Origin of the sequence: Paenibacillus terricola, from assembly GCF_014779765.1 — a bacterium.
Classification (GTDB): Bacteria; Bacillota; Bacilli; order Paenibacillales; family Paenibacillaceae; genus Paenibacillus_T; species Paenibacillus_T terricola.
Genome location: NZ_JACXZA010000002.1, coordinates 1 through 230,686 on the forward strand (window position 1 = coordinate 1; position 230,686 = coordinate 230,686).

Annotated in this window: 223 protein-coding genes, 4 tRNA genes, 1 rRNA gene, 2 pseudogenes and 1 riboswitch (1 of these 231 cut by a window edge); of the genes and pseudogenes, 181 read left to right on the forward strand and 49 right to left on the reverse strand. The window is 49.9% G+C overall.

From position 1 onward, the window contains the following. From H8B09_RS07175 to queC, 23 genes are all read left to right on the forward strand, one after another. Positions 1 to 122, forward strand: a 23S ribosomal RNA gene (locus H8B09_RS07175); the annotation flags it as partial. 281 nt (positions 123 to 403) lie between these two features. Continuing rightward, positions 404 to 479, forward strand: a tRNA-Thr gene (locus tag H8B09_RS07180). Positions 480 to 679: 200 nt separating this feature from the next. After that, positions 680 to 755: transfer RNA gene (locus H8B09_RS07185), tRNA-Thr, on the forward strand. 136 nt (positions 756 to 891) lie between these two features. Continuing rightward, entirely contained in the window at positions 892 to 1,092 is a 201-nt protein-coding gene (locus H8B09_RS07190; protein ID WP_191202852.1) for a DUF6199 family natural product biosynthesis protein, read from the forward strand. Positions 1,093 to 1,108: 16 nt separating this feature from the next. Beyond that, entirely contained in the window at positions 1,109 to 1,534 is a 426-nt protein-coding gene (locus H8B09_RS07195) for an HIT family protein (protein WP_191202853.1), read from the forward strand. 170 nt (positions 1,535 to 1,704) lie between these two features. Beyond that, positions 1,705 to 1,959 (forward strand): hypothetical protein, encoded by a 255-nt coding sequence (locus H8B09_RS07200; protein WP_318152557.1) that lies wholly within the window; start codon positions 1,705 to 1,707, stop codon positions 1,957 to 1,959. A 106-nt stretch (positions 1,960 to 2,065) separates the two neighbouring features. Beyond that, entirely contained in the window at positions 2,066 to 2,689 is a 624-nt protein-coding gene (locus H8B09_RS07205; protein WP_191202854.1) for a polysaccharide deacetylase family protein, read from the forward strand. A 208-nt stretch (positions 2,690 to 2,897) separates the two neighbouring features. Then, entirely contained in the window at positions 2,898 to 3,518 is a 621-nt protein-coding gene (locus H8B09_RS07210) for a polysaccharide deacetylase family protein (protein WP_191202855.1), read from the forward strand. 11 nt (positions 3,519 to 3,529) lie between these two features. Next, positions 3,530 to 4,327 (forward strand): helix-turn-helix domain-containing protein, encoded by a 798-nt coding sequence (locus tag H8B09_RS07215; protein ID WP_191202856.1) that lies wholly within the window; start codon positions 3,530 to 3,532, stop codon positions 4,325 to 4,327. Positions 4,328 to 4,438: 111 nt separating this feature from the next. Then, entirely contained in the window at positions 4,439 to 5,107 is a 669-nt protein-coding gene (locus H8B09_RS07220) for a hypothetical protein (RefSeq protein ID WP_191202857.1), read from the forward strand. A gap of 3 nt (positions 5,108 to 5,110) precedes the next feature. Further along, positions 5,111 to 5,689, forward strand: a complete 579-nt coding sequence (locus H8B09_RS07225; RefSeq protein ID WP_191202858.1) for a nucleotidyltransferase family protein — start codon at positions 5,111 to 5,113, stop codon at positions 5,687 to 5,689. 26 nt (positions 5,690 to 5,715) lie between these two features. Next, a complete protein-coding gene (locus H8B09_RS07230; protein ID WP_191202859.1) occupies positions 5,716 to 6,165 on the forward strand; it encodes a GNAT family N-acetyltransferase in 450 nt (149 codons plus the stop codon). Between the two features lie 63 nt (positions 6,166 to 6,228). Further along, positions 6,229 to 6,585 (forward strand): VOC family protein, encoded by a 357-nt coding sequence (locus H8B09_RS07235; protein ID WP_191202860.1) that lies wholly within the window; start codon positions 6,229 to 6,231, stop codon positions 6,583 to 6,585. A 67-nt stretch (positions 6,586 to 6,652) separates the two neighbouring features. Beyond that, complete coding sequence (locus tag H8B09_RS07240) at positions 6,653 to 7,324, forward strand: HAD family hydrolase (RefSeq protein WP_191202861.1); 672 nt, start codon at positions 6,653 to 6,655, stop codon at positions 7,322 to 7,324. Between the two features lie 30 nt (positions 7,325 to 7,354). Continuing rightward, positions 7,355 to 8,101 (forward strand): metallophosphoesterase family protein, encoded by a 747-nt coding sequence (locus H8B09_RS07245; RefSeq protein ID WP_191202862.1) that lies wholly within the window; start codon positions 7,355 to 7,357, stop codon positions 8,099 to 8,101. 140 nt (positions 8,102 to 8,241) lie between these two features. Beyond that, positions 8,242 to 9,240, forward strand: a complete 999-nt coding sequence (locus H8B09_RS07250) for a hypothetical protein (protein WP_224753386.1) — start codon at positions 8,242 to 8,244, stop codon at positions 9,238 to 9,240. 13 nt (positions 9,241 to 9,253) lie between these two features. After that, entirely contained in the window at positions 9,254 to 9,799 is a 546-nt protein-coding gene (lepB, locus tag H8B09_RS07255; protein WP_224753387.1) for a signal peptidase I, read from the forward strand. Positions 9,800 to 10,090: 291 nt separating this feature from the next. Next, entirely contained in the window at positions 10,091 to 10,555 is a 465-nt protein-coding gene (locus H8B09_RS07260; protein ID WP_191202865.1) for a GyrI-like domain-containing protein, read from the forward strand. 18 nt (positions 10,556 to 10,573) lie between these two features. Continuing rightward, on the forward strand, positions 10,574 to 11,542 hold the full coding sequence (locus H8B09_RS07265) for a DMT family transporter (protein ID WP_191202866.1): 969 nt from the start codon (positions 10,574 to 10,576) through the stop codon (positions 11,540 to 11,542). 60 nt (positions 11,543 to 11,602) lie between these two features. Beyond that, positions 11,603 to 12,439 carry a PhzF family phenazine biosynthesis protein gene (locus H8B09_RS07270; protein WP_191202867.1) on the forward strand — a complete coding sequence of 279 codons (837 nt, stop codon included), beginning with the start codon at positions 11,603 to 11,605 and terminating at the stop codon, positions 12,437 to 12,439. Between the two features lie 184 nt (positions 12,440 to 12,623). Then, positions 12,624 to 13,100, forward strand: coding sequence for a 6-carboxytetrahydropterin synthase QueD (queD, locus tag H8B09_RS07275; RefSeq protein WP_191202868.1), 477 nt, complete (start codon positions 12,624 to 12,626; stop codon positions 13,098 to 13,100). Continuing rightward, entirely contained in the window at positions 13,093 to 13,809 is a 717-nt protein-coding gene (locus tag H8B09_RS07280) for a 7-carboxy-7-deazaguanine synthase QueE (protein ID WP_191202869.1), read from the forward strand. The genes queD and H8B09_RS07280 overlap by 8 nt, the downstream gene beginning before the upstream one ends. A gap of 19 nt (positions 13,810 to 13,828) precedes the next feature. Continuing rightward, complete coding sequence (queC, locus tag H8B09_RS07285; protein WP_191202870.1) at positions 13,829 to 14,545, forward strand: 7-cyano-7-deazaguanine synthase QueC; 717 nt, start codon at positions 13,829 to 13,831, stop codon at positions 14,543 to 14,545. 133 nt (positions 14,546 to 14,678) lie between these two features. Here queC and H8B09_RS07290 read toward each other — a convergent pair whose 3' ends face one another. Continuing rightward, the gene (locus tag H8B09_RS07290; RefSeq protein WP_191202871.1) at positions 14,679 to 15,872 is read right to left on the reverse strand and encodes a GGDEF domain-containing protein; all 1,194 of its coding nucleotides are present in this window, start codon (positions 15,870 to 15,872) and stop codon (positions 14,679 to 14,681) included. Positions 15,873 to 16,039: 167 nt separating this feature from the next. Here H8B09_RS07290 and H8B09_RS07295 point away from each other — a divergent pair, with 167 nt between their 5' ends. Further along, complete coding sequence (locus H8B09_RS07295; protein WP_191202872.1) at positions 16,040 to 17,194, forward strand: glycosyltransferase family 4 protein; 1,155 nt, start codon at positions 16,040 to 16,042, stop codon at positions 17,192 to 17,194. Between the two features lie 66 nt (positions 17,195 to 17,260). Here the strand turns inward: H8B09_RS07295 and H8B09_RS07300 are convergent, their stop codons facing one another. After that, the gene (locus H8B09_RS07300) at positions 17,261 to 18,334 is read right to left on the reverse strand and encodes a YkvI family membrane protein (protein ID WP_191202873.1); all 1,074 of its coding nucleotides are present in this window, start codon (positions 18,332 to 18,334) and stop codon (positions 17,261 to 17,263) included. Positions 18,335 to 18,437: 103 nt separating this feature from the next. Then, positions 18,438 to 19,085, reverse strand: coding sequence for a hypothetical protein (locus tag H8B09_RS07305; protein ID WP_191202874.1), 648 nt, complete (start codon positions 19,083 to 19,085; stop codon positions 18,438 to 18,440). 187 nt (positions 19,086 to 19,272) lie between these two features. Between H8B09_RS07305 and H8B09_RS07310 the strand changes: the two genes are divergently transcribed. The 3 genes from H8B09_RS07310 (at position 19,273) to H8B09_RS07320 (ending at position 20,544) form a co-directional block, all read left to right on the forward strand. Then, positions 19,273 to 19,842, forward strand: a complete 570-nt coding sequence (locus tag H8B09_RS07310) for a xanthine phosphoribosyltransferase (RefSeq protein WP_191202875.1) — start codon at positions 19,273 to 19,275, stop codon at positions 19,840 to 19,842. 105 nt (positions 19,843 to 19,947) lie between these two features. Continuing rightward, positions 19,948 to 20,277 carry a hypothetical protein gene (locus H8B09_RS07315; RefSeq protein ID WP_191202876.1) on the forward strand — a complete coding sequence of 110 codons (330 nt, stop codon included), beginning with the start codon at positions 19,948 to 19,950 and terminating at the stop codon, positions 20,275 to 20,277. 36 nt (positions 20,278 to 20,313) lie between these two features. After that, positions 20,314 to 20,544 carry a hypothetical protein gene (locus H8B09_RS07320; protein WP_191202877.1) on the forward strand — a complete coding sequence of 77 codons (231 nt, stop codon included), beginning with the start codon at positions 20,314 to 20,316 and terminating at the stop codon, positions 20,542 to 20,544. A gap of 71 nt (positions 20,545 to 20,615) precedes the next feature. Here H8B09_RS07320 and H8B09_RS07325 read toward each other — a convergent pair whose 3' ends face one another. Continuing rightward, complete coding sequence (locus tag H8B09_RS07325; RefSeq protein WP_224753487.1) at positions 20,616 to 21,845, reverse strand: purple acid phosphatase family protein; 1,230 nt, start codon at positions 21,843 to 21,845, stop codon at positions 20,616 to 20,618. 197 nt (positions 21,846 to 22,042) lie between these two features. Here H8B09_RS07325 and H8B09_RS07330 point away from each other — a divergent pair, with 197 nt between their 5' ends. From H8B09_RS07330 to H8B09_RS07340, 3 genes are read left to right on the forward strand one after another with little or no spacing between them, the layout of a single operon-like run. After that, complete coding sequence (locus H8B09_RS07330; protein WP_224753388.1) at positions 22,043 to 22,858, forward strand: polyphosphate polymerase domain-containing protein; 816 nt, start codon at positions 22,043 to 22,045, stop codon at positions 22,856 to 22,858. A 2-nt stretch (positions 22,859 to 22,860) separates the two neighbouring features. Then, the gene (locus H8B09_RS07335; protein WP_191202879.1) at positions 22,861 to 23,589 is read left to right on the forward strand and encodes a DUF4956 domain-containing protein; all 729 of its coding nucleotides are present in this window, start codon (positions 22,861 to 22,863) and stop codon (positions 23,587 to 23,589) included. Positions 23,590 to 23,602: 13 nt separating this feature from the next. Beyond that, entirely contained in the window at positions 23,603 to 25,573 is a 1,971-nt protein-coding gene (locus H8B09_RS07340) for a CotH kinase family protein (protein WP_191202880.1), read from the forward strand. Between the two features lie 156 nt (positions 25,574 to 25,729). On the opposite strand, the gene H8B09_RS07345 is transcribed toward H8B09_RS07340, so the two are convergent. Further along, positions 25,730 to 25,816: transfer RNA gene (locus H8B09_RS07345), tRNA-Leu, on the reverse strand. A 237-nt stretch (positions 25,817 to 26,053) separates the two neighbouring features. On the opposite strand from H8B09_RS07345, the gene H8B09_RS07350 reads away from it, so the two are divergent. Next, the gene (locus tag H8B09_RS07350) at positions 26,054 to 26,587 is read left to right on the forward strand and encodes a 5' nucleotidase, NT5C type (RefSeq protein WP_191202881.1); all 534 of its coding nucleotides are present in this window, start codon (positions 26,054 to 26,056) and stop codon (positions 26,585 to 26,587) included. A 141-nt stretch (positions 26,588 to 26,728) separates the two neighbouring features. On the opposite strand, the gene H8B09_RS07355 is transcribed toward H8B09_RS07350, so the two are convergent. Genes H8B09_RS07355 through H8B09_RS07365 form a run of 3 tightly spaced genes read right to left on the reverse strand, consistent with a single transcriptional unit; the run spans position 26,729 to position 28,872 of the window. Next, positions 26,729 to 27,031 carry a metal-sulfur cluster assembly factor gene (locus tag H8B09_RS07355; RefSeq protein ID WP_224753389.1) on the reverse strand — a complete coding sequence of 101 codons (303 nt, stop codon included), beginning with the start codon at positions 27,029 to 27,031 and terminating at the stop codon, positions 26,729 to 26,731. A 27-nt stretch (positions 27,032 to 27,058) separates the two neighbouring features. Continuing rightward, on the reverse strand, positions 27,059 to 28,291 hold the full coding sequence (locus H8B09_RS07360; protein ID WP_191202883.1) for a heme-copper oxidase family protein: 1,233 nt from the start codon (positions 28,289 to 28,291) through the stop codon (positions 27,059 to 27,061). A 14-nt stretch (positions 28,292 to 28,305) separates the two neighbouring features. Next, a complete protein-coding gene (locus H8B09_RS07365; protein WP_191202884.1) occupies positions 28,306 to 28,872 on the reverse strand; it encodes a DUF2249 domain-containing protein in 567 nt (188 codons plus the stop codon). Positions 28,873 to 29,117: 245 nt separating this feature from the next. Here H8B09_RS07365 and lpdD point away from each other — a divergent pair, with 245 nt between their 5' ends. The 8 genes from lpdD to ric all read left to right on the forward strand — a co-directional run bounded on the left by lpdD (position 29,118) and on the right by ric (position 39,499). After that, on the forward strand, positions 29,118 to 29,498 hold the full coding sequence (gene lpdD, locus H8B09_RS07370; RefSeq protein WP_191202885.1) for a prenylated flavin chaperone LpdD: 381 nt from the start codon (positions 29,118 to 29,120) through the stop codon (positions 29,496 to 29,498). Then, on the forward strand, positions 29,491 to 30,498 hold the full coding sequence (moaA, locus tag H8B09_RS07375) for a GTP 3',8-cyclase MoaA (RefSeq protein ID WP_191202886.1): 1,008 nt from the start codon (positions 29,491 to 29,493) through the stop codon (positions 30,496 to 30,498). Before lpdD ends, moaA begins: the two co-directional genes overlap by 8 nt. A 205-nt stretch (positions 30,499 to 30,703) precedes the next feature. Further along, positions 30,704 to 34,384, forward strand: a complete 3,681-nt coding sequence (locus H8B09_RS07380) for a nitrate reductase subunit alpha (RefSeq protein WP_191202887.1) — start codon at positions 30,704 to 30,706, stop codon at positions 34,382 to 34,384. Further along, complete coding sequence (gene narH, locus H8B09_RS07385) at positions 34,374 to 35,858, forward strand: nitrate reductase subunit beta (RefSeq protein WP_191202888.1); 1,485 nt, start codon at positions 34,374 to 34,376, stop codon at positions 35,856 to 35,858. Before H8B09_RS07380 ends, narH begins: the two co-directional genes overlap by 11 nt. Before the next feature lie 2 nt (positions 35,859 to 35,860). Next, positions 35,861 to 36,433, forward strand: a complete 573-nt coding sequence (gene narJ / locus H8B09_RS07390) for a nitrate reductase molybdenum cofactor assembly chaperone (RefSeq protein WP_191202889.1) — start codon at positions 35,861 to 35,863, stop codon at positions 36,431 to 36,433. Next, on the forward strand, positions 36,430 to 37,134 hold the full coding sequence (narI, locus tag H8B09_RS07395) for a respiratory nitrate reductase subunit gamma (RefSeq protein ID WP_191202890.1): 705 nt from the start codon (positions 36,430 to 36,432) through the stop codon (positions 37,132 to 37,134). The genes narJ and narI overlap by 4 nt, the downstream gene beginning before the upstream one ends. A gap of 18 nt (positions 37,135 to 37,152) precedes the next feature. Then, positions 37,153 to 38,673 carry an MFS transporter gene (locus H8B09_RS07400; RefSeq protein WP_191202891.1) on the forward strand — a complete coding sequence of 507 codons (1,521 nt, stop codon included), beginning with the start codon at positions 37,153 to 37,155 and terminating at the stop codon, positions 38,671 to 38,673. 109 nt (positions 38,674 to 38,782) lie between these two features. Beyond that, positions 38,783 to 39,499 carry an iron-sulfur cluster repair di-iron protein gene (gene ric, locus H8B09_RS07405; RefSeq protein WP_191202892.1) on the forward strand — a complete coding sequence of 239 codons (717 nt, stop codon included), beginning with the start codon at positions 38,783 to 38,785 and terminating at the stop codon, positions 39,497 to 39,499. Positions 39,500 to 39,558: 59 nt separating this feature from the next. Here the strand turns inward: ric and H8B09_RS07410 are convergent, their stop codons facing one another. Next, positions 39,559 to 40,254 carry a Crp/Fnr family transcriptional regulator gene (locus tag H8B09_RS07410; RefSeq protein WP_191202893.1) on the reverse strand — a complete coding sequence of 232 codons (696 nt, stop codon included), beginning with the start codon at positions 40,252 to 40,254 and terminating at the stop codon, positions 39,559 to 39,561. Between the two features lie 183 nt (positions 40,255 to 40,437). Between H8B09_RS07410 and H8B09_RS07415 the strand changes: the two genes are divergently transcribed. Then, positions 40,438 to 41,175 (forward strand): YwiC-like family protein, encoded by a 738-nt coding sequence (locus tag H8B09_RS07415; RefSeq protein WP_191202894.1) that lies wholly within the window; start codon positions 40,438 to 40,440, stop codon positions 41,173 to 41,175. Positions 41,176 to 41,270: 95 nt separating this feature from the next. On the opposite strand, the gene H8B09_RS07420 is transcribed toward H8B09_RS07415, so the two are convergent. Both H8B09_RS07420 and H8B09_RS07425 read right to left on the reverse strand, forming a co-directional pair. Next, the gene (locus tag H8B09_RS07420) at positions 41,271 to 41,540 is read right to left on the reverse strand and encodes a YkgJ family cysteine cluster protein (RefSeq protein WP_191202895.1); all 270 of its coding nucleotides are present in this window, start codon (positions 41,538 to 41,540) and stop codon (positions 41,271 to 41,273) included. Between the two features lie 63 nt (positions 41,541 to 41,603). After that, positions 41,604 to 41,690: transfer RNA gene (locus tag H8B09_RS07425), tRNA-Leu, on the reverse strand. A gap of 192 nt (positions 41,691 to 41,882) precedes the next feature. Between H8B09_RS07425 and H8B09_RS07430 the strand changes: the two genes are divergently transcribed. Continuing rightward, positions 41,883 to 42,797: a divergent polysaccharide deacetylase family protein gene (locus tag H8B09_RS07430; protein WP_224753390.1), complete on the forward strand. Its 915-nt coding sequence runs from the start codon at positions 41,883 to 41,885 to the stop codon at positions 42,795 to 42,797. Here H8B09_RS07430 and H8B09_RS07435 read toward each other — a convergent pair. Next, positions 42,720 to 43,580: an N-acetylmuramoyl-L-alanine amidase family protein gene (locus H8B09_RS07435; protein WP_191202896.1), complete on the reverse strand. Its 861-nt coding sequence runs from the start codon at positions 43,578 to 43,580 to the stop codon at positions 42,720 to 42,722. The two genes, H8B09_RS07430 and H8B09_RS07435, sit on opposite strands and share 78 nt — an antisense overlap. Before the next feature lie 140 nt (positions 43,581 to 43,720). Between H8B09_RS07435 and H8B09_RS07440 the strand changes: the two genes are divergently transcribed. Continuing rightward, positions 43,721 to 43,975: a YqzE family protein gene (locus tag H8B09_RS07440; RefSeq protein WP_191202897.1), complete on the forward strand. Its 255-nt coding sequence runs from the start codon at positions 43,721 to 43,723 to the stop codon at positions 43,973 to 43,975. Here H8B09_RS07440 and H8B09_RS07445 read toward each other — a convergent pair. From H8B09_RS07445 to H8B09_RS07455, 3 genes are all read right to left on the reverse strand, one after another. Continuing rightward, positions 43,966 to 44,940, reverse strand: coding sequence for a hypothetical protein (locus H8B09_RS07445; protein ID WP_191202898.1), 975 nt, complete (start codon positions 44,938 to 44,940; stop codon positions 43,966 to 43,968). The two genes, H8B09_RS07440 and H8B09_RS07445, sit on opposite strands and share 10 nt — an antisense overlap. Before the next feature lie 164 nt (positions 44,941 to 45,104). Beyond that, on the reverse strand, positions 45,105 to 46,070 hold the full coding sequence (locus tag H8B09_RS07450) for a YqhG family protein (RefSeq protein ID WP_191202899.1): 966 nt from the start codon (positions 46,068 to 46,070) through the stop codon (positions 45,105 to 45,107). Continuing rightward, a complete protein-coding gene (locus H8B09_RS07455; protein ID WP_191202900.1) occupies positions 46,067 to 47,887 on the reverse strand; it encodes a DEAD/DEAH box helicase in 1,821 nt (606 codons plus the stop codon). The genes H8B09_RS07450 and H8B09_RS07455 overlap by 4 nt, the downstream gene beginning before the upstream one ends. Before the next feature lie 314 nt (positions 47,888 to 48,201). Between H8B09_RS07455 and H8B09_RS07460 the strand changes: the two genes are divergently transcribed. Both H8B09_RS07460 and H8B09_RS07465 read left to right on the forward strand, forming a co-directional pair. Further along, positions 48,202 to 50,856: an adenosylcobalamin-dependent ribonucleoside-diphosphate reductase gene (locus H8B09_RS07460; protein WP_191202901.1), complete on the forward strand. Its 2,655-nt coding sequence runs from the start codon at positions 48,202 to 48,204 to the stop codon at positions 50,854 to 50,856. A gap of 128 nt (positions 50,857 to 50,984) precedes the next feature. Further along, positions 50,985 to 51,089, forward strand: a complete 105-nt coding sequence (locus tag H8B09_RS07465) for a helix-turn-helix domain-containing protein (protein ID WP_263576128.1) — start codon at positions 50,985 to 50,987, stop codon at positions 51,087 to 51,089. Between the two features lie 362 nt (positions 51,090 to 51,451). On the opposite strand, the gene H8B09_RS07470 is transcribed toward H8B09_RS07465, so the two are convergent. Continuing rightward, a complete protein-coding gene (locus tag H8B09_RS07470; RefSeq protein WP_191202903.1) occupies positions 51,452 to 52,003 on the reverse strand; it encodes a type 1 periplasmic-binding domain-containing protein in 552 nt (183 codons plus the stop codon). A gap of 117 nt (positions 52,004 to 52,120) precedes the next feature. Then, complete coding sequence (locus H8B09_RS07475) at positions 52,121 to 52,639, reverse strand: hypothetical protein (protein ID WP_224753392.1); 519 nt, start codon at positions 52,637 to 52,639, stop codon at positions 52,121 to 52,123. 209 nt (positions 52,640 to 52,848) lie between these two features. On the opposite strand from H8B09_RS07475, the gene H8B09_RS07480 reads away from it, so the two are divergent. The 11 genes and pseudogenes from H8B09_RS07480 to H8B09_RS07530 all read left to right on the forward strand — a co-directional run bounded on the left by H8B09_RS07480 (position 52,849) and on the right by H8B09_RS07530 (position 76,482). Beyond that, on the forward strand, positions 52,849 to 59,523 hold the full coding sequence (locus H8B09_RS07480) for a 3-keto-alpha-glucoside-1,2-lyase-like domain-containing protein (protein ID WP_224753393.1): 6,675 nt from the start codon (positions 52,849 to 52,851) through the stop codon (positions 59,521 to 59,523). Between the two features lie 385 nt (positions 59,524 to 59,908). Further along, positions 59,909 to 61,246, forward strand: a complete 1,338-nt coding sequence (locus H8B09_RS07485) for an ABC transporter substrate-binding protein (RefSeq protein WP_224753394.1) — start codon at positions 59,909 to 59,911, stop codon at positions 61,244 to 61,246. Between the two features lie 105 nt (positions 61,247 to 61,351). Then, complete coding sequence (locus H8B09_RS07490; protein ID WP_191202906.1) at positions 61,352 to 63,160, forward strand: sensor histidine kinase; 1,809 nt, start codon at positions 61,352 to 61,354, stop codon at positions 63,158 to 63,160. A 5-nt stretch (positions 63,161 to 63,165) separates the two neighbouring features. Continuing rightward, a complete protein-coding gene (locus H8B09_RS07495) occupies positions 63,166 to 64,797 on the forward strand; it encodes a helix-turn-helix domain-containing protein (protein ID WP_191202907.1) in 1,632 nt (543 codons plus the stop codon). A 215-nt stretch (positions 64,798 to 65,012) separates the two neighbouring features. Continuing rightward, the gene (locus tag H8B09_RS07500) at positions 65,013 to 66,566 is read left to right on the forward strand and encodes a glycoside hydrolase family 32 protein (protein ID WP_191202908.1); all 1,554 of its coding nucleotides are present in this window, start codon (positions 65,013 to 65,015) and stop codon (positions 66,564 to 66,566) included. Next, positions 66,563 to 68,470: a glycoside hydrolase family 32 protein gene (locus tag H8B09_RS07505; RefSeq protein WP_191202909.1), complete on the forward strand. Its 1,908-nt coding sequence runs from the start codon at positions 66,563 to 66,565 to the stop codon at positions 68,468 to 68,470. The genes H8B09_RS07500 and H8B09_RS07505 overlap by 4 nt, the downstream gene beginning before the upstream one ends. Before the next feature lie 65 nt (positions 68,471 to 68,535). Further along, on the forward strand, positions 68,536 to 69,468 hold the full coding sequence (locus H8B09_RS07510; protein WP_191202910.1) for a carbohydrate ABC transporter permease: 933 nt from the start codon (positions 68,536 to 68,538) through the stop codon (positions 69,466 to 69,468). A gap of 11 nt (positions 69,469 to 69,479) precedes the next feature. After that, entirely contained in the window at positions 69,480 to 70,319 is an 840-nt protein-coding gene (locus H8B09_RS07515) for a carbohydrate ABC transporter permease (protein WP_191202911.1), read from the forward strand. Continuing rightward, entirely contained in the window at positions 70,319 to 71,308 is a 990-nt protein-coding gene (locus tag H8B09_RS07520) for a carbohydrate kinase family protein (protein WP_224753395.1), read from the forward strand. Before H8B09_RS07515 ends, H8B09_RS07520 begins: the two co-directional genes overlap by 1 nt. Positions 71,309 to 71,447: 139 nt before the next feature. Beyond that, positions 71,448 to 72,859: pseudogene (locus H8B09_RS31370) on the forward strand (IS1182 family transposase); the annotation flags it as partial. Positions 72,860 to 73,416: 557 nt separating this feature from the next. Beyond that, a complete protein-coding gene (locus tag H8B09_RS07530; RefSeq protein ID WP_191202912.1) occupies positions 73,417 to 76,482 on the forward strand; it encodes an endo-1,4-beta-xylanase in 3,066 nt (1,021 codons plus the stop codon). A 221-nt stretch (positions 76,483 to 76,703) separates the two neighbouring features. Here the strand turns inward: H8B09_RS07530 and H8B09_RS07535 are convergent, their stop codons facing one another. Then, positions 76,704 to 77,144 carry an SRPBCC domain-containing protein gene (locus tag H8B09_RS07535; protein WP_191202913.1) on the reverse strand — a complete coding sequence of 147 codons (441 nt, stop codon included), beginning with the start codon at positions 77,142 to 77,144 and terminating at the stop codon, positions 76,704 to 76,706. A gap of 489 nt (positions 77,145 to 77,633) precedes the next feature. Here H8B09_RS07535 and H8B09_RS07540 point away from each other — a divergent pair, with 489 nt between their 5' ends. The 3 genes from H8B09_RS07540 (at position 77,634) to H8B09_RS07550 (ending at position 79,528) form a co-directional block, all read left to right on the forward strand. Then, the gene (locus tag H8B09_RS07540; protein WP_191202914.1) at positions 77,634 to 78,458 is read left to right on the forward strand and encodes an SDR family NAD(P)-dependent oxidoreductase; all 825 of its coding nucleotides are present in this window, start codon (positions 77,634 to 77,636) and stop codon (positions 78,456 to 78,458) included. A 108-nt stretch (positions 78,459 to 78,566) separates the two neighbouring features. Beyond that, positions 78,567 to 79,097, forward strand: coding sequence for a TetR/AcrR family transcriptional regulator (locus tag H8B09_RS07545; RefSeq protein WP_191202915.1), 531 nt, complete (start codon positions 78,567 to 78,569; stop codon positions 79,095 to 79,097). Between the two features lie 98 nt (positions 79,098 to 79,195). Continuing rightward, positions 79,196 to 79,528, forward strand: coding sequence for a winged helix-turn-helix transcriptional regulator (locus H8B09_RS07550; protein ID WP_191202916.1), 333 nt, complete (start codon positions 79,196 to 79,198; stop codon positions 79,526 to 79,528). A 200-nt stretch (positions 79,529 to 79,728) separates the two neighbouring features. Here H8B09_RS07550 and H8B09_RS07555 read toward each other — a convergent pair whose 3' ends face one another. Then, positions 79,729 to 80,790: a glucosaminidase domain-containing protein gene (locus H8B09_RS07555; protein WP_191202917.1), complete on the reverse strand. Its 1,062-nt coding sequence runs from the start codon at positions 80,788 to 80,790 to the stop codon at positions 79,729 to 79,731. A 501-nt stretch (positions 80,791 to 81,291) separates the two neighbouring features. Here H8B09_RS07555 and H8B09_RS07560 point away from each other — a divergent pair. The 5 genes from H8B09_RS07560 (at position 81,292) to H8B09_RS07580 (ending at position 83,822) form a co-directional block, all read left to right on the forward strand. Further along, positions 81,292 to 81,600: a hypothetical protein gene (locus H8B09_RS07560; protein WP_191202918.1), complete on the forward strand. Its 309-nt coding sequence runs from the start codon at positions 81,292 to 81,294 to the stop codon at positions 81,598 to 81,600. Between the two features lie 72 nt (positions 81,601 to 81,672). Next, entirely contained in the window at positions 81,673 to 82,059 is a 387-nt protein-coding gene (locus H8B09_RS07565; RefSeq protein WP_191202919.1) for a hypothetical protein, read from the forward strand. Between the two features lie 198 nt (positions 82,060 to 82,257). Then, positions 82,258 to 82,755 (forward strand): hypothetical protein, encoded by a 498-nt coding sequence (locus H8B09_RS07570; protein ID WP_224753398.1) that lies wholly within the window; start codon positions 82,258 to 82,260, stop codon positions 82,753 to 82,755. 59 nt (positions 82,756 to 82,814) lie between these two features. Continuing rightward, positions 82,815 to 83,234 carry a PhoU family transcriptional regulator gene (locus H8B09_RS07575; RefSeq protein ID WP_191202921.1) on the forward strand — a complete coding sequence of 140 codons (420 nt, stop codon included), beginning with the start codon at positions 82,815 to 82,817 and terminating at the stop codon, positions 83,232 to 83,234. 27 nt (positions 83,235 to 83,261) lie between these two features. Beyond that, the gene (locus tag H8B09_RS07580; RefSeq protein ID WP_191202922.1) at positions 83,262 to 83,822 is read left to right on the forward strand and encodes a pyridoxamine 5'-phosphate oxidase family protein; all 561 of its coding nucleotides are present in this window, start codon (positions 83,262 to 83,264) and stop codon (positions 83,820 to 83,822) included. 164 nt (positions 83,823 to 83,986) lie between these two features. Here H8B09_RS07580 and H8B09_RS07585 read toward each other — a convergent pair whose 3' ends face one another. Further along, the gene (locus H8B09_RS07585) at positions 83,987 to 84,475 is read right to left on the reverse strand and encodes a family 43 glycosylhydrolase (RefSeq protein WP_224753399.1); all 489 of its coding nucleotides are present in this window, start codon (positions 84,473 to 84,475) and stop codon (positions 83,987 to 83,989) included. Positions 84,476 to 84,863: 388 nt separating this feature from the next. Between H8B09_RS07585 and H8B09_RS07590 the strand changes: the two genes are divergently transcribed. The 7 genes from H8B09_RS07590 to H8B09_RS30985 all read left to right on the forward strand — a co-directional run bounded on the left by H8B09_RS07590 (position 84,864) and on the right by H8B09_RS30985 (position 95,025). Next, positions 84,864 to 85,253, forward strand: coding sequence for a VOC family protein (locus tag H8B09_RS07590; protein ID WP_191202923.1), 390 nt, complete (start codon positions 84,864 to 84,866; stop codon positions 85,251 to 85,253). 215 nt (positions 85,254 to 85,468) lie between these two features. Next, positions 85,469 to 86,053: a hypothetical protein gene (locus tag H8B09_RS07595; RefSeq protein WP_191202924.1), complete on the forward strand. Its 585-nt coding sequence runs from the start codon at positions 85,469 to 85,471 to the stop codon at positions 86,051 to 86,053. 71 nt (positions 86,054 to 86,124) lie between these two features. After that, positions 86,125 to 86,736 (forward strand): class I SAM-dependent methyltransferase, encoded by a 612-nt coding sequence (locus H8B09_RS07600; protein WP_191202925.1) that lies wholly within the window; start codon positions 86,125 to 86,127, stop codon positions 86,734 to 86,736. 167 nt (positions 86,737 to 86,903) lie between these two features. After that, positions 86,904 to 87,296, forward strand: coding sequence for a DUF4259 domain-containing protein (locus H8B09_RS07605; protein ID WP_191202926.1), 393 nt, complete (start codon positions 86,904 to 86,906; stop codon positions 87,294 to 87,296). A 117-nt stretch (positions 87,297 to 87,413) separates the two neighbouring features. Then, positions 87,414 to 88,004 carry a hypothetical protein gene (locus tag H8B09_RS07610; RefSeq protein WP_191202927.1) on the forward strand — a complete coding sequence of 197 codons (591 nt, stop codon included), beginning with the start codon at positions 87,414 to 87,416 and terminating at the stop codon, positions 88,002 to 88,004. A 125-nt stretch (positions 88,005 to 88,129) separates the two neighbouring features. Then, positions 88,130 to 88,504: a VOC family protein gene (locus H8B09_RS07615; protein WP_224753400.1), complete on the forward strand. Its 375-nt coding sequence runs from the start codon at positions 88,130 to 88,132 to the stop codon at positions 88,502 to 88,504. Between the two features lie 503 nt (positions 88,505 to 89,007). Beyond that, positions 89,008 to 95,025, forward strand: a complete 6,018-nt coding sequence (locus H8B09_RS30985) for a rhamnogalacturonan lyase family protein (protein ID WP_191203751.1) — start codon at positions 89,008 to 89,010, stop codon at positions 95,023 to 95,025. Between the two features lie 73 nt (positions 95,026 to 95,098). On the opposite strand, the gene H8B09_RS07625 is transcribed toward H8B09_RS30985, so the two are convergent. After that, a complete protein-coding gene (locus H8B09_RS07625; protein ID WP_191202929.1) occupies positions 95,099 to 96,184 on the reverse strand; it encodes a Gfo/Idh/MocA family protein in 1,086 nt (361 codons plus the stop codon). A gap of 212 nt (positions 96,185 to 96,396) precedes the next feature. Here H8B09_RS07625 and H8B09_RS07630 point away from each other — a divergent pair, with 212 nt between their 5' ends. The 5 genes from H8B09_RS07630 to H8B09_RS07650 all read left to right on the forward strand — a co-directional run bounded on the left by H8B09_RS07630 (position 96,397) and on the right by H8B09_RS07650 (position 102,358). Further along, a complete protein-coding gene (locus H8B09_RS07630; protein WP_191202930.1) occupies positions 96,397 to 97,395 on the forward strand; it encodes a Gfo/Idh/MocA family protein in 999 nt (332 codons plus the stop codon). After that, a complete protein-coding gene (locus tag H8B09_RS07635; RefSeq protein ID WP_191202931.1) occupies positions 97,382 to 98,380 on the forward strand; it encodes an AraC family transcriptional regulator in 999 nt (332 codons plus the stop codon). Before H8B09_RS07630 ends, H8B09_RS07635 begins: the two co-directional genes overlap by 14 nt. A 22-nt stretch (positions 98,381 to 98,402) precedes the next feature. Continuing rightward, on the forward strand, positions 98,403 to 99,149 hold the full coding sequence (locus H8B09_RS07640) for a phytanoyl-CoA dioxygenase family protein (RefSeq protein WP_191203752.1): 747 nt from the start codon (positions 98,403 to 98,405) through the stop codon (positions 99,147 to 99,149). 223 nt (positions 99,150 to 99,372) lie between these two features. Then, entirely contained in the window at positions 99,373 to 101,187 is a 1,815-nt protein-coding gene (locus H8B09_RS07645) for a glycoside hydrolase family 43 protein (protein WP_191202932.1), read from the forward strand. Between the two features lie 208 nt (positions 101,188 to 101,395). Then, positions 101,396 to 102,358 (forward strand): acetylxylan esterase, encoded by a 963-nt coding sequence (locus H8B09_RS07650; protein WP_191202933.1) that lies wholly within the window; start codon positions 101,396 to 101,398, stop codon positions 102,356 to 102,358. A gap of 129 nt (positions 102,359 to 102,487) precedes the next feature. On the opposite strand, the gene H8B09_RS07655 is transcribed toward H8B09_RS07650, so the two are convergent. Together H8B09_RS07655 and H8B09_RS07660 are read right to left on the reverse strand one after the other, a co-directional pair. Continuing rightward, a complete protein-coding gene (locus H8B09_RS07655) occupies positions 102,488 to 102,910 on the reverse strand; it encodes a VOC family protein (protein ID WP_191202934.1) in 423 nt (140 codons plus the stop codon). A gap of 313 nt (positions 102,911 to 103,223) precedes the next feature. Beyond that, complete coding sequence (locus H8B09_RS07660; protein ID WP_191202935.1) at positions 103,224 to 103,673, reverse strand: hypothetical protein; 450 nt, start codon at positions 103,671 to 103,673, stop codon at positions 103,224 to 103,226. Positions 103,674 to 103,800: 127 nt separating this feature from the next. Between H8B09_RS07660 and H8B09_RS07665 the strand changes: the two genes are divergently transcribed. From H8B09_RS07665 to H8B09_RS07675, 3 genes are read left to right on the forward strand one after another with little or no spacing between them, the layout of a single operon-like run. Then, positions 103,801 to 104,475 carry a 4'-phosphopantetheinyl transferase family protein gene (locus H8B09_RS07665; protein WP_191202936.1) on the forward strand — a complete coding sequence of 225 codons (675 nt, stop codon included), beginning with the start codon at positions 103,801 to 103,803 and terminating at the stop codon, positions 104,473 to 104,475. Between the two features lie 37 nt (positions 104,476 to 104,512). Continuing rightward, positions 104,513 to 105,094, forward strand: coding sequence for a GNAT family N-acetyltransferase (locus H8B09_RS07670; RefSeq protein WP_191202937.1), 582 nt, complete (start codon positions 104,513 to 104,515; stop codon positions 105,092 to 105,094). Between the two features lie 33 nt (positions 105,095 to 105,127). Next, the gene (locus H8B09_RS07675; RefSeq protein ID WP_191202938.1) at positions 105,128 to 105,721 is read left to right on the forward strand and encodes a kinase; all 594 of its coding nucleotides are present in this window, start codon (positions 105,128 to 105,130) and stop codon (positions 105,719 to 105,721) included. A gap of 50 nt (positions 105,722 to 105,771) precedes the next feature. Here H8B09_RS07675 and H8B09_RS07680 read toward each other — a convergent pair whose 3' ends face one another. Next, positions 105,772 to 106,953, reverse strand: coding sequence for a hypothetical protein (locus H8B09_RS07680; protein WP_191202939.1), 1,182 nt, complete (start codon positions 106,951 to 106,953; stop codon positions 105,772 to 105,774). A 167-nt stretch (positions 106,954 to 107,120) separates the two neighbouring features. On the opposite strand from H8B09_RS07680, the gene H8B09_RS07685 reads away from it, so the two are divergent. The 5 genes from H8B09_RS07685 to H8B09_RS07705 all read left to right on the forward strand — a co-directional run bounded on the left by H8B09_RS07685 (position 107,121) and on the right by H8B09_RS07705 (position 111,031). Continuing rightward, positions 107,121 to 108,095 carry a VanW family protein gene (locus tag H8B09_RS07685; RefSeq protein WP_191202940.1) on the forward strand — a complete coding sequence of 325 codons (975 nt, stop codon included), beginning with the start codon at positions 107,121 to 107,123 and terminating at the stop codon, positions 108,093 to 108,095. A 190-nt stretch (positions 108,096 to 108,285) separates the two neighbouring features. Next, a complete protein-coding gene (locus H8B09_RS07690) occupies positions 108,286 to 108,705 on the forward strand; it encodes an Rrf2 family transcriptional regulator (RefSeq protein WP_191202941.1) in 420 nt (139 codons plus the stop codon). Between the two features lie 159 nt (positions 108,706 to 108,864). Next, positions 108,865 to 109,506, forward strand: coding sequence for an NAD(P)-dependent oxidoreductase (locus H8B09_RS07695; protein WP_191202942.1), 642 nt, complete (start codon positions 108,865 to 108,867; stop codon positions 109,504 to 109,506). A 29-nt stretch (positions 109,507 to 109,535) separates the two neighbouring features. Beyond that, positions 109,536 to 110,186 carry an HAD family hydrolase gene (locus H8B09_RS07700; protein ID WP_224753401.1) on the forward strand — a complete coding sequence of 217 codons (651 nt, stop codon included), beginning with the start codon at positions 109,536 to 109,538 and terminating at the stop codon, positions 110,184 to 110,186. A 122-nt stretch (positions 110,187 to 110,308) separates the two neighbouring features. Next, the gene (locus H8B09_RS07705; protein ID WP_224753402.1) at positions 110,309 to 111,031 is read left to right on the forward strand and encodes a hypothetical protein; all 723 of its coding nucleotides are present in this window, start codon (positions 110,309 to 110,311) and stop codon (positions 111,029 to 111,031) included. A 194-nt stretch (positions 111,032 to 111,225) separates the two neighbouring features. Here the strand turns inward: H8B09_RS07705 and kduD are convergent, their stop codons facing one another. The 6 genes from kduD to H8B09_RS07735 all read right to left on the reverse strand — a co-directional run bounded on the left by kduD (position 111,226) and on the right by H8B09_RS07735 (position 117,228). Then, positions 111,226 to 111,975, reverse strand: a complete 750-nt coding sequence (gene kduD, locus H8B09_RS07710; protein WP_191202944.1) for a 2-dehydro-3-deoxy-D-gluconate 5-dehydrogenase KduD — start codon at positions 111,973 to 111,975, stop codon at positions 111,226 to 111,228. A 9-nt stretch (positions 111,976 to 111,984) separates the two neighbouring features. Continuing rightward, complete coding sequence (locus H8B09_RS07715) at positions 111,985 to 112,755, reverse strand: DeoR/GlpR family DNA-binding transcription regulator (protein ID WP_191203754.1); 771 nt, start codon at positions 112,753 to 112,755, stop codon at positions 111,985 to 111,987. A 4-nt stretch (positions 112,756 to 112,759) separates the two neighbouring features. Beyond that, positions 112,760 to 113,593, reverse strand: coding sequence for a 5-dehydro-4-deoxy-D-glucuronate isomerase (gene kduI / locus H8B09_RS07720; RefSeq protein WP_191202945.1), 834 nt, complete (start codon positions 113,591 to 113,593; stop codon positions 112,760 to 112,762). 193 nt (positions 113,594 to 113,786) lie between these two features. Continuing rightward, positions 113,787 to 114,983, reverse strand: coding sequence for a glycoside hydrolase family 130 protein (locus H8B09_RS07725; protein WP_191202946.1), 1,197 nt, complete (start codon positions 114,981 to 114,983; stop codon positions 113,787 to 113,789). Positions 114,984 to 114,996: 13 nt separating this feature from the next. Next, complete coding sequence (locus H8B09_RS07730; RefSeq protein ID WP_191202947.1) at positions 114,997 to 116,238, reverse strand: AGE family epimerase/isomerase; 1,242 nt, start codon at positions 116,236 to 116,238, stop codon at positions 114,997 to 114,999. Positions 116,239 to 116,256: 18 nt separating this feature from the next. After that, the gene (locus H8B09_RS07735; RefSeq protein WP_191202948.1) at positions 116,257 to 117,228 is read right to left on the reverse strand and encodes a glycoside hydrolase family 113; all 972 of its coding nucleotides are present in this window, start codon (positions 117,226 to 117,228) and stop codon (positions 116,257 to 116,259) included. A gap of 995 nt (positions 117,229 to 118,223) precedes the next feature. Here H8B09_RS07735 and H8B09_RS30395 point away from each other — a divergent pair. From H8B09_RS30395 to H8B09_RS30855, 8 genes are all read left to right on the forward strand, one after another. Continuing rightward, the gene (locus H8B09_RS30395; protein ID WP_224753403.1) at positions 118,224 to 118,430 is read left to right on the forward strand and encodes a hypothetical protein; all 207 of its coding nucleotides are present in this window, start codon (positions 118,224 to 118,226) and stop codon (positions 118,428 to 118,430) included. Between the two features lie 418 nt (positions 118,431 to 118,848). After that, positions 118,849 to 119,220 (forward strand): sensory rhodopsin transducer, encoded by a 372-nt coding sequence (locus tag H8B09_RS07750; protein ID WP_191202951.1) that lies wholly within the window; start codon positions 118,849 to 118,851, stop codon positions 119,218 to 119,220. An 89-nt stretch (positions 119,221 to 119,309) separates the two neighbouring features. Further along, the gene (locus H8B09_RS07755; RefSeq protein ID WP_191202952.1) at positions 119,310 to 120,077 is read left to right on the forward strand and encodes a DeoR/GlpR family DNA-binding transcription regulator; all 768 of its coding nucleotides are present in this window, start codon (positions 119,310 to 119,312) and stop codon (positions 120,075 to 120,077) included. 705 nt (positions 120,078 to 120,782) lie between these two features. Next, positions 120,783 to 121,505: a (Fe-S)-binding protein gene (locus H8B09_RS07760; RefSeq protein WP_191202953.1), complete on the forward strand. Its 723-nt coding sequence runs from the start codon at positions 120,783 to 120,785 to the stop codon at positions 121,503 to 121,505. 2 nt (positions 121,506 to 121,507) lie between these two features. Then, a complete protein-coding gene (locus tag H8B09_RS07765; RefSeq protein ID WP_191202954.1) occupies positions 121,508 to 123,034 on the forward strand; it encodes a LutB/LldF family L-lactate oxidation iron-sulfur protein in 1,527 nt (508 codons plus the stop codon). Next, positions 123,018 to 123,743 carry a LutC/YkgG family protein gene (locus tag H8B09_RS07770; RefSeq protein WP_191202955.1) on the forward strand — a complete coding sequence of 242 codons (726 nt, stop codon included), beginning with the start codon at positions 123,018 to 123,020 and terminating at the stop codon, positions 123,741 to 123,743. Before H8B09_RS07765 ends, H8B09_RS07770 begins: the two co-directional genes overlap by 17 nt. Before the next feature lie 27 nt (positions 123,744 to 123,770). Continuing rightward, on the forward strand, positions 123,771 to 124,481 hold the full coding sequence (locus tag H8B09_RS07775) for a FadR/GntR family transcriptional regulator (protein WP_191202956.1): 711 nt from the start codon (positions 123,771 to 123,773) through the stop codon (positions 124,479 to 124,481). A gap of 92 nt (positions 124,482 to 124,573) precedes the next feature. Next, positions 124,574 to 124,708, forward strand: a complete 135-nt coding sequence (locus tag H8B09_RS30855) for a hypothetical protein (protein ID WP_263576125.1) — start codon at positions 124,574 to 124,576, stop codon at positions 124,706 to 124,708. Positions 124,709 to 124,794: 86 nt separating this feature from the next. Here the strand turns inward: H8B09_RS30855 and H8B09_RS07780 are convergent, their stop codons facing one another. Continuing rightward, positions 124,795 to 125,460, reverse strand: coding sequence for a class I SAM-dependent methyltransferase (locus tag H8B09_RS07780; RefSeq protein ID WP_191202957.1), 666 nt, complete (start codon positions 125,458 to 125,460; stop codon positions 124,795 to 124,797). Between the two features lie 179 nt (positions 125,461 to 125,639). Between H8B09_RS07780 and H8B09_RS07785 the strand changes: the two genes are divergently transcribed. Together H8B09_RS07785 and H8B09_RS07790 are read left to right on the forward strand one after the other, a co-directional pair. Beyond that, positions 125,640 to 126,077: an RrF2 family transcriptional regulator gene (locus H8B09_RS07785; RefSeq protein WP_191202958.1), complete on the forward strand. Its 438-nt coding sequence runs from the start codon at positions 125,640 to 125,642 to the stop codon at positions 126,075 to 126,077. Positions 126,078 to 126,252: 175 nt separating this feature from the next. After that, positions 126,253 to 126,900 carry a nitroreductase family protein gene (locus tag H8B09_RS07790; RefSeq protein ID WP_191202959.1) on the forward strand — a complete coding sequence of 216 codons (648 nt, stop codon included), beginning with the start codon at positions 126,253 to 126,255 and terminating at the stop codon, positions 126,898 to 126,900. A gap of 123 nt (positions 126,901 to 127,023) precedes the next feature. Here the strand turns inward: H8B09_RS07790 and H8B09_RS07795 are convergent, their stop codons facing one another. Next, complete coding sequence (locus tag H8B09_RS07795; protein ID WP_191202960.1) at positions 127,024 to 128,292, reverse strand: serpin family protein; 1,269 nt, start codon at positions 128,290 to 128,292, stop codon at positions 127,024 to 127,026. Positions 128,293 to 128,486: 194 nt separating this feature from the next. Here H8B09_RS07795 and H8B09_RS07800 point away from each other — a divergent pair, with 194 nt between their 5' ends. Together H8B09_RS07800 and H8B09_RS07805 are read left to right on the forward strand one after the other, a co-directional pair. Next, entirely contained in the window at positions 128,487 to 129,488 is a 1,002-nt protein-coding gene (locus H8B09_RS07800; RefSeq protein ID WP_191202961.1) for an aldose 1-epimerase, read from the forward strand. 429 nt (positions 129,489 to 129,917) lie between these two features. Then, positions 129,918 to 131,162: an acyltransferase gene (locus tag H8B09_RS07805; protein ID WP_191202962.1), complete on the forward strand. Its 1,245-nt coding sequence runs from the start codon at positions 129,918 to 129,920 to the stop codon at positions 131,160 to 131,162. A gap of 89 nt (positions 131,163 to 131,251) precedes the next feature. Here the strand turns inward: H8B09_RS07805 and H8B09_RS07810 are convergent, their stop codons facing one another. From H8B09_RS07810 to H8B09_RS31190, 3 genes and pseudogenes are all read right to left on the reverse strand, one after another. Next, positions 131,252 to 133,282: a beta-galactosidase gene (locus H8B09_RS07810; protein WP_191202963.1), complete on the reverse strand. Its 2,031-nt coding sequence runs from the start codon at positions 133,280 to 133,282 to the stop codon at positions 131,252 to 131,254. A gap of 154 nt (positions 133,283 to 133,436) precedes the next feature. Further along, positions 133,437 to 134,084, reverse strand: a complete 648-nt coding sequence (locus H8B09_RS07815) for a helix-turn-helix domain-containing protein (protein ID WP_224753404.1) — start codon at positions 134,082 to 134,084, stop codon at positions 133,437 to 133,439. Positions 134,085 to 134,177: 93 nt separating this feature from the next. Continuing rightward, positions 134,178 to 134,333: pseudogene (locus H8B09_RS31190) on the reverse strand (PAS domain-containing protein); the annotation flags it as partial. 588 nt (positions 134,334 to 134,921) lie between these two features. Between H8B09_RS31190 and glgB the strand changes: the two are divergent. From glgB to H8B09_RS07855, 7 genes are all read left to right on the forward strand, one after another. After that, complete coding sequence (glgB, locus tag H8B09_RS07825) at positions 134,922 to 136,823, forward strand: 1,4-alpha-glucan branching protein GlgB (RefSeq protein ID WP_191202965.1); 1,902 nt, start codon at positions 134,922 to 134,924, stop codon at positions 136,821 to 136,823. Positions 136,824 to 136,834: 11 nt separating this feature from the next. After that, positions 136,835 to 138,001, forward strand: a complete 1,167-nt coding sequence (locus H8B09_RS07830) for a glucose-1-phosphate adenylyltransferase (protein WP_191202966.1) — start codon at positions 136,835 to 136,837, stop codon at positions 137,999 to 138,001. Continuing rightward, positions 138,001 to 139,113 (forward strand): glucose-1-phosphate adenylyltransferase subunit GlgD, encoded by a 1,113-nt coding sequence (gene glgD / locus H8B09_RS07835; protein WP_191203755.1) that lies wholly within the window; start codon positions 138,001 to 138,003, stop codon positions 139,111 to 139,113. Before H8B09_RS07830 ends, glgD begins: the two co-directional genes overlap by 1 nt. Before the next feature lie 149 nt (positions 139,114 to 139,262). After that, complete coding sequence (gene glgA, locus H8B09_RS07840) at positions 139,263 to 140,726, forward strand: glycogen synthase GlgA (RefSeq protein ID WP_191202967.1); 1,464 nt, start codon at positions 139,263 to 139,265, stop codon at positions 140,724 to 140,726. Beyond that, the gene (locus H8B09_RS07845; RefSeq protein ID WP_191202968.1) at positions 140,708 to 142,669 is read left to right on the forward strand and encodes a glycoside hydrolase family 15 protein; all 1,962 of its coding nucleotides are present in this window, start codon (positions 140,708 to 140,710) and stop codon (positions 142,667 to 142,669) included. Before glgA ends, H8B09_RS07845 begins: the two co-directional genes overlap by 19 nt. 217 nt (positions 142,670 to 142,886) lie before the next feature. Next, complete coding sequence (locus H8B09_RS07850; RefSeq protein WP_191202969.1) at positions 142,887 to 143,387, forward strand: GNAT family N-acetyltransferase; 501 nt, start codon at positions 142,887 to 142,889, stop codon at positions 143,385 to 143,387. Between the two features lie 52 nt (positions 143,388 to 143,439). Further along, the gene (locus H8B09_RS07855) at positions 143,440 to 143,868 is read left to right on the forward strand and encodes an RbsD/FucU family protein (protein WP_191202970.1); all 429 of its coding nucleotides are present in this window, start codon (positions 143,440 to 143,442) and stop codon (positions 143,866 to 143,868) included. A gap of 91 nt (positions 143,869 to 143,959) precedes the next feature. Here H8B09_RS07855 and H8B09_RS07860 read toward each other — a convergent pair whose 3' ends face one another. The 6 genes from H8B09_RS07860 to H8B09_RS07885 form a co-directional block, all read right to left on the reverse strand. After that, complete coding sequence (locus H8B09_RS07860) at positions 143,960 to 144,112, reverse strand: sporulation protein YjcZ (protein ID WP_191202971.1); 153 nt, start codon at positions 144,110 to 144,112, stop codon at positions 143,960 to 143,962. 198 nt (positions 144,113 to 144,310) lie between these two features. Next, complete coding sequence (locus H8B09_RS07865) at positions 144,311 to 144,787, reverse strand: spore germination protein GerPE (protein WP_191202972.1); 477 nt, start codon at positions 144,785 to 144,787, stop codon at positions 144,311 to 144,313. After that, a complete protein-coding gene (locus H8B09_RS07870) occupies positions 144,787 to 145,032 on the reverse strand; it encodes a spore germination protein GerPD (protein ID WP_191202973.1) in 246 nt (81 codons plus the stop codon). Before H8B09_RS07870 ends, H8B09_RS07865 begins: the two co-directional genes overlap by 1 nt. A 7-nt stretch (positions 145,033 to 145,039) precedes the next feature. Continuing rightward, positions 145,040 to 145,858 (reverse strand): spore germination protein GerPC, encoded by an 819-nt coding sequence (gerPC, locus tag H8B09_RS07875; protein ID WP_191202974.1) that lies wholly within the window; start codon positions 145,856 to 145,858, stop codon positions 145,040 to 145,042. Positions 145,859 to 145,888: 30 nt separating this feature from the next. Continuing rightward, positions 145,889 to 146,101 (reverse strand): spore germination protein GerPB, encoded by a 213-nt coding sequence (locus H8B09_RS07880; protein ID WP_191202975.1) that lies wholly within the window; start codon positions 146,099 to 146,101, stop codon positions 145,889 to 145,891. Beyond that, positions 146,098 to 146,337 carry a spore germination protein gene (locus tag H8B09_RS07885; protein WP_110043519.1) on the reverse strand — a complete coding sequence of 80 codons (240 nt, stop codon included), beginning with the start codon at positions 146,335 to 146,337 and terminating at the stop codon, positions 146,098 to 146,100. Before H8B09_RS07885 ends, H8B09_RS07880 begins: the two co-directional genes overlap by 4 nt. 142 nt (positions 146,338 to 146,479) lie before the next feature. On the opposite strand from H8B09_RS07885, the gene H8B09_RS07890 reads away from it, so the two are divergent. The 13 genes from H8B09_RS07890 to mntR all read left to right on the forward strand — a co-directional run bounded on the left by H8B09_RS07890 (position 146,480) and on the right by mntR (position 157,310). Next, positions 146,480 to 146,899, forward strand: a complete 420-nt coding sequence (locus H8B09_RS07890) for an Hsp20/alpha crystallin family protein (protein ID WP_191202976.1) — start codon at positions 146,480 to 146,482, stop codon at positions 146,897 to 146,899. 95 nt (positions 146,900 to 146,994) lie between these two features. Beyond that, positions 146,995 to 147,195 carry a hypothetical protein gene (locus H8B09_RS07895; protein ID WP_191202977.1) on the forward strand — a complete coding sequence of 67 codons (201 nt, stop codon included), beginning with the start codon at positions 146,995 to 146,997 and terminating at the stop codon, positions 147,193 to 147,195. A 157-nt stretch (positions 147,196 to 147,352) separates the two neighbouring features. After that, positions 147,353 to 147,574: a hypothetical protein gene (locus H8B09_RS07900; RefSeq protein WP_191202978.1), complete on the forward strand. Its 222-nt coding sequence runs from the start codon at positions 147,353 to 147,355 to the stop codon at positions 147,572 to 147,574. A gap of 132 nt (positions 147,575 to 147,706) precedes the next feature. Then, positions 147,707 to 149,680 carry a stalk domain-containing protein gene (locus H8B09_RS07905; protein WP_191202979.1) on the forward strand — a complete coding sequence of 658 codons (1,974 nt, stop codon included), beginning with the start codon at positions 147,707 to 147,709 and terminating at the stop codon, positions 149,678 to 149,680. 197 nt (positions 149,681 to 149,877) lie between these two features. Then, entirely contained in the window at positions 149,878 to 150,312 is a 435-nt protein-coding gene (locus H8B09_RS07910; protein WP_191203756.1) for a Fur family transcriptional regulator, read from the forward strand. 46 nt (positions 150,313 to 150,358) lie between these two features. Beyond that, entirely contained in the window at positions 150,359 to 150,613 is a 255-nt protein-coding gene (gene yidD, locus H8B09_RS07915) for a membrane protein insertion efficiency factor YidD (protein WP_191203757.1), read from the forward strand. A 135-nt stretch (positions 150,614 to 150,748) separates the two neighbouring features. Beyond that, complete coding sequence (locus H8B09_RS30860) at positions 150,749 to 150,880, forward strand: hypothetical protein (protein WP_263576126.1); 132 nt, start codon at positions 150,749 to 150,751, stop codon at positions 150,878 to 150,880. A 136-nt stretch (positions 150,881 to 151,016) separates the two neighbouring features. Further along, a complete protein-coding gene (metG, locus tag H8B09_RS07920; protein WP_191202980.1) occupies positions 151,017 to 153,014 on the forward strand; it encodes a methionine--tRNA ligase in 1,998 nt (665 codons plus the stop codon). Between the two features lie 389 nt (positions 153,015 to 153,403). Further along, positions 153,404 to 154,363, forward strand: a complete 960-nt coding sequence (locus tag H8B09_RS07925; RefSeq protein WP_191202981.1) for a metal ABC transporter solute-binding protein, Zn/Mn family — start codon at positions 153,404 to 153,406, stop codon at positions 154,361 to 154,363. A 28-nt stretch (positions 154,364 to 154,391) separates the two neighbouring features. Further along, positions 154,392 to 155,228: a metal ABC transporter ATP-binding protein gene (locus H8B09_RS07930; protein WP_224753405.1), complete on the forward strand. Its 837-nt coding sequence runs from the start codon at positions 154,392 to 154,394 to the stop codon at positions 155,226 to 155,228. Continuing rightward, positions 155,216 to 156,025 (forward strand): metal ABC transporter permease, encoded by an 810-nt coding sequence (locus tag H8B09_RS07935; RefSeq protein ID WP_191202982.1) that lies wholly within the window; start codon positions 155,216 to 155,218, stop codon positions 156,023 to 156,025. The genes H8B09_RS07930 and H8B09_RS07935 overlap by 13 nt, the downstream gene beginning before the upstream one ends. A gap of 43 nt (positions 156,026 to 156,068) precedes the next feature. Beyond that, positions 156,069 to 156,782, forward strand: coding sequence for a cytochrome c biogenesis CcdA family protein (locus tag H8B09_RS07940; protein ID WP_191202983.1), 714 nt, complete (start codon positions 156,069 to 156,071; stop codon positions 156,780 to 156,782). A 105-nt stretch (positions 156,783 to 156,887) separates the two neighbouring features. Further along, positions 156,888 to 157,310: a transcriptional regulator MntR gene (mntR, locus tag H8B09_RS07945; protein WP_191202984.1), complete on the forward strand. Its 423-nt coding sequence runs from the start codon at positions 156,888 to 156,890 to the stop codon at positions 157,308 to 157,310. Between the two features lie 423 nt (positions 157,311 to 157,733). Here mntR and H8B09_RS07950 read toward each other — a convergent pair whose 3' ends face one another. Together H8B09_RS07950 and H8B09_RS07955 are read right to left on the reverse strand one after the other, a co-directional pair. Continuing rightward, complete coding sequence (locus H8B09_RS07950) at positions 157,734 to 158,042, reverse strand: hypothetical protein (RefSeq protein WP_191202985.1); 309 nt, start codon at positions 158,040 to 158,042, stop codon at positions 157,734 to 157,736. 82 nt (positions 158,043 to 158,124) lie between these two features. Next, positions 158,125 to 159,114 (reverse strand): DUF1385 domain-containing protein, encoded by a 990-nt coding sequence (locus tag H8B09_RS07955; RefSeq protein ID WP_191202986.1) that lies wholly within the window; start codon positions 159,112 to 159,114, stop codon positions 158,125 to 158,127. Between the two features lie 221 nt (positions 159,115 to 159,335). Here H8B09_RS07955 and H8B09_RS07960 point away from each other — a divergent pair, with 221 nt between their 5' ends. The 7 genes from H8B09_RS07960 (at position 159,336) to H8B09_RS07990 (ending at position 170,995) form a co-directional block, all read left to right on the forward strand. Continuing rightward, positions 159,336 to 159,905 carry a YqhR family membrane protein gene (locus H8B09_RS07960; RefSeq protein ID WP_191202987.1) on the forward strand — a complete coding sequence of 190 codons (570 nt, stop codon included), beginning with the start codon at positions 159,336 to 159,338 and terminating at the stop codon, positions 159,903 to 159,905. Positions 159,906 to 160,013: 108 nt separating this feature from the next. Further along, entirely contained in the window at positions 160,014 to 160,454 is a 441-nt protein-coding gene (gene aroQ / locus H8B09_RS07965) for a type II 3-dehydroquinate dehydratase (protein ID WP_191202988.1), read from the forward strand. A 35-nt stretch (positions 160,455 to 160,489) separates the two neighbouring features. Then, positions 160,490 to 161,566: a M24 family metallopeptidase gene (locus tag H8B09_RS07970; protein WP_191202989.1), complete on the forward strand. Its 1,077-nt coding sequence runs from the start codon at positions 160,490 to 160,492 to the stop codon at positions 161,564 to 161,566. A 101-nt stretch (positions 161,567 to 161,667) separates the two neighbouring features. Beyond that, a complete protein-coding gene (efp, locus tag H8B09_RS07975; protein ID WP_191202990.1) occupies positions 161,668 to 162,225 on the forward strand; it encodes an elongation factor P in 558 nt (185 codons plus the stop codon). Between the two features lie 127 nt (positions 162,226 to 162,352). Next, the gene (locus H8B09_RS07980) at positions 162,353 to 163,606 is read left to right on the forward strand and encodes an aspartate kinase (protein WP_191202991.1); all 1,254 of its coding nucleotides are present in this window, start codon (positions 162,353 to 162,355) and stop codon (positions 163,604 to 163,606) included. Positions 163,607 to 163,878: 272 nt separating this feature from the next. Beyond that, positions 163,879 to 167,763, forward strand: a complete 3,885-nt coding sequence (locus H8B09_RS30990) for a carbohydrate binding domain-containing protein (protein WP_397376052.1) — start codon at positions 163,879 to 163,881, stop codon at positions 167,761 to 167,763. A 55-nt stretch (positions 167,764 to 167,818) separates the two neighbouring features. Beyond that, a complete protein-coding gene (locus H8B09_RS07990) occupies positions 167,819 to 170,995 on the forward strand; it encodes an alpha-amylase family glycosyl hydrolase (protein ID WP_191202992.1) in 3,177 nt (1,058 codons plus the stop codon). Between the two features lie 84 nt (positions 170,996 to 171,079). On the opposite strand, the gene H8B09_RS07995 is transcribed toward H8B09_RS07990, so the two are convergent. Further along, positions 171,080 to 172,117 (reverse strand): LacI family DNA-binding transcriptional regulator, encoded by a 1,038-nt coding sequence (locus tag H8B09_RS07995; RefSeq protein ID WP_191202993.1) that lies wholly within the window; start codon positions 172,115 to 172,117, stop codon positions 171,080 to 171,082. A 152-nt stretch (positions 172,118 to 172,269) separates the two neighbouring features. Between H8B09_RS07995 and H8B09_RS08000 the strand changes: the two genes are divergently transcribed. Next, a complete protein-coding gene (locus H8B09_RS08000) occupies positions 172,270 to 174,081 on the forward strand; it encodes a glycoside hydrolase family 13 protein (protein ID WP_191202994.1) in 1,812 nt (603 codons plus the stop codon). Between the two features lie 132 nt (positions 174,082 to 174,213). Here the strand turns inward: H8B09_RS08000 and H8B09_RS08005 are convergent, their stop codons facing one another. Beyond that, positions 174,214 to 174,924 (reverse strand): 2-phosphosulfolactate phosphatase, encoded by a 711-nt coding sequence (locus H8B09_RS08005; protein ID WP_191202995.1) that lies wholly within the window; start codon positions 174,922 to 174,924, stop codon positions 174,214 to 174,216. A gap of 155 nt (positions 174,925 to 175,079) precedes the next feature. On the opposite strand from H8B09_RS08005, the gene H8B09_RS08010 reads away from it, so the two are divergent. From H8B09_RS08010 to H8B09_RS08140, 27 genes are all read left to right on the forward strand, one after another. Beyond that, the gene (locus H8B09_RS08010) at positions 175,080 to 175,346 is read left to right on the forward strand and encodes a YqhV family protein (protein ID WP_191202996.1); all 267 of its coding nucleotides are present in this window, start codon (positions 175,080 to 175,082) and stop codon (positions 175,344 to 175,346) included. Between the two features lie 126 nt (positions 175,347 to 175,472). Next, positions 175,473 to 176,537: a stage III sporulation protein AA gene (gene spoIIIAA / locus H8B09_RS08015; RefSeq protein WP_191202997.1), complete on the forward strand. Its 1,065-nt coding sequence runs from the start codon at positions 175,473 to 175,475 to the stop codon at positions 176,535 to 176,537. Next, positions 176,527 to 177,048, forward strand: coding sequence for a stage III sporulation protein SpoIIIAB (gene spoIIIAB, locus H8B09_RS08020; protein WP_191202998.1), 522 nt, complete (start codon positions 176,527 to 176,529; stop codon positions 177,046 to 177,048). The genes spoIIIAA and spoIIIAB overlap by 11 nt, the downstream gene beginning before the upstream one ends. Positions 177,049 to 177,063: 15 nt before the next feature. After that, complete coding sequence (gene spoIIIAC / locus H8B09_RS08025) at positions 177,064 to 177,267, forward strand: stage III sporulation protein AC (protein WP_191202999.1); 204 nt, start codon at positions 177,064 to 177,066, stop codon at positions 177,265 to 177,267. Positions 177,268 to 177,326: 59 nt separating this feature from the next. Then, complete coding sequence (gene spoIIIAD / locus H8B09_RS08030; RefSeq protein ID WP_191203000.1) at positions 177,327 to 177,722, forward strand: stage III sporulation protein AD; 396 nt, start codon at positions 177,327 to 177,329, stop codon at positions 177,720 to 177,722. A 111-nt stretch (positions 177,723 to 177,833) separates the two neighbouring features. Then, the gene (gene spoIIIAE, locus H8B09_RS08035) at positions 177,834 to 179,009 is read left to right on the forward strand and encodes a stage III sporulation protein AE (RefSeq protein WP_224753496.1); all 1,176 of its coding nucleotides are present in this window, start codon (positions 177,834 to 177,836) and stop codon (positions 179,007 to 179,009) included. Between the two features lie 34 nt (positions 179,010 to 179,043). Beyond that, on the forward strand, positions 179,044 to 179,727 hold the full coding sequence (gene spoIIIAF, locus H8B09_RS08040) for a stage III sporulation protein AF (protein WP_191203001.1): 684 nt from the start codon (positions 179,044 to 179,046) through the stop codon (positions 179,725 to 179,727). Positions 179,728 to 179,967: 240 nt separating this feature from the next. After that, a complete protein-coding gene (spoIIIAG, locus tag H8B09_RS08045) occupies positions 179,968 to 180,597 on the forward strand; it encodes a stage III sporulation protein AG (RefSeq protein ID WP_191203002.1) in 630 nt (209 codons plus the stop codon). A 58-nt stretch (positions 180,598 to 180,655) separates the two neighbouring features. Next, positions 180,656 to 181,339 (forward strand): SpoIIIAH-like family protein, encoded by a 684-nt coding sequence (locus H8B09_RS08050; protein ID WP_191203003.1) that lies wholly within the window; start codon positions 180,656 to 180,658, stop codon positions 181,337 to 181,339. 557 nt (positions 181,340 to 181,896) lie between these two features. After that, positions 181,897 to 182,370, forward strand: coding sequence for an acetyl-CoA carboxylase biotin carboxyl carrier protein (gene accB / locus H8B09_RS08055; RefSeq protein ID WP_191203004.1), 474 nt, complete (start codon positions 181,897 to 181,899; stop codon positions 182,368 to 182,370). 59 nt (positions 182,371 to 182,429) lie between these two features. After that, positions 182,430 to 183,803 (forward strand): acetyl-CoA carboxylase biotin carboxylase subunit, encoded by a 1,374-nt coding sequence (gene accC, locus H8B09_RS08060; protein WP_191203005.1) that lies wholly within the window; start codon positions 182,430 to 182,432, stop codon positions 183,801 to 183,803. Between the two features lie 132 nt (positions 183,804 to 183,935). Then, a complete protein-coding gene (locus H8B09_RS08065; protein ID WP_191203006.1) occupies positions 183,936 to 184,343 on the forward strand; it encodes an Asp23/Gls24 family envelope stress response protein in 408 nt (135 codons plus the stop codon). A gap of 84 nt (positions 184,344 to 184,427) precedes the next feature. After that, positions 184,428 to 184,988 carry an alkaline shock response membrane anchor protein AmaP gene (gene amaP, locus H8B09_RS08070; protein ID WP_191203007.1) on the forward strand — a complete coding sequence of 187 codons (561 nt, stop codon included), beginning with the start codon at positions 184,428 to 184,430 and terminating at the stop codon, positions 184,986 to 184,988. 16 nt (positions 184,989 to 185,004) lie between these two features. Beyond that, positions 185,005 to 185,244 (forward strand): DUF2273 domain-containing protein, encoded by a 240-nt coding sequence (locus H8B09_RS08075; RefSeq protein WP_191203008.1) that lies wholly within the window; start codon positions 185,005 to 185,007, stop codon positions 185,242 to 185,244. 399 nt (positions 185,245 to 185,643) lie between these two features. Beyond that, a complete protein-coding gene (nusB, locus tag H8B09_RS08080; protein WP_191203009.1) occupies positions 185,644 to 186,099 on the forward strand; it encodes a transcription antitermination factor NusB in 456 nt (151 codons plus the stop codon). A gap of 34 nt (positions 186,100 to 186,133) precedes the next feature. Continuing rightward, positions 186,134 to 186,991 (forward strand): bifunctional methylenetetrahydrofolate dehydrogenase/methenyltetrahydrofolate cyclohydrolase FolD, encoded by an 858-nt coding sequence (folD, locus tag H8B09_RS08085; protein ID WP_191203010.1) that lies wholly within the window; start codon positions 186,134 to 186,136, stop codon positions 186,989 to 186,991. A gap of 5 nt (positions 186,992 to 186,996) precedes the next feature. Next, positions 186,997 to 188,364, forward strand: coding sequence for an exodeoxyribonuclease VII large subunit (xseA, locus tag H8B09_RS08090; RefSeq protein WP_191203011.1), 1,368 nt, complete (start codon positions 186,997 to 186,999; stop codon positions 188,362 to 188,364). Continuing rightward, the gene (gene xseB / locus H8B09_RS08095; protein ID WP_191203012.1) at positions 188,351 to 188,599 is read left to right on the forward strand and encodes an exodeoxyribonuclease VII small subunit; all 249 of its coding nucleotides are present in this window, start codon (positions 188,351 to 188,353) and stop codon (positions 188,597 to 188,599) included. Before xseA ends, xseB begins: the two co-directional genes overlap by 14 nt. A 3-nt stretch (positions 188,600 to 188,602) precedes the next feature. Continuing rightward, positions 188,603 to 189,517: a polyprenyl synthetase family protein gene (locus tag H8B09_RS08100; protein ID WP_191203013.1), complete on the forward strand. Its 915-nt coding sequence runs from the start codon at positions 188,603 to 188,605 to the stop codon at positions 189,515 to 189,517. A 78-nt stretch (positions 189,518 to 189,595) separates the two neighbouring features. Continuing rightward, positions 189,596 to 191,491 (forward strand): 1-deoxy-D-xylulose-5-phosphate synthase, encoded by a 1,896-nt coding sequence (gene dxs, locus H8B09_RS08105; protein ID WP_191203761.1) that lies wholly within the window; start codon positions 189,596 to 189,598, stop codon positions 191,489 to 191,491. A 229-nt stretch (positions 191,492 to 191,720) separates the two neighbouring features. After that, positions 191,721 to 192,566: a TlyA family RNA methyltransferase gene (locus H8B09_RS08110; protein WP_191203014.1), complete on the forward strand. Its 846-nt coding sequence runs from the start codon at positions 191,721 to 191,723 to the stop codon at positions 192,564 to 192,566. 246 nt (positions 192,567 to 192,812) lie between these two features. Then, complete coding sequence (locus tag H8B09_RS08115; RefSeq protein ID WP_191203015.1) at positions 192,813 to 193,286, forward strand: hypothetical protein; 474 nt, start codon at positions 192,813 to 192,815, stop codon at positions 193,284 to 193,286. A gap of 16 nt (positions 193,287 to 193,302) precedes the next feature. Further along, a complete protein-coding gene (ahrC, locus tag H8B09_RS08120) occupies positions 193,303 to 193,767 on the forward strand; it encodes a transcriptional regulator AhrC/ArgR (protein WP_191203016.1) in 465 nt (154 codons plus the stop codon). Between the two features lie 42 nt (positions 193,768 to 193,809). Further along, the gene (gene recN / locus H8B09_RS08125; protein ID WP_191203017.1) at positions 193,810 to 195,528 is read left to right on the forward strand and encodes a DNA repair protein RecN; all 1,719 of its coding nucleotides are present in this window, start codon (positions 193,810 to 193,812) and stop codon (positions 195,526 to 195,528) included. A gap of 125 nt (positions 195,529 to 195,653) precedes the next feature. After that, entirely contained in the window at positions 195,654 to 196,979 is a 1,326-nt protein-coding gene (spoIVB, locus tag H8B09_RS08130; RefSeq protein WP_191203762.1) for a SpoIVB peptidase, read from the forward strand. Positions 196,980 to 197,254: 275 nt separating this feature from the next. Further along, a complete protein-coding gene (gene spo0A / locus H8B09_RS08135) occupies positions 197,255 to 198,073 on the forward strand; it encodes a sporulation transcription factor Spo0A (protein ID WP_191203018.1) in 819 nt (272 codons plus the stop codon). Between the two features lie 217 nt (positions 198,074 to 198,290). After that, the gene (locus tag H8B09_RS08140; RefSeq protein WP_191203019.1) at positions 198,291 to 198,683 is read left to right on the forward strand and encodes an Imm7 family immunity protein; all 393 of its coding nucleotides are present in this window, start codon (positions 198,291 to 198,293) and stop codon (positions 198,681 to 198,683) included. A gap of 78 nt (positions 198,684 to 198,761) precedes the next feature. Here H8B09_RS08140 and H8B09_RS08145 read toward each other — a convergent pair whose 3' ends face one another. Beyond that, a complete protein-coding gene (locus H8B09_RS08145) occupies positions 198,762 to 199,079 on the reverse strand; it encodes a DUF2627 domain-containing protein (RefSeq protein ID WP_191203020.1) in 318 nt (105 codons plus the stop codon). 170 nt (positions 199,080 to 199,249) lie between these two features. On the opposite strand from H8B09_RS08145, the gene lpdA reads away from it, so the two are divergent. The 5 genes from lpdA to lipB all read left to right on the forward strand — a co-directional run bounded on the left by lpdA (position 199,250) and on the right by lipB (position 205,037). Further along, positions 199,250 to 200,680 carry a dihydrolipoyl dehydrogenase gene (lpdA, locus tag H8B09_RS08150; protein WP_191203021.1) on the forward strand — a complete coding sequence of 477 codons (1,431 nt, stop codon included), beginning with the start codon at positions 199,250 to 199,252 and terminating at the stop codon, positions 200,678 to 200,680. Positions 200,681 to 200,864: 184 nt separating this feature from the next. Continuing rightward, a complete protein-coding gene (locus H8B09_RS08155) occupies positions 200,865 to 201,896 on the forward strand; it encodes a thiamine pyrophosphate-dependent dehydrogenase E1 component subunit alpha (RefSeq protein WP_191203022.1) in 1,032 nt (343 codons plus the stop codon). Continuing rightward, complete coding sequence (locus H8B09_RS08160) at positions 201,897 to 202,883, forward strand: alpha-ketoacid dehydrogenase subunit beta (RefSeq protein WP_191203023.1); 987 nt, start codon at positions 201,897 to 201,899, stop codon at positions 202,881 to 202,883. An 85-nt stretch (positions 202,884 to 202,968) separates the two neighbouring features. After that, positions 202,969 to 204,291, forward strand: coding sequence for a dihydrolipoamide acetyltransferase family protein (locus H8B09_RS08165; protein ID WP_191203024.1), 1,323 nt, complete (start codon positions 202,969 to 202,971; stop codon positions 204,289 to 204,291). A 47-nt stretch (positions 204,292 to 204,338) separates the two neighbouring features. Next, positions 204,339 to 205,037 carry a lipoyl(octanoyl) transferase LipB gene (gene lipB / locus H8B09_RS08170; protein ID WP_191203763.1) on the forward strand — a complete coding sequence of 233 codons (699 nt, stop codon included), beginning with the start codon at positions 204,339 to 204,341 and terminating at the stop codon, positions 205,035 to 205,037. A 2-nt stretch (positions 205,038 to 205,039) separates the two neighbouring features. Here the strand turns inward: lipB and prli42 are convergent, their stop codons facing one another. Next, on the reverse strand, positions 205,040 to 205,135 hold the full coding sequence (prli42, locus tag H8B09_RS08175; RefSeq protein ID WP_191203025.1) for a stressosome-associated protein Prli42: 96 nt from the start codon (positions 205,133 to 205,135) through the stop codon (positions 205,040 to 205,042). 148 nt (positions 205,136 to 205,283) lie between these two features. Between prli42 and H8B09_RS08180 the strand changes: the two genes are divergently transcribed. Next, positions 205,284 to 206,414, forward strand: a complete 1,131-nt coding sequence (locus H8B09_RS08180; RefSeq protein ID WP_191203026.1) for a M20/M25/M40 family metallo-hydrolase — start codon at positions 205,284 to 205,286, stop codon at positions 206,412 to 206,414. Positions 206,415 to 206,498: 84 nt separating this feature from the next. Here H8B09_RS08180 and mciZ read toward each other — a convergent pair whose 3' ends face one another. After that, on the reverse strand, positions 206,499 to 206,654 hold the full coding sequence (gene mciZ, locus H8B09_RS08185; RefSeq protein WP_191203027.1) for a Z-ring formation inhibitor MciZ: 156 nt from the start codon (positions 206,652 to 206,654) through the stop codon (positions 206,499 to 206,501). Between the two features lie 202 nt (positions 206,655 to 206,856). Between mciZ and H8B09_RS08190 the strand changes: the two genes are divergently transcribed. From H8B09_RS08190 to fur, 3 genes are all read left to right on the forward strand, one after another. Beyond that, positions 206,857 to 207,417, forward strand: a complete 561-nt coding sequence (locus H8B09_RS08190) for an NUDIX domain-containing protein (RefSeq protein ID WP_318152561.1) — start codon at positions 206,857 to 206,859, stop codon at positions 207,415 to 207,417. Positions 207,418 to 207,548: 131 nt separating this feature from the next. Next, positions 207,549 to 208,175: a stage II sporulation protein M gene (spoIIM, locus tag H8B09_RS08195; protein WP_191203028.1), complete on the forward strand. Its 627-nt coding sequence runs from the start codon at positions 207,549 to 207,551 to the stop codon at positions 208,173 to 208,175. Between the two features lie 107 nt (positions 208,176 to 208,282). Beyond that, complete coding sequence (gene fur, locus H8B09_RS08200; RefSeq protein WP_191203029.1) at positions 208,283 to 208,768, forward strand: ferric iron uptake transcriptional regulator; 486 nt, start codon at positions 208,283 to 208,285, stop codon at positions 208,766 to 208,768. A gap of 70 nt (positions 208,769 to 208,838) precedes the next feature. Here the strand turns inward: fur and H8B09_RS08205 are convergent, their stop codons facing one another. Beyond that, complete coding sequence (locus H8B09_RS08205; protein WP_224753408.1) at positions 208,839 to 210,212, reverse strand: S8 family peptidase; 1,374 nt, start codon at positions 210,210 to 210,212, stop codon at positions 208,839 to 208,841. A gap of 277 nt (positions 210,213 to 210,489) precedes the next feature. Here H8B09_RS08205 and ald point away from each other — a divergent pair, with 277 nt between their 5' ends. From ald to scpB, 22 genes are all read left to right on the forward strand, one after another. After that, positions 210,490 to 211,590, forward strand: coding sequence for an alanine dehydrogenase (gene ald / locus H8B09_RS08210; protein ID WP_191203031.1), 1,101 nt, complete (start codon positions 210,490 to 210,492; stop codon positions 211,588 to 211,590). 88 nt (positions 211,591 to 211,678) lie between these two features. Beyond that, a complete protein-coding gene (locus tag H8B09_RS08215) occupies positions 211,679 to 211,909 on the forward strand; it encodes a DUF4227 family protein (protein ID WP_191203032.1) in 231 nt (76 codons plus the stop codon). Between the two features lie 200 nt (positions 211,910 to 212,109). After that, positions 212,110 to 213,000, forward strand: coding sequence for a tyrosine recombinase (locus H8B09_RS08220; protein WP_191203033.1), 891 nt, complete (start codon positions 212,110 to 212,112; stop codon positions 212,998 to 213,000). Between the two features lie 54 nt (positions 213,001 to 213,054). After that, complete coding sequence (gene deoB / locus H8B09_RS08225) at positions 213,055 to 214,233, forward strand: phosphopentomutase (protein ID WP_191203034.1); 1,179 nt, start codon at positions 213,055 to 213,057, stop codon at positions 214,231 to 214,233. A 51-nt stretch (positions 214,234 to 214,284) separates the two neighbouring features. Next, on the forward strand, positions 214,285 to 215,127 hold the full coding sequence (locus tag H8B09_RS08230) for a purine-nucleoside phosphorylase (RefSeq protein WP_191203035.1): 843 nt from the start codon (positions 214,285 to 214,287) through the stop codon (positions 215,125 to 215,127). A 110-nt stretch (positions 215,128 to 215,237) separates the two neighbouring features. Beyond that, on the forward strand, positions 215,238 to 215,429 hold the full coding sequence (locus H8B09_RS08235; RefSeq protein WP_191203036.1) for an aspartyl-phosphate phosphatase Spo0E family protein: 192 nt from the start codon (positions 215,238 to 215,240) through the stop codon (positions 215,427 to 215,429). Between the two features lie 223 nt (positions 215,430 to 215,652). Next, positions 215,653 to 216,954, forward strand: a complete 1,302-nt coding sequence (locus tag H8B09_RS08240) for a thymidine phosphorylase (RefSeq protein WP_191203037.1) — start codon at positions 215,653 to 215,655, stop codon at positions 216,952 to 216,954. Positions 216,955 to 217,201: 247 nt separating this feature from the next. Then, positions 217,202 to 218,350, forward strand: a complete 1,149-nt coding sequence (locus tag H8B09_RS08245) for a D-alanyl-D-alanine carboxypeptidase family protein (RefSeq protein ID WP_191203765.1) — start codon at positions 217,202 to 217,204, stop codon at positions 218,348 to 218,350. A gap of 116 nt (positions 218,351 to 218,466) precedes the next feature. Further along, positions 218,467 to 218,820 carry an anti-sigma F factor antagonist gene (spoIIAA, locus tag H8B09_RS08250; RefSeq protein WP_191203038.1) on the forward strand — a complete coding sequence of 118 codons (354 nt, stop codon included), beginning with the start codon at positions 218,467 to 218,469 and terminating at the stop codon, positions 218,818 to 218,820. Further along, positions 218,817 to 219,272 (forward strand): anti-sigma F factor, encoded by a 456-nt coding sequence (gene spoIIAB / locus H8B09_RS08255; RefSeq protein WP_191203039.1) that lies wholly within the window; start codon positions 218,817 to 218,819, stop codon positions 219,270 to 219,272. The genes spoIIAA and spoIIAB overlap by 4 nt, the downstream gene beginning before the upstream one ends. Before the next feature lie 20 nt (positions 219,273 to 219,292). Continuing rightward, positions 219,293 to 220,048: an RNA polymerase sporulation sigma factor SigF gene (gene sigF / locus H8B09_RS08260; RefSeq protein WP_110043451.1), complete on the forward strand. Its 756-nt coding sequence runs from the start codon at positions 219,293 to 219,295 to the stop codon at positions 220,046 to 220,048. A 193-nt stretch (positions 220,049 to 220,241) separates the two neighbouring features. Continuing rightward, on the forward strand, positions 220,242 to 220,868 hold the full coding sequence (locus H8B09_RS08265; protein ID WP_224753499.1) for a stage V sporulation protein AA: 627 nt from the start codon (positions 220,242 to 220,244) through the stop codon (positions 220,866 to 220,868). Continuing rightward, positions 220,831 to 221,289: a stage V sporulation protein AB gene (locus tag H8B09_RS08270; RefSeq protein WP_191203041.1), complete on the forward strand. Its 459-nt coding sequence runs from the start codon at positions 220,831 to 220,833 to the stop codon at positions 221,287 to 221,289. Before H8B09_RS08265 ends, H8B09_RS08270 begins: the two co-directional genes overlap by 38 nt. A 405-nt stretch (positions 221,290 to 221,694) precedes the next feature. Beyond that, complete coding sequence (locus H8B09_RS08275; protein ID WP_397376061.1) at positions 221,695 to 223,371, forward strand: spore germination protein; 1,677 nt, start codon at positions 221,695 to 221,697, stop codon at positions 223,369 to 223,371. Positions 223,372 to 223,508: 137 nt separating this feature from the next. Next, a complete protein-coding gene (gene lysA, locus H8B09_RS08280; protein ID WP_191203043.1) occupies positions 223,509 to 224,834 on the forward strand; it encodes a diaminopimelate decarboxylase in 1,326 nt (441 codons plus the stop codon). Between the two features lie 64 nt (positions 224,835 to 224,898). Then, a complete protein-coding gene (locus tag H8B09_RS08285; RefSeq protein ID WP_191203044.1) occupies positions 224,899 to 225,330 on the forward strand; it encodes a peptidylprolyl isomerase in 432 nt (143 codons plus the stop codon). A 174-nt stretch (positions 225,331 to 225,504) separates the two neighbouring features. Further along, a riboswitch (FMN riboswitch) is annotated at positions 225,505 to 225,710 on the forward strand. Positions 225,711 to 225,888: 178 nt separating this feature from the next. After that, entirely contained in the window at positions 225,889 to 227,019 is a 1,131-nt protein-coding gene (gene ribD, locus H8B09_RS08290; protein ID WP_191203045.1) for a bifunctional diaminohydroxyphosphoribosylaminopyrimidine deaminase/5-amino-6-(5-phosphoribosylamino)uracil reductase RibD, read from the forward strand. 5 nt (positions 227,020 to 227,024) lie between these two features. Continuing rightward, positions 227,025 to 227,696 carry a riboflavin synthase gene (gene ribE / locus H8B09_RS08295; protein WP_191203046.1) on the forward strand — a complete coding sequence of 224 codons (672 nt, stop codon included), beginning with the start codon at positions 227,025 to 227,027 and terminating at the stop codon, positions 227,694 to 227,696. 47 nt (positions 227,697 to 227,743) lie between these two features. Next, positions 227,744 to 228,940 carry a bifunctional 3,4-dihydroxy-2-butanone-4-phosphate synthase/GTP cyclohydrolase II gene (locus H8B09_RS08300; RefSeq protein WP_191203047.1) on the forward strand — a complete coding sequence of 399 codons (1,197 nt, stop codon included), beginning with the start codon at positions 227,744 to 227,746 and terminating at the stop codon, positions 228,938 to 228,940. A gap of 43 nt (positions 228,941 to 228,983) precedes the next feature. Further along, the gene (gene ribH, locus H8B09_RS08305) at positions 228,984 to 229,451 is read left to right on the forward strand and encodes a 6,7-dimethyl-8-ribityllumazine synthase (RefSeq protein ID WP_191203048.1); all 468 of its coding nucleotides are present in this window, start codon (positions 228,984 to 228,986) and stop codon (positions 229,449 to 229,451) included. Between the two features lie 94 nt (positions 229,452 to 229,545). Continuing rightward, entirely contained in the window at positions 229,546 to 230,328 is a 783-nt protein-coding gene (locus H8B09_RS08310; protein WP_191203049.1) for a segregation and condensation protein A, read from the forward strand. Further along, on the forward strand, positions 230,297 to 230,686 hold the 5' portion of the coding sequence (scpB, locus tag H8B09_RS08315; protein ID WP_191203050.1) for an SMC-Scp complex subunit ScpB. 261 nt of this gene lie beyond the right edge of the window; only the first 390 of its 651 coding nucleotides appear in the window; it begins with the start codon at positions 230,297 to 230,299; the stop codon falls past the right edge of the window. The genes H8B09_RS08310 and scpB overlap by 32 nt, the downstream gene beginning before the upstream one ends.

Here is a 230,686-nt window from a genome sequence, read left to right on the forward strand (position 1 = left end):
CCTCCAAGATGAGATTTCCCAATTCGTAAGATCCCTGGAAGACGACCAGGTTGATAGGCTCGAGGTGGAAGCGCAGCAATGCGTGCAGCTGACGAGTACTAATCGATCGAGGGCTTATCCTAAGCGTTTTGGCGAATGCCAAAATCGCAACTTCGAAAGCAATACCTAAGCTAAAGTTTCAACATTCGCATCCAGTTTTGAAGGTGTAACCTTCAAGGGTTTCTAGAATGACTTGTTCTAGCAGCCAAAAGAGACTGATCAGCACCGAGAAGGTTGAATTGGATCGAAGGAGGAGCAACGGAGTGTAGGCAAACCCTACATGAGTAGCGGACTTCGAGAGCCGGTTCAAGATTCGACGTCGAGTAAACTTCCTGAGTTTGCTTCGTGATCATCAGTCGACTATGCCGGTGTAGCTCAGTTGGTAGAGCAACTGACTTGTAATCAGTAGGTCGTGGGTTCGACTCCTATCGCCGGCACCATTTTTCTAAAGAAGTTTTGAAGGTGTAACCTTTAAGTTGACCAAAAGAGACCAATCAGCACCGAGAAGGTTGAATTGGATCGAAGAAGGAGCAACGGAGTGTAGGCAAACCCTACATGAGTAGCGGACTTCGAGAGCCGGTTCAAGATTCGACGCCGAGTAAGCCTCTTGAGATACTTCGTGATCATTGGTCGCAACTATGCCGGTGTAGCTCAGTTGGTAGAGCAACTGACTTGTAATCAGTAGGTCGTGGGTTCGACTCCTATCGCCGGCACCATTTTCTAAACGAACATCCCGTTCTAAGACTTAACGTCTTGGGTCGGGATTTTTTTGTTGTTCACATCGTACTGTTAATTCCATTAAATATATGTTAGAGTTTTTATATACAAATTATGGAAGGAGAGTTGTTCTTTATGGGGATAGTGTTCATTCTGCTTGTTATTATTGGCATTGTGATACTGATCAAGCCTTCAATCCTATGGCAGGTAACGGAGAGCTGGAAATCGGATGGTGCTGAAAGACCTTCGGATTTATATAAACTATCAACTCGTTTCGGTGGGATCATGATGTCGATAGCAGGGCTGAGCGGAGTTGTAGCGATATGGTTTCTATAATGGAAAGGTTGGGGCGATGCTGGTGACTGAATGTTTAGGATGTAGAATCGCAAATGGAAGGGTACCGAACCTGTATATTATTTATGATGACGAACTAATCACCTGTGTGCTCGATATCGCTCCATTTAATGAAAGGCATACATTAATTCTACCTAAGAAGCACTTTTTGGATGTTGAGGAATTAGATACCGAGACGGCCTATGCTGTAATGGATGCCTCAAAGAAACTGTCTACTGTATTAAAACAACTGTTCAAGCCGGACGGCATTACGATTTGTCAAAATGGCGGTAACTTCAATGACCTGACGCACTACCATATGCACCTGATCCCTAGATACGAAGGAGACGGGTTTACTTGGAGTGAACCGCTGCATCCACATGGCGCGGATCTGCGACTAGGTCAAACGAAAGAAAAGATAGTGCAAGTGCTGCATCATAAATAGAAGAAGTACAGAGGATGCGGAAGCGATAGACGCTGCCGCATTTTTGTCTATGTTCCAATGTTAACCCTTATTCGATCAGTAATATCTATCATATTGCAGAAGGCCTGTACATACTTATAGAAGAGATAGTGTTAACACAACAATTCTCTAATATAAGGTGGTAGACGAGAATGGCCAAATCGAATCGCGGTCGGTCCGTTTGGAAGATGGAGAACAGATCGAGAGGCATCTGTCCGATATGTCGCGCAACAAGAGTTAAATTGCTGTATACCAAGAACAAATCGGACCGGACTCAAATCAAGGTTTGCAAAAAATGCTCCAATGCGGATGCCGGCAAGATTGAAGCGGCCATCGATACGAGCAAGGTCGCATATCGCCGGAAGCATCGGAGAGCTTTTGATCTTCAGTATAATAGCGGCAAATAAATAGCTTTCCGAAGCCAGTCTACGAGAGAGACTGGTTTCTTTCTGTTTCCTGCAGCAAGTATGCTGTATACTAGAATTACTTTAAGCGATAAGGGGAGAACTGCGAATGAAGCTCGTGGATCATGCTGCAACGAAGCGTAATGTAATCGCATTCACATTTGATGACGGACCCGATCCCATCTATACACCTCAAATTTTGTCGTTGTTCCGTGAAGTAGGCGGTCGAGCAACCTTCTATATGATTGGCAGCCAGGTTGAAGCAAACCCGGATATTGCTCGAATGGTTCTGTCGGAAGGGCATGAGCTGGGCAATCATACGTATACGCATCCGAATCTAACGGAGCTGGATTCTTCAGCTATTATAAGTGAGCTTACGCGTACGGATCAGATCATCAAGCATGAGACGGGAGCTGTCGTACGAACATTCCGTCCGCCATACCTAGCGCATGACGAGAAGGTGGATGAAACAATCGCTGAACATTTCGGATACCCGTCGATCGGTGCGATGAACTTAAATTCGAACGACTGGAGCGATCCAGGTGTCGAGCATATCGTGGCGGAGTCGCAGGATTATATTTGTCCCGGTAATATACTGATTTTCCATGATGGCGGGAGTGACCGATCGCAGACGGTAGAGGCTGTCCGGCAGCTTATCCATATGGCGGCAGATCGCGGTTATCAGATGATTACGGTCAGCGAGTTGCTCCAGTTGGCGGCATGTGAGGCATAATGGAATCCCCCAAGAGTCAGTTTGACCGGCGAGAGATATTTGGCAGCAATCCGGCGAGATTTATTTTTGGCGGACATTTTAACGAGAACGATCATTATCAAATGACACGGGAAACGGGAATGAATGACTGTCTGCTCGCCTGCACATTAGGCGGGGAAGGTATTTCCGAACACCTTAACTTAGATATGAGAAGGGATGAACTGCCCCAATGATACTTAATTGTGTTGAAACAACCAAACGAGTTGTCGCATTTACGTTCGACGATGGTCCTGACGTCAACTATACGCCGCAAATTCTGGACCTGTTCAGAGAGATCGGCGGCAAAGCTACCTTCTTCATGATTGGAAATCAAGTGAAAGCTAATCCGGAGCTTGCTAGGAGAGCGCTCGCCGAAGGCCATGAGATCGGTAATCATACGAATACACATCCGAATTTGACGGATCTTTCCCCAGATGAGGTTATACGAGAGCTGTCGATCGCCGCTCAAAATATTAAAGAGGTAACAGGCATTGAGGTCCGCACATTCCGTCCGCCCTATTTTGGCTATAACGAAACGGTTCATTCTATTGTTACGGACAAGTTCGGTTATCCTGCAATCGGTGCTATGAATATGAATGCGACCGATTGGAGTAACCCGGGAGTCGAGCATATTGTAGAGCATTCAGTTGATCATCTATCGGCAGGAAGCATTCTTATCTTTCATGACGGTTGGGGGGACCGCTCGCAGACGGTAGAGGCAGTCCGCCAACTTATCCATATGGCAGCAGATCGTGGATATCAGATGGTTACAGTTAGCGAGCTGCTCCAATTGGCGGCATGTGAGGTGTAATGCAACCACCCATGAATCAGTTTGACCGGCCAGAGCAATATGGCAGCAAGCCAGTGGGATCGATTTTTGGCGGACATTTCAATGAGAACGATCATTATCAAATGACACGGGCAACGGGCATGGATGATTGGCTGCTCGCCTACACATTAGACGGAGAAGGTTATTTCCGGACGCCTGCAGGAGAGAAACAGGTTGGCGAAGGTACGCTGTCGCTTCTTCGTGCAGGTGTACCGCACACCTATGGTACAGTGGCAGGCCATAGCTGGAATTTCATGTGGGTGCATTGTCATCGGATTCCTGAATTCCGCTATTTGCCGCAGGAAGAGGTGCTTGTTCACTCGCTTCCTGAAGGAGAGCTTAGGGACCGCGTGCATCAAGCATTCCGAAGCATGCTCCACGACTCAAGAGAACGAAGCAGCTATTGGGAGCAGCTGTGCAGCAATGCCCTGCAGGAGATTATTCTGCTTATTGCTAGACGGACAGATCGTGTGCTCGATCCTCGGATCGAACAGACGCTGCAGCATTTGTCCAGCCATATGATAGAACCGCTGCGAATCGATGAATTGGCAACTGCTGTTAACTTATCGGCCTCGCGGTTGTCACATTTGTTCAAGGAGCAGACAGGTACGACGATGATTGAACATTTGAACCGTATGCGGATTGAACAGGCAGCGTTGCTGCTCAAGCACTCCGGACGTAATGCGACCGAAGCTGCGCTTGATGTTGGATTTAATAACTACAACCATTTTGCAGAGCTGTTCCGGCGGCATTATGGGGTTAGTCCTAGCAAATATGAGTCGCATTTTTAGCACCGGCCGTTTATCGGTCGGTTTTTTTGTTTCAAAAAATGGAAGATTATATTAATATAGATTAATATCATTTCACGGTTATTTCGTACGGAAGGAGCATTGAACAATATAATGGGCAATTGGCTGATTTCAGCATTACTGCGTACGTTGTTCCACTCAGCTCCAACCATTCAATTAACGGAAGAGGAGCGTCGCTCGTTTGACCGTCTTTACGAGGAGGGATGCGCGAGACCGGATCGGACGATTCAATATGAACTAAGCGCACCGAAATACAAGTTTCTCGCTCATATCGCGCAGACGCGAGGCGTTATTTTTCATGGCTCCAACAATACGGAGATCGATCAGTTCGAACCACGTCGGCAGACGTTGTTCAACAATGAGCTTGTCACAGCAGTGTTCGGGACGACGGATCCAATCTGGCCAATCTTCTATGCCGTGTTCCGGCGAGCGGCGCTGATCGGCAACTTCCGTAATGGAGCGGTATCAGCAGGCGGGCGCGGGAAGGTGTACCATTTCTATTCGCTGACGAAAGCGACGAAGCTCAATGATCCATGGACGAACGGAACCGTCTATCTGCTGCCGCCGAGTCAGTTTAAGCCATCTGTATCGAGCGGGGGCGTATCCTTCGACGAATGGACGAACGAGATGCTTGTTGAGCCCATTGCGAAGCTGCCAGTCGAGCCGGACGATTTTCCATTCCGCGATAAAGTAGGAACGCATCTAGCGAGTGAGTCTCTTGGACGAACATGGCTTTTGTACAAAATACGATCGTGGAGGTAGCAGATGCACTTCTCTGTAGACCATATAGAATCGGAATTAGAGACTCAGCTTAAACAAATTATTCATCGTCATACAGGCATTATGCGCGATCTTAGGCTAGTTCGCTCCCACGGGCTTCCAGATTGGTACATCGCTGCTGGCTACATTCGAAGCGCTGTGTGGGACGAACTTCACGGTTTCGAACCTCGTGATCGACATGATGATATTGACGTCATATACTACGATCCATCCGATTGCTCTGAAGCTGTAGAGAAAGAGCTCGAACAAGCATTGAAGCAGCAGACGGGAAATCCCAAATGGTCGGTCAAAAATCAAGCACGCATGCACATTCGCAATGGCGATGCGCCTTATGAATCATCAGCGGATGCGATGAGCTTATGGCCGGAGACGGCAACGGGTATCGGGGTTCGATTGGATGATGAAGCCGAACTGCAGATTGCTGCTCCGTACGGACTTGATGATCTATTCAATATGGTGCTTCGCCGAAGTCCCCGATTCGAGAATCGCGAGTATTATCTGCAGCGTATGCGCACGAAACAGTGGCACCTTAGCTGGCCTAAGCTTCAAGTAATCGAAGACTGAACATTGTGAAGGAGGCCGAAACCTCAATGGAGCCAATCATTCGGAAGATTCAAGCGCGTGAACTAGAAGATTTGCTTCAATTATATAACGATCTGCACAAGCACGATGTGCCGCTGGAGCGTGGAGCGAGGCTTAACGAACAATGGGAGAGAATGCTGGCTAACCCGGGTTTGGAGATTTGGGTCGTTGAGTCAGAAGGCAAGCTGGCCGCTTCCTGCACGCTTGTGATCGTTGACAATTTGACTCGGGGCGGAAGACCGTATGCCCTGATCGAAAACGTTGTAACGCGATCAGATGAACGGCGGCGCGGCTTCGGTCATGCGGTTCTCCGACAAGCGATCGAATCAGCTCGTTTGCAAGGGTGTTACAAGGTGATGCTGATGACTGGCTCGAAGAGTGAAGAGGTTCTTCGATTTTATGAAGGTGCCGGCTTCGTGAAAGGAGTGAAGACCGGTTTTATCGTTAATCTCGATTAGCCATCGTACATAGCAAAAGGAACCAATGCGATCACGAAGCTTACCTAAGGAGCGGAGAAGACGATGCCTGCGTTAGTGGAAAGCAACATTATCGGCGTCATGGTATATGTGAAGCAATTGAAGGAAGCAAGCGATTGGTACTGCAGCAAGCTGGGCTTTGAGCTTGGCGCATATGAAGAAGACGATTTCGCAGAGCTTATGATTGACGATAGCTATGTCATGCACCTGTTTCGCGACGATAATTGCATGCCTTATGCTAGAGCCGCCTTCACCTTCAGTACAGATAATATCGCGTATACACATGGGGTATTGAAACGAAGAGGTGTCCAGGTGGAGCCGATTCTGACCTATAGCGACGACCATCAATCCTTCGTCTTCCGTGATTGTGAAGGAAACGCGCTGATGGTTTCACAATTCTAGAACGGTCTACGTTTCTTCATTTGCACAATGAAATCTTTTATCTGAGATTAAGGAAGGTGTTTCTATTATGCGTTACAATCATATTCTATTCGACTTGGATGGTACGCTTACCGATCCTGGTGTTGGCATTACGAAGTCGGTTCAGTATGCGCTCCGTAAGTTCGGCATCGAGGAGGACTGCGATGCTTTAAAGTCGTTCATAGGTCCTCCGCTGCAGGTTTCGTTCCGTGAGAGATACGGCTTCTCCGAGGAACAGGTAACGGAGGCGATTGCCTATTACCGAGAGTACTTCAGCGAACATGGTATCTTTGAGAACGATCTGTATCCTTCCATGAAAGAGTCGTTAGAAACGTTGATAGAGGCAGGCTGCACGCTGCATGTTGCTACGTCGAAGCCGACTGTTTTCGCCGAGCGAATTCTCCATCACTTTGATATTAACTCATGCTTTAAATCAGTGGCTGGAAGTTTCTTGGATGGCACACGGTCGGATAAATCCGAAATTATTGCGCATGTTCTGCAAGATCAGGGGATTGCTGCAGTAGACGCAATTATGATCGGAGACCGCAAGCATGACCTCATCGGCGCTTCGAATAATCAGGTTGCATCGATTGGTGTTGCATATGGATATGGGTCATTGGAGGAGCTAACTGCCTGCGAACCCACTACTATAGTGAACGACGTGCGAGAATTGGTCGAATGGCTTGTTAAGCCAACGAGTAAGCTTGTCCCGCAGAGATGAAAGTTTGAGAAGCAGAAGGGAGCTCCAGCTATGCAGCGTGTAATAGCCATTAGTGACATCCACGGATGTGTGGATGAGATGAATGAACTGCTGGCCAGAATGAAATATGCGCCTACTCGTGACCGGCTTATTCTGCTCGGGGATTATGTTGACCGTGGGCCGGACTCGCGTGGTACAGTAAAGCGTGTCATGGAGCTTGTTCGTGATGGTGCGATCGCATTGCGAGGCAATCATGATCAGCGTCTCGTTGATCTTGCAGAAGTTGGCGATGCCCAGACGATTCATAAGTTTCTTACACACGGCGGTCTTGCAACGGCGTCCAGCTACTTAGGGGAAACAATTGATCTGTCAGAGTGGATTGCCGGACAAGATGTTTGTCTGCATAATATCGAACGGCTTCGCCAACTGCTGAATGGCGAGTTCGCGGATCATATCGCTTTCCTGAGGGAACTGCCATTGTTCGCGGAGGACGAACGTCATCTCTACGTGCACGCTGGTATTCATCCTGACTATCGGGACAACTGGAAATCGCAGCCAGACCATGAATTCATGTATGTGAAAGAAGCATTCTGGCGCAAACCGACAGGGTTGGATCGTAAAGTTCTGTTCGGTCATACAAGAGCAGTTGAGCTGCACGGTGTACCATCTGTCTGGTTCTCCAGCGATAAAATAGGAATCGATGGCGGCTGCGCTTACGGCCAGCAATTGAATGGAATTGAAATATCAAATAGCGGTTATGCGGTCTGGAATGTTCCTTCTTATCGTCAACAGATGTAGACTCTACAGCGTTGTCACAATTCTTTAGCAAAAATTTATCCGTCTCTGCCTGCTTGATCGTTTAGACTGAAATTAATAGGTATTTATACCTGTTGGACAGTTAAGCTATCACAGGTGAATTGGAAGGGCGGAACAGCGTCATGAATTATACGGAGCGGTTAATGAATACTGCCAGACAGTATATCGCTTCTAACAAACAAACGGATTGGGTGTTCGCTTATGCTGGCGGTTCTGTTGGCAGAGGCGATGCTGACGCTTATAGCAACCTGAATCTATATGTCGTAGTATCTTCAACCGATTTTGAATCAATCGATTCGAACGTATTATATGACGGAGTTATTATTCGTCTTCATATTCGCGCTTGGGAAGGCAGCTGTGTCCTGCGTTCGCAGCCGTGGCGCAACCGATTTCTCAGCGAAGCGCGTATTGTTTACGATCCTTATGGTGCTTTCGAGACGTTGAGGCCTGCTGTAATTGATTATTTCGCAAGCGTTGAGGGACGCAGCAAAATGCTTATGCAATCGCAAGAGCAGGTGCAGCTATATTTGAAATGTTTGGACAGTTGTATCCGGACCGACGATCAGTTTGGCGCATCATTAGCCGCACAGGCGGCATGGCTTACAGCTGCGTCCAGTTTAGCGTGGATGCGCCATTCTTGTTGTTCGGGCAGTAACATGCTGTCCATTATGCAAGTAGAAGAGCCAGAAACCTATTCAGCGTTCCGAAATATTTGTTCGCAGGAGAATGCAGTGCCTATCGATGGTTCATTGATGTCAATGGCGCATTATCGGCACTTTCTGCGCGAACAGAATGGTTCAATTAGTAGGCTTGAGCCGATTCTGGACACGCAGATTGCCCGTAAAGCAGAGCGGATGCTTGTAACAGGCCGTGGCGAAGTACATACGGTTCAATGGATGCTGCGCAGGGAAGCGTTGAGTTGCTACATGGCGACAGGCGGCACATTCCGTATGTTTAGGGAACATTATCATCAAACGCCATTTGCAATTCAGCATCACTTGGACCAGCTTGGATTTAGCGCATACCCTTCAAGGCAGATATCGGAATTGCTCCGTCAGGTCGAGTGGCTCACCGATCAAGCGAAGAGAGCGGCTGAACTTGCTGCTCATGAGATTAGTTAGGAGAGTGGATTCATTGGAAAATGTAACCGAAAGCAAACGTCGTCCTAAGAAGTGGACGAAGGAGCTTCGTGAATGGCTGACAGCCATAGTTGTAGCTGTCGTCTTATCATTATTAATTCAGAACTATGCTTTTGCTCAAGTGCAAGTGTTCAATATATCGATGCAGAACACGCTGGTTGAAGGACAACGTCTATTCGAAGACAAGCTTTCTTACCATCTTACCGTACCGAAAAGGGGCGAAATCGTAATTATTAACAGCAAGGAAGAGCATCGGAACCTGGTTAAGCGCGTTATTGGGCTGCCAGGTGAGACGATCGACTTCCGCGATGGATCCGTCTACATCAACGATGTGAAGCTTGATGAGACGTATGCGAAGGGGCAGACCTTCCCGAACAACTTCAAAACTCCTTATGTTGTTCCTGAAGATCATGTGTTCGTGCTTGGGGATAATCGGGAGCACAGTGAAGATAGCCGTGTGTTCGGCGCCGTGAGCTATTCCGATATTGATGGCCGCGTATTGTTCCGCGTATGGCCGCTGAACAAATTTGGTTCGATCTAATAGGCGGACACGTTAGTGCCGTCGCATTTGCGCAATAAATTAGGTTAATAGGAGGGGCTATGCATCGGAACTCGATTCCGATGCATGGCTCCTTTTTAAGTTAAATCTGCATAATGACTGAATGGAAGGGCATCCTGTCGACGTGCCACTATATGCAAAATTGCTGTAAATGGGCCGATTTGTCGAAACAATCGTATACCCTTGCCCCAGTAAAACATGATACACTAAGGACACGGCTACAGTGCGAAGCCGCCGGTGTTCACCATTTCTGATTGCAAGGAGGAGTGCGCCTTGGATAACTGCTCGATCATTGCGAAGCCCGCAATTCATTTGGTTGGAATGAGCTATTGCGGACCCTACTCGACGTTTCCGGATGAATCGATCCGCTTGCAGGGCGAATTTCTCGCTCGGAGACATGAACTGAACGGGGCGGAACTATCCTCCGCATTGTACAGTCCTTATTTTGGCAACGAAGTGTTCGCCACCTACTGGGCGTGTTATGAAGTGAATCATTTGAAACATGTTCCGCCAGGCATGGTGCAATTCACGATTCCAGAGCGCAAGTATGCGATGGTCACCTGTACGAACAAGCGAATCGGAGAGGGCTACGATCAGCTGACTTCATGGATGACGGAGCATAAGCTCAATAAGCAGGACACGGCCGTGTCGCTCGAAATTTTTTACCTCGACGAGCATTTGGAAGAAGTAACGGTCGATTTATTAATTCCGTTAGCCGAAGGTTCGAATAACGAATAAAGGTCTTGGTATTGTCGTATGAACGCAAAATCGTTTTTCACCCACCCGCTCGGCATTGTCGCCGGCTCTGTCGGCGCAACGCTGCTGTGGGGGAGTGCTTATCCAACACTTAAACGCAGCTATGAGGAACTCGGTATCGATGGAACGGATTGGTTTGAACAGCTGTTGTTCGCCGGTTATCGTTTCACGCTTGCCGGATTGCTCATTTTTTTATTTATGGTTGTGATTAAAGAACCGCTCAAGTATAGAGCAGGGTCGACTCGGGCGGTTCTATCGCTTGCACTTGTGCAGACCGTTCTGCAGTACATGTTCTTCTACACGGGATTGTCACACAGCTCAGGCGTATTCGGTGCAGTTATTTCTGGAACGATCACATTCTTTTCTATTATTTTTGTACATTTCGCAGACCGAAATGATCGTATTAACCGTCGTAAAGCCGGCGGCCTATTGCTTGGACTTGCGGGCCTGCTGCTGCTGGCTATCCCTAAAGGGATAGAGCTTGGCTGGCATAATGCTTTCGGACAGGGTGAACTCTTATTACTTGGAGCGGCGCTCTTTGCCGGTTATGGCAACTTATTATCGAAGCAGTCAGTATCGAAGTTTCCAGTTGCTTATGTGAATGGATACCAGATGGTGATTGGCGGCCTTGCCCTCATCGTCATCGGTGGAGTCGTGGAAGGTTTCGCACCGTTTCATTGGACGACTCCTGCTATCATTCTGCTGTTTTATTCTGCCCTTATTTCATCAGCAGGCTTCGTTGTGTGGAATTATGTCATGAAATATAATTCGGTAGGTTCGACAGCTTCGTTCTTGTTCCTCACGCCAGTATTTGGCGTTATCATGTCGGCTATCTTCCTCCGAGAAGAAGTCGGCTTTGCGGTCATCGCTTCGTTGACGGCTGTATGCTGCGGTATCGTGCTCGTGAACCGGAAGGCGAAAGCTGATAAGGCTAAACCTGCAGCGTCGAAGTCAGTGGCCGCACGGTAATGTGCATCGTACGAACAGACTGATGGTGGTGTAGATGCTTCGAATCAAGGGGGAATATGAATGAGTTCTCATGCTTTTTCAATCCAACAACCAGGAAGTACGGTTCCGATCTGGACTGTCGATGCATTCACGGCAACGCCCTTCAGCGGTAATCCCGCTGCCGTGTGCTTATTGGACGTCCAGCCGTTGCGGGAATGGATGCAGAAGGTAGCAGCAGAGATGAATTTATCGGAGACGGCTTTCCTTCGTCCACTCGAAGACGGGATGTATGAATTGAGATGGTTTACACCTCGCGTTGAGGTCGATCTCTGTGGTCATGCAACGCTTGCTGCGGCCCATATTCTATATGAGACTGGCCGTATAGGTGAACAAGAAACAGCTCGATTCGAGACGAAGAGCGGCGTGATAACGGCATGCCGTTCAGGCGGCGGTATTAAGCTGGACTTTCCTTCGGAGCCAGTAAGTCCCTTCTCGCCCCCTGATGAGCTGATCGAAGCATTGGGTTTCATCCCCCGATTCACCGGAAGCAATCGACTCGACTACTTGGTTGAGGCCGATGATGAGGCAACCGTCAGAGGATTGAAGCCTGATATGGTACTGCTGCGAGCGCTAAACACCAGAGGCGTTATTGTGACGAGCCGATCGAGCGCGACGAGCAGCTATGATTTTGTATCGCGGGCATTCTTCCCTGCAATCGGGGTTGACGAGGATCCGGTTACAGGATCTGCCCATTGTGCGCTCGCACCTTACTGGGCGAAGCGGCTGCGCAAAGATGAGCTCCGAGCGTATCAGGCTTCTGCACGTGGTGGCAGCCTGACCGTTCGGCTGGAAGAAGACCGAGTCATATTGATCGGGCAGGCGATTACGGTCCTTTCCGGACGGCTTTTCGCTACGTGAGAACCGGAAGTCACAGCTTTATCCAAGATTCGACGCTGAATATACTTCTTGTGGTACATCGTGATCAAAAGCGATCTTTTTGAACTTCCTCTATAATCTACTTGGTATAGTTAGGGGCATGTCTCATTGTAGGGGGCATGCCCCCATGCTATAATAGGCGTATTGCGAACAATGAGGTGCTGTAATGAGTTACGAGATTCCAAGAAAAGTGCAGGTCCTTGGTGAGGACATTCAAGCTCACCAGCTGCGTTATCATAATCGAAGAGTGCTCTTATCCAAAGAATTCACATTCGACAGTGCACATCATCTTCATCATTATGATGGCAAGTGTATGAATTTGCATGGACATACGTATAAAGTCCAGTTGATGATGTCTGGTGTTCCGGATGAACGGGGCATTAGCATCGACTTCTCGGATATGAAGCGAATTGCGCAGGCACGAATTATCGGCCCGCTCGACCATCGATATTTGAATGAAGTACTGCCACCTATGAACACGACCGCTGAGAACATGGTCGTCTGGATGTATGAGCAGGTCCATGAGGCACTCGTAGAAGAAGGCCTGTATCCGAATGTACGTGTGGAAGAAGTAAGGTTGTGGGAAACCCCGACAAGCTTTGCTTCCATTACACGCGAATGGATGGAGGCAGACCATGAGTAGTTCGGACATGCATCAGGGCGAGCGTGACCCGCTCGATACGAAGCTTCCAATGGTAGAAATATTCGAAACGGTCGAAGGCGAAGGCACGCGTGCCGGGTTTCCGACCGTTTTTGTGCGTTTGTTTGGCTGCAACCTTCGCTGCACCTGGTGTGATACGAGCTATAGCTATCCGCCAGCCAAATCAGAGTTTACGCTTTCCATCCGCGAGATTGTCGAGCAGGTGCGCTCCTACAAATCGAAGCATATCTGCTTCACAGGCGGGGAGCCGCTGTTGTACGGCGATAAGTCTGCGCGTCTCTTGCAGGCGCTTGCTGACATAGACGGCATTGTTGATGTGCATGTCGAGACGAATGGCGCGATTGCGCTGAAGCCGTTCATCGAGAAGGTACAAGCCGACAATGTCCGTTATGTGATGGATTATAAGCTGCCGGATTCAGGTGAGAATGAGCGTATGGAGACGACGAACTTCGCGCTGCTTCGTCCGCAAGATGAAGTGAAATTCGTCATTGCAACGGATCGCGATTTCGATTTCGCGGTTGAGACGCTGAAGCGTTATCCAACGAAGGCGTTGCCGATGTTCAGCCCAGTATGGGAGAGCATGCCGCCGGCGAAGCTGGTGGAACGGATGCTGGAAGCGGGATTATCGAATGTGAAGCTGAACATGCAGCTTCACAAAATTATATGGGACCCGGCAAAGCGCGGGGTCTAGAGAAAGGGCGGACAACGCCATGAGCGAAACGAAAAAAGCTGTTATTATTCTTAGCGGCGGCCTGGACAGTACGACCTGTATGGGCTTCGCGAAGGAATCGGGATATGAGCTGTATCCGATCACATTCGACTATGGTCAACGCCATCGGATCGAGCTGGAGAAATCGCAACAAGTTGCTGAGTTCTACGGCGTTAGCGACCGATATAAAGTTATTAAGCTTGATTTTCTTCGCGGTATCGGCGGCAATGCGCTGACGGATGATTCCATTGCTGTACCGACTAGTACGGGCATTGAACAGAAAGATGCGGAGGAAGCAGGCAGCGACATTCCGGTTACGTACGTACCGGGGCGCAACTTTATGTTCTTGGCAATCGCAACGTCTTTCGCAGAAGCTGTAGGCGCTGAAGCCATCTATATCGGCGTCAACGCGTTGGATTATAGCGGGTATCCCGATTGCCGCCCCGACTTTATTGCGAAGGTGCAAGAAGCGATGGCGCTGGCCACGAAGGTTGGCGTAGAAGGCAAACCAATTACGATCGAGACGCCGTTGCTCTCGCTCTCGAAGGCAGATATCGTACGGGAAGGCATGCGAATGGGCGTGCCTTACGAGCTGACAACAAGCTGCTACAATGGCATGGAAGAAGCATGTGGAGAATGCGACAGCTGCAAGCTCCGCCTGAAAGGCTTCAAGGAAGCGGGACATCGCGATCCGATCCCATATGCAATTGAACATTAATTAACGTATAAAAGGCTGCTCACGTCGCGCATGATGCGTTTCGTGAGCAGCCTTTTATGATTATAAGAGAAGTAGAACATTCAACTTGACAACTAATCGATATTCGAGATTTCGGAAGGCCTGAGGCCTGATATTAATCTTCGCCAGACGCTTTATTGCGCCGTGACTTCGACCTAGTGCTCTTGGCAACGACCGATACCTTGTTCTTGCCCGTCGTCTTCGAGGTGTACATCGCTTCGTCCGCTTCTTTGACAACGTCGAGAACAGTCTGTCCGGATGCCGATGTACTAACGCCTATGCTGATCGTAACGCCAGTCTCTGTCTCCACACGTCGGCGGATCGTCTCGGCTACGTCAGCCGCTTTGGCTTTAACGTTGCCGCGCACAGCAGCGAGCAATTCCTCGCCGCCATAACGGCCTGCGGTGCCAATTCCGTTCGATTCTTCTTTAATAATATCCGCGACCTTCTTCAAGATGACGTCGGCGGCGTGGTGCCCCTGCGTATCGTTAAGTTTCTTGAAATTATCGATATCGCAAAAAATAATCGAAATTACACCGTGTTCACGCAGCCACTTCTCGCAGCGGCTGATGAAATGTTTACGATTGTAGAGCGAAGTCAAGCCATCTGTAATGGATGATTGATGAATGTCGAGCATTCGTTCGATAACCCATTCGAACAACATAAGGAACTGCAGCGTAAAGTAGATTATCGGTACGTAATAAGTCAGCATCACGATAAAAGGCTTCTCGCCATGGAAGACGTAACCGTCTGCGACGCTCGCCAGCTGATACAAGAAATAAATGCCGAGACTAAGTACAAACTTGCGGTTAAGCGAAATGCCGCGCGTGTCGACAAGTATGAGAAAGTTAATGATAAGCGAGTAGAAATCGAGCGTAAGCACCTGCAAGCTTGTTCCGTCGACAGGCTGATCCAACAGGCTGCCATCGAAGTACAATTGGGCTCCTGTCAATATGAATGGTGCGGCAAGCATCGAGATGAATGCCCATCCGATCAACCTTCCAGAAGGCCGGGTATATAATTTAATGAAAACAAAGTTTATAATGATGAATGACACGATCTGTAGGGTGGATGCCGTCAAGTAAGCCCAGGGGGATGCGTTAGACTCCGGTGCAGCCATATACAGTCGAATAATATACTGGATGCCGACAAGCATCAGTCCGGCAATCAGCCATCCGTATACTTTGTATCTCCGATAGCTCTGGTGAAGCTTTGCTGACATGAACAGCATCAGTATTACAATTACGATGACGCATGCAGAGGAGAGAATCATACCGGTTGAACCGGTTAGCCAATTGACGTTCGTCATATGTACAATACCACCAGTTTCATAGAGTTACATATTATTTTCTTCACAGAAACATATGTTCTAGTATATCATGTTTAAGGCATACCGCCTAGAGACGAAAGTCAGATGATGTCGAAGGACCGTAGGCAGCTTATGTTTCTAGTTTTTAAGGTTAGGGGGCAGTTGCCTTGAACATTTTACAAGCATTATTCTTTCCACCGGAGCAGCCAGGCGGCGTCTCCTCGATGGTGCCGTACATCCAGGAGCGATTCAACCGCGTAGGTTGGACGATGGAGCTGTTCTCGCTGCCGAAGCGAGTTCGGAACAAAGGTCAGGAAGAAGTTCATTTTGAAACGTTCGACGCTGCAGCATTTGCCGGCAATCCGATCGTGGACAAATATATGCAGACGTATCGGGACTATCTCTGGTGGACGCGGATGCGTATTAAACGCTCTTACGATATGATTCATGCGCATCACCCAATAGCTGCGCTTGTGATGAAGCAGCTTTTCCCGGATACGCCAATCCTAATGACGATTCACTCCAGCTTTGAACGGGAGCTGGTCCTGAACGGCCGCATTCAAGAGGGCAGTACAGAACATCTCTTCCTGACGTCTATTTATCGCGAGTTGGAGCATAAGGTCGATCGGCTGCTTACTGTATCGGAATCATTCCGACAGTATATGACACCTTATCTGAATCATCCTGACAATGTTATCGTCATTCCGAACGGTTTTGATGAGAAGCGTTTCCGTCCGATTGCCCACGATAATCAGGTGACGCAGTTCATCACGGTATGCCGCCTTGTACCGGCCAAAGGGCTCGATATTCTGCTTCGCGCGTGTGCGAAGTTGAAGCAGCAGGGGCATCCGTTCGTGCTGCATATTATCGGTGATGGTCCGATCCGGTCCGAGCTGGAGCAGTTAGCGGTAGAACTGGACTTATATGACGAGATTATTTTTTATGGCTATATGCTTCATCCGGAGGAATTCATGCCGTTCTTCGACGTGTTCGTCCTGCCGTCTCGAGCGGAGTCATTTGGTTCTGTGTTCGCAGAAGCTGCGCTCTGTCTCCTGGCACTTATCGGGACGAATGTGGGCGGGATCGGTGAGCAGATCGAGAATGAAGTGAACGGCTTGCTCGTACCGCCAGAGGATGTCGATGCGCTCGCGGAGGCGATGGAGAAGACGATTGTCGATCCAAGCTATCGCTATAATCTTGCGCGGACTGCATGGGATAAAGCGAAACGTGTATACTCGTTGACTCGTGTCGTATCTCAACTGAAGGAAGTTTATGTAAGCTTATCGCCAGAGCCAATAGAGGACGATGACCAGTCGTTTTAGTGAGGTTGCATAGAGAAAGGGTGAACAGAATCGAATCTGTTCACCCTTTTTCATTCGCGTTAGAAGTTACGGTTTGTTATTGCGATCCCGCGGACGCGGCACGGGTTCTACTCTTCGATGCCGAATAATAAGGACGAGCCAGCCGAGGCTGATCATGCCGAATATCGGATACAACGTGGATAGCAGCGGACCGAACCCGATCTGGCCTGCCAGATAGCAGAATATAAGGATAATGATCGTGATAATGGAAACGGGCCATTTGACGCGTTGACGAATTTGCAGGGTCAAACCATAGATATCTGCAATGAGCGTCGTAAAAATTTCTGCGAAGATGAGAAAAATATAAATCCACTGTGCAGTATGGCCAAGCTGTCTCGCGATTCCGCCCATCGGAATGGCAAACTGCTGAATGCCAGGCATATGAAGCGAGAGCGCAATATGTCCAGCGAGAAGCATGAAGCCAATACCGATTCCGCCAACGAGGGCGCCCGTCTTGAGCGCGCGGCGGTCTTGGATGGAAGCGCCGAGCGGAACGAGTACGGCTTGTGACATGGATAGATTGAATGCAGCATACAAGAGCGGAGCACTCCATGCGGCGAACAGCGGGTGGTCGGTCTGAAGCGTGAGCCAGCGGTCTGATTCCGGCGTCATGAACGTATTGTACATGACGATGCCGGTGAACAGCAGCATCATCGGTACGACGATTGCGTTAACGGCGAGGATCGCGTTCATTCCTTTGCGAAGCAGGAAGAAGCAGCCGACAATCGTAATAAGCAGACCGGATTGATAAGAGAAGTTCCAATTTTCCTCGAAAATGGATCCAGCGCCAGCGAGCATTACAGCAGTAACGCCGAGCAAAATGAGCATCATAAAAATGCTGATCCAGCTCCCTAGCCGCTCGCCGAACAAGGTTTTGTTCAAATCCTCATAAGAAGCAGCCTTAATATCAGAGCTGATCAGCATCATTTTGGCGCCAAGCCAGATGAATAAGAACGTTGCAAGTGTAATCGTGATGGAGCCCCAATAGCCGAAACGGGTAAAAAACTGCAAGATTTCTTGTCCAGTCGCAAAGCCCGCGCCTACAACGGTTCCCATATAAGTAAACGCCACCTGCAGCACGACGATGATTCGTTTCCACATTTGATCCGTCCCCCGTTTCCGATCCCCTCTATGACAAGGTATGACGGTGGACGGACAGGCATGACAGGTTGTTGTGACAGTTATCTGAATGTGTTGCGATCAGTTAGGTTTCAATAAACAGTTTGATGGACAAAATCTCGTGGCTGTCCGGATCCAGGTCCAACTTAAGCAGCGAATTGGCCGTCTTATAAGTGAGCAAGTAGGATGATTGCGAATCAGGCTTTCCGAGCGCCTTCACCGCAGCTTCTTCGGAATCGCCGACCTTTAAGCCGTTCAAACCGGTAACGACATCCTTGGCATAAGCCTCGATGAACAGAACACCTTGGTCTCCGCTGCCGAAGCCGATGGTCAGCCCTTTATACTCCAAAATATCGATCGGTCCGCTCTCGCTATCCTGCGAATAGTTGTCGGTTGGCGTGCCCAGCTTCTTCTTCACATCAGCTTTCTGCAGGCTTAAAGCGATACCAGCAAGCGTAGGTTTCGCTTTGTCCCATTTGGGCTCCTGCTGCTTAGGTTTAGGCTTCACAGCGCCTGTCGCTTCCAAGGTCCCGCTGTCCGACGTTCCATTCCAATCAGCATTGTTGTTCACAGCTTGATTCGGACCGCTGTTGTTTGTGTTAATCTGGCCTGCAGCGACTGGATCGTTACCAACGACTTGTTCGTCTTCTGTATGGCTGGATGTCACCGAGCAACCGGCAAGCGTAACCGTTAAAGTCATCGCAAGTATGGATCTCTTCCATGCGTATTTCATCGCGTTCTCCTCCGTTCGTACCCGTTATCTCTATCCTATCAGAGATTGGAAATGGGTGTATATAGATATAACGTGAAATTGTGAGGAAAGGTTACGAGAAGAGTTTGTAATGATGATCAGAACGGTTGCGCGGCATAATCGTTTATGGTAAGTTATCGGAAAGGGTTTTTCGGAAAGGGGCTTGACTATGGATAAATTAAAACAACGCATATTAGAGGACGCTTCGGTTCGATCATCGGATGTTCTGAACCTTGATACGATATTGAATCATCAAGTTGATCCAGTCCTGACGATGGAGATGGGGCGGGAGTTCGCAAGACTATATGCAGAATCGCAAATTACGAAGGTGATTACGGTTGAATCATCCGGTATTCCGGTTGCATTCGCAACCGCTCATGAGCTTGGCGTGCCGCTTGTGTTCGCAAGACGGAAGAAGACGCTCATTAATGATCCGGATGCTTATGTAGAACGCGTGCCGTCGTTTACGAAGGGGATCGTAACCGACCTGCTCGTCTCGCGCTCGATGCTGAGTGAAACAGATCGGGTATTGTTCATCGATGACATTATTGCGAACGGTGATGCAGCGCGCGGCCTGGTCAAAATTATAGAGCGTTCCGGCGCAAAACTTGCCGGTCTTGGAATCGTAGTAGAGAAGTCGTTCCAGGCAGGCGCTAAGGCGCTGCGGGAGCAAGGTTACCGCGTAGAATCGCTCGTTCGTATCTCCTCGCTGTCGAATGGATCGATAACGTTCGAATAGCAAATCTTCGCCCATTGACTGATGGTAACATGTGCTGTACTCTTTTCTCCCCGATGGATATCGCTTATAATTAATTTGTAAGAGTACGAGAGGGGGCACTAGACGATGGAGATTATGACGAACGACTTTATGAACAAGAAGCTTGCTGCTGCGAAGACGCATTTCGAGCGTGCACTCGATTGCAAGCATACGGAATTCGATGATCTATATCCATATATGATTGAGCACCCGCAATTTTTCTGGTATAAGCGTTATGTTGCTTGGTCCGAGCTGTTGACGATTGTTAAGCTGGCCGAAGAGCTTGGCATGGAATGGCGCGAGCTGTTCTTGGATCACCAGAAGGATTATATTGCGAAGCGAGTCATGTCCTCTCGTGTACTGGACGAATGGTATGAGACGAATGATTCCAAGGAGCATGTCGATAATATTGGATAAGCTCTAATCTTGATCCTGTAAGGAGCGAAGATCGTCATGATAACGGAAGAGCAGCTGGATGCGTTCCGTCAATCCGGCGAGCCAGTCCGAGTTGTTCGCGATGGCTTGGCTGCGAACGATGTATACGGCATTATTGTTGCATGGGATGATTCGAGTCTAGTACTGCGCAAAGTAAACAAGCGTGTTGTCAAGCTGAGCCGAGAATATACGCTCGAGCGTGCTGCTGATGACCGCAGTGTACCTGATGTTATGCGCGACGAAGACTAATAAAGAAAATTGAAGGTTGAGCAGCGTTGCTGCTCAACCTTTTTGTATGCCCAGATATGCGGTTTGATGCATTAGTGTTGCACTGTGAAATTATCCATCTGACTGCCATCTGATGTAAAAGCGGTATAGGTCAGTGTATCTCCATCTATCGTAATTGCAGCAAACATTTGCTTGTCATTCTGGAAATGCACCGCATGGTAGAACTGATCTTCTTTCTTCTCATTGAACTTTGGTCCTGATGTATTCGTGACAACGTAGACTGTCCCAACGTGATCTTTAACTGGCTTATCCGCGGCACCTGTTACTTTGTTGTCCCGCAGCGGATAGGAGCGGGAATATTCGTGATTATGCCCTTGAAGGACAAGATCGACCTTGTAACGGTCAATAATCTCGCCCCATTCTTTGATCTTCTTATACGTATTGCCTCCATACAACGGCCGATGGATAGCGACGACTAGCCAAGGCTGCTTCGTAGCAGCTAGATCGGCATCCAGCCAATTGGTCTGCGCACTTATTTCTTCCTCCGTATTCAATACTGCCACATGCACGGTTCCATAGTCGAAAGAATAGCTTCCCGCTACGCCATTCACGCCATTATCCGGCAGATTGAAGCGGGCAGTGAGCGGTGTAGAACCTTGCTTCTTCAACACATCATTATTGCCGACGACTGGCATGATCGGAATGCTCGCCGCCCAAGGCATAGCCTGTTCAAATAAGTATCGCCAGCCGTCCGGATCATCGGCATTCTCTGTGAAATCGCCGTTATGGATGACGAATCGTGCATTCGGATACAGCTCGAATGCTTTATTCAGCGTATTTCCCCAGAGCTTGAAATCAGGTTCGGTCACACCTTGCGAATCGGCTAAGTTCAAGAAGGTGAAGGAGCTGGTGTCGTCTAGTGCAGCTGTTGTGAACTGTGCAGGCACGCTCCAGCTCTGTGCCTCTCCGCTTCCTACGCGATAGGTGTAGGTTGTGCTAGGCATTAAGCCAGTGGCTTCAGCTTTATGTGTTCCGATCTTATTACCATTAATCTCTAGCAGCGTTGTCTGACCTTGGAAGGTTAGCACTACATCGGTATTCCATGCAGACGCCTCACTGCCGGGCATAAGCTGAACGACGGATGCCGCTTCTGAATCATCGGTCGACCAAGCAAATGCCCGGGCTTCCGCTGGATTATCTTTGAACGTCGTAACGACCGAATAAGGAAGCGAAACAGGCGATGTCCGATGCTGCTGCAGGAAGAATAATAGAGCAAGCAATGCAAGGATAACGACGGCAATTGTAACGGTCTGAAGCATCATTCTCAAGCGCTTAAGCCTCCTAGCCATAAGTATTGAAGCTAACTATCGCATGATTGAAGGGTCAGAATCAAATGATTTGTTAAGAGAATGTAAACTTTTCAGCGATTATTCAGCTAGCGATAAGAGTATTTTCAAGATGGCCACCTATAATGAATCACATCAAGGACACTACATGCGAATGAAATGAGGTGACATCGATGACAACGATCGAACAATTGCGCTACGACGGAATGCAGGAATCAGAGCTGGAGCGCAAGGCAAGTACGGATAGCCTACTGGCTGTCGAGCCGGCACCTTTGCAAGTGCAGCATTTGAAATTCCGTCACGAACTAAAATACTACGTAAACTACCATCAGTACTTCATCATTCGTCAACGCCTAAGCGCTTTCATGGCACGAGATAAGCATGCAGGCCCAACGGGTGAGTATCACATTCGCAGCCTCTACTTTGACGATGCGGAGAACAAGGCGCTTGCGGATAAGCAAGGCGGATTGCGTGATCGGAACAAATATCGGATTCGCATTTATAACGTATCCGACTCGATCATTCATTTTGAGAAGAAAATGAAGAAGGACGAGTACATCGCGAAGGTGAAAGATTCGCTGACAAGGGCGGAAGCGGATGCGATCATCGCTGGAAACTATGAATGTTTGAACGTTCCATCGAAACCGCTGCGCGCGGAGCTGTATAAGGAGATGACGCAGCGACTGCTAAGGCCGAAGGTCATAGTCGACTATGTGCGAGAGCCTTACGTGAATGTGAACGGCAACGTCCGAATTACATTCGACAAGCAGCTGCGGACGGGATTGTATTCGACGGATCTATTCAATCCGAATTTGAGCACGGTCAATACGCTTGATGACAATCTCATTATACTCGAAGTAAAGTTCGACGAGTATTTGCCTTACCACATTCGAGATGCACTGCAGCTTGAAGGCCTGATACGCCAGTCGGCATCCAAATATGTAATGTGCCGCAAGTTCCTGAAACTTAACTCATGGGAGGATCAATAATAATGGCAGCAACGACTACAACAACAGTGACAGCAGCCGCTGATAACGGTGGAACGAACACGATCTCCGATTTTCTTAAAAGCTCGATTACAGACAACTTCGTCAACGATATCGACCTTTCCAAAATCATTATCACGATGGCAATCTCATTCTTGATAGGCTTCTTCATCTACTTATTATATAAGCGTATTTTCAGCGGGGTGCTTTACTCCAAGAGCTTCAACGTATCGCTCATTGGCATGACGCTCGTTACATCGATGGTCATTATAGCAATCAACTCGAACCTCGTCCTGTCTCTCGGCATGGTTGGCGCACTCAGTATCGTACGTTTCCGTACGCCGATCAAAGACCCAACCGACTTGATCTTCTTGTTCTGGGCAGCGGCAGCAGGTATCGTGACAGGCGCAGGCTTCTTCTCGCTCGCAATCGCGGGTTCGGTTATTATCGGTCTTATTATGTTTATTTTTATCAAGAAATCGTCTTTCGAAACGCCTTATTTGCTCGTGGTGAACTGCGATGGCGATGACAGCGAGAAAACACTCATGGAACAGGTGCATGGTAAAGTAAAACGTTACAACGTCAAACAAAAAACAGTAACGCCGGGCAACATTGAGCTGACACTGGAAGTACGCGTGAAAGAGAAGGAAAGCGGCTTCGTTAACGCGATTTCGAACCTTCGCGGCGTGAAAAGTGCGGTGCTCATCAGCTACAGCGGCGATTACGTATCCTAATCGGCGGTGCCAGATGAAATCCAAAACCGCTGTTCCGATTCTGGTCGTATGCGTAGTGCTTGCTTTAATCGGAGCACTGCTATTCGATCAATATAATCGGAGCTCCGACGACTCCGCGGTGACGGGCGGAGTCTCGGCTGCGGCAACTACCGAACAGCTGGAGAAGAGCGTATTCGTCAAGGATAAAGTCGTTGATGTGAAGGTTACGCTTGATCCTGACGACTTCCAGAATATGCTGGACAATGCTTCTGCCGAGGAATTCAAGACGGCAACGGTCGAATATAACGGCATTAAGCTTGATAATGTAGGCATCCGAACGAAGGGCAACCTATCGCTCCGTTCAGTCGTGCAGATGCAGGACTCGGATCGATACAGCTTCAAGCTGTCGTTCGATGAATATGTTACAAACCAGACATTGCAAGGCATTTCGAAAATCAACTTGAACAACAACTACAGCGATGCGACGTATATGCGCGAGTTTCTCACCTATGAGCTTGCGAAGTCGATGGGATTGCCAACGCCGGAAGTTTCGTATGTGAATTTGTACGTGAATGGTGAGCTTCGAGGGTTGTATCTAGCCGTTGAGCAGGTTGGCGATGCCTATCTGGAACGTAACTTCGGGAACTCGTATGGTGCGCTTTACAAAGGTGTTATGGGCAATGGCAGCGATCTGATCTATCGCGGCGACGAAGAATCCGACTACCCGGGACTTGAACGCAAGTCGAAGAAGTCGAACGGCGATGTACTAGTCGATATGATCAAGAAGCTTAACGATGGTACGGATATCGAGAGTGTAATCGATGTCGAGGACGCGCTGGGCTATATCGCATTTAATGCCGTAACAGTCAATACCGACAGTTATATAGGCGGCAATAAGCAGAACTATTATCTGTACGAGAATAACGGCATATTCTCCATTCTTCCGTGGGATTACAACATGGCGTTTAGCGGTTTGGGCGGCATGTTCGGCGGCGGTGGCGGCGGAGGCGAGAGCAGCAACACCTCGTACATGATCGATGAGCCAACCGATAGCAGCGTCAAAGAGCGTCCGCTTGTTGCGAAGCTTCTGAGCAACGAGACGTACAAGGCGCAGTATCACGAAATGATTCAAAGCATGATCGATAACTATTTGAATGACGAAACGTTCCAAGCACGTGTGAAGCAAATGCAGGAGCTGATCGCTGACGATGTGAAGGCGGATCCTACTGCGTTCTATACCTATGAGCAGTTCGAACAAGGTGTACAGTCCCTGCTAACGTTCACGTCAAGTCGTGTTGCTAGTGTGCAGGGACAGCTGGACGGTACGGTTAAAGCGTCCGGGGATGGTTCAGGCAATGGCGGCGGCTTCGGAGGCGGCAGAAGGGGAGGCAACAACATGGCTGCGAATGGGGCTAATAATGCAGCGGCGCAAGACGGCAACAATGCGCAGGGCGGTAATAATGCGCAAGGCAATAACAATGCGCCTGCCGCACAAGGCGGCGATGGTGTGCAGAATCTGAAAGCAGCAAATGCTGATGGCGGCAATGCGCCAACGATTCAAACCGCTTCATTAGATGCTGGCAATAGCGGGCTCAGTATACAATTAGCAGCGGTAGATGCGAGCAACACGAATCAGAACGGTCAAGCAGCGCCAGATGCTGGTAACGGCGCTCAGAACGGTCAAGCTCAACCGGGTGCAGGCAATGGCGGTATGAATGGTCAAGCTCAGCAAGGTGGCGGTCAAGGCGGTCAATTCCCGCAGGATGGCCAAGGTGGCTTCGGTGGTGGGCAAGGAGGCGACTTCGGTGGTATGGCACCACCGGATGGCGCAAACTTCGGAGGGGGCGGGTTTGGCGGAATGGGCGGCGGACCTGGTGGTTTCGGCGGCAATACCGTGGCGAATGCCAACCAAGGCAGCACCAAAGACGCAATTACGACAGGTTCACTCCTTATCGTTCTTGTACTTGCTATGTTCTTCGTAGTGAATTTCCGTAAGAAGCATTAATCCGAATAGATGAAAGCCGTTCAACGGTACCGGATCATCCGGCCGCTGAATGGCTTTTTGTTTATTCTCTGTGTATGACATATAAAATTGGATTAATAAACAAAAAAGCTCACGAATGCTAATTAGCAATTCATGAGCTTGTCATGTGTAAGAGTATGGTGCGGTCAAGAGGACTCGAACCTCCACGATATTGCTACCACTGGCACCTGAAGCCAGCGCGTCTGCCAATTCCGCCATGACCGCATATTGTCTGATGTCGACAAGAAAGATCTTACCATTAATCTATATGGCAAGTCAACAATAATTAATAAACGATTGTAGGGCTGTATCAATCGGATTTGTGCCGGTAAACTCTGCAATTAATTAAAATCTGTTAGGTGTTACAATAATGTTATTTCTTAGGTAAAATAGGGGTTAGTATCGTTAATGAGCCCTGTGGAGAGGGTAAGAAACCATACGTAGAGAATGAGGTGATGTCGTTTGAAGAAGATTGCGATCGATATGGACGAAGTGATGGCTGATTTCTCGTCGAAGCATCTGCGTCTGTTCAATCAGAAGTTCCGGGATACGCTTACGATTGAAGAACTGCAAGGAACGAGGCTTCGGCATCTACGGCCGCACTTGGCTGATGAGATCACGGCTATTATTGATGAGGATAATTTCTTCCGTGACTTAGACGTAGTAGAGGGAAGTCAAGAAGTGATCCGCGAGCTAAGCAAGGATTACGAGATTTATATTACGACGGCAGCGATGGAGCATCCTTCTTCGTTCCATGGAAAGTATGAATGGCTGTGCGAGCACTTTTCCTTCATCTCACCGATGAATTATGTATTCTGCGGCGATAAGAGCATCATTAACGCTGATTATTTGATTGATGACAACACTCGTAACTTCGTCAGGTTCCGGGGCCAAGGCTTGTTATTCACCGCCCCTCATAACCGAGATGAAACCGGCTATGTTCGGGTTAATAACTGGTTTGAAGTGCTGGAATTTTTCAAAAGTCAAAGTCGATAAGACTGGGCAAATGCGAGTCAAGCTGTTGCATGCACATGGAAGCTCCTGTAGGAGCTAACAAGCATGTACAGGTATAAGCAAATGAAATGGCGGCTGCAGAGGGAATCCCCTTCAGTCGCCATTTCGTATAGTGGATCAACTTTAGAAGTACCCTAATATATCCTTCGCATCCTCCGACATCATGCTTGGCTTCCACTGGGGTTCCCACACCATGTCGACCTCGATATTCGACTGGCCGGATCGCTCGGCAAGCATCCATTTTACGCTGTCGATTATCGTGTCGTGGAGCGGGCAACCGGGGGTTGTCAGCGTCATCTGCACGTAGATGCGGTCCGGCTCTTGGCGAACCTCATAGACGAGACCGAGATCGACGATGTTGACCCCAAGCTCAGGATCGTATACCTCCTTCAGCCAATTGCGTAATTGCATCGACGAGGCTTCCATCAGGATCATCTCCTATTCAAGTTTCCATTAACGAGTGAACACTAGTGCTGCAAGACTGATATAGACGAGGGAGCCTAACGATAATGCGGTTCCTGCAAGTTCAATCATCCACTGTGAACCGAATACCATGCCTACAGTGACAAGCAGTATGCCTGCAGCAATTACACTGAGGCCGAGGCGCACATGCTTATCGCTCAGCATATCCGCCATCAGCGGCGTACCGGGCTTGCCGGCTTGTTTGCCGTAACGATGCGTCCACCATAGGAATGGGATAATCTTGGACGCATAACTCAGAATGTTGAACGACACCCAGCCGTTAAGGTACAACCATCCCGCGATGCGTATCACGTCAGCATCCAGCAGTCGATCGGGTGAATAGACGCTGACAGTTAGCCAAACAGCAAGCAGGATCCCGAACGCCATACTGCAGTAGACGGACCATTGAATGCCTGATCCGGGATGGCGTTTATGACGGCTTCGTCTAATAAGAAGAAGATGCACATTGTATACAACGACCGCTGCAGTAAGTAGCAGAAGGGCGAACCAGATAAGCCAAGGAGATCCGTCCGTTAAGAATGCGGTCACTCCGAGTACAACAGCGGTATTCCACAACAGCAGGATGACCGTTTGAGGCTTAGTTGAATAGTTGTGCGCAAGGTAGAACATCGGCAGCATTTTGTAGCTGAAGCCTGTTATTAGCAGTCCGAACCACCCGATCGTCCCCATCCAAATATGAGCGCCAAACAGATTGTCATGTCCGTCGATCCACCAGCCCGTTGCGAAGTTAATGCCCATCAGCATGCCGCTAAGTCCCGTCAGCACAAGGTATGCGATCGAGCATGCAGCACTTATCGTGATGGCATTCCAGCGGGATGCACGCCTTAACGTCATTGCCATATTCCAGCCAAATGCGAGAATGCCGATGAACGCCGCTGAGGCGCATAGTGCGATCCAATGGATCTGACTTGCAATAAAGCCGTACAACAACCCGATTAGACCGATTGTGAAGACGATGTAGTGGAAGTAGCCGAGCCGTTCACTGTAGACGTTCGTCTGTGCGATGACAGGGATTAACTGATAGACAGCACCCATCGCCAACATCGTCGCCCAGCCCAACACGAATAGATGGATATGAAACCAGCCTGAAGGGCCACGCAGTTCGTCGCCGACCCATCCGGTCAAGGACAGCAGCGACGCGGCTTGATAGAGAACAAATCCGATCATACCCGTCACGATGAAATAAAAGGGGAGACGAGACATCGACGATCGCCTCCTTAAATTTTGCGAATCGTAACCTTAGCGGATCCGTCAGCCTGTTCTTCAATGGTATGCGGATATCCTAGACTTTGGAGCTCCTCCAGCAGAAACATCGGCACCCGATCGTTATGGATGACAACCGCATCGCCGGGCTGCAAGCGGTCGAGTGCGCTTAACGTCCGAATCATCGGTTTGGGAGGCTCCAGCCCCCGATTATCCAATGTCAGGGTCCTCGGCAATTCCTCTAAATCCTCCGTAGCATTGCAATACTTCGCATGTGGTCCAATCGCGGGCTGCTCGACAGCGACAGCGGCATTCCCAATGCGATCCAACCAGCTTTTGTTCTTCTTATTCACGAAAGTGACGACCCAATGATCTGTTCCGAGCTGCTCGGCCTTGCCTATGAGCCCCCGAACTTTCAGTACACCGAATAGCGGCATCGGCTTGATCGTCGCATGAAGGACGAAGATGTCACTTGGCCCGAGCTTCTTAACGGTATCCATAATGACTTGAAAGGGTTCAAGCTTCTTGCGCAGATAAGGCCTAACATCTAACTCCACGACATTTGCAGATTGCTCATTCATGGCACCTGCTCCTCTTTGATTATTTGGTCACATGATTACTGAATGCTATTGAACGGCTATGCCACCGATTATAGGGCATACCGCAATCGTTCTTTGTGAGCCTCATCACACTGAGAATGATAGTCACACGATGTTCAATAAACTGCATCGGCATAGGTGGCAGAGTGATCATTATCACAGTGCTGAGCCTTTGTCTGGCAGTATGCTTAGCCCATTAGGTCATTCGTCAGGAAGGAAAGCTGCCAATGAACAATGGAGATAACGGTCATACGTGCGAGGATGTAATACAAATTCGAGCACTGGCGATGGGGCAAGATTGGGTGTTTCTCGTCAGCGGGGGAACAGCTCATATTGGTGCAGTAGCTGCTGCTTATCGGTCGGATGACCAGCCCATTCCATGTGAGGTGGTTACAGTCCCAGGTCATCGAGAAGGAAAACTGGCAGTTGAGCTTGCAACGTTGGCATCGCATAGACTCAGGCGAACGGTGAGTGTGGTGGCAGGTATCCACTTGCATCAGCCGTCTAAACAGCAGATTGAAGCGGTTGTTGAGTTGGCGAGAAGCAAGCTAAACCAGATGCTCGAGCATGTTGAGTCATTGGACGAAGGAGAGAATGCGCATGCATAAGAACCTGCTTGTCGATCCATTCGGCAGAGTGCATGACTATTTGCGCATTTCGGTAACCGATCATTGCAACTTGCGCTGTGTCTACTGCATGCCGGAGGAAGGGATGAAGTTCGACCCGGATCATCGGCTGATGACTTATGAAGAGATTACAGAGATCGTGCAAGTGCTGGCACCGCTTGGCATTAAGAAGCTGCGAATTACGGGCGGAGAACCACTTGTAAGAAAAGGGCTGGATCGGCTGATTGAGTATCTATCGGCTATTCCCGGCATTGAAGATATCGCCTTATCGACGAATGGCATCTATCTTGCGCAGTTTGCTGACAGACTGAAGGCTTCGGGATTGACGCGTGTGAACATCAGCCTCGATTCGCTTGTGCCTGAGAAATTCGCAATGATCACGCGCGGGGGCGATGTTCGTAAGGTTCTGGAGGGATTACAAGCCAGTTATCAGGTAGGTTTTCTTCCGATCAAACTCAATGTCGTGCTGATGAAGGGGGTTAACGACAACGAAGTGGCACAGTTTCTGCGAATGTCGCATGAGCAGCCGATTCATATTCGATTCATCGAATATATGCCGATTGGCAATGACGGGGTTAGCTGGAAAACCGGCTATGTGCCGCTGTCTCATGTACTCGATACATGCACGGAATTAGGCTGGGCGTATGAGCGACACGAGGACATCTACGGGAGCGGGCCGGCAACGACGTACCAACTGGAGGGAGCAGCTGGCACATTTGGCTTGATCCGACCGATCAGCGATCACTTCTGCGGCAGCTGCAATCGGCTTCGTCTGACAGCAGACGGTCATATCAAAGCTTGTCTGTACTGGCAGGATGAATACAACGTACGCCAGCATATTGGTGACACAGCGGCGATCGAGTCGTTGTTCCGTTCAGCCCTGGCACGCAAACCGCAGACGCATGAGATGGCTAAAGCGCTAAGCGGCGAGGCGCAATCGGGCGTACCAACAATCAGGCGAATGTCGCAAATCGGCGGATAATTGACGGAATGATGAACGGGTACGGGATTTGAAGCAAAATAATCCATTTTGGGTGATCGGCATCACACCATGTCGAATGCGGTCGAGGTATTTTTACACTCGACAGCACCTCGTAGTAACAGAAGCGTATGCTTCCGAAGCAAGTTTTTTGCTTGCAGGGAAGTATTCCGACGAAGCAAAGCAAAAAACTTATAGGAGGTTAACAATGGGCAACAGGAAATCGTCGTTACGGAGAAAACTCACTTACTTCACGCGCAAGGAACAATATGCAGATGGCTGGAGCGAAGTGAAGACTGCGGACCGGGAATGGGAAGATGTGTATCGCAGAAGATGGCAGCATGACAAAGTCGTCCGTTCTACGCATGGCGTCAACTGCACTGGATCTTGCAGCTGGCAGATTTATGTGAAGGACGGCATTGTGGCTTGGGAGAATCAAGCGACGGATTATCCGTCGACAGGGCCGGATATGCCGGATTTCGAACCACGCGGCTGCCCGAGGGGAGCAAGCTTCTCCTGGTACTTGTATAGTCCGCTTCGTGTCAAATATCCGTATGTTCGCGGCGTACTGCTCGAGATGTGGCGGGAAGCGCTGGAGCGGGAAAGTGATCCGGTAAGCGCTTGGGCAAGCATTGCGGACAATCCTGAGCGGGTTCGTGCGTATAAAACGGCGCGGGGCAAAGGCGGGCTCGTCCGCGCTTCGTGGGAGGAAGTAACGCAAATCATCTCGGCATCCATGATTCATACGATCAAGCAATACGGTCCTGACCGAATCATCGGATTCTCTCCGATCCCTGCGATGTCGATGGTCAGCTATGCAGCGGGTTCACGCTTCTTATCGCTTCTTGGTTCTCCACTGCTCAGCTTCTACGATTGGTATGCCGATCTGCCGCCTGCTTCGCCGCAAATATGGGGCGATCAGACCGATGTACCGGAGAGCAGCGACTGGTACAATTCCGGCTACATTCTTGTTTGGGGCTCGAACCTGCCGATGACGCGGACGCCGGATGCTCATTTTCTCGCGGAAGCGCGCTATAAAGGAACGAAGGTCGTCTCGATTAGCCCTGACTATGCGGAATTCGTTAAGTTCGCGGATGCATGGATGTCTGTGAAGCAAGGAACAGACGGGGCGCTTGCTATGGCGATGGGACATGTGATTCTGAAAGAGTTTTATGTGGAGAACGAAACCGAATATTTCAGCTCGTATGCGAAGCAGTATACCGATTTTCCTTATCTGATCACGATTGATGAGAAGGAAGGCGTTTATACGCCGGGGCGGTTTCTTGTGGCCGATGACCTTGGCGAGTTAGGCAATAACATGGAGTGGAAGACGGTTGTCTATGACGACAGCACCGGATCGTTGGCCGTCCCCAAAGGCAGCCTTGGCTATCGCTGGGGCGAGGAAGGCACATGGAATTTGCGCATGGAGACAGCTGAGGACAACAAGCCGATCGCTCCGCGCCTGTCGCTGCTTGGTGTACATCAAGAAGTGCTTCCTGTATCGCTGCCGTTCTTCGATAATGATGGCGCGCATGTGATGGAGCAGATGATTCCGGTTAGAACAATCGAATGTAACGGCACTACGCGGCTCGTGACAACGGTATATGATCTCGTACTTGCAAAGTATGGCGTCGAGCGAGGTCTTAGCGTAATGCATCCGTCGGCTGATCGGCCGTTCACGCCGGCGTGGCAGCAGTCGATTACGGGCGTTAATCAAGAAACGGTCATTCAAATCGCTCGTGAATTCGCGAGGAATGCAATCGACACAAAAGGTCGCTCCATGATTATTATGGGCGCAGGCATTAATCACTGGTACAACTCGGATGTTATCTATCGCGCCATTATTAATCTTGTGATGATGACAGGTTGTCAAGGTGTCAATGGCGGGGGTTGGGCGCACTATGTTGGACAAGAGAAGCTCCGACCTGCTGAAGGCTGGCAGACGATCGCTTTCGCAAGAGACTGGACAGGGCCAGCGCGATTGCAGAACGGCACCTCTTTCTTCTACTTCGCCACTAACCAATGGCGGTTCGAGGATATGCCAGTTGACCGACTAATCTCGCCGTTAACGGGCAAAGCCCATTATACGCATGTTGCGGATTACAATGTAATGGCCGCGCGACTCGGCTGGCTGCCGTCGTATCCGCAATTCGACCGCAGCTCAATCGACTTGCATCAGGATGCGGAGCGCGCAGGAGCAAAGTCGAAGGAAGAGATCGGAGCTTATGTCGCAGAAGAGCTGAAGAATCGCAAATTGAAGTTCGCGATCGAGGCGCCGGACAACCCCGTCAACTTCCCGCGTGTTCTGTTCGTCTGGCGGGCGAATCTGATCTCAAGCTCAGGCAAAGGTCATGAGTATTTCTTGAAATATTTGCTCGGCACCTCCAATGGACTGCTTGGCGATGATTCGTCCAGCCTGCGGCCAGAAGAAATTGAATGGCAGGATGAAGCGGCCGAAGGCAAGCTCGACCTGATGGTCAATCTCGACTTCCGCATGGCGGGCACAGCGCTTTATTCGGATATCGTACTGCCGGCTGCAACGTGGTACGAAAAGAGCGACCTAAGCAGCACCGACATGCATCCGTTCGTGCATCCATTCAACCCTGCCGTATCGGCGCAGTGGGAATCGCGTTCCGACTGGGATACGTTCAAGGAGCTGGCACGCGTCTTCTCCAAGATGGCTGCTGAGAGCTTCGATGGACCGCAGAAAGAGATCGTCGCAACGCCGCTGCTTCATGACTCGATCGATGAGCTCGCGCAGCCGCACGGCATCATTCGCGACTGGAGCAAAGGGGAATGCGAGCCGATTCCAGGCAAGACGATGCCGCACATCCATGTCGTAGAGCGAGATTATGCAGCCGTGTACGAGAAGATGGTGTCGCTTGGACCCAATGTGAAGGATAAGCCGATTGGAACCAAAGGCATCTCGTGGTCCGCTGCCAAGGAATACGAGAAGCTGCAGCGTACGCTTGGTGTTCAGCGCATGTCGAAACTGTCGGAGGGTTGTCCTGATATAAGTTCGGACCGCAGTGTAGCGGAGGCGATTCTAACGCTGTCTTCGACGACGAATGGCCATATGGCGGTGCGCGCTTGGGAGTCGTTGGAGAAGAAAACGAATTTGCAGCTGAAAGATTTGGCGGAGGAGCGGGCAGAGGAATGCTTCACTTTCGATGAGATTACGTCCAAGCCGAAGACCGTCATTACGTCGCCTGCGTTCAGCGGATCTGAGAAGGGCGGCCGCCGCTATTCGCCTTTCACGACGAACGTAGAGCGTCTCATCCCTTGGCGTACGCTGACGGGACGCCAGCAATTCTATATCGATCACCAGATGCTTCGCGAGTTCGGCGAGACGCTTGCAACGTTTAAACCGGTCTTAAATCATACGCCTTTCCACCCTCATAGCAAGCGTCCGATTGAAGGCGGCAAAGAAATCGTGCTCAACTATATGACCCCGCATAGCAAATGGTCGATTCACAGCATGTATTACGATTCGCTGCCGATGCTGACGTTGTTCCGCGGCGGACCAACGATCTGGCTCAATCATGAGGATGCTGCTGACACCGGGATTGCCGATAACGATTGGATTGAATGCTTCAACCGCAACGGCGTCGTTGTCGCTCGCGCTGTCGTCTCGCACCGGATTCCGCGAGGCATCGCATTCATGTACCATGCACAGGATCGACATATTAATGTGCCGGGAACTTCCATCTCGCAGACACGAGGCGGTACGCATAACAGCCCTACCCGCATCCATGTGAAGCCAACCCATATGATCGGCGGATTCGCGCAGCTCAGTTATGGCTTCAATTATTACGGACCTACCGGCAATCAGCGGGATTTGAACGTCATCATTCGGAAGCTGCAGGAGGTGGATTGGCTTGAACATTAAAGCACAAGTCGGCATGGTCATGAACTTGGACAAATGCATCGGATGCCATACGTGCAGCGTGACATGCAAGAATACGTGGACGAACCGCGCAGGCGCTGAGTATATGTACTGGAATAACGTGGAGACAAAGCCGGGCATCGGCTATCCGAAGCAGTGGGAGAACCAGGAGCGATATAAAGGCGGCTGGGTGCTCCGCAAGGGCAAGCTGGAACTGAAATCAGGCACTCGCGCGAAGCGGTTGCTGAACATTTTTCACAATCCCGATCAGCCAACGATTGACGATTATTATGAGCCATGGACCTACGAATATGAGAAGCTGACGAACAGCCCGCCGAAGCAGCATCAACCGGTCGCACGGCCGAAGTCGAAGGTGACAGGCGAGTATATGAACATCGAGTGGGGACCGAACTGGGAGGACGATCTGGCAGGCGTGCACGTGACCGGGCCTCAGGACCCGAACATGCGCGGCATCGAGGAATCGATCAAGATGGATTTCGAGCAGGTATTCATGATGTACTTGCCGCGTATATGCGAGCATTGTATCAATCCGGCTTGCGTATCGTCTTGTCCATCTGGCGCTATGTACAAACGTGAAGAGGACGGCATTGTACTCGTCGACCAGAACGCTTGCCGGGCGTGGCGGTTTTGCGTATCGAGCTGTCCTTATAAGAAAGTGTACTTCAATTGGCAGACGAACAAAGCGGAGAAGTGCACGTTGTGCTTCCCTCGAATTGAAGCAGGGCTGCCGACCATTTGCTCAGAGACATGCGTTGGGCGCATCCGGTACCTTGGCATCATGTTCTATGATGCAGATAAGGTTCAAGAGGCGGCATCAGTGCCAGATGAGAAGGATTTGTATGAAGCACAGATGGGTGTCTTCCTAGATCCGAACGATCCTGAAGTCATTAAGGAAGCACGTAAGGCGGGCATTGCGGAGGATTGGATCGAGGCCGCTCAGAAGTCGCCGATTTATAAGATGGTCATGGATTGGAAAATTGCACTTCCTCTGCACCCGGAATATCGAACACTGCCGATGGTCTGGTACGTGCCGCCGCTTAGCCCGATTACGAACACGATTGAAGGACAGGGCAGCTCGCTTGACCCTAATGATATTTTCCCAGCGATCGATAACATGCGCATCCCCGTTGAGTATTTGGCGAATCTGTTGACAGCTGGCGATACCGAACTCATTCGGGATGTGCTGCGCAAGATGGCAGTGATGCGCATCCATATGCGTAATCAGCAGACAGGTCGCGAGAGCGATCCGGCGATGCTGGAGATGGTTGGGCAGAGCAAGCAATCGATTGAAGATATGTATCGGCTGCTCGCGATTGCGAAGTACAACGATCGCTTCGTCATCCCGCCATCGCACCGCGAGCAGGTTGCTGATGTGTTCAACGAGCAGGGCAGCTGCGGGCTTGACTTCGCTGGAGGACCAGGTGCATGCGGCGTATTCGAACAGGGGAGGCATTAGCGATGGCTATGGACTGGGATCAATCACAGCAACTGTTTGGGCTGCTGTGTTGCTTACTACGGTATCCGGACCGCGAATGGTTCGCGCAGCTTAACGAGCTCCGCGAGGATGCGCAATGGCTGCAGGATGACGATGCGAGGCGTACGGTACTCGCGTTCATCGAGCAAGCCGCTTCATCCAATGAGCTGGCGTGGCAAGACCGGTATGTTCGGACGTTTGATTTTGGACGCAAATCGAATTTGTATTTGACCTATGGACAGCATGGGGAGGAACGAGAGCGGAGCAAGGCGCTTCTGGAGCTTAAGCGCTTATATGCAGAAGCTGGATTCGAGCTTACAAGCAGCGAATTGCCCGATTATTTGCCGCTAATGCTTGAATTCGTGTCGCATGCAGGGGTGAAGCATTCTGCTGAAGTAATTGGCAAGTATCAGCAAACATTGTCTGCTATTCATGAAGAGTTGAAGGGCCGGCAGGATTCGTATGCAGGGTTGTTCGAACTGCTGCTTGCTATGGTTACGGTGTTGGCAGCGGCGTTCGCTTCTGGACAGCAGCTAGCGGGGAGTGGGGTAGAGTGAGTCAGCCGGAATGGTTCTTATGGGGCGTTCTCCCTTATATGATTGTTGTTTTCGTCGTATCTGCGCTCATCTGGCGGTATGTCACGAACCCGTTCAGTTGGACGTCGAAGTCCAGCGAGCTCCTGGAAAAGCGGATGCTGAAGTGGGGCAGTCTACTGTTCCACTATGGCATTATAGCGGTGTTCTTCGGTCACGTCGCGGGCTTGCTGGTACCAGTATCGGTCTATCACACGCTAGGTATTAGCGATGAGGCTTACCATATTGGTGCGCTCGCAGGTGGACTCCCTGCAGGCGTGATAACGCTAATCGGGGTTTTGATCCTGCTTTACCGCAGATTGACCGTCATCCGTATTCGCGCGACGAGCAGTGTAGGTGACCGTGTTGCGATTGTTGTACTTGCACTCGTTATTCTGACAGGTGTGCTCGCAACCTCGGGTAATGCGCTTAGCCACACAGAATTTGATTACCGCACGACGATTAACCCATGGTTGCGGGGACTGATGGTATTACAGCCAGATCCAGAGCTTATGAGTACGGTACCAATCGGGTTCAAGATCCATATGATGACGAGCTTCGCGCTCTATCTGGTATTCCCGTTCACGCGATTAGTGCATGTGTTCAGTCTTCCGATCGGCTATCTAAGACGCAGTTATGTGTTGTATAGACGCAGAGACGGATCGATCCGATCGAATCGTAATTAGAGGAGTGTGGGTGAGCAGATGAATTCAATTCGCAGAAGGCTGCTGCCGCTGCAGACAGTAAGCCTAGTGCTTGGCTTCATGGTATGGGTCATTCTATCTTCATTGATGCCGTTCATCAAAGAGGATATTAAGCTGACCTCGTCCCAATTGGCTTGGGTAACCGCTGTGCCGGTATTGTTCGGTTCCATTACTCGTGTCCCGGTCGGGTATTGGACGAACCGTTTCGGCGCTCGCAAGCTATTCATGATCAGCTTCGTGCTGCTGCTTGCGCCGGTGTTCTGGATCAGCGCGGCCGATTCGTTCGAGAAGCTTATTATCGGCGGCATCTTTCTCGGCATCGGCGGCGGTATATTCTCGGTTGGCGTTACGTCATTGCCCAAATATTATCCGAAGGAGCGGCACGGCTTCGTCAACGGCATCTACGGCATAGGCAACCTCGGGACGGCGATATCCGCATTCGGAGCGCCTGTTGTTGCGGATCGCATCGGCTGGGAGCAGACCGTGTTGCTGTACAGTGTGCTGCTGGTTGTGATGGCTGTGTTGAACTTCGTGCTTGGCGATCGGCAGGAGAAGCCGGTCGTTACGCCGCTTATGGAGCAGATTCGAGCGGTGTCGCCGAACGCGAAGCTGTGGCTGCTCTGCCTGTTCTACTTCTTAACCTTCGGCAGCTTCGTTGCGTTCACTGTTTATCTCCCGAATTTCTTGGTCAGCCATTTCGGCTTAACTAAGGTGGATGCCGGCATACGTACGGCGGGTTTCATTGTCCTTGCGACAGCTATGCGGCCGATCGGGGGCTGGCTGGGGGACCGGTTTAATCCTTTCAAAATATTAATTGTCGTATTCGCAGGCCTTACCCTATCAGGCATCGTGCTTTCCTTCGCGCCAGCGATGAAAGTGTATACGCTTGGCTGCTTGATCGTTGCCTTCTGCGCTGGAACCGGCAACGGTACCATCTTCAAGCTGGTGCCGATGTACTTCAGCAAGCAGGCAGGCATCGCGAATGGGATTATATCCATGATGGGCGGATTGGGCGGATTCTTCCCACCGTTAATTCTGACCATTCTATACAATGCAACAGGCCATTATGCGATCGGCTTCATGGCGCTGTCCCAGATTGCGCTGTCCTGCCTCATCCTTGTTGTATGGCTTTATTACCAAGACCGATTGCGACTGTCGGCTAACATTATCGAGAGTACGATTGAGGCGATCCTCATCACCGATACGAACAGCATTATCACTTCGATCAATCCCGCGTTTACAGCCGTAACGGGCTACACGTCCGAGGAAGCGGTCGGCAAGAAACCGAGCATGCTCAAGTCCGGTCGCCAGGACAAATCGTTCTACGACGAGATGTGGCGTTCGCTGCGTGAGCATGGGTCCTGGCAGGGAGAGATTTGGAATCGGCGCAAGAACGGCGATATTTATCTAGAATGGCTGAGCATTACGGCGATAAAGAATGACGCGGGTGAAGTGAAGTGTTACGCCGGCATGTTCAGCGACATTAGCAATGTTCGCGGTGCTGGCAAACGGACTGGTTAGCTAACGATAACTTAGTGAAAAATTACACAAATGTGTTCTAGATCACAATGAGGCGACAGGGGATGCACTATACTTACCTCGTACACAACGACAGGAGGTTGGATGGGATATGGATCAACGATTCAGCGACAACGATAAGATCGGCGCAATTGTGACGGAGTTTCCTGGTGCAAGTAACCTGTTCAAACAGTATAAGATCGATTTCTGCTGCGGAGGCGGCAAGAAGCTAACCGAAGTCATCCAAGCGCGCGGGCTCGATGGAAACGAGATTGTTCGGCAATTGAATGAGGCATACGCTGAACTGGTCAATAAGGAAGCGATTGATCCAGCGCAGTGGAAGGATGCGCCGATTGCAGATTTGGTCGATCATATCGTCAATCGCCATCACGTTTACTTGCGTAAAGAACTGCCGCTGCTCAGCGAGTTCATTACGAAAGTTTATCGCGTACATGGCAATGGTCATGAAGAGCTTGCGCTGCTATACCGCGCGTTCCATCAGCTGAAGCTCGAGATGGATCAGCATCTCATAGCAGAAGAAGAGACACTGTTCCCTCTATTAATAAGGTATGCGGAAGAGCCAACGGCTGAAGCGCGCAAGCAAGTGGAGATCGGGCTGCTGGAGCTGGAGTCGGACCACAGCGCTGTCGGGGATTTGCTGCGGGAGATGAGAGCGATAACGGATGGCTATAAGCTGCCGGAAGATGCATGCAAGACGTATACGTTGACGTTTATTAAGCTCGAGGAGCTGGAATCGGATATTTTCGAACATGTTCATCTCGAGAATAATATTTTGTTCCCGCGTATTGGGCAGCTTCCCGTGGCGTAACAGCAATTAGAAGTAAGCGAGCCCCGATAACGCACTATCGCGTATCGGGGCTCCTTCTATTATTTCAACTCGCGCTGCTGTTTCAATCCTTCTAGATCGGTGATGACGATCCGATTGCGATCGACCTCTATCAAGCCTTCATCCTTTAATTGATTGAGCATGCGGTTAATCGTCTCGCGGGTCGTACCGATAGCATTGGCGAATTCCTGGTGAGTCATCGGCAGGTTGATCGTTATGGTGTGCGCCCGCACCTCACCATGCTGATCGGCAAGCTGAAGCAGAAAGGCGAGTACTTTATTTTTCACATTTTGCCCAGACATCACTTGCAGCTTCTCCTGAAGCTCGCGGATTTTATCCCCCATAACGCGCATTAACTTGATGGCGATTCCGGGGTTGTTCATCATCAGTTGTTCGAACTGACGGACAGGGATAGCGATTAATTTGCAATCTATAAGGGCTTCAGCAGTAGCCGGATAAGGCTGTTGATTGAAGAAGCCGGTGTGCGGAAACATATCTCCGGTCTTCAAGAATGAAACGATCTGCTCATGTCCATTCTCATCTGTCTTGAACGTCTTAACGAGACCGTTATAAATGAAGTAGACCGATTCTTTCTCGCTGCCTTCCGCGAAGATGGCTGTCCGCTTGGATACTTGTCGGTCGATTACAATTTCCTCAACGCGTTCGAGCTCATGCGGCGTCAAATCGTGGAACAGCGGCACCTGTTGGAGGAATGCACCTATACGCTGATTGTTCATCGGAATCCTTCTTCCTTCTCGATAGCTGGCATTATAGACGATGGGCAGACTTGTTCTACTGTTGGTTGCAACTATTATAGTACTATGAAAGATTCAGATGAATAAGTGAACAATGTCACAGATCGGATCCAGCACAGGGTACATAATTGATCGAAGGATGATTTCGCAAGAGGGGTTGTTTCTATGAAAAAAAGTAAAATCATCATTCCGCATGAACACGGCGGATGGGCGATGATCAGTGTGCCGTTCGTATTCGGAATGGTTGCAGGAGAGACGCGGTGGATGCATGCGCTGCTATTTCTGGCATGGCTGTTTATTTACCTATCTTCGTATCCGCTGCTGCAGTCGATGAAGAAGCATGCGGATCGGAGCCGATTGTATCGCTGGGGTGTAGGATATGGTTCATTCGCATTGGCATGTCTTGCCGCACCGGTCATTGACACGCCGTCGCTTATTTACTTCAGCGCGCCGCTTCTTCTGCTGCTTGTCGTCAATATATGGCATGCGAAACACCGGTCGGAGCGGGCGATCATCAATGATATGTGTGCCATCGTTACTTTCTCGCTGGGTGCTGCGGCAGCGTATCGGCTAGGCGGAGGCGGTTGGGATTGGCTTATGGCTGAGCTGGTGCTGTTCAATTTCTTATACTTTATGGGCAGCGTTTTTTTCGTGAAGTCGGTGTTCCGTGAACGGACGAATAAGCGTTGGATCGCTTATGCGCGCATTTACCACACGGCAGCACCGTTCATCCCGATTGTAGTTGGTTTTCCGTATGTGGCTGCAGCCTTCCTATTCTCGTCCGTTCGTACCTTTATGTTCGCGGGTAAACAAATGCGGCCGATGAAGGTAGGCATTATCGAAATTGTCGGATCGGTGCTATTCGCGATTCTGTCAGTTATTACGATCCAAATGTATGTATGAGCCGAAGCACAAGAGACCCCCTTAATGAAAGCATTAGGGGGGTCTCACTTATTAATATAGGTTGGTTGAGCGCGTGCTCGCCGAACTATGTTACGTTAGGGTTCGTTCGCAGAGGGTTTTGTCCATTCCTCAAGCATCCGAAGAATACGGAACGCATCTTCATTCGTCTCGCCGCACGTATATTCAGCCGCCTCGAATCCGCCGCATACAGCTGGACGCTCCGGCTTGCCGAACAGTTTGCATTTATTGTCCGCCGTTAGCTGAACACAAGGCACGCCAGCTGGTTTGCCGCTTGGCATACCGGGAATAGGTGAACTAATCGTAATGGCAATGCAGCAAGCAGCACATCCGACACGGCACTCCATTAGCGATTCACCTCCCATAGAAATAAAAAAAGTTCCAGCTCATGCGCTGGAACCTCTTATAGATGGTGCGGTCAAGAGGACTCGAACCTCCACGGTATTGCTACCACTGGCACCTGAAGCCAGCGCGTCTGCCAATTCCGCCATGACCGCACAATGAACTTGCGAAAGTTAATATAGCATGTCCGTTAAACGTAAGTCAACGATATTAAGAAAGTTTAAATTTTCAGACAGTGCAGACGAAGGTGGGGATAGCCTGTATTTACAGCATGCGACCGGTACATATTTCTCGGTAAAGCCACACACAATGAACATACTTTGAGACAGAAGGCGGTGCCTGAAGAAATGAGATATCGCAATCCATTGCTGGATGATAAGACGAACCTGAATACACGCCATCGACGTTCACGAACGCGGCGAATGCTGCGCATTGCTGCTGCAACGGTCGGTACCTTCATGCTGATAGCGTTCGCTCCGGCGCCTAACCTTACGACCTACAGAACAACGGCCACGCCTGTACAATCTAACTCAGTCTTGCCTGCAGCGAGCGAATCGAAGGCCGCTTCGAAACGTATCGCCATTGTCATCGATGATTTCGGCAATGGAATGACGGGAACAGCCGAAATGATGAAGCTTCCTTTTCCGTTTACGATAGCGGTGATGCCATTCATGCCAACAACGAAGTCGGATGCGGAGACGGCGCATAAGCTTGGCCATGACGTTATCGTGCATATGCCGATGGAGCCGAACAAAGGGAAGAAGGAATGGCTTGGCCCTGGCGCCTTGACGACCGATCTGCCAGACAGTGAAATTCGGAAGCGGGTAGAAGCTGCGATCGATAATGTTCCTTTTGCGGTCGGGATGAACAATCATATGGGCTCCAAAGTAACGGCGGATGAACGTGTGATGCGCATTGTTCTGCAGGTGTGCAAGGAGCACGGGTTGTTCTTTCTCGACAGCCGTACGACGTTCAAGACCGTTATTCCTAAGGTAGCTGCCGAACTGAACGTACCGCTCGTGTCTAACGATGTGTTCTTGGACGATGTTTATTCCGTTGCACATATTTCCAAGCAAATCGGTATCCTGCGCAAGCATCTGGAAGAGCATGAGAAATGCGTAGCGATTGGACACGTTGGACCATCGGGCAAGAAGACAGCAGCTGTGCTGCTGTCCTCAACGCCTTCACTCCGCGAGAATGGGGTCATCGTCAAGGTTTCCGAGCTTGTTCGGAGGACCGGCGATCAGCAGATACTGCCTTAAACCGGCAGCAATCGTTACGGCAAGCTTCGTCTGCGCATTCCGATTCGTCAGCATGCTTCGATCTGCGGCGTTCGACAGAAAGCCCATCTCGACGATAACGGCAGGCTGTTTGACCGATCGCAGCAGATAGTAAGGATCGCCTTGTCTAGGCAGAGCATTCGTTCGTTGAAGCTGATTGAGAGCGTCCTGTATGCAGAAAGCAAGCAGGGCGCTTTCGCCGTTTGTCTGGTGAAGGACAAGCGGGCCGCGCTTGGAGCTGGACTTGGCTGCGTTCACATGCAGACTGACGAACAGCGTCGTATCGATCTCGTCCGACAATCCTTTGCGCTGAGACAGATCCCGGCGATGGCGAGAACGGGTCACATGCCATCGATTGTCTTCGCTAAGCGCATAATCGCCCGTTCGATTCAACACTGCAGTAATGCCTTGGCTGCGTAATAACAAATAAAGCTTCTGAGCAACAGCCAGATTGATATCCTTCTCCAAAATTTGGCCGCTGCTCGTTCCGCCATCGATTCCGCCATGTCCCGCATCGATTAGTACGACAGCAGAAGGGAGTGCTCGTTTGTATCGCGGTGGAGCATCGGTACGCGTACTTGCTTGTTCCTCCGCAGCATGGCCAGTCAATCGTTCGGGCGTCTCATCATTATAATGTTGACTAGCATCTGCATCAGCTGATGGTGTGCTGCCAACGAGCAGCCAGCCCAGAACAGCGCAAGAAAGGCAGACGATGGCGATTCTCCGCACCGTTATTTGAGGGATACGATGTCTATAGTGTCTCATTAAGGGACTCCTTCCTGCATGAACCATCATACTGTTAGCGTGGCTCATCAGAAGGAAAGTCATTCATGATTATAGATGCTTGCAGCGGGGCACAATTAGAATGTCAGCAATCGCAAACTGATGAGGGAGAGGGAACGGACATGGCAGATAAACGCGATGAGTTCTTCAAATTTGTAGGAAAACAGCTTGTCACCTATGTCGGTCAGCCAGCAGAGGAGCGTCAGCAGCGCCGTCAGCTTCGACAAGAAGCGAAGGCCATGCGGGAGCCATGGATGACACGCTGGTTCGGTATAGCACCGCTATCGATTATGTTCTGGATGAACGGATGGAAGAAACGTCATTCCGAACAGAAACGCGGGCATGGTGCCCATTCCGAGGCGCATCCTCAACGATAGAAGCTGCCCATCGGAGACAGATCAGATAAATTAATGTAACGAAGCTCGCTGCTGCGCCCGGTTCCCTCAGGATCGGGCTCTTCGAGCGCCAAATATAAGGCGTTGTTCGACCATTGCTGGTATCCGACAACCCCCCAGACGAAGGTGGCCGTTTGATTATACAGCTCAGCCACATAACGGATTGGCGTATTCGCTTCGAGCGGCTTTGTTAGCTGTTCGACATATTTAACCTTCATTCCCGTATTCGTCAGCCATGGCAGCTCCGCATAGATGTCAAAGGAAGTCCCGTAGTGATTGCGATATACTTTGGACCGAAGGCCGGCAGAGGTTGGAAATGCATGCGCTGCGGTTTTCCCAGCGGTGACAACAGCCTTGCTCCAAGATGAATCGGTCGTTGGCAAAATATCGCCGGAAGCTGCGTCTGCGTACAGCACCTCCTGATCCGCCGTTACAATTCTCCAGACCGCGAGCACACCGCTCACGTATAGCCTCTCGGCACGGAACGATGGTTGTCCATTGTTCGTGCTGTCCTTCGATATAACGCCTTGCTGCAGCAGCGTTTGCTTCAGCGTATCAGAATCGAATAACGGCCGCTTGCCGGCACCGTATTCGCCAAGCATGAATCCTCCGCTTTCCGTTGCGTGAACAATCATGTAACCCACTTTGTTACCGCCTGCTGAAATCGATACGTACCACGAATGGGTACCTGGGCCAAGGGGTTCGACCGTAAAATCTGCACCAGACCAAGAGGCGAACGGCTTCTGTTTGGCGAGCTCGTCCATCCATGTCTGGATTTGATCGGCTAGACGCTTCTTTTCTTCCGCTGTTTGAGGCTTAACCTGCTGCGATGATTGAACAGGGGAAGTCTGCTGATCAGCCGAGGCGCTTGCGATGCTTGCCGTGCTTTGCAGCAGAGCAGCGCATGCCACGATAACGAACAGCTTCTTCGTATGACGAAACCGCATAATATCTCCGCCTTTCGCTTCATATGAAGCCGCTTACGTTCCTCTTCATTGTAGTGGACAAGCTTCCGAGAACGCTGTTGGAAGCTGTCGCGCGGTCGTAAGCGGCGTTGGTTCTATTTTTGCCGTAAAGCTGCGAAACCCGTCATTGCTTGTGTGAATGCTGCTTAATCGATACCAGCCAGATGAAAAATGCCGCAGTTGATGGCGGTAGCTGTCACACGTGGCTCATACTGCCATCGAATTTCGGCTTGTCGTTTCTCATACTGTTCCGTGATCGCAGGTATATTCTCGACAATCGCGGCAGCGATAAGGGGTTCATAATAGTTGCGAATTCGCGCCAATTCCTCATCCAGACGTTCACGGGCTTGCGCTGCCCAGCTGTAATCCTGATTCTTGAGCTTGCGCTCGATCGTCTGTTCGATCGTCGATAACGCCTTGCCTAGCGATAAGCCATTCTTCGTAATGTGGACGTTCGGCGGCAACTTCGGCGTCATCTTCAGATCCAGCAGCCGATCGTGAAATCGCTCCACGCATTGTCCGGATGCTAAGGATACACCGAAGGAATACAGCTCCTCCCGTTTGCGATCGCTGGCGAATTCTACTTTCATATTGACGCCCAGCCATGCTGTATAAGGCGTAGAGTCGTAAGGCAGCAGATGTTTGCGTTCGGGTTCTTGAAACAAATAGACGTAGCTGCCGCCAGCTTGGCTGGCGTCGAACAGCTGATCCAGTCTGCGTGAGCCAAAATGAAGCTCTTCCCTTGGCATACGAATCGCATTAACCTCGCCGTGAACGAACCCGAAGGAGCGGGCGAGAGCTGCCTCGGCTGCTGAAGAAAGCGGGTCATCTGAATTCGGCTTTGGTTGTTGCTGCTGCGCTTGCTTCTGAGCTTCAGCCGCTGCTTCCGCTGCATCGAATTTAGTTCGGTCAGTTACGAGCAGCATCGACATGGTTTCCGGCTCGGCTCCAGTACGATCAACGAAGCTCCAATAATATGGACGATTCGTCAGTGCGCGGTCTGCTGCTGGCGACAGCTTCACTTTGAAATGAGCGGGCGATTTCTCCAGTACGGTGCAGTCCATCGCATCGAGAAACCGTTGTACATACCGGTGCACTTGGCGTTCATTCATTGGCTAGCCTCCATCGAGATTGTCTGGCCGACGGCATCGAGCAAGTTGCCCAGCGCGTCTTCCTCTTCGAGCGTGCTGTCCGATTGTACCTCTGTGCGAATGCGGTTAAGCGAATCGCCAAGGCCGCTTATTCGGCGCTGCAGCTCGCTGCTGTCGCCAGCTTCGGCGACCAATCGGGCGATCTGCTGCTCGATTGTAAGCTCCTGCTTCTCGAAACGTTCGAGAATATGATCGAGTTCGCCAATGACAAGCTCGAACAGGTTGATTTTCTCATGCAGCAGAGAAACGATATGCTCTTCAATCGTACCGAGCGTACACAGGTTGTAGATTCGTACATCATGCTGCTGTCCGAGCCGATGCACACGGCCGATCCGCTGCTCGACGCGCATCGGATTCCAAGGCAGATCGAAGTTAATCATATGGTGGCAGAACTGCAGATTGATGCCTTCACCGCCGGCTTCCGTTGCGATGAGCACCTGCGCGCGTCCGCGGAACAGATCCATCATCCAATCCTTCTTGCCGCGGTTCATGCCGCCCCGATAAGGAACTGCATAGAGACCGTTATCACGGAAATAGTTGAGCAAATACTCTTGGGTCGCACGGTATTCCGTGAAGATGATGACCTTGTCATCAATCTCTCGAATAAGCTCCATTGCTTTCTCGGCTTTCGTATTCGAGGTGATGGCTCGGATGTTCTCGACAAGACCCCATATTTTGGCGCGAAGAGGTGAATCCTCAGCAGTTTTCTTGAAGAGATTTACGAGTGTTACGAAGACGGCATCACGACTGGAACATACTTCCCGCTGCAGCGTAACGAGCGACAGCATGCTGGCCATGTCGGCGATTGTCTCGACGACTCGTTCCTTTACGAAGGCGGTGACGCCGTCGTACAGTGCCTTCTCCTCAGGCGATAGCGCGAGAGGGATGTTGCGAACGATCCGTTTCGTAAAATGGATGCCGCCATCGCCGCGACGATTACGGATCATGACTCCTGACAGTGCTTCTTGAAGCTGGTCCTCATTCTTCGGCAGACGTTTGTCGACGACGAAATTCGCTGCGAATTCGCTCTGACCGCCAAGTTGGCCGGGTTTGAGCAGTGTAATGAGGTTGTACAGCTCGTCCAGATCATTCTGCACCGGCGTTGCGGTGAGGAGCAGGCAATATTTTTTACTCATCTGATTAACGAATTGGTAGTTCGTTGTTTTCTTATTCTTCAGCTTGTGCGCCTCATCGATAATGAGCATGTCGTAATCTTGAGCAAGCAGCTTCTCGCGATGCGGTTCCCGCTTGGCGGTATCCATGGATGCGACGACGACGTCGTACTGCCATGTATGCTCCTTCTTCTGCGCGACTGCGGAGATACCGAACTTCTGGTTCAGCTCTCGCACCCATTGCAGCACAAGCGATGCGGGAACGAGAATAAGCGCTCGCTTCACAAGACCGCGGACCATATATTCTTTGAGCACAAGACCAGCCTCAATCGTTTTGCCAAGTCCGACTTCGTCAGCTAGAATAGCCCGGCCGCCCATCTCGTGCAGAACTTTGCTGGCCGTTGATAGTTGATGGGGCATCGGTTCAAGTGTAGGCAGACAGCGCAGACATCGGAGTTCGTCAAAGCTTGTGACCTGTTTCGCTTGCTCAGCCTCTACCGCCAATTGATAGAGCTGCCAGTTATCCCATGGGCCGTTGCGGTTCAATCTGGCTTGCAGCTCGTCGAACCAGGACCGGTCAAACTGCCATTCTACGAGCGGATGCAGCTTGCCTCTCGCGGCTGGTTCGGAGCGTGACGGATTCGTCGGTTGGTTCGGTTGCAGCATAGATGAGCTCCCTTCCTGCCACGTTGTGGGTGTGATTGCTCTAGTATGGCCTTGCTTGCGGCAATTCATAAGAGGGTGGAATGTCAAGGTGAGATATCTTATGAAATATCGACATTGGACGAGCTTGTTAGAGCAAAATGTAGAAAGCTTGCGAAAATATATGGAGAATCGGTAAAATCAGCTTGTACGCGCCATGTGTATCTATATTTAGTATAGTATAATGATGATCAGACACAATATATGGTATCGACTTCATGCAATATAGCTAATTCATATGGGTAGAGGAACACGAAATCGGGGAGGATGCGAGGCGGATGGTTAGAGCGGGAAGCAAGCGTCTTGAAGGACTAAGCGAGAAAATTTTCTTGGATCGTTATGCATGGAAGAATGCAGATACGAATGATACGAAGGTCGGGGATGTTGTACTCGTATTAACGAAGGACGATCCTAAATTTCCTACGAAGGAAGTGGGCGAAGTCGTTGCACGCGAAGACAAACGTGTAACGGTGAAGCTGCGCAGCGGCGATACGGTTGAATCGTCGGTTGAGAAACTGACGTTAACGGTCGAGAAGACGCCGGAGGAAATGTGGGATCGTCTCGCAGGCGCTATGGCATCGGTAGAGAAAGCTGACAAGCAAAAGGAATGGACAGAGAAGTTCCGTTACATTCTCGATGATTGGAAGCTTGTGCCGGGCGGCCGTATCGCAGCAGGAGCGGGCGCTAGTGAAGAGCTAACGCTGTTCAACTGCTATGTCATACCTTCGCCGAAGGACAGCCGCGGCGGCATTATGGCGACGCTCTCCGAGATGACGGAAATCATGGCACGCGGCGGCGGTGTAGGCATCAACCTGTCTTCGCTTCGTCCTCGCCGCGCGATCGTTGCAGGCGTGAACGGTTCCTCCAGCGGCAGTGTATCTTGGGGCGGCTTGTTCAGCTACACGACAGGCCTGATCGAACAAGGCGGCAGCCGCCGCGGAGCGCTGATGCTCATGATCAATGACTGGCATCCGGATCTGCTCGATTTCATTACGGTTAAGCAAACGCCTGGCCAAGTGACCAACGCGAACCTGTCGGTATGCGTCAGCAACGGCTTCATGAAGGCTGTGAAAGAAGATCTCGAGTGGGAGCTCGTATTCCCGGATACGAAGACGCCAGGCTACGATGAGCTGTGGGACGGCGATCTGGAGAAGTGGAAATCTGCGGGTCATCCGGTTATTCACTACAAAACGGTTCGTGCACGCGAAGTGTGGCATACGATTATCGAATCGGCATGGAAATCGGCTGAGCCAGGCGTCGTATTCATGGAATACTACAACCAAATGTCGAACAGCTGGTATTTCAATCCGATCATCTGTACGAACCCTTGCGGTGAGCAAGGCCTGCCAGCTTGGGGTGTCTGTAACCTATCGGCTATTAATCTGTCGAAGTTCTACGACGAGGCTGCGGATGATGTGGATTGGAAAGAGCTTAGCCGCGTTACGCGTTGGTCGGTTCGTTTCCTAGATAACGTCATCGACAAGACACCGTACCACTTCCCTGAGAATGAAGCGAATCAGAAGAAGGAACGCCGTGTCGGTCTCGGCACGATGGGTCTGGCAGAGCTTATGATTAAGCTGGGCATTCGTTACGGATCACCTGAATCGCTGTCGTTCCTTGATAAGTTGTACGGCTTCATTGCACGTGAATCGTATCTGGCTTCGTCGGACATTGCTGCAGAGAAAGGTTCGTTCCAGGCATTCGATGCAGAACTGTATCTGCAGAGCGGATTTATGCAAAATATGGTGGAGGAGTACCCAGAGGTTGGCGATGCGGTCGAGAAAAATGGCGTGCGCAACGTCACGATCATTACGCAGGCTCCAACGGGAAGCACGGGTACGATGGTTGGTACATCGACCGGTATCGAGCCATACTTCGCCTTCGAATATTATCGTCAGAGTCGTCTTGGCTACGACAAGCAGCTTGTGCCGATCGCACAGGAATGGATCGACGCGAATCCAGGTCAAGAGCTGCCAGAGTACTTCGTTACTTCGATGAGCCTGTCCGCACAGGATCACATCCGTGTGCAAGCGGCGATTCAACGCTGGGTTGACAGCTCCATCTCGAAGACGGCGAACGCGCCGAACGACTTCACGGTCGAAGAGACGAAGGAGCTATATGAGCTCGCATTCGATCTCGGTTGCAAAGGCGTAACGATCTATCGCGACGGAAGCCGCGATGTGCAGGTATTGTCCACATCTTCGAAGGATGAGAAGAAGGAAGAAGCTGCTGCACCAGCGCCTGTGCCGCAGGCCGATGAAGCAGTTGCAGCTACGGCAGCCGCATCGGCTGCTGCAGAAAGTACGACAGTGGGTCAGCTGAACACAACGCTGAATGCAAGTGTAACGCCGCAGCAGGAGCAAGTGTTCGACAAAGAATATAAGCGCCGTCCGCAAGTGCTGCGCGGTGCAACCTATAAAGTCAACACGCCATTCGGCATGGCTTACATTACGATCAATGACATGAACGGAACGCCAAGCGAAATCTTCTTGAACGTCGGCAAAGCGGGTTCGGACGTATTCGCAATGGCTGAAGCGCTCGGTCGCGTCTGCTCGCTGTTCCTGCGCTATGGCGATCACGGCAACAAAGTGAAGCTGCTCGTGAAGCACTTAAAGGGCATCGGCGGTTCCGGTGCGATCGGCTTCGGCGCTAACCGCGTTGAATCGATTGCCGACGCGGTAGCGAAGGCGCTCGAGACACATGCGGAATCGGCAGAGGAAGCGGCTGCATTCGCTGCTTATCAAGCAGCGCATTCAGCGGCGAAGCAATCCGCGCCAGCATCGCTCCAAGCAGCTCCAGAGGCAGGCCAAGCCGGCGGATATGTTGGCCAGCCAAGCTCGCTTGATCTCTGTACCTCTTGCGGCTCGGCGTCGCTTATGAACGTTGAGGGATGTAAGACTTGCAGCAACTGTGGATATAGCCGTTGTAATTGATAGGGAATCTAATAAAAAAGTCCAGTTCATCATCATTTCTTCATTATTACATTACTATCTGGATTATTTGACAAATGTTCGAATTGAACGTTCTAAAGAACTTCTTGAGAAGAGCGACCTACGGATTTATGAGGGTTTGTCAAAGAGTTGGATATACAGATACGACACATTTCTCGAAGCTTTTCGAAAAGATCACTGGATGTAAACCGAGTGAATACAGAAAAAGAATATGAAGTAAAAGAACCTGTGGTATTATCCCCTTACGGTGGACAGTGAAAAAAGAGTTCATGATATGATGAACTTATTACTGTCAACCGGAGGGGATTTTTTATGCCACCAAAGAAAGGAGCTCAATTCAAGAAATATGATGATGAAATAAAGCTGGAGGAACAATGGAGTTAATCTATGATCAGTTGTCAAGTATGGCTCCACAATCATGGATTCAGGTGAGTCATCGAAGCCACAAATCTTAATATCCTCCGGTATTCGAAGTTTTTTTTGTTTTTAATATGCGCTTGACGTTAATGGCGATAAAATCATTCGCGCATACGAGCGTATCTGGTAATGCCTCCATCTCATGAATCCTCTGCTCAAGTCATTTAGGGTCTGCAATAAACCGGTCTGCTTCGGTGATGCTATAACTGTCATCAGGTTTAATACCTGAAGTTTGTAGAGCAAGGTTGAATCCGATCCATCGCTCATGGAAGCTCTTGCAGTGCATGTAATCGCCTACGAATCCCAGTGACTTGCTGCCTTGTTCGATGATTTTCTTGGTCATACAGAAAGTACTGTATTCGTTCTCCATTAACAACACATCCGTATTCAATTCCGGATAGAATAATTCTGCCGAAGCGTCAATGAAGATAGCGGGAATTCCTAAAGAATCAATAAATTCGGAGTATTTTCTGTTAAACAACTCTATGCAAACGATGCCATCAACTTTGGCTTTGTCAAAGTTCGATGGCAGTTGCAGCGATTCCAGCTCCGTCTCGCGTACAATATGAATCGAGAGGATAAATCCTTCAGAACTGATCTTTTTCTCTAAACCGCAAAGCAATGAAGAACCAAAGTGAGAATTTCTTGGCAGATCCAAGGTTAGTAATTGTGAAAATTGTAAAGGATTAGAAAAAGAATTCTGCTTCTGCATCGGATGAGCTTGCTGCACAAAGCGGAGTCTAATAACACACGGACATGGCAATGAAAATGGTGCAGGTACATGGAAGGAAAGTGTTAAATAGAGATCGCAAAAGAAATATCGATTCATCTAACGCACAGGCATTAACAACGATCGATAAATGCTGATACAGAATAGCAAAAATGCGACGAGGTTCGGGTCGAGACTGACCACATAGGACTTGCTGCCGTCTGCATTGGAACGAAAGACCAAAGATCCAACGCCATAAGGTGAAGAGGCGTCTACTTTCACATCAGTCTCAAAGACAAAGTTCATTTCTACATCTGAGGTTGTCATATCAAAGGCATAGCCCCTACGCCGCTGACGCCGCTCAACCAATCTCCTGCCACCTTCGTCCAAGTTTCCGATAATGTCGTATCCCCGGACAGATTCGTATTCCAATTCGCCGCATAAACTGGGGCTACTCCCGGCCATGTGCTCACCATGATACTCATAATCCCCTAACAACAAGCAACTTTTAGCCATCAAACGGAAGAACTTCATTTTTTTTCTTGAGTATTTTTGCATTTTCATGACGACCGGTTTTATGAATTCCTCCCTTCTTAAACCCGAGGTTTGTAAGCGCTTATATTTTTCTATATATGCCAAAATGTTTTTCTCCACCTAAAGTGTAATGCAGTTCGATTTTCATCGGTTTCCTTTCATATTGATTGTTTTATTCTTTAAATTTTCTGGCTATCTATTGAAAGATTTTATATGCTCCAAAAATTAAAAGAACAAATCAGAGCAAATTGAAATCATTCCAAAACAGGCTAGATTAAATTGATGATGAACTTACAGAAGGGGGTTGTTCATAGTTGAGGAAAAGGTATTCGGGAGCATTCAAGTTGTTTATGTCGCTTATGCTGGTATTAATCCTATTTGTGCAGGTAGTGGCTCCAGTTAAAGCAGAAGTACTCATCGATCAGAGCAAGGCCGGGTTGCAAACGATTGACAAGGATGTAACTACGAACGGGGAGACCAGTTGGAGTTCCAATCTGTCTGGTTGGACAAAAAAGGAAGGAAATGATTGGTCAGATGTTCCAAGCGGGAAGCTGATTTCTTCTGCCGCCCAAAACACGATGATTCTGGCAGAAGGCATTTGGACGAATTTCCGTTATGATGCGGAAATGACATTCAAGAGCAATAATGGTCATGCATCGTTGGTATTCCGTGCCGACGCGAATGGTTGGGATTCCTATAAGCTTCAGCTCGAGCCTTCGCAAAACGCGATCCGATTGACGGGGCCGGGCGGGTTATCCAATACCTATACTCCTACTTCTACACTTGTGACGGATACCCCTTACAAGCTAAGTGTCGTTGCCGTGGATACCTCCATTAAAGTTTATTTCGGCTCCATAGAGACGCCAATATTTGATGTGACCAATAGTTCCCGGGAAACAGGACAGCTCGGCATTCTTGTATGGGATGGCGACGTCCTGCTTCAGAACGTGAACGTCGAGCAGATTACCTCGTCTGTTCAGGGCTTTCAAACCAATCTGACGGGTTGGGGCTATGGCGGGGATGCAGGCATCCACGAGGATACGGAAGAAGGGCTTAAGCTCGATTCTTCAGGAAATTATTTTGCGATCGACCAAGCGATCTCCGATAATTTCCAAATAGATGCGGATGTAAAGTTCGTCAAGGATAGCGGTGTCGGTTCACTCGTTTTCCGGTCCAACGACAACGGCTGGAAGTCTTATATGGTTCAGCTGGATCCAGCCCAAGATAAACTGCGTCTGTTAAATTCGGACGATCAGGCGCCTAATCGGCTTTTTCAAGAGAAGAACGTACAAATTGATATAAATACGGTGTACAAACTCCAGGTCAGGGCTGATGGAGAGAAGTTGAACGTATACTGGAACGGTGAGGAAACAACTGTTTTCAGTATAAATGACAGCGCTTACTCCAGTGGGCGAATTGGTCTTCATATTTATAACACCCAAGCCGTGTTCCAGCATGTGATGATCAAGGATCTTAACGCCCCCTATCCGAGCGTATCTTCAAATATCGGGGGCTGGTCACAGAAGGAAACCGGGACGTTTGAAGAAAAGGCGGAAGGGATCAAGCTATCTTCGGACGGCAATTTCTTTGCCATGTCGGACAAGATAGTAGCTGATTTGGCTTTAGAAGCCGATATCGCCTTTAAGAGCGAACGAGGCGTTGCCTCGCTGGTGCTTCGGTCGAATGATAGTGGCTGGGGATCGTACATGGTGCAGATCGTACGCGGTGATTCTCCTGGCAAGGCGACGATCAGGCTGCTCAATGCAAATGAAAGTTCGCCTGGCCGGATATATAAGGAAGTGGAAGTCGGATGGGCTACAGGTCAAACCAATCATTTGAAGGCAATGGCAGAAGGCTCGCAGTTGAGGGTGTACTGGAACAGAGGGGCGGTTCCGGTCTTGAGTGCCGAGGACGCCTCCTATGCTAGCGGTCTGATCGGCTTGCATGTCTATGATTCATCCGTCGTCTTTCAAAATATTTTCGTAGATGACCTATCCGTACATTGGCGCGGATTGAAAAGCAACTTAGAAGGCTGGCAGCTCCGCGGAATCGGAGATGCGAACTCCGATGCGAACGGGCTCAAACTTAGCGCCCAAGGTCATCTCTCCGCACTCGCGACGACGACTGGCAGCGACTTGGAGTACGAAGCGGATCTGAAGATCGTTACGCCAGGAGCTTCAGCGGGGCTATTGTTGCGTGCCGATGATACCGGGAGAAACGGGTATCTGGCAGTATTGGATCAAGGCTCTCAGAAACTTTATCTATTCACATTGAATGAGGCCGGGGGGAGTGAACTGCTGGCTGAGGCGCCTGCTGTCATTACTACGGAAGTAACGTACCGGCTACGCGTAAAAGCCGAGGGGCATACCGTGAAAGTGTATTGGGACGGGAAATACGACCCCTTGCTGCAGGCACAAACATCTACATACGCGAGTGGGCGATTGGGGTTGTATAGCCATGGAGGATCTGTGTATTTTCAGAGCGTGATGGCGAACGAGCCTGCAACAAATCTGCAAGACTGGAACACAGTTAGCGGCAATTGGCAGCCTCACTTAAATGGCATCCGGGGGGACAGTGAGAATGGCGAATGGTCGATTCGGACGGCGCTCGTACCGCAGAGCGCTTCGGAAGATGATGGCAACCTGATACTGGAAGGCGATCTCATCAGGGGGAAAGAAACGCCAGGCGTGACGGCGGCACTGCAATTACGGGCTAGCGTGGATGGCACGCGAGGATATCTGCTTGCAGCGGGACCGGAACATGCGATATCTCTGTTGAAGAAAGACGGGAACAAAGTGACTGTCGAGGCCGAAAGCGAAGCGCCGCAGCTCGCCGCTGGCAAATCGCATCACATAGAGGCGATCATGAAAGGCGCTTCGATAACGGTGTATGTGGATGGGTATGCGGACCCGGTATTGGAGTGGGATGGGCTGGAAGAAGAATCTAGTGAAAATGTCGTTGGGATCGCAGTGAAGGACGGCATATCTTATTTTCAAAATATGTACGCAACACCATTAGGCCAATATTATGAAGAACTATACCGTCCTCAATATCATTACTCGCCTGTCCGAGGTTCTGCGAGCGATCCTAACGGACTTGTCTATTTCAAAGGGGAATACCATTTGTTCCATCAGAACGGAGGTCAGTGGGCGCATTCGATCAGCAAGGATTTGCTGCACTGGAAGAATATGCCCATCGCTTTGAAGTGGAACGATCTGGGCCACATCTGGTCTGGCTCAGTGGTAGCCGATCTTAATAATGATTCAGGCTTATTTGGGGATGTAGGCGGCCAAGGCCTTATAGCCTACTATACGTCGTACAATCCTGATAAACCCGGCGGCAATCAGAAGGTGGGCATGGCCTACAGCAAGGACAACGGCCGAACATGGAAGTACTATGGCAACGACGCTATCGTTCCTAATCCCGGCGGCAAAGACGGCGGTTGGGACTTCCGCGATCCAAAGGTCGTGCGCGATGATGAGAACAACCGCTGGGTCATGGTCATCTCTGGTGGCGACAATATTCATTTTCTAACTTCCGTCGATTTGATTCATTGGCAGCGCACCGATCAATTCGGATTCAACGAGATTTCTGTTGGGGGCGAATGGCAGGAGGGCGTTTGGGAGTGCCCCGACCTCTTCCCTCTAACGGTAGAGGGCGGCACGGTACGTAAATGGGTGCTAATGATCAGCACGGGAGCAAATCCGAAGACGCAAGGTTCGGAAAGCCGCTACTTCATTGGAGAGTTGACAAAGGACGGTAAGTTCGTCAATGACAATCCGGTCAGAACCATGCTTAAAATAGAGTACGGTAAAGAAATGTACGCTTCCATGACGTTTCAGAATGCACCTAACAACCGACGTATAATGATGGCATGGATGACGAACTGGGATTACCCGTTCAGCTTTCCTACTTCACCCTGGAAAGGCGAGTTGTTGATACCTCGTGAGCTTTATCTCGTAGATACGGATGAGGGTCTACGTCTTGCCCAGCGGCCCGTGGGTGAGTTGGAATCGTTGCAAGGCGAACCACTGACCTGGAGTAACGAGAGCGTGACGCCACAGACGACAAACCTTCTAACTGGCTTTTCTGGAAGCGCCTACGAAGTCGAGGCGGAGTTGGAGCTGCCTGAATCAGGAGCGGCGTCGGAGTTTGGGTTTCAGGTGCGCGAAGGCGGAGAACAAAAGACGGTCGTAGGTTATCGATCGTCTACAAATACGCTGTTTGTGGATCGCTCGAAAGCAGGGTTTAATAATTTTTCGGATAAATTTACAACCCTTCATGAGGCAATTGTCAAGCCAGTCAATCGCACCATCAGCTTGCGGCTCTTGATTGACGAATCTTCGCTTGAAGTATTTGCAGATGGAGGCAAAAAGACGTTTACCGAATTAATATTCCCGGACGGCGCTAGGGACGGTCTAAGTTTGTACGCTAAAGGCGGAGAGATCAAAGTCGTCTCGTTGAAAGTATATCCGCTGCGTAATGTTTGGAAGCCAGCTATGATAGACGGATCAACAGTTATAAGTGAAATCAGGCTGGATAGGGATTCCGTTGAGATGGGTGCTGGAGAAGAGAGGCGTTTGTATGCCACGGTCGTGCCCTATACGGCAACGGATAAAACGTTGACCTGGGCTTCAGCAAATCCTACCGTTGCCACTGTAACTACAGACGGGGCTGGCGTTGCAGTCGTGAAGGCAATTGCCCAAGGTGAGACGAGCGTAACAGTGGCTTTGGCGAACGGAGCAGTGAAACGAACCATTAAGGTGTCGGTCGGAGCCTTTACGACTAACTTGAAGGACTGGAGGTCTTATCCACTTTCGGAATGGGTTCCGACAGCGCAAGGTATTCGCGGCTTCTATGGCTCAGATGCGGCTTACATGTCAAGCAAACAGGCAGCGGACTTCGTATATGAGACCGATGTCAAGCTTACAGATAGTGGTGCTGCCTCTATTCTATTTAGGGCAAATGCGGACGGAACATCAGGATATTATTTCAATCTGGATCCGAATCTGCGAATGCTGCGCCTTTTCTACAAAGCCCCCGGTAAATCGGATGTCGAGGATCGGATGGTATTGGCCAAAGTTCCTCGCGTGCTGGATAGAAACCGGAGTTACCATGTCAAGATTGTGGCAACGGGCAAGTTAATTCATATCGAACTGGATGGAGAGCAGGTCATTCATCTGATTGACGATACTTACAACCAAGGATACTTCGGATTGAATGTTTTTGGAGGTTACGTCTATTATCAAAATGCAATTGTAACCGGAGGTACACTGCCCGATACGAGGAAATATAGCCTTACGAGTGCAGCGGACGGCCGTGTATTGGGCGTCGATTCTCAAGATAACTTTGCGCGACTGAAATCCGTAGTCTACTCAGGCGGAAACAATGAGCAATGGGTCATCGTGCCGCTTGCAAATGGTGACTCTTCGATTCGATCCGCGTCGAGCGGTAAGGCGCTGGATTGGGATACGGGCCAGAATATTATTCAGCTCTATCCTTATCTCGGGTACGATAATCAGCGCTGGCAGTTTATCGCAAACGAAAATGGGACGTATTCAATCACTTCCAAGAAAAATCCCGAACTGGCGTTGAAGGCAAACGTAACAGGAGATATCGCCCTATTCGCTAAAGACGTCACCGATTCGAGTCAACAATGGCGGATACAAGAAATTAAGAACCCCGTCGACCCGAGTGATGGCGGGAATGGCGGTGATCCGATTAATGAAGGTAAAGGGTCAGAGGCAGGCTTAGTACCGGAGGCGACAGCCAAAGACATTGCCGAGTTGCTTGCAGACGGCAAGACATCTGATTTTGCTAACGTCAAGGAGATCTCCCGGGACGGGAAACCGATGATCGAGATCACCATTGACGACGGCAAGTTTAACGATTTGCTAGGAGCGATCGACGTTCCGGAAATGGATATAAAAGTTAAAAAACCTAAAGATGTATTAATTAAAGGTTTAACAATGAAGGACCTTAAGAAGTTGGCAGCTTCGCAGGCGGTGTTAACGATCCATACACCTCAAGCGATAATAGCGCTTAAGGCCGCAGGTTTGGAGCTAGGGAGCACGACAAATACGGATCTCGCTCCGGTTGAGCTCTCGATCCGGAATGCAGACAAAGATCTGATTGCCGTTTCTAATGAAAAGGCGGCAACTGGCGGATACAAGTTGCTGAACGCTCCCCTTGTTGTCGATTTGGTCCGCTTGGTGGACAAGAAAAGACAGGTGCTGCAATTTAATCGATACAATCCTGTACTGCTGGCGCTTCCCGAAGGCATGGGGGATTCGGCAGCGTTAACCGCGGTATCGATTCAGTCCGATGGAACTGCAAGTCATCTGCCTACGACCATAGTAAATGTTGATGGTGTGCTGTATGCAAAGGCGCATGAGAGGAGTGGCCTCCGCACATACGCACTCGCTTCTGGTCAAGGCGCTTTCTCTGATACAGCGGATCATTGGGCGAATAAGATCATTCATATGGCTGGGGAGAGACTTGTGATTAACGGCGTTGGACAGGGACACTTCCTTCCCGATGGGGAGATTACGCGCGAACAGTTCGCAACCATAACAGCACGTGGCCTAGGGCTGATGGATACGGGTAGCGCGGATTATGTAGTCGCTTCGACAGTCAAGAAATATGGAATCTTTGAAGGCTATGAGGACGGTACGTTCCACGGGCGTGATCTGATGTCACGGGAGCAGGCAATAGTCGCTATATACCGTTCAATGAAGCTGATTCAAGGCGAATTTACTCATTCACTTACTTCGCAGCAACAGGCCGAGGCACTGTCTGTCTTCAAGGATGTCGGCAAATTAGCCCCATGGGCTCACGAAGCTGCGGCTTATTTAATTCAAAACGGCATCTTGACTGGTAACGACGGAAGAGAGCTTAATCCAGCGGGAACGCTGACACGCGCAGAAGCGACCGCACTGATCTGCCGTCTGCTTCAGTCAACCGGTTATTTTGATAAACAGCCAAATTGAACAAAGACGGGATGAAGTTCGTATAAGATAGTCACCTTGGCAGTGAAATGATGAACGACTTATTCCACACGAAAAATACCTCTGATCAATCGAATGTTGATCAGGGGTACTTTGTATTTTATGATGCTTCTATCGCCTCTTCCCGGAGCAGAATTGGCTGCTCCTGGGCATCGGGCGGTCAGTTTATGTGAATAAATCAAACATTTTTCGGAAGTATAAGTAAATATATTCCAAAGACTCAACATAGCCTTCCCTAAGCACTTCTGTCTCTTGAACCTTCTAAATATTTTACAACTCAGGAACCGAGCAAATTGAATTATTAAGCGCTCTCATGAATGATACGATGTTATTGCAAACAAACACATTCTAGAGAGGGGTACCATCCTTGAAAAAGACAAAACTTGCTGCCATCGGCACAAGCGCGCTGCTCGCCACCGCCTTCCTTGCAGGCTGCTCATCCGACAACAATGCGAACACCTCCAGCCCGTCGTCTGCTTCCGACAAGCCCGCATCCAGTGAGCAGGTCAAGCTGACCTTCTGGCGCAACTCCGGCAATGACGCCGAAAACTCCGCTTACGATCAATTGGTCAAGACATTCAATGCTAACAATCCAGACATCAAGGTCGAGATGAGCCCGATTCCTTATTCGGACTACGACGCGAAGCTTCGGACCTCGATCGCAGCGAACAATCCGCCTGATATTATGGCGATCGATGCGCCGAACATGGCATCCTACGCGCAATCAGGAGCGTTGCAATCATTGACGGATTATTTCAAGGCCGACGGTAATCTCGACGATATTCCGGCAGGTACAATTGGGGCCTATACGTACAAGGACAACATCTACATGGCGCCGCTTACCGAATCGTCCATCGCTCTTTTCTACAATAAGAAGATGTTCGAGGCAGCAGGTATTCCGCTACCGTCCAAAAACCCGGATGAGCCGATAACCTGGGATCAAGTACGCGAAGCGGCAATTAAGCTGACTGATGCGAAAAAGGGCATTTACGGCATCGATCCGGCCCAAGGCTTTGGAGGCGCGGGAGCGACCGCTTACTTCAAGTACCCGATCATCTGGCAGTTTGGTGGGGAGATCATGGACAAGGACGGTACGACATCTAAGGGCTACCTCGATATGCCGGAGACGAAGAAGGCGGTACAGTTCTTCGCGGATTTGTATAATAAGGACAAGGTATCGTCGCTGGAGTACCCGCCGGATCCGTTCCCTACAGGCAAACTTGCGATGACGGTCGACGGCTCCTGGTCATTGTCCTTCTTGGCAGAGAAGTTCCCGAACTTCAAGCTCGGCGAAGATTGGGATATCGCGCCGCTTCCTAAAGGAACGAAGCAAGCGGTGGCCAACGGCTCTTGGTCCCTCGCCATCTCTTCCAAGAGCAAGTACGCAGACGCAGCCTGGAAGTTCGTAAACTACGTGACGGGAGCGGAAGGCTCCAAGCTGTACAGCAGCGTAACGAAGGATATTCCGGTTCGCTACTCCGTTGCGAAGCAGTTCCCTGAGCTGAACGAATATCCGAAGAACGTCTTCGTCATCCAGAATCAGAAATATGGCCGCTCGCGTCCGATTACGCCGATCTTCCCTCAGATGTCAGATGCCGTCAATAAGATGTTTGAAGAGGTATCGATTGGCAAACGCAACGTTGATACAGCGATTGCCGACGCCATCAAGAAGATCGACAAGGCTTACGCCGATATGCCGAAATAGAAACAAACGATAACCTGAAAAAGACGATCCGCAAATAGCGGACGTCTTTTTCAGGCTTTTGCGTTCAAACCGCTCTCATCTTACATTCACCGGAGGCCAGACGACATGCTCTACTCGCTTCGAAGCAGACTTATGGTTGCTTTCTCCATCCTGCTTATTATTCCGTTCATTTCGTTGGTTTATATTCTAACTTCTGAGTCGGCGAAGCTTATTAAGAATTCCCTTGAAGTGTCCGCCTCGCAGACAATCGAGCAGTACGCTTCCCATGTAACGACTTTGATGAAGCAGTTGGAGGATATCGGCAACCAGGTTCTCGGAAGCTCGACTACCCAGACTTGGCTGGCCGATCTGCGCAATAGCGATAGCGAAGATCAGGAGAGAGAAGAACTGCTGTCGAAGCGCAAGGTGCGGGATTTTCTGTCCTCCTATGCGGTGAATAATTCCAACGGAGTTTCGATCAGTCTCTTTACGTCAGCGAAGGGCGGATTGTGGACGCAGGACCGCACATATGAACAGCAGCCTTGGTTTCTGGATTATAAGGAGCAGGATGTGAAATGGACTGGGGCTCACCTGGACGAGGACCAGCCAGACGAGAGCATGAGAAGTCGGAGCGTGAACGGCTACCTGCTGCCTCTTGTTGAGCTTCAGACGTTGACCAGCGTGGGTATCGTTAAGGTCAACTATCCGACGAGCGTGCTGCGAGAACCACTTGAACGGATTCATTTCGGCGAGACGGGCCGTGTCTTCCTGTTGGACGTCGATGGGCGAAGCGTGCTCGGTCAGCAACTTACAGGAGAAGAAGCCATTTTGCAGGAAGGGGAAAGCAAGCTTGCGAAAGTTCGACAGACCAATCTGGTGGGGAAGCAAAAGAGGGAGAGCGGCGTGTTTGCCATTCGAAATCAGGGCAAGCCTTACCTGGTCTTCTACCGGGAGCTGCCGGATCAGAACTGGACGATCATAGGCGTCGTGCCGGAACGGGAATTGTATGCGAAGCTGAACCGGATTAAGGAGACGATGCTGCTCGTTAGTGGAATTCTGCTGGTGATCGTGCTCGTCGTGGCATTCAGTCTATCCAAAAGCATCACGACTCCCCTTACGCGAATGGCCCGATCCATGAAACTTGTGAAACGAGGCGAGTTCGACGAAGCGATTAAGCAAATGCCGAACACCCAGCGAGGGCACAGTGAGATCGGTTATGTGACCAGCGCTTTCGGACAGATGACGCACCAGCTGAAGTACCTGATCGAAACAGAATACGAGACGAACCTGAGGCGTAAAAACGCTGAATACAAAGCGTTGCTGCTGCAGATCAACCCGCATTTCTACAACAATACACTCGAAATAATTAGCGGTCTGGCCGCGATGAAGCGCAATGATCTTGTTATGGATGCAATTGAAGCACTGGGGCAGATGATGCGGTATTCGCTGGATTTGAGCTCCGATCAGGTGTGGGTGCGGGAAGAACTTGCTTATATCCGGGATTATCTGTTCATCCTAAAGCTAAGGTACGACGATCGACTACAGGTCCGGATCGAAGAGGCACCCGGGGCCAGTGAACTTAAGATGCCTAAGTTTATTCTGCAGCCTTTGGTTGAGAATGCAGTTAAATACAGCTTGGAAAACGGGGAAAAGGCGCTTGTTGAACTGGGGGCCGAGGCTCGCGACGGTTGGCTGTACTTGACCATTGCCGACAACGGAATCGGCATGAATGGGGAACTGGCAGCCGAATTGCAGAGGGGGCTGTCTGGGGCGGATACGACAGCGATCCTCTACACAGAGGGGAACAGCATCGGGCTGCGAAACGTCCTGGCGCGCTGCCGGGTGCAATACGGCGATGCCTTTGAAGTCCACATTGCTTCATCACCGGATTCCGGCACGACGATAACGATGCGGTTACCCGCAAACAGGAGTTGATCATCATGTATCGTGTCATGCTCGTAGACGATGAAGCAGGTGTTCGCAACAGCATCAAGGCGAAGATCGATTGGGAGAGTGCCGGATTCGTCATCGCTTACGAAGCGTCCGGCGGAGAGGAAGCACTCACTATGCTTGCCGAGGCGGCGGTTCGTCCGGATATCGTCATCTCGGACATACGAATGCCGAAAATGGACGGGATCGCCTTCATTCGAGCTTGCAAGGAGGCGTATCCGGAACTGCGCGTGATCGTGTTGTCCGGCTATTCGGACTTCGATTATATGAAGTCGGCAATTCAGCTCGGCGTCAAGGATTACCTGCTGAAGCCCGTCGTGCGGGCGGAGCTTTCATCGCTGCTCGTGAAGCTGGCGGGTGAGTTGAAGGAGGAACGACTGCTGGAAGGCGAGCGCCAGCGGGAGAAGGTTCAGCGTAACCAGCAGCTGCGGCAAATGCAGGAGCATTTCCTCCTTCAATTGGTGAAGGAGGAAGGCGTAAGCGAGTCTGCGGTGCGGGATCGGCTGCACCAATTGCAGCTCGACAAGCTGGACGGCGAAGCGCTAAGCCTGCGCTTCGCGACACTGGAGATGCGCTTGCCGCCGGGACGGCTGCGAAGCTGGGAGGGACGCCGCGATCTGTTGCAGTTGGCATTCCGCATGCTCTGCCGGGAGACGGCCGACAAGCGGGAGGATGTGTACCCGTTCTATGACGCGGGGCACCCGTGGATGATGTTTTTCCTGATGGTGGAGACGGGAAGTAAGGAGTCTGGGGACGCAGCCGTGGAGCAGTTCGTTCGCGAGCTGAGGCGCAATGCAGCGACATACCTGCATCTTGAGAGCGTCGGCGGCATAGGCGAGCCCGTTCGCGGGTGGCGTGAAGCGAAGAACGGCTATGCCAGCTGTATGCTGGCCTGGAGCCGCGGGACGCTCGATGGATTGGCCTCCGCTTCGACCCAGCGGGAAGCACTTGATATGGCGCAGTCATTCACGGCTGAGACGGAGCGAAGGCTGATTCAGGCGATCGAGACATTGGATCGGCAAGCTTTTTCCGCTCAACTGCTAGAGTTGTTCCCGCCGAATCGGGACATGCCGATGTTCGCCTTCACATTCCTGGCGCTGCGGGTCATTCTGACCTTCGGGTCGCTTGCGAAAAAGTTCCAACTGGGCGACACCTCGCTTCAACAGGTGCTATGGAATTGCCAAGCTTCGATAGCGACCTATCGGAGCCGGGAGGAGGTACTTGCTCAAATTGAACAGCTCGCCGAACTGGTCATGGAGGCGGTGCGAAGCAGCCGAACCTCCAGCGGCCAACTGCAGGCGGAGGCGGTCCGCAAGTATGTGGACGAGAATTATCCTTACGAATTGACGCTGTCCCAACTGGCCGGAATGTTTCATATGAACGAGACTTACCTGTCAAGCCTATTCAAGCAGAACGCGGGCGTTACGTTCAGCGATTATTTGACGAGGCTCCGGATGTCGCGTGCCGCCGACCTGCTGAACGGGACCGAACTGAAGCTGACGGATATCGCGATGCTCGTCGGCTACTCCAGCTCCAGCTATTTCAGCACCTCCTTTAAAAAGTATTACGGCTGCAGCCCGAAAGAATACCGGGAGACGCAGCAGAGAACGAATGAGAACTAACGGCATTTTTACTTATCTGCGCGTTCAGCCCAAGCTGGCCCGAACGAGCCTAAATCGAACAAGCCTAAACGTAACGGGTAGACGAAGTTACCCCTCCCCAACCAGCATTTTAAAAGTTGCTCCCCAAGCATAGTGAAAGTCTTGGCCCTTCCCGCAGCTTTACAATGGAGTCAATCGAAACAACCATAGAAAGCCGCGGGAAGGAAGGATTCAACATGACAAGCACAAATACAGGGGAAAATAGCCGTCAATCCGAGCATGAAGAGGCACTTAAGCGTGCGGAGAAAGCGGTACAGGCCGGAGCCGGGCGGGCGGCGCAAGATCCGTTCCGCCTGCGCTATCACCTGATGGCACCGTCGGGCTGGATGAACGATCCGAACGGCCTTATTCATTTTAAAGGCGAATACCATGCCTTCTACCAACATTTCCCGTTTGGTGATTACCAAGGCCCGATGTACTGGGGGCATGCAGTCAGCCGAGACTTGGTGCGATGGGAGCATCGCCCGGTTGCCCTTGCGCCTACGGAGCCCTACGAGTTCGGCTCCCCCGAAGGCGGCTGCGGCTGCTGGTCGGGCAGCGCAGTGGAGCATGAGGGTGAAATGGTGCTTTTCTATACCGCACACGTCGATGGGAGCACCCCAGAGGAGGTGCAGGCTATGGCGACGAGCAAGGATGGAATTCGCTTCATTAAGCATCCGGTACCGGTCATTCAAGGCAGTCCCGACGGTGAATGCTTCGGCTTCCGTGACCCGAAGGTGTGGGAGCATGAAGGGCGCTGGTATATGGTCATCGGCTCAGGTAATAACGGCCGCGGCCGCGCCCTCCTCTATGAGTCGGCCAACCTTGTGGAGTGGTCGTATCAGGGGGTTGCAGCAGAGAGCGACGGAACGCAAGGCGATATGTGGGAATGCCCGGATTTGTTCCCACTTGGCGACAAGTACGTCCTGATCGTTTCCCCGATGAACATGGACGGCGTCAAAAATCTCTACATGATCGGAGAGATGGATTTTGCGGAGGGTCGTTTCACCCCCGAGAGCAGCGGCATCATCGATGACGGACCGGACTTCTACGCCGCGCAGACGATGCGGGACAGCAACGGCCGCCGCATCCTGATCGCTTGGATGGACATGTGGGGATCGAAGCTCATCAACACGGGGCGCGCCTGGTATGGGGCTTTGACGCTCGCACGCGAACTGCAAATTGCAGAAGACGGCACACTTGCCTCAAGGCCAGTGAAGGAGCTGGACACCCTTCGTGGGGAGCAAGTCGCAAACTTTGAGAGCGGACTCCGTCTGCAGCCTGATGAAGATAGGAGTTGGGAGCTGCCGACGGCTTTTGAATGGCAAGCCGATATCGAGTTGTCCGAAACAGAGGCGCAGGAGCTGCGGATCGTAATCAGCGGAGCGGGTGAGGATTTATCCGGCGCTGAATCCGCAGGGACTTCACGTTCCGTATCCGATCAACGTACCATTATCCGTTGGCTGGCGGCGCAGAGCAGCATCGAATTGAACCGGAATGAGGCGGGAATCGGCGATTCCGGCATATACACGACAGCGCTCCCTGCCACAGTGAATGCCCGACTGCAACTTCGACTGTTCGTTGATAACTCGTCAGTGGAGCTGTTCATCAACGACGGTGACCGAGTATTGACCAGCCGCATCTATCCGCTCGCTTCAGGCCGCAGACTGCAGATTCAGGCTGTAGGAGGAACCCTTGTATTCAAAGGCATGCGGCTCTGGAAGGTGGATGGACTGGTGGTGGGGCAATGAACGGGGTTCAGCGCAAGTCCAAGTCGGCCCTGGCCGCGATCGTTATCGGCGCAGCGGCTGTGCTCGCGATAGGTGGAGCGATGTGGATGTCTTTCAACGCCGATTCATCTAAAGGATCCGCTGGAAAAACAAACGAGGAGAAAGCTTACACGCCGCCCGCCCCTTTCCGATTCAACCCTATCGCGAATTACTACACGGAACGCTATCGCCCGCAGTATCACTTAAGTGTCGAGTCCGGCAATATGAGTGATCCGAACGGCATGGTGTACTACGAGGGCGAGTACCACCAATTTTATCAGAACAGCGGCCAGTGGGGTCATGCGGTAAGTCAGGATCTCGTGCATTGGGAGCATCTTCCGGTCGCCTTGATGCGCGATGAGCTCGGCGAAATATGGTCGGGCAGCGCGGTTGTGGACTGGAACGATACGAGCAGTTTTTTCCAAGGGAAATCCGGGCTGGTTGCAATCTTTACGCATTTCCAGAGCGGCGTGCAGTCGCAGAGCATCGCGTACAGCAACGACCGTGGGCGCACTTGGACAAAGTATGAGGGTAATCCGGTCATTCCAAATTCTGGAATGAAGGATTTCCGCGATCCGAAGGTAATCTGGCACGAAGCGAGCAAGCGTTGGGTCATGGTCGTATCAGTCGACAATCATGTGAAATTCTACTCATCGCCCAATCTCCGAAACTGGACCGAGACAGGCGAATTCGGCATCGATCAAGGTTCGCATGCTGCCGTATGGGAATGTCCGGATCTGTTCGAGCTTCCGGTAGATGGCACTGGTAATCGCAAGTGGGTGTTGACGCTAAGCGTCGGCAACAACGAGACGACCAAAGGCTCTACAGCGCAATATTTCATCGGAGAGTTCGACGGGAAAACCTTCCATAATGATAATCCAGCCGATACGGTGTTGTGGACGGATTACGGTAAGGACTTCTATGCGGCGGTCTCGTATTCGGACATCCCGGAGAAGGACGGACGTCGCATCTGGCTCGGCTGGATGTCTAACTGGCGCTACCCGTTCACGATGCCGACCGATCCTTGGAAAGGCAACATGTCCGTTCCGCGCGAGCTTATCCTTCGCGATATTCCAGGTGAAGGAATCCGTCTCATTCAACAACCTGTCAAGGAGCTCGATTCGCTGCGTGGCACCGCTCTTAAGCTCGAGGCGCAGCAGCTCGCGACTAACTCGAACGCGTTCGGGAAGTGGCGCGGAACCTCTTATGAGCTGGATACGATCTTCACCGTTTCGGCTGATGCCGCGTTTGCGCTCAAGGTAAGGACAGATGGTACGGGGGCGGAGGAAACCAGCATCCGCTACAATGCCGCAGCAGGAACACTTACAGTCGACCGTTCGAAATCCGGCATTGTTTCGTTCGAGCCGGGCTTCGCGGAGAGCTTTGCGGCTCCGGTGAAGCCGTCTGCAGACGGAAGGTTGTCTCTTCGGATCTATGTAGACGAAGCCACGCTCGAAGTGTTTGCTGAAGACGGAGAGAAGGTGTTATCGACCATCGTATTCCCCGAGCCGACAAGCAATGGCTTGTCGCTAGAACTTGAGCAGGGCAGCGTCAAGCTGGATGGAGCCTCATTCTACCCGATGCGCTCGGTGTGGCGTGACGAGAATCCAGATTCCAGCGTACCAAGCCGCATTCTCATAGGCAAGGAATCCGTAGACGTGGCGGTTGGGGCGCATATAACCGTGAAGTCGTCCGTGCTGCCGCTGGCAGCCCCTCAACAGCTCGAATGGACGTCCAGCGATGTGTCTGTCGCTAAAGTGAAGCGTGCAGCGGACGGCAGCGGCGCTGACATCTCTGGTGTAGGCGCAGGACAAGCCGACTTGATCGCGAAGACGCCTGACGGCAAAATAACGGCGACGATGAGCGTGTTCGTCTACGAGCCGTAAGGGGTGCTCGCACTCAGAATCAAGTTTATTCACTCAATCCACCAAACTGAAAGGAAGGGAAAACCATGGCAAACACCGAGCTAGCTTCATCGATATCCAAGCGCCGCAATGAAAATCCCTTCGGCCATGCACTGCGCCGGGAAGAGAGAACGGCCTGGCTGTTCATCTTGCCTGCGTTGGCAGCGCTTTTGCTCTTTGTCTTCTATCCGATGATCCAAGCGTTCATCATCAGCTTCCAGAACTACAACATGGTAGGCGGAACCCGGTCTTTTAATGGCATCGATAATTACCGGACGCTGATGAATGACTCTGAGTTTCTGGCAAGTCTTCGGCATTCACTGTTCTTCGCCGTCATTGTCATTCCGGTACAGACAGCGATTTCGCTGGGCCTCGCGATGCTGATTCAGCGAGTCGGTCGTTTTACAAGCTTGTTTCGAACGGCTTATTTTATCCCTGTCGTAATCTCGACATCGGTCGCAGCCACGGTGTTCAAGCTTATCTACAACAAGGACTTCGGCATCTTGAATCAAGTTCTCAAATCGATGGGACTGCCGACGACGAACTTTTTATCCAATCCGGATACCGCGATGTACGGCATCATCATTCTCGGCATTTGGAAAGCATCTGGGTTTTTCATGATTATTTTTCTCGCGGGACTGAACAACATCTCCCAAGACTTATATGAAGCGGCTCGAGTTGACGGAGCAAGCCGAGCGCAGCAGTTCTTCCGTATTACGCTGCCGATGCTGAACCGAACGATGGCTTTTGTTGTCATCATGACGACGATCGATGCAATCAAGCTGGGAGGTCTCGTCTTCGTCCTCACCAATGGCGGACCGAACGGCTCCACCCAGACAGTCGTCTATTACATCTGGAAAGTGGCATTCCAGCAAATGCAAATGGGCTACGGCACCGCCGCCGCTTTTGTTCTATTCGCTATCGTGCTGATCATCTCGCTTGTGCAAATGACCTACTTCAATAAGAAAGCTGACTACTAGGGGGGATTATTATGCGGCAAATGGCGCTTGCGCTTAAAAACATCATGATGACGCTAATCGCCATCGTCAGCATTATTCCGATCGTATGGATGGTCGCTGGATCTCTGCGACCTTATGAGGAACTGTTCCAATATTCATCGAGCTTGAATTGGCATTTGTTCGTGCCCGTGAAGTTCACCTGGGTGAACTTCAAAAACGTTATTTTCAACGATACGAATCCATTCCTACGCTACATTTGGAACACAGTGATCGTCGCCGGATCCGTAACCGGCATCGTGCTCGTCGTAAGCGCCTTGGCCGCCTTCGCTTTCGCGAAGCTGCGATTCCGTGGCAAGTCGATCGTCTTCGCCTTGTTCATGTCGGCAATGGTTATTCCGGGCGAAGTAACGCTCGTGCCAAACTACTTGCTGATGAACAATTTCGGGTGGGTCAACTCGTACGCAAGTCTCATCGTGCCATCCGCGCTGTCGGTATTCGGCATCTTCTTGCTGAGGCAGTTTTTCGCGGACATTCCGAATGAGATTATGGAGGCGGCGAAGATTGACGGTGCTTCGGTTATGCGCGTGTTCTTGCGCATCGTCGTTCCGGCGGCCGTTCCGGCGCTAATAACACTTGGCCTGATGACGTTTCTCGGCAACTGGGACTCGTATCTCTGGCCCCTTATCGTCATCAATGACGACAAGAAGCAGATGATCCAAGTCGCAATTGCGTCGTTCTCTTCGCTGGCGGGCAGCGATTGGTCCAAAATTCTGGCAGCTAGTACGATATCAACGGCTCCGATCCTGATTCTATTCCTGTTCCTGCAGCGCTACTACATTCAGGGCATCACGATGTCGGGGGTCAAAGGATAATGGAGAACAAAATTTACGATGCGGTAGCACTCGGCGAGTATTTGATCGATTTCGTTCCGGACGGCGTTTCGGCATCCGGAGAGCCTTTGTTGGAACGCAACCCCGGCGGCGCTCCGGTCAATGTGCTGGCGGCGCTCGCGAAACTAGGCAACAAGACGGCCTTTATCGGCAAGGTCGGTCAGGATCCGTTCGGCGAGTATTTGCGGGATGTGCTAATACGGCAGGGAATCGCAGATAAGGGGCTTGTGTTAAGCAGGGACGCACATACGACGATGGCATTCGTACATTTGGACGAGCTGGGAGAGCGTTCGTTCCACTTCGCCCGTCAGCCTGGAGCGGACGCGCTGCTTACGGAGGCTGAAGTGCGACTGGATCTTACGAGCGGAACGCGCCTATTCCACTTCGGTTCCATTTCGCTAACTTCGGAGCCTTCGCGCCAAGCGACACTACATGCAGTTGAGGCGGCGCGGCAAGCAGGGGCGATCATCTCCTACGATCCGAACTGGCGTCCGTCTCTGTGGGATACCGAGGAACTGGGGCTTGTCTGGATGAAGAGTGGGCTTGAACAGGCTCACATCGTTAAGGTGTCGGAGGAGGAGCTGGCGCTGCTGACGGGCCAGTCTGACGTCGGCATGCCGGATCTCGTTGCCGGAGCCGAAGAGCTTGTTCTGTCCTACGGATTGGATGTTCTGCTTGTGACGCGGGGAGCAGCAGGAACGTATTATCGGACGGCGCGCTACGCCGGCGAAGTGGCAGCCAGCCGCGTCGTTCCCGTCGATACGACAGGGGCGGGCGATGCGTTCATGGGCGCTTTTCTCCACCGCGTGCTCGGCAGCCAGACGAAGCCGGCGGACTGGAGCGAAGAGGAGCTGCACAGAACAGTCGCCTTCGCCAACGCCGGCGGGGCGCTCGCTACCACTCGCAAAGGCGCTATTCATTCGCTCGGGACGCTGGAAGAAATCCAAGAGTTGCTTCGCGGGACACGTTAACCCCGAAAAGGGGCTGTCCCAAAAGATCATAAAATTTGACCTTGTGACAGCTCCTGTTTTTTTCTAATAGGAAACACAAAGAAACCGTTCCTTGGTAAAATGGAAGTGCGACCCACCATTTACGAAAGGAACGGTTTCTTTGTACATTCAATATACCTTGGATCAACTTTGCCTGCCAATGGACCTCAAGGAAGATATTCCTCAAACCCACCTCGTGCGCGTCGTGAATGCGGCGGTTAATCGTCTCGACGACAATATCTTTTCCACCGCTTATCCTGGTGGTGGCCGAGACAGCTATCACCCGAAAATGCTAACCAAAGTGCTTATCTATGCCTACACCCAGCGGATCTACACCTCCCGCCAGATCGCAAAAGCCGTTCGTGAAAATATCATGTTCATGTGGATCGCCGGCAGACAACGCCCAGATTTCCGTACCATCAACTTCTTTCATTCGGAGCGAATGAAAGATGTACTGGAGACAGTCTTCACCGGTGTACTTCAGTTTCTAATAGATGAAAAATATGTGAAGCTCGAACATTACTTTGTGGATAGTATGAAAATCGAGGCGAATGCAAATCGATACACATTCGTCTGGGGCAAAGCTGTTGTAAAGCAGAAAGCAAAACTGCAAGAGAAAGTGAAGACCTTGTTCGCAACCATTGAAGCATCAGAGCAGCAAGAAGAGCAAGATCAGTCCGGGCATGACCTCGCTGAGCTAGGCGAAGCATCTTCTCTTACGAGCGAAAAACTGGAGGTTGCTGTTCAGCAATTGGAGGCTCAACTACAATCCCGGCCGAAGGACAAACCTTTGAAGAAAGCGGTACGTATGCTTCGCAAAGACCTGCTCCCATGTCTGCATAAATATGAAATTCAGCAAGAAGTACTAGGTAATCGGAATAGCTTTAGCAAGACCGATCACGATGCTACCTTTATGCGGATGAAAGAAGACCACATGCGCAATGGTACAATGTACAAATCGGAACAGAAAACCAATCCATTATTAATTAATGCTTGCATCAGCGACCAACGGACACACGCTGCTTGAAACCGCATCTGGAGAAGGCTAAAGCAGCACTTGGCCAGTTACCGAAAACCATTTTTGCCGACGCAGGATATGGCGGAGAAGAAAATTATGCATATCTGGAAAGTGAAGAACTGGAAGCTGTTGTCAAGTACAGCAACTATCACATGGAAAAATCAAAAAGCTGGCAGAATGACATAAGCAAGTTAGACAATTGGCAGTACGATGTAATTCAAGATACATGGACATGTGCGGCTGTGCGTCAATTGTTGTATCGCTACGAAAGCAAAGAAAAGACAGAAAGTGGATATGGAATCAGAAGGCGTCACTATCGAAGTGAAAGCTGTGAAGGATGTCCACTCAAGGCGAATTGCACGAAAGCGCAAGGAAACCGAGAAATTAGCGTTAGCTTCCAATACCTGCGCTACAAAGAGCAGGTACGGGAAAAGCTTCGAAGCGAGGAAGGCTACGCGCTATCGGTCAGGCGTATGATCGAGAAGGAGAGTGTTTTCGGGCAAATTTCAATAAATTGGTCTGAATATCAGTAAGCTGACCTACTTTTGGGACAGCCTCCTTTTTGTACCGACAGGCTACAGCACACTTCGCTTTAACCAGTAGGAAGATGTTGTGAAAACATCTGAGGGGACGTTGCCCTGCGAATAGGCTGATGACCAAGTCATGGGCCGCATCGTAATGTGTCATCTGCTTAAAGGCACTTTTTTTCGCTCTTACCACTCCAGACCTATAATATGTACGGGTTCTTTCTTTAATCTGTGTAGTGTAAACTGTTTTCTTATACATTATCATCGAATTGATAATTCGGAAAAGGAGGAAAAGGAGGAATTTTGAACAAAATGTAAGCGCTTAACAATGGGTTCTAAACTCGAACAGAGGGAATCCATGGAAAGAAGAAAATGTTTAGCGATCTTGCTCGCAGCAGTTTATTGATTCTAACAGATGGGATGGCTTGGTTGTTCTTGCGGATACGACTGTAGCTCATTGCAAAGCAAACCGCCACGACTAGAATGATACGAAATGTATCTATTACCGAGTGGCTGTATCATATTTTGGGAGGGGAAGTAACACAATGAACAAGCGAATTAAGCAGATTTTGGTGTTAGCGTTTGCGGTTGCATTGTGCTTGCAGCAGTATGGGATCGTACAAAAGGCAAGTGCGGCCGGCGCAAATGGTTATTTTCTTAAGGTTCAAACCACAGGTGGGAATCAGTGGGATGGTGCGCACATAGACACAGGGGCAAGCGGCTTAAACCTCGTCGCCGGCACAGCCTACACCTTCTCCTATGACTTATACACCCCTGACAAAGATGTTGCAGGCATCGTTCTACAAACTAGCGGAAACTACAACTGGATTAAAAATACGGGAGCTTTAAGCGCGGCAAGTCCCGCTTGGACTTCATACACGGCGACATATACTTATGTAGCCGCAAGCGGCGGACAACTTCAATTTGTTAAAACCGGCGATAGCGGTGCTACGGATGCAAAGAATATAACTTACTACATCGACAACTTTGTTGTAAAAGACGCAACAACCGGCAATGTTGTTTACACTGCCAACTTTGATGACCAATCTACTGATGGTTTCGTTCCGAATGGGAGTGCTACGCTGTCTGCTGTTAATACCACTAGTGCTGGAACAACAACACCAACTCTTAACCCGGATGTACTCTCCTTGCCAAGCATTAAGAATACGTACCCGAATTATTTGATGGGCAGCATTATCGGCCCCTATTACATGCAAAACTCAATTATGCCCGTCATTAAAGCACAGTTTGGCGTTGTGACATCAGAAAACGCGATGAAGCCAGCTTCGCTGATCGGCACCAGCGCCTCTACGCATAACGTCGCGGATCTGAGCTTTAATGCAGCGGACACGGAAGTTCAGAGCGCTATCAACAATGGCCTAAAAGTACATGGGCATACGCTTGTCTGGGAAGGGCAGTCGATTCCGTGGCTAAACAACGCTAGGATCTCCGACTCAGACCCGACTCCATCCAACCCAGGTCTGACCGCGGCTGGGGCGTACGCGAACATGAACGACTATATTAATGCGGTGCTCAAGCATTTTGACGGCAAGTTTAACGCGAGCACGCAGAACATTATCTCGTGGGACGTTGTCAATGAAGCGTTCAGCGGTAACGTCCGTGACAGCTCTCTTAGTCGGACAGACTGGCATAGCTACTTGAAAGCCACCCCTTGGCTGAAGGCGACGGACGATAACTACGTCGAACAAGCGTTCAAGTATGCCCGTGCGGCGGAGCCTGATTACAACGTGCTGTTGTACTACAACGACTATAGCATGGACGACCAGAATAAGGCTGCGGCCGTTCGCGACATGGTGAAAGACATCAATAGCCGTTGGGCTGTGGATCACCCTGGCAAGCAGCTCATTCAGGGCGTCGGCATGCAAGAGCATAACGGCCTCGGCACCAACCCTAACAATACGCGCAAGTCGATCCAGATGTTCAAGGATATTGGCGTCAAAGTGTCGATCAGCGAGCTGGACATCTCCGCTGGCACAGGCGGAACGCAGACTCCCGATCAGAAGACAGCTCAAGCCGCACAGTACGCGCGGTTGATGCAAGTTTATACCGATCCTGCCTTTAAGGACACGGTGCAGCGCATCACATTCTGGGGGCTGACAGACACTAACAGCTGGTTGTCTTCCGGCAGTCCGTTGCTGTTCGACGGCAAACTGTACCCGAAAGACGCGTTTTACGCCGTGATTGACCCGGCCGGTTACCTTGCGAATTACAAGGGACCAGCGAAGCCTGCAGGGAAAACTGCAACAGCCGCAAAAGGGACTCCGACCATCGATGGCAATAAAGACGACATTTGGAATACGGCATCGCCTATCGATATCAATGTAACGCAGACAGGCATTACGAAGGCGGATACGCACATGCCGGCCGCTACCGCTCGCATGTTGTGGGACAACGGTAACCTGTACGTATTCGCGCAGGTGACCAAAGATCCGTCCGAACCGTTGGACAAGGGGAACGCAAACCCTTGGGAGCAGGATTCACTTGAAGTATATGTTGACCTGACGAACGGTTCTAGCGCCATGTACTCGAACGCTTCCGGGCATTATCGCGTTCGGTATGACGGCTTTGCGACGGTAGACGCAGGCATGACGGATAATCAGGGCGTTGCAACGAAGATGACCTCCGCGACGACGTACGACGAGACGACGAATTCCTACACCGTCGAGATGAAGATTCCGTTTATCCAGATTACGCCTGCGATTGGTACTCAGATCGGCTTTGACGCTCAGGTGAACGACGCGAAAGCCGGTGCACGCATTGGCGCGTTCGCTTGGAACGACGCTACAGGCACGGCTTATCAGGATCTATTCAAGATTGGCACGTTGCAACTTGTTGCAGGCGACACGGTACCTCCTGTAACTACGGATAACGCCCCAACCGGGTGGCAAACCCATCCCGTGAACGTAATCCTCCAAGCGACTGATGAAGGAAGCGGAGTTGCTTCAACGTCTTACAGCCTGGACGGAGGAGCCTATGTCACCGGCAATTCGGTGTCGATTACTTCGGAGGGGATTCACACTCTTGGTTACTACAGCGTGGACGGGGCAGGCAACAAGGAAGCGGACAAAGAGAAGATCATTCAGATCGATCTGACAGCCCCCGCGATCACGGTGCCGGACATCACGAAGGTTCTGATTAGTGATGCCTTGAACTATCCGATTGCTGTATCCGATGCAACTAGCGGCGTGGATTCGACGTCCGTCACTTTAGACGGAATACCTGTATCCAACACGATTCAAACAGCACCATTGAGTCTATCGCTCGGCGTGCATTCCATTGTCGTGACAGCTAGCGATAAGGCAGGGAATTCCGTTACGGTTACACGTCAAATTACCGTTTATATGGATATAGCGCATCTAGACTCACTGATTCAATCTGGCAGTGACAACGGCTTCATTACGAAACCAGGGCTGGTAAACAGCCTGTTAGCGAAGGTGAAGCAGGTGCAAGCGGCCGGCGCTGACGCCAAGCAGGTGGGCAATGCCTTGAACGCCCTCAGCAACGAAGTGAGCGCCCAGTCGGGGAAAGGACTGAACGCTGGTTACGCGGCTCTGGTGCAGAGTATCCTTAAGTCTCTAGGCAATAAGTAAGCTGGAGCAGCAGTGCGCGTTGAAGCCCTAGTATACAACTGCAACGCAGAACGGCCCGCATGCGATTATCGCGTGCGGGCCGTTTTTATGACATTACAACATGAGGGAATTGTCACCTTTGGCATTGAATTGTGCAGATCGACTTGTTGATTGAGACAAGAACTAGAAAGCAAAGTGTGTTGGTTCCCAATCCAGTTCGCAAGTACCGGGCCAGAATCCAATCAATTGGTGGACTCCGCTAGTCGCTTAAGTACCAATAGCACTGATTGTTCGTCGTCTTCCGTCACGTTATTTTCCTCATCGTTGCTGTTGGAGCCCGGCCGATTGTCGATCTGTTGAATCTTCAACAAGGTGCCAACCCCTTCCGTACTCAAGTCGTAACTCATGGTGAAGTAATTTTCGGGTGTGTCCTCCAAGCCGGGACGTGGAGCGAAGAGGGAGTATCTGAGAGACTGATAAGGTGCAAACTCTAGCACCGTGCCCCACTGCTCGTAAATATTGCCTTCCCACTCCGTTCGAAACCGGATCTCGCTACCGATTTGCCAATCGGTTATAAGACGACTGCCGTACTGCCACTGTTTGACCCATTCAGGGTTTGTTATTGTATCCCACACTCGCTCGGCATGTGCGTTTATAATAATTCGGGATGTACTCGTGGACATCAATTTACCTCCTCATTCATTTTTCTGCCCTAACCATTCGACGATTGCATGTTAATTCCTGCCAGAACGATCATATAAATTGCCGTTACAGACAATGCAGAAACCTTATCATATGCGATAGCGAAATAATTGCGGATGCAGGCCCACTTCAAAGATCCCGAGTAGATGCGTCGTTACGAATAAATGGGAGACTTAAGCTTATAGATACTCGAGGGAAGCGTAAAGAATATTCGGGAATCGCTTGAACTGCGTTCCAGAATTGCAAGCATTTTTATTTTAATGATCGTTAAAATTAATTCTTGAACACTCAATAAAGAAAATGATATTCTCTTCGATGAAGGAGAGGATGCCATGATCGAAACCTCTCAGCGTTGCCGAAATATCCATAGCTAGTTAAAACGATGACTTTTTTTTGAGTAAATAACCAAGTAGGCCCATAGGACTATTTGAAATACGCCTTCAATAAATCGATATTCAAGGAGGTCCACCATGAAGAATATCGTGATTACGGGAGGAACCGACGGCATCGGCAAGGCTCTGGCCATTACATATCTACAGAGAGGAGATCGCGTCATCGTCGTCGGACGCAATGCCGAGAAAAGCATTGCGTTTCTCTCGGCCGCCCGTGACATTGACGCCGGCGAAAGAGCTTCCTTCATTCAGGCGGAACTGAGCCTGATTCATGAGAATAAGAGGGTCATCGAGGAGATCAAGAATCGGCTCCCCGCGATTGACGCTCTAGTATTATGCGCCCGGCATTATCGTTCGACACGATTCGTAACAGCGGAAGGCTTCGAGGACAATTTCGCATTGTTCTACTTGAGTCGGTTCGTGCTCAGTTACGGTTTGATCGAGTTACTGGATAAAGCCGACAACCCGATCATCGCCAACATAGCAGGACCGGGCTACAATCTGTCCGCAATCCAATGGGACAATCTCGGGCTCGAGAGAAATTATCATGGTGGCGCGGCCTTGGGCCAAGGAGGCAAGCTGAACGACCTGCTTGGCGTTGCTTTTGCCGATAATGACAAGAGTAGCCGAATTAAGTATGCGTTATTTCATCCGGGCGTTGTGTCTACCAGCTTCTCCGGCGAGTACGACGAGTCGACCGCGGATCATATCGTAGAGCTGAAGAAGCGCGGCAAATCGATTGCGGAAGCCGTCGCGCCGATTATCGCCCGCATTGACGCTCCGCCGCTCGAACCGCTGAGCGCTTTCGTGGAAGGCGAACGCATTAGCGTCGATCACAAGGCCTTCGGCAAGAGCGCCGCGAAACGACTTTACGACATAACCCTGAGCCTGCTGCCCCGTTGACGGAGAACAAGTCATACAGATCCCGCAAGAGAGAAACTTTATGAATCGGAGGGGGCGAACGTAGCCAGACATAAAGAGTTCGATACAACCGAGGTCCTTTCCAAAGTCGTGGACGTTTTCTGGGTGCATGGTTATGAAGGCACTTCTATACAGGACTTGGTCAATCATGTCGGAATCAATGCACAAAGTCTTTATAACGCTTTCGGGGGCAAACGCGAATTGTTCCTTGCATCGCTCCGTTTTTATGCCGATCAAAGCAACACGGTTCATATTCTGGACAGCACACCTTCAGGGAAAGAAGCGATTTCAAACGTGTTTCGCGAGGTAACCGCGATATTATCCCGCCCGGATGGATCGAGGGGATGCTTCCTTATCAATACGAATGTGGAGATGGCGCCGCATGATCTCGAAATCGCCGCTTTCCTGGAAAAGGAAAGGGCTCTTGTTATCGACGCTTATTATCGAGCATTAACCCGAGCGAAGGAACAGGGCGAGCTTCACGAACGCCATCAAGATCTTATGGCGCTTGCGCGATATCTGAGCAATGCGCATGGGGGATTGATCGTTACGGCCAAGACGATATCCGGCAAGAAGATTCTAGACGACATCGTCCGAGTCACTCTTTCGATTCTAGATTAAAAGGACGATAATGTCTGTCAGGGGTTGCCACTCCCACTAACCAAGTCGTTACCGACTTTAGTATCCAATCCGATTCAAAGTAAGGGAGTGATTTATCCATGATTGATCAGCGAGAATATCCAATCGAGACTGTCATTCATGTATTAGGCGGCAAATGGAAGCCGATTATTTTATGGCATTTGATGGATTCAGACAAGCGCTTTAGCGATCTGGAAAAGCTCATCCCCGGCGTTTCCTCAAAAATGCTTGCGCAACATCTACGCAACTTGCAACAAGCAGGCATTATTGAAAGGACCGTATACCCCACAGTCCCTCCTAAAGTAGAATATTCACTAAGCGAATACGGTAAAACATTGATCCCTGTAGCGGAAGTCATGTGTGATTGGGGAGAAGGTCATAATGAGCGCAAACGTGATGAACCAGCGTCTTAAATATTGCATGAACACATGAATTGAACCCGCCCTGAAGGCGGCTTTTATCACTTTATTTGGCGCAAGCGGGGCAATTGGCAGACTCGTTCTGGAGAGAGAACGAGAGAGAAATAAATGGAACAACTCTGTTGAGTTGTTCCATTTATTTCGTCATACTGTTCCTATGGCTAACGGTAGTTCTCCCAAATGTTGTCGTATGATCACAGAAGGTCTCGATCTCGTTCCATAATATTTTTCACGTGGCTCGGCCATTTCGAATTTGCAGGGCAATATTTTTTCGCCACTTTCTCGATGGTCGTATAGCCCTTATCTATGTATTTGCTCGCGATCAGTTGTCCGAATTTAAGCACGCAATCTGCTTTTGTCTTAAAGCTGAGTCCCTTGTTGTACCCGTTGCCGTCGATTGCGTTGAGACCGAACAAATTGTTCTTTCTCGTAGCCAGCTTACTGCTGCCGTTCCCGCTCTCGAGCTTCATGACCGCGATGGTGAAAAACGCGTTGATGCCATACTCGTCTTCGATACGTAAAATCGCTTTTTCCAAGCCTTGGTCTTCCAGATCTGTTCCTTTCAAAATCGTCGCGATATGCTCGGTGGTTAGTCCTGAATCCGATTCTACCTTGGACGTCGGTTCGTTTACCTTTGTCTCTGTCTCTGTCTCTATCTCTGTCTCCGTCTCGACCGCTAGTGTCTTAACTTCCTTCACGGCTTTCAGGAGCTGCTTGGCTATCTTCTCATCCTTATTGATTGGCTTGGCGTACCCGCCATGCACGTACCCTCCGTCTTTTAAACGAAGCCAACCGTTCTCGGTTACAGAAGATACTTCCAGAACCGTCCCTTTTGTCACGGTGTTGATGATTTTGGATTCGCTATACGCGTTTACTCTAACGTTAAGATAATCTGCCGTCGTTTCATATGTAGAAACAGTTGACGGAGATTTGTACTCTTGTTTCGCTGTGGCTGGAGGAGATTGCTCCGGCACTTTGATCTCGGGCTGATCTATTGGATTATTAGGGGTGGGGTCCGCCTGCTCTTGAAGGGGAGCCTTCAGGAGACTCAGCGGTAACTGAACGGCAGGAAGCAACGGTATTGAGAGCAACGGTGCGGGTTGTACCGATTGATTCGTTTCCATAACCCGGATTTCGTCATTCTGAGCGGCTACCGCAAAAGGATTCGAGAAGACTCCGAAATATAGGCCGACTGTAAAAGCAACGACAGCAGTTATAAAATACGGAATAAGTGTTTGACGGTTTTCTTTGTTCACGAATATCCACTCCTAATCGTAATGGGGATAATGCGGATCGCAATAAATCGAATGATCCCAACGATCAATTGGACAGCGTAACACGTTGACATGCCCTCGACTGATTGGTGAATCTTAGGGCCGTACAAGTTAAACCGATTGTAACGAATGATTGGCGAAAACCTTGTCAAACGATCTGAATTCCAGGCTTGTAAATTTGTCGGATTCCACACAAATATCCGCGTTGGACGCGGATACGAGCGATTTTTATTGACTATGAGAAATTCTTAACTTACCCGAGCCAAGCTAAGTACGCTAAATAATTCGAATTCGAAGAAGAGGCCGTGGAAATTTCCATGGCCTCTTCGCAGTATTCAGATTCGTTGGTATCCTAGGATTTAGATATTCATACATAAATATGGAATCTTATAGTAAGATTATGTTATGACCAGGCAGACATAGTGAATTTGGATGAAGTCGGGAGTCGTTGAGAAGGAACATTATAATGAAGGAGGAATTAATTTGAAAACATATGGATTAGTTTTTCTGATAACAGGGATTGTACTAATCGCCTTGAGTGGTTTAGAGAAAATCATAATTTACACATCTCTAAGCAATCGAGCAGGTGATTATCAGGGCTTAAAATTTATAATGCCAAACGAAATTTGGAACATACCTACACTGACATTTATATTTGGAATAGTGCTCATCATTATTGGACTGATTATGCCATTATGGAAAAAAGTCGTTAATCCTTTTGGAATGATTAGAGAAGCAAATAAAGAATTTGAAACGAAGTATGGGTTCAATAAGGATAATAAGGAGCAATGAGATTTTGAAGATTGTGAATACAATGACTTTCGGAATAATGCCGAAGATAAGACTTAAAGGAGTTATAAGGAAATGAAAGGAACAGATCTAAAATACTTATCTAAGATTATCTGGATAGAAGCAGAAGTATGGGCTGAGGGGCAATGGGATATTGAGGATGTAAATACGGATGTTATTGTGACCTTTTCAAATCGGATGAAATGGATAGCGAGCTTCTTTACATACAAATATATTCAAACAAGGAGTAACGAAAATAAGAGTTCTGGAGAATGCATGAATGGAGCTTATTTTTGGTCAAGTGATATGGTTCTCATAGATATTGGAAGCAAGGAGAGAATTCTTGAAGTAATACATTATTTAATTGAAACAGACAAGTTTCAAGTTGTGTTTAAGAGATATTCCGACGTTGATCCAGAAGAGGGTGAGTTTTATCCAATCGGATTTTTTGATAACAAATGATATTAAATACGATATCACACGCATCGGGCCACCCGGCCCTCGGTTCGGAAAAGGCAATTGATGATACGGTGGAAAGCGAGTCGACTCCGAACTGGTTATGTTCATAGATCCCGTTTGTGCCCTTAAGTGTGAGTTCTAAGATAATTGAGATCAGTGACGGAGAGGACATTACGGAAGAGTGGAGAGAATGGTAATAAGATGCCCACGGTGAATTTGTTAAGGTTTACTCGAAATAAGCTAATTATTTCATTTGTTTTGTTAATTGTAGTTGTCGGGATATACTTCATTCTGAATCGAACGATTGTAATTGATCGAACCGACCAAGTATTAGGAGATTATGATTTCCCCACCGTAACAACACCCGATATTGAATTATTGGCAGAAGGCACAGGAAAACAGATTATTAATGCTGAAAAGGTTTCCACAAAAATAAGAATACTAAGTATCATGTATAATGACACTTCCGAAGATATCGTTGTAGGGAGTGAAATCGAGGCTCGTGAAAGTTTTGTAGCGTTCAAATATAGACAAGTGAGTAAAAGGCACAGCTGGCCTTTTATCCCGGGAAAAGCCTTGTACGGCACGGGTACGAGCTATAAACATATTAAAAAAGGTGAGCAACGGAAATTGTTTTTGAGATTCAATAAAGAAAGAAATGAATATTGGATAATGCCAGATGAGATGGTAAAGCAATGAGGATCTGACTGGTTTAATGGTTCGTAACGTTCAGTGAACGAAATCTAGAGGTGACACGAATGAAAAACTCGATTCTTTCATTAGTATTCATTGCTATCTTAATAACCATGTTCGGATGTTCAGATAAGAGTCATGATAATAGTCCGGCTATAACGAAAGAATATCTAAAACAGAATGCAAAAAGCGGGTTGACTGAAACCGAAATAACGGATTTGTTTGGAGAACCTACGCTTAACGAATATGGCGATGGGAGCTTTGTCTGGATTTACGATGAGGCAATGAATAATTTCACGTATAAACCAGATATTCAAAAAGTTGAGTTTGATGAGATTAAGAAGGGGAATATAAAATATCAATTATACATAAATGTTGTAGACAAAAAGGCGATCATGTTCTCATATTTCTATAGAGGCGACAATAATGAAGTGTGGAATTATGAGATTACGGCTAATGGATCAAATGATAGACAAGCAAGTTAATCGATTTTGATTATGGGGGGATTAGGTGTGGGAACTGTATACGATTCAATCCAGCCAGATCATGAACAATTTATTAAAGAACAAAAAATGTTTTTTGTTGGTTCAGCTGCAGCTACGGGTCATGTTAATATCTCCCCTAAAGGACATGATGTCTTCCGCATCCTATCGCCTAATAAAGTTGCCTATCTTGACTTGACTGGAAGCGGTAATGAAACAAGTGCTCATATTACGGAAAGTAATCGGCTAACCTTTATGTTTATGTCCTTTCAAGGAAAACCATTAATACTAAGGCTGTATGGAAACGGAAGAGTAGTATTGCCGAACACGGAAGAATGGAATAAACTTGTAACTCACTTCGAATTGATGCCTGGCTATAGGCAAATCATTGTCTCTGATATCGAAATCGTAAAAACATCATGTGGATTTAGTGTGCCTCTATACTCTTTCGAAGGTGAGAGAGATGTATTGTTGAAGTGGGCAGTTAATAAAGGAGAAGAGAAATTAATTGAATATAGAAAGAACAAGAATTCATTAAGTATGGACGGAATCATGACACCTCTTGGAGTTTCTCTTGCTGAGGATGAATGAATTAATATATTAATATTCAGGACGTGAATAATAGATTGTTTGTGTGATTTTTTGTGATCGGAGGAAGAGCAGCGAGACTACATGGCTGCTCTTCTCTTTGTTTGATGAAGTCAGACCTGTAGAGGGCAGCTTATTATGCCATCTGATCGTGATGGAGAATCAATTCACAATCTTGCATGTCGCATCCTGCTTTTCCTGATGATTCGCTGCTTCGAACCGTTTACGCCTGTAGAGGTCTGATTAATCGTTGGAATCGTTCCGTCGGCATTATAGTTGAACTTCTCGATGGCCACTGAACGTCGGTAATCTGCTCCTGTCGGCAGTGCGCCTGTGTGATAAATGAAGTAAGGTTGACCTTTGAATTCAATAATAGCTTGGTGATTCGTGCCACTTGTGCCTGTAGGCTGCATGATTACACCGCGATACGTCCAAGGACCCGTTGGACTTGAACTCGTAGCGTAAGAGATCGACTCTGGCCAACCGGACGCATAGGACAAATAATAGATGACATTGCGCTTATGCAGCCAAGGCGCTTCTGTAAATTTTCGTTTATGTTGTGAAGTCGGTGATCTTTCCTGAAAGCTTCTCCACTCTTCGTAGGACTCATAGGCAGCTAATAGATATGGGCAACGAATGCGGATAACAAATAACATCCCCCTTACCCCAGAAAATGCTATTAGGTGTGATCTGTGTAATATGACACGCTAACGAATCGTTGATCCTATTGTCTGCAAAATACTCTGACGTGGTTAAAATGAGGACTAATAGAGTATCCTCCAATGTTCGTTAAGTGATGGCAGCTGCTTGAAATCGGAAATTAGAGCTCATTAGGTTCGTTAGGGTTCTAGGAACTAGAAAATAATATAAAATTATGGTTTGATATAGTAAAATATTGTTATGATTCTTATTTATGAGAAAGCTCATTTCTATAAGCTGTGAGGCGAATGAAGTTTCATTGGATGGTAGGTAGTTGTAGGAAATCAGAGAAATTCAATAAAACAGTATTTATAGAAATAAACAATGAAACCAGGAGGGAATAATTTGTATAATAACTTCATTATTAATACTACTGTATCTGGAATTACCGTAGCCGATCTAGACATTGCTATTGAATGGTATAGTAAACACCTAGGTATGAAACTCTTAGCGAGAAACCCGTATTTTGCAACGATGCAGGTATCCCCTGGTCAAATAGTCTTTTTAAGAAATAATCAAAATGAGAAAGATAGAAAAATACAAATCTTATGTACCGATTTATGTTTTGTAGTTACAGAGATTGAAGAATTATATAATCAACTAAAGAATAATTCTGTTCGTGTAACTGATTTAGAAGTGAATGATGAAGATATGAATTGGAAGTGGTTTTATTTCTATGATCCTGATGGTAACTGTATTAATGTTTGGACAGGGACATCGGGCTGGACTAGATAAGTGGCACTGGGTTTACGGACCTAATGATCAGTAACAATCTCATATTCGAAGTGAATAGTTGAGGATTAATGAGTACCAGTTGTTCTGGAGTTGCTGACATCCTATATCAACGTATTCGCGCATCGGGCTATACTGCCCTCGGTCGGGCGGAGGTCTATAAATATAACAACTTAAGACAAATTATTTGCAATATACATAATTCAGGAGTTGGCCATATGCTTGTCGTTCACTGGTCTCCAGTTAATAATTCAAAAAATATTTTAAAGAACGGTATAAATAAAGGCCGAAATGGAGTGTATTGCTTTCCCATTACAGGTCACGTCTCACTAGATAGATGGTGGATGAAAGCATTGAAGCGATTTAGAAAAGATGGCAAGCGATATAATGGTTTTATTTTCAGAGTAGGAGAACGGGATTTACCTGCCTACTTTGGACATTTTATGGGCGCTACCACAAATGATGAATTTGACAAGTCGATAAAAACACTAGAAGACCTTGGTAAAGAGATTCAAAATACGATAATATGGCGAATTGGTGAAAGTACTCTACAGCATGCGGTTGAATGGCTAAGCAAAGATCATGATTTCATAAAACTAGGAAGAGAAGAACTCCAAAAAAGACCAACTCTATATAAGGATACACTAACCGATGCTGCGTTTATGGAATATATACTTGAGGATTACCAGATCGTATTAAACCAATCGATAGATTCAAACAGAATAATCCGTGTAATTCCACCAACAGAAGAGTTCGGTAGAGTATTATATAAGAACAAGAAACAGAGATATATTGAAGGATAGTGTAAGGAAGGTAAGTGCTTCGGCTAAATTCGTCGAACCTGTGGCCGGCAGCCTGAAAAGAGGGAGTCAGTGTGGAATTATTAGAATATTGGAACCAATCGCATAGTCGACCGGAGAAAAAACCAAAATATGATGGTTGGCTAGATAAATACAAAGAGTATTTGATTGCTTGCAATGAACCAATCATTGATTTGGGCTGTGGACTGGGAAATAACACTTTGTATTTATTAGAACGAAATTATTGCGTAATTTCATGCGATTTATCCGAGGTTGCGCTAAGTAGATTACAATCTTTTATTCCTACGGCTGAAACTCGGCTATTTGATATGAGAGAAGGAATTCCATTTGATGATTCTAGTGTGAAGATAGTTATTGCAGATCTATCGTTACATTATTTCTCAGATGAAGACACCTTCAAAGTTCTTGAGGAACTCAACAGAGTGTTAGAAGTTGAAGGACTGTTAATCTGTAGAGTTAATTCAACTAAGAATTTGATAGACTCAGCCTGTTACTATCTGGATTCAGGTGGATTGCTACGAAGATACTTTGATGAAGTTCAAATAGATTATTTTTTTAATAATGAAAGATGGGAAAACATATATAAAGATGAATATATAATGACTAGATATTCAACCAATAAGGTTGTGTGGGAAATTTCGATGAAGAAGAAGTACTTCACTTAACATGGCTTAACGTATAGGGACATCCTCCTCTTGTTCTGGTTATGTCCGTCGGCCCCGGTGCATTCTCCACTTAACCCAGTTAGGGTTCGTAAGTACAAAGACTTTATGTGAAATTCCCAAAGATCTAATAACAATGAACTCTAAAATGATATCGAGGATGTGCTTATATGGGAGCTTGGGGATATGGAAATCTTGAAAACGATACAGTTCTTGACTGGATTGCAGAACTCATTGAAACAGACGACATGAGCCTAATATCTGAGTCGATTGAATTTGTCGTTGAAGATGATGACATCGATGCAGATGTCGCATCAATAGCAATAGGTGCAATAGAAGTGTTGGCTGCTTTACAAGATAGGCGAGGAAATGAAGAATATGATGAGGAACTTAACGATTGGATCAATGAACATAAAGGTAAAGGAAAAAATCTATTACCTAGAGCTCAAAAAGCATTACAAAAAATAGTATTAGATTCAGAACTAAAGGATTTATGGGAAGAATCTGAAAGCTTTGAGGAATGGTTAAAGACAATTAAGGAGTTGGAAAGTAGATTAAACTAAAGGTTATAGCAGTCCGTCGAACTCGAGCTTCAAGCCCTTAATCCAGTGACAGTTCGAGAATAGAAAGACGTTATCAGAAATGATTAAAACCTTAAAAACCAAAAGGAAAAATTACAAATGAAATGTTACTATCATGATCAATATGATGGTGAGAGAATATGTGGTTTATGTAAAAAATCATTATGTGATCGTTGTATCAATCCTGAAGACGGCTATTGTTGGTCATGTTCTTATGATTTTCATGCAGGAATACATCAAGAAAAAAATGATGATAAGATTGCAATAAAACGAATTAATGAATATTTGTATTGTTTTCTGATTTATGAATTTAGTTATCTACTTTTATCTTCTATGGTTGGAAGGTTAAGTCCGATATTGTTTGTCTTTGAAGCTCCTTACATATTAATTGTTGGTATACCGATTTCAATATTAATAGAATGGGTTACTGAAACTAAAATGGGTAGAAACAAGTATTCAGTAAAGTGCATTTTTGGATTTGCATTATATTTATTGTCGGCGCTTTTGTGTACAAGTGTTATTTTTGGATTGAATGATTTTAGAAATTATTTGATATTAACAATATCTGTTTCTTTATCTATATTTTTTATTTTAAGAATATTTAGAAGCAATGGTCAACGATCGATAATATTTGTTTCAATTTTTGGATACTTAACGCTAATACTTCTAAACCTTCTAACGATAAATTAAACCAACTGGATTAAACTTGATAAAGGATTTGTATTGTACTCAATTTAGACAATGACTTCGGATAAACCAGCTACTCAAGGCAAATCGATAGAGTTGATTATTAAATAAAACGGAGGTAATTAAAAATGACTGTGAATTTCATGGGAGCAGTATTTGTAAGGGTAACAGACCTTGAGCAATCTTTACGTTTCTATTCCGATGTCCTCGGTCTTCAATTACGCAACATTGAGGAATGCGGCAGGATTGCTAATTATATCATTGATGAGAAGTCACCGTTGCTTACATTAATAAAAACAGAGGGTTTTGAAGCTTCAGAATATCCGACTTTTAATTTAAACTGCAATAATGTCTTAGAGATACATGAGAAACTAGTAGCTCAAGGGGTAAAGGTTGGCCCTATAAAAAATTGGTCTTCAGATGTGAATATTCATATCGATTTTGATGTTTATGATCCTGATGGCAATGCGATTAACTTAATTGAATGGAGTAGAAAAGATTAACACCACCAATTTTTTCTTTTAATAGAAAGTCAGAAAGAACCGCTCCTTTCAAGGGATCGGTTTTTTTGTGCAGCTGGGGACAATTCTATAAATTGGTATGACTTTTGATTCTAGCGTGATGGAAAAGAAGCATCTTTTTGGCTAAAACAATTGAGTAAGTCCATGGAAAACAAGAGTCCTAATAACTATTTTTGTTTGTTTTTGGTTTAATTTTGTTTGCTACCGAATATGTCTGTTTTGTTAATAATAAATCTGTTTTTCTATTTGATTTTTTCTTTTTTTGTGATATTTTATTAGCGAAGTGATAAATGGAAGCGTCGCCACAATATGGACGAAGGTGAGAGGAGAGGTGCGAACACAATCTAGTTAGATAGGGGCGGATGTAGAATAGGATCACCCCCTCATTGTTCGGAATTCTTGGAAGCGTTTGCAATCTATAGCGGTTGACACGTACATCAGGATTCGACTACCAGACCAAACCAGAAAGCGGGGAAAGCGATTATATGCCAATAAAATATAATAGGACTGGGAATTCGGCGAGAGGCTCTTTTGTATCTTTTCGTAGACAGGGGTTCAAGTCATTTCTAGCTGCGGCGCTCGTATGCTCGACATTCGTATCGGGATTGCCAGCGGTCGGTGTGCAGGATGCTCATGCAGCAGCTGTGGATCCGATCGTGAAGAAATATGATTTCGGCACGGCGACAAGCCCGGTCTTGAACGATTATACGAGAGTAAGCGAGTCGATGCTGTATACGCCAGAATTGGGCTATGGGTTCGATCAAGCGGTTGCCTCACGTCTTCGTTCTGGCGTTGCGGGCAGCGATGATATGACGAGCGATTTTGTGCTCGGCCTCTCTTATACCTTCAAAGTGGATCTGCCGAATGGGCAATACGATGTTACGGCCTACTCTGGCGACCTGACTGGAAGCGGCACGACGAAGACGACCTTTACGCTTGAAGGTGTCACGGCAGGCAGTATTAGCGCCAAAGCAGCGGTTGCCTCGGCGACTTATCGGACAACGGTAAGCGACGGTCAATTAACAGTTGGGGTTACAGGCTCTGGCGCAGGTGGTTATCTGAACGGCCTCGTTATCCAGCAGGTTGTCGAGCAGCCTCCGGCAGCGCCGACAGGACTTACAGTCATTGGACTTACGTCCTCCAGCGTGTCGCTCGCATGGAGCAGTGTTGCGGAAGCGGCGAATTACTCGGTATACCGCAGCGACAGTGCAGGCAGCGAGCCTACATTGATCGGGCAAACGGCAAACACCTCCTATTCGGATAACACGGTTACGGTAGGCAACGGTTATTCCTATTATGTCTCGGCAATAAGCGCAAGCGGATTGGAATCGGAGCGCAGCGCACCTGCAAGCGTAAGCGAAATCCCTGCGCCGCAGCCTCCGTCAGTGCCATCGGGTGTTGTGGTCAGCGATGTTAGTGCAGGTTCAGTGCAATTGAATTGGAACGTAACGGATGGAGCATCGAGCTACCGCGTCCTCCGTTCGGATGCAGCAGACGGAACGTTCACCGATATCGGACAGACGACAACCCCTTCCTATACGGATACGAGCGCAGATACGAATAAACGCAATTATTATCAGATTATCGCTGTGAATGAAGTAGGCGAATCGGCTGCATCGGCAACCGTATCGAGCACGGTATACATACCGCCAGCAGAACTGCCGGAAGGCGGCGTACAGCGGTTCGACTTTGGTAATGGCGAGCTTGCAGACGGCTATATTCGTGTTACTTCGGTGAATAAGTATACGTCAGCACTGAAGTACGGCTTCGCCGATGCGTCGAAAGTAACGACGACAGATCGTGGAACATCCGATCCGATTCGCTCTGACTTTGCATTGGTGCAGGACACTTCGTTCAATGTAGATCTCCCGAATGGCGACTACACGGTATCGATCGTTGCAGGTGATGCGTCAGATGCGACGGATGTAGGAATCAACGTGGAGAGCATTCAGAAGGTACAGCAGACCGCGAAGACGGCAGGACAATATCTAGAGATGGAATTTGCGATCGCACTTGTTGATGGTCAACTGAATTTCAACTTCATCGGTACAGCAGCAAAGATCAACTCGATCGTCATTACGAGACTGCCAGACCGTCAGCCAGGCGAAATCCCTACCGTCTACATCGCTGGCGATTCTACGGTACAAACGTATGACCCTTATTGGGAACCGCAGGCGGGCTGGGGTCAAATGCTGCCAAGGTACTTCAACAACGATGTCTCGTTCAACAACCAAGCAATCGGAGGTCGCAGTACGAAAAACTTCATCACCGAAGGACGTCTCGATACTGTACTGCGTGCCCTGAAGCCAGGTGACTATTTCCTCGTTCAATTCGGTCATAACGATGCAACGATCAGCATTCCTGAGCGTTATGCTTCGCCGGCGGACTATAAGAACTATCTGGAGAATTACTATGTTGAAGGCGCGCTTCAGCGCGGAGCTATCCCGATTCTCGTTACGCCGATGGGCCGCCGCGACTACAACGCCGATACGGGTAAATTCAACGTCAGTTTCCCTGAATACGTACAGGCCATGAAGGAAGCAGCCGCTGACAAAGGGGTGTCGCTGGTCGATCTGAGCGCGCTCAGTATCGATTACTACAACTCGATTGGCTTTGCAGCAACGGCATCTGTATTCCTGTATACCGATCCAGGTGTTTATCAGGCATTCCCTACTGGATCTGCTGATAATACCCACTTCCAAGAATACGGAGCGATCCAGCTCGCTCGCTTGCTCGCAGGTGGTATAGAGCAGCTGAATCTGCCGCTTGCACAGTCAGTTAAGGAAGCCGAGCTGCCAGCCCATGCACCAGCACGGATTACAGGACTTATTGCAGGCAGCGTCAGCAACGCGGGTGCGGTACTGAAATGGAATGCCGATGAAACGGCTGATATTTACAAAATCTATCGTAAGCTCGCATCCGACCCGGAATCGTCCTATCAAATGGTCGGCACAGCGACTGTCGCCGGCTTCACGATGGGCGGCATGGCTGAAGGCCAATCGTATACGGTTCGCGTAACGGGCGTGAACGGCGCCGGTGAATCGGTTCCTTCGGATGAGGTTGCGATTGATACGAAATCTGCGAAGTACAAATATGATTTTGGCCCAGTCGGAGCTCCTGTTGCAGAAGGTTATACAGAAGTGACACGCAGCGTGTTGTATACGCCTGAACGGGGTTATGGCCTTACAGACAGCACGGGCATGATCGATCGTGATCGCGGGTCTGCTACAGATGCTTTGCGCCGCGACTTCGTAGCTTATTTTGGTGCCTCGTATGAGTTCAAGGTCGATCTGCCTAATGGCTATTACTCTGTCAAATCGTATACTGGGGACTGGATTGGTTCCACGCGTACGAATGTCGTAATTGAAGGCAAAGATTATGGAACGATTGCATCAGGCAAAGAGAATGTTGCGGAGAAGGTATACAACAATGTCGCCGTTCGTGACGGCCAGATGAACTTTATCATTAGCGGTCAGACCGCGCATCTGAATGGCTTGGAGATTACGCCAATCCTTCTTGCGCCGACAGCTCTGAAGTTGGATGAGCTTCAAGTTGACCGCGACCCAGTAGAAACGCAGCTGTCATGGACAGGAATCGATGGCGCAGCAGCTTACCGGGTATACCGTAAGGCGTCAGATGCGTCAACCGCTGAACTGCTGGGTGAAGTATCGGGCACGACGACTTTCCGTGATACAACAGGTGATGTTGGACAGCAGTACGTATACTCGGTAACTGCGGTCGATAACACGGGATTTGAGTCCGTAGCTTCGAACGAGCTCTCCATCTCCACGATCGACCCATCGGTGGCGCTTGCGCCAGTGCCAACCGATCTGAAGGTGCAGTCGATTGGCAAGAACAGCGTGACGATTCAATGGACAGGCTCGGATGAAGCTAGAGCGTACAGTGTTTACCGCGCATCGAAGGCTAATGGACCATTCCAGCTGATTGGCAAAACGAAAGAAACGAACTATACCGATACGTCGGTACTGACCACTGTACCTTATTACTACAAAGCTGCTGCGATTAATGCAGGCGGCATCTCGGCACAATCGAGTGTGCTTGCAACCGAAGCGGTAACAACGCTTTATCGCAATATGGAATATTTGGACCGCAGCCCGGTAGCAGTGAGGCAGCAGAATGGCGTATATATCGGCTGGCGTATGCTCGGTCTTGATCCAGACACCATTGCGTTCAACGTTTACCGTGACGGTGTGAAGCTTAATGCGACGCCAATTACGGGCAGCACGAACTATCTCGATGCAAGCGGTACGGATCAATCGCAATACCGGATTACGCAGGTGCTGAACAACATCGAGAGCCCGGCAACGAAGGCATTCGGCGTATGGTCGAAACAATACTTGTCCATTCCGCTGCAGAAGCCAGCTGATGCTTACACGAAGGATGGGCAGCCGTATACGTACAGCGCTGGTGATGCGAGCGTAGGCGATCTGGATGGCGATGGCCAATATGAAATTGTGATGTTGTGGTCGCCTTCCAACGCGAGAGATAACTCGCAAGCTGGCTATACGGGTATCGTCTATATGGATGCCTATCGGATGGATGGCACTCGTCTATGGCGGATCAATCTCGGCCCGAACATTCGTGCAGGCGCGCACTACTCGCCGTTTATGGTGTATGACTTAGATGGCGATGGCAAGGCAGAAGTTGTATTGAAAACGGCTGACGGCACGATCGACGGCCTAGGCAAAGTAATAGGCGATGCTTCGAAGGACTATCGCAACAGCTCGGGTTATGTGCTGCTTGGCGATGAATTCTTGACCGTATTCAATGGTTTGACGGGCGGCGCAGAGTCGACGGTCAATTATGACCCGCCACGTGGCGATGTGAGTGCATGGGGCGATGCTTATGGCAACCGCGTCGACCGTTTCCTCGCATCGGTGGCGTACTTAGACGGAGAGCATCCAAGCGTAATCTTCAGCCGCGGTTATTATACGCGAACGGTTATTGTTGCGTATGATTTTAATAATGGCAAGCTGACGAAACGTTGGAAATTCGATACGAATGATATTGAGAACGGCAGCATCTACACCGCGCAAGGCAACCATAATATGTCGGTTGGAGACGTGGATCAGGATGGCAAAGATGAGATCATGTTCGGATCGCTTACGCTTGACGATAACGGTGAAGTGCTCTATTCAACAGGCTTAGGACATGGCGATGCTATGCACTTCGGCGATCTCGATCCGACGCGTCCAGGCCTTGAAGTGTTCGACGTGCATGAGCATACCGACTCTCCTTATGGCTTGGAGATGCATGATGCGGCTACAGGTGAAATTATTTGGGGCGTTCGTACAGGAATCGATACGGGCCGCGGTTTATCCGCTGATCTTGATCCGAATTATGCTGGTGAGGAAATGTGGGCAACAACTGTGACGGATGAGCAGCAGGTTCAGCTCACAGGCTTGTACAGCGCGCAAGGGCAGCTTATCAGCTCCAAAATTCCGTCATCGACGAACTTTGCGATCTGGTGGGATGGCGATCTGCTCCGAGAGCTGCTCGATCACAAGTGGGATACGACGCTGAAATCCGGTGTCGGCAAGATCGATAAGTGGAACTATGAAACAAAGACAACAGATAACATCTTCACAGCAACGGGCACGTTGTCGAACAACTCGACAAAGGGCAATCCAATGCTGCAAGCCGATCTGTTCGGCGATTGGCGAGAGGAGGTCATCTGGCGTTCGGCTGACAGCTCCGAGATGCGGATTTACACGACGACAGACATGACGGATTATCGGATTCGTACGCTGATGCATGATCCGGTATATCGCCTCGGCGTAGCATGGCAGAACAGCGGCTATAACCAACCGCCGCATACGAGCTTCTACCTCGGAGCGGGTATGACGCTTCCATCTGCACCACGCATTCAATATACGGCGGCGCAGTCGGAAGAGAAAGCAATGGGCGCTCCTGGCAAGCCGGTATTGTCGAGCGACAACGGCTATGATACAGGCCTCTTGGATGGCGGCTACAACATTACGATGAATATGTGGTACGGCTATAATGGCTCCACTTATAAGCTGTACGAGAATGGCGTACTCATTGATACGAAGAAACTGACCGACAACTCGCCGACAGCTCAGACAGCAGTCACGTCTGTTAGCGGCAAAGCGAACGGCAAGTATACGTATACTTGTGAGCTTATTAACTCATGGGGGACGACGGCGTGCTCATCATTGACGGTTACGGTGAAGGATGCATCGCCAGGCAACCCAGTCCTATCCAACGATAACTGGGATAACAACGGCGATTATACGGTGACGATGAACATGTGGTGGGGAACGAATGCCACGAGTTATAAGCTGTACGAGAATGGCGTACTCATCGACACGCAATCGCTGACGGCGAAGACGCCCGCAGCACAAACAGCTGCGACCGTCATCTCAGGCCGAGCGAAGGGTAAATACGAATATCGCGTAGAGCTCATTAACGATGCAGGTGTGACGGAGAGTGCGGTTATGGTTGTGAATGTAACGAAGTAAAATCACAAGGGTCGAACAGCGTGTTCCCGCTGTTCGACCCTTTGGTATGAATGGGAAGAGTATGAGTAACGATCTAGCGATCGAAATACACCGTCTGGCCAGTGCGCGCAGATTGGTAGATCGCTTCGAGAATCTCGGTAACGACAAGTGCTTGTTCGGGTTTCACGACAAGCTCCGTATCATTACGCACCGCGTTGATCCATGCTGCACATTCGACGTCGATATCGCGTTCCGATGCTCCATCGTAGAATGCAACGCCACCTGCAGAGAGGTCAACTTCCTTCACGAACAAGCGGCTGTTGGATTCGCCGTTAATTCGCAGGCCGTTCTTCATATCGGCGCCGCCTTCTGTACCGCAAAGCGTACATTTGGCTTCATCCACTTCAAGTGAATTAAGCGCCCAGCTTGCTTCAAGTGTAATCGTGGCGCCATTCGCCATCTTGATAAAGCCAACAGCCGAATCCTCTACCGTGAATTTGGCAGGGTCCCAAGGTCCCCAGGCATTCGCCGAGTTAGCCTTCGAGCCGAGCTTATGGAATACGGAGCCCGTAACAGATACCGGCTTGTAGTTGTCCATCATCCACAGTGTAAGGTCTAGTGCATGCGTACCGATATCGATGAGCGGTCCGCCGCCTTGTTTCTCTTCATCGAGGAATACGCCCCAAGTTGGAACGGCACGACGGCGGATAGCATGAGCCTTCGCATAGTAGATCTCGCCCAGCTCCCCTTGTTCGCACACTTGCTTGAGATATTGGCTGTCTGGACGGAAGCGGTTATTGTAGCCGATCGACAGCTTTCTGCCCGTACGCTCTGCTGCTTCCAGCATAGCTCTGCCTTCAGCAGCGGTCTTCGCCATCGGCTTCTCGCACATGACATGTTTGCCTGCTTCAAGCGAATCGATCGATATATAAGAGTGGGAATCGTTAGGCGTCAGCACATGTACGACATCAATCGAGGGATCCTTGATCAGCTCGCGATAATCGGTATAGACCTTAGCTTCCTCGGCGCCATACTTCTGTTTTGCTTCTACCGCGCGCTCTTCAACGATGTCGCAGAATGCGACTAGCTCCACATATTTGTTCTTGCTTAAGGCTGGAAGATGCTTGCCATTCGCGATTCCGCCGCAGCCGATAATTCCAATTCGTAACGTTTCGGTCATGATTGATCTCCTTTAGGATTGAAGTTATCATTCTGTCCCTACTATAGGTTTGCCTGTAAGTGTGGGTCAATAAGATGTCCGAAATGTTATATGCAATGTCGTAATAGTGTAGTCTTCATGTCTTAAAGTTCTAGTTTTCGTCTTATTCCCGTTATGCTAAGTTAAAATAAAGTCTTAATTCTATAGTGAAACAAGAAGAGGAGTGCATGACGATGATCAGAATCGCGATGCTCAGCTATTGGCATGTTCATGCTTGGGATTATACGAAGGAAGTGCAGCAGCATCCGGACACTGAGGTTGTCGCTGTATGGGATGAGCAACCGGCGCGAGGAGAAGAAGCTGCAGCGAAGCTGGGCGTTCCTTTTATCGCGGATCTGGATGCATTGCTTGCACGTGCAGATATTGATGGCGTAGTGGTGGATACGCCAACGAACGTGCATCGAGATATTATGGTGCGGGCAGCAAAGGCTGGCAAGCATATATTCACAGAAAAAGTGTTAGCGCTTACGACGCAAGAAGCGGATGAGATCATCGCGGCTGTTGAGCAATCGGACGTGAGGCTGACTGTTTCGCTGCCAAGATTGAATCATGGTTATACGACCGCGATCGAGCGAATTGTACGAGACGGTCTGCTGGGTCAGGTTACGCAGGTGCGTACCCGTTTATCGCATAATGGTGCCACGGCAGACTGGCTGCCGGCACATTTTTATAACAAGGAGCAATGCGGCGGAGGAGCGCTTGTCGATCTGGGCTGTCACCCGATGTACTTGGCAAGATTGTTCCTTGGTATGCCGGTGCAAGTACAGGCCTCATATGGATATGTAACCGGTAAAGAAGTGGAAGATAATGCAGTCTCGATATTGACGACAGCAGACGGCGGGATTGGGATCGTAGAAGCTGGTTTCGTTAATGCCCATTCGCCTTTCACGATTGAAGTTCATGGAACGGAAGGATCGCTCCTATACGGGACGCCGGAAGATAAAGTGCTGTACCGGAGCAATAAGGTGAGTGATCAGCATTGGTTGGAAGTAGAGAAGGAAGCAGATCGTATCTCTGCGTTCCAGCAATGGGTTGAGCATATTCAGAATGATACGGTCGCTGCGGACAATATCCGAATGGCAAGAGATCTTACGGTGCTGATGGAAGCCTCGAACCGCTCGGTCGCAAACGGCAGAACGGTTCGTATCGATGAACTCGATGAACTCAACTAACGCTAAACCGATATCACAGCCCTATCCGTATGCAATTATGGCGGAGAAGATGAACGCGCTTGAACTGCTGGACTTGCGGTTCCTATGGGGTGGTTATGAGATTCGCGTCTTGAACTGGCATTTGACGACGTTTAAGCCAGGTTTGTTCATCAAGTTCCATAAGCATGCGGAGTTCGAGTTTCATTTTGTCCCGCGGGGCAAGGGAACGGTGACGATTGTCGATCAGACGTTTAAGTTAAACCCCGGTATGTTCTACCTGACCGGTCCTGGCGTTGTCCATCAGCAGTCAGCAGATGCGCGGCTTGGCATGGATGAGTTGAGCCTACGTGTGGAGATTACACGAGTTGCAGACGCGGATGCAGATATGGATTCTGCGAGCGTATCAGGCGGAAGCTCGGAGTGGGAGAGAAAAGAAGCGGAAGCATGCGTGCAGGCACTTATCGATTTTCCGCATCGTCCGCTGCTGGATCAGTATGAGGCGATGCCTTGTTTTCTTCAAGCGTATCTCGCATGGCAGTCAGGGGAGCTTGGCGCCTATACAACGATACGTCAATGTTTGATCCAAATTCTAATTCGTGCCGCCAAGGCGACGGTGAACTCGAAGGGCCAGCAGCTTCAACCATCTCGTGAGATACAACAGCATCGGTACGAGATGGCGCTTCAATATATCCACGCCAATTACAGCAGCATGCTTACGCTGCAGGAGGTTGCCGATCGCATCCAGATTAGCAGCAGGCAGCTGCAGCGTATCCTTACCAAATACGGGATCGATTCGTTCAGCAGTTATCTAGAGCAATATCGCATGGAACGGATTTGCGAAGAGCTTACAGGATCGACGAATACGGTGGAGTCCATTGCCAAGCGGCATGGATTCACTAACACGAATTATCTCTATCAAGTGTTCAAACGCCGGTTCGGCTTGACGCCGCTTGAATATCGACAGCAGTACGTGGTTGTAGAACATGAATCGATCTTAGGGAGTTAGAAGAAGGAAGCGGGGGAATGTGATGAACCCTACAGAGCCAGCGCCTTTACTCAAGCCGTTGACCGAGGAACAAGTCGTTTTTTTCAGAGAGCAGGGTTATTTCTTGTTTAAGAAAGGCATGTCTTCGGATCTAGTCGATGCATTTAATGGTCATATCTATGACATTCGGAATCAAGACCCGATGCCGGAGTGGGCTGCTGTCGATCCTGCTAAGAAATATGCGCTGCGTCTGTTCAATCCGCACAAGCACGATAGCTTCTCCAGGCAACTGATGAAGCATGCCATTGTTCGGGGAGCGCTGGCTCAATTGATGGGGATGGAAGCGGTATGCGTACAGAGCATGTATTTCTATAAGGAACCGGGTTCCCCAGGTCAAGCTTCTCATCAAGACTACTATTATATTAAAAATGATCCGATGACGATGATAGCGGCTTGGACGGCTATGGAAGATTTGATCGATGTAGAAACCGGATGTCTCTGGGTCATGCCGGGGACGCATAAGCTCGGATTGCTGCCGCATGGCGCAGTGAAGGATATCGAGGAGAATGAAGCGTGGACCGATGAGACCGAAGGCGTGGACACGAGTCGTCAGATCCCTGTCATTATGGAAAAAGGGGATATACTGTTCTTCAGCGAACTGCTTATCCACTCGTCCAAGAAAAACCGCAGCAAGGACCGCTGGCGTCGGTCGTATGTATGTCATTATATCCGCGAGGACTCCAACATCCTTCACCGTGAAGATCTGCGTCAGAAATATCCGCTATACTAGCCGTAGATTCGTATTGAGAGTGATGCCCACCCGGTAACGAGCCGGGTGGGTTTTCGTTTGTTCGATCGAAACCGTTTTATATGTATTTTTATTATATTGGGCGAACATAATGTTATATTTTGCAACGATGCTGGAAGTATATAATAGATTTGCTGATTATTTTTGCCGCATCTTAACTGTGGATTCTATGTTATACATTCAGCACTCTTGAGGAGGACTTCACTTGACCATTCATGAAAGCGCATATACTGGGTATCTTTTGGTTCATTTTATCGGTGAACAGCCAGATGGGGAGCAGGTTTACTTCTCGTATTCCGAGGACGGACTGTTCTGGAAGGATTTGAATGCAGGTCTGCCTGTTCTTCGTTCGGAGTTGGGAGAGAAGGGTGTACGGGATCCATTCGTAGTGCGTTCGCCTAAGGATGGCAAGTTCTATCTTATTGCTACGGATCTTCGTATTGCGAGTGGCAAAGGCTGGGGGAGCGCAGTAAACGAAGGAAGCCGCGACATGATCATCTGGGAATCGTCGGATCTTGTGAATTGGACTTCTCCTTGGTCGGTTACGCTTGCGATTCCAGGTGCTGGTTGTCTGTGGGCGCCTGAGACGGTATATGACGAAGCAGCAGACGAGTTTCTCGTGTTCTGGGCATCTGCTACGACGGATCTGGGCGAAGACGAACGGAAGCACAAAATCTATAGCTCGAGAACGAGGGATTTCCGCAACTTCACGCCGGCTGAGCGGTACATCGTGCGCGATAACCATATTATCGACACGACGATTATCGAGAGCAACGGCGCGTACTACCGTTATTCCAAAGACGAAACGACGAAGAACATTCGCGTAGAACGTGGTACTTCATTAGATAAAGATGCTTTCACGAACGTGAACGCACCTGTTCTGGAAGCGCTGCATGGCGTGGAAGGGCCGCAAATCTTCAAATTCAACGATCGTGAAGAATGGTGCCTCATCGTAGACCGTTTCGCAGAGGGCAAAGGTTATCTGCCTCTCGTTACAACTGACCTTGCAAGCGGTGAATTCCGTGTGCTAGAAGACGGACAGTTCGACTTGGGTAAAACAAAAAAACGTCACGGCGGCGTCATGCCGATTACAGCGGAGGAGTCTGCTCGACTTATTGCAGTATTCGGCGATGGACAACAAATTTTGCCTGGACAATTCGCTGATCCGGACATCGCGAAGTTCGGTGACAAATATTACATCTATCCGACCAAGGATGGCTTCGATGGCTGGTCGGGCACACAGTTCCACGTGTTCTCTTCCGATGACCGCCGCCTGTGGAAGGATGAAGGCCTCATTCTGGATCTCGCAACGGACGACGTTCCTTGGGCGATTGGCAGCGCATGGGCGCCAGCGATTGCGACGCGTAATGACCGCTATTACTATTACTTCTGCGGCAAGGAAAAAAGCGGCGTTAGCGCAATTGGTGTCGCTGTAGCAGATACTCCAATTGGTCCATTCCGTGCGCAGCCGGAGCCGCTTGTAACGATGGACATGATGAAGCGCCTCGGCATCAAGATGGGTCAAACGATTGACCCGTCCATCTATATCGACGAAGATGGTACACCATACATGCTGTTCGGTAATAGCGATGGCGCAATTGTGCAGCTGGGCGATGACATGGTAAGCGTCATTGAAGATACGATGGCGAATATTGACGGTCTTCACGATTTCCGCGAAGCGGTTACGGTCCTGAGGCGTGGCGGACTCTATCACTTCACTTGGTCATGCGATGACACGGGCAGCGAGAACTACCATGTAAACTATGGTACATCGGAGAACCTGTACGGGCCTGTTCAATATCGCTACACGGTTCTTGAGAAAAATAAAGACAAAGACATGCTCGGCACTGCGCACCATTCGATTATGCGCGAGCCAGGACGCGATCAGTATTGGATCGCGTACCACCGCTTCGTTACACCGCTCACGCGGTTTACGGAAGGAAAAGGCTTCCACCGTGAGACTTGCCTGACGGAGCTGTTCTTCGGCGAAGACGGGTTGATGAAGAAGGTCGAGCTGTAGGGTTTGATAGAAGTGTATGAAAGCCTCCGATTCGTCGGGGGCTTGTTTATATTCAAGATACTAAGCTTGGAGTGAGGAGAATCATTAAGCTGCTTGGTCTATGCCTTATTCTCATTGGAAAACCTTTAATTCATGACCTGTTTACATGTACATAACTGTACTACAATGAAATAGATTAGACATCAAATCAAGCAAGGGAGTAATAATAATGGGTTATATCGAAGAAGCGACATCAACATTCCGTTCCTATTATCCCGCGTTAACCCGGGCTCATGATTTCGACTCATTCTGGGACGAAACGATTCAGCAAGCCCAGAATGTGCCGCTGCAGCCTATTAGAACGAAACGAGATTATCCGATACCTAATGTCGATGTTTACGATGTTCAATTCTGCGGGATGGATGAAACGAGAATCCATGGCTTATACATTGTTCCTGCTTTCTTGAACAAGGAGAAATATCCTTGCATCGTTCATTATCATGGGTTCTCGAATAACCGAGGAGAAGCTTCGGATTTCATGCATTGGGTGATGATGGGATTTGCCGTCCTTTCCGTCGATTGCAGAGAGCAAGGCGGCAAAACAGGCAACAGCGCGCCAACGACGAGCGGATTCTCAGCGAATCTGGCAAGCAAAGGCGTTCATGATAAGTACGAGTATTATTATCGTTACGTCTACATGGATTGTATGAAGGCTATCGATTTCGCCTGTGCGCAAGAGGAAGTAGATAATTCGCGTATTGTGGTGGAGGGCGGAAGCCAGGGCGGCGCGCTTGCGATGGCAATGGCGGCCTTGGACAGCAGACCGGTATTGGCAATGGTTGATGTGCCTAGCAACAGCAATCTTGTTCGCCGCGTGGAAGGCATGCATGGTGCGTTTGCTAGTGTGGCGGAGTATGTGAAGAAGCATCCTGAACGAGTGGATGTTGTCTTTGACACGTTAAGTTATTTTGACACGATGAATATGGCAGATCGAATCACATGTAGAGTCCTTGCGTCGGTCGCGTTAAAGGATGAAATTTGTCCGCCAGAAATGTATTACGCGACGTACAACCGTATTCAAAGCGAGAAGGAGATTGTGATCTATCCGTTCAATGGCCATGAAGGCGGCGGGTCGACGCAAACGGAGGTTAAACTTACTTATTTGAACAAATGGTTTAGGGATTGGTTTTAAAATAAGGCTCAGTTCATTCACACTATAAATTGTCTAACAAGACATAAGCCCACCTATTGAAGGTGGGTTTATGTTTGGTATTCATTCTGCTAGTTCGATTATTTGATCGTTTATATTGGAATCAGTTTTTCATTCTTCAATTTCCCATTGCGGATTCCAGACGACTTCCCATAGATGACCATCAGGGTCTTGAAAGTATCCTGAATAACCTCCCCAGAAAGTATCATGAGGCGGGACTGTAATAACAGCCCCCGCTTTCTGTGCTTGTTCCATTAACTCGTTAACTTCTTGTTTGCTTCCTACATTATGTCCAATCGTAAATTCTGTTGGGCTTGCCGTTGTTTTAAGGAGTTTAGTATCATGGGCGATATCATTTCGATTCCAAATTGCAAGACGCAGACCTGCCTGTAAGTCGAAAAAAGCGACGGCTCCGTGCTCGAACTCTTGGCCAACAATTCCATCTGTAGAAAACCCCAAGCCATCTCGATAGAAAGAGAGTGACTTCTCTAAATCATCTACTCCGAGTGTTAAAACCGTTATTCGTGGTTTCATCCTTTAACCTCCCAATTCTAAAATGTGCCCTACATGTTTGCAGCTATCGTAAGTGTAATTTACAACGAATCTAGCGAAATTGCGATAGGCTTGTCCCTTCTACCCTTTTACAATGAGGAATAGAAGCTAAGCATCGAGGGGGCAGCACGTTATGATAAATGCGATTTCACAAGTAATTACCTATCCTGCTCCAACTGCCATCCCTAGAAACCGATAGCCGATTTTGATTATATCCGTTACAGCAGATTGGAGAAGTAGACAAGAAAGAAGCCTGCTCTCTGATGAGAAGCAGGCTCTTCTTGATAGATAGGTTCTAAATGGAGTTCAGACTGCCGACAAAGTCCTTCAGCTGTTTGGTCAATTGTTTGTCAGCGGGGTCCCTTGCTAATAGAAAGAACAGGCTGTTCAACTCACCTTGATGATCTATTATCGTCGTTTTATTTGCAGGGATATACATCTCATTGATAAATTGGTTCATGATGAAATCTAATGTTTCGCCGTCTTGCGTTTGTGTGAAGGATGTCAGGTGTGAAATAGAAGCAGCGGCTGTAACGGCCGCGATACAACGGGTAAAGGCCGTCTCATCCATCTCTTGGCCAAAGCATTCGCCTACCTGCGCTAATTGCCTCTGAAATGTTTTGTCTGTTTGCTCTTGGAGGAGCTGATAGCGTTGATTACTATGAATGAGTGAATAGAAGTACCAGAATATTGCTAGGATTGTAATACCGATTAACAGCTTGTTGAGAAATGTGCTTGCACGCATGAAATATCCTCTTCCTATTGAAATTGAATTCCAGTATATTACATGTAATGAATTCTATATCTACTAGACTACAGGGTCAACCCTTAAGAAAGGGAACCTAGTACTTTCACATTAAGGAGCCTCGCCAATGCTCGAGCTTTTCACTGTTCGCATAGAGCCGTTGCCAGCTTATGTAATCCGACGGCTGCTAGAGCAAGTTTCGGCTGACCGACAGCGCCGATATGAACGCTTCCGTATCGAAGCAGACGCCGTAAGGAGCTTATTCTCGGAGCTTGTTGTTCGTAGAATTGTAATGGAACGGAACGGCATACACAATGACGCGATCGTCTTTGGTGCGAATGCTCACGGAAAACCTAAGCTCGTGCATCCTGTTGGGATGCATTATAACGTCTCCCATTCAGGAGATTGGGTCGTGTGTGCGATCAGCGATGAGCCGGTAGGGATTGATATCGAACAAATCAAACCGATCGATATGGAAATCTCACGACGTTTCTTCTCTGCTATTGAGCATGAACAGTTGATGGAGCTGCCCGAGATGGAGCGTGTTAATCGGTTCTATGAGTTATGGGCGCTGAAGGAAAGCTTCGTGAAGGCAGTGGGGAAGGGGTTGTCGATGCCGCTTGATTCGTTCTCTTTTCGATTTGAATGCGATGGTGTAATCCAACTGCGAGCACCTGCTCCATATGAACGTTTCTCGGGATGTTTATTGGAGATTGATGAAGCTTATAAACTTGCCGTTTGTTCGAGTAAGGAACAACAAATGTCGAAGATTAACACTTGGTCAACAATAGACTGGTTGTAAGCAGCAAAGAGTGGCGTAGATAAAGGGGAGAGGAACTATGTTAGACAGAAGTTTGAAGTGGTACAGGGTAATCCTTAAGCGAGCGGCGGGAACTGCAGTGCCGCAAGTTGAGTTGCCTTCAGGCTATTCCTTCGTCCATTATCAGACAGGCGACGAAGAGGCTTGGGCTGACATTGAAGCTTCTGTGCTGGAGTTTGATAGTCAGGACGAGGCAATGGTTTATTTTACAACGAGATACTTGCCCTTTCAGGATGAGTTGATGCGAAGAACCTTGTTTATACAAGCAGCAAATGGAGAGAAAGTGGCTACCTTTACAGCCTGGTGGAACTATACGGATAAACGTCGTCATCCCTTTGTTCACGCAGTAGCCGTTAAGCCGCAGCATCAAGGAGTTGGGTTAGGGAAGGCGCTCATTGCGGCTGGCATCAAACATATGATAGAGCTCGAAGGCGACTGTGTCATGTACATTCCTACCTCGACATGGGCTTATCGTGCAATTAAGCTTTATCGATCAGCAGGATTTGAGTTTGAATGGGAAGAACCTGTACCAGGGGGGTTCGTTAATCAGACAACACAAGCGATCGAAGTATTGAAGGGGCGCTTATCGTTCTGGGAATAAATTTCTGTTAGTCGTCGTTGGAGAGGTGAAGGCGTGGTCGATTATGATAAGGTAACGGATTCTATTTTAAGCCGCCATACGAACTCACGACTAATCATTGGGATTGACGGGCTAAGTCGATCAGGGAAGACCACCTTTACAGTCGAATTGGGGGAGCGATTGCTTCGACACGGGAAAGCTGTTTGCATCTTCCACATCGACGACTACATTGTGGAACGCAAGAAGAGATACGACACTGAATTCGATCAATGGTACGAGTATTACAACCTTCAATGGGATGTTGAACGATTACGTGAACAATTATTCTCAAAGTTAAGCCAAGCAGAAGAGATAAGCCTTCCCTTCTACGACTCTTGTTTGGATCAATTAGGCGATAAGACTGTTGCCTTATCCAGTGACTGCATTCTGATTGTTGAAGGTGTATTCCTTCAACGAGCAGAGTGGCGGGACTATTTTGACTTCGTCGTGTATTTGGATTGTCCAAGGGAGAAACGATTCGAACGTGAATCTGCATCTGCCAAGGCTAACCTTGACAAATTCGGATTAAGGTATTGGAAAGCTGAAGACTTCTATATGAATGCAATAGCTCCATTAGCCAATGCCGATATGATTATTAGTTCGGAATGATCCAAATTAGAAGACCGCAGCAGTCCTGACAAGACCGCTGCGGTCTTCTTTCACTTGCCAGTCGTTACATCAGTAAGCTCCCATCTCGATTGTGAAGACTTGCGATTGAAATGGAACAGATACGATGACCGCTGCTCGGACTGCTTCATCAGGGTCACGTTGAGCCTTACTTGAGTCGTTAATGCGCCATTATCAATCGGTTGCCCATCCGATGCGTTTGACTTATGCGGCTTATCGATTCGAATCGTGCGAATATCCGGCATTTGTTTCGTCCATTCCGCCACTTTGTCAGACGGCATTCCGACTGCAATTTGCGTGAGCAGATAAGGCTCGTCATGATCCATCGCCTCGACAAAGCTTGCTGCAAGAAGAGCCGGGGAGGCGGTGTCCAAATATTCACGAACCTGGCCTGCAGCCTTGTAGATCATAAGATGATGGGCTACATCCGGTTCATCCGATTTGTGCGTCGTACTTCCGAGGAAGTGTACGCAGAAATGACCGGAGAAATCATTATCAGGAATCCCATCCCCGCCATGCGGCATACCATTCATGGACGCTGCGATCCAATGTCCATTCGTATGAATGAGAACCGCTTTCCGATTCCAGCTCCATTCGCCGCCATAAATTTCTTTCATTATGCGGGAATCTTCTTTCGTTAACGGCTGTACATCCGCATGGTCGCTGCCTGCTCGCCTTTGCACTCGGAAGGATTTGCCGGAAGCGATGTCGGTAATCGAAAAAATGCCTTTACGCGGCGCCAACTCCCTTGCCTGCGACCAATCGATCAGCTTGCCATAATACTGCTCACGAAGCAGTACAGCCAGCAGTCGCAGTTGTTGTGCCGCTTCTGTCGAAATGATGATGCGCTTATGGGCTGTTTCATCCCATAAGCTGCCTTGTTTCTCCAACCTATATGCTTTCTGCTGGCCTTGCTGCATAATTGTAAGCTCGATGTCGGGATATAAATTCACCTGATTAACGGATTCCTGACTAACCTTCTGCAGTGCTTTGGTTATGATCGGACTGTTAATCGTTAGCTGGCTTTCGAGCTGTGCATCCGGATCAGCCCGTACCGTCATGATGACCTTCGGGGGCTGAGCAACTGGACGGCGAGCAGCAGCTTCGGTGGAGGCATAGGAATCGTTAGGCAGCAAGATGCCAGCCAGCAGGAAGCTAATGATAACAACAAATGCAGTATGACCATTCCGATAGCGATGATGATGCTGCTTCACCTTGTATTTCTCCTCCTTAACTATACTCCGACTTGTATTGTTATCTTGTATCGCCCTCACTATGTAGCTTTTCCGACATTGCGTAAGTTGGTTATTGCTGCATGCCAGCATAAGCGGAGCGAAAGTAAGGCACATTAGCAGAGGATAAATGCAGGGGGTATGCGACAATGGTCTTTTCTTGGCTGGCATTAATGCTAATGCTCATGCAGCAACCGCAGCCGCAGCCGATTCCAGTCCCTTATAAACCTGAGCTTCCTAGAACATTAACGATCGTCCAGCAGGGACAGCCCGTTGCCAAGGTCGACCGCAAGCACTACACAATTGGGGCCATTGGCGAACCGTTCGTTTATGATGAACAGCTGGATAAGCTGGGAGACGATCTTGCTCGGCGTACGGATCGTCCGCCGGTGAATGCCAAGCTCGACAGTGCGGGCCGTATTGTGATGGAGAAATCGGGAGCAAGGCTGGATCGGGCCGTATTAGCCGAAAATATTTATCGTTTTCTTATCGAAGGCGGAAGCACACAGGTGGAAGTTCCTCAACAGCCCGTCTACCCGAAGGTGGACAGTGAGCTGCTTGCGCAAATAAAAGAGAAGGCGATCGGTCATTACGCGACCTATTACAACTCGAACAATAAGAACCGATCCCATAATATCTCGCTTGCGGCTAACGCAATTAACAACACGGTCGTTTTCCCTGGCGAGGTATTCTCTTTTAATGCAGTGGTAGGCCAGCGAACGGCTGATAAAGGCTACATGAGGGCACCTGTTATTGTACGGGGAGAAATGTCGGAAGATATTGGCGGCGGTATCTGTCAAATCTCATCTACATTGTTTAATGCGGCTGATCGCGCTGGTCTTCATATCGTGCAGCGTTATTCGCACAGCCGCAATGTGCATTATGTGCCGCATGGGCGTGATGCGACAGTTAGTTGGAATGGTCCAGATTTTGCATTCCAGAACAAATACAGCATGCCGATTCTAATTCGCGCATTCGCGCAGCATGGCCAAGTGTACATCGCGATCCATTCGAACGAGATGATTCACTATAAACCACGCGAAGTGCCGCATGCATCCAAGCAACTGCCAGAGGAAGTGCGGGCAGAACGCGGCGTTCAGAGCACGCTCCCATCGCTTCCGTGAATGGATGAAGCAGTTATGTGTGTATGCTCCCAATGTCAGGTTGTTGATGGCACCGGGGGCATATACATTTGCTTGTTATGAGGCGAGTGGCAGCAAATCGAATTTTTTGTATAAGACCGATTGACATTCTGTTAATGTAACTGATATAGTTACAACCAAGACGACAGCGTATTGGCAGGAGGGATCGATCATGATAAGCAGCAGATTTAGCGTAGCAGTTCATATTTTGTCATTGATTGATGTCCATGCTGGCAAAATAACGTCGGAGCGTATCGCAGGCAGCGTAAATACGAATGCGGTTGTGATTCGGCGTATTATGAGCTTGCTAAGCAAATCGGGTCTTATCGAATCGCGCCCAGGCGTAACAGGCATTAAGCTTGTTCGTCCATTGACTGAAATCACGTTGTACGATGTTTATCGTGCAGTCGAACTGCCGGAGAACGACGTGTTGTTCACGGTCCATCAGAATACGAACATTAAGTGCATGGTTGGTCGCAATATTCAAAATGCACTGATGCCACCGCTTCTTGATGCGCAGCGTGAACTGGAGCAATCGCTAGCCAAGACGAGTGTCGCAGAGGTTACAAAGACGATTGTCTCGCAGGGTTAACCGCTTAGATTGAAGCTGTATCATTTTTTTACCCTTAATTGTAACTGTAACGGTTACTAATACCAAAAACAGCTGTTGCTTCCGAAGTAAGTTTTTTTTGCTTACAAGGAAGGATTGCAGTGAAGCAGCAGCAAAAAAACTTTTAGGAGGCGTTCAACAATGAAAATCGCAGTTATTGGAGCAAGCGGCAAAGCAGGTCAGGAGATCGTGAAGGAAGCAGTGGCACGTGGTCATGAAGTAACGGCAATCGTCCGTGATGCATCGAAGGTTCAGGATTCTTCGATTCAAGTCATTCAGAAGGATGTGTTCCAGCTTCAAGCAGAAGACGTAAAGGGCTTCGATGCTGTAGTGAACGCTTTTGGCGCACCAGGTGGTCAAGAACATTTGCATATTGAGGCAGGGCAAGCGCTGATCAAAGCGCTCAAAGGAGCACCATCCACACGTCTGATTGTTGTCGGCGGGGCAGGCAGTCTGTTCGTCGATCCAGCTCTGACTACACGTTTGTACGATACGCCTGAATTCCCGGCGATTTATCTGGCAACCGCGCGCAGCCAAGGTCAGAACCTTGCGGATTTGCAGCAGTCGGAAGGCGTACAATGGACATTCGTCAGCCCATCGGCCTTCTTCGATCCAGCTGGTAACCGTACAGGTAAATACACGGCAGGCCAAGATCAATTGCTTGTCAACTCGGAAGGCAACAGCTATATTAGCTATGCGGACTATGCGATTGCGATCGTTGATGAATTGGAGCAGCCGAAACATCAGAACCGCCGCTTCACTGTCGTTGGCGAAGCGAAATAACGATTGTTGGCGGGGTGACCCAGATCGGCTTGATCAAAGGCATTATTTTCGATATGGACAATACATTGCTGCAGTCACGCATTGACTTCGGTGCGATGAAGCGGGATGTATACAACTATTTGCAGGCTCAAGGGTTCTTAGAACAGGGCTTGCAATTGACGGAGTATACGACTTCCATGCTGATTGAGCAGGCTAAGCGTCAAGGGCTGGATGCTGGCCGTTATACAGAGACGATGCGCATCACTAGGCAGCATGAGATTGTTGGCATGAGCGATGCGACTCTTGAGCCCGAGGCGGAATCTTTGCTATCGGCGCTTGAAGAGGAATATGTACTCGTCGTCGTTACGAACAATGCAGAAGAAGCAGCGACGGAAGCACTAACTCGAACGGGTATAGCTTCACGGTTTCAACTGATCGTCGGACGGGAAAGCATGACGGAGATGAAGCCTGGTCCTTCTGGCTACCAAGAGGTCGTTAAGCGAACCGGCATTCCGGCGGAGCATTGGCTGTCGATCGGCGACTCTTGGATCGATGGGAGAGGTTCCATTGATGCCGGCATCCGATTCGTTGGTTATCAGACGAAGGATGAGGAGCTTGCTTCACGAGGCGTAGAGCCAATTGCGAGACTGACGCGGTTGTCTCAGCTGCTCGATACGATTCAAATTGTGGAGCTGCAATAAATAATGGGAGAAAGTCGAGCTGGATTCTGGCGCAGATATGCGCTGGGATACGATGCTCGGCTTTCTTTATTTTGAACGAGCGATAAAGGGGGGGCGGCTGGACATACTTCGAGCAAGAGAAATTGTCATCAGAAAGGGTGGATACAGCTATCCGAATACCGAAGCTGCTATCGATCAGCGTCGTTGTCATTGTTCTAATCGTGCTCTGGTGTCAGCATCGTCTGGAGGTTGAAGAGGCGAATCGAAATTCAATCAAACAGCTGTATCAGGCCAAGACCGACCTCGCCTTCCGTACGTTTATACAAGAAACACCATCCTATAAGCCTCTGGCTGATGTGTTCGATGCGATTAGTAAGGTGAAGGATACGGACACTCCTGCACTTATACAGAAGCTGCTTGATGCTGCCAAAGAGCAGGGAGAGAGTATGAATGAGCGGTTGTTGCTATTAATTGAATTTTGTGATGACACTACCGACAATGCGGATCCTCAGTTGATGATTAATCGTTCTATTATGACGTCTTCGAAGCAGCAGGAGTTGTTTATGCTAGCCTTCCGAGGGAACATCTGGAATGCGGCTTACAACGCGAGCTATCGTTATTGGAAGGCGAAGCCGAAGGTGCTTGATACGAGGACGAAACAAACGATGGCAGATGTTGCTGCAGAGCTGCATGAACTTGAAGCAACTATGACATTGTTGAAGAAATCAGCAGATTTTGCAGCAAGTCAGGACGACCCAGCTGCCGACATCGAGTTGAAGAGACGATTTGTGAAAGACATTGAGCCAACTCTCACGAAGCTTGCTGATATCCAAGAAGCCTACAACGCACAACCTCAGACGAAATAAAAAAAACGCTGCATAAGCAACGCGTTTTTTAAGTACGCTCGAACAAAAGTTGTATCCCAACGGGGCACGCGACTCCTAGCACTACGTAAATCATAGAGATCTTTGTCGCACTACCAACCCCTTCCGGGGTCCCGGGGCTCTCCAACCCCGGGGGTCCTCCCTTGCAGGGAGGATTTAGGCGGGTAGAAAATTTATTATCTCGCCAGCCAGCCGCCGTCTACATTAAGCACATGGCCGTTCATATAATCGGATGCTGCCGATGCGAGGAAGACAACGGGACCCTTTAGGTCGTCAGGTGTTCCCCAGCGTGCAGCTGGAATACGATCCGTAATCGATTTGAAGCGTGCTTCATCGGCTACGATTGGTGCAGTGTTATTCGTCGTCATGTAGCCTGGCGCTATCGCATTGATCTGGACACCGCGGCCAGCCCATTCGTTAGCAAGAGCCTTCGTCAATCCGGCAACAGCATGCTTGCTCGCTGTATACCCAGGAACGTTGATGCCGCCTTGGTAGGAGAGCATGGAAGCGATGTTGATGATTTTGCCGCTGCCGCGTTCCAACATATGTCGGCCTGCCAGTTGAGACAGATAGAATACCGAGTTGAGGTTCAGGTCAATAACATCCTGCCAGTCCTTTGCCGAATGTTCAGCCGCAGGTGCGCGGCGGATAATGCCAGCGTTGTTGACGAGAATATCAATCTTGCCGAAGCAGCTTACAGCGCGCTCGAATACCGATTCGAGCGTATCTGCTTGGGAGAGGTCGGCAGAGATTTGTTCGATCTGTCCGCCGATTGCGCGTACTGCTTCAACCGTACTGTTGCTGTTCGAAGAAGAGATTGCAACGATAGAAGCGCCAGCCTCTGCGAGGCCGATTGCCATTGCTGCGCCAAGGCCGCCGGACGTGCCGGTGACGAGTGCGGTTTTGCCTGTGAGGTCGAATAGCATCGTAGGTTCCTACCTTTCCTGATCGGCGTACACTTGAAGTGAAGCGCCGGCTTGTCGATATTGATCAGCTGTTTCCTCCGTCATGCCAGCGTCCGTCAAGACAGCGGCAACCTCATGGAAACCAGCGAATGTGAACAGTGCGCCTTGGCCGAACTTATGATGATCGACCGCAGCATACACGGTTTTGGCCGTCTCAATTAATGCTCGTTTGAAGTCGACGAGGTCGCCCGTATAAATCGTAAAGCCGAACTCAGGATGTACGCCTGTCGCTGACAGGAACGCTTTGCTAATGTTCAGCTTGCGAATATACGCGGTTGCCTCGGCGCCTGCGAGCATATTGCGAACGCGGTAGCCGCCCGGGACGACGAGACGAATCTCATCCTTGCGGGCAAGCTCCGCGATAATGTGCACATCGTTCGTTACGACCGTAAGCGGCTTGTTCGCAAGCCGTCTTGCGATTTCGAGCGTTGTGCTGCCGCCATCCAATGCAATGATATCACCGGGCTCGATCAACTTCAGCGCTAGCTCAGCAATCTCTGCTTTCTCGGAGGCATGACGATCGAGCGGCTCCTGCTGGGACAGGATGCCGAGCTGATCGTTATGCGCCAATACGGCGCCGCCATGAATGCGCATGAGCAGCCCTTTCTCCTCCAGCTTGGCGAGATCCTCGCGAATCGTCTTGCCCGTAACGTTCAGCCGTTCGCTGAGTTCCGTTACGGTTACCTCTTGAGAAGCGAGCAGGGCTTCCATGATCAATTCATGGCGGCGGTGCGAATGCATCATTTTATTTCAGATCCTGTGGAGCAACAGCGTCCATGTCTTCGAAGATTTGGTTCTCGCCGCCCATACCCCAGATGAACGTGTAGCTTGTTGTACCAACACCGCTGTGAATGGACCAGCTTGGCGAGAGGATCGCTTGCTCGTTGCGAACAACGAGGTGGCGCGTTTCTTGCGGTTCACCCATCAGGTGGAAGACGTTGCCGTCAGCTGCCATATCGAAGTACAGATAAACTTCGGAACGGCGGTTGTGCGTATGGCAAGGCATCGTATTCCAGTTGCTGCCTGGCTTCAGAAGCGTCATGCCCATTACGAGCTGGCAACTCTGAATGCCGTTCGTATGAATGTAGCGGTAGATCGTGCGCTCGTTGTTCGTCGTGAGAGCGCCTAGGTTGTTCGGGGAAGCTTCGCTGATTGCTGCTTTGACCGTTGGATACGTTTTGTGCGCCGGCGTGGAGTTCAAGTAGAACTTCGCTGATTGCGAAGCATCCGCGCTAGCAAATACAACGTCTTGTGCGCCAAGGCCAACATACAGGCAGTCCTTTGGTTCCATATCATAAGTCGTGCCGTCTACCGTAATGGTACCGCGGCCGCCGATGTTAATGATGCCGATCTCGCGGCGTTCAAGGAACGTTGCAGCACCAATCGTATGCGTATCTGCTTCGAGCTTCACTGGCTTGGACACGGGGAAAGCGCCGCCTACGATGAAGCGGTCAACGTGGGAGTAAGTAAGCGTCAGTTCGTCTTGCACGAACAGCTTCTCGATCAGAAATTCTTGACGCAGACGCGTCGTATCGTACGATTTAACATCAGTTGGGTGTGCAGCATAACGGATTTCCATTAGAAGAGGCCTCCAGTTCAATTGGTTTAACTAAGTTTATTTTGGTTCATTTACGTTTACTTTAACGTTCATTTTGGAATAATGCAACCCTTTAATACGGAAATTATACGAAAAAAGCTCCTCAACATCGCAAAATCGCGATTGCTGAAGAGCAGCAAATAGGAGAGACACAAGTAAGAGACGATCAGAACGGTTAGACTTGAGCCGTTTCCGACGACAGATAAGTACGATTGCGTTCGATCAGCGAGAGTCGCTGCTGCACGCAGGCATAAGAACGAAGCGGATCTTCGGGCGTATTCATAACATAGTCAAGCAGCCGATCGACAGTCGATACTGCCACATGGCAGCGTGTAGCCGAAGAAGCATAATAAATGTACACTGCGCCATTGTCGAGAGCAACGACGCCATTACAGAAGGTAACGTTGGATACATCGCCAATACGTTCTTCGCCTATCGGTGCGATTAGATGGCCGCCAGGGCGGTGGGTGACGCGATGCGGCTCATCCAGATCGGACAGAAACGCGTAGAGCACATAACGGAGGCCTGCAGCCGTATTGCGGACGCCGTGGGCGATATGCAGCCAGCCGCGGTCGGTACGGATCGGTGCAGGTCCTTGGCCGTTCTTCACTTCTTTGATCGTATGATAATGACGTTCATCGATAATGATCTCTTGCTCGATAACAGCCTCTTCGATCGAATCAGCTAAGCCCCAGCCGATGCCGCCGCCTGAACCGGTGTCGATGAAACCATCTTGGGGGCGCGTGTAGAATGCATATCGGCCATCGATGAAGGTAGGGTGGAGCACGACGTTACGCTGCTGATTCGAGGCTGTCTTCAGATCGGCAAGCCGTTCCCAACTCTTCAGGTCATGTGTACGTGCGATGCCGCATTGGGCAATTGCACTGGACAGGTCGCCGCGCGGAGCGTCAGGATCTTTGCGTTCGGTGCAAAATAACCCGTAAATCCAGCCGTCCTCATGCTGCACGAGACGCATATCATAAACGTTAATGTCTGGATCATCTGTTTCAGGCATTACAATAGGTTCATCCCAGAATCGGAAGCCCTCTACGCCGTTATCGCTTTCCGCTATGGCGAAGAATGATTTGCGATCATTGCCCTCTACACGTGCAACCAAATAAAATTTGCCGTTCAAATAGATCGCTCCGGGATTGAAGACGCAGTTGATGCCAAGCCTCTCCATAAAGTATGGGTTCGTCTCTGGATTGAAGTCATACCGCCAAGTCAGAGGGGTATGATCGGCAGTCAGAACAGGATGCTCATAACGTTCATATATGCCGTTGCCAAGCGGTACAGGCCGATTCGTACGGCCGATAAGCTGTTCATACTGGTTCGTTAGCGCGTCGCGTCTTAATGTATAGGTCATGTTCATCGGAATGAGCCTCCTATTGGTTGCTTGCCGTATGGGCAAGCGTGCGTTCTAATCGTTCCAGCATTTCGAAGCATGCGCGACTGTTATGGTAAGGACATTTCCATGCATTCACTTTGCCTTTGCCCGTTGTCGGGATACCCTCTCTCGTTACGCTCCAGAACCATTCACCCTGCTGATGGTCGATGATATAACGGTCGGTGAACGCCCATGATGCTCGTGCTGCATCAAGATAACGAGAGTCGCCAGAGAGTTCATACGCATTGTAAAATCCGACGACCGCCTCTGCTTGCGGCCACCAGTCTTTATTACTGTCAATAATGCCGGAGGCGTCTGCCTCGTTCAGAATGCCGCCATCGTTATCAATCCCTTCGAGCAGCACCGCTTCCGACATTCGTATAGCGGTTGCGTTCGCGCTTGCAATGAGCTCGGGATTTCCTAACACTTCTGCGGCTTCTGCGATGAGCCAGCTTCCTTCGATGTCGTGGCCGTAAGAGATATGACCGGACAAGCTGTTCCACCGTTCATCGAAGAACAGCTTGAAATGGCTGGATTCGCGATCGACGATATGCTCCAATGTCATTGCGATCAATTCGCTCTGGGACTGCCTAAGCCTATCTGTAGGCCATACCCGGAATAGGTTAGTGTACGCTTCGAGCACATGCAGATGCGTGTTCATCGACTTTTTCTCATGGAGGGTGTTGCTGCTAAGCTCGGAGATGTCATTCGGCTGCCAATCGCGCGTATGCGATTCGAAATAGCCGCCGTTTGCTTTGTCGCAGCTATGTGTTTCCAGCAAGTCATAAATCCCAATCGCCAGATCTAGAGCATCTTGTTTGCCTGTCGCTCGATAATATTCGGTCATCGCATAGATCGAGAACGCCTGACCGTACACGATCTTCTGGGCTTGAGCTGGCGAGCCTTGCGCATCTACCATCCAATATAGACCGCCGTAATCCTGATCTACGAAGTGTTGAACGATATAATCATAAGCGCGATCCGCTATGCGTAGATGAGCTTCGTCCTTGATTAGCCGATAGGCTGCCGCGAACGTCCACAGGATGCGCGTGTTAAGCACGAGACTTTTGTCCGCATTAGGAACGATCTCGTTGTTATCATCAATTTCACCTACAAAGCCGCCGTGTGCGAGGTCGATCGTATGATTCATCCAATAGGCCAAAATATTGTTCGTCAGCTCGCTGTGAATATCGTGCCGCCATGCCTCTGCCCAAACGTTTGAGTCCGTATTTGCCGTCATCCTAATTCCTCCCCTCGATTAGCTGTTGCTGTAATTCAGCTGCGCTAGCTCGCCTTCGTAGTAATTGCGTATGAATGATTCAGCAGGCTTGCCGAACATGCAGTAGTCGTTATTGCTTGCCGCCTGTTCCTCAGGGTACAGAATCGAAGGCCAATCCCACAGCATAAAGCCCTTCACCCAAGGCCGCCTGCTGCTGCTCCCGAACATCGCTTCATAGAATTCCAACTGTGCGGCACCATCTGTCTCGCCCTGCAAGCCCCAATCGTTAGGCAAATGCTCGGATCCTCGGCGGCTAGGACAGCCTGCTTCCATGAAGAAGAACGGTTTGTTGAAGCGCTCCACAACTTTCTCGATACGGTCCAGCTGAGCTTGCCAATCGCCGACAGGGTAGTAGCCGCTCGATGAAATAACGTCGACTGCGTCCCACCACAGCACGCGGTCCTCTTGATATTTGTCACAGTTGTAAGTCACAATCCCGCTGTATATACTCCGTACTTCGCGAATAAGCTGGCGCCATTCAGTCTCGCGACGGTCGGTTTGTACCATCTCGCAGCCGATGCACAGCATCTCACAGCCTGATTCCTCCGCTACTCGGGCGTAATGAAGGATGAATGCGGTGTAAGACGCGAACCAATCGGACCATTTGGGTTCACAAGGCACATCGTAGTCGAAAAAATTAATATGAGCCCGCCATGTTCCATCTGCACAGTTGACGACAGGCTTTAAACAAACGTTCAAGCCATTGCGCTTCGCTTCAGCTATCGCATGTCGAACTTCTTCATCCGTTACTGTAGGTGCTTCAGTGAAAGGAATGGTAGTCGATTGAGGCGTTGCTTGCAGCGCTGCGAATGTGATTGCTGTCCAGTTAATGCCGAGTCGTTCCTTCATTAATGCCATGGATTGATCGGCTTCCTTCGTCGACCAAGTGCCGCGGGTTCCCGTCCAACCCCATGTCATGCCTGCAATGTACGTTTGATCGTTCCAATTCATCCTGTCAGCGCTCCTCTATTCGAATAATGAAACCTGATCCGCACCAAGTTGACATTTGTTATTCTTAATAATAACAACCACTAACGATAGGTTAATGGTTTGTTAGGTGTTTTGCAAGCGTTTTTAAAGGGTGAAAGTTGTGCGACTTTACCATATTGCACAACGTTTTTTTGCTGTTCGGAAGCGAAGCGGACAAATTTACAAGTTACTCGTTGTTTTGAAGAAAAATAAAGTTGGCGAGGGTGGGAGTAAGTGTTTCGTTATTATGAATTTGGTTCATTGAGAATAACGTTTGGATGGAGGGGGAGTAGTTAGTACGAAACATGGTATGTGAGATTGGTCAGCACTCCTTACTGTTAGGAACAATAGAGGACGATGATTACATAAATAGTTGGAGGAGGCGTCATTCATTGTCGGCGCAACTTTTATTGTTAATGCCGCGTAATAGTTTTCATATGGAACGTTTGGAATTATTTGCATGAGGACAAGGGGATGATGATGATTTCGAAGATGTCTACGATGAAGCAGTTAAAGTATCTTATGTTCAATAGTTTGGGCATGCTGGCTATTTCAGTTTTTTGGCTGATAGCGAATCTTTCGGCTGATCGACCGATGTGGCTGATTGTCCCGTCATTTCTGACGACTCCAGCGTTTCTCGTCATTATTAGCGGAGATGGGCGATCCGATAGCCGTAACTTATTTTGGACTCACAAGAGGGGTCTTAGAACTTCGCAGGCTGGAATGCGCAGGGGAACAATCGATAACGCAGGAGTTGATTTGATATTTCAACCATAACGCATCTTTCCATACAATTGGTTTCTAAGCTAATCATACTGGCTATGATAATTGCGTCAGTTTTAATCAGTCATTCAAGAGAGGCAGATGAATGGATTTATTTTCTGTATTTTGTCGTAGGTCTAATCCATTTTGTATCTGTAGTCTGCATTGTATCTGATCTGATTCGGAAGGATCACATTAGCGTTGATGGAGAGTTAGTGGATAAGCAGAAGTTGTATAATGGATGGAAAATTCGTGTAAGGACAGATAGCGGAGAGAAGCTTCGCAAGTTTCGGACGAATAATCAGTTCGATGAGACGTTTCGTAAGTTCGAGATAGATGAACCGATCACCGTTACTTATTTCAGGCTGACAAGAGCGGTCTATGCGATTCAACGTCCGGCAATTGATCTTGTTGGAGATTAATTACATAAGGAGTGCGATGGTGGCTGCATTGGATTCGGACTTGGAGCAGTACGGACAGCTGATGAGTGATGCGATCGCTTCCCATCAACGCTGATTGCGTGAAGGCATGAATTTCGAGTGCGAGTGATAGCGAACATACAGTGATACGGCTGTCTTGCGAGTTAGGGAACGTAACTTGTGGGGCAGCTTATTTGTTGCAATAAGATGTAGAGGATTCCGAAATGTTCAGGAGTGACTGAAATTCTTATGTAATCCTCACTTGGGATCTAGTTGTGTGACCCCGTTGATTATCGATAGTAGTGTTCTTGTTTTTGATTTTGTCCAGATATGGACTATTCAAATGCATGTAAATGCTTTAAAATACAGACAAACGGACTTAATCAAACATAAACGGACAAGTTGTTAAGGGGGAAACGCGATGCCACAAGCAATCGGTGCAACACATTGGATTATTCCGGACGGTTATATTCCGCCAACAAGCTCTGGTGAGCTGGAAAGTCATGAATCGGTGTGCGTGCTCAACTGCGGAACTGAAGCGGCTAAGCTGGAATTTACGATTTATTTTGAAGACCGCGATCCGATTGAACATATTGGGTACGTTGTACCTGGCAGAAGAACGAAGCATATTCGTACTGCATTGCTGTCCAATGGAAGTGAATCGATTCCGAAGGGTGTTCCTTACGCGATTGAAGTCTCGAGTGATATTCCGGTTATCGTGCAATACAGCCGTCTAGATTCAACGCAGGCGGAGAATGCACTAATGTCGACGCTTGGTTTTCCCATTCGTTAGACGACTGGCGGGTTGACGCGGAAGAACGATTTCAGGCACAATGAAGTATTGGAACTAATGACCAAAGAGTAGGGAAGGAGACGCGAGCAATGCTGGCAGCCGAACGCTATGAGATGATAGTCCGACTGGTGCAAGAGAAGGGCAGTGTGCGAGTGACGGAGCTGAGCGTCCAATGCGGCGTTACAGAAGAGACGATTCGCAGGGATTTGGATCGTCTGGAATCAGAGGGACGTCTTCGCCGCTCCCATGGCGGCGCGGTAAGCGTGAAGCAGGAAGGGGCGTCTCAACCCGAAATACCATATACGCAGCGCGAGATTACGAATGCAGAAGAGAAGCGGCGGATAGCCGAAGAAGCGATTCGCTTCATCGAGCCGAAGGATCGGATCCTGCTGGATGCGAGTACGACAGCTTGGTATATGGCGGCCCGACTGCCGGATATTCCGCTGACAGTCTTGACCAACTCGATTAAGGTAGCGACGGAACTTAGTCAGAAGGAGAAAATCGAGGTCATCGTGATCGGCGGCAAGTTGGCAAACAACTCGCTATCGTTTGTTGGGCCGCTTGCAGAGCGATCATTAGAAACCTACTATGTGGACAAGCTCTTCCTGTCCGGCAAAGGCGTTCACCTCGAGCGTGGCATTAGCGAATCGAATGAGCTGCAGGCACGTTTGAAGCAGCAGATGATTGGCATAGCAGAACGCGTCTTCTTGCTAGCTGACTCGAGCAAGTTCGGCGTCACTTCGTTCACACATGTCGCGGATCTGTCAACAGTGGATACCTTAGTGACGGACCGCCGCATTTCCCGGGAAACGGCAGACAAGCTGGGCGAGCTTGGTATTAACGTACTGACGGTTTAGATGGTTGACGTTACGCGAGGTGAGGCGAGCTGCTTGGGCCTGTAGGTGCAGCAATGCACCTACAGAGTGCGAGAACAATACCGAGTGTGGAATTGTAGGTGCAGAACTGCACCTTCGTGTAGCTGGCGTATTGCAACGTGGACCTTTAGGTGCAGAAGTGCACCTAAAGGTGGCCGGCGTTCCGGCAAGTGGACTTATAGGTGCAGAATTGCACCTATGGGTGAGGAAACGGCCAATACCCAAGCTCATAGGTGCAGTTCTGCACCTATGATGGGAGAAATCGCAGCCAAGCAGTTATGTAGGTGCGGAAATGCATCATATGGAGCGTCATGCGTGCAACCATTCGAGATAAGATGGGGCATCAAGCGAGCAACCAGCGACAATAAGATGCAGAAGTGCAGCGCATGGACCATCAAGCGACTATTAGATGTAGTAGTGCATCTAAAGTGCACAATGACATGGATCTCCACTCAAGCAGTATTAAGTTGCAGAAATGCGTCATGTAGAGCCGCGCGGCACCTCTATTCATTTAACCAGTTCTGTGAAACGTTGAAAACGCATACGTTCAACAGCCGTGCGGACAAGCGAGCTTCTTTTTTACTTTTAACTTGTCTGACAACCTGATATCATAAATGTTGACCATTACTTTATTTATTTTTGTAATCAATCTGCCGCGATTAGCGGCAAAACGAGGTGTTTCTTCTCATGAAAGTGTCCTTATTCATCACTTGTCTTAGCGACGCCATCTATCCTCGGGTCGGAGAGGCGATGGTTCGTCTGCTAGCGCGGTATGGCGTACAGCTAGAGTTCCCAACTGTGCAAACCTGCTGCGGGCAGCCGGCGTTCAACAGCGGTTATTGGGACGACGCGCGCAAAACAGCAACAACGTTGATCGAGGCATTCGAGGACAGCGACTTTGTCATTGCACCATCGGGCTCCTGCATCGGAATGCTCCATCATTATCCAAAGCTATTCGAGAAGGATCCTGTAATGCTGGAGCGGGCTAACAAACTGCAGGCCAAAAGCTACGAGTTCACACAATTCCTCGTTAAAGTGCTTGGCGTTACCGACGTTGGCGCGACATTCCCTCATAAAGTAACGTATCACCCTTCATGCCATGGTACGCGTTTGCTTGGCGTGAAGGAAGAACCGATTGCGCTAATGAATCAGGTCAAAGGGCTGGAGCTCGTTCCGCTTCCTTTTGCTGAAGATTGCTGTGGGTTTGGCGGTACATTCGCGGTGAAGATGGCTGATATTTCGGGTGCCATGGTTACGGAGAAGGTCGATCATGTGCTGGAGACGGAAGCTGAAGTGCTTGTTGGTCTGGACATGGCGTGCATGATGAACATTGCAGGCAATCTGCGTTACCGGGATAAACCCGTACGCGTGATGCACTTGGCCGAACTGCTTTATGAAGGGGTGAAGTAACGATGAGTACAGCAAGCACGAAGCCCGGAACCGTCAAAGAACGGGCAGGACTCGCACTGAATGATGAATTCCTGCGCAAAGCGGTCAAGTTCACAACGGAGCGTCTGCGTTCCGGCAAGAAAGCAGCTTCGGAAGAGCATGGTAACTGGGACGACTGGCGCGAGCGCGGCAGACAAATCCGCCTGCATACCATTGCTCACCTGGACTATTATTTGAATCTGTTTGCAGACAATGCACGCGCTAACGGCGTCAATGTGCATTTTGCCGAGACTGATGTGGAAGCAGTTAAGATCGCATTGGCCATTGCGGAGCGCAAGCAGGCCAAGTCAGTCGTTAAATCCAAGTCGATGGTGACCGAAGAGCTTCACTTGAATCATGCACTTGAGAAAATCGGCGTAGAAGCGATCGAGACCGACCTTGGCGAGTACATCATTCAACTTGCTGGCGAAACACCATCGCATATTATTATCCCGGCTATCCATAAGAACCGTTACCAGATTGCTGATCTGCTGTCAGCTGAAGCGGGCGAGACGTTGGCGCCGGATACGCAGATTCTAGCCGGTTTCGTTCGTAAGAAGCTGCGGGAGAAATTTCTTGAAGCAGATATCGGCATGACGGGCTGCAACTTCGCGATTGCTGAGACAGGCTCAATGGTTTTGTTCGAAAATGAGGGCAACGCGCGCATGGTATCTACCGTGCCCAAAACGCAAATTACTTTGATGGGGATGGAACGTATCATCCCATCTTTCGAAGACCTTGAAGTTATGGCTACGCTGCTGCCGCGCTCTGCGACAGGCCAGAAGCTGACGGTCTATATGTCTGGCATTACAGGCCCTCGCCGCACGGAGGATGCAGACGGTCCGGATGAAATGCATATCATCATCGTGGATAACGGGCGCTCCAATCAGCTTGGCGATCCCGAGTTCCAAGAGCTGCTCAATTGCATACGCTGCGGCGCATGTTTGAACGCATGTCCGGTGTACCGTCATATCGGCGGCCACGCATACGGCGGAACATATAGCGGTCCGATCGGTGCTGTTCTGACGCCTGCGTTGAAGAAGGACGAATCGCAGTGGGATGACATCGCCAATGCATCGAGCTTGTGCGGTGCGTGTTATGAAGCTTGTCCGGTCAAAATCCCGCTGCACGACATGCTTGTCTACTTGCGGAGACGGAAAGTGGAGAGTGGCAATGGCAACCTGCTGGAGTCGGTCGGCATGAAGGGCTTCTCAACGCTCTTAGGCGGTTCGAAGCGGATGCGTGGCGTCATCCGACTCGGTCAGCTTGGCCAGAAGCTAGTTGAAAGAGATGGTGGCATTCGCATCAAGCTTGGTCCGCTGAAGGGCTGGAATACGTATCGCGTAACGCCAAGTTTGCCGAAGCAGTCATTCCGCGACCGCTGGTCGACCATTCAGAAGGAAACGCAGGCAGAGGGAGCGACGCTTGATCCGGCATTAAAAGCTCGGATGGAGGCGGTCGTTGCAGAGCGTAAGCAAGGAGGAGGAAGCAGTCATGGCGGACACGCATAAGGAATGGTTGAAGGAGTTGGAGACGGCCTCTAAGTCGAAGCAGAAGTCGTTTATCGATAGTATTTCATCCAAGCTAGGTCGTCCTCGCCCAATGGAGAAGCCAGCTCATCCTTTCCGTGGTGCACCGGATTTCTGGCGGACGTTTGAATGGTCTGAGGAGGAACGGATTGAGCGGTTCGGTGCGAACTTCAAGGCTGCAGGCGGCCATGTTGCCCGTCTTGCCAGCTTCGATGAAGCGAAGCAATTTATTGCAGACAAGGCTGCGGAGATGAGCGCGAAGTACATCATTCGTCAAGGACAGCCGGAGCTCGAAGCGATGAATCTTGAGGATGCGATGCCAGATGCCCGAATCACGGTCTGGAATACGGATGAAGAAGAGAATTGGAGAGCTCGTGCAGCAGAGGCTGACTTCGGTGTTGTTGTGGCAGACTATGCGGTGGCTTATACAGGCTCGATCACCGTTGTGTCTGCTGCGAACAAAGGGCGTTCAGTTAGTTTGCTGCCGACCGTTCTATTCGCTATCATTCCCGTGGAACGGCTAAAGACACGTCTAGGTGAAGCGCTGATCAACTTCGATCAAGCAGGCCGAGAGAACCTGCCAGCTGGTATTCACTTCATCTCAGGTCCAAGCCGTTCGGCTGATATCGAGAATGACCTGACGATTGGCGTTCATGGACCAGGCGTAGTGTACGCTTTGTTCGTTGGATAAGCTGACGTAGAAACGGAGGCTTGTCCGATGGAGATCGAGAAGCTGGAGAAACGGAACCATTACGAGGAAATTACTGAACAAATCCGTGGGATGATTACGAGCGGCAAGCTGAAAGTCGGCGACAAATTGCCCTCCACCAAAGAGATGGCAGAGCGATTCGGAGTTGGACGGTCAACGATGCGGGAAGCGCTGAGCGCATTGAAAGCGGTTGGTTTGATCGAAATTCGGCAGGGCGGCGTATGCCGCGTTCTGCGGGATCAACCCTTGAGTGAAGCTGCGGGAGCGCTTGACGCATTACAGCTTCAAGGCTCCACACTTCTTGAACTGCTCGAAGCGAGGCAGTCGCTGGAGAGTTCGAATGCAGCGATTGCTGCTCGCAAAAGGACGGAAGCGGACATTGAGCATTTGAGGTCGATCGTCGATCAGATGCAAGCTGCGGCAGGAGACGATGCGGAAGGCGAGAGACTTGACCTCGCTTTCCACCAAGGACTTGCATTAGCGACACATAATTCGATTATCGTGCAGCTGTTCGAGACGATCATGCTGCAGACGGCGAATGCGATTCGTGATGTTCGCCGTGTTGAAATATATGCCAATCGGGACATTGCGGAGCAATTGTACCGAGAGCACTCTGAGATTCTCGATGCTGTTGTTCGGGGTAATCCGCAGCAAGCTTCAGATGCAATGCAGGTTCATCTGCAGCATGTTGAGAACATCGTTCATAAGCATGTCAGGTAATCGTCATATATATATTGTTGCAAACTGGTAGAACCTAACCTGCATGCATATCGCTTAAGCAGCGTATCCTAAGCGCTGTTGGAGGTGATGTCATGTCAGGTCGCAACAGCAAGCCGAGAAATGACGGTCCAGCAGCTTCTCCATCCCGTGTCGAGCAATTTGGCGCAGGGTTGACCGGAGAAAGCGGCAATTTGCCTAAGAAGAAAAAGCCAGGCAGCTGCTCTTAATCATTCCGTTATGTTCAAACCGCAACACAAAAAGACCGTTTCCACATGCGCATGCAGTTGCGATTGGAACGGTCTTTTCATTCGTATTATTCGGATTGATTCTGCTCTTCTGCGCGAAAAGCGTACAACCTTCCTCGTGCTCCAGGGCTATGCGTTTCATCTGCTGGATACGAATCGAATTCGCCGGCGAATGAGAAGCCGCATGCCCGCACCATCCGCGCGAAGGAAGGGAAATCTTTAAAGCTTTCATCGAATGTGAGGACAAGCAGTCCGTTCCTTTTCAACACACGACGAAATTCATCCAATGCTTCCTGTGCATCTTCTCGCAGCAACCGATGCAGCACCGATAGCCCAAACACAATATCGTACTTGCCGTCTTCGTAAGGCAGCTTCGCAATATCGGCCTGCACGAAACGGAGACAATCTAGCTGTTCACGCTCTGCACTCGCTTCTGTATGCCCAGCTTCATCTAAGCATCGCACGATGGATTGGAGCGATACGATTCGCGGGCTTGAGTAGTCAATCTCATGGTCTGGCACAGCTTGCGTCATCACACGAAAAGTGTGAGATAGGCCTGGTGCTGCATCGAGCTTGATGCTGCCGGAATGCACGAATAATCCGGCCCATGCATTCGGTTCATGGCGCCCCCACCAAGCTGACGGTACTGTGAATTCGAAACGTTCGTCAGTCGGATTCGAATGCTGCTGGCCATCAACATTGGACGACGACTTCCATGCGGGATCGGTATTCATGGTGATTCCTCCTTCTCACGCCGCCGATCGAGGGAATAGGTAGGCGTACTAACACTTTATGGCGGTTTGTTTAGGTTTTATGCTTGTACGATTCCATCTAGTCAAAACATTGCTGATACGCTATAGTAGGTGAATGATCGACTTGCATGGAACTTAAGATGGGGGAGAGAGGACACCACATGACAGATATTCGTAAGAGCTGTCCGCCGAGCTTTCGTACCTTCGGATTAGCGGTGCAGGCTATGGTTGTTCTTGCGATAAATGGGCAGTCGTGCCCAAGTTGTGTGCTTGCTGAACGGCTGCACTCAGAGGCTACGCTGCTACGTCGAATTATGGGACAGCTCGCACGAGCCGGGCTCATTGAGACGAGAGAAGGCAGGGACGGCGGTTATCGGCTGCTTCGTCAGCCAGATACGATTACGCTCGCGGAGATTTATAAGGCGCTCCAGATTAATGGGGAGTTGTGCAGAACGATGGAGGAAGCAACAGGGCCGCATCCTTTTGGCATCCATATGAAGGAAGCGTTCACTGATTTGCTTGCGGAGCTTGATCATAGCATGTTGGCTGTTATGCAGCAGCATACAGTTGGTCAATATGCGGCCAAATTTAAGGTCTAAACAGAACATTATACGTATGAACACGGCGTTGTTGACAGCGCCGTTATATATGGCATATACTGTGGATTATTATCAACAGTTAATGACTTCATGGCGATCCATACAGCGGCTGCTCAACGGTCCTTTTTTATTTTAACTGTGCAGAAATTTACACGGATAGTGGAGGGATTCCATAATGGTACAAACAACAGTAAAGAGCCCAGATTTTCAAACGGTCATCCGCGACCGTCACTCGGTTCGCAAATATGATCCGACGTTCCGAATCTCGAAGGATGAAATGAAGCAGATGCTGGAGGAGGCAACACTTGCTCCATCGTCGAGCAATATGCAGCCTTGGCGTTTCCTGGTCATCGATGACCAGGCTAAGAAAGAGCAGCTGCTTCCGATCGCTTTCAATCAACAGCAAGTCGTCAATGCTTCTCATATCATAGCTATCCTCGCTGACAAAGAATCGTACCGTCATGCAGAGACCATTTATTCCCGTGCCGTAGAGTCTGGCTTCATGGACGAAGAAACTAAGACACGAATGGTGGAGCGTATTGTAAGCGAACAATCGCCGTACCGCAAATCCGATATTGCGAAGGATATCGGTCTCGTTGATGCTGGTCTGGTCTCGATGCAGTTCATGCTCGTTGCCAAGGCGCACGGCTATGATACTGTGCCAATGGGCGGTTTCAACAAAGCGCAATTCAATGAGCTGTTTGCCGTACCTGAACGTTATGAGACGGTTATGCTGATTGCGATTGGCAAAGCAGCGGTTGAGGCTCACGCTTCGGCTCGTCTTACGCAAGAAGAAGTTACGTTCTGGAATGAAATTGTTTAAAAGGTCGTTTAATAAGCCTGATTGAATATAACGAATAGAAGCTGGCATCCAATCGAATAATCGATAGGAGCCAGCTTCTTTGCATTCAGCTTCATTTTCTCCGTACGCTGCTTGCTCCGAATATTAGTCGGCGGTCGGATTGTAGATCGAGCCCGTGAATAGAACAGCGCCGCTCTGTTCATCGGCAATCGCCAGGAAGAATGGGCGATCGACGATCATGTCGAATGGTTGATCAACAGGAACTTCGGCGGATGTAGCAACCGTCTCAATAGAAGTAACGGCTGCCGCCTTCGTCCCTTCTTCGCTGATATCGATTTTACTTTTATGCTTAATCTCAGAGATGCGTACGTTCGGTTCATTCGACAAGCCTGAGAAGTCTGCAGCGTCGGAGAACGACTGCTTCATGCCTAGCGCTTGCAGGGACTCATTCAAGGTCGCGCTGTAACCGATATTGAATTTCGGAAGCTGAATCGAACCGTATCCCTTCTTCCATTGCTCTAGAAGTCTGATTTTGCAGTTCCACAATTTCTCCTGAAGCGCTTCGAGGCTGTTGTCTGCGGATGGGAGAAGGATAACCATCGACATTTGACCACGTCCGTACGGAATGCGGATTGCTTCATAGTCGTTATTTTTGAAGTGTGAGTATTGACCTGTTCGATTCATGAATGGAATTTGCAGAGCTGAACCGTCAGAGAGATGAAACGGTTTATCTTTCGTTAAGTTGGCATCGAATTGATCTTTCCAAGTGCCGTTGAAATAGACGGCATTGAGTAGAATCATGACGAGGCTCGAATCAATTGCATTGGGTTCAATCAGCTTGTCGATCATTCCTTCGGTGTGATCTGCAATCCAACCATTGATCTGCTTAGCGGATTTCTCCGGTTGGTCAGTTTCGATTGACGCGATCTCTGCATTGTAGCTGTCTTTAATTATCGAAGAGAAATTCGGATTAACGGTGACCTGCGCGTTATGCCAGACCGAATCTGCTAGCTGAAGCGTAATGCCTTCCCCGGGCTGACTCAGCAGCTTCAACAGCTCGCGATAGCCAGCGTTGATTTGATCGACAGACTTGTTGTTCCAGCCAAGCACACGCTCTAGTTCAGCCTTCGTCTCGCCGCCGCTTCCGTTATAGACCATTGCGAGAGCAGTTGTGATGCTAAGAGGAGAGAGAAAGACATTCTGACCAGGCTTCTCTTTCAATAGCTGCTGATGCAGGCGAAGTCCGAAATTATTGGATGCCTGAATGATCGGCTGATCTGCTGCCGCTGCCAGCGTGTTACGGTCTTCTAATGAGATAGCTGTATGCACTTTCTCTTTGCTGCCGCATGCCGTCATACTGCAAGCTAACATAAGCGAAGCGAGTCCGATGAGCATGAGACGTTTGTAATTCATTTGAAGCCCCCTTAAACAACCAATTTGTATAATGGATCCGTTCTTGCCATCTTTAACGGTCAATCTATACAAAAAGTTTCGATTTAACGCACGGAAACCGTTGAAAACGTTTGCCCCTGACACCTTATCCTTCGTATAATTGAAAACGTAAAGTATTTAATGAATCTATTAATGGATTAGGGGCAGTGATAGAAATGGCGAATGAAGCAGTGATTGGATCGTTCTACGGCGAGAAGGCCGTATGGCTTCGCTCTGGCAAGTATGAAGCAGCTTTGCTGCCAGAGATCGGTGCGAACCTCGTTGCGTTCCGCGACGTCGAAGCAGGATATAAGTTTTTGCGTGAACCGGAAGAAGCAGAGATGGACTCGTTCCGTGAAGCACCTGCTGTGTATGGTATCCCGGTATTGTTCCCGCCGAACCGTTACCGTGACGGTAAGTTCGAAGCAGCAGGTATTTCTTACAACCTGCCAGTGAATGAGAAGGCAACAGGTAACCATTTGCACGGTTTCTTCTATAAAGCAGCTTGGGATATCGTTGATCAAGGCGCTAACGATCAAGAGAGTTATGTTGTCGTTCGTTATGTCGTTGACGAGAACGACAGTGTATACAGCGTGCTGCCGCACCGCTTCCAGATCGAGATCCGTTACGCGTTGTCCGCGAATGGACTTGCTCAGACGAGTACGGTAACGAACAACGGCGACAAGCAGCTCCCATGCTTGCTTGGCTACCATACAGCCATTAACGCACCATTCGCGCCAGAAAGCTCGAAAGCAGATGTAACAGCTCACGTAACGACAGGCGTACGTTGGGAGCTCGACGAGCGTATGCTGCCGACGGGTGGCACGATCCCGATGACGGCAGCAGAAGAAGCGATGAAGTCGCCGCAAGGCGGATCGCCTTATGCAGAATCATTGGACAACCACTATTCCGCAGCGCCGGTTGATGGCCGCAACTTCGCAGAAGTCATTGACCACCGCATTGGCGTCAAGCTTGTCTATGATGCAGGAGTGAACTACAAGCAGTGGATGATTTGGAACAATGGCGCATCGGCAGGCTTCTTCTGCCCAGAGCCGCAAATCAACTTGGTTGACGCGCCGAACGTGGATCTGCCGGACGAGACGAAAGGATTCGTATTGCTTCAGCCGGGTCAATCTTGGAACGAGACAAGCCGCCTGTATACGGAAAAGCTTGCTTAATGATTTGGGAATAATAGTAGTGCTTGCTGTCCTTAGTTGGGCGGCAAGCTTTTTTATTTTACACAATAGTGATCCTTCCATAGTTTCTTTAGCAAAACTTAAACATTAGATGGTAGACACTTGCTGATTTCGCCGTATATGATGAAAAGTGTTTTTCTAATGAATATTTTTCCATTACGACTCACGTAGATGACTTGCAATATTGGAGCAATAACAGACCAATAATAGAGTTTTCGTATATTCGACAATTTTTGCCTATTAATGCTCAGTTAGTTATGCAATAATTAGGATGTATAGGTTATAGATTAGTTTTCATATTTGCAGCAACTTATTCGAGAATCGGTACGTCTAAAGTGTGCATATCCTAAATTCATACAATACAAATCATTAATGGAAGGGGTATAGTGAACACCATTTAGGAGGGGTTTTGTGTCAATCGTTCAACCTGCCAAGCAGCGAGTAAGATCGAAGCTGCCACAGCTTGATTTGTTTCGAGCATTTGCCTTATTCGGCGTTATTAGTGTTCATTCATCATCTACTGCAGCTGCGATAAGCGGATTGCATTCCAAGTATTTTTCGATCTTTAATATTATGAATATCTTTTTTAAATTCGGCACTCCTTGTTTTATTTTTCTGAGCAGCTTTGTCTTGTTCTACAATTATTATGATCGGCCAGAAACGGGATCGCTAATTCGTAAATTTTATCGTAAGCGTTTGCTTTACATTATTGTTCCATATGTGCTCATTTCAATTCTTTATTTCATCTTCAATCATCAGATGAATCATACGCCGTGGCTTAGTTTTAATGAAGAGATGTCCAAATTCCTAAATAAGCTCTCGACTGGCTCGGTACATACGCATTTGTATTTTGTATTTGTCAATACGCAGTTTTATCTCATATTCCCGCTTGTACTTATAATTTTGAAGCAGTTTAAGCGTTTGGCTGCTTGGGCTTTCCCGATTGGGTTGCTGCTGCAATGGGGATATGTGATGCTAAACCATCATTATCATTTTCAGTGGATGCCTAAAGGCAGTCTATCGATCAGCTATTTCTCTTATTACCTGCTGGGTGCTAGCCTTGCGATTTATTATGAACGCTGGCATGGCTGGTTGTCTCGAGGGTGGAAAGAGAGACGGTTAACGGATCGTCTGACCGTTTCCGCTCTTTGGTTAAGCTGGCTGGCGGTTTCGGGAACGCATGTTGCGATATGGCATGCAACGCGAATTTATCATATTTATTATAATTCGCTTTTATATGAGCTGTTATGGAACGTGCAGACGCTGATGTCTGCCATCGTCCTGTTGTTCACAGCTTATCTGCTTCAACGTTTGTTTGAAGGCAAATTCTTTTATCGCACTTTGGCAGTTATCGGACAGCTTTCGTTCGCGATCTATTTGGTACATCCATTCGTGCTTGCCATCTATCGCAAATTCGATATGGGCATATCCACCTTCGTCTCGGAGTATGTGTTCTGGATTTGGGGCGGATTCGCTGCAGCGCTGCTGATCTCTATGCTCGCCGTACATTCCGTCTTCCGTTATGTGCCGAAAGCCTGGATGCTGCTTGGCGGCTTGCCTGCCTATGTGGTAGCTGCGAAGGAGAAGGAGAAGGAGAAGGGAGCTGCGAACCAAACACAGCAGGAGCAGTATCTCAATCGTCAGGCTGGAGTTTAAGATTATTGTTGAATTGCAATTACATAATAGGCATAAGAAAGCCCCCGCAGTCACGTTATCGTGAAACTGCGGGGGCTTTGTCCATTTGATTACTTGGACTCTTCGATGATGAGTACGCCACGGCCAGCTACTTCGGCACTGCCGCTAAGCTTCGTGCCGGATAGAAGTTCTGTACCAGTTACGCTGCCCAAATCGAAGGATTGAGTTTCTGCATTGTGGTTCAATACGAATACATAAGACTGGCCATCCTTCGTCCGTTTCACTGCTTCAACACCGGCAACTGCAGGAAGGATTGGCTGAATGCCGTGCGCTGCGCAGATTTGACCAAGCAGACCTTGCAGGAACGATGCCTCAGGGCTCGTGCCAACATACCAAGCTTCGCCTTGTCCGAAACGGTTGCGCGTTACAACCGGCATACCTTTGTAGAAGTCTTGGCCGTACGTTGCGATAACATCTGCGCCTTCGCTGTGGAGAAGATCGCACAGCAATCCGCATTCATATTGACCGCTCAGCTTACCGAACGTATCGTTCATAACGATTGCGTTGCGTTGGTCTGGGAACAATGCGTCGATTTCTTCTGCCCAGATGCCAAGCAGGTTGCGCAGTTCGCCAGGGTAGCCGCCGAGCGTTACGATGTCATTCTCATTGACGATACCGCTGAAGAACGTTGTGATGAATGTGCCGCCGTTCTGCGTGAATTGCTCAAGGCGTGCAGCGACACCTGGTTTCACCATGTACATAACAGGTGCGATCAGCACGTCATATTGGCTGAAATCAGCATCCATTGGAACCATATCAACCGCGATGTTCTGTTGGTAGAGCGCATCGTAGTATTTGTGTACTTCATCCGTATATTTCAAGGCAGCGGATGGACCGGAAGAGAACTCAACCGCCCACCAGTTTTCCCAATCGAACAAGATGCCGACCTTGGCTGTACCACGCGCGTTGAGAATCTTGTCGCCAAGCTGCGAGAGCTCGCTGCCGAGCTGCGCGCATTCGCGGAATACACGCGTATGCTCGTGGCCGACATGTTCGATGAGTGCGCCATGGTACTTCTCGCATGCGCCGATCGAGCGGCGGAGCTGGAAGAACATGACACTGTCCGCACCATGCGCAACGGCTTGGTAGCTCCACAGTGCCATAACGCCAGGACGCTTCAGCGAGTTGTATGCCTGCCAGTTCTGCTGGCTTGGCGTCTGCTCCATGAGCAGGAATGGCTCGCCGCCCTTGAGGCCGCGCATAAGATCGTGCATCATAGCGGTGTAGCTGACAGGCGTATCAGCGGATGGGTAGTTATCCCACGATACGATATCCATATGCTTCGCCCATTTGAAGTAATCAAGTGGCTTGTAAGCGCCCATCAAGTTAGTCGTAACAGGAACGTTAGGCGTATGCTTCTTCAGTTCCTCATACTCCAACTTGTAGCAGTCGAGCATGCTGTCCGAGTTGAAACGTGTATAGTCGAGCGAGATGCCCTGGAAGCAAGTGTGACGCGTCGACCATTGTTCGCTGAGCATATTCGGAGGCACGATTTCTTCCCAATCGTAGAACGTGTGACCCCAGAAACGTGTATTCCACTGCTCGTTGAGCTTGTCCAGCGTACCGTATTTGTTCTTAAGCCAAACGCGGAATGCAGCTGCGCAGTTGTCGCAGTAACATTCGCCGCCGTACTCATTGGACACATGCCACAACAGCAGGGCGGGGTGATCCTTATAGCGTTCAGCGATCTTGCCTGCAAGCTTCGCCGAATAGGTGCGATAAACCAAGCTGTTCGCGCATGAATTGTGACGTCCGCCGAACTTGCGTTTACGGCCATCGAAGTCTACACGGAGAATTTCTGGATATTTGCGTGCCATCCATGCTGGATGTGCGCCAGTGCTAGTTGCCAAACAAGCATAGATGCCGTTTGCTTGAAGCATATCCATAATCTCGTCCAGTGTGGAGAAATCATAAGTGTCATCATTAGGCTGCAACATAGCCCAAGAGAAAACGTTAACCGTGGCGATATCCATGCCTGCAAGACGGATCATACGCATATCTTCCGGCCATACACTCTTGTCCCATTGTTCAGGATTGTAGTCGCCGCCATATAACATTTTGGTCAATTTGGATGATAACAAACTGCTCAGCTCCTTCAATTGATGTACTGTTAGTTTACAGCATTCTAGCAATTGCATACATATAACAATTGAAGGAGTGAATATAATAATTCGGTACATAGGAATGAAATGTGATATCCCGTGAGAAGGAAAGCTCCAGCTGTTTCGGCTTTAATTAGCGTCGCACAAGCTCTGGCCAAATCTCTTGGACATCCACCCGAAGCTCAGAGGCGATTAGTTCGGCTGTCAGACGCTGTGGTTTGCTGATTTTACCATTGCGAAGTTTTGAAATCGTCTGTAGGGAAATGCCGGTAGATTGCGACAACTGGCTTGCGGACAAGTCACGTTTGGCCATCCAGATTTTCAGCTTCGTACTCGATTGTTCGCTGCTGCTGGTCTCTTGCATTTCCCAGATCGAGAAAGCGAATTGTTCGAATTCGCCGAATCCGTTGTAAATCGGATAGATTGTTGTGCGCATGGCAAGTTCACTTAATTCGTCAAAACGAAGCGTGTGCATGAACAAGTCCTGTTGGACTTTGTCGATAGCACATTGGGCTAACTGAGCCCGGATAATGTCATGCTCCGCAGCGCTAATAAAGTCAAACATAGAGTGATTCAACACGGTAACGTCAGCGGGCTCCACGGCCGGCACGAAATTAACATGAAATTTCCTTACTATATAATGCTTGTCCATAATTCCGACATAAAACGCCTTTCCGCTCTTCGATTGCTGCTCGATCCATAGCTCGGCACTTAGATCCGTGGCGGTCAGCAGAAAGTAAGGCGATCCATCTGAAGCAGATTCAAGTGGTTTAACATCCAATACGATTGGTTTCTGTGCACGTGTTCCAGTCTCGATGATTGTTTCAGTGTAATCTTCGGGAAGAACGGCTCCCTTCAAATCAGCGATACGAGGGAATAGGTGTCGAAAGGGAATGTGGGGCAGCTTCTCTCGCTCGTAACCGCATAGCTGAACAAAGGCAGGATTGGCATCTGTAATCGTAAAGGAACGGCCTAGGCGGCGAACGATCGCAAGAGGCTGCGGGATCGTCTGAAAGATTTGCCGAAAGATAAGCTACCATTCCTCTCATTCTATTTTCCATTACGACACAAGTATAGGCTTACCCTATAGCAAGGGCAATGCTCCGATATATCTAATTACTGTAAGAGGTCGTTCAAAAAGTCCGCTTTTGATCACGAACCTTTTTGAACATGTACTGGAATGAAGCGTTAACATTGGTTATTTCTTTAAAAATTTAAATCCGCCCATATGATCGGGACCTAAACGTACCAAACGTTTCTGAATTCCAGATGAAAACTCTTTAGTGGGCTTATACGGCGCTTTATCATGGTAATATTTCCCGTTAAGATTAGATGTGCCTATGAAAAGGGGGCGAAATGGTTTCGAATATGGAGTGAAGATTGGGTTCGGAGGGTTTCGACAACTTTCGCTCGAAGTGACAAGCATATGCTCAGTTTGAGTGAAATATGTGTCATATATATGTGAACTTTGCGTTATTTACAGGTAAAATTCAATGACGCATTTTTGAAAATAGGGTTCCCAATTTTCAATATTCCTGTATAATGGAGGTAACCTCCACGATATCCCCCCTGATCATGTATGATTCTTAACAATAACTTAACAGGAGGTGTCACATTGATGACAGTATTAACGCTCCCATATGGGATCTCACAGGATGATCTATACTTGTTCAACGAAGGCGTACTTTATCGAAGTTACCGAACTTTCGGAGCTCACCGAATAAAGTGGAAACGAAAGACAGGTATCCGATTTGTTGTCTGGGCCCCTAACGCAGCCTCGGTAAGTGTAGTAGGGGATTTCAATAAGTGGGACAGTACGAAGGATGTGCTGGAACAGATCGGCAACACTGGCGTCTGGGCATGCTTTGTTCATGGATTAAAGGACGGCGAGCGGTACAAGTACGAGATTGTGACAGCAAGTGGACAGAAGCTGCTCAAAGCTGACCCGTACGCGTTCAGCTCCGAATTAAGACCCCATACAGCCTCGATTGTAACCGATTTGAACGGGTATGAATGGGGCGACTCGGACTGGATGGACCGCAAGCAAGCACTCTTCGATCGACCGCTCCTCATTTATGAAGTTCACGCCGGCTCCTGGAAGATTCATGGCAAGGAGCAATTCCTTACGTACAGCGAATTATCTATTGAGCTCGTCGATTATGCCGCAGAGATGGGTTATACCCATATTGAGCTTATGCCAATTGCGGAGCATCCATTCGACCGTTCATGGGGGTATCAGATTACCGGCTTCTACGCAGCAACTAGTCGGTATGGAACGCCAAAGCAGTTCATGCAGTTCGTCGACCGCTGTCATCAGAAAGGGCTTGGCATCATTCTTGATTGGGTGCCTGGACATTTCTGCCGCGATGATCACGGTCTGCGCGATTTCGACGGATCGCCGCTTTATGAAGGGCCGAACTGGCGCAAAGCGGATAAACCGCAGTGGGGAACCCTTTCCTTCGATTTCGGTCGTAACGAAGTTGTTGGATTTCTGATCTCCAACGCAATATTTTGGCTCGATCTATTTCATATAGATGGCCTGAGGGTTGATGCAGTCGCTCATATGGTTGATCTTCATATGGATAAACCTGAGGAGCTGCGTACGCTGAACCCTTATGGCGGCAAGGAAGATTTAGATGCTCTCCGATTCCTCCGGAGACTGAATGAAGTCGTATTTCAATACTATCCCGAGACGCTCATGATTGCCGAAGATTCATCCGCACAACCAGCAGTCACATCACCAACCTACCTCGGCGGACTCGGATTCAACTTCAAATGGAATATGGGCTGGATGAACGATATGCTGCGCTATATGCAGCTCGACCCAGCTGACCGCAAGCATCACCACAATCTCATCACGTTCTCGCTTCTCTATGCTTTCTCCGAAAATTACGTGCTGCCATTCTCACACGACGAGGTGGTACACGGCAAACGTTCACTCCTTCACAAAATGTCAGGCTCCTACGAAGAAAAATTCGCTCAACTAAAACTGCTTTACGGTTATTGGATTACACACCCAGGCAAGAAACTATTGTTTATGGGCAGTGATTGGGGACAATTCGATGAATGGAAAGATCTCGATCAACTCGACTGGATGCTCCTCGATTATCCGCTGCATTTAGATATGCAGAAGTACGTACAACGGCTGTATCACGTATACCGCACGACACCTGCTCTATGGGAGCGTGATCGGGATTACGATGGCTTCCGCTGGATTGATGTACATAATGCAGAACAAAGCGTGATTTCGTTCGAACGGCGAGGTATAGAAGCGAACGAGATCGTCGTTGTCGTCTGTAACTTCTCGCGCAACGACTATGGCAATTACCGGATCGGTGTACCGATGTCGGGCAGCTATGAGCTGTTGATGCACAGCAGCGAGGAAGTGTCCCGGCAGGGCCTCTTAGCTCCGCTTATGAGCGAGGAAATCCCTTATCACGGACGCGGATACAGCGTGCAAGTTACGCTGAAGCCATTCTCCTGTCTGATGCTTCACTATAAAGTAATTGAATACATTTAGGAGTTGATGCTATGGGGCGTAAAGAAATGGTCGCGATGCTGCTCGCCGGAGGAGAAGGAAAAAGACTCGGCGTATTGACAAAGGATTTGGCGAAGCCGGCTGTTTACTTTGGCGGGAAATATCGAATTATCGATTTCACGCTAAGCAACTGCGCTCATTCGGGCATCGACACGGTAGGCGTTCTCACGCAATATCAGCCGCTTGACCTGAACCGGTATTTGGGGATCGGCAGCCCTTGGGGGCTGGACCGCCGCGACGGCGGGATGGCAATTCTGCCACCTTATGTGAAGCAGAAGGGCGGCGCATGGTACAAAGGAACAGCAAATGCAATCTATCAGAACATGGGTTTTATCGATCGTTATGATCCTGAATATGTGCTAGTGATTTCGGGCGACCACATCTACAAGATGGATTATGAGAAAATGCTCGAGCACCATAAGAAGACAGGTGCGGATGTAACGATTGCTGGAATTGAAGTGCCATGGAAGGAAGCTAGCCGATTCGGCATTATGCATGCCGACGATGAAGATCGAATTACGGCATTCGAAGAGAAGCCGAAGGTGCCGACTAGCAATAGAGCATCGATGGGCATCTACATTTTCTCATGGCATGTGCTGCAGCGTTATCTGATTCGTGATGAGGCGAGTCGTCATTCCTCGAATGATTTTGGTAAAGATATATTGCCTGCGATGTTAAAAGATAGCCTCAATATGTTCGTATATCCATTCAGAGGCTATTGGAAGGATGTCGGTACGATCGAAAGTCTGTGGGAAGCGAACATGGACCTGCTCGATGATTCACCAGCGCTTGATTTGACGGATCCAGAATGGCGGATTTACTCCGTTAGTCCGAATCGACCAGCACAATATATTGCACCAAGCTCACGTATCGTGTCATCGATCGTGAATGAAGGCTGCCTGATTGAAGGCGATGTGCACCGTTCTGTCCTGTTCTATGGCGTGCAGACGGGAATTGATAGTATCGTCCGAGAGTCGGTTGTCATGCCGAATGCGCGCATCGGTCGCGATGTGCGGCTGTATCGCACCATTGTGGGCGACGGTGCAGTTATCGCAGACGGCGTAACAATCGGTCATCCTGAGCATGGCGGCGTGACGGTCGTCGGCAGTGATGAGTTTATTGCGAGCTACAAAACACTGCTGGAGGTCGAACCATCGTGATGAAAAATAAAGTAATGGGCTTAATCAATCTTGTACATGAACCGGATGAGCTGGAAGGGCTGACAGCGAACCGGTGTCCGGCAACGGTGCCTTTCGGCGGCCGTTACCGACTTATCGATTTCGTGCTGTCGAACATGGTGAACAGCGGGATTTCCCGCGTTGCCGTGCTCGCGCATACGAAATATCGGTCTTTAATGGATCACCTAGGTTCCGGCAAACATTGGGATCTTCATAACCGTCAGAGCGGGCTTTTCATTCTGCCTCCGACTTCCGACGATGCTCAAGATCTGCGCCGTGGTGACCTTTATCATATGTTTCAGAATCGGGATTATTTGATGCGCAGCCATCATGAATATGTCGTTCTTGCCCGAAGCCACGTCATCTGCAATATCGATCTAGAGCCAGTCGTAGCGTTCCACGAGAGGCAAAAGGCGGATATTACGGTGGTGTGCAAGAAACACTCGTCAACTACGCCGGGCAAGAGCCGGAAAGTATTGATGGATGCAACAGGGCGTGTCCTGGAGATGCAGGATCATTATGGACGTTTGAATACAGAACTTATGTCGACCGAGATTTATGTCATTAGACGCGAGCTGCTGCTTGAACTGGTGGAATCATCGCTGGCACAAGGGCAGGAGCATCTCGTTCGGCATGCCATTATGACGCGTCTTGATCAACTGAAGGTGTATGGCTATCAGTTTGATGGCTATGTAGGCATGGTCAATACGCTCGAAAGCTATTATTTCAACAACATGCAGTTGCTGCGTTCCGATGTGTGGAAGGATCTGTTCTTCCGTCCGGGACCGATCTATACGAAAGTCAAGGATGAGCCGCCTGCCCGTTATTTGGAAGGGGCTAAGGTATCTGGTTCGGTCATTGCGAACGGGTGCGTCATTGAAGGGACGGTCATAAACAGTGTACTGTTCCGCGGCGTGCATGTGCGCAAAGGAGCGATCATTCGCAACAGCATCATTATGCAGAATGGCGTTGTAGGCGAGAACAGCATGCTGGATTATGCCATTCTCGATAAGGACGTCATGATCGAGCAAGGAAGAGATATTCGCGGGGCGGCGGGATCGCCGTTCGTCGCTGGGAAACGTAAAATTATTTAATAAAAGCCATTTGTTTGCAAGTCGTGTTGCCGAAGAAGAAATCAAATTACAACATCAGAGTGACTTTGAGCAAAGCTCAAAGATTCTGATGTAAAGCGGAGTGACTTTGAACTCCGTTCAAAGATCCTGATGTAAGGAGTGAAAGTGTCGTGAAAGTATTGTTTGCCGCTTCGGAGGCTGTGCCGTTGGCCAAATCCGGTGGACTGGGAGATGTGACGGGGGCGCTGCCTAAAGCGTTGAACGAACGAGGGGCGGAAGTGCGAGTCGTGCTTCCCAAGTATGCCGACATTCCTGAATCCTTCTTGGAGCATTTCGAGACGATTCATACATTCTCGTTCCACTTTAGCTGGCGCCATCAATACTGCGGATTACTCCGCGGTGTTGTTGGCGGCGTCACCTTTTATTTGATTGACAATGAGCAATATTTCAAACGCGATGGACTGTACGGCTACGAAGACGATCCGGAGCGGTTCGTCTTCTTCAATTTTGCAATCGCAGAATGTTTGCCGCATCTGGATTTCGTACCTGATATTATCCATTGTCATGATTGGCAGACGGCGCTGCTGCCGTTCCTGCTCAAGACGCGTTATGCGTTTGATCCGCTCTGCCGCTCTGTCCGTACTGTATTTACGATTCACAATTTGAGATACCAAGGCGTCTTCGGCCAGAAGCTGTTTCAGGATCTGATTGGAATGGACGATTTCTGGTTCTGGACAAGCGGTCTGGAGTTCCACGGCGCGGCGAACTGCATGAAGGCCGGCTTGCAGTATGCGGATCGGCTGACGACAGTGAGCGAGACTTACGCAGAGGAGATTCAGACCGAGTATTGGGGCGAGAATCTGGACGGCGTTATTCGCTGGCGCGCATCAGAGCTGCAAGGTATCCTGAACGGGATCGACACGGAGAGCTACGACCCAATGAATGATCCAGCGCTCGAAACCCCTTATAGGGGGTCAGTGAGCCGTAAGCGTAAGAATAAAACCGCTTTGCAGCGGGAACTCGGACTGCCCGTATCGGAACAGATTCCTGTTATCGGGATTGTGACTCGCCTTGTTGAACAAAAGGGTATTGATTTGATCGACCGCGTGCTTGGGGATTTGCTCGATGAAGGCATTCAGTTGGTCATCCTTGGAGCAGGCGACTATCGCTATGAGGAAATGCTGCGTGGCGCTGCGCAATGGCGTCCGGAGCAAATCGCGTTGAAACTTGGATATGATGAAGGATTGGCGCGGCGAATTTATGCAGGCTCGGATATGTTCTTGATGCCTTCGAAGTTCGAGCCTTGCGGCTTGAGCCAGTTGATCGCACTCCGTTATCGGACAGTGCCGATCGTTCGGGAGACCGGCGGACTAAGAGACACGGTACAATCGTACAATGAATATACTGGAACGGGTAACGGCTTTACCTTCGCCAGCTATAACGCACACGACATGCTTCATACGGTTCGCAGAGCGCTTGCGCATTACCGGAATGAAGAAGATTGGAAGACGATAGTCGCCAATGGTGCCAAAGAAGACTATAGCTGGAGCCGTTCTGCCAAATCGTACATGTCCCTCTATAGTGAACTGCTGCCTCTTCGAAAGGAGACAGAAAGATGGCCCGTCATCTCGTAATTGGCAACGGAAAAATGCTTCTCAATCTTGATAATCACTGCTTCATCCGTGATATTTATTATCCATACGTCGGCCAGCTTAACCATGTCGGCGGTCAAACGTGCCGCTTCGGCATTTGGGCTGCGGGACGATTCGCATGGCTCGACGATCCGAGCTGGAAGTTCGAGCTGGATTACATTGAAGGCACGCTGGTGACGAATGTGCGGGCGACGAACGAGTCGCTCGGCGTTCAGCTGCATCTGAACGATGGCATTCATCAGCGTGAATGTATTTATATTAAACGCGTGGTCGTCCGCAATCTTGCGGTCGAACCTCGCGAATTCCGGTTATTCTTTCATCAGGACCTGATGATCGATGGATCTGAAGTAGGGGATACAGCGGCTTATTTTCCGGAAAATCATACGCTCTTTCACTACAAGCGATCCTCTTACTTTATGTTTAATGGTTTCTCCGATGAAGGCGGCATTATGCAATATTCGACCGGTATCAAGAGGTTCCATTCGGCAGAAGGCACATGGCGCGATGCGGAAGATGGCGTCCTGATGGGCAATACGATTGCGCAAGGATCTGTAGACAGTACCATCAGCTTCCGAACGATTGTACCGCCTAGCGGAGAGAAGACGATTTATTACTGGATGTCGATCGGCAAAAGTTTGGAAGAAGTTAAGGAACTCAATCAGTATGTTCAGGACAATCATCCGGAGAAGCTGCTGAGCCGTATCGTTATCTACTGGAAGCATTGGCTGAGGCGGGCGGAGAAGGATATGGGCGATTTGCCTGCAGGAGTTGTTAAGACGTTCAAACAGAGCCTGCTTATTGTGAGGACGCAGACGGATGAACGGGGTGCCATTGTAGCTGCTAACGACACCGATATCTTGCAATACAATCGGGATCACTACAGTTACATGTGGCCAAGGGACGGCGCTTTAATTGCAGAATCGATGTCGGGGGCGGGCTTTCACAGCGTCATCGCACCTTTTTTTCATTTTTGTGCGCAAGCGTTAGCACCAGAAGGATATTTGTATCACAAATATAATCCAGACGGTACAGTAGGCTCGAGCTGGCATCCATATATCGTGCAAGGAAGCCGAAGACTGCCGATTCAAGAAGACGAGACCGCGCTCGTCCTGTTTGCGTTATGGCAGGATTATAATCGTCATCAGGTTATAGAGCTCCCGCAATCGCTGTATTCGAACCTGATCCGCAAAGCGGCTCATTTCTTGACGCAGTATATGGAGCATTCGCTGTCGCTGCCTAAACCTAGTTATGATCTGTGGGAAGAACGATATGGAATATGGACATACACAGCATCTTCTGTGTATGGCGGATTGATGTCTGCTGCCTTCTTCACCGAGTTGTTCGGCGATTATGAGCGCAGCGACCATTATCGCAATACCGCACAAGCGGTGAAGCACGGCATTCTTACGCATCTTTGGGACGAAGATACGGGCCGGTTCGCTCGGGGGTTGGTGCAGAAGGACAATCGTTGGATTAAGGATATGACGCTGGAGAGCAGTCTGTTCGCGATCTGGGAGTTCGGCGTACTTCCCGTTGATGATGATCGTGTCGTCCGCACGATGCGCGCCATTAAAGAGGGGTTAAGCATCCGAACCGGGGTTGGCGGCGTGGCGCGTTATACGAACGACTACTATTTTCAACAGTCCGGCGATATTGAGAAGGTGCCAGGCAACCCTTGGATCATCTGTACATTATGGGTTGCGAACTATGAGATCGAATCCGCCCAATCGCTGAGCGATCTGGAAGGACCCAAACTGACGTTGCAGTGGGTAGTTGACCATGCTATGGAGAGCGGTGTGCTCCCAGAGCAAATTAATCCGTATGACGGAGGACCGCTGTCCGTAGCGCCGCTTACATGGTCTCATGCGACCTTCGTGCAAAGCGTAACTAAATATGTGAAGAAGTACCGCGAGTTATCGCGGTGAATCGGATCGCAATATTCGGGAATGCAGGAGGCTGATCCGACGTGCTGCGGTACGTGTGGAGTGGATAAAGGGCTGAACAGGAGAATGTACTGTTCAGCTTTTTTTTTTCGAGTGAACGATTTGTGCAATAAAGGAGCAGTTCCGTGCATTGGAGCAAGCCTTGCAACTATGCGATAATAATTTAAGGACATGCAATATCTACAGGAGGCGATTGGCAATGGGAAACGAGATTAACATCACGAGAGCAGAGGACAAGGACTTGCCGGCGATCGTCGAGATTTATAATTCAACGGTTGCGAGCCGAATGGTAACAGCCGATCTGGAGCCAGTTACGGTTGAGAGTCGTAAACCTTGGTTTCATAACCGCGACTGGGAGACACGTCCGATCTGGGTAGCACGCAGTGGTGATACATTAATGGGCTGGTTGAGCTTCCAGCCTTATTACGGCCGTCCAGCCTATCGCGCGACTGCGGAGTTCAGCATTTACATTGCCGAGCAGAGCAGAGGGACCGGCGTTGGAAGCATGCTTCTCGATCGTGCGATAAGCGGTTGTCATACACTTGGCATTAAGACGCTGCTGGGGTTCGTATTCGGGCATAACCAACCAAGCTTGCGACTGCTCAGTAAGTTCGGTTTCGAGCAATGGGGTATGCTTCCTGGCGCATGCGATCTGGATGGCGCGGAGCGGGATGTTGTCATTATGGGCAGAAAAGTTTAACGACTTAACGTTTATTCCACTGCATTCATACAATTAGGGGGAACCACGCTTTATGTTGAAGTCAATACCGCCAATTATTTCGCCTGATTTGCTCAAAATACTGATGGAGATGGGACATGGGGATGAGCTTGTCATCGCAGACGGCAACTTCCCGGCAGCAAGCCACACGCAGCGGCTTGTCCGCCTTGATGGACACGGCGTGCCGGAAGTGCTGGATGCAGTCCTTAGTCTACTGCCGCTCGATCAGTATGTGGACATGCCTGCGGCAGTCATGGGAGTTGTTCCAGGCGATCCGGTTGTACCTGTAATCTGGGAACAGTATGCTGCACTAACGCAAAAGCATGAGGGGAAATCGATCCAAATAGAAGAGTTGGAACGGTTTGCGTTCTATGAGCGGGCCAAGCATGCTTATGCTATTGTAGCTACAAGCGAACGCGCCCAATATGCTAATATCATTGTCAAAAAAGGCTGCGTTCTCTAATCGGTATTCTTCGATCAAATGCCAAAAGGGCGTCCAACCGCATCAAGTGCGGGTGGACGCCCTTCCTGCATTAAAATCAGATCCGCTCGGATCAGAACCAGCCAGCGCGAAGTACGATAACGAGCAGGATATAGAGAACGAGAATAACGCCGATGCTAGTGCAAATTCCGCCGACACCGAAGCCGCCGAGGCAGCTACCGCCGTATCCAGGTCCTACACCTGCTCCTGCAACAGGATATCCCATAGTTCATGACCTCCTAATTGGTTCTGTGTGAAGGTTTAACTCACAATGCTAATGTATGTCGGTCAAGGAGGAATGTTATGGACGTTTATACCCCCTCTGAGCGAATTGGGCGTTCGCACAGATGCAGAAGCCGATGCAAGGAGCGGTGATGAGCCTTTTATGTCAAATGCCCAAAGAGCATGTAAGCGCGATATACATTCAAGGGCAGATCGGCGGGAGCGGCTGTTGGCCTGCGAATTGGCGTATATGCTTGATCCTGGATTCCGACCGATGCGTTTGTCCCCTTCCGATCACAATTTGAGACGATGCTCCTGCGCTTATAATCGAGATGCAGCCCACGGAGATGCAGGGATTCTGATTCAGTCGGTAGGTTTGGACGACACTATCATCGTCGTCAGCCTCGATAATAGCAGGAATGGGGCGGGAGAAAATGACGTATGACTCGAAGAATATGTCACCGGCGTAAGGGTGATCTTTCTGCCGTTGAATAGCGAGCGCTCGCAGCATTGCGTTAGACTCTGAACGATCTCCAAGCTGCATGACGCCAGCTTGGGAAATATTTATTAGGTTAATGCCTTGAACTTCAGATACACGTGAATTATCGTAGTTCAAATCAAGGAACACAGGCGGCGGCAGATTGGCTTCGGGAATGGAGAAGCTTAGTCGCGGCCGCATTATATCAATGAGACGTTTACTGGCATACGATTTCGCATTCTAGGCTCTCCCTCAGCTTCTTCAGCGCCTTCAGGCAGTTGCAGCGCTACAAGCTGACCGACAACGACTGACTCTGGCGGAGTATCGAACATGGAATAGAGGGCGACGGTATCATTATCGCCAACTTGAAGCAATGATGAGCTCGATACCCCAAGCACCTCAATAGAACCGACCTGCAGCCCTTGATTCACAACATAGAATATCATACGGTGTTCACTCCTCCTGCTGATTCCCGCCGCTTGAAAGTTTCGTTAAGTATTGCCTCATCGCCATATCCACATCTCGAATCGTCTTCGCTGTCACTTGATCCTCGAAGTCTGGCGAATCTGCTTGAGCTATGTCTCCCGATGATGCTTGCTGCATATAGAATTGAATGCGAGTAGGCGCTTGCCGGCGGATATCCTCGATAATGATGCGGCGATGATACGGATCAAGCGGGACATTAAGCTCATGCTCGAAATTAACTAATGCATGAGGCGCTTTCGTATCTAAATATTCATTCACTCGTGTTTGCACCGTTCCGAATGGCGGGGGCATCTGCATCGATGCAGGGCCAGCCGAAGGGAAAACGTTAGGCTTGCTGTTTAATGAACCCGGCGCACCGCTTTCGGCGTTTCCAATCCCTGTTCCTCCATTGCCTCCATCAACAGCAGCTCCAAGAGGTCCGCTTGGGATAACATTACCCTTCTTCGCCTGCTGAACGATGAATTGGTCGATTTCGCCTTCGCCGCCATCGCCTGACGGCTGAATGCCGATATTAAGTGTTCCATCCAATTTCTCTATTTTCAATTGATCGAATTGATACTCGATTTTATCAATGTGATACGTTGGTTTAGCCGCTGCAGTCTGCACTTGAGTCATTAGCATATCAACGCGTTTCTGGAGCATTGCAATCTGCTCTTGTTGCTGCCGCAGCGTCTGTTGAACTTGCGCAACCCATGTCGGCCACCCTTGCCACCCAGCTGTCGGCCGCTCCGCCGCAGAAGCGGCGGGCTGGCCGTAAGGGATTCCGTTGTTGTTCGTCACAGCCATGCCCATGCACCTCGCATCATTATTTCGGGTTTATCTCGGATTCGGAAGCGGGACGAATGAGAGCGGATTCTCGGTTTCTTCGCCCAGTTGAGGGGCTGGTCCGGTGAAACCGCCGGAATTGTACAACTGAGACAATGATCGAATCGATCCGGCGCTGCCTACTTGAAGGACAGAGCTGTTGGAAACGCTCTGAACCCGAAGCTGCTGAATTGTAATTTGCTGATAAATGGTCCAATTGCTCATATCGCATTAACTCCGCTTGCGACGTTGTTCTGCGTATTGTCCTGCACATCAGGGTCGATCGTATTCGTTGCGCTCAGAGCATTGTTCGAGTTCGCTAAGCTGCCAGTTAAGAAAGATCCCGCGCCTGCGTATGTCTTGGATGCGCTGGACGGCGATACTTGTACGGCATCACCGAATTGGACGATTCCGCTGGAGCCGATGCTCGTAATGTTGACGAAGCCTACGACTGCTGGCATACGGCTTTCCACCTCCTTGTCTAGCGATTCCATATATCGTTATCGTATGCGGCATTCGCCCATTGGTTCCGCACATGCCCATTCCGGCATAAGATTATAACGTACAGGAGAATCGGCGGCCGGGGGCAGGAGGGGATCGCTCATGGTAAAGTGGGATGAAATGGAGCAGTGGATGCAGAAGCAGCAGCTTCCTCGCGGGTTTGACGCGCTGAAAGATACCGGGTGGGTTGAACGTTATGTGAAGTCGATGATGGCCAATGCGATGCCTGAGAAGCCCGCAATGCCCGGCAGCAGTAATGCGGAAACATTCGAAACGCATCATTTTATCGTTATCAAATGGAAGCTTCCTCGCGGTGTGCGACCATCTGAACTGCGCTTGTTCGTCCGCGAGGATCGCATTCGAATCGAAGGTCTTCCGCAAGAGCAGCGCGAGACGATTGAACTTCCCAGACAAGTGAATCCTCGCGTGTGCAAGGCATTATGCCAAGACGGCATTCTCCAGATCAAGCTGCGCAAGAAGCCGGTCGACCGCCGCTACTATGAAACGCCGATACGCTACTAGCAATCGTCATCAATTCTTCACTAGTGCTACTGGAAACGGCTCAGCCGTTCCGCTATAATGTAGCGAGATATAGTAGTGATGATGGAGGATTGTCAATGACTCTAGTCGACGTCAGCAGTGTGTCACCTGCATTATTCGTGATCGGAGCAGTATTCATCATGCTCATATTCTCCCTGCTTAGCTTGGGCATACTTAAGATGTTTCAACTGCGATATCGCTCCGGGTGGTTCTCGTTTGCAGGCGCGGTCGTCAGTGCAGTGGTGTTCGGCGTCATTCTGAACACCTGGTTCGTCTGACGGGCGAACGAATGAATCCGCTATCAGGATGCTGCAATTAGGCGGCTCCTGTTAGCCTTGCTTAACCTGCCTCTAATCGAAGCCGCTCATCTCCGAGAGGCTTCGATAGAGGTTTTCTCTTTTTAACAGCGCATTCATTAGAAGGAAGGTCATACATATGTGGTCGGGTATATGGTTTATTACGAATATTTTGTTTGTCGTAAGCATCATCGCCTTTCTGTTTGCTCATCGTACTGTAACGGAAGGCAGACGAATGGAAGTGGGGGCTGTTCGTCTGGCTGCTTCGATCCGGGTTCGCACCATGTTCGGCATCGTAAGTATCGTCATGTTTGCGGCTATGGCACTTAGTTTCGTCATCAATATGAAAGTCAATGGGTAAATGAGATTAATAAGAAACTGTTTAATCTTTGTGTCCAAATCATGACAAACTGACGAATTTTCGCAACCTTTACCTACTTCATGACGTCCAAATGAACGGATAGGATGAAGTAGAGATAAAGGAGTCGTTGTGTTGAAAAAGATCAAATGGTTGTTGCTCTTATCGTTGTTAATGATGCAAATGGCAGTAAATGTACCATCTCTGTATGCGGCGGGTTCAACTACGGACACGCTCACAATGGTGAAGAATAGTACAACAATCGTACACAATGGCGCGAAGACAACTGCGGCTCAGCCACTAACGTTCATTAATGGAGTATCTTACATTCCGCTGAAGGCGATTGCTGTGGAATTCGGTTACAAAGTTACTTACAACGCATCGTCGAAGGAGTCCATTGCGACGTCCAGCGATGGTGTCGAGCTGCGATTTAAGCCGAACTCGACTACCGTGATGAAGAATGGTGTCGGTACTGCATTGACAGGACCGGCGATTAACCAGAAGGGGTCATTCATGATTCCGGTCAAATCGTGGTCCATTCTAACGGGAGCGCAGTTGTCGCTTGTCGGAACGACAATGACGCTGTCATGGTCGACTGCTCCTAAAGCGCCGACAGCTGCGTTCGAGGTTTCGCCAACGGAGATTTACGCGCAGCAGACGCTTGTCCAGTATAAGGATAAGTCTGTTATCCCTAGCGGTTCGGGCATATTGAACGAAGTATGGGACGGCCGTCAGGATGTGTTCGAAGAAGCAGGTACGTATACGATTACGCGTCAAGTCCAAGATTATAACGGCACTTGGAGTGATCCTTATTCGGTAACGATTCAGGTCAAAGCTCCGAACCAAGCGCCAGTGGCAGATTTTGCGACGGACAAGACGACTTACCGAATCGGTGAGAACGTGTTGTATACGGATTGGAGTACGGACGACGAGAATTCGATCGTTTCTGCCAAGTGGTCTGGCAATGAGAAAGTGTTCTTCGCTGCAGGGGAATATCCTGTATCGCTCGAGGTGACGGACCGTCACGGTTTGACCTCGCAAGTAACGAAGAATATTACGGTTTCGAGTGAAGTGTTGTATACGCGTGAAGAGTACTACAGCCTATTCACGCCAGTTGGCGAGAAATATTCGATTAACGGTGCTTCGGTGCTGAATAGTACGGTCGTTCCGTTCACCTCAGTATCTGAGCCAGCACAGATGGTACGCAGCAATAGTCCGGAGACGTGGACGAGCGAAGGCATTGCCTATGAGGACCAACTGCTCGGCGATATTCGCTTCATGTTCCACAACATGAATAATACGGGCGGACCGGTCAAAATGTATTTGCTCGCAACGAACTACGGCAGCGTGACGGCTAACGTCGGCATCGGCGCATCAGGTTTAGGTGGACCGAATCCGCAAGTGTCGGCTACAGGCAAAATGTCAACGGCTCGCTACCTGACGGCACTCGCGTCCAACCCTGCAACGTCTTGGATGACCGTCAAGCCGGGCGAGACGAAGGAAGTGCTGCCGCTTATCTCGCAGCGCGCGCTTAAACAAAGCGAAGTTATTTCGGCATTCGCCGATCTTGTCACGGACCAACGTCTGGAATTCCATATTGTCGTCGTGAAGGAAGGCAAGAATCCAATAACGGAGCTGCCGAACCTGACGTACTTCATAGAGCGTGATGCACACGTACGCGGGACATTTAACGGTACGAACCGCGCAATCGAAATCAATGAAACGCTCGGCAATTCGCCGCAGCGCCTTGTCATTGGCGACGGCAAGCTGGATCCGTACCTTACGGGTTATGATGGCCTGACAGGCAACTTGGAAATCAATAAAGGCAACTTCGGCGTGTTGTACAAAATGAAGCTGACGCATGTTGCACCGCGCACGCTCATTTCGCTCAACCCGCGCGGCGGCTACTATATGGGAGCTTTCCTCGTTAATGGCAAGCTTGTAACCCTGCCGGCTTCCACTCCGACCATAACGGACAATAACGAAGCAGGCGTTCTATACCGGACAGGACTAACCGAGGAAACGGTAGAGATCCAGTTCATGATCGCTCCTGGCGGCAATCTTCCGCTTGCGATGTTGTTTACTCCACTGCCTTCGGTTCGGTGGTAATAGGAATCATTCGTTTCAGGCTGCAGCAGTGTGCGCAAATACGCGCGCTGCTGCAGCTTTTTCTTTGGTTGTCAGATAGACGCCAAGGGTCCTTCATTTGACGCTGTCTCTATTTTGCGGCATTATGATTAGTAGAGGTCGTTCAACACGAACGAGTAGTAGATTCACCTTGATTCGGAGGGTTTGCCTTGCAGACAATGACGACGGAAGAGATTGTTCGGAGGATGGCTGCGCAGGGACTGCGCATTACGGATCAGCGTAAGACGCTGGCAGCGCTGTTCGCTGAATCGCCTGGCTACAGAACGCCTAAAGAAGTTTATGAATATATGGGCCGCATTTATTCGGGCCTGAGCTTTGATACTGTGTATCGGAATCTTCGCATTATGGAAGAGCTTGGTGTATTGGAGCAGGTTATGTTCGAGGAGGGTGTACGCTTCAAGCAGCACTGTCGCGAGCATGATCATCATCATCATCTCATCTGCTTGCAATGCAGCAAGACGTACCCGATTAAGCATTGTCCGATGGATGCGACGGACGTACCGGATAATTTCCAGGTTGTGAAGCATAAGTTTGAAGTGTTCGGCTACTGCAAAGATTGCCGACAGGATGAGGCAGAGCTGCCGGCAGAGTAAGCTCGCGTTGTGACGGAACCGCAGGATAGGAGGATTTGCTGACATGATGAATAAAGTGCTGCAGCTGCCGGTTCATTTTTACCGCCGCGTTATTTCGCCGCTGAAGCCGCCAACTTGCCGTTATTATCCTACCTGCTCGCAGTATGCGTTAACAGCTCTTGAACAGCATGGCGCGGCCCGAGGCTCCTGGCTTGCAGTCAAACGCATCTGCCGCTGCCATCCGTTCCATCCTGGCGGATATGATCCCGTGCCTGAGCCCAAACCGAAGGCGAAACGAACGCAGCAGGGCGGCAGTCCTTGACATCGCATAGCTCGGTTCGATATATTTTGGATATAAGCGTATAGGTGGATTAACCGATGAACGGATAAGTACGAGCAAGCGGTCATTGCAGAGAGCCGGAGAAGCTGGGAACCGGTATGAGGCGCGCTGTGGAAAATGGTCCGGGAGGTACCGCTATCGAGCAATGCGAAGCATGAGGTGCGGCAAGCACTTCAGGTCTGCTGCGCGGCAAGAGGCGGCGTGTCGTTCCGCGTTAAGGAATGTGTCGTCTTCACGGACGGCGAATGAAGCTTTCCATGAAGAGACGCACAGGCGATACCGCCAAGCGGACATGGGAAGGAAATTGGGTGGTACCGCGTGAGTGAGAACTCTCGTCCCATGTTGGACGGGGGTTTTTTGTCGTCCATAAGCAGTTAATCATTCGATGAAGGAGCGATTAAAGGTGAGCAATAAAACATTCTACATTACGACACCAATCTATTATCCGAGCGATAAGCTTCATATCGGCCATGCGTATACGACGGTAGCAGGCGACGCAATGGCGCGTTATAAGCGCCTCCGCGGCTACGAGGTACGTTATTTGACAGGTACGGACGAGCATGGACAGAAGATTGAGCGCAAGGCGCAAGAGAGTGGCAAGACGCCTCAGCAGTTCGTCGACGACATCGTAGTTGGCATCAAGGAGCTATGGAAAAAGCTCGACATCTCGAACGATGACTTTATCCGCACGACGGAAGACCGCCACAAGCGCGTCGTCGAACGGATCTTCACGAAGCTCGTTGAACAGGATGACATTTACAAAGGCGCATATGAAGGCTGGTATTGTACGCCGTGTGAATCGTTCTTCCTCGAGCGTCAGCTCGTGGATGGCAATTGCCCAGACTGCGGACGCCCGGTTGAACTCGTGAAGGAAGAAAGCTACTTCTTCAGAATGAGCAAATATGCTGATCGTCTGCTGCAATTCTACAACGATAACCCTGACTTCATTCAGCCTGAATCGCGCAAGAATGAGATGATCAACAACTTCATCAAGCCAGGTCTTGAGGATCTTGCAGTGTCGCGTACAACGTTCGACTGGGGCATTAAAGTACCGAATGATCCGAAGCATGTCGTGTACGTATGGATCGATGCGCTGTCGAACTATATCACGGCGCTTGGCTATGATACGCAAGATGATGAGTTGTATCGCAAATTCTGGCCTGCTGACGTTCATCTTGTCGGTAAGGAGATTGTCCGTTTCCATACGATCTACTGGCCGATCATGCTGATGGCGCTTGACCTGCCGCTGCCGAAGAAAGTGTTCGCGCATGGCTGGTGGCTGACGAAGGAAGGCAAAATGTCCAAGTCGAAAGGCACGGTTATCGACCCTGTGAAGCTGATTGACCGTTATGGCCTCGACGTACTGCGTTACTTCCTGCTTCGTGAAGTGCCGTTTGGTTCCGATGGCACGTTCACGCCTGAAAGCTTCGTTGAGCGTACGAACTTCGATCTCGCGAACGACCTTGGCAACCTGCTGAACCGGACAGTCGCGATGATTACCAAATATTTCGATGGCGTCATTCCGGCCTATGCAGGTGATGTGACACCATTCGATGCTCCGCTGCGTGAGCAAGCTGCAGAGTCCATTGCAACGCTGGAAGCAGCAATGGAGAAAATGGAGTTCTCCGTTGCATTGACAGCGCTCTGGCAGTTTGTCAGCCGGACGAACAAATATATCGACGAGACGCAGCCATGGGTGCTTGCGAAGGATGAAGCGAAACGTGGCGAGCTTGCTTCGTCGATGTATCATCTTGCAGAATCGCTGCGCATTGTATCAATCGTCCTGCAGCCGTTCTTGACGAGCGCGCCGCAATCCATGTGGTCGCAGCTTGGCATCGAAGCAGGCGAGTTGACGGCATGGGAGAGTGCGAAGCAATTCGGCACGCTGCCAGGCGGTACGCGCGTGGGCAAAGGCGAGCCGATCTTCCCTCGTCTGGATGCGACTGAAGAAATCGCATTCATTATCTCGTCGATGAGCGGCGGCACAGCTCCTGCTGAGCCAGCAGCACAAGCTGCTGCGTCAACAGAAGGCGGCGTTACGGAGAAGCCTGAGATGGCCGAAGAGATCGGCATTGAGGACTTCGCGAAGGTTGAGCTGCGGGTGGCGCAAGTCATTGCTGCTGAGCCAGTTCCTAAGGCGGATAAGCTGCTGAAGCTGCAGTTGGATCTTGGCTTCGAGCAGCGCCAAGTAGTATCGGGTATCGCGAAATTCTATACGCCTGACCAGCTGATTGGCCGCAAGGTCATCTGCGTAACGAATCTGAAGCCGGTCAAGCTGCGCGGCGAGCTGTCGCAAGGCATGATCTTGGCAGCATCCGAAGGCGATCAGCTGACGCTGGCAACGGTGCCAGACAGCATGCCGAACGGCGCGAAAGTGAAGTAATGGTCTGTTGAAATACAGGCAGCCCCGAAAGTCCTTAATCGGACGATCGGGGCTGCTTTTTTTGAAAAGATCACGAAGCATCAGATGACGTTATTTCGGTATCAGGTGCAGACAACCGAAACTTTTTCACACGAACGTATACGATTTGGTGCTGTAATTTGGTTCATATTGAATAGATTAAGCTTAATGTTCCCATAGTGGTAATAGATCGATCCTGAGCGTGCGCTGCGAGATTGTGTGTTTATAAACTCAAAAGATTCTTTTTCGTAATCTCTACGATTAGGCATTGACACGCTGTTCTAGGCTCCCGTATAATGACTCTCGTAATAGTTATCATTACGATTACGATTAAGCTCGCAACCGGGTGACGAAATGGAGATCGATAGAATATGAATGCTTCACTGAAACGAGTTTGGAAGAAACCCCGATACGCACTTATTATGATTGCAGCAATAGCATTACTATTATCCGGCTGTGGTAGTTCAGCATCTTCGAAGTTGTCGGCAGATAAGACGAATGTCGTTACGAGCTTTTATCCACTCTATTATTTGGCTAGCGAGATTGGTGGAGATTATGCGAATGTCATCAATCTTATTCCGACTGGCGTTGAACCACACGATTGGAGTCCGAAGAGCCGGGATTTGGATACCGCTGCAAATGCGCAGCTGCTGCTCTATAACGGCGCAGGTCTGGAAGGATGGATTGACGATTTCTTAGAAGGTCTTCCTAAAGGTTCGCAGTTGATGACTGGCGCAATGAGTGATGGCATCTCGCTGCTGGATGCTGACAGTGAAGAGGCGCATGAAGACCATGATCATGGCGATCTGGATGTAGATCCTCATACATGGGTAAGTCCGAAGTCAATGCTTGTGATGGCCGACAACGTGAAGCAAATGCTGATCAAGGCCGATGCAGCGCATGAGGAACAGTTTAGAGCAAACTACGAGAAAGTCGCCGAACAGCTCAAGACGCTTGATGAGCAATATACGCGGGAGCTAGGCGCTGTGAAGAAGCATGATATCGTTGTTTCTCACCAAGCATTTGGTTATCTTGCTCGTGACTATGGACTGCATGAACAATCGATTATGGGACTGTCACCGGACGCTGAACCGCGCGCGCAGGATTTGCTCAAACTTGCGAAATTCGTGAAAGAAAATGATGTGAAATATATATTCTTCGAGGAGCTTGTATCGGGCACACTTGCGGAAACGCTGGCTAATGAGGCAGATGTGGATACGCTTGTGCTGAATCCAGTCGAGGGACTGACGGACAAACAGCAGAAGAATGGTGACAATTATGTTACTATTATGGAATCGAATTTGCAAAACCTGCTGAAGGCATTACAATAGCTAGAAGGAAGATGGAAGGAGGGTAACTATGCCCGAACCTTACGTGATGGAACGGCAGGAGACGAAGCCAAGCTCCGCTGCCTGCCATGCCGATATTATTACGCTTCAGGATGTTGCATTCTCATACCAATCGCAGCAAGTCATGGATAAGGTATCTTTCTCTGTACAGCAGCGTGATTTCGTTGGTTTGATCGGGAGTAACGGCGCAGGCAAGACAACACTGCTTCGCATGATCGTCGGATTGCTGAAGCCAGAGTCCGGCTCCATATCACTATTCGGCACACCGGCGTCGCAGTTCAAGGATTGGCATCGTATCGGCTATGTGCCGCAGAAGAACTCGTTCAATCCGCTGTTCCCTGCGACCGTGCGCGAAGTCGTCTTATCGGGTCTCTACGGCCGTCACAAGCTGTTTAAGCGGTTGACCAAGGCGGATCAGATCAAAGCAGATGAAGCGATGCATGCGATGAATATCGAGGATCTCGCACTGAAGAAGATCGGCCAGCTGTCGGGCGGTCAACAGCAGCGTGTTTTTCTGGCGAGAGCACTTATTAATAATCCAGAACTGCTCATCCTTGATGAGCCGACGGTCGGTATCGATATCGAGACGCAAGCCGGCTTCTTTCACTTGATCAAGCATATGCATCAGCATCATCGGATGACGTTCCTGATGGTGTCGCATGACATGGATATGATTCGCGGATATCTGGGGGACAAGCCAGCACGCGAATGCGGCAAGCTGAAGTTCTATGTTCGCCATTCGCATGATGTTGAAGACTGCGGAGAGACGAACATTTCGCACAGCTTGAACGGCTTAAGACAAGTGCTTGAGAGAGAGAAAGAAGGCGTGACACCTTGGACATCTTAACGAGTGAATTTTTTCAGCGTGCATTGATCGGCGGTTTGCTGATTGGTGTCACTGCGCCGCTGCTTGGACTGTTTCTCGTGCTGCGCAGACTGTCAATGATCGGTGACACGCTCGCGCACGTCTCCATTGCCGGCGTTGCGCTTGGTTTTCTGATCGGCGTTTATCCGATTGCGGTTGGCCTTGTTTTCGCCCTGGCGGCGTCCTTCGCGATTGAGAAACTGCGCAAAGCTTATAAGACCTACGCAGAGCTGTCGATCGCAATCATTATGTCCGGCGGCGTTGCGCTCGCTTCCTTGCTATTCACATTAGGCAAAGGGTTTAATATGACGGTCACGAGCTACATGTTCGGAAGCATCTACACGCTGAACGATACGGATTTGATCGTTATTGGCGTTGTTACTGCCGTCGTACTTATCCTGCTGCGACTGCATGTGAAGGAACTGTTCCTGCTTACCTTCGATGAGGAAGCAGCGGCGGTTAACGGTTTACCCGTTCGCTATTATAATTTGATGATGAGTGTGCTGACGGCACTGGTCATTAGCGCTTCGATTAAGATCGTGGGTGCGCTGCTCGTGTCTGCGCTTCTAACGATTCCGGCAGCGTGCAGCCTGGTTGCCGCGCGGAGCTTCAGACAGTCGGTTTTTACCGTCGTAATCGTTGCAGAGGTGGCAGTCATTGCCGGATTGCTTATTGCAGGTGTTTGGAACCTAGCTCCCGGAGGGACAATCGTACTGCTTCTAATCGTTATTTTGCTGCTTTTGCTCATCGGACGCGTCCGTTTCCGCATTAGTGGATGACGGGCGGCGTCGATCGGGCATCATTAGACAGGAGTGGTTCTAGTTGGCGGACGTTAACATTGGAATTGCGTTTATCGGCGGGATTGCATCTTTCATTTCGCCTTGCTGCTTGCCTTTATATCCGTCCTATTTGTCTTACATAACCGGTGTATCGGTAACGGAACTGAAATCTAGCGAGAAGCCTGCCGACGTTAGATGGCGGACGATGACACATACGTTGTTCTTCGTTCTTGGCTTCTCGGTTGTCTACTATACGCTTGGATACGGCACGAACCGATTCGCTGATTTCTTCAGCGAATATTCGTCGTTAATTCGACAGTTATCTGCGATTCTGATCATTCTGATGGGATTATTCCTGCTTGGCATATTCCAGCCCCAGGCGTTAATGAAGGATCGCAAAATGCACTTGAGATTGAAAAAGCCTGGTTATTTCGGCGCCTTTGTATTCGGGTTCGGTTTTGCAGCCGGCTGGTCGCCATGTATGGGACCGGTGTTAACGGCTATACTAGCGCTTGCTGCCTCGTCGCCAGGGACATGGTTTCAGATGACAACAGCGTATGCGCTTGGCTTCGCGATTCCTTTCTTCGCACTCGCATTTTTCATCGGGTCGACGAGATGGATACTCCGTTATTCGGATAAGCTGATGAAAATCGGCGGCGCTATCATGCTGCTGATGGGTATTCTTTTGTTTACAGACCGCATGACCAAAATTACGATTTGGCTCAATATGCTGACGCCGGAGTGGCTGAAGTTCTAACCGATGAGGAGACCCTCGTCGGTTGCAGTCGCGTGACGAACGTTGTATGATACTAGGAGCAGCGCCGAAGAACAAGGTGCACATTGGGAGTTAGGGGGTTCTCCAGTGCCGACACCGAGCATGGAAGACTACTTGGAGCGGATTTATAAGCTGATCGATGAGAAAGGCTATGCGAGAGTTTCCGATATTGCCGAAGGTCTCGAGGTTCATCCGTCCTCTGTGACGAAGATGATCCAGAAGCTTGATAAGGACAACTATTTGATTTATGAGAAGTACCGCGGGCTAATCTTGACTAACAAAGGCAAGAAGATGGGCAAGAGGCTGGTGGACAGGCATCAACTGTTGGAATCATTCCTAGAAATAATTGGTGTACAGGAAGAGAACATATATCGCGACGTAGAAGGGATCGAGCATCACCTAAGCTGGGATTCGATTACTTGCATCGAGACGCTCGTCGAATATTTCAAGCACGATGGCTCAAGACTCGAGGAGCTTCGCGCAATCCGCAACCAATTGGACAATGAGTGAGTATCGCACACAACGAAAGGCTGCTTCGAAGCGCATCAAGCGCAGGAGCAGCCTTTTTGATTTGGCCATAGGCTTTGTTTAATCTTGGCACATTATAACTCATTCGTTGATTGATCTTAATCAGTTTCTTATCTGTACAAAAGAAAAAAGCGCTGCTCAGCAACGCTTTTTCCACACATTTCAACGCTCGAACGAAAGCTGTGCCCCAACAGGGCACGCGACCCACACCACGCAGTCTATAATCCGCGTTGCTGTCTATCCACCGACCCCTTCCGGGGTCCCGGGGACGGGAGTCCCCGGGGGTCCTCCCTTGCAGGGAGGATTTAGGTGGGTAGAGAAATTGGTTTTAATCTTTAGACGAATAGATAGCCTTTGATTTGTTGAATTTCCTTAACGGGGTGGAAGGGGCGGAGCCCCCATTGATCAGTGGTATCGCGGATACTGATCGTCGTCCTTGCCGCCTTCAATCACCTTGAATGGAGCAGGCTTCCGAGAGCGAGGCTTCGCGTTATTGCGCGGTGTTCGCGAAGAAGACTTCGGCTTAGGATGGCTTGCGCGATACCCGCGGGCTCGGCCGGGCGGGTATAAGTACAGCAACAATATTCCGCCCAGTATGACCGCAGGCAGGACAAATGATGTCCATACCCCCGACCTCATAATCTGAGCGAGCCCAAGCAATACCAATGCCGCTACGACGATTCCCCATATTTGATCCTTGTTTCGCCGTACCATTTTCCCCACCCTCTCTGCCGATTGTTCCGTACCTATACGTATTTACGAGGTTGTCGATTGAGTATTAGGAACGCGCTGAGCCTTAAGAGACGGCGACAGCTTTGTCCCCTTGTTCCATCTGACGGTCGATCTCGCGCATCCGGTTGAACGAAGCGATGGATACAGCGACTTGATCGTCATTCGGTTCTTTCGTCGTCAGCTTCTGCAGCCACAGGCCAGGATAGCCTAGGAATCGCAGCACCGGAATGTCACGGAGCGCATTCGTGAAGCGAAGCACTTCATACGAAACACCAAGTACGACCGGCAGCAGCAGAAGACGCAGGTAGATGCGTTCCCACAGCGAATCCCATGTGAAGAAGGAGTAAACAATGACGCCAACAAGAACGGAGAATACGATAAAGCTGCTTCCGCACCGGTAATGCAGCCTTGTGAAGCGCTGTACATTCTTCACCGTCAGCTCGACGCCCGCCTCATAGGCGCTGATCACTTTGTGTTCGGCGCCATGGTACTGGAACAGCCGTTTGACGATTGGCGTCAAGGAGATGGCGTACAGGTAGACGAGCAGGAAAATGATCTTGATAAGTCCTTCAATCAGGTTGTGTAATATTATATTCTTGAATGATTGTCCAAATAGCATTTGTTCAACTAAAGCTGGCACAAGAGTGAAAACGGCTTTGCCGACTACGAACGAGATAATGCCCGCGATCGCGACACCGAATATCGCAGTCATGCTAAGCCCCGATTTCTTCGGCTGCTCGGCCTTGGCTGCAATGCTTGCAGACGTAACTTCCGCATCCGATTTGCCATCGGCCAATTCGTCCTCGGCGTAGGCCTCAACCGAGAAGTTCAAATGCTGGGATCCCTTGGCGCTCGATTCCAAAATACCGACAACACCGCGTACAAGCGGTATTTTTTTCAGTGGTTGAATCCATCTTTTGGTCGTACGGGGGACCTCATAATAAATGATTTCTTCATTTTTACGGCGGACGGCAGTTACATTCACATGTTTGCCCGCGAACATAACGCCTTCAATAACGGCTTGCCCGCCATATATGCTGTTCGATTGCGGCAAGAGGGATTCACCTTCCTTATGAGATGCGCATGACGCATGAGAGCGGTTTTGCGGCTATATTTCTATTGTACTTGATTGAATAGACGTTTGCCACCTGATGTATGCGGTTATCGTTAGTCGGTTCATGCCATACTAGATACGATAACCTGCACAATCTGCAAAATTTGTACAGCTTCTGCAATAAGGCTGCGCTGATTAAGCACTAGGGGGGACGTGCATCAATGAATAAACATGCGAAAGTGTGGAGTACAAGAGACACGCGTACGAATGGAAGCGGCAGTAATAGCTCCCACAACGGCAGTGATACAGAGGGGCACACGAACCCGCTTACGTTTTGCCTATCGCTTGGATTTTTCGCCGGATTGATTTGGGACACGCTGCGAGGCGTCGCTTATTGGCTGAAGTTCACGAAGCTTACGCCTGGCTTGTTGGCGGATCCGTTCTTCAAATTGTCTTTCTTGAAGACGGGGTGGGGCTATGCAGTTGGCATAGGCGTCTTTATCGTGTTCAGCATCATTGCTGCGCTGCTTTATTTTGCCTTATTCGGCAAGATTCGCGGACCTCACATGGGTGTCGTATACGGTTTTCTATGGTGGATTGTGATCTTCGGCTTTCTGGGGCCAAGTCTAGGTTTCACTCAGAAGCTGACCATGATCGGCTGGAATACGCTCCTTACGGAATTATGTGTTTTTCTGTTGTGGGGGCTGTTTATCGGCTACACCATTGCATTCGAGTTTACGGATGAAGCGTCGAGGGAGCCATTCGCTTTCAAAATGCCTAAACCGACCTGATACAGCTGCGCATGCAGGAAACTCTTCTCAAACGGCGGAGGCTTGTGGTAAAATGGCTATTGGACTTTTGCTCCGAAGAGAGCGGCAGTCGCCGCAAGGAGGATCAGCATGCGCACTATTATCGTACTTAACGGCCCTAACTTGAACATGCTGGGCATTCGAGAGCCAGGTATTTACGGCTCGGACACGCTCGCCGCAATCGAAGAACGCGTTCGTCAATTGGGCGAGGAGCTTGGTCTCGCGATTGAATTTTTTCAATCGAACCATGAAGGCGCAGTGATCGATCGTATTCATGAGGCTTTCGGCCATGCCGACGGCATTCTCATTAATCCAGGTGCATGGACGCATTACAGCTATGCATTGCGCGATGCGCTCAGCACGGTGGCGCTGCCGGTTGTCGAAGTGCATCTGTCGAACATTCATAAGCGTGAAGCGTTCCGGCATCACTCGGTCATTGCACCGATCGCTGTAGGCCAGATCGCGGGATTCGGCGCAGACAGCTATCTGCTTGGCCTGCGTGCGCTCGCCGCGCATTTGGAACGCGGATAAACAGTAAGTTAGCAAGGTGCGGGGAGGAATAATCGATGACCAATGCAAGATTAGATCGATTACGCGACCAACTGTCGCAGATGGGCCGTGAGGCTCTGTTGATCACCTATTCGCACAACCGCAAGTATGTAAGCGGCTTTACAGGATCATCAGGCATGCTGCTCATTACAGCACAAGACAGCTGGCTTCTCACTGACTTTCGCTATATGACGCAAGCAGCGGACCAGGCACCGGATTTCGAATTGATTGAGCACGCCGCGAAACCGATTGTTACGGTACGTGATTTGCTGGAATCGAAGAAGATTGCGAAGCTGGCGTTCGAGCAGGATCATGTTACATACGCTGAGTTCGCAGCATGGACAGAGCAGTTAGGTTCCATTGAGCTGGAGCCTGTCTCAGGCATTGTGGAAGGCTTACGCCTGATCAAGGATGAGGCAGAGATCGCGATTGTACAAGAAGCTGCAGAGCTGGCGGACAAGACGTTCCAGTTCGCGCTGGGGATCATTCGTCCAGGACTTTCCGAGCTCGAAATCGCGCTGGAGATGGAGACGTTCATGCGTAAGGGTGGTGCTTCAGGACCATCATTCGAGACGATCGTCGCATCAGGCGAACGTTCGGCATTGCCCCATGGCGTTGCGAGTGAGCGTATTGTTGGTACGAATGAGTTCGTGAAGCTTGATTTTGGCGCTTATTATAAAGGTTACTGCTCTGACATCACACGAACTGTTGTTGTCGGCACGGCATCCGAGCGTCACCGTGAAATTTACAACATTGTGCTTGAAGCACAGCTGCATGCGCTTGCGAACATTCGTCCTGGCATGAGCGGACGCGAAGCAGATGCGCTGTCGCGTGACATTATAGCTAGATACGGCTACGGCGACAATTTTGGCCACAGTCTCGGTCATGGGATTGGACTGGAGATTCATGAGATGCCGCGCTTATCGAAGCTCAGCGATTCGATTTTAACCCCCGGCATGATCGTTACGGTCGAGCCCGGCATCTACATCCCCGGTTTCGGGGGTGTTCGGATAGAGGACGACATCGTCATCACGGACACCGGGATTAAAATATTAACCTCTTCGACGAAGGAACTGATCGAGCTTCGCGCATAGCGCGGCGGACTCGATCCCAAGAAGATAGAGGGCTTTATCCGTTGCAAGCGGTCGCCGATGCAGGCTTCATGCTTTGTACATTATTAGGAGGGACATAAGCTGTGATCTCAGTTAACGATTTCAAAACAGGCCTTACTGTTGAAGTGGAAGGCGATATCTTCACGGTTCTCGAATTCCAACACGTTAAACCAGGTAAAGGTGCGGCATTCGTACGCTCCAAACTGAAAAACCTTCGTAACGGCAACACGGTTGAAAGAACGTTCCGTGCTGGCGAGACGATCGGCCGTGCAATCATCGAGAACCGCGAAGTACAATACCTGTACAACTCCGGTACGGAATATACGTTCATGGACAATGAAACGTATGACCAATTCAACCTCGAGAAGAAACAACTGGAGTGGGAACTCAACTTCCTTAAAGAGAACATGAACGTTAACATCGCTAGCTACCAAGGTGAAATCATTGGTATCACGATGCCTACGAGCGTTGATCTCAAAGTTATCGAGACGGAGCCAGGCGTAAAAGGCAACACGGCAACGAACGCAACGAAAGCTGCGAAAGTTGAAACGGGCCACAGCGTACAAGTTCCAATGTTCATCAACGAAGGCGATGTATTGCTGATCGACACGCGCGATGGCAAATACATCTCCCGCGCATAGAACGAGCAAGATGAGGCGGTCCGGACAAGCCGGGCCGCTTTTTTTGTAGGTACCAGTACCCGAATCGACAAAGTTTGTGCTATAATATTGACTTGTATGCTAATGCCAAGGTTGGGAGTGAACAGCTTTGTCGTTGATTGTTATGAAGTTCGGCGGTAGCTCCGTCGGATCAACGGAACGAATGCAAAGAGTAGCGAAGCGGATTATTAAAACGAAGGAAGCGGGCAACCGTGTTGTTGTTGTTGTCTCTGCAATGGGTGACACGACGGATGATCTGATCGATCAATCTAAACAGCTGAACCCGAATCCGCCTGCACGTGAAATGGATATGCTTCTGACGACGGGAGAGCAGATCTCAGTCGCACTCTTGTCGATGACGATACATCAGCTAGGGTCTCAAGCAGTTTCGTACACGGGCTGGCAAGCGGGCATTGTGACGGAAGCCGTGCACGCGAAGGCACGTATTTCTGACATTAAGCCTAACCGGATTTTCAACTCGCTGGATGAAGGCAACATTGTTATCGTTGCAGGCTTCCAAGGGATGACAGAGGAAGGCGAGATCACAACGCTTGGGCGCGGCGGTTCGGATACGACGGCTGTGGCGCTTGCGGCTGCGATCAATGCGGATGTATGCGAAATCTTCACAGACGTTGACGGCGTTTATTCGACGGATCCACGTGTCGTTAAGTGCGCACGCAAGCTGGACTCGATTTCGTATGATGAAATGCTTGAGCTTGCTCACCTCGGTGCTGCGGTTCTTCACCCGCGCGCGGTTGAGTATGCGAAGCATAACAATGTAAAGCTGGTCGTACGTTCCAGCTTTAACGAGAATGAAGGAACGACGGTGAAGGAGGAAGCAGTCATGGAGCAAGGCGTAGTCGTTAGCGGTATTGCCTTTGATAAGAACGTGGCGAGAATTAGCATTTTGGGCGTGGAAGACGTACCGGGCGTACTGGCGAAAGTGTTCGGAGAGCTCGCTGACAACGGTATCGATGTGGACATTATTGTACAGAGTGGTGTACAAGAAGGCAAAGCAGACTTCTCGTTCACGCTGTCGAGCAGCGATAGCGACCGCGCAATTCAAGTCATCGAAGGAATCCGCAGCGAAGTGCCTTTCCGCGAGACGACTTCCGAGACGAACCTGGTCAAAGTTTCGATCGTTGGCGCTGGTATGGTCAGCAATCCAGGAGTAGCAGCTAAGATGTTCGAAGCGATCTCGAAGCTGGGCGTCAGCATCAAGATGGTTAGCACATCCGAGATCAAATGCTCTTGCGTAATCGCAGCAGATCTCCTGAACGATGTTGTGCGCTCCCTGCACACGGCTTATGGCCTGGACACGGCAGAGCAAGTATTCGTTGGCGGTCCGCAAGATCGTCGTTAATACGAACTTATTAGAGGATACAGTCCCGTATAATTACGGAGCTGTATCTTTTTTTTTGCTTGTCGGTCTTATTAGCTATTGACGGAAGATGGAATGACATGCTAATCTCTACTTGTGAAACCGGTTTCCCAACAAGCAGCAGTATTATTCAGATTGAAGGAGGGGAGTTGTAGCAATTAAGGATTGATCGTAGTTCGCAACAATGAAAGCGTTTAATTTATGAATGTGGGGTGAGTATAATTACTTCGCGCATGAAGTCCAAGTCGAGCAGGTTGGTTCCCAGAAGAACGAACATTACGATCGGGCTTTTTTTATTGCTGGTTGTGCAATCGTTTGCACAAGCCTTTGCATCTACAGCTAGCGCAGAAATTGCAGCAACACATGTGTATCACAACCATATGCCGAACTTCTGGCCGTACTACGATACGACCGGCTATTCATCGGCTGCAGTAGGGTCTCCGATCCGTTACATGTACGATGGCCAGGTCATTGAGCTTAAGCAGAGTCCACCGGCCAATTATCCGTACTACCTCCCGAATGGCAATGTCATGCCGCACGATGATCTTGTCAGTTACTACTCGCATTACGCGAAGACAGGCGCTTACTTAACATGGCCATGGAGTGTAGCGCAATCGATCAAGCAGAACTTCCCGCAAGGCCAAATGCAGGTGACGATGTCAGGCGCTCTTGTGAACAACATCAATGATCTTGTCACGCATGGCGGCATAGCGGCTTACTCCAATCCGTCATGGGGAACGCCATGGAAATCTGCCTACGACACATTGCGTACCGTCAACAATAAGCGGACGCTGGATTTGATCCATTTTACCGGTCACCATTCGATGGGTCCGTTAGTCGGCAACGAGTACATGCTGAAGGATCTGATCTATCAGAACGTGACATTAGCTCAACCGTACTTCATGGGCAGCTCGTTCCAGTCGTCTAAAGGATACTTCCCGACGGAGCTAGGCTTCTCGGAGCGGATCATTCCGGTGTTGGAGAAGCTGGGCATTCAATGGTCCGTCATTGGCAATAACCACTTCTCGCGGACGTTGAAGGACTACCCTTACTTGAACGACCCGGGCGTAGACACGATGGTATCGCCGCCGAACCGTGCGGATCTGCAGAATACGAGCAGTGTAGGCTCGTGGGTATCGCAGCCGATGTTCAATGAACAGCAAGTCGTACGCAACAAGTTCCCGTTCGCCTCGACGCCGCATTGGGTGAAGTACGTGAATCCAACGACAGGCACAGAGTCCAAAATCGTTGGCGTACCTGTTGCACAGGCCGAGTCGTGGGAAGAAGGCTACCAAGGTCAAGTTACGGCGAAAGATTTGAAGTCGTTCGAAGGGCTCACTTCTCAGAAGCAGTTCTTCGTTGTTGCGCATGATGGCGACAACTCCAGCGGACGCGCGGGCTCGGAAGAGACGTGGCGGAATGCAGGCAACGTCACATACCGTGATTCCGGTGTAACGGCAATGGGCATCGATGAGTACCTGGTCAACAATACGCCTGCGTCAAGTGATGTTGTTCACGTACAGGATGGCTCATGGATCGATACGAGAGATTCGTCATCTGACCCGCAGTGGCATCACTGGAAGCTGCCGTTCGGCATTTGGAAAGGGCAATTCGCTGATTTCAATGCGGCCAAAGGTACGAATTACGAGCCGAAGAAGAACATCAATGGCGAGACAGAAGGGATGACCGTCAGCTTCGAATACGGCTATCACTATCTGGAACGCAACTTCGCCCTGCTGCAAGCTGCGCTTAACTATGCGCAGACAGCCGAGCAGATCTGGCTCACCGATCATCCGAACTATTGGCAGCCGACAACGACGCTTGATCGTCAGGTTGCGCCAACAGGCAATCAACTGAATCCTTGGATGATGTCTTTCCCAGTCAAAGGCGATGCCTCTAACGACTATAAGGGAGGCGCTAATCCGGCGGAGCTTGCTTGGTACTTCCTTATTCCAGCGATGGATTCCGGATTTGGCTACTATGACGAGAATGTGGATGATTCCGTCAAGCCTACGCTTTCGTTCAATCAATCGCTGTACTTCTCGAAGCCGTTCGTATCCCAGCAGCTTGCGAAGGATGCGACTGGACCTTCGGTCTGGTGGCCGCAGCGCTGGCCATACAATCCAGGCAGCGTGAACAAGGATAAGTCGGAGGGCTGGACAGCGCAATATTTTGACAACAACTTCGCGATTTATACTTACGCTTACGACGTTAGCGGAATCTCGGATATTAAAGTTAAGGTGCGTACGCATCGCGATGCATCGGCTGATGCATCCGACAACACGTTCCGTGTGTACAATCCGGTTCAGCTCGCTTCAGCAGGCGTTCCTAATATCGATCCGGCCAAGGTCAGCGATTGGGTCACCTATGATATGAACCATCGTGATCTGAAGCCTGATATGAACGGCGTCGCATGGCAGGCGTCATCGACGGCAACGATGCAGAAGCTCAAGGCGCAAGAAACGGGCGATTTGTATTACACATATCTAGGCAACTACCGCAATCAGCTGGTCGATTATTATATCGAGGCAGTTGATGCGAAGGGAAACGTTACGAAGAGCGATATTCAGTCGGTCTACGTTGGCGCAGGCACGTACAAGAATGAAGGCGGCAAGCTGGTCGAGGACGTGAACGGAACGATCCAAGGAACTTATCCGTTCTTGACGGATAAACCGATCGTACCTGACACGGAAGCACCTTCGGTTCCTGCGAATGTGACGTCGCCATCGCAGACGCGCACGACGATTACGCTGAATTGGTCGGCATCGACCGATAACAAGGGCGTTAAGAATTATGAGATTTATCGTGATGGCGCGTCGGTTGGCACGAGCACAGCGACTACCTTCATTGATTCAGGACTGACGGCATTAACTTCGTATGGGTACCAGATTAAGGCGGTCGACGCAGCCGGCAACAGCTCGCAGAAGAGTGTTCCGGTCACGTTCGCTACGAACAATTCCAGCAATGAAGTTACGGTCTATTACAAGCCTGGTTATACAGCGCCATATATTCATTACCGACCATCTGGCGGTACATGGACGACCGCTCCAGGCATCGCGATGGCAGCTGCAGAAGTGCCGGGTTACTTCAAGAAAACGGTCGATGTCGGTACAGCAAGCGGTCTTGAAGCCGTGTTTAACAATGGCTCAGGCACTTGGGATAACAATGGCGGCAAGAACTACAACTTTGGCCTCGGCGCATGGACCTTCAACGGCGGAACGATTACGTCAGGCGCTCCATTGCAGCCGCCTCTGCCGGAGACAGAACCGCCGACCGTACCTGCCGGGCTGTCCGCAGTCCCTAATGCAAGCGGAACTTCAGTTGCGCTAAGCTGGTCAGCATCCACGGATAACGTTGGCGTAACCGGTTATGAAGTGTTCCGTGATGGCACATCAATCGGAACGACGACATCGCTTTCTTATACGGACTCTAGCAGAACGCCAGGAGGGACATACGCTTACTCGGTCCGTGCATACGATGCGGCAGGCAATAAATCGGCTTTAAGCGCGTCAGTCAGCGTCATGCTGCCGCAGCCTGCAACGAACAAAGTCACCGTTTACTACAAGCCGGGTTACAGTGCGCCTTATATTCATTATCGTCCGACGGGCGGTGCATGGACGACTGCTCCAGGGGTTGCGATGACTGCTGCCGAGGTTTCGGGTTATTTCAAAATAACGGTGGATGTCGGCACAGCGACTGGCCTTGAGGCAGTGTTCAATAACGGTTCCGGTACGTGGGATAACAACGGGGGAAGCAACTACAACTTTGGTATCGGCACCTGGACTTATAGTGGAGGCACTATTACATCAGGTGTTCCGACACCAGTTACGCAGCAAGTCACTTTCACGGTAACGGTACCGTCGAATACCTCGCAAACGGCTGATGTTTATCTGTCTAGCAGCTTGAATAACTGGAATGCTGCTGATCCCGCCTACAAGCTGACGCGCGGAACGGATGGCAAATATTCGATTACACTGCCGCTGACGGCTGGAACGGCTATGACGTATAAATTCACGCGGGGCGCTTGGACGAGTGTAGAAGTTGCCTCGAACGGCTCGGATATTGCGAATCGGTCGTACACGGTACCGTCAGGCAGTACGAACGTGGCATTAACCGTGCAGAAGTGGAAAGACCTTTGATGCGAACGGAAGCGTACGAATCTATCTTTTTAACCAATAGGAGGATTATCTGACCATGCACAAAGCGATATTCAGAAAACGCCGTACGACGAGAAAGATTGCTTTCTTCTTGCTGTTCGCAGCTATGCTCTTAACAGGTGTAATCCAGCCGGTGGCTGTACCTGGCGACAACTCCGGACTGCTGACGCTGTCCGCCTTGAAGGCTGAAGCGGCTAAGCTCGGCAATGGACTCGACGAGAACGATACGATTTATCAAATCATGGTTGACCGTTTCAATGATGGCGACCCATCCAACAATGCAACAGGAGCGGCGATTCGTTACGGCGAAACGTCGGAAGAAGATTTCCGTTATATGAAAGGCGGTGACTGGCAGGGCATTATCAATAAGCTTTCTTATATCAAGAACATGGGCTATACCGCGATCTGGATCTCGCCAGTAGCTGAACCGCAAATGACGAACCGCGAGAACAATGGCACGGGCAAAAATACAGCCTATCACGGCTACAATATGAAGGACCCGAACAGTGCGAATCCTTACTTCGGTACAAAGGAGAAGCTGAAGGAGCTTGTAGATACGGCTCACAGCATGGGCATTAAGGTCGTTATCGACGTCGTGCCGAATCACGTTGGCGACTACATGCTAGGTACGAATGCCTTCTATGATGTACCAGGGCTTCAGCCGGCGGCGCCTTTCAACAACCCGTCATGGTACCATCATAACGGCGATATCAACTGGTCGCTCACAGATGGCAACTATACGCAGTGGGCACAGGATTATCTCGAGAATCATGACCTCGGCGGACTTGACGATATCGACTTCGACAATTCGCAGGCTAAGCAAGCCGTATTCGACTCCATCAAAGGTTGGTTCGATTATACAGGCGCAGACGGCGCTCGCGTCGATGCTGCTAAACTTGTTAATCCTTCTGTTCTGCACGAACTGCAGAACTACATTGGCGTCAATACATTCGGCGAGAATTTCGACGGCAATGCAGAGTTTGTTTCCCGTTGGGTAGGCAGCAATGCAGAATGGGGAATGCTCGACTTCCCGATGTTCTTCTCGATCCTGAACTCTTTTGCTTACGGTCAGTCGTTCGATTCGAATGTGAAGAGCACGCTGGCGCAGGATTACCGTTATAACGGCTCCGAGAACCATATGGTGACGTTCATTGACAACCATGACCGCAACCGTTTCTTGACTGAAGCCGGCGGCAGCGTAGACAAATTGCAGAACGCGCTGGCGTTCATCTTCACCGTTCGCGGTCTGCCTGTCGTGTTCCAAGGCACAGAGCAGAACAAAGGAAACGGCAATGGCCAGATCATTGGCGGCGGCATCGCCGATACGTGGAATCGCTGGTCGATGGTGAAGCGCGACAGCAACGGCAATGTCATTGAGAACTATTTTAACGAGAATACAAACACTTACCAATTCGTAGCGAAGCTGAATAAGATTCGTCAGAACTATGCAGCGCTTCGCACAGGCAAACAACGCGAAATGTGGTCCGCGCAAAATCTGTACGCCTTCTCGCGCCGCATCGATTCGGGCACGAATCTTGGCCAAGAAGTCATTAGCGTATTCAGCAACGCTTCTTCCGGTACGCAGACGGTCACGATCCCGCTTCGTGCGGAAAGCACGCTTACAGCCGGCACGGTGCTGACGAACCAATTGAACACATCCGACACGGTAACGGTACAATCCGGCGGCGCAACGGGCAAACAAATCACGGTATCGATTGGGGCGAACTCGGCCAAAATCTACGCACTGCAAATTCAACAAACGGATACAGTGGCGCCATCGGTGCCAACGAATGTAACGGCAGGTACGGTAACGGGCTCTTCCGCAACGATTACGTGGACGGCATCTACGGACAACATCGGAGTAACTGGCTATGAGATCTATCGTGATGGTGTGCTTAAAGGTACGTCTGCAACGACTTCGTATACCGATGCAACGGTATCGCCTTTGACGTCGTACTCCTATACCGTTAAGGCATACGATGCAGCAGGCAACAAATCGGCACTTAGCGCAGCGCTCTTGCTGACTACGCCTGATGCAGTGAACAACAACGTTACGGTCTACTATAAGCAAGGTTATACGACGCCATATATTCATTACCGCCCAGTTGGCGGTACATGGACTACGGCACCTGGCGTAGCAATGCCAGCTGCTGAAGTTGCAGGTTATAACAAGTATACCGTGAATATCGGCGAAGCTGTCCAATTGGAAGCGGTGTTCAATAACGGCAGCGGAACTTGGGACAACAATGGCAGTCTGAACTACAAATTCAATGTAGGCACTTGGACATTTAATGCAGGTACGATTACGGCTGGTGCACCAAGCGGCGGAACTGTCGATACGCAAGCGCCGACGGCTCCAACTGCACTTGCAGCAGGTACAGTTACGGCAACATCGGTGCCGCTGACATGGACGGCATCAACGGATAATGTCGGCGTGACCGGATATGAGGTGTATCGCGATGGCGTGTTGAAAGGAACGACGACAACAACTAGCTATACGGATCAAACGGCAGCAGCGAACACAACGTATTCGTATACTGTTAAGGCGTATGATGCAGCAGGCAACAAGTCCGCTGCAAGCGCGGCACTGTCGGTAACGACACCGCAAGGAAGCAGCAACTCGGTGACGATTTACTACAAGAATACGAGCTTTACGAACCGTTACATTCATTACAGCTTAAACGGAACGACGACGTGGACAACGGCGCCAGGACTGGCAATGACGGCATCGTCCTACGCGGGTTATAGCGTTGCAACGATCGATCTTGGATCGGCCAATGGATTGAAAGCGGCGTTTAACAACGGCAGCGGCACGTGGGACAACAACAATTCTCAGAACTACTCCTTCGGTACAGGTATCTTCACGTTAGTGAACGGTGTCATTACTGCGGGTGTTCCGCAGGCAGACAGCTTGACGATTGTTCTGACTGTCCCATCGAATACGCCGGCAACGGCTGATGTGTACTTATCAGGTACGGTCAATTCGTGGAACGCAGCTTCGGCCGACTATAAGTTAACGCGCAACTCGAATGGAACGTATTCGATTACACTTCCGATTGCATCCGGTACGGCTCTCCAGTTCAAGTTCACAAGAGGCACTTGGGAGACGGTTGAAGTGAACGGCAACGGCAGCGATATTACGAACCGAACGTTCACAACAGCCGGCGGACAGCAGACGCTTAACCTAACGGTGGCGAAATGGAAGGATATCTAAGCTAGATTGGTAATGAAAAAGCCGGTTCGGATGTCAGTGCGATCTGACTTCCGAACCGGCTTTTTGTGCTGCATGGGTGCGGAGCTACCTTACTGTCGATGCACGGGTTATTAGCGCAGCTGGAATGAGCCGCTGTTCAGCCGCAGCAGAGGGCTGACTGATTCGTGTCATCAGCATATGCGCGGCTTGTACGCCGAGCTCGAAGGTGTCCATCTTCAAACAGGTGAGCGGCGGATTCGTGTATGGAGCAAGCGGATAGTCATCGAAAGTGGCAATGCCAAGCTGCGATGGCAGGGAAACCCCTGCTGCTCGCGCCGCTTCAAGTGCGCCGAACGCTGTGTAGTTGTTCATGCAAATGACCGCGTCAGGCTGTTCCTCGGCTGGAAGCGCAAGCAACTGCTCCATAAAGAGCCGTCCGTTCGCCTCGTTAGCAGTTCCAGCTAATACGAGGCGTGATTCGAGCGCCAATCCATGCTCCCGTAATGCGTTTGCGCAGCCGCTGACCCTTCGATCGAAGAGCGGCTCGCCTTCTCCTTCTCCGCATATGAATGCAATTCGTTTGTAGCCCTGTGCGATGAGATGCTGTGCAAGCAGCCGTCCGCCATTCTCGTTATCGATATCAACGGCACTATAGGTAACTTCTGCTGGCGCATCGCCGATAAGGACATAAGGGAATTGCAGCTCGGATAACAGCCGCTCCGTTTCTGCTGACCAGATCGAGCTATCCATAATGAGGCCGTCTACTTTGCCGTTGCGGACAAGCCGGTTCATAAAGTCCGGTGATTCATTCTCTCCGCCTGGATTTGAGCTCGCGTTGCAAATCGTGAGCTCATATTGGTGTTTACCAATGACGCTTTCAATTCCGCCGATGATAGCGTAGAAGAAATGGTTAAGAAAGTCGTCTTTGCGGCTGAGATCAATCAATAAGCCGACGTTGAAGCTGCTCTTTCTCGCGAGCTGCGTAGCAATGCTGCTTGGCGTGTAGTTCATTTCTTTCATAATATCCCGAACTTTGCGCTTCGTCTCCTCGGAGATCGAGGCTGCGTCGTTCAATACTTTCGATACGGTCGATTTGGCGACGCCTGCCGCCTTCGCAATATCGTTGATCGTAATTTTGCTCATAGCCGATTACGAACCCTTTCCTGATTTATTTTGAACAAAATGAGAGAGTGTGTTATTCTAATGTTAGGAAACCGGTTTCCTAACCGTGATGAATATGTAATTACTGCACTTATGCTTTCATTCTACTACAAAGCGAAGGAGTTCGAAACGATATGCCTAGTTCCATCTATCATGTGTGCGAGACACCTTATGCGTATCCACTCGATGAGTATCGGCTCAACGTTCGATTGAAAGTGAGAAGAGGGAGCGCGACTTCCTGCCAGGCCTTGTATGCGGATCGTTATGATTCGCCGGGTACGGAGCTTCCGATCGTTATGGAGAAGGTTGGCTCGGATCGGTACAGCGATTATTATGAGGTGGTACTGCCGGCATTGAAACGGAAGGTGCGCTATCTGTTTCTGGTTCAGATGAACAGTGGCGACAGCTACTGGGTCGGAGAGAGAGGCACATTCGCGCAGCGCGAATTGGCAGGCAGCTATCAATTTCCTTACCTTTGCCGCAACGAGATTCCACGCGTGCCGGATTGGGCGAAGGATGCTGTATTCTATCAAATCTTCCCCGACCGATTCAGCAATGGCGACCCGTCCATCAACCCGGCGAATGTACAGCCATGGGATAGTCCTGAGAAACCTACGCCACAATCGCGTTATGGCGGGGATCTGCAAGGAATTATTGATCGACTCGATTACTTGGTTCAGCTTGGCGTAAACGCTGTTTACTTAAACCCAATCTTCGATTCTCCTTCGAATCATAAGTACGACACAACCGACTACTACAAGATTGATCCTACATTCGGTGACCTTAATACGTTCAAAAAGCTTGTGCAGCAAGCGCATGAACGAGGCATTCGCGTTGTGCTCGATGCCGTGTTCAATCACAGCGGCGACCAATTGTTCGCTTTCCAAGATGTCATGAAGAATGGGGAAGCTTCGGCCTATCGCGACTGGTATTATTTTGACGCATACCCCGTTACCCAAGAGCCTGTACCGAATTACGAAACATTCGGCAATGGCATCGCTACGATGCCGAAGTTGAACACATCGACACCGGAAGTGACGCGGTATTTGCTTGATGTTGCGGAATACTGGATTCGCGAGACGGGCATTGATGGATGGCGGTTGGACGTTGCCAATGAAGTAGACCGTCGGTTCTGGCAATTGCTGCGCGAAAGGGTCAAAGGAATCGACAACCAGCAGCTGCTCGTCGGTGAATTCATGCACGATGCCTCCCCTTGGCTGCACGGCGATCAATTCGATGGCGTGATGAACTACTTGTTCCGCGAAGCGGCGCTCGACTTCTTCGCACGGCAGAACATTGGGGCGGAGACATTCATTGAGCTTCTAACAAGTCTCCAGATGCGCTATACCGATCAGGCGTACAGCGCGATGATGCAGCTGCTCGGCAGCCATGACACGGAACGTTTTCTAACGGCTTGTCTTAACGGCGGCAGAGGGTGGAACAGTCAAGAAACGGCCTTGGCGCGTATGCGGCTTGCGGTCTGCCTGCAGATGACGATGCCTGGCATGCCGGTCGTCTATTACGGCGATGAAGTTGGCATGGATGGACGGACCGATCCGGATTGCAGACGTCCGATGATTTGGGATGAGAACGGGCGGGATGCTGCTACCTACGAAGTGTTCCGATCGATGATTGCTTTACGGAAGCAGCATGCCTCGCTTACCCGCGGATCGATGCGGTTCGTGTTCGCCGATGAGGCGAATAATGCATTCGGATTTCTGCGGCAGACGGATGGTGAAACGGCATACGTCGTCATCAATAATGGTACGCATCCTTACACGGTTCCGGCATTGCCGCTTCGAGATCGACTTGGCGAAAGTTCGATGGTTGACGGGCTGACTGGCGAACGATATACGCTGTCCGCCGATGGACAATGGATTACGGCTGTTGGATCACATCCGACAGCAGCAGCTTTCGGTTGTTTGGTGCTGATCACTTCTCAATAATAGGTGACACGGCTTATGCTAGATTCATACTTAAGTAGAGACTATTAAGGAGTATATGATTTTATCAAAAGAGAAGGCCTTCGGCATCTACCGTAACGTGTGATGTCGAAGGCCTTCTTTGCTATCGCGCTTTTAACATTTCGTCAAAGCATCGCCATTCAGCCGTGGAACAATATCATCGGAATCGGGCACCGAGCACCATTCCACATCGCGGCCAAACCCCATCTTAATCAGCCTTCGACCAGCGGATCCCTGGCTGATCGTCTCCAGCAGTTTATCCGCACGGTTGCGATATAAGGCGAGCATTGCCGTTCCGAAATCGTCGGTTTCGAAGGAATGCTGGCATTGGTTCTCCAGCCGATCCAGCAGAAGCCCTGCGCACAATCCATCCTCAATTGCAAATTCATCATTGCTGCCAGCACATAGCAGAACGATGTCGCGGCGAAGCTCCATTGCTGCTCTGGCACAGGCAGTGGCGTTCACGATCGCGCCAGTCAATATATTCTCTGCCCGCATCGCTTTCATGATGGCGCGCGTTCCGTTTGTTGTCGTCAGGATGAGACGTTTGCCATCTATTGCCTCTTTGCGATATTCGAGCGGAGAATTGCCGAGCTCAAAGCCTGTAATCTTGCGATTGAACCGCTCGCCGCCTAGCACGTCGCCGGGACGGAGGAGTGCGCGTGCCTCCATGACGGTCTCGGCAGGAACGATGCTTGCTGCGCCTGCCTTCATAGCGGCGACCATCGTACTCGTTGCACGAAGGACATCGATGACGATCGCTGTCCGATGTGAGAATTGATCCGCCCGCGCTTCATTGACGCTTGCGATAACCCCTACTTGCATGCTTTGAATCCGCCTTTCCAAGGTCATGGAGGTAATATATGCAGCGTGCCCTAGGCTGGTGCCCCGGCCTAAATTCGGACAGGCGCGCATAGGCTGTACCAATAGAGGTCGTTCTTCTTTTTGAACGCGAATCAATAGGGAAGGAGGAGTGGATGATGCTGGATAAAATCGTGCTCAGCATGGCGACGCTTCGCATCATTTCGGGATCGCTTGAGCTGTGCGCAGCACTGCTCATGCTGCGGTTCAACGAAGTGAACAAGGCGCTGCTCATTAATTCATCGCTGGCGTTAGTGGGACCACTAATCTTGATCTCGACGACAGCCATCGGACTTGTTGGGGTTGCTGATAAAATCTCGTACGGCAAAATGCTGTGGATTACTGCAGGTATAGCCTGCTTAATGATCGGGATTCTCAAAAAATAGCATTCTATGAACGCAATTATAGATAAAACCTACGCAGGACGCGATATTCGCGTTCTATTATTCGGGCTAGTACATACACTTGAAACAACAGAGAAGAGGACAAACATTCGTAAGAGGTGTAGCCGTATGTTGGAACGCGTTGCGCATTTGCTGCCGTCTGAGCTGACTGCCGTGCTTGCCCGAATGCCTGCTAAGGCGCAGGAAGGGTTGGAAGAAATACGTATTCGAGACAATCGGCCGCTTGAAGTGTGGACGCTAGGCGTTTCTACATTCGTGTCGAGCAGCGGATCGCTCAGCGACAACCCGGAAGGTGCGTATAAACCATCATTCGAGTTATGCCGCAAGCTGCTGGAGCGAATGACGAACCACTCCGTGTATGCCATGGAGGAGGAGCTTCGCCGAGGCTTCATTACGGTAGAAGGCGGCCATCGGATCGGACTAGCCGGCAGAACTGTACTGGAAGAGGGTCGCGTAAGAGGAATACGAGATATCGGCGGATTTAATGTGAGGATTGCTAGAGATGTTACAGGCGTCGCAGGACAGTCGCTGCCTCAGCTTATTGACCGAAGTAATCGAACGATAGCGTCGACGCTCATTATCGGCGCACCGAGACAAGGGAAGACAACCTATATCCGGGATTTGGCGAGGGCAATCAGTTATGGAAGATGGCAGTCTCCTCAGGCGCTTGGCTGGTCTGGCCGCAAGGTTGGAATTGTGGATGAACGCTCGGAGATTGCCGCTTGCGTTCGAGGGGTTCCGACATTTGATGTAGGGCCTCGCACAGACGTGATGGATGCTTGCCCGAAGGCGGAAGGAATGATGATGATGATCCGATCCATGTCGCCGGAGGTGCTCATCGTCGATGAAATCGGCCGCGATGAGGATGTTGAAGCGATCCGCGAAGCGGTAAGAGCCGGGGTATCAGTCGTTGCTACCGCTCATGCAGGCGAATGGGAGGAAGCGGCTGCTCGTCCGGCACTTAAGCGACTGCTTCAGGAAGGTGCGTTCGCACGCGGCGTCGTGCTGAGAAGGACGATAACCGGTTTGTCAGTCAAGGTTGTCGATCTATCGGCTGCCGCAGCTGCTGCAAGCATTGCGACAGGCTCAGCAGCGCGGGCGGCAGGCCATTCCGCGGCATCGCCCCGAGAGCCGACGGTGACTGCAAGAGCAGGTGATTCACATGCTCCTTAAGCTTATTGGCGCCTCGCTCATCTTGTTTGCCGGCACGTTGATCGGCTTCTTGCAAGCAGCACGATACGCTGATCGGCCGAAGCAGATACGCCAGCTTGCTGGCGCGCTGCAGAGGTTGGAGACGGAGATCGTATTCGGGCAGACGCCTCTGCCGGATGCGCTGCAGCATACCGCTTCGAATGCGGGCCAGCCGGTCGGCCGATTATTCCAAGCTGCGGCAGACGAGCTGTCGGCTGGAGAAGGCCGATCGTTCCGGGAATGCTGGGATCACGCCATGCGCAGAGCGTGGCCGACGACCTCCATGCGCACACCGGAACTGACGGTTACGCTCCGGCTGGGCTCGATACTCGGCATGAGCGACAAGGATGATCAGCTGAAACATTTGCGTCTGGCGGCCGTGCAGTTGAAAGCAGAGGAAGATGCAGCAAGAGATGATCAAGCAAAGTACGAGAAGATGAGCAGAAGCCTCGGCCTCTTGCTTGCCGCACTCGTCGTCATACTGATGGTTTAGTGGGGTGCCGCATACATGGATATCGACGTAAGCGCCATTTTCCAGATCGCCGGCATCGGCATCATCATCGCGATGATTCACACGTTATTGAAGCAGATGGGCAAGGAAGAGGTGGCGCATTGGGTAACGGTAATCGGGTTTGTTGTCGTCTTGTTCATGGTCGTTCGTCTGCTGAACGATCTGTTCCAGGAAATTAAAACGATCTTCTTGTTTCAGTAAACCAGCAGGTAAGTGAAGGCAGGCGGTAAGCGCACGGACAACGAGGTGAGTATATCGGAATGGAAATCATACAAATTGTCGGTCTTGGATTAATCGCTACTGTGCTCATTCTCGTCGTTCGCGAGCAGAAGCCGATGTTTGCTTTTCTGCTGGCAGCTTTCACTGGCTTATTCATCTTCTTATACATCATCGGTCGCATCGATACCGTCATCTCCATGCTTGAGCAGCTCGCGGAGCAGACAGGCATTCCTTCGATCTACTTGAAGACGATATTGAAAATAATCGGTATCGCCTACATCGCCGAGTTCGGCGCACAGATCGTTCGGGACGCCGGACAAGAAGGGGTCGCTTCCAAAATCGAGTTTGCCGGCAAGGTGCTTATCCTCGTCATGGCCGTTCCGATCATTCACGTCATCGTTGAGACGGTGCTCGGATTAATGCCGCCGGGAGGGTGAGTGAAGGTGAAGAAGCAAATCGCGATGCGCATCCTTCGTCTGTTGTTTGTACTCGTCGTCTTGACCTTGTCAACTGGACAGATCATACAGGCTGCGGCACTTCCTGCTGAAATGGCAGGGACGAACGAAGCTCAGACAGGCGTCCCGCCACCTGCAGCATCATCATCCTTACCAGCATCAGTTGATAACGGATTGTCCGATCAGTTGGCGAAGGAACAAGCTGGCACGCTCAATATGGATCCGATCGAGAAGTATTGGACGGACTTGACGACCAACTACGGCGCATACTTCCCGGATAAGGATATGCCAAGCTTGACGGAGATGATTATGCCCGGCGGTAAAGGCTTGAAGCTAACGACAGTTGTCAGCGGGTTATTCAAGTTTCTGATGCATGAGGTGCTGTATAACGGCAAGCTGCTTGTCACCATCGTTCTGCTGTCCGTGTTCAGCTCGATTCTCGAAACGCTGCAAAATGCATTTGAACGGAACGCGGTCAGCAAGGTTGCGTACTCGATTTCGTACATGGTGTTGATCGTTATCGCGGCCAACAGCTTTAACGTAGCTATCGGGTACGCGAAGGATGCGATAGGCAGCATGATTCAATTCATGATGGCGATGGTGCCGCTGCTGCTCACACTGCTTGCTTCCGTCGGAAACGTCTCGACGGTGACCATCCTGCATCCGATTATCATCTTCATGATTCATACGGTAGGAACGCTCATTTACACGATTGTGTTCCCGCTGCTGTTCTTCTCGGCGGTACTTCATATTGCAAGTGCGTTGACTGACAAGTTCAAGGTGACCCAGCTTGCTAATCTGCTTCGCAACATCGGGATCGGAACGCTCGGCGTACTGGTAAGCCTGTTTCTCGGCGTCATCTCGATCCAAGGTGCGACAGGCGCAATTACAGATGGCGTCACGCTGCGGACCGCGAAGTTCGTAGCAGGAAATTTCGTACCCGTCGTTGGCAAAATGTTCTCCGATGCATCCGACACCGTCATCTCTGCATCGCTGCTCGTGAAGAACGCGGTCGGTATCGCAGGGGTCGTCATTCTGCTCTTCTTATGCGCATTTCCAGCGATCAAGATATTGACGCTGGCGCTCATCTACAACGTGACAGCCGCGGTTATGCAGCCGCTTGGCGACAGTCCGATTGCTGCATGCCTTCACACCATTGGCAAGACGATGATCTACGTGTTCGCCGCGCTAGCAGCCGTGGCACTCATGTTCTTCCTAGCTGTGACCGTCATACTAACTGCGGGCAATGCTGCAATGATGATGCGATGACGGGCGCTATAAGGATGCTGAGAGGTGACATAACATGCTGGACTGGCTGAGCGGGTGGCTTCGAAACATTATAACGGTCATCCTGCTTGCGGCAATCGTCGACCTGCTGCTGCCGAACAAAGCGATGCAGCGATATGCGCGTCTTGTCGTAGGGCTAATCGTGCTGCTCACGATTCTATCTCCGCTGATTCGGCTGTTCGCTGGCGACTTCAATGATCGCGTAGAGGACAGTATGAATGCCTGGGAGCGGGCAGGCGCAAGCAGCACGGCCCAGATGCCGACACTGCAGCAGATCTCGAAGGAAGCTCAGCGGCTTAGCAATGAACGTCAGCGGCAGGCAGCGTCTCTGGCAGAGCGGGAGTTGGCAAGCGCAATGGAACAGGAGATTGACAGCAGGCTGGGCTCGGAAGGATCCGTCGCTGTCGTGAAGCTGAGCGAAGATGGCAAGAAGATCGCTTCGGTACTCGTTACGATAGCTGCGGCAGCAGCTGAAAAGGAGCAGTCGGGTGAACCGAACAGCAGCTCGATTCAGCCGGTCGATATCGCGGTCAGCGTATCGGTTGATGAAGTGACTTCCGCAGCATCCAGCGATGAGAGCACCGAAGTGAAAGATGAGGAGCCTGAAGCTGTAACCGCAGAGCAGAAGTCCGTCATTGAGCAGGCGCTTCGTCAGGGATGGGGTATCGCACCTAAGCAGATTCAGATCAGAACGAAGTAAGGAAGCGCAGGACGCAAATTGCTAAGCGGTGTGACTTTGAACTCCGTTGAAGGCTCTGATGTAAAGCGGAGTGACTTTAGGCTCCGTTGAAGGTCCTGATGCAAAGCGGAGTGACTTTGAACTCCGTTCAAAGATCCTGATGTAAAGCGGAGTGACTTTGAACTCCGTTCAAAGATCCTGATGTAAAGCGGAGTGACTTTGAACTCCGTTCAAAGATCCTGATGTCAGGAGGGGATATTGGTGGCCAAATGGCTCGACAGCTTAGAGAAGGCTATTGGCGGAGGAACCGGTGGACCGACAAGGATACGAGCGATGCGATGGCTGCTGCTAATCGGGGCTTTGGGAGTAGCGATCATGATCATCAATGCGTACATGTCATTCGACCGCGTCGCTCCAACAACGAATTCTTCCGAGCCGCCTCTATCCGATGTACCGGCCATGTCCTCCAACAGCAGCGACTCGCCATTCGCATCGATCGAGCAGCCGCTCGAGAATCGGCTGAAAGATATTTTGGAGAAAATCGTAGGGGTTGGCACCGTCGACGTGCTTGTCAGTGTGGACTCAACCGAGGAAACCGTCTACAGCGTCAACGAGCAGAAGGCGCAGCAAACAACAGAGGAGACGGACAAAAGCGGCGGCAGACGGCATATGACAAGTGTGACGGACAACGGCACGATCGTGCTGTATGAGCAGTCAGGCGACCAGAAACCGATTATTACGAAGAAAATAAAACCTCGCATCAGTGGTGTTCTTATCGTTGCCAAAGGCGTTGAGAATCCGACGGTGAAGCGACTTATCCTCGATGCGGTAGAAAAGGGGATCAACGTCCCTGTGAACCGGATCTCGATCGTTCCAAGGAAGCAGCAATGAAACGGCCTATATGGCCTGCATTCAAATAACAAACGAATGAATGGGAGGGTGTTCATCTATGAACACGAAAAGACAAACAATTTGGCTCGTATCGATGCTCAGCTTGATGGTCATTTTATCGGCTTACTATCTGTTCACGGAAGATCTTGATCCAAGCACGAGCAAGGTAGCAAACAACGGAACGACTGCGGAACAGACGACGGGGGTACAAGGAGCAACCGAGGCTTCGACTAACAATAAGGATGATGCAATCGTCGTCAATGAAGTGAATGGTTCCTCGAAGACTTCGACGGATAATAAAGCGACCGTGGATACGGAAGGCATCAGCGCTGCGGATCAGAAGACGCTCGACCAGTTGGCATCGCTGGACAAAGCGACCACATCAACGACGAACAACAATATCTTTGATCAGCTTCAATATAAACGGAATGAACAGTTCCAGAAGGAAGAAGATCAACTGATGGCAGTCATTGCGAATGCTTCAGGCGCAAGCTACGAGGAGGCAGGCCAAGCGGTGACGAAGCTTAGTGAATTGTCGGATAAAATGGACCGCATCAACGCGCTGGAAGAGCAGCTCAGTAAGCTGTATCCGGTTGCTGTCGTTGACGATCAAGCCAGCCACTATAATGTTGTGGTTCAAAGCCAGAAACTCGAACGCGGTCAAGCAGCCGATATTATTGACCTCGTAACGAAGACACTGGAAGTTTCGCCATCCCAGGTTGTCGTCCAATACGTCCCTTAATGATGAGATGTTCGACTATGTGACATGGACATGAGAAGAAGCTCCGTTTGCGGAATAATCCGCAGGCGGAGCTTCTTGTTATTTTCCATATCCCTCCAGTGGATACAGCGGAGAAGAAGCGCTGGCAGAAAAACTATGTTTGTTCCTTATTGTTTATGTTATAATACATTCGTTATGGGTAACAATTGCCATTCTACCATGTGAGGTATCAATACCGCGGATCGAAGCATTCATGCTTTGTTCCACATAAGAATTTATTTGTTCCGAGTTATCAGGAAAGATAAATTCTTATTGGCGATAAAACCTACCTCATGCTTTCGAAGCCGCTTTGCTTCGCAAAGCTGTAGGTCACCCATCCTCGAATGGCCTCGATAAAGGTTTTCCCTCCCATAAGAATTTAGAAAGATGCCCGATTTACAGGGATGTTCGAATTCTTATTGGCGATAAAACCTTCTTCATGCTTACGAAGCTGTTTTGCTTCGCAAAGCTGTAGGTCGCTCAACTTCGAGTGGCATCGATAAAGGTTTTCTCACATAATGAAGGAGTGAAACTTACAAATGTTTAAACTGAACGAAATAAAAGAACTAATCAAGCTGATCGACCAGTCGACGGTTCAAGAGGTAGAGATCGAGAACGAAGGTACTCGCCTGCTTATCCGCAAGCCTGGCAAAACTGAGGTTGTAACGGTTCAAGCGGCAGCGCCAGTTGTACAAGCTGTCCAACCTGCAGCTGTTGCAGCGGTTAGCGCTGTACCGGCAGCAGCAGCACCAGCTGCGGCAGCACAAGATAACCTGCACAAGATCGTTTCGCCAATGGTTGGTACGTTCTACTCGGCACCATCACCAGAAGCAGGCCCATATGTACAGAAGGGCTCACGTGTTACCGATAAGTCGGTTGTATGTATTTTGGAAGCGATGAAACTGATGAACGAGATCGAAGCAGAAGTGCGCGGCGAAATCGTAGAAGTGCTCGTCGAGAACGGTCAACTGGTCGAGTTCGGCCAACCGCTCTTCCTCGTTAAGCCGGAATAAGGGATACAGTCGTCTAGTGACGACTCGCTGTCCAGTCTTCTTCTGAAAGGGGTTTCCAATTGAAATTCGATAAAATTTTGATCGCTAACCGCGGTGAGATTGCTGTTCGTATCATTCGTGCATGCCGTGAGAAAGGTATCTCGACGGTTGCTGTTTATTCGGAGGCTGACCGCGACTCCTTGCACGTGCGTCTTGCTGATGAAGCATATTGCATCGGACCAACACTGTCGAAAGACAGCTATTTGAATCTAACTAACATTATGAGTGTCGCAACACTGACAGGATGCGATGCGATTCACCCAGGCTACGGCTTCCTCGCAGAGAATGCTGATTTTGCAGAAATTTGCGAATCATGCAATGTTACGTTTATCGGACCTTCGCCTAATGCGATCTCCAAGATGGGAGATAAGGCGGTTGCGAAGCAAACGATGAAAGATGCGAACGTACCGGTCATTCCAGGCTCTGACGGCCTGATCGAGGACATGGAGGAAGCGGTTCGGGTTGCGCGCCAGATCGGCTATCCTGTCATCATCAAAGCTACGGCAGGCGGCGGCGGCAAAGGTATCCGCATCGCGGAAGACGAAGAGTCGCTGATCAGCCAGATTACGACAGCTCAACAAGAAGCGCAGAAGGCATTCGGCAATGCAGGCGTATATTTGGAGAAATATTTGACGGGCATGAAACACGTTGAAATTCAAATTATGGCCGATAAGCATGGCAATGCTGTTCATCTGTTCGAACGTGACTGCTCCGTGCAGCGCCGCCGTCAGAAGCTCGTAGAAGAAGCGCCATGCCCAGTACTGTCGCCAGCTTTACGTGAACAGATGGGTCAAGCAGCGGTTCGTGCTGCGCTTGCAGTCGAATATTCCGGTGCCGGTACACTCGAGTTCTTGCTCGGTCCTGATGGCAAGTTCTACTTCATGGAGATGAACACGCGTATTCAGGTTGAGCATCCGGTAACGGAGCTTATTACGAATATTGACCTGATTGCGGAGATGATCTCTGTTGCAGAAGGCAATCCGCTCTCGTTCTCTCAAGAGGATATCAAGCCGAATGGTTGGGCAATTGAATGCCGCATTAATGCGGAGGACTCGGAGCGCAACTTCATGCCGTCTCCCGGACAAATTCAATTCTATCTGCCGCCAGGCGGTCTGGGTGTTCGCGTAGACTCTGCAGCATACCCGGGCTATACGATCTCGCCTCACTATGATTCGATGATCGCGAAGCTGATTGTATGGGGCGCAACTCGTGATGAAGCGATTGCTCGTATGAAGCGCGCGCTCGTTGAATTCGAGATTGAGGGCATCAAGACGACGATTCCGTTCCATATGAAACTGCTCAATCACCCGAAATTCGTAAAAGGAACGTTCGACATTAAGTTTTTGGAAGACTATGATGTCAACAATCCGGAAGCAGAGCCTGAACAAGTATAATGCTTGGAAGCATTAGGCCAAGGTTTGTCATAAATCTGGCCTGATGTTATAGTATAGAGATTAGAAGCGGATAAGCCTCCGGGCTTACGAGGCTCGGAGATGCGCTCGAATTTAAGGGAGGTGCAGATGATCATGAGTACGATTGCTGCAGATTACGAACGGACGGATATTGGCAGTATTCAAATCGCGCCTGAAGTAATCGAGGTCATCGCCGGATTGGCGACTGTAGAAGTGCAAGGAGTTGCCGGCATGAGCGGCGGCTTCGTTGGCGGAATCGCAGAGTTGCTAGGACGGAAAAACTTGTCCAAAGGTGTGAAGGTCGAAGTCGGCCAGCGTGAAGCAGCCGTGGACGTATCGATCATTGTCGAATTCGGCAACCGCATACCCGATGTCGCCTCAGACATTCAGCGCAGTGTCAAGCGCTCGATTGAGTCGATGACTGGGCTGCATGTCGTTGAAGTGAACGTTCATATCCATGACGTGCATTTCAAGACGGTAGAGAAAACGGATGAAGAAGACGCATACCAGCGGGTGAAATAGTGATTTGTATAAACCCCCTCGTGGCTGGGCTTCTGCTCTTTCGCAAGGGGGTTTTCATTCCGTTATGCCAGAGGAGGCTTTACGTTGGTCAGAGTGATAGACAAGCTATTGCTTTTCGTGTACAGCATTGTCATTGGTGCAGCTTCGATCGGCCTGTTCTGCATAAGCTTGAGATGGATTCCAGAGCAGACGGCTGTTGACGCTGTATCGCAATTCTATGAAGATGTGCAGTGGGTCCAGGTAGCCGGGGCAGTAGTTGGCGTCGTCCTCTTCTTGATTAGTCTGCGCTTGTTCTACATTTCGGTGAAGCGTAGCGGAAGCACTTCGCAATCTATCGATCAGCGCAATGAATTCGGCGATATTCGAATTTCGATGGAGACGGTTGAGAATCTGGCGCTGAAGGCAGCTTCCCGGCATCGCGGATTGAAAGATTTGCGTGCACGCATCCGCATCTCAGAAGCGGGCCTCGATATTGTGATTCGTACAGTGGTAGACGGGGATTCTTCGATTCCGGTCCTCACGGAAGAAATTCAACGCTCGGTCAAAGGCCATGTTGAAGAGATCACGGGTATCCCGGTTGCGGGCATATCGGTATATGTAGCGAATGTGGTACAAGCTCCTGCATTCAAAAGCCGCGTAGAATAGAGGTGGGGATAGCCCGATGTGGAGGCAATGGCTGAACGAGTATCCAGGGAGAATAGCCGGAGCGGCCGCCGGATTTCTATTGGGCGTCGTTTATTTGATCGTCGGTTTTTGGGACATGCTCGTATTTGCTTTTCTTATTACTGTCGGATACGTAATCGGCAAACGGATTGACAAGGACGAAGGACCGCTGCTCCCATGGAGTAAGGTGGTGGAGTGGGTGGATCGATTGCTCAGCCGCCAACGTCCATTTCGGTAATTCTGTGGTCTCCTCCGTACTCCGGAATCAGATGCCTTCGCAGCCGCTGTTCGGAGCAGGGAGGAGATCATAGGTTAGTCGCGATAGCGACATGCTCTTTGACTTAAGCTTGAATGTTAAGCTTACAAGATTTTCTCCATAACAGAATTCATTGGCTTTCGAATTAATCGAAAGAACGAATTCTTTTTGGTGATAAAATCTGCCTCTAAGCGCGGTCGCTCATCTTGTATTGGCTTCGATAGAGGTTTTTTTCATAATTTGCCTCTGTTCGCGGTCATGTTCGTTCTTAAACGAATGATCTCGACAGAGGTTTTCTCATGTTCATAAATGCGTATCATAGTTAACGTTAGAGGTAAACGGCGATGGACCGATTTACTACGGAAGATTGAGGGAGGCCCCATGAAACGAAGACTGGCTCGGGAAATAGCGGTACAAAGCTTGTACCAGATGGAAATGAATGAAGTAACAGCTGCAGAAGCTGTTGATATGCTGATGGAGGAAGCGCGCCAGCAGGATAACGAGCTTGGTGCTCTTCCTGCAGAGGCAGCGAAGGTGAATGAGTATACACGCGAGCTTGTTATGGGTGTTGTAGAGCGCAAGAAAGCGATTGACGAAATGCTGCAGCAGCATCTGACGGGCTGGCAGGTGGACCGCCTCTCGCGCGTTGACCGCCAAGTACTGCGGCTTGCTTGTTACGAAATGGTATTCCGCGATGATGTTCCGCCAAAGGCTGCTATCAACGAAGCGATTGAACTTGCTAAGCATTTTGGCACCGATGAGTCTGGCAAATTCGTTAACGGCGTTCTTGGCAAGCTGATTGGCGCCATTAACAGTTCCAAACAAGATCAACAATAACAAATAGAACAAACAAGGTGGAGGACGGTTAGTCATGACAGCACAAATCATTAATGGTAAAGCAATCTCGGATATGATTCGCGAAGAAGTGAAAGCAGAGACGGACAAGCTCCGCCAACAAGGCGTAGTACCGGGCCTCGCAGTTGTGCTTGTAGGCGAGGATCCAGCATCCAAAGTGTATGTTGGCAGCAAAGAAAAGGCGTGCATCCAACTCGGCTTCTACTCTGAAGTTCACCGCCTCAGCGCGGATACAAGCGAAGAAGATCTGCTTGCGCTTATTCATAAGCTGAACGAGCAATCGACGATCAATGGTATCCTCGTGCAGCTGCCGCTGCCCAAACACATTAATGAGAAAGCTGTTATCGATGCGATCAGCGTGGATAAAGACGTAGACGGTTTCCATCCGGAGAGTGTCGGCAATCTGGTCATCGGTGACGACAGCTTGCTCCCATGTACGCCAGCAGGCGTTATCGAGCTTATCAAGCGTGCTGGAACGGACATTGCAGGCAAACATGCGGTTGTTATCGGCCGCAGCAACATCGTAGGCAAGCCAGTTGCAATGCTTCTCCTCCGCGAGAACGCAACGGTTACGATCTGCCACTCGCGTACGGCTAACTTGAAGGAAATCGCTTCGCAGGCTGACATTCTTGTTGCTGCGATCGGCCGTGCCAAAGCAATTGACCGCTCGTATGTGAAGCCGGGCGCTGTTGTTATTGACGTAGGCATCAACCGTCTTCCTGACGGCAAGCTCGCGGGCGACGTTGACTACGAGGATTGCCTCGAAGTTTCAGGCGCTATTACGCCTGTGCCGGGCGGCGTTGGCCCGATGACGATCACGATGCTCATGAGCAATACGCTTAAGGCAGCTAAGAAAGCACACGGAATCGGGTGATGTGAATGGCGAAAGAGCCTCGCATCTATTCGATCAAGGAACTGAATCGATACATTAAGCTGAAGCTGGAAGCGGACAATCTGCTTGGTGATGTATGGCTTCGCGGTGAAATATCGAACTTCACCCACCATTCGAGCGGGCATATGTATTTCACGCTGAAGGACAGCGACAGCAGGATCAAGTGCATTATGTTTGCCTCGCACAACCGCAATCTTCCCTTTATTCCGAAGGAAGGGGCGAAGGTTATTGCGCAGGGCAACATTTCGGTATATGAACGTGACGGAAATTATCAGTTCTATGCAACAGCAATGCAACCGGATGGGATTGGCAGCTTGTATTTAGCTTATGAACAACTAAAGCGTAAGCTGGAGAACGAGGGGTTGTTTGACGCAGCACGCAAACGGCCGATCCCGTCGCTCCCACGGGCGATTGGTGTCATTACATCTCCGACAGGCGCGGCTGTTCGCGACGTAATTATTACGTTGCAGCGGCGCTATCCGTCTATTCCGATTATCGTCTGTCCTGTCCTTGTCCAAGGGACAGGTGCAGGACCATCGATTGTGCGAGCGATCGAATTTATGAACCGAATCGCCGAAACCGACGTATTAATTGTTGGGCGAGGCGGCGGGTCGTTGGAAGAGCTATGGGCATTTAATGAAGAAGCGGTAGCAAGAGCGATCGCAGCTTCGGCAATCCCGGTTATTTCGGCTGTTGGCCATGAGACGGACTTTACGATAGCGGATTTCGTTGCTGACCTGCGGGCGGCAACGCCTACAGCTGCAGCAGAATTGGCAGTTCCGCATATCGGTGAGCTTCAACGTCAGGTGGAGCGGCTTAATCAAAGGCTGGTTCAAGCTGGCAGGCAGTATGTGAAAGTGTCGAGAGATCGGCTGGAGCGTATAAGGCGTTCGCCATTTTTTGTACATCCAAGGCGGTATTTGCTTGATCAAGCGGAACGTCTCGATCGGCTTCAAGAGCGTCTTGCTCATTTGACCGTCCGCAAGGCTGAGCGTGGCCGTGAGCGGCTGGAGCGTATGCGTACGCTGCTTGCAGCCAATCACCCCGGTCATGCGGTAGAGACAGCGTCGGATAAACGAGGCGCGATGCAGCGTCGCTTGGAATCAGCGATGGCTGTTCGTCTTAAGGAACGTAAATTAGCATTGTCAGCTTCGATCCGGCAGTTGGATGCGCTGAGCCCTTTGAAAGTTATGGCGCGCGGATATAGTCTCGTCTATGACGAGAGCGAGAAGAAGCTGATTCGCTCGGTAGAAGAAGTGCAACTGGGCGATGTCATACGAGTGAAGCTGACGGACGGATTATTAGATTGCCATATTTGGTCGATGCGAGGTGATCAGAACGATGGAAGCGAATGATCAGCTATCGTTCGAGGAAGCAATGGAGAAGCTGGAGACGATCGTCATGAAGCTGGAGAATGGCGATGTTCCACTGGAAACGGCGATTGAGTTGTTTCAAGAAGGCATGCGGCTATCGCAGCTGTGCGGAAACAAGCTGGAACTGGTGGAGCGCAAGATCGAGCTTCTCGTAGAAACGGAGCAAGGCGTGCAGCGGAAGCCGTTTGTTCATCCAAACGAAGATAGAGGGGAATAAGCTTTGAGTGAGCCGTTAACTACACAACAATATATCAGTCAGACTGCGGCCGAAGTCGAAGCGGCTTTGAAATCAGTCTTACCTGCGAAGTGGGACGTTCCAGCAGAGCTTCGCGAGTCTATGAATTATTCGGTTGATGCAGGCGGCAAACGTATGCGTCCAGTACTCGTTCTGGCCGCTGCGGAAGCCATTCGACGCGATCCTGCAGCTGTCAAAGCAGCAATGCCGGTGGCATGCGCTATCGAAATGATTCATACGTATTCATTAATCCACGACGATCTTCCGGCGATGGATAATGATGATTACCGCCGCGGCAAGCTGACGAACCATAAAGTGTTTGGCGAGGCAATGGCAATTCTGGCTGGAGATGCACTACTGACGCATGCTTTCTATAGCATTGTACAGTCTGCGCGTTCGAACGGCGTTGCGGCTGAGATTGCTCTGCAAATTGTGGAGGAGTTGTCTGTGCTGGCCGGGGCTTCCGGTATGGTTGGCGGTCAAGCGGCAGATATGCTAGGTGAACAAGGCGTTACATCGATCGAGCAGCTGAAGTATATTCATCAGCACAAGACGAGTGATCTGATCGTGTTCTCACTACGTGCGGGAGCACTGATTGGCGGAGCTACAACAGAGCAATTGGAGCGAGTAACAGAGTTCGGTACCGCGCTTGGACTCGCGTTCCAGATTCAAGACGATATCTTGGATTTGATTGGCGACGAAGCGAAACTTGGCAAGAAAACGAACAGCGATGTGGAGCAGCACAAGGTGACTTATCCCTTCCTCATCGGTCTCGAAGAAAGCCAGATGGAAGTAGAGCGACTGACCGATGTTGCGAAACAAGCGCTTAACCAGGCTGAGCTCGAGGCGCCTGCTCGACTATTCGGCATTGCCGACTATTTGATGAAGCGCGACCATTGATTTATAATGGTTAAAAAACGGGTAAAAGTCGATAGTTCGACAAATCTAGTGGTTAGTAGCGAAAGTGAGGAAAGCGCCGTGTTGCTCGACAATATTAACGATCCTAAGGACTTGAAGAAGCTATCCGTATCGGAGCTCGAAACATTAGCTGGCGAAATTCGACAGTTTCTAGTTGAGAAGCTTGCTGCAACGGGAGGGCATCTCGCGCCGAATTTGGGTGTAGTTGAGTTGACCTTGGTGCTTCATTATTTGTTTGATAGTCCAACTGACAAATTTATTTTTGACGTGGGTCATCAATCCTATGTGCATAAAATTTTAACAGGAAGACGCGATCGGTTCGATACGCTCCGCAAGTATAAGGGTCTGTGCGGATTCGTCAAGCGTTCCGAGAGTGAGCATGACGTCTGGGAAGCCGGCCACAGCAGCACTTCGCTGTCTGCGGCAATGGGAATGGCGCTTGCGCGTGATTTGAAAGGCGAATCGAACAAAGTCGTCGCGATTATCGGAGACGGTGCTCTGACGGGCGGTATGGCGCTCGAAGCGCTTAACCATATCGGACACGAGAAGAAGAACCTGATGGTTATTCTGAACGATAACGAAATGTCGATCGCTCCTAACGTTGGTGCGCTTCATCATTATTTGGGCAAAATCCGTACGGATCGTCATTATCAGAAGGCGAAGGAAGAGTTGAACAGCCTTCTTAACAAGATTCCTGCGATTGGCGGCAAGATTGCAAAGACAGCTGAACGATTTAAGGATAGCCTGAAATATTTGCTTGTAAGCGGCATTTTGTTCGAACAATTTGGCCTTACTTACTTTGGTCCGGTCGATGGTCATGATATTCCATCGCTTATGGAAATCATTAAGCAGGCTTCGCAGGTAGAGGGTCCGGTACTCGTTCACGTTGTAACGGTGAAGGGCAAAGGCTACTCGCCAGCAGAAGCAGATTCGTTCAAGTGGCATGGCGCTACACCGTATAAGATCGAATCTGGCCAAATGCTTAAGGCAGTTGGACCACCGATGTATACGGATGTATTTGCGGATGCGCTTATGGAATTGGCAGAGAAGGACGAACGTATCGTTGCGATTACACCTGCCATGCCTGGTGGTTCCGGCCTAATGAAGTTTGCCGGTCGGTTCCCGCATCGGATGATCGATGTCGGTATCGCGGAACAGCATGCTGCTACGATGTCCGCCGCGCTGGCGATGGAAGGCTTGAAGCCGGTTTATGCCGTTTATTCGACCTTCTTGCAGCGTGCGTACGACCAAGTGGTGCATGATATTTGCCGTCAGAATCTCAATGTTGTATTTGCGATTGATCGTGCAGGCTTTGTTGGCGCAGATGGCGAGACGCATCACGGGGTGTACGATATTCCGTTCCTGCGTCATGTACCGAATCTGGTGCTGATGATGCCGAAGGACGAGAATGAGCTTCGCAACATGATGAAGACGGCTATGGATTATAACGATGGGCCTATCGCTGTTCGTTATCCACGTACGAACGGACTTGGCGTTCCGATCGATCCGGAGATGACGGCGATTCCGATCGGCTCATGGGAAGTGCTGCGCAGCGGCGAACAGGTTGCAATTGTTGCAATCGGTCCTATGATTAGCGTGGCTGAAGAAGCAGCAGATCTGCTGAAGCGCGAAGGCATTAATCCGCGCATCATTAACGCGCGTTTCGTGAAGCCGCTTGATGAAGAGATGCTTCGCTCTCTCGCAGAAGACGGCATGCAAATTGTGGTGCTGGAAGAAGGAGCTGAGCTTGGCGGTCTTGGCAGCGCAGTGATGGAATTCTACTCGCAGCAGCAAATTTTCGGTGTCAATGTCCGGATTATAGGCGTACCAGACGTGTTCGTTGAGCATGGTTCTGTGAAGGAACAGCGTGCAGAGACTGGACTTACCGCTGAGCGCGTTGCTGCTGATGTGAAGACCATGATGCCGCGCCGCACTCGAATGGCTACAGGGCAATAATCGTCCGTTGATCACGAAGTATATCAGGAAGCTTATTCGGCATCGAATCTTGATTCAGCCCTCGAACTCCAAAGCTTATGCTTTCGAAGTAGGTTTCTCTATGGAAACCTTGTAGCTCATGTAGGTTTGCCTACACTCCGCTACTCGTTCTTCGGTCTAAATCAACCTTCTCGGTGCTGAACAGCCGATTTTTGAATTTTCTTTGGAAGATAGCATTCGAAGGAGAAACATGACGAATACGAAAGAACGAATTGATGTTCTGCTCGTGGAGCAGGGCTTTTATGAAAGCAGGGAGAAAGCGAAAGCGGCCGTTATGGCCGGTCTCGTGCTGGTTGATGGCGACCGGATGGAGAAGAGCGGGATGAAGGTGCCTCGGGCGGCAGCAATTACCGTCAAGGGCGCTCCCCATCCCTATGTGAGCCGCGGAGGCCTGAAGTTGGAGAAAGCGCTTCGGCAATTCGGCATTCCGATGGAAGGCCGGATCATGCTTGATATCGGCGCCTCCACAGGTGGATTTACGGATTGCGCGCTGCAGAACGGTGCTTCGCTCGTCTACGCGATCGATGTAGGGTATAATCAGCTCGATTATTCGCTTCGTTCGGATGACCGCGTGCGCGTGATGGAACGTACCAATTTCAGACATATGCAGCCTGGTGATCTCGATGGTCCCGAGCCGACATTTGCTTCAATCGACGTTTCCTTTATTTCGCTGAAGCTGATATTGCCTGCTTTGACCGGACTGCTGGCGAAAGGCGGCGATGTAGCAGCGCTTATTAAGCCGCAGTTTGAAGCGGGCCGTGAGAAGGTCGGCAAGTCAGGCGTTGTCCGCGACTCAAGTGTGCATGAGGAAGTGCTGCGTACAGTGCTTGGTTTCGCGGCCGAGCTCGGTTTCGAGGCCAAAGACATTACATTCTCGCCAATTACAGGCGGCGAAGGCAATATTGAATTTCTCGTCCACTGGCTGTGGACAGGCGAACAGGGATCTGCCGCAGCAGTTGCTGCTGTGCCGGATGACAATCGGATCGCAGCGCTTGTTGCAGAAGCTGGCCAGACATTCCGTGCCGGTAAAGCATAAGCGGAAGAAGAGGCATTTTTCGAACGGGCTAAGGCCTTTTCGAAAAATGCCTTTTTTTGTGCGTGTTCGCCTTTACAGGGCATACTTCATTTGATACACTAGGGTTACCAAACAAGCGTTCGTATTCTACAGAGCAGGATTCAACGTTGTTCGCCTCGAATGTGATTAACGAGCAAGTATGGGGATTGTTGGATATCCCTCTTGCATCGTTTAGGCTTGAACCGAGACGAAAGCGGGGAATTGCCATTGGAACAATCTATCGACTGGTTCGTCATGTTGTTGGTGGGGTCGTTGTTGCTCTTATGGATCTATCGCGCTATATACAATTGGCTGCATGCTCCTCCAGGCATGAAGCGGTTGAGGCTGGGCAAGGGAGGCGTATGGTCGGCTGACGAATCTGGTGTACAGATTCTAGAAGCGAGCGGCTATGTCGTCACCTCCGGGAAACATCGTGTCCCGATTTCGATTGGATGGAATGGGAACCGGTTATATTCTCGGCTGTATATTGATTACATTGCAGAGCGAGATGGCAAGATGTATGTAGTCAAGTGCTCACGAGATCGTCAACCGATGGATTGGACGGGCAGCGGCATACGGGATCGGTTAATGGTTTATGCGTTATTACTGCCAGAGAGCAGTGGAGTATTGTATGTGGATACGACCGACGGAACGGTCCATCAGATAACGTTCGATATCGGCGTATACGACCGAGAGGAATAGCAGGAGGACATTGAAGATGAAGGGCTTACGACATTTTAGAATAAGGGACATTATTGCGAAACAAGTCATTGAGACGCAGGACGAACTCGTTGAAGCGCTGCGTACAGCTGGACTGCAGGTGACACAAGCGACCGTTTCACGCGATATGAAGGAGCTGCAGCTGATAAAGGTTCCGACAGGTGACGGGCGATACCAATATTCCTTACCAGGAGACAATCGCCAGAGTAACCCGATACATAAGCTGAAGCGATCGTTAATCGACCACTTTACGCATATTGATTACACAGACAATCTTGTCGTTATGAAATGTTCCCCAGGTACAGCGAATACGCTTGGTGCGCTTATTGATAACATGGAGTGGACAGAAGTGATGGGTACGATCTGCGGTGATGACACGATTCTAATCATCTGCCGCACGAAGGAGCAGAGCGGTGAAGTAACCGAACGGCTGCTCAGCCTATTAGAAGGTACGCAAAGTTGAGGATATATATGAATATAGAGTGAATGCTAAGGAGGAATTCTCATGCTTCGCGAATTGTCGATTCGTAATTTGGCGGTAATTGAAGACGTAACGGTTTCTTTCCATGATGGATTTCATGTATTAACGGGTGAGACAGGTGCTGGTAAGTCGATTCTGATCGATGCGCTCAGCCTTGTCGTCGGAGGACGCGGCCAAGCAGAACTCGTGCGCCATGGCTGTGACAGAAGTGAGATTGAGGCTGTATTCGATATGCCACTCAATCACCCCGTCTGGGAAGTGCTCGCTCGTAATGGCTTAACGGCATCGCCGGAAGAGCTGCTCGTTATTCGCCGTGAATTGAACGCACAGGGCAAGAGCGTTAGTCGAATTAACGGTCAGACCGTGAATTTGTCGATGCTCCGTGAAGCAGGAGAATGTCTCGTTAACATTCATGGACAACATGAGCACCAATCGCTTCTTCGTTCGGACAAGCATCTGGACTGGTTGGACGCATATGCAGGAGAGCCGCTTGGTGAGCGCAAGAAATGTTACGCTTCATTATATAAGCAATACGAGTCAGCGAAGTCCGCGCTGCGTGAGCTGGAGGAGACTTCGAAGCGCCAGCTTCAGATGCTTGATTTGTATAGATTCCAGCTTGAGGAGATTGCAACAGCCCAGCTGCAGCGGGGCGAAGATGAATCATTAGCTGAAGAGAAACGGAAGCTAACTTATGCGGAACGCCTGCGCGGTAATGCTGCTGAAGCCTATGAGCTGCTATATGGCCCGCAAGGACTCGATGCGATCGGCAAGGCGGTATCGAAGTTGGAGGACATCTGCTCCTTCGATAAGACTGCAATTGCCCCATTGCTGGAGCAGCTTCAGTCAGCGTATTATCAGGCTGAGGATGCGGTATTCTCACTGCGTGATTACCGCGACAATATCGAATCCGATCCTGAACGTCTGGCATGGATTGATGATCGTCTGAATACGATCCATCACTTGAAGCGTAAGTATGGAGAATCGATCGATGAGATTCTCGTTTATTACAATAAAATTAAGACAGAATGTGAATGGTTGGAGAACCGTGATGAACGTCTTCAGCAGCTTCGAGAAGAAGAGCAACGGCTGTATCAAGAAGCGTTAAAGCTGGCTTACGAATTAACGTCTCTTCGTAAGCATGCGTCCAGCCGTCTATCCTCGGCTGTCGAGACTGAACTGCAGCAGCTCCAGATGGGCGGTACACAGTTCCGTGTTGTTATCGGACTAATTGGCGGCGATCACGCTGAACAAGAACCTGCAGAACCGAAGCTGAGCATCAACGGTATGGATGAAGCCGTATTCCTTCTCGCACCGAATCCAGGCGAACCGCTGAAGCCGCTTGCGAAGATTGCATCTGGCGGTGAGATGTCGCGTATTATGCTTGCGCTCAAGAGCATCTTCGCTGCTATCGACCAGATCCCTGTACTTATCTTCGATGAGGTTGATACGGGTGTTAGCGGTCGTGCAGCGCAGTCGATCGCGGAGAAGATGTCCCAGCTGTCGGTAGGCTGCCAAGTGTTCTCGATTACACACTTGCCGCAAGTGGCTTGTATGGCTGATCATCATTATGAAATCCACAAGGCTGTTATCGAGAGCCGTACGCGCACGTCAGTTACAGAGTTGTCGCTGAACGGCCGAATTGAAGAGCTTGCTCGTATGCTTGGTGGTGTTGAAGTGACTGAGAAGACGCGTCATCACGCGCAGGAAATGCTTGACTTGGCGGTACAACGCAAGGGCGCGTAATCAAACCAGACAGGGAAGGAATTGCGGGACATAAAAGAAACGGGGCAAGGTTACCTTATAGGTACGCCATTGGCGATAAAGCCTTCATCACGACAAGCGATGGAACAACAGGGAGCGTGAAATCATTGAACTCCATCCAACGGAAGCGATGGTTTGGTCTTGTCCTCGTTTTCTTCGTTTGCATAATCGGGACATCAACCCCTATTCAGCATTTGGCCGCATTCCCTGATGAATTAAGATTATTCTCTGGTCAGCCGAAACGTCTGGATTATGGTGTGCCGGTTCATGCAAAAATTACGGTCGACCCTGCGATGCTGCAAGTGAATGGATCGACTACCCGTTCCACCTCCGTCAATCTCAACGAACCTTTGTCGCTGCAATCGAGCAAGGCCGGTATGACGGAAATGTCCCTGAAATTATTCGGTAAAATTCCGTTTAAAACCGTGAAGGTAAATGTCGTCCCGGATCTGCATGTCATACCGGGTGGGCAGACGATTGGCGTTAAAGTAAGGGCTGCAGGAATAATGGTCGTCGGGCATCATCTCGTGAAAGGTGAAGATGGCAAGAAGATCTCTCCTGGCGAGACTGCGGACATCCATCTTGGTGATTTGATCACGAAGGTCGATGGCGTGCAGATGAATGATGTTCATAAGCTGGCTTCAGTCATTGAGAAGTCTGGTGTAGCGAAGCGCGCTTTGCAGCTTACGATTAAGCGTTCTGGCAAAATGATTGAGCGTGAGCTTATGCCAGCCTTTGATGCCGAGGACAAATCGTGGAGGCTTGGTCTCTACATTCGGGATTCTGCCGCAGGTGTCGGTACGCTAACGTTCTACGCGCCTGATCAAGGGGTGTATGGCGCTCTTGGACATGTCATTACCGATATGGACACACAGCTTCCTATTGAAGTCGGTGAAGGGCAAATTTTGCAGTCTAACGTTCGCTCGATTAATAAAAGCCAGAATGGTGAGCCTGGCGAGAAGCGTGCGGAGTTTGTGAAACAGAGCAAAATTTTAGGAAACATTAAACGAAACACGCCATTTGGAATTTTTGGTGGTATGACTGATCAGCCTGACCATGGTTATGATAATCGACGTGTCCCTGTTGCTTTCGCTGAAGAAGTGAAGGAAGGGCCAGCTGAAATATGGACGGTTATCGACGGACAGAAGGTCGAGAAATTCCAGATTGAGATCGTGCATGTAACGAAACAATCGGTTCCGGCTACGAAAGGAATGGTCATTCGAATAACGGATCGACGATTGTTAGAGCGGACCGGCGGTATTGTTCAAGGGATGTCAGGCAGTCCGATTCTGCAGAATGGCAAGTTAGTTGGCGCTGTAACCCACGTATTCGTGAACGATCCAACGAGCGGATACGGGTGTTTCATCGAATGGATGCTGCAGGATGCAGGCGTACTCGTTAAATCAGCACCCAAAAATCTCGAAGCCGTTTAATGGCCTCGAGATTTTTTTTGTCGTTTCATTACTCTGTATACTTACAAACGCACTGAAAAGCTGCTGTCTTTTGTCGAAAGAAAACGAATCATTGTTGATTTTGTATTAAATTATTCATTATAAATGAAGTGAATCAAAAAATAAAGAAAAATAATTTTCGACAGAAGGAATTCAAACAGGTTTGTCGAAAACTATAGATACACCAGAAGGGCAGGCCGAACTTATAATCAATAAACCTAAAATCAAATGGATTTAATGTCAAGGGAGGCTATATTGTGAGTAAGATTGAAGTATTATTGGCGGATGATAATCGGGAATTTACTAATTTATTGTCTGAATACATTGCTGAACAAAATGATATGGTAGTAACGGGAATCGCATATAACGGTGAAGAAGTTATTCAATTGCTTGAAGAAACAAGAAGAATGCCGGATGTTCTCATTCTAGATATTATTATGCCCCATCTTGATGGTCTTGGTGTGCTTGAACGTCTGAGAGAGCTCAATCCTACTCCTATGCCCAAAATTATTATGCTGACAGCATTTGGTCAAGAAAATATTACGCAAAAAGCGGTTCAACTCGGTGCTTCTTATTATATTCTCAAACCTTTCGATATGGAAATCCTTGCAAACCGTATTCGTCAGCTTGTTGTTAATAATAATGTATTAACACCAACCTCTTCGTACAATAGTTCGTCTACTATTTCTAATAAATCGAATGTTGTTCCAATTGCTAAGGGCAAAAACTTGGATGCCAATATTACAAGCATTATCCATGAAATTGGGGTACCCGCTCATATTAAAGGTTATCAATATTTGCGCGAAGCCATTACAATGGTGTACAACAACATCGAGATTTTAGGTGCAATTACGAAAACGCTCTATCCAGCAATCGCGGAGAAATTCAAAACGACGCCTTCCCGTGTAGAACGCGCAATCCGCCACGCAATTGAAGTCGCTTGGACACGCGGCAATATCGATAGCATCAGCCACCTGTTCGGTTACACGATCAACATTAGCAAGTCGAAACCAACAAACTCCGAATTCATTGCGATGGTTGCTGACAAACTGCGCATTGAGCATAAAGTGAGCTAATTATAACGATAACGGGACAATGACAACCGCTGTTTATTGGATTTTACAAAAATCCGATGAAAGCGGTTTTTCTATATGTACAGACAGCTATACGCAAGTTAATAACATAAAGGAAGAAATGTATAAAGGAATAAGGTAAAGACTGTAGTAGGGGAGGCACGGTGACTGAAGTTGGATATTGGTTATTTAATCATTCTCGGAAGAGGAGGACCATTTGATGTTCGAATATCATGGCTGGGCGGTCATCCTGGACAGCACAGGTGAAGAGGGAAACAGCGCAGCGGCGATATATGATCGGGTAATGAAGTATGTGGAACTATTAAAACCGAATACAGATGTGCTTGAATTGAAGGCGATTAATGGACAGTATCATCTGTGGCTGTCGGGGTTGAATAATCATGTGCCAACTTCAAAATATGATCCAGTTGAGATCATGCAAACCTTAGGCGTCATGGCACCGGGATCTTATGGATTGCTGTACGTTTATAATGATGAGAACGAACACCGTACGAATGAATTCCGCGTATTCGTCCTTGCTAGAGGCTGTGTGAAGGAGAAGGAGGATCCGTTCTTGTCCCCCATTATACCGATGGTTGCTGACGAATGTTGAGAATTTGCCGTAAATCAAAACAAGCCCTGCCAGTTCTAGCTGGCTTGGCTTGTCCATTTCTTCTAGACAGCGATTCGATTAAGAGCCAGGACGTGTCGTCGGCTTCGGTGGACGGGGGCGTTTCTGGCGGAAGCGGGGAGCGACGTAGTTGTGTTTGCGGTCGCGGAAGAAAATCCAGCCGCCGATAAAGCTAACTCCGATCGCAAATAGAATAAGGCCAACAACGAATGTAAGCCATTCGAATGACGGTGGATTCACTTCATCGCCATAGGATACGAAATAGTTGTACAGAGCATCTTTCATGCGCAGAAATCCATAGGTCGCCAACAGGCCGGGAATGACGAGCAGTAAAATTGCAATGAAGCGTGTCGCTATGACACTAGGTTGTGCTTTCATATCGTTACTTGTCCTCTCATTATGTAGATGCTGCTAAGTTCCATAATAATCATACATGAACACGTTTCTACTGTCTATTTTGGGATTGAAGTATGTATTCTTTGAAGAAAAATTGTACAATAGATGCATAGACCGGCAGACCGGGTAATCAGGAGAGGGTGTTAAGGTAGATGGCAATTGAAGTAGATGTAGCCGTACTCGGCGGCGGCCCAGGCGGATATACGGCGGCGATTCGCGCTGCTCAGCTTGGCAAACGGACGGCCATTATCGAAATGGACAAGCTCGGAGGCACTTGCCTTCATAAGGGCTGCATACCTAGCAAATCACTGCTTCGCAGCGCAGAGGTATATGCGACGCTGTTGAAAGCAAGTACATATGGCATTGAAGTACAAGAGAATGCGGTTAGTGTGAACTTCGGTCGCGTTCAAGATCGGAAGGAGCAGACGGTTGAGCAGCTGCACGGCGGCCTGCAATCATTAATGGCGAAGCATGGCATTACGATTGTCAAAGGCAAAGGACGCATCATCGGTCCTTCCATTTTCTCGCCGCGTGCGGGAACAGTTGCGGTTGAGCTTGCAGATGGTGAGATGGAATCGGTTGTTTCGAAGCATCTTATTATTGCGACAGGTTCGCGTCCGCGTCAAATTCCAGGCCTTGAAGCTGACGGGAAGCTAATTCTGACAAGTGATGATGCACTTGCGTTGGAACAGCTGCCAACATCGATTCTAATCGTAGGCGGCGGAGTCATCGGTGTCGAATGGGCGTCGCTGTTGAACGACTTTGGTGTGGAAGTGACAATCGTAGAAGCGGCGGAGCGTATTCTGCCGACGGAAGACGAAGATATTTCGCGTGAAGTGACGCGGTTATTCCGTAAGCGCGGTATCCGCATTCTAACGAGTGCTTCCGTTCAACCGAATACATATGCAGGCAGCGATAACGGTGTGAACATTACAGCAGGAGGTACAGACGGCGATGTTCAACTGACAGCTGCATGCATGCTGGTCAGCGTTGGCCGTGTTCCGAATACGGAAGGTCTCGGTCTTGAGAATACCGATATCCGTACAGACAATAACGGATTTATCTTGACGAATGCGCAGTACCAAACGAATGAACGACATATCTATGCGATTGGCGATGTCATCGGCGGTGTTCAGCTTGCGCATGCTGCCGCTCATGAAGGGCTCGCTGCTGTCGATCATTCGAATGGCGGCAAACCGGAGACGGTTGCAGCTCATCGTATTCCTCGTTGCGTTTACTCTCGTCCGGAGATTGCATCTGTCGGTTATACGGAACGTCAGGCGAAGGACAAAGGCATTCAGACGAAGACGGCGAAGCTGCCATTCGGAGCAATCGGCAAGGCGATCGTTGCCGGTGAAACAGAAGGTTTCGTGAAGGTGATTGCAGATGCGGACACGAATGATATCGTTGGCGTCCACATTATTGGTCTGCATGCAACGGACCTTATCGCTGAAGCCACATTGGCCCAGCTGCTCGATGCAACCCCATGGGAAATCGGGCAATCGATTCATCCGCATCCGACGCTGTCGGAGGCGCTTGGAGAGGCGATGCTTGCGCTGGATGGCTTGTCGACAGCGTTCTAAATTTATAACTCAGAGATGACGAAGGGAACGGCGATGCATGTGATGCAAGCCGTTTCCCTTTTTGCAGAAGAACGGTTATAATGTATATGATCTAGTATTAGTACCTGGTTTTAAAACCAACATAAACGGTTACATATTTGATAAAGCAACGCGTTCTGTAAGAGCGCTAGGGAGGGGTAGCTGCATGAACGAGATGGAATCCAAACCTCGTATGTCGCGCCATCATGAAATAGGCCTGACAGATGACCAAGCGATTGAAATGTATCGTACGATGCTGCTTGCACGCAGATTCGACGAACGCGTACTGCTCCTGCAGCGCGCTGGCAAAATTAATTTCCACGTCTCAGGCATTGGACAAGAAGCAGCTCAAGTAGCGGCAGGCTTCGCGCTTGACCGAAACGTTGATTATTTTCTTCCGTATTACCGCGACTATGGATTAGTCCTTAGTGTAGGCATGACGGTGCGCGAGCTGATGCTCTCCGTATTCGCGAAGGCAGAGGACCCGAATAGCGGCGGACGCCAAATGCCAGGTCACTTCGGCCACAAGCGCCTTCGGATCGTAACAGGCTCTAGCCCAGTAACGACGCAGGTGCCGCATGCTGTTGGTATCGCGCTTGCAGCGAAGATGAAAGGCGAGCAGTTCGTCAGCTTCGTAACATTCGGCGAAGGCTCGAGCAATCAAGGCGATTTCCATGAAGGCTGCAATTTTGCCGGTGTACATAAACTGCCGGTTATTATTATGTGTGAGAATAACCAATATGCAATCTCGGTACCGATTCATAAGCAGATCGGTGGACGTATCGTCGATCGTGCGGCTGGTTATGGCTTCCCGGGCGTCCGAGTGGATGGCAATGATCCGCTCGAAGTATACCGTGTCGTGAAGGAAGCGCGTGAGCGTGCGCTGCGGGGCGAAGGTCCTACTCTAATTGAAGCGATGATGTACCGTCTGTCTCCACATTCAACTTCTGATAATGACCTTGCCTACCGGTCGAAGGAAGAAGTGGACGAGAACCGTGCGAAGGACGGTATTCCTAAATATAAGCAGTACTTAATCGATGCTGGCATTTGGTCTGAAGAGCAGGATGTTCAATTAAATGCAGATCTTAAAGTCATTATAGATGATGCGACAAGCTACGGGGATAAGGCGCCATTCCCAACACCGGAAAGCACCTTGCTGCACGTATATGACGGAGATTCGGAAGGGGGGCGCGCATAGATGGCAGTTATGGAGTATATCGAAGCGCTGCGTCTCGCTATGCGAGAAGAGTTGGAGCGGGATGAGAACGTGTTCGTCCTCGGCGAAGACGTTGGTCTGAAAGGCGGCGTGTTTACGACGACCAAAGGATTGCAGCAGCAGTTCGGCGAACAGCGAGTGATGGATACACCGTTGTCGGAATCTGCGATTGCAGGTGTTGCGATTGGCGCGGCTATGTACGGCATGAAGCCGATTGCAGAGATGCAGTATTCGGATTTCATGTTCCCTGCCACCAATCAGATCATTAGTGAAGCGGCGAAGATTCGTTACCGTTCCAATAATGATTGGAGCTGTCCTGTTGTTATTCGTGCACCTATCGGCGGCGGTATCTTCGGCGGCTTGTACCATTCGCAATGTCCGGAATCGGTGTTCTTCGGAACGCCAGGCTTGAAGATCGTTGCGCCATTCACGCCTTATGATGCGAAGGGCTTGCTCAAGGCAGCTGTTCGTGATCCAGACCCTGTCCTTTTCTTTGAAAATAAAAAATGCTACACGCTTATTACAGGCGACGTGCCGGATACCGACTATACGGTTGAGATCGGCAAAGCGAATGTACTACGTGAAGGCGATGATATTACGGTCATCTCTTACAGCCTGCCGCTGCACTTCGCTCTTGAAGCCGCAGAAGAGCTGCAAGAGGAAGAAGGCATCAGCGCTCATATTCTTGATCTTCGTACGCTGCAGCCGCTCGATAAGGAAGCAATCTTAGAAGCTGTTCGTCGTACAGGTAAGGTTATGATTGTGCACGAGGATAATAAGACGGGCGGTATCGGTGCGGAAGTTGCTGCGATCATCGCGGAAGAACTGCTGTACGAGCTTGATGCACCGATCATGCGTGTGTGCGGACCAGACGTGCCTGCAATGCCGATCAACCCGCCGGGCGAGAAGTTCTTCATGTTGAACAAGACCAAGGTAAAAGACGCCATGCGGCAGTTAGCTATCTATTAGAGGTTGTTCAACCAGTCCTTTTTTGACATTTTGAACCCGCACTATTAACAATATGGGCAGCGGGCCCGATGGGAGACGAATTGGCATGAAGACGTTGACGGAAATCGTCATGCCGAAGCTGGCGGAATCGCTAGTATCGGCTACTATTGATCGGTGGCTCAAGCAGCCGGGCGATATGATCAGCATGTACGAACCGATCTGTGAAGTCATCACGAATAAAGTAAACGCAGAAATTCCTTCTACTGTAGAAGGCAGACTGGTATCAATCCTCGCTAAAGATGGCGAAGATGTACCAGTAGGCGCACCGATCTGTGTCATTGAGGCGATTGATGATACAGCTGGTGCATCCGTATCTGCTCCTTCATCATCAGCTGTATCAACTGCAAGTTCGCAATCATCTGAAGATAACGAGCAGGATATTCCTGCAGAAGGCGACATGCGCGGACGTTATTCACCAGCTGTTCAGCGAATTGCAGCGGAGCAAGGTGTAGATCTTCAGCTTGTTCGCGGTACAGGACTTGGCGGGCGCGTAACGCGTAAAGACGTATTGGCGTACGCGGCTTCCGGGCAGCCGAAAGCGACAGTTGCAGCTGAAGCAGTTAAGGATGCAACAACGAAGACGGAGAAGGCGCCATTGCGTACAACGGGGCTTCACCTCTCCGAGACGCCTCGTATCCCTCAGATCGAGGTAGAATCCGAAATTCCAGGCCGCGGTGAGTACTTCATTGATATTACGCCGATCCGCAATGCGATCGCGCGTAATGTGAAGCAGAGCGTAACGGAAATTCCGCATGCTTGGATGATGATTGAGGTTGATGTGACGAATCTCGTTCAGCTTCGCAATAAGCTGAAGGATGAGTTCAAGAAGCGTGAAGGCGTGAACCTGACGTATCTCGCATTCGTGCTGAAGGCAGTTGTCAACGCGGTGAAGGACTATCCGATTATCAACTCGACATGGGCTACGGACAAAATTATCGTCAAGCGCGATATCAACATTTCGCTTGCAGTTGGCACAGAGGATTCGGTCGCAACACCGGTCATCAAGAATGCCGATCAGAAAAATATCGCTGGCATCGCCCATGAGATCGATGATCTGGCACGCCGTGGCCGCGAAGGCAAGCTGACGCTCGCTGATATGAGCGGCGGTACGCTGACCGTCAACAATACCGGTTCGTTCGGATCGATATTGTCGTATCCGACGATCGTTTATCCGCAAGCCGTCAACCTGACGTTCGAATCGATCGTCAAACGTCCAGTTGTCATTAACGATATGATCGGCGTTCGTTCAATGGCGAATATGTGCTTGTCGCTCGATCATCGTATTCTTGATGGCGTTATCTGCGGACGTTTCTTACAGCGTGTCAAAGAAAACTTGGAGAGCTTCTCGCTCGATACGAAGCTTTATTAATCCGGAATTCGTTTCCGGTTATACGAAATGAGGCAACCAAGATGGGGATGAATGAACAACAGTTGCGCGAGCTAGATGCGCGCTACATCCCGCTCATCGGCTATGCGGAAGCATGGGAGCTGCAGAAAGCTTACGTGAAAGAGATCGACAAGGAGGAGCGGCGCGAGACGCTGCTCCTTCTTCAGCATCCGCCTACGTATACGCTGGGCACGGATCTGCACCGTGAACATCTGCTGCTTGATGAAGCGGAATTGAAGGAACGCGGAATCTCCGTGTTTGAAATCGACAGAGGCGGGGACATTACGTATCATGGGCCTGGACAGCTAGTCGGCTACCCGCTTATTTATCTGGATGCGGAGAACTTGGACTTGCACGGTTATCTTCGCAGCTTGGAGCAGGCTATTATAGAGTGGTTAGCTGGTTACGGAATTGTTGGCGGTCGCAAATCGGAATATACCGGCGTATGGGTTGGCGATTTGAAAATCGCGGCGATCGGAGTGAAGTTTAATCGTGCACGCACGCGCCGCGGATTTGTGACGAGCCACGGTTTTGCGCTTAATCTGAAGGCTGGAATCGGTGGGGAAGGCTTCCAAGGCATTATCCCTTGCGGAATCTCGCAGTACGGGGTTACATCGTTCGAGGATTTGACAGGCGAGGCGATGACGCCTGAACGGGCGGCGGCGGAGCTTCTGCCGCATTTCTGCCGCCAATTCGGCTTCAAGCTCCCGGAGGGAGCGCTTCTCTAGCGTTAGAGCAAGAAGCTTATGCCAGAGACGACGACCGACAGGAGCATCGCGGCGAGCATGATCCAGACTACGATTTTGACTACACGACTGCTGAACATCCGGGCACTCTCCTTCCCATGACATGGCTCAAGGTTGAACCTCTTGTCTCTATATCCTATCATAGATAGTAGGACAAATTCACGTCTTCACAGCAAGAGAAATGCACGATTCATGAATAATTTGGAATGAAGAAGCGGAGGGATTGGGATGATTGGGCGCGAGCGGATCATTCAGGAGTTTATGGAGCTTGTCCAAGTGGACAGCGAGACGAGAAACGAAGGACAGATTAGTGTTGTTTTGAAGCAAAAATTCGCTGCGCTTGGCTTGTCGCTCGAAGAAGATGATGCGGCAGCGAAGACGGGACATGGCGCGAACAACTTATTTGCTACCTTGGCTCCTTCTGGCGACTCAAGTGCGCCGGTAATACTGTTCACCTCCCATATGGATACGGTAACGCCAGGCAACGGCATTAAGCCGCGCCTGGATGATGACGGATATATTCGCTCCGACGGTACGACGATTCTCGGCGCGGATGATAAAGCCGGGCTTGCAGCTATGTTTGAAGCGATTCGTGTGCTTAAGGAGCAGCAAATTCCGCATGGCGAGATTCAATTCGTCATTACGGTAGGCGAGGAATCCGGTCTTCTCGGCGCACGGGCGATGGATGGCTCCAAGCTTCGGGCGAAGCTTGGATTCGCGCTTGATTCCAATGGCGAGATTGGCGACATTGCTGTTGCAGCGCCTACGCAGGCGAAAGTAACGATTAAGCTGCACGGCAAATCGGCTCACGCCGGCGTCAATCCAGAGGATGGCATCAGTGCGATCCAAGTCGCTTCCAAGGCGGTTGCGCGTATGCCGCTCGGCCGGATCGACGAAGAGACAACGGCCAATATCGGCCGTTTCGAAGGCGGCGGCGCAACGAACATTGTGTGCGATTATGTGAAGCTTGATGCAGAAGCACGCAGCATCGTACAGCATAAGCTGGATAAGCAAGTAACTGCGATGCGCGAAGCGGTTGAATCGGCAGCAGCGGAATTCGGCGCTCGTGCAGAGTTTGAGAGCGACATTATTTATCCAGCGTTCATGTACGGCGACGGGGATGAAGTGGTTGAGCTTGCCAAGGCCGCAATCCAGTCGCTTGGCCTTACGCCGCGCACGTTCCATTCCGGAGGCGGCAGTGACGCGAATATTTTTAACGGATTGGGTGTTCCCACTGTTAACCTCGCAGTCGGCTACGAGCATATTCATACGACGAAGGAACAAATTAAAGCAGACGACCTGGCGAAGGTTGCGGAATTGGTCGTTGAGATTATCCGTCAATCGACGGCACGAGCTTAACAAGACGGCACGAGCTTAACAATAGGAAGAAGGGCAGCGAGGACGGATTCACCGTTCCTGCTGCCCTTTTTATCATAAGAAACATTAACGTTTCGGACTGCGGCGATGCAAATAATCGACAAGCATCGAAGGAGCGCTTGCGGATTCACGGCTGCGGACAGAAATTTCTTTCAACTGGCGGCGGATTTCCCATCCTTTGCCGACCAATCTGACGCTTTCTTGCGCATAGTATGCTTTCATGAATACCGCTCCTTACATCAGGATCTTTGAACGGAGTTCAAAGTCACTCTGCTGCTACATCAGGATCTTTGAACGTGACATCAGGATCTTTGAACGGAGTTCAAAGTCACTCTGCTTTCGCCTGGGCCGATTTGGTATAATGAAGCATATGCCGTTCGGGGCTGTCGTATGACAAGCCCTCATGATGAAGGGAGATAGAAAGATGACACAGGAGAAATTGGATAGCTGGCAGGAGAAAACGATTCATACCGAACCTATTTTCCAAGGGAAAATCATTTCGCTGCAGGTCGATACGATTGAACTGCCTGATGGGAAGACGGCAACACGCGAGATCGTACGTCATCCAGGCGCAGCAGCGGTTCTCGCTCTGCATGAGGATCGCATGCTCGTTGTTGAACAATACCGGAAGCCGATGGAGAAGTTTCAGGTTGAAATCCCGGCAGGCAAGCTGGATCCAGGTGAAGATCCAATCGTATGTGCAGGACGGGAGCTCGAAGAAGAGACGGGTTACCGCGCTGCATCGCTTCGACCGATCAGCGCTTTCTATACCTCGCCAGGCTTTGCGGATGAGAAGCTGTATCTGTATCTTGCTGAAGGGCTGGAGAAGGGCGCTATGAACCTGGATGAGGATGAATACTTGAGTGTAGAAGCGATAACGCTGGAAGAAGCACTGCGATATATAGAGGAAGGCCGGATTAGCGATGCGAAGACGGTTCTTGCGGTATATGCTTGGCGTCTATACAAGTTGACGGGTGAAGTGTAACACCAACCATTAAGCGATCTTAACAATTTAACGTATGAAATAGCGATTATTACAGCTTAGAGCCACGTCATATCCTCCCTTGTCCAATCATAGATTAGCTATGAAACGCATTTGGACAAGGGGTGGCCCTCGTGAATTCGACGATTTTGAAACGCCGTGCAGCTGACAACATTACACTCTATGTATTCATCGGGGTGCTGTTCGCCGTCGGTGTCGTGTTCGGCGCTTTAGCTGTACATTCATTGACATTGGAGCAGCAGCAGAATTTGTCGGGTGATCTGGATCGATTTATTCGAATGATGGAAGCGGGCATGTTTCCCAATGAAGTGGAGACGTTCTGGGATCGGTTTTTCTTTTATGCCAAATGGATCGGATTAATCGGCGTGCTCGGCATGACGGTCGTTGGACTGCCGCTTGTGCTGGCGCTCGACTTCTTGAAGGGCTCGCTCGTCGGCTTCGCGATTGGTACCGTCGTCAGCGAGCATGGATGGAAAGGGCTTGTGTTCTCGCTAGCGTCTGTTGCGCCGCCGAATGTCATCGTTGTGCCAGCGATCGTCATAGCCAGCGCGGCATCGATTTCTTTTGCCATGCATGTCATTCGCTTCCGTCTGCTTCAGAGCAAAGGTAGGCTGCTTCCTGCATTTGCTTCTCTTTGCTCGATGCTTGGGCTTATGCTGGTCGCTGTAACTGCGGCGGCGCTTGTCGAAGCGTACATTTCGCCGGCTCTCATGCGTTGGGCGGCACCTATGCTGGGCTAGTCTTGTCGATCTGCGGTTTAAATCGTTTGACTTTATTCGCGCAAAGCTCATATAATGAAAGCAAATGTTCCGGAAATGGGCGCAATACGTGTGCGAGGGGGAAAACCATGGAAGCCCGGATCGAGAAAATTAAACAGCAGCTGCAATCGCAGGGCTACAAGTTAACCCCGCAGCGCGAGGCGACCGTTCGCGTGCTGCTGGAGAATGAAGAAGATCACCTAAGTGCGGAAGATGTATTCATGCTCGTGAAAGAGAAAGCGCCGGAGATCGGCCTTGCAACGGTATATCGGACGCTTGAACTGCTGAGCGAGATGCACGTCGTGGAGAAGATGAATTTCGGAGACGGCGTGGCACGTTATGATTTGCGAACGGATAGCAATCAGCACCACCATCATCATCTGATCTGCGTACAATGCGGAACGATGGATGAAATTATGGACGACTGGCTCGGACCGCTGGAAGAGCGTCTGGAGCAGGAGTTCGGCTTTATCGTCGTCGATCATCGCCTTGATTTCCAAGGGGTATGCCGTCGATGCCAAGAGAAGAATGAAGCAGCGGGCCTTGAGTCTGTGCCGTCAACTCGCACGCTCTGATTGAATCAATGAAAGTCCATGGACAACGACTTCCGCACAAGGCTGTGCGGAAGTTTTTTCGTCTCATGGACTATTTGGCTTTTTTTACGAATCGACTGGCTGCGGCTGGCGCTGATTTCCGTGTTGGCGTCCGTCTTGGACGCTCGAGAGAGGTCGACGTACGTTTTACAGCCTGTGCAGTCTTAGTTCGATTGCGAGTCTTCTGCCGTGAAGATGGCGGCCGGAAGAGCCGTTTCTTGCGTCGATTGACGAGTGGCTCGGAAGGCTGGGCTCCCGATTCAGCCGCAATGCCTGCCAGCTGCATAATACCAGAGCCTTGGGCTTGCTGATTGTAACCGTTTAGATTTTTCGCCCACGACTTAAGCTTCTTGGAAACCTGATCCGGTGTAAGGGATTTGTCAGCAGCGAGCACTAACGCTGCACCTCCAGCGACGTGAGGACAGGACATTGAAGTGCCGCTCATCTCGACATAACCGCTGTTTGGTGTGAGGGATCGTATGTTGGTGCCTGGCGCTGTAATGTCGATGCCTTCGCCGCGACTGCTATACGAGGCGATCTCGTCCTTCTGGTTCGATGCCGCAACCGAGATCGTCTCCGAGAAGCTGGCAGGCTCATCGATTCGCCCATTGCTCGTACCGCTGTTACCAGCAGAAGCAACGCACACGATTCCGTTATTATAAGCCTTCTGAATCGCTTCTTGCAGGGCAGCACTTTGTTCGCCGGGCAGCAGACCGAAGCTCATATTAATAACTTGGATTTTGTTGTTGATGCACCAGTTAATGCCTTCAATGATATCGGAGATATAACCAAGGCCTTCATGGTCTAATGCTTTTATTGCATATAGGCTTGCTTTCGGAGCCACGCCTGGCTGCAGACCATCCTTGCCTGTCGCTGCTACAATGCCAGCGACATGTGTGCCGTGGCCGTTATCGTCGTAATAAGACGATTTGCTATTCGTTGTGTTGATACCGCCTGCAATAGCAAGATTAGCATGCTTGGCGATTCCTGTGTCAATGATGGCTACGCGCACTCCGTCTCCTTCGGTTTTCGCCCAGACGTCAGGTGCTTGCACGCGGCAGATGTTCCAAGTTGCGTGGTCAGGACAATTGCCAGCTCCACTGTTATTTCGTCTGCGCGCACCGCTGCGCTGGCCGGCGGGAAGTGCATGCGTGCGTACGCGCGCATCCTTCTCGATAAATTTAATGCCGGCGGGAAGCGATGTAATACGTGCTTTGTTCTTTAAGCTCCGTGTATTCATATAACAGCAAATGACACGACTCGATTTGATCGTTTTGATCGGTTTGATGCCTTTGCGCTCCAAATATTGAACCAGTTGATTATAGGAGGTTTTGCCTCGAAAGCCGATGAGGTGTCTCGACGTATGTTTTGCGGCGGAAGTTCGGACACATTGCCCGAATAGCTTTTCCAGATGCAGTTGGGCCAAGGTTATCGTCTCTCCTTCGATCCGTGCAGGATGGGACTCCATTCGTTTGCGGCTACAGTCATAGTATGGAGACCTCTGCGCTCAGTCACGGCGTATGGCCGCTGCGGCACATATTTTTACTGCGGCAGGAGAATCGTATGTTGTAGGACTGTCAGCGGCTCAGCTGTCATAATACAAATTATGAGGTCGTTCAAAAAGTCCACTAATCCGGACTGTTTGAACACGCACTTTATGAATAGGGCATTAGTCCGCTGTTGCGGCAGAGGGGGACGAGAGCATGCGAATCGGCGTGCCGAAAGAAATTAAGAATAATGAATTTCGCGTGGCATTAACACCGGCAGGTGCCATGCAGCTGAAAGCTGGTGGCCATCGTGTACTGGTGCAGCGTGGTGTCGGTGTTGGCAGCGGATTTACAGATGACGAATATGCAGAGGCTGGTGCTGAGCTTGCTGCTCATGCAGGAGATGTATGGCGCAACTCCGATATGATTATGAAGGTGAAGGAGCCGCTCCCTGAAGAATATGGTTATTTTCGCAAGGGGTTGATGCTGTTTACTTACCTGCATCTTGCGGCTGCGATAGAGTTAGCGAAGGCGCTCGCTGGTGCAGGAGTCAGCGCAGTTGCGTATGAGACGATTCAGCTTGCAAGTGGCGGTCTGCCGCTATTAACTCCGATGAGCGAGGTTGCAGGACGGATGGCGGTTCAACTAGGAGCACAGTATCTAGAATCGTTCTACGGCGGCCGTGGCGTGTTATTAGGGGGTGTACCAGGTGTGCCTCCAGCAGATATCGTTATTATTGGAGGAGGAATTGTAGGGACGAATGCGGCCAAAATCGCGCTCGGAATGGGCGCAAGCGTTGTCGTCTTGGAGAAAAGCGCAGAACGTATGCGTTACCTGGACGATATATTCGGCGGACGTCTTCGCACGCTTGCATCGAATCCCCCGAACATTGCATCTGCCGTACGCAAAGCGGATCTGCTGATCGGTGCCGTGCTTATCCCTGGTGCAAGAGCGCCTCATCTCGTAACAGAAGAAATGGTCAAGACGATGAAGAAGGGTTCGGTCATCGTGGATGTAGCAGTTGACCAAGGTGGATCCATTGCGACTGTAGATCGTCCAACGACACATGAGCATCCAATCTATGTGAAGCATGATGTTATCCATTATGCGGTTGCGAATATTCCTGGAGCTGTGCCACGTACCTCTACACTGGCGCTGACGAATGCAACGCTGCCCTATGCTCGTGCGCTTGCAGATAAAGGAATGGCTGCCGCAATGAAGGACCCCGCGCTTCGCAAAGGGGTTAACACTCATAACGGCGCTGTGACGAATGAAGCAGTAGCGCAAGCGGTCGGATTGCCATACACGCCATTCTAGAAATGATGGAATTCGATAGGCTTGGCCGAATGAACAAGCGAATCCCTGCATATGGTGAACCAATACGATACGCAGGAGGCGATTGCTAATGGTCGTATCCATTCGCCAATGGTTTGGAAGATTGGTATTTGTGTTGTTGTTCATGCTGCTGACAATGATCGCTTTCGGTGGTTACAGATGGCTCATTGACGTTGTTGCGCCGGTCGATCCGTACCGTGAGCCTCACGGAAGGGCGCTGAAGGTGTCCGGCACGCTGCAGACACCAGACGAGAGCACGATGAGTGACCGGCTTCGCTGGTTCTATTGGTATGGCGAATGATGAGTCGATAGTAACGACACGACGACTCGCATGCGGCATAATAAGCGCTCAGGCTGTACCTACTGCAGCCTGTTTTGAGCTGTCTATTCGTGCAATTGAGTGACCTTCTGACGACAATCGCCATCGCATGCAGGAATTTGGAGTCATGCTGTGGAATGTTTAAGTGCACGTCATTCGACTGCGGAAAGGATAGCTGAATCATGGAGACGGAGCTGCAATCGTTTATTCAGGATGCGTCATACGAAAGGTCGCTGTCTGACAATACGCTTGCATCTTATGAACGAGACGTGAGACATTTTATCCGCTATGCAGCGGAGTCGGGCATCCATACGGCTCGTGATGTGAAGAAACACCATATGGCGCGTTATTGGCTAGTGCTGAGACATGAAGGACGCAAGAATGCGTCACTGTCCCGTTATCGGGTATCTCTTCGCGCGTTCTTTCGCTATTTGATGGACAAGCGGCTTGTAGACGCTGATCCTACATCAGATATGGATGCGCCGAAGCCGGATAGTCCGCCGCCGCTTATTATACCTGCGGAGCAGGTGGAGCGTCTGCTTGCTGCGCCTGACCGTGCTGAGCCGATCGGGATTCGGGATATGGCAATTCTGGAAACATTGTATGCGACTGGTATTCGCGTATCCGAATTGATCGCCCTTGAGGTGACCGATGTACACATCAGCCTCGGTTTTATCCGCTGTGCTGCCGGAAGCAAGGAACGTATCGTACCAATCGGCCGATCTGCACAAGCTGCGATAGAGACTTATCTCAGTACTGTACGAACGGATCTGGGACGCAGCCATCCGGAAGAGCAAGCGTTATTCCTCAATCGAAGAGGAGAGCGGCTCACAAGGCAAGGGCTGTGGAAAATAGTGAAAAAATATGCGCTTGCAGCAGGCATTGAAGGTGAACTGACTCCGCATTCGCTGCGGCACTCGTTCGCTGCGCATTTGCTTGAGAACGGCGCTGATGTAAGATCTGTTCAAGAGATGCTTGGCCACACAGGCCTTGCTGCTACACAGAAATATGTTCAACTAACCAAGTCGCGAATGAAAGAAGTGTATGAACGCTCGCATCCGCGAGCCAAATAATGTTCGTACCGGATGGATCAAAGAAATGATCCTGATGTCAGGAGGGACTATCATATGCGGTTTCAACGTATTGCGTTGATTGTGCTTGACAGCGTAGGTATCGGAGAGATGCCGGATGCTGCGCGGTTCGGAGATGCCGGTGCACACACGCTGGGGCACATTATTCGCGAAGTGCCAGATTTGCAAATGTCGAGGATGCGCCGCTGGGGATTGGACCGAATTGCTGAACTTCCGGGCTGGACGCCTTGCAAAGAACAGCCTGCAGCATTTTATGGCAAAATGTCAGAGGCTTCTGTCGGCAAGGATACGATGACGGGACATTGGGAAATTGCGGGGCTTAAAGTGACGATTCCGTTCCAGACGTTCCCGAATGGGTTTCCAGAGGAATTGATCCGCACCTTCGAGGAGCGGACTGGACGAGCGGTAATCGGCAACAAGCCTGCGAGCGGCACCGAAATACTCGTAGAGCTTGGCGAGGAGCAAATGAAGACCGGCGCATGGATTGTCTATACCTCTGCTGATAGTGTCTTCCAGATTGCTGCACATGAGGAAATCATTCCACTTGATGAGTTGTATCGCGCATGCGAAATCGCCCGCGAATTGACGATGGATCCTCGGTATGCAGTAGGGCGCGTCATTGCTAGGCCGTATGTGGGTACCCCTGGTGCTTTCGTCCGTACGCCGAATCGACATGATTACGCGTTAAAGCCGCCTGAGCCTACGGTGCTTAATGCATTGAAGGACAATGGATATGATGTGATAGCAGTCGGCAAAATCAACGATATTTTCGATGGGGAAGGCATTACCGAATCAATGCCGACGAAAAGCAATGAAGATGGAATTCGCAAGACGCTGGAGCGGCTGGAGACGAGCTTTGAAGGTTTGTTATTTACAAATCTTGTCGATTTCGATTCCTTGTATGGACATCGGCGCGATCCGGCTGGTTATGCAAAGGCGCTTGAGGTATTCGACAGAGCTGTACCGGAGCTTGAGAAAAGGCTGGGACCACGCGACTTGCTTATCGTGACGGCGGACCATGGCAACGATCCAACTCATGCAGGCACAGATCATACGCGTGAATTCGTCCCGCTGCTGCTGTACAGCCCAGCGTTTGTCACGCCTGGCTCCATCGGGGTGAGACCAACCTTCGCGGATATTGCGGCAACGGTAGCGGATAACTTCGGTGTGGCGATGCCGCCTAATGGTGAAAGTTTATTAGATCGGCTAAGCTAAAGGGCTGGTGTAATAGAGATCAATCGACAGGGAGAAGGAGAGAGGAATACGATGGCAAATGAGAACAATGCTGGCAGACTGACAGGGCAAGCCTATGAGGAAGCTGCGGCTTATATACGGCAGCAGACAAGCATTCAGCCAGAGGTCGGATTAATACTTGGCTCTGGACTAGGTGTATTAGCCGATTACATAACGGATGCGACGACGATTGCATATGGCGATATCCCGCATTTTCCAATTTCGACTGTTGAAGGTCACGCAGGGGAATTGCTCATCGGTCGATTGAATGGCAGACCAGTTGTTCTGATGAAGGGCCGTTTCCACATGTACGAGGGTTACTTACCTGAACTGACGAGCTTCCCGGTACGCGTGATGAAGGAGCTGGGTATTTCGAAACTCGTCGTAACGAATGCGGCAGGGGGCATTAACACGGACTATGAGCCTGGCGATCTAATGCTCATCTCCGATCATATTAATCTGACTGGACGAAATCCGCTTATCGGACCTAACGAGGATCGATTTGGTGTTCGCTTCCCGGATATGTCCGAGGCTTACAGCCGTCGGCTTCGCGCACTCGCACAAGAGACTGCGCAGGCTGCTGGCTTCTCGCTGCGAGAGGGCGTTTATATCGGCGTTCTTGGTCCATCCTATGAAACGCCTGCAGAAATCCGAATGATGCGCACGATTGGCGCTGATGCTGTAGGCATGTCGACAATCGCGGAAGTCGTCGCAGCGCGTCATTGTCGTATTGAAGTGCTCGGCATCTCGTGCATTAGCAACATGGCTTCGGGTATATTGGATCAGCCGTTGTCCCATGAAGAAGTAATGGAAACGACGGAACGCGTGAAAAACCGCTTCCTTCAGCTCGTATCCGACGTCGTACCGAAGCTGTAACCGTCGTTATTTGTCGGTTAAAAAATTTGCTTCACCGACTCAATATGACATACATTGTACGAAATTCACAGTACAATGTTCGTGATTATAGATGTGGAGTGGAGCGAGAGATGAACAATTCCCTGTACGTAAGTCTAGAAGAACTTCGTGGCAGAATGGTAGATACCGCCCTGTTAAGGAACACCTTGCAGGACCGCGACGTGCTGCACTTAAGTCAGCAGCTGGATACGTTAATCGTACAAGCCCTGACAGAGCAGCATCGTTCGCGGTGCCACAATAAACCTACACCCGAGGAGGACTAACGTCTTATGCGGGATGTAGAATTTATGCGGAACAATCGCAAGCAGTCAACGGGAGTTCTTTTACGAAATCGATTTCTTAATTTATGGCTGTTGCCAAGGCTCTATACCTGTTGATCAGATGTCGGCCTGTGGCAGCAGCTATTTTGTTTGAGCGCTTTATGTCAAACGATTGTGGTCGAGATCGTTGGCTCGAATGAAATCTCATCTATAGGAGAATTGCACAATGAGAATGTCCGATATCATTGATAAGAAGAAGTATGACACGGAGTTGTCCTTCGAAGAAATTCAGTATGTCATTCATGGTTATGTGAATGGCACAATTCCTGATTATCAAGTGTCTGCTTGGCTTATGACGGTCTATTTCAATGGCATGAGCGAAGAGGAAGCTTTTTATTTAACGAAAGCAATGATCGAGTCGGGTGACCAATTGGATCTGTCCGCGATATCGAAAGCGAAAGTGGACAAGCATTCAACCGGCGGCGTAGGCGATAAAGTATCGCTGATCATTGCGCCGATTATTGCTTGCTTCGATCTTGCGATGGCCAAAATGTCAGGTCGGGGACTCGGGCTCACGGGCGGAACGATTGATAAGCTTGAATCCATTCCGAACATTAACGTCGAACAACCCGTAGATACCTTCATTGATACGGTTAAGTCCGTCGGATTTGCGCTTATTGGGCAGACCGGCAATCTGGTTCCGGCAGATAAGAAGCTGTATGCGCTTCGGGATGTAACCGGAACGGTTGATTCCATTCCGCTCATTGCAAGCTCGATCGTGAGCAAAAAAATTGCGGCAGGAAACGACATTATTCTGCTTGATGTGAAATTCGGCCAAGGTGCTTTCATGAAGGATGCTGAATCGGCCAAAGAGCTGGCGGCAAGCATGATCGGCATTGGCGGTCGCTTCAATAAGAAGTTTGCAGCCCTTATTACGGATATGAACCAGCCTTTAGGTTCAATGGTCGGTAATGCATTCGAGGTATACGAAAGCATTGAGATTTTGAAAGGCAGAGGCGATTCCCATTTACGTCAAATATGTGTGGACACTGTTGCCTATCTGCTTCGTCTATCCGAACAATTCGCTGAACTAGACGAGGCGATTGAACAGATCAACAAGGTAATTGACGATGGATCGGCTTATAACAAGTTTGCGGAGTATGTACAAGCATTCGGCGGGAACTTAGATGTGTTCGAAGATGAGAATTGGGTATTCAGCTGCACTTCCAAGCTCGAAATCAAAGCGCTCTGCGATGGCTACATACACCAGATCGATGCTGAAACAATCGGCAGAGCAGCGATGATCGCTGGTGCGGGAAGAGAGAAGAAAGAGGATTCCATCGATCATCATGCAGGTATTCAATTCATCAAGCAGTACGGTGATGAAGTTCAAGAGGGTGACGTTGTCGGCTACCTGTATACGAACAAGTCGATTGCGTCGGAATTGATCGCTGATCTGCAGCAAGCCGTTCATATTAAGCCAAGCGCCCCGGCTGACCATAAACATATTTATTCGTATATGGAGTAGCTCAGTGTTTATAGGGAACAGCAGATAGACCGAATCTCAACAGGGTTCGGTCTTTTTGTATGCAGGAATTGGGAATAAATTGGCTGAAGACTGTCCATAATGGGAAGGAAAAAGATGGCCGCTGTGTGTTCCGTCCTTCCAATGCTGTAACTTCAGCTCGGATGGAACAAGGCCGCAACATGCTCAGGAGGGATCGTTCTTGTTCAAGTCTGTCTGTACTAAATTATTCGTTAGCGCCTTAGCGCTCATGCTGCTTCTGCCGGCAGTGTACGCTTCCGCCGCAGAACCTACGCCGCCGAACGCTTCTTCAGCTTCCCCTGCGGTCAATTTGGCACCGTCTGCGCGCTCAGCTGTGCTGATGGATGCTGACAGCGGTACGGTTATTTTTGATAAAAACAGCCATGATAAGCTGCCGCCTGCCAGCATTACGAAGATTATGACGATGCTGCTCATCATGGAGGCGCTTGATGACGGCCGTCTGAAATTGACCGACAAAGTGTCGACGAGCGAATATGCGGCTTCCATGGGCGGTTCACAGATCTTCCTTGAACCAGGCGAAGAGATGACAGTTGATGAGATGATCAAAGGCATTGCGCTCGCATCAGGCAACGACGCATCCGTTGCGATGGCGGAGAAGCTTGCTGGTTCAGAGGCACAGTTCGTCAACATGATGAATGAGAAGGCTAAGCAGCTAGGCATGAACGATACGCATTTTGCGAACTGCAACGGCCTACCGGTTGCAGACCACTATACGTCAGCGCATGATATCGCTGTAATGTCACGCGAGCTGCTGAAGCATACCGAGATTACGAAGTATACGGGGATGTATCAGGACTACCTCCGCAAGTCATCGGAGAAGCCATTCTGGCTCGTTAATACGAATAAGCTCGTACGCTTCTATACAGGAGCTGACGGTTTGAAAACTGGCTTCACGAATGAAGCGAAGTTCTGCTTGTCGGCAACGGCACGTCGCGATGGTCTGCGTGTCATTGCAGTTGTAATGGGCGAGCCGAATACGAAGACGCGTAATGCAGAAGTGGCATCCATGCTCGATTATTCGTTCGCGCAGTATACGAACTACTCGATCTTCAAGCAGGGCGATCCAATTGGCAAGGTGCCAGTGGAGAAAGGCCAAGTTGCACAGCTGGAATTGACAGCTACTCATCCATACAGCGTATTGATGCGTAAAGGCGCATCAACCGGCGATATTCGTCATGAGCTGCAGCTCGATAAGAATATTAAAGCGCCTCTTAAGATTGGTGATCGCATTGGCCGAATTGTCGTATATCAGGGCAATCAGCAATTAACCGAGTTCGAGGTTCAATCGCCGATTACGGTAGAGAAGGCAAGTTGGTGGACGTTGATGAAGCGGACTTGTTCCGGTCTATTCAGCTAAATTAAGAAGCGCAATTTGTCGGCTCATAGCGTCGCGGTTCTAGTTTTGTCGTGAGGCAGGAATGGGGAGGCTCTGCGGAGAAATGCTTGTTCATCACGGGGAGGAGTGAACAGGATATGAGTCTTCAAGTAGAGTTGGAGCACCAACGTAATGTGTTGATTGTGCGCCTGAGAGGAGAGCTTGACCATCACACGGCTGACAATGTTCGGCTCCGGATGGAAGAAGCTATCCTGAAGAGTACAGTCGAGCATGTCGTTCTCAGCCTGAAGGATTTGATCTTCATGGATAGCTCCGGTCTCGGTGTCATACTTGGCCGATATAAGCAGCTGAAGGCAAAGGGCGGCGTAATGGCCGTCTGTGACGTGAATAAAAGTGTATACCGGCTGCTCGAGATGTCAGGCTTGTTCAAAATTTTGGCTGTTCACGATAATGAGCGCGCGGCGCTCACCAGTCTGGAGGTCGTATCATGAACGAGACGAGAGCTGCCAATACGATGCGCGTAACGTTCTCCGCCCGCAGTGAGAATGAGGCGTTCGCCAGGATTACCGTCGCCGCCTTCATTACGCATTTGGACCCGACGCTAGATGAGCTGAACGACCTGAAGACGGTTGTGTCCGAAGCGGTAACGAATTCGATTATTCACGGTTACGATAATGATCCTGCTCGATTTATCACGATTGAAGCATCGATCGAAGACGAAACGCTGCATCTGATCGTCAGCGACGAGGGCAATGGAATCGAGGATCTGGAGCTGGCGCGCTCGCCGCTCTATACGTCCAAGCCGGAGCTGGAGCGTTCAGGCATGGGTTTTACGATAATGGAAAATTTCATGGATCGGTTCGAAGTGACGAGCGAGCCCGGCCGTGGTACACGGATCGAGATGTCGAAGCGAATCGAATCGAAAAAAGCGCTGTTTAATTAGGCGCATAGGGGTTGGACCTCATGGAAGTCGATTTGAAGCAAACGGCGCAGCCGTATTTGGATGACGCAGAAGTGAAGCGTCTTATCGCCCTGAGCCAGTCAGGAGACAGCGTGTCTCGGGACACGCTTGTCCACTGCAACATTCGGCTCGTATGGTCGGTCGTGCAGCGGTTTATGAATCGCGGGTACGAGCCTGACGACCTGTTCCAGATCGGCTGTATCGGACTGCTGAAGTCGGTCGACAAATTCGATTTGTCTTACGACGTCAAGTTTTCGACCTATGCGGTACCGATGATTATAGGCGAGATCCAGCGCTTTCTGCGCGATGATGGAACGCTGAAGGTAAGCCGATCGCTTAAGGAAACAGCGAATAAAGTGCGCAAGATGAAGGACGAGCTGTCCAAGACGCTTGGCCGCCTGCCGACGATTAACGAGGTGGCGGAAGGGCTTGGCATATCGCCTGAGGACGTCGTATTCGCACAGGAGGCGAATAAGCCTCCCACCTCCATACATGAGACGGTATTCGAGAATGATGGCGACCCGATCACCCTTATGGACCAAATTGCTGACGATACGCAAGAGAGATGGTTCGACAAGCTGGCATTGGCAGAAGCGATAGAAGGGCTTGCGGAACGCGAGCGGCTTATCGTCTATCTGCGGTACTTCCGCGACCAGACGCAGTCGGAAGTCGCAAGCAGGCTTGGCATCTCGCAAGTGCAAGTATCGCGGCTTGAGAAAAAAATATTGCAGCTCATCAAAAACCAAATCGCCCAATAAGCGGCGATTTGGTTTTTTTAATGCCAATGCAGCCATACTATCGAAGAACCGTTATGCACAATTAATTGCATGTTCAAAAAGTACGGTTTTCACAAGCGGACTTTTTGAACTACCTCACAAAGGTTGTATGTCGCTTGCAACAGGGGGTGTTGGGCGCTTGGAAGGGAATGTTTCGGCACCGACGGTGCTTTATATGCGGCTGAAGAAGCGGGTTCATATCCATGCCGGCGACACGGTAACTCTGGGGATGACTGCAAAGCTGCTGACCGATGATAGCATTGCAGAAGTGCTGGAATCACTTGTTCTGTATCACCATCAGACGGCTGACGGCAACCGTGTCGTCATCGATCTGCTGCAGATGATACGTGTGATCCGTTCACACTTTCCGAACCTGACGATCGAGACATTCGGCGAGCCGCAAGTGCTCCTGATGGTTGGCGAGAAGGCAGAGCGTCCACGAATGCCGGTGCTCCTTATTTCATGGCTGCTGTTATTTTTCGGCGCGGGGCTTGCCATTATGAACTTTCACACGGATGTAAGCATGAAGCAAGTTCATATGCGAATCGCTGAGCTCGTCACAGGCAAGCACGAGGAGCACCCGCTTTGGTTCCAGATACCATACTCGGCAGGCATCGGTCTCGGTATGCTGCTGTTCTTTAACCATCTGTTTAAGAAACGGTTTAATGAGGAACCGAATCCGCTTGAAGTGGAGCTGTATTTGTATCAGGAGAACGTCAACGCCTATGTCGTAGCGGAAGAGATGCGCAAGAAGCAAGGCGGCCATGGGCCAAGCGGTCCGGCAGGTGAACCTCATGCTTGATCTTGGCCGTAATCTATTCGTTGCGATGCTTGGACTGGGAGGCGGAATTGCTGTCGGATCGGGGCTCGTCTCTTTGCTCATCATTCTGGACTTGATTCCACGTCTGGCTCAATTGGGCAAGGCGTATCGGCAATCGGTATGGTTTGAAACGGCGGTCACAGCAGGAGCGCTATTCTGGACGGTGGCTGACTTATTAAACTGGAGACTGTATTTGCCTAACCACTTCGTTATGCCGATTGCAGGCATGCTGGATGGACTGTTCGTCGGTATGCTTGCAGCAGCGCTGACGGAAGTGATGAACGTGCTCCCCATATTGGCGAAACGAATGTCGCTGTCTAAGCATATAGCAACGCTAGTGTGGGCGATGGTATTGGGCAAGACAGCAGGCTCGCTGTTTGATTGGCTCTATTATCAGTGGTAAGCAACAAGGAGGACGGAGGACGCTATGCGAAATCGGGATAGACAGACACCAGACGATCAAACGTTCATCATACCGGAAATGATCACGATGATGGAGGAGTTGGAAGACGAAGATTCAATCGATCACGATTCTGCCCCGAGATCCATGCACAGCCGCGACGATGAATCTGATGAGGATCTTACGGCTGTTATTGAGGAGATAAGCGAGCCGCCAGTACGGGAAGCTAAACCGAAGGCTGAACGTGGTGCTGTCGCTCCATCAGATCATCGCGACCCACATAATGGCGAGAGCGGCAAGAAACGTGTATCGCAGGAGGATCTCGATATTGAGCTGTTGTCACTTATTAAGGACAAACAACGGCTGCATCAGCTGTTGTCTGCTGAGCTTGTATCCAAGGAACCAGCCGTGCATAATAGCCAGTCGGCACAGCAGGGAGGAGAAGACAAGCAGCATAAGGCGGCGAATCGCAATGGCGAGAGTAGTCATGGCGACCATGGGGGTCACTCTGATCACGCGGGGCAAACTGCACATTCATCCCAACAGCACGGCGGTAACCCAAATAAAGGGAAGAAGCAAGAACATAATAAATTGCAGCATTCCGATCCTCATGGCGATCAGCAGGAGCAATTCGAACCTATACCGGCCAGCATTGATGGATATCTAAAGAAGCTGGAAGATGCGGGTTTCCATACTAGCTTTGATATTGTAGTGCGTGAGATGACGCTGGGCGATAAGCGGACTTCACTGTTTTTCTACAACGGTCTCGTCAAGGATACCGTACTAACCGATGTACTCACTCGATTGACCTACTTGCAGCCGGAATCGATATCGACGAATGCCGTTCATGACTTCCTGCACTACTATGTGCCTGCCGTTCAAGTAAAGGCTGTCGATAAGTGGAATGATATGATGATCGAGGTTATGTCAGGAGCTTCTGCATTCTACATTGATGGTGAAGACAAAGCGATTATCATCGATGCCAAAGCGTTCCCGGCGCGTGGACCGGAAGAGCCTTCGCTGGAGCGCGTCGTTCGCGGCGCAAGGGACGGCTTCGTCGAGACGCTAATGGTCAATGTATCGCTCGTTCGTCGGCGGCTGCGTGATCCCATGCTTAGATACGAGATTGTTCGCGTTGGTGAGCGTACTCAGACAGACGTCTGTATCGCATATGTGGAAGACATTACAGATCCAGAACTGATTGAGTCGATTCGCGACAAAATCAAGCAGGTGAAGCTAGACGGCCTGCCACTTGCGGACAAACAGCTTGAGGAAGCGACAGTCAAGAGGGGCTGGAATCCGTATCCGCTTGTCCGATACTCGGAACGGCCAGACGTTGTTGCGGCTCACTTGCTTGAAGGCAACGTCGCCGTATTCGTGGATACATCGCCAAGTGTTATGCTGCTGCCAACGACGTTCTTCGATCTCGTCCAGCATGCGGAAGAGAATCGTCAGACGCCGTTCATGGGCACTTATTTGAGATGGGTGCGTTTCATCGGCATTATGGCTTCGCTGTTCCTGCTGCCAATCTGGTTCTTATTCGTGTTAGAGCCAAGTCTGAAGCCAGCAGCGCTGGATTTCATCGGCCCGACGAAGATGGCTAAGATTCCGATGGTCGTTCAATTCCTGTTAGCTGAGCTTGGTGTCGATCTGCTGCGCATGGCAGCCGTCCATACGCCAACGCCGCTAGCTACAGCAATGTCCCTCATCGCAGCGATTATGATCGGCGATATCGCTGTATCGACCGGGCTGTTCATTAACGAGGTCATCCTGTATATGGCGATTGCCGCAGTCGGTATGTTCGCAACGCCGAGCTATGAGCTTGGACTTGCTAACCGTATCGTTCGCATTCTTCTCATTGTGTGCGTAGCGTCGTTCAAAGTGCCGGGTTTCGTCATTGCGACAACGCTCGTCATGCTGATACTCTCGATGGAGCGTTCATTCAACCGTCCGTATATGTGGCCGTTCATTCCGTTCGATCTGAAAGCGATGATCAACATCATCGTACGGCCGCCAGTGTTGTACAATCGGACTCGTCCGAATCTGCTCCGTCCGAAGCAGCGGGATAAAATGCCTCGCACCTAGAGGAGTGCCAAAATTAGTGCAAATGAAATGATGAAAAATACATTTCTCCGATAGATGGTTTAGAGTATACTGATGACATTGGGTACAAATGAAATTGGTATTCCTATACATCATTTACTATCGGAGGGATTTTGTCCATGTTTTTGCACGGGACTAGTGAAATTAATGATAAAGGACATCTACAAATCGGCGGATGCGACACAACGGTGCTTGCACAAGAGTTCGGCACGCCGCTTTATATCGTAGACGAAGGACTCGTTCGTCAGCGTGCACGTGAATTTGTTGAAGCTTTCAAAGCGACAGGTCTGAAGTTCCAAGTCGCTTATGCAAGCAAAGCGTTCAGCGTAATGGCAATGTGCGCAATCGCAGAGCAAGAAGGCTTGTCGCTTGACGTCGTATCCGACGGCGAGCTGTACACGGCGCTGCAAGCGGGATTCCCAGTTGAACGTATTCACTTCCACGGCAATAACAAGACGCCTGACGAGATCAATATGGCGCTTGATGCTGGCATCGGCTGCTTCGTAGTCGACAACTTTATCGAGATGAGCCTTCTGAACGCTCTGGCAGCGGACAAAGGCAAGACGGCTAACGTACTGCTTCGCATTACGCCAGGCGTAGAAGCGCATACGCATGACTACATCTCGACCGGTCAGCAAGATTCGAAGTTCGGTTTCGACCTTGGCAACGGTACGGCATTCCGCGCGATCGAAGAGACGTTGAAGCTGACGAACCTGAACCTGCTCGGCGTTCACTCGCATATCGGCTCGCAAATTTTCGAAGTTGAAGGCTTCGGCATGGCGGTTGATAAAGTAGCGAAATTCGCTGTTCAAGTTCGCAACGAACTCGGCACAACGTTCTCCGTTATCAACGTAGGCGGCGGCTTCGGTATTCGTTATGTTGAAGGCGACACTCCGCTTCCGCTTGCAACGTATGTTAACGCAATTGCTGATGCGATCATCTCGAACTTCACATCTGCTGAATACCCAACGCCAGAGATCTGGATCGAGCCAGGCCGCAGTATGGTTGGCGACGCGGGTACGACGCTGTACACGATCGGCACGAACAAAGAAATTCCAGGCGTACGCAAATATATCGCGGTTGACGGCGGTATGACGGATAACCCGCGTCCTGCACTGTACGGCTCGAAGTACGACGCGCTTCTCGCGAATCGTGCGAACGCAGCTAACGAAGAGACCGTTTCTGTAGCCGGCAAATGCTGCGAGAGCGGCGACATGCTCATCTGGGATCTTGAGCTGCCGAAATCCGAGTCTGGCGACCTGCTTGCTGTATTCTGCACAGGAGCGTATAATTACGCAATGGCGAGCAACTACAATCGGATTCGTCGTCCGGCTGTCGTATTCGTCAAAGACGGCGAAGCATCGCTTGCGGTTAAACGCGAATCGCTGAATGACATCGTCGCGAACGATGTTATTCCACAACGCCTCCGTAAGGCGAACGTATAAGTATTCGTGTATCGCAGAGCGTGCATTCGCGCGATCACTTTGAGGAATCAGGAGTTGAACGATAATGGCTAAACAAGCACACATTACCCTTTCGAACGGCGCTGTCGTTAAGATCGATCTGTTCGAGAAAGATGCACCGAATACGGTAGCGAACTTCGAGAAGCTGGCTAACGAAGGCTTCTACAACGGTCTTGTATTCCACCGCGTTATCCCAGGTTTCGTCGCTCAAGGCGGCTGCCCAAGCGGCACTGGCACAGGCGGCCCTGGTTACACGATTGATTGTGAGATCAATCCGAACAAACATGAGCGTGGCACGCTTGCAATGGCTCATGCTGGCCGTAACACGGGCGGCAGCCAATTCTACATCTGCTACAAGCCACAACCGCACCTTGACGGCGTTCACACTGTATTCGGCAAAGTTGCTGAAGGCATGGAACAAGTAGACGCTTTCAAAGGCCGCGACAAAATGGAAAAGGTCGAAATCGTCGAAGTATAATCGCGATCTCGTCCTTCCGTAGGAAGCCGCGGGGACACGACAAGCTATTGTCGATGATCCCGCGGCTTCTTGCAATCAAGCCGTCTAACCTTGCAAATTAGTAATCTGAGTGGTATAGTTTACGAAACTATATCGTTGCCGCTCAACAGCGGCGAATAGGTAATACAATAGGCGACTTTCCTTCGGGGTGCGGTGAGATTCCGAACCGGCGGTGATCGTTGGAAGCTATTTATGCTACCGTATGTACGGCGCAAGCTTCCGGCGTCAGTCCGTGACCCGAAGTCTCGTAATATCTTTCGTGTCCTGCACGTAGAAGAGGCTTCGGTGGACCTGGTGCAATTCCGGGACCGACAGTATAGTCTGGATGGGAGAAGGGAAGCATTCAACAAATACGCCATTCGTACGGGTTTCTTTGTCATCTTTGTTTATATAGATGATATCGTGACCCTCGCTTGCGTATGCTTTGAATGTTTTTCACAACACAATAACGCCAGCGTACCAGCGCAAGCGTTACCCATCCCCCCGTCGGCAGTCTGCCGGTCGGGGGGATTTTTGATTATGTCTGCAATCATGAATGACGAATTTTATATGAAACTCGCTTTGCAGATGGCAGAGAGCGCAAGCGGCCAGACGAGCATCAATCCCGTCGTTGGTTGCGTCATTGTGAAGGAAGGGCGTGTAGTAGGCCTTGGCGCGCATCTGAAGCGGGGCGAAGGGCATGCAGAGGTGAATGCGCTCCGTATGGCTGGCGCAGAAGCGGAAGGCGCGACAGCCTATGTAACGTTGGAGCCCTGCAGCCATTATCGGAAACTGACGCCGCCTTGTTGTGATCGATTAATCGAGGCGAAGGTAGCTCGGGTCATCATTGCTGCGCTGGATCCGAATCCGGAGGTGGCGGGAACCGGTGTCGCACGCTTGCGGGAAGCGGGCATCGAAGTGTCCCATGGACTGTTGGGACAGCAGTCGCTCGACATGAACGAAGCTTATAACAAATACATTCTGACCCGTCTTCCATACGTTACACTCAAATCGGCGTCGACATTGGATGGCAAGGTCGCCGCTCGTACAGGGGATAGCCGCTGGATCTCTGGTGCTGTGTCGCGGCAGGCAGTACATACGATGCGGCATCGCAATGCGGGCATTATGATCGGCATCGGCACACTGCTTGCCGACGATCCACAGCTAACGACTCGACTTGAGGTGGCTGCCCTGCATCCGACCCGCATCATTGTTGATTCGAAGCTTCGGATTCCGCTTACGGCTCGTGTCGTTACAGATGGCGAAGCGCCAACAATCATTCTGACTACAGCCAGCGCGGATGCTGATAAGCGTCAAGCACTGCAAGCGGCTGGCGTTGAAGTCATTGATTGCGGTGATGGAGCTAGCGTTGATCTTGCAGAAGCTATGAGGCTGCTCGGCGAGCGAGAGATTAGTTCGATTTTGCTGGAAGGCGGAGGTCGGTTGAATGGTTCCATGCTCGAGGCGGGCCTGGTTGACAAAATCGCTTTGTTCATCGCACCGAAGCTGATCGGCGGCGGTGCAGCAGCACCAGCAGCATTCGAGTTCAGCGGCTTCGACAAGATGGCGGATGCCATCACGCTTGAAGCGGTCAAATATGAGCAGCATGGCGATGACATGGCCATTGTCGGTTATCCGTCTAATCGGCACAAGCCGGCAGAGAGGAGTTGATCGGCGTGTTCACAGGGTTGATTGAAGAAGTAGGGAAACTTCGCAGCGCGTCCCGAGCTGGAGAAGCAATGGTGCTGACGATCGAAGCCTCGCATATTGTTGAAGGTGTCGCAATTGGCGACAGCATCTCGGTGAATGGCGTCTGTTTAACGGTTATCTCATTCACGCGGACATCGTTCCAAGCGGATGTAATGCCGCAGACGTATCGTCATTCGAACTTGAAAGATTTGAAGCCTGGCTCGAAGGTAAACCTAGAGCGGGCGATGGCGGCGGGCGGACGATTCGGCGGCCATATCGTACAGGGCCATATTGATGGTACGGGCGTTATCGTCTCACGTACGGTTGATGCGAATGCAGTTGTGTTCGCGATTCGTGCCGAAGATGAAGAGCCTTTCGCCAAGTATGTCATTCCCAAAGGCTCCATTACGATCGATGGCATCTCGCTTACGGTCATCCGTGCTGAAGGTGGTTCATTCGCAGTTTCAATCATTCCGCATACGCTTGCTCAGACAGCGCTCTATGATAAGCAGCCAGGCGATACGGTCAATCTGGAAGCGGACATCCTCGGGAAATATATTGATCATCTTCTGAATTACCGGGGAAGCGAAGGAAATACGAAGCCCGCAGGACGCGGCGGTTTGACGGCTTCATTCTTGGCGGATAATGGATTTATGTGAACATAAGATTGGAATAGATAGATATTTGGAAAGTGGAGGGGTTAACCATGTCCGAGCAAACACAAAGCGCCGCGCGGCTGCTGGGTGACACATCTGTTTATTTTGACTCCATTGAGGAAGCTATCGAGGATTTGAAACAGGGTAAGCCGATTATCGTTGTCGACGACGAGGATCGGGAGAATGAAGGCGACCTCATCGTGCTGACGGAGAAAGCAACGCCGGAAGCGATCAATTTCATGATTACCGAAGCGCGTGGACTTGTGTGCGTACCAATTACGAGCGAGCGTGCAGAAGCGCTTAATTTGCCCCCGATGGTGAATCATAACACGGATTATCACGGCACAGCGTTTACCGTTTCTGTTGACCATGTATCCACTTCGACAGGCATCTCCGCTCATGAGCGTTCGATGACGGTTATGGCGCTGATCGACGAAACGGCGAAGCCGGAACATTTTCGCAGACCGGGCCACATTTTCCCGCTTATTGCGAAGGAAGGCGGCGTGCTTCGTCGTGCCGGTCATACCGAAGCGGCGATCGATCTAGCGAATATGTGCGGCGCGAAGCCATCTTCGGTCATTTGCGAAATTATTAAAGAAGACGGAACGATGGCGCGGCTGCCCGATCTGATTGAGTTTAAAGAGAAACACGGCCTGAAGCTCATCTCGATTGAAGAGATGATCAAATATCGCAACGGGAAAGAACGGCTGGTGGAACGTGCAGTCGAAACGCCGCTTTCGACCGAGTTTGGTGATTTTACTGTTATCGGTTATTCGAATCAGCTTGACGACAAGGTTCACTTGGCGTTCGTTAAAGGCAAGATCTCGCCAGATCGTCCAACGCTTGTCCGCGTTCACTCGGAGTGCCTGACAGGTGATGTGTTCCACTCGAAAAAGTGCAGCTGCAGCAAGCATCTTGATGCGGCAATGCGTCAGATTAATGAAGCGGGCAACGGAGTTCTGCTTTATATGCGGCAGGACACCAAAAGCGAAGGTTTGCTGAGCAAATTAAAATCTTATCAGCTTCAGGAGCAGGGATTCGACAAGGGCGAGGCGAATAAGAAAGTTGGATTTTATCCGGATTTGCGGGAATATGGCATCGGGGCTCAGATTTTGAAGGATCTTGGCGTACGCCAAATGCGTCTGCTCACGAATAACCCGCGCAAGATTAAAGGACTTGAAGGTTATGGCCTGGAGGTCGTTGATCGGGTTACGTTGAACAAAATACATGACGATTACTGCATCTAATAAATCTAAATCTAATCGTATCCAAGTGGAAGGAAGATGAACAATGAAACATTATGAAGGACATTTAGTATCGCAAGGTTTGAAATATGGTATCGTCGTTGGACGTTTCAATGAATTTATTACGACGAAGCTGCTGTCGGGAGCGCTCGACGCGCTGAAGCGCCATGGCGCAGAAGATTCCGAGATCGAGATCGCTTGGGTGCCAGGCGCATTCGAAATTCCATTCGCGGCTCAGAAAATGGCTGAAAGCGGCAAATATGACGCTGTCATTACGCTGGGTGCGGTAATCCGCGGATCAACGCCTCACTTCGATTTCGTGTGCAACGAAGCGGCTAAAGGCGTTGCAGCTATCGCGCTGAAAACAGGCGTTCCTGCGATCTTCGGCGTATTGACGACGGACTCGATCGAGCAAGCCATTGAGCGCGCTGGCACCAAAGCGGGCAACAAAGGCTGGGAGTCTGCAACGTCGGCAATCGAAATGGCGAACCTGACGCGCCAGCTTCAAGGCTAATCGATTGGAGGCGCTGCTGCGCTGCCAAATCCGTAGAAAGTATTATTCCTGCTGCGGATCATGATAGCCGATCATCACCCGGGAGGACGACGCCGTGACGGTGACGTATAAGCTGGAGACGTTCGAAGGACCGCTCGATCTGCTGCTTCACTTAATTGACAAAGCCGAGATCGACATCCACGAAGTATCCATCAGCGAGATTACCGATCAATATATGAATTATTTGCAAGCCATGCAGGAACTCGAGCTCGATGTAACGAGCGAGTTCCTCGTCATGGCTGCTACGCTGCTGTCAATTAAGAGCAAGCAGCTTCTGCCGAAGCCTCCAGTCATCGAGCTCGATGAATTCGAGGACTGGCAGGATGACGGGCCTGACCCGCAGGAAGAGCTGATTCAGCGCCTGCTCGAGTATCGCAAGTACAAGCTCATTGCCGCCGAGCTTCGAGATAAGGAGTTTGAGCGCAGTCTTGTTTTTGCGAAAGAGCCTGAAGATTTGTCGCCGTTCATGCATGAACAGCCGTCGAATCCGGTAGAAGGTCTGCACATCGATGATCTTGTGCGTGCGTTTCAGAAGGCGCTGCGAAGAGCGGTTCGACGCAATTTCGTTGCGACGGTTAAGCGTGATGAAATCTCAGTGAAGGATCGTATCCGCGATATCATTGATGTGCTGAAGCAGTACGAGACTGTACGATTCTCGAAGCTGATCAAGCAAAATATGGACCGTCACGAGATTGTCGTGACGTTTCTGGCGATATTGGAGCTGATGAAGATGAAGCATGTTCGCTGTCATCAGCATCAGTCGTTCGATGACATCGTCATTCATTGGAGAGGGGAAACGTCGGATAATGGATTATCAGAGCTACAAATCGATTATTGAAGGCTTGATGTACATGGCAGGAGAGGAAGGTCTCAATGCCAGGCAGATTGCCGAGATTTTGCAGATCGATGCTCAGTTATCGGCGGAGCTTGTCTACGATTTGAAGTGCGATTTGAAACGAGAAGGAAGAGGCGTGCAAATCTCGGAGGTCGCAGGCGCCTATCGCATGACGACAAACCCAGAGCATGCAATATATTTTGAGCGGATGGCTTATTCGCCTGCTCGAGCGAGTTTGTCGCAGGCGGCGCTTGAGACGCTGTCGATCGTCGCTTACCGACAGCCGATTACACGTGTCGATATCGAAGAAATTCGCGGCGTCAAGAGCGATCGCGCTATTCACTCTCTAGTTTCGAAGGAT

Bases quoted from the DNA above. Each gene is read 5' to 3' on its own strand.
- H8B09_RS07190 (WP_191202852.1), top strand. From the start codon at position 892: ATGGGGATAGTGTTCATTCTGCTTGTTATTATTGGCATTGTGATACTG.
- H8B09_RS07195 (WP_191202853.1), top strand. From the start codon at position 1,109: ATGCTGGTGACTGAATGTTTAGGATGTAGAATCGCAAATGGAAGGGTA.
- H8B09_RS07200 (WP_318152557.1), top strand. From the start codon at position 1,705: ATGGCCAAATCGAATCGCGGTCGGTCCGTTTGGAAGATGGAGAACAGA.
- H8B09_RS07205 (WP_191202854.1), top strand. From the start codon at position 2,066: ATGAAGCTCGTGGATCATGCTGCAACGAAGCGTAATGTAATCGCATTC.
- H8B09_RS07210 (WP_191202855.1), top strand. From the start codon at position 2,898: ATGATACTTAATTGTGTTGAAACAACCAAACGAGTTGTCGCATTTACG.
- H8B09_RS07215 (WP_191202856.1), top strand. From the start codon at position 3,530: ATGAATCAGTTTGACCGGCCAGAGCAATATGGCAGCAAGCCAGTGGGA.
- H8B09_RS07220 (WP_191202857.1), top strand. From the start codon at position 4,439: ATGGGCAATTGGCTGATTTCAGCATTACTGCGTACGTTGTTCCACTCA.
- H8B09_RS07225 (WP_191202858.1), top strand. From the start codon at position 5,111: ATGCACTTCTCTGTAGACCATATAGAATCGGAATTAGAGACTCAGCTT.
- H8B09_RS07230 (WP_191202859.1), top strand. From the start codon at position 5,716: ATGGAGCCAATCATTCGGAAGATTCAAGCGCGTGAACTAGAAGATTTG.
- H8B09_RS07235 (WP_191202860.1), top strand. From the start codon at position 6,229: ATGCCTGCGTTAGTGGAAAGCAACATTATCGGCGTCATGGTATATGTG.
- H8B09_RS07240 (WP_191202861.1), top strand. From the start codon at position 6,653: ATGCGTTACAATCATATTCTATTCGACTTGGATGGTACGCTTACCGAT.
- H8B09_RS07245 (WP_191202862.1), top strand. From the start codon at position 7,355: ATGCAGCGTGTAATAGCCATTAGTGACATCCACGGATGTGTGGATGAG.
- H8B09_RS07250 (WP_224753386.1), top strand. From the start codon at position 8,242: ATGAATTATACGGAGCGGTTAATGAATACTGCCAGACAGTATATCGCT.
- H8B09_RS07265 (WP_191202866.1), top strand. From the start codon at position 10,574: ATGAACGCAAAATCGTTTTTCACCCACCCGCTCGGCATTGTCGCCGGC.
- H8B09_RS07270 (WP_191202867.1), top strand. From the start codon at position 11,603: ATGAGTTCTCATGCTTTTTCAATCCAACAACCAGGAAGTACGGTTCCG.
- queD (WP_191202868.1), top strand. From the start codon at position 12,624: ATGAGTTACGAGATTCCAAGAAAAGTGCAGGTCCTTGGTGAGGACATT.
- H8B09_RS07280 (WP_191202869.1), top strand. From the start codon at position 13,093: ATGAGTAGTTCGGACATGCATCAGGGCGAGCGTGACCCGCTCGATACG.
- queC (WP_191202870.1), top strand. From the start codon at position 13,829: ATGAGCGAAACGAAAAAAGCTGTTATTATTCTTAGCGGCGGCCTGGAC.
- H8B09_RS07290 (WP_191202871.1), bottom strand. From the start codon at position 15,872: ATGACGAACGTCAATTGGCTAACCGGTTCAACCGGTATGATTCTCTCC.
- H8B09_RS07300 (WP_191202873.1), bottom strand. From the start codon at position 18,334: ATGTGGAAACGAATCATCGTCGTGCTGCAGGTGGCGTTTACTTATATG.
- H8B09_RS07305 (WP_191202874.1), bottom strand. From the start codon at position 19,085: ATGAAATACGCATGGAAGAGATCCATACTTGCGATGACTTTAACGGTT.
- H8B09_RS07310 (WP_191202875.1), top strand. From the start codon at position 19,273: ATGGATAAATTAAAACAACGCATATTAGAGGACGCTTCGGTTCGATCA.
- H8B09_RS07315 (WP_191202876.1), top strand. From the start codon at position 19,948: ATGGAGATTATGACGAACGACTTTATGAACAAGAAGCTTGCTGCTGCG.
- H8B09_RS07320 (WP_191202877.1), top strand. From the start codon at position 20,314: ATGATAACGGAAGAGCAGCTGGATGCGTTCCGTCAATCCGGCGAGCCA.
- H8B09_RS07325 (WP_224753487.1), bottom strand. From the start codon at position 21,845: ATGATGCTTCAGACCGTTACAATTGCCGTCGTTATCCTTGCATTGCTT.
- H8B09_RS07330 (WP_224753388.1), top strand. From the start codon at position 22,043: ATGACAACGATCGAACAATTGCGCTACGACGGAATGCAGGAATCAGAG.
- H8B09_RS07335 (WP_191202879.1), top strand. From the start codon at position 22,861: ATGGCAGCAACGACTACAACAACAGTGACAGCAGCCGCTGATAACGGT.
- H8B09_RS07340 (WP_191202880.1), top strand. From the start codon at position 23,603: ATGAAATCCAAAACCGCTGTTCCGATTCTGGTCGTATGCGTAGTGCTT.
- H8B09_RS07355 (WP_224753389.1), bottom strand. From the start codon at position 27,031: ATGGAAGCCTCGTCGATGCAATTACGCAATTGGCTGAAGGAGGTATAC.
- H8B09_RS07360 (WP_191202883.1), bottom strand. From the start codon at position 28,291: ATGTCTCGTCTCCCCTTTTATTTCATCGTGACGGGTATGATCGGATTT.
- H8B09_RS07365 (WP_191202884.1), bottom strand. From the start codon at position 28,872: ATGAATGAGCAATCTGCAAATGTCGTGGAGTTAGATGTTAGGCCTTAT.
- lpdD (WP_191202885.1), top strand. From the start codon at position 29,118: ATGAACAATGGAGATAACGGTCATACGTGCGAGGATGTAATACAAATT.
- moaA (WP_191202886.1), top strand. From the start codon at position 29,491: ATGCATAAGAACCTGCTTGTCGATCCATTCGGCAGAGTGCATGACTAT.
- H8B09_RS07380 (WP_191202887.1), top strand. From the start codon at position 30,704: ATGGGCAACAGGAAATCGTCGTTACGGAGAAAACTCACTTACTTCACG.
- narJ (WP_191202889.1), top strand. From the start codon at position 35,861: ATGGCTATGGACTGGGATCAATCACAGCAACTGTTTGGGCTGCTGTGT.
- H8B09_RS07400 (WP_191202891.1), top strand. From the start codon at position 37,153: ATGAATTCAATTCGCAGAAGGCTGCTGCCGCTGCAGACAGTAAGCCTA.
- ric (WP_191202892.1), top strand. From the start codon at position 38,783: ATGGATCAACGATTCAGCGACAACGATAAGATCGGCGCAATTGTGACG.
- H8B09_RS07410 (WP_191202893.1), bottom strand. From the start codon at position 40,254: ATGAACAATCAGCGTATAGGTGCATTCCTCCAACAGGTGCCGCTGTTC.
- H8B09_RS07415 (WP_191202894.1), top strand. From the start codon at position 40,438: ATGAAAAAAAGTAAAATCATCATTCCGCATGAACACGGCGGATGGGCG.
- H8B09_RS07420 (WP_191202895.1), bottom strand. From the start codon at position 41,540: ATGGAGTGCCGTGTCGGATGTGCTGCTTGCTGCATTGCCATTACGATT.
- H8B09_RS07430 (WP_224753390.1), top strand. From the start codon at position 41,883: ATGAGATATCGCAATCCATTGCTGGATGATAAGACGAACCTGAATACA.
- H8B09_RS07435 (WP_191202896.1), bottom strand. From the start codon at position 43,580: ATGAGACACTATAGACATCGTATCCCTCAAATAACGGTGCGGAGAATC.
- H8B09_RS07440 (WP_191202897.1), top strand. From the start codon at position 43,721: ATGGCAGATAAACGCGATGAGTTCTTCAAATTTGTAGGAAAACAGCTT.
- H8B09_RS07445 (WP_191202898.1), bottom strand. From the start codon at position 44,940: ATGCGGTTTCGTCATACGAAGAAGCTGTTCGTTATCGTGGCATGCGCT.
- H8B09_RS07450 (WP_191202899.1), bottom strand. From the start codon at position 46,070: ATGAATGAACGCCAAGTGCACCGGTATGTACAACGGTTTCTCGATGCG.
- H8B09_RS07455 (WP_191202900.1), bottom strand. From the start codon at position 47,887: ATGCTGCAACCGAACCAACCGACGAATCCGTCACGCTCCGAACCAGCC.
- H8B09_RS07460 (WP_191202901.1), top strand. From the start codon at position 48,202: ATGGTTAGAGCGGGAAGCAAGCGTCTTGAAGGACTAAGCGAGAAAATT.
- H8B09_RS07465 (WP_263576128.1), top strand. From the start codon at position 50,985: ATGAGGGTTTGTCAAAGAGTTGGATATACAGATACGACACATTTCTCG.
- H8B09_RS07470 (WP_191202903.1), bottom strand. From the start codon at position 52,003: ATGCAGAAGCAGAATTCTTTTTCTAATCCTTTACAATTTTCACAATTA.
- H8B09_RS07490 (WP_191202906.1), top strand. From the start codon at position 61,352: ATGCTCTACTCGCTTCGAAGCAGACTTATGGTTGCTTTCTCCATCCTG.
- H8B09_RS07495 (WP_191202907.1), top strand. From the start codon at position 63,166: ATGTATCGTGTCATGCTCGTAGACGATGAAGCAGGTGTTCGCAACAGC.
- H8B09_RS07500 (WP_191202908.1), top strand. From the start codon at position 65,013: ATGACAAGCACAAATACAGGGGAAAATAGCCGTCAATCCGAGCATGAA.
- H8B09_RS07505 (WP_191202909.1), top strand. From the start codon at position 66,563: ATGAACGGGGTTCAGCGCAAGTCCAAGTCGGCCCTGGCCGCGATCGTT.
- H8B09_RS07510 (WP_191202910.1), top strand. From the start codon at position 68,536: ATGGCAAACACCGAGCTAGCTTCATCGATATCCAAGCGCCGCAATGAA.
- H8B09_RS07515 (WP_191202911.1), top strand. From the start codon at position 69,480: ATGCGGCAAATGGCGCTTGCGCTTAAAAACATCATGATGACGCTAATC.
- H8B09_RS07520 (WP_224753395.1), top strand. From the start codon at position 70,319: ATGGAGAACAAAATTTACGATGCGGTAGCACTCGGCGAGTATTTGATC.
- H8B09_RS07530 (WP_191202912.1), top strand. From the start codon at position 73,417: ATGAACAAGCGAATTAAGCAGATTTTGGTGTTAGCGTTTGCGGTTGCA.
- H8B09_RS07535 (WP_191202913.1), bottom strand. From the start codon at position 77,144: ATGTCCACGAGTACATCCCGAATTATTATAAACGCACATGCCGAGCGA.
- H8B09_RS07540 (WP_191202914.1), top strand. From the start codon at position 77,634: ATGAAGAATATCGTGATTACGGGAGGAACCGACGGCATCGGCAAGGCT.
- H8B09_RS07550 (WP_191202916.1), top strand. From the start codon at position 79,196: ATGATTGATCAGCGAGAATATCCAATCGAGACTGTCATTCATGTATTA.
- H8B09_RS07565 (WP_191202919.1), top strand. From the start codon at position 81,673: ATGAAAGGAACAGATCTAAAATACTTATCTAAGATTATCTGGATAGAA.
- H8B09_RS07570 (WP_224753398.1), top strand. From the start codon at position 82,258: ATGCCCACGGTGAATTTGTTAAGGTTTACTCGAAATAAGCTAATTATT.
- H8B09_RS07575 (WP_191202921.1), top strand. From the start codon at position 82,815: ATGAAAAACTCGATTCTTTCATTAGTATTCATTGCTATCTTAATAACC.
- H8B09_RS07585 (WP_224753399.1), bottom strand. From the start codon at position 84,475: ATGTTATTTGTTATCCGCATTCGTTGCCCATATCTATTAGCTGCCTAT.
- H8B09_RS07595 (WP_191202924.1), top strand. From the start codon at position 85,469: ATGCTTGTCGTTCACTGGTCTCCAGTTAATAATTCAAAAAATATTTTA.
- H8B09_RS07605 (WP_191202926.1), top strand. From the start codon at position 86,904: ATGGGAGCTTGGGGATATGGAAATCTTGAAAACGATACAGTTCTTGAC.
- H8B09_RS07610 (WP_191202927.1), top strand. From the start codon at position 87,414: ATGAAATGTTACTATCATGATCAATATGATGGTGAGAGAATATGTGGT.
- H8B09_RS07615 (WP_224753400.1), top strand. From the start codon at position 88,130: ATGACTGTGAATTTCATGGGAGCAGTATTTGTAAGGGTAACAGACCTT.
- H8B09_RS30985 (WP_191203751.1), top strand. From the start codon at position 89,008: ATGCCAATAAAATATAATAGGACTGGGAATTCGGCGAGAGGCTCTTTT.
- H8B09_RS07625 (WP_191202929.1), bottom strand. From the start codon at position 96,184: ATGACCGAAACGTTACGAATTGGAATTATCGGCTGCGGCGGAATCGCG.
- H8B09_RS07630 (WP_191202930.1), top strand. From the start codon at position 96,397: ATGATCAGAATCGCGATGCTCAGCTATTGGCATGTTCATGCTTGGGAT.
- H8B09_RS07635 (WP_191202931.1), top strand. From the start codon at position 97,382: ATGAACTCAACTAACGCTAAACCGATATCACAGCCCTATCCGTATGCA.
- H8B09_RS07640 (WP_191203752.1), top strand. From the start codon at position 98,403: ATGAACCCTACAGAGCCAGCGCCTTTACTCAAGCCGTTGACCGAGGAA.
- H8B09_RS07650 (WP_191202933.1), top strand. From the start codon at position 101,396: ATGGGTTATATCGAAGAAGCGACATCAACATTCCGTTCCTATTATCCC.
- H8B09_RS07655 (WP_191202934.1), bottom strand. From the start codon at position 102,910: ATGAAACCACGAATAACGGTTTTAACACTCGGAGTAGATGATTTAGAG.
- H8B09_RS07660 (WP_191202935.1), bottom strand. From the start codon at position 103,673: ATGCGTGCAAGCACATTTCTCAACAAGCTGTTAATCGGTATTACAATC.
- H8B09_RS07665 (WP_191202936.1), top strand. From the start codon at position 103,801: ATGCTCGAGCTTTTCACTGTTCGCATAGAGCCGTTGCCAGCTTATGTA.
- H8B09_RS07670 (WP_191202937.1), top strand. From the start codon at position 104,513: ATGTTAGACAGAAGTTTGAAGTGGTACAGGGTAATCCTTAAGCGAGCG.
- H8B09_RS07685 (WP_191202940.1), top strand. From the start codon at position 107,121: ATGGTCTTTTCTTGGCTGGCATTAATGCTAATGCTCATGCAGCAACCG.
- H8B09_RS07690 (WP_191202941.1), top strand. From the start codon at position 108,286: ATGATAAGCAGCAGATTTAGCGTAGCAGTTCATATTTTGTCATTGATT.
- H8B09_RS07695 (WP_191202942.1), top strand. From the start codon at position 108,865: ATGAAAATCGCAGTTATTGGAGCAAGCGGCAAAGCAGGTCAGGAGATC.
- kduD (WP_191202944.1), bottom strand. From the start codon at position 111,975: ATGCTATTCGACCTCACAGGCAAAACCGCACTCGTCACCGGCACGTCC.
- H8B09_RS07715 (WP_191203754.1), bottom strand. From the start codon at position 112,755: ATGCATTCGCACCGCCGCCATGAATTGATCATGGAAGCCCTGCTCGCT.
- kduI (WP_191202945.1), bottom strand. From the start codon at position 113,593: ATGGAAATCCGTTATGCTGCACACCCAACTGATGTTAAATCGTACGAT.
- H8B09_RS07725 (WP_191202946.1), bottom strand. From the start codon at position 114,983: ATGAACATGACCTATACATTAAGACGCGACGCGCTAACGAACCAGTAT.
- H8B09_RS07730 (WP_191202947.1), bottom strand. From the start codon at position 116,238: ATGACGGCAAATACGGACTCAAACGTTTGGGCAGAGGCATGGCGGCAC.
- H8B09_RS07735 (WP_191202948.1), bottom strand. From the start codon at position 117,228: ATGAATTGGAACGATCAAACGTACATTGCAGGCATGACATGGGGTTGG.
- H8B09_RS07750 (WP_191202951.1), top strand. From the start codon at position 118,849: ATGCCACAAGCAATCGGTGCAACACATTGGATTATTCCGGACGGTTAT.
- H8B09_RS07755 (WP_191202952.1), top strand. From the start codon at position 119,310: ATGCTGGCAGCCGAACGCTATGAGATGATAGTCCGACTGGTGCAAGAG.
- H8B09_RS07760 (WP_191202953.1), top strand. From the start codon at position 120,783: ATGAAAGTGTCCTTATTCATCACTTGTCTTAGCGACGCCATCTATCCT.
- H8B09_RS07765 (WP_191202954.1), top strand. From the start codon at position 121,508: ATGAGTACAGCAAGCACGAAGCCCGGAACCGTCAAAGAACGGGCAGGA.
- H8B09_RS07770 (WP_191202955.1), top strand. From the start codon at position 123,018: ATGGCGGACACGCATAAGGAATGGTTGAAGGAGTTGGAGACGGCCTCT.
- H8B09_RS07775 (WP_191202956.1), top strand. From the start codon at position 123,771: ATGGAGATCGAGAAGCTGGAGAAACGGAACCATTACGAGGAAATTACT.
- H8B09_RS30855 (WP_263576125.1), top strand. From the start codon at position 124,574: ATGTCAGGTCGCAACAGCAAGCCGAGAAATGACGGTCCAGCAGCTTCT.
- H8B09_RS07780 (WP_191202957.1), bottom strand. From the start codon at position 125,460: ATGAATACCGATCCCGCATGGAAGTCGTCGTCCAATGTTGATGGCCAG.
- H8B09_RS07785 (WP_191202958.1), top strand. From the start codon at position 125,640: ATGACAGATATTCGTAAGAGCTGTCCGCCGAGCTTTCGTACCTTCGGA.
- H8B09_RS07790 (WP_191202959.1), top strand. From the start codon at position 126,253: ATGGTACAAACAACAGTAAAGAGCCCAGATTTTCAAACGGTCATCCGC.
- H8B09_RS07795 (WP_191202960.1), bottom strand. From the start codon at position 128,292: ATGAATTACAAACGTCTCATGCTCATCGGACTCGCTTCGCTTATGTTA.
- H8B09_RS07800 (WP_191202961.1), top strand. From the start codon at position 128,487: ATGGCGAATGAAGCAGTGATTGGATCGTTCTACGGCGAGAAGGCCGTA.
- glgB (WP_191202965.1), top strand. From the start codon at position 134,922: ATGACAGTATTAACGCTCCCATATGGGATCTCACAGGATGATCTATAC.
- H8B09_RS07830 (WP_191202966.1), top strand. From the start codon at position 136,835: ATGGGGCGTAAAGAAATGGTCGCGATGCTGCTCGCCGGAGGAGAAGGA.
- glgD (WP_191203755.1), top strand. From the start codon at position 138,001: ATGAAAAATAAAGTAATGGGCTTAATCAATCTTGTACATGAACCGGAT.
- H8B09_RS07845 (WP_191202968.1), top strand. From the start codon at position 140,708: ATGGCCCGTCATCTCGTAATTGGCAACGGAAAAATGCTTCTCAATCTT.
- H8B09_RS07850 (WP_191202969.1), top strand. From the start codon at position 142,887: ATGGGAAACGAGATTAACATCACGAGAGCAGAGGACAAGGACTTGCCG.
- H8B09_RS07855 (WP_191202970.1), top strand. From the start codon at position 143,440: ATGTTGAAGTCAATACCGCCAATTATTTCGCCTGATTTGCTCAAAATA.
- H8B09_RS07860 (WP_191202971.1), bottom strand. From the start codon at position 144,112: ATGGGATATCCTGTTGCAGGAGCAGGTGTAGGACCTGGATACGGCGGT.
- H8B09_RS07865 (WP_191202972.1), bottom strand. From the start codon at position 144,787: ATGCGGCCGCGACTAAGCTTCTCCATTCCCGAAGCCAATCTGCCGCCG.
- H8B09_RS07870 (WP_191202973.1), bottom strand. From the start codon at position 145,032: ATGATATTCTATGTTGTGAATCAAGGGCTGCAGGTCGGTTCTATTGAG.
- gerPC (WP_191202974.1), bottom strand. From the start codon at position 145,858: ATGGCTGTGACGAACAACAACGGAATCCCTTACGGCCAGCCCGCCGCT.
- H8B09_RS07880 (WP_191202975.1), bottom strand. From the start codon at position 146,101: ATGAGCAATTGGACCATTTATCAGCAAATTACAATTCAGCAGCTTCGG.
- H8B09_RS07885 (WP_110043519.1), bottom strand. From the start codon at position 146,337: ATGCCAGCAGTCGTAGGCTTCGTCAACATTACGAGCATCGGCTCCAGC.
- H8B09_RS07890 (WP_191202976.1), top strand. From the start codon at position 146,480: ATGGTAAAGTGGGATGAAATGGAGCAGTGGATGCAGAAGCAGCAGCTT.
- H8B09_RS07895 (WP_191202977.1), top strand. From the start codon at position 146,995: ATGACTCTAGTCGACGTCAGCAGTGTGTCACCTGCATTATTCGTGATC.
- H8B09_RS07900 (WP_191202978.1), top strand. From the start codon at position 147,353: ATGTGGTCGGGTATATGGTTTATTACGAATATTTTGTTTGTCGTAAGC.
- H8B09_RS07910 (WP_191203756.1), top strand. From the start codon at position 149,878: ATGACGACGGAAGAGATTGTTCGGAGGATGGCTGCGCAGGGACTGCGC.
- yidD (WP_191203757.1), top strand. From the start codon at position 150,359: ATGAATAAAGTGCTGCAGCTGCCGGTTCATTTTTACCGCCGCGTTATT.
- H8B09_RS30860 (WP_263576126.1), top strand. From the start codon at position 150,749: ATGGTCCGGGAGGTACCGCTATCGAGCAATGCGAAGCATGAGGTGCGG.
- metG (WP_191202980.1), top strand. From the start codon at position 151,017: ATGAAGGAGCGATTAAAGGTGAGCAATAAAACATTCTACATTACGACA.
- H8B09_RS07925 (WP_191202981.1), top strand. From the start codon at position 153,404: ATGAATGCTTCACTGAAACGAGTTTGGAAGAAACCCCGATACGCACTT.
- H8B09_RS07930 (WP_224753405.1), top strand. From the start codon at position 154,392: ATGCCCGAACCTTACGTGATGGAACGGCAGGAGACGAAGCCAAGCTCC.
- H8B09_RS07950 (WP_191202985.1), bottom strand. From the start codon at position 158,042: ATGGTACGGCGAAACAAGGATCAAATATGGGGAATCGTCGTAGCGGCA.
- H8B09_RS07960 (WP_191202987.1), top strand. From the start codon at position 159,336: ATGAATAAACATGCGAAAGTGTGGAGTACAAGAGACACGCGTACGAAT.
- aroQ (WP_191202988.1), top strand. From the start codon at position 160,014: ATGCGCACTATTATCGTACTTAACGGCCCTAACTTGAACATGCTGGGC.
- H8B09_RS07970 (WP_191202989.1), top strand. From the start codon at position 160,490: ATGACCAATGCAAGATTAGATCGATTACGCGACCAACTGTCGCAGATG.
- H8B09_RS07990 (WP_191202992.1), top strand. From the start codon at position 167,819: ATGCACAAAGCGATATTCAGAAAACGCCGTACGACGAGAAAGATTGCT.
- H8B09_RS07995 (WP_191202993.1), bottom strand. From the start codon at position 172,117: ATGAGCAAAATTACGATCAACGATATTGCGAAGGCGGCAGGCGTCGCC.
- H8B09_RS08000 (WP_191202994.1), top strand. From the start codon at position 172,270: ATGCCTAGTTCCATCTATCATGTGTGCGAGACACCTTATGCGTATCCA.
- H8B09_RS08005 (WP_191202995.1), bottom strand. From the start codon at position 174,924: ATGCAAGTAGGGGTTATCGCAAGCGTCAATGAAGCGCGGGCGGATCAA.
- H8B09_RS08010 (WP_191202996.1), top strand. From the start codon at position 175,080: ATGCTGGATAAAATCGTGCTCAGCATGGCGACGCTTCGCATCATTTCG.
- spoIIIAA (WP_191202997.1), top strand. From the start codon at position 175,473: ATGTTGGAACGCGTTGCGCATTTGCTGCCGTCTGAGCTGACTGCCGTG.
- spoIIIAB (WP_191202998.1), top strand. From the start codon at position 176,527: ATGCTCCTTAAGCTTATTGGCGCCTCGCTCATCTTGTTTGCCGGCACG.
- spoIIIAC (WP_191202999.1), top strand. From the start codon at position 177,064: ATGGATATCGACGTAAGCGCCATTTTCCAGATCGCCGGCATCGGCATC.
- spoIIIAD (WP_191203000.1), top strand. From the start codon at position 177,327: ATGGAAATCATACAAATTGTCGGTCTTGGATTAATCGCTACTGTGCTC.
- spoIIIAE (WP_224753496.1), top strand. From the start codon at position 177,834: ATGGCAGGGACGAACGAAGCTCAGACAGGCGTCCCGCCACCTGCAGCA.
- spoIIIAF (WP_191203001.1), top strand. From the start codon at position 179,044: ATGCTGGACTGGCTGAGCGGGTGGCTTCGAAACATTATAACGGTCATC.
- H8B09_RS08050 (WP_191203003.1), top strand. From the start codon at position 180,656: ATGAACACGAAAAGACAAACAATTTGGCTCGTATCGATGCTCAGCTTG.
- accB (WP_191203004.1), top strand. From the start codon at position 181,897: ATGTTTAAACTGAACGAAATAAAAGAACTAATCAAGCTGATCGACCAG.
- H8B09_RS08065 (WP_191203006.1), top strand. From the start codon at position 183,936: ATGAGTACGATTGCTGCAGATTACGAACGGACGGATATTGGCAGTATT.
- H8B09_RS08075 (WP_191203008.1), top strand. From the start codon at position 185,005: ATGTGGAGGCAATGGCTGAACGAGTATCCAGGGAGAATAGCCGGAGCG.
- nusB (WP_191203009.1), top strand. From the start codon at position 185,644: ATGAAACGAAGACTGGCTCGGGAAATAGCGGTACAAAGCTTGTACCAG.
- folD (WP_191203010.1), top strand. From the start codon at position 186,134: ATGACAGCACAAATCATTAATGGTAAAGCAATCTCGGATATGATTCGC.
- xseA (WP_191203011.1), top strand. From the start codon at position 186,997: ATGGCGAAAGAGCCTCGCATCTATTCGATCAAGGAACTGAATCGATAC.
- xseB (WP_191203012.1), top strand. From the start codon at position 188,351: ATGGAAGCGAATGATCAGCTATCGTTCGAGGAAGCAATGGAGAAGCTG.
- H8B09_RS08110 (WP_191203014.1), top strand. From the start codon at position 191,721: ATGACGAATACGAAAGAACGAATTGATGTTCTGCTCGTGGAGCAGGGC.
- ahrC (WP_191203016.1), top strand. From the start codon at position 193,303: ATGAAGGGCTTACGACATTTTAGAATAAGGGACATTATTGCGAAACAA.
- recN (WP_191203017.1), top strand. From the start codon at position 193,810: ATGCTTCGCGAATTGTCGATTCGTAATTTGGCGGTAATTGAAGACGTA.
- H8B09_RS08140 (WP_191203019.1), top strand. From the start codon at position 198,291: ATGTTCGAATATCATGGCTGGGCGGTCATCCTGGACAGCACAGGTGAA.
- H8B09_RS08145 (WP_191203020.1), bottom strand. From the start codon at position 199,079: ATGAAAGCACAACCTAGTGTCATAGCGACACGCTTCATTGCAATTTTA.
- lpdA (WP_191203021.1), top strand. From the start codon at position 199,250: ATGGCAATTGAAGTAGATGTAGCCGTACTCGGCGGCGGCCCAGGCGGA.
- H8B09_RS08155 (WP_191203022.1), top strand. From the start codon at position 200,865: ATGAACGAGATGGAATCCAAACCTCGTATGTCGCGCCATCATGAAATA.
- H8B09_RS08160 (WP_191203023.1), top strand. From the start codon at position 201,897: ATGGCAGTTATGGAGTATATCGAAGCGCTGCGTCTCGCTATGCGAGAA.
- H8B09_RS08165 (WP_191203024.1), top strand. From the start codon at position 202,969: ATGAAGACGTTGACGGAAATCGTCATGCCGAAGCTGGCGGAATCGCTA.
- lipB (WP_191203763.1), top strand. From the start codon at position 204,339: ATGAATGAACAACAGTTGCGCGAGCTAGATGCGCGCTACATCCCGCTC.
- prli42 (WP_191203025.1), bottom strand. From the start codon at position 205,135: ATGTTCAGCAGTCGTGTAGTCAAAATCGTAGTCTGGATCATGCTCGCC.
- H8B09_RS08180 (WP_191203026.1), top strand. From the start codon at position 205,284: ATGATTGGGCGCGAGCGGATCATTCAGGAGTTTATGGAGCTTGTCCAA.
- mciZ (WP_191203027.1), bottom strand. From the start codon at position 206,654: ATGAAAGCATACTATGCGCAAGAAAGCGTCAGATTGGTCGGCAAAGGA.
- H8B09_RS08190 (WP_318152561.1), top strand. From the start codon at position 206,857: ATGACACAGGAGAAATTGGATAGCTGGCAGGAGAAAACGATTCATACC.
- fur (WP_191203029.1), top strand. From the start codon at position 208,283: ATGGAAGCCCGGATCGAGAAAATTAAACAGCAGCTGCAATCGCAGGGC.
- ald (WP_191203031.1), top strand. From the start codon at position 210,490: ATGCGAATCGGCGTGCCGAAAGAAATTAAGAATAATGAATTTCGCGTG.
- H8B09_RS08215 (WP_191203032.1), top strand. From the start codon at position 211,679: ATGGTCGTATCCATTCGCCAATGGTTTGGAAGATTGGTATTTGTGTTG.
- H8B09_RS08220 (WP_191203033.1), top strand. From the start codon at position 212,110: ATGGAGACGGAGCTGCAATCGTTTATTCAGGATGCGTCATACGAAAGG.
- deoB (WP_191203034.1), top strand. From the start codon at position 213,055: ATGCGGTTTCAACGTATTGCGTTGATTGTGCTTGACAGCGTAGGTATC.
- H8B09_RS08230 (WP_191203035.1), top strand. From the start codon at position 214,285: ATGGCAAATGAGAACAATGCTGGCAGACTGACAGGGCAAGCCTATGAG.
- H8B09_RS08235 (WP_191203036.1), top strand. From the start codon at position 215,238: ATGAACAATTCCCTGTACGTAAGTCTAGAAGAACTTCGTGGCAGAATG.
- H8B09_RS08240 (WP_191203037.1), top strand. From the start codon at position 215,653: ATGAGAATGTCCGATATCATTGATAAGAAGAAGTATGACACGGAGTTG.
- H8B09_RS08245 (WP_191203765.1), top strand. From the start codon at position 217,202: ATGCTGCTTCTGCCGGCAGTGTACGCTTCCGCCGCAGAACCTACGCCG.
- spoIIAA (WP_191203038.1), top strand. From the start codon at position 218,467: ATGAGTCTTCAAGTAGAGTTGGAGCACCAACGTAATGTGTTGATTGTG.
- spoIIAB (WP_191203039.1), top strand. From the start codon at position 218,817: ATGAACGAGACGAGAGCTGCCAATACGATGCGCGTAACGTTCTCCGCC.
- sigF (WP_110043451.1), top strand. From the start codon at position 219,293: ATGGAAGTCGATTTGAAGCAAACGGCGCAGCCGTATTTGGATGACGCA.
- H8B09_RS08265 (WP_224753499.1), top strand. From the start codon at position 220,242: ATGCGGCTGAAGAAGCGGGTTCATATCCATGCCGGCGACACGGTAACT.
- H8B09_RS08270 (WP_191203041.1), top strand. From the start codon at position 220,831: ATGGGCCAAGCGGTCCGGCAGGTGAACCTCATGCTTGATCTTGGCCGT.
- lysA (WP_191203043.1), top strand. From the start codon at position 223,509: ATGTTTTTGCACGGGACTAGTGAAATTAATGATAAAGGACATCTACAA.
- H8B09_RS08285 (WP_191203044.1), top strand. From the start codon at position 224,899: ATGGCTAAACAAGCACACATTACCCTTTCGAACGGCGCTGTCGTTAAG.
- ribD (WP_191203045.1), top strand. From the start codon at position 225,889: ATGTCTGCAATCATGAATGACGAATTTTATATGAAACTCGCTTTGCAG.
- H8B09_RS08300 (WP_191203047.1), top strand. From the start codon at position 227,744: ATGTCCGAGCAAACACAAAGCGCCGCGCGGCTGCTGGGTGACACATCT.
- ribH (WP_191203048.1), top strand. From the start codon at position 228,984: ATGAAACATTATGAAGGACATTTAGTATCGCAAGGTTTGAAATATGGT.